Below are 230,686 nucleotides of genomic sequence, written 5' to 3'. Positions count from 1 at the left end.
ATTAGCTTCTGCTCTTGCTCTTGCATTAGTAGTAGCAAGCGTTAGCCCTATAAGTGCTTCCGCTGCAACAGCTGCTAAGATCGTAGACAAGGGTACAAGCAAAGCAACAACGGTTCTTTATGTTGATAAGGTTTCTTACGGTAAAAGTGCTGTAAATTTTGACCTTAGCAAAACATATGCTGGAACCAAATACACCTGGACAGTAAGTGATAGCAAAAAAGCTACTATCGGTGCTAAGACAGGTTATGTAGTAGCAAAAGCTCCTGGTGTTGTAACTGTTAAGGTTGCTGCTAAGACCAAGAAGGGCAAGACTTCTACATTTACACAGAAAGTTACTATCAGACAACGTGCAAAAACAGTTGCAGTTGGTGAAGACTTCACACTGAATTCAGGCGAGACAAAGGCTTTAAAAGCAGCTTTAACTCCTGCTAATTCTACAGATGCTGTAAAATATGTTTCTGATAAAGAAGCAGTAGCTACTGTTGATGCTAAGACTGGTGTTGTTACAGCAGTTGAAGCTGGCGAAGCTACAATCACTGTATATGCAAAAGCTGCATCCACAGCTCCTGATTCAAGCCAGTGGAATGTAACTGATACTGTAAAAGTAACAGTTCCTCTTGGCGTTGCAAGCATCAAGCAGACGGGTTCTACTGAACTTGCAGTTACATTTAACAGCAAAATCGAAAGCGGCAAAGTTGCAGCAAAAGATTTCGCTATCGTAAATGATGCAACAAAAGCAGTTATAGGCGTTAAAGATGCTGTAGCTGATGGAACAAACATTGTTAAGGTTACTACATTTGCCGGTATGACAGATGGAAAGACATACACCGTAACTTATGACAAGAAAGATACACAGTTCACAGCAACTGATGGTAAGATAGCAACTCTTACTATTTCACCTGCTACGATTGCTTTCCAGACAGAAACAGAAATCAAGGTTAGCACAGCAGATGCTAATGGTGTTGTTCTGAATACTTATTCTTATTCTGATACTTCTGCAGAACCTAAGATTGAATTTACTTTAAGCGATGTTAAGGGTTATACAAGCGGAAAGAATTTATATCTTTTCAATATTGGTGATACTGCAAAGGCAAAAGCTGTTTACCATACTTATAAGTATGATGCAGCAGGTCAGGAAGTTGGAGCTATCACAACAGAGCTTACTATCACAGCTGTTGATAAGACTGCTGTAGGCGTATCCAAACAGGAATACACAGTAGCTAAGGATACACCTAACTGGAATAAGTATACTGCTAATACACAGCTTGCTGTTGGTGATACAAGCATGAAGTTATTCCTTCGCGTATTAAAGACAGATAACAACTATGCAGGATATGGTGATTATACCTTTGATTCTTCTAACTACAACGTACTTCTCGCTACAACCAGCGGTACTGGTCTTGCAGCAGATTTAATACCTGTTTCTGCAGGAAGTGCATATGTTCTGGTTAAAGATAAAGATGGTAAGGTTGTTTGGTCACTTGCAGTAACAGTGCTTGAGGAAAGAAAAGCAGCTTCTTTATTACTTGATAAAGAAAGCGTAACACTTTCCAAAGCATTTGATGGTGTTGTTGCTGTTGATAAGAAGGTAATAACTGCATCTTTAAAGGATCAGTTTGGCAAAGATAAGGATTTTGCTGCAGCAAATATCAACCAGCCTGAATTATACTCTGGAGATATTGCTACTAAGCCTAATGTTGTAATGAACTCAGATGGTACAATTGAAATAACACCTACCTTAAGTTCGGTTGCTGGAAAGACATATAGCTACAAGGTAGTTTATGGTTCCCTTACAAGAGTATTCACCGTATCAGTTGTTGAGCCTACCGGTACAACATATGGATATCAGGTTGAACGCAATAAAGATACTATTGATACAGTGTATGTAGATGCAAGCACAGCTAATAAGAGCTTCACAATCAAGGTTGGTGCTTATCAGGGTGGCGCTTTAGCAAAATATGCTGATATCAAAGAGTACACTATCAAAAAGGGATCAGACACAGTTGCTACTCAGGGTGCAGGATTTGTTGCTGCAAAGGCTGTAACATTTACAGCTCTTGATGTAACTACATCACCGGTTACGAAACAAGCTGCTGGTTCTTATACTATTGAACTTAAGTATATTGATTTAGCTGATGGTACTACTAAGACTATAACAAGTGGTTTTGCAGTTGTTGATACACAGTCTCCTGTTACTGTTAAGCATGTAGCTTCAAGCGTATCTGGTGCAGCTGACGTTGATGCAGCACTTAAGAAAGCATTTGAGTTCTCTTATGAAGGTAATAAGATTGAGAATGTTGATTTAGCATTCCAGTATGATACAGGATTAGGAAAAGATGTTTATACCTATGCTAATGGATCTACTAATTTCGTAGTTATCAAGAGTGTGAAAGTACTTGTTAAGATAGGCACGAAGCAGATTCCTGTAAGTGTTGATATCAACCAGACAATTACTTACACTAACTAATATACTCAATATAATATCTGCATTGATATTATAAAGAAAGAGCCGGAAAACATTTTCGTTTTCCGGCTCTTTTGTTTTCGGAAACTAATGAAGAGAAATAAAAGGAGGGAGCATTCTGACGATACGATGTTCCTTAAGAATCCTTAATAATTATTGCATTCTCCCACTTTCTATGATAAAATCCAATTTAGTGGCAATAAGACCCTTAGGAGGAGTTATGAAATGAATGAAGTTAAGGTAAGCATCATTGTGCCTGTTTACAATGTGGAGAAATACCTTACAGTCTGTATGGAGAGCTTGATTCATCAGACTTTAGAGGATATTGAAATAATTGTAGTCAATGACGGCAGCCCTGATAACAGCATTAAGATATTAGAAGGATATGAAAAGGAATACCCTGCGAAAGTGAGAGTGTTTACAACTGAGAACAGGGGTGTTAGCCATGCCCGTAATTATGGACTTGATAGAGCTGTCGGCGAATATATTATGTTCGTAGACAGCGATGATTTTATAGAGCTTGATATGGCCGAGAAGCTTTATACCAAGGCTTCTGCTGATAATAATGATTTGGTTATGTGTGCCAGATATAATGTTTATGAGGTACCCGGAAAGGAAGAACTTCAAAAAAAAGAAATGAAGGTCTTCTATATGAACCAGAATTATAGAATGTCCGAGAGAAAGTTTGAACTGGTACATGCGTCACCTTTCCCCTGGGACAAGCTTTTTAAGAGAAGCCTATTGAAAGAAATAAGGTTTCCGGAGGGGCTTCGGTTTGAGGATCTTGTGGTTGCTTTCGAGGCTATGACAATAGCAGAGAGCATTGGCGTTGTTCCGGAACCACTCTATAATTACAGAAAAACAACACAGGTGGGATTCTTAAACAGTTTTTCCGAAGCTACAAAGGATATTGTGGAAGCCTTTGGGTTAGTGTTCCGGTTTATGAGAGAACATAAACTTTACGATATATTTAAAGAGGAATTGGAATATGTCTGTGTAAGACATTTTTTTTACCGTTATGAATCCTTTTACTCCGATGAGAAGAAAGGGCAGCTGCCTTTAAAAATAGATATTATAAATGCTACGCAGGATTTTCTGGAAAGGGAAATACCGGAGTGGCCTGTTAATCATTACCTTAAATACACCGCTTCTTCCTCTTTGAAGAAGCATTTAAAGCATTATGTTGACCGTAAGAAAACTATCCGTTATGTCACATTGAGAGACCGTTTGCCTGGCAGGCTTTTAAGAATCCTCGTAAGAGTAAAGGATAAATGGGATAGCTTTCAGAAAAAATGGAGAAAATTCAAGAAAAGCCGCAAGAAGCTTACCTTTATTAAGAATAGATTCAAAAAGTCGAAACTTTATAAGCTGTACCATCTTCCTGCCGATGTAAGATATACAAAGTATTATGAGAAATTATCAGTTGATGAGAAGGTTATTCTTTTTGAATCCAAGCATGGTGAGGATTTGGCCGGTAATATCTTTAATATGATTTATGAATGTAAGAGAGGTAAATACCGCGGCTACCATATTTATCTTGTTCTTCAGAAAGAACTTTTTGATACCTATGAGGAACTGCTCTATAACTATGGCATTAATTATGTCAGCTTTATTGAGATTCATACGGATGAGTATTTAAAAGCCCTTGCTTCAGCGAAGTATCTTGTAACGGATACCAGCTTTCCTCCTTATTATATTAAGAAGCCGGAGCAGGTATACCTGAATACATGGCATGGTACTCCTTTAAAAGCTATGGGAAGAATTGTTCAGGACCGTGAGTATGGTCTTGGTAATGTACAGCGAAATTTCTATATTGCAGATTATCTTTTGTATCAGAATGAGTTCTCTAAGAATGTATTCTTTGAGGATTATATGCTGGAGGAGGCTTATAAGGGAAAAGTACTTCTTTCAGGGTATCCAAGAAACTCAAGTTTCTACCGTGCGGAGAGACGGGATCAGATACGCAGGGAGTGCTTTTTGACAGACAAGCAGGTTATTGTATATATGCCGACCTGGAGAGGCTTGTTGCATAAGAAACAAAATAAAGAGCAGGTAACTAAGATATTTAATTATCTGGCATACCTTGACCGCAAATTAAAACCCAATCAGGTGCTCTATGTAAAACTGCATCCATTTGTAAAGAATGAAATTAATTACAGAGAGCTTTTGCATGTAAAGGAGTTTCCTTCTGCTTATGAAAGCTATGATTTTTTAAATGCAAGTGATATGCTAATTACGGATTATTCAAGCATTATGTTTGATTATGCAGTGTCCGGCAAGAAAATTATTCTTTTTACCTATGACAGAGAAGAATATTTAGGTGACCGTGGAATTTATATCAGTCTTGATGAGATGGATTTGCCTAAAGTTGATACTGTTAAGGAGCTTGTAGAAGAAATAAATAAAGAAGAATATGGATATCCTAAGTTCCATGAGAGGTTTTGCAGCCTGGATTCTGCAGAGTGTGCCAGGAATGTTTGCGATACAATGTTTTTAGGAGAAGAAACAGGGCTTCTGACGGAAGATTATTCAGAAAATAAGAAAACAAATACTCTTATTTATTTAAGAAACCTTCGTGATACCAAAGAAAATCTGGATTTTATCAAGGGGCTTAATAAGCATAAAGATAAAAACAGCCATATTTATTTGAATTTCAAGGCAGGAGCTTTGAAGAAGAACTCCAGAAATTTGTCATTACTTCATAAAAACATCGGGTATATTCCTTTATCAGTAGGCAGAGATAATACCTTTCTGGAATATATCGCTTTTGTTATGACTTTCAGATTTGGAATAGAAACAAAGTCCACAAGAAAAAGACTGGCTGTTCTTGCAAAAAGAGAGAATCTTAAGAACTACGGGAATATCAAGTTTGATACGGTAATTAATTATTCCGGAATGGACTTATTCCTGCTTCATCAATTTGAGTTCCTTGCTGATAGAAGAGTGTATTGTTTTTCAGATTTTGATGAGAGCAAATATTACAAAGATAAAAAGTATCGTAAAAATATAGAATATGCCCTGAAACACCTGGGAAATTATACAACAGTTGTTATTCCTTCTTCCATGAAAAAGCTTAAGAGTATGGAGGAATTAATGAAAAAAGTTAATGTCGTAGTATCAGAGGAATCATCCATTCATCTTGAAATGCTGCTAAAGGAGGCAAAATAGTGAAGGCTGGTGTCATTACATTTCACAGTGCCCATAATTTTGGAGCAAGTCTTCAGACTTGGGCTTTACAAAGGGTGCTGAAAAACAACCATATAGAAGCTTATGTGATTAATTATCATCCTCCTATTATTGATGATTTATATAATCCCCTAAAGGGGAAGGAAGGTATCCGTAAGAAGCTTGCAGAATTAAAGCTGCATTACGATAATCCCAGAAGTCTTAAAAGATATAAGAATTACACACATTTTATCAATAAAGAGTTTAATTTGATTGGGGATTATGCGGATTATCAGGAGCTTGCAGATGCCCCGTTGGAACTTGATGCCTACATTGTCGGCAGTGATCAGGTATGGAACAGTGAGCATATAGGCGGCTTTGATCCGGCCTACTTTTTGGACTTTGCAAATCCTGAAAAGAAAAAGATTTCTTATGCAGCCAGCATAGGAAGAGATTATCTTCTGCCTATTTATCATGACAGAATACGTGGTAGCTTAAAAAGCTTTACCTCAATATCGGTAAGAGAGAAGAGTGCGGTTAAGCCGGTGAAAGAGCTGACGAACCGTCACGTAGATGTTGTACTTGATCCTACCTTATTATTACCGAAAGAAGATTATGAAGCAATAAAAACAGTTCCAGCTATTAAGGAGAAATATATCTTTGTTTATATGATGGAACATAATCCAGAGGTAATTGCTTTCGCCAATAGAGTATCTACTGCAACCGGACTTCCCATCATACAGAGAAGACCGGGCAAGCTGTTTAAGAATGAGATAAGCAGCTGCTATACAAGTGCACCGGGAGATTTTCTCGGGTTAATTGAAAATGCAGAATATGTTATTACTAATTCTTTTCACGGTACGGTGTTTTCTATTATCTATGAAACACCTTTTGTTTCTATGCTTCATTCTAATACTGGAAGCAGAACGGTAGATTTGCTTACTTCCCTGGATTTGCAATCTCATTTGCTTTACAGCAAAGAGGATTTCAAGGATTTCTGGCAATTCCAGATTCAGGAGCCGGAGAAGTTAAGGAAAAGAATATTGGAATTAAGAGAATTTTCTCTTGCATATTTATTTGATGCGCTTTATAACAATAACATTCAGACAATGGTACAATGTCCGACGAATATTAGCAAGATGGATTGCTATGGCTGCAGGGCTTGTAAGGAAATCTGTCCTGTCGGTGCTATTGCCATGGTCCCTGACAAAGAGGGATTTTTGTATCCGGTAGCAGATGAAAAGTGTATCAATTGTGGTGCATGCAGTAGAGCTTGTATCCGTAAACATGAGCATATTATTTCTTATGGAAAATCCTTTCCGAAGGTTTATTGCGCAATGAATAAGGAGGAAGAGGTGCGTTTAGGTTCTTCTTCCGGAGCCATCTTTCCGGAGGCAGCCAGATATGTAATTGAAGAAAAGAAGGGTGCTGTGGTTGGAGTCAGATATGACGAAGATATGAATGCTGTTTCTGATATTGCATATACCATGGAAGAAGTCAAACCATTCTTTGGTTCCAAATATGTTAAAAGCGACTTTGATGGTATATTCCCGAAGATAAAAGAGCTTTTGGCAGAGGGGAGAACGGTCCTCTACTCAGGCCTTCCCTGTGAATGTGCAGGTCTTCGTTCCTACCTTAAGAAAAATTATGATAACCTGATTATTAGTGAAATCTTATGTCATGCTTCGCCGTCACCGAAAGTATACCGGCAGTATATTGATTACCTGAATAAAAAGCATGGTTCTAAGGTCACGAATCTGCAATTCCGTAATAAGAGCAAAGGGTGGCTTAGTACGGATGCCAGTATGGTTATTGAATTTGCAAATGGGAAATCTATTACGGTAAATACCAGAAAGAATGATTATTACAGGGCATTTACCAAGGACTATATCTCCAGACCATGCTGCAGTAAATGTGGTTTTACCCACAAAAACCGTGCCGGAGATATTACTATGGGAGACTTCTGGGGAATAAAGGACATTGATCCGGCCATGTATGATAACAAGGGAGCAAGCCTTTTACTTGTTAATAATGAGAAAGGCGAAGCTTTCTGGAACAGCATAAAAGACAGCTTTCTCTTTAAGGAAAGTAATATAAGGGATGCTTTCCGCAAGAATCATAAAAAACCCAATCCGTATAAAACGGGACGTATGGAGTTCTTTGACAGGCTGGATAAGGAACCTGTTCAGGAGCTCTTGGAAAGCTGTAATGATTTAAAGTAATTTGAAAGGCCAAGGTGTTAAATTGAAGAAGCATATCAGTAATTTTAAAAAATATCGATTTTTGCTAGGCGAATTGGTGAAAAAAGGAGTAACTTTAAAATACAGGCATTCCTATCTTGGAATTTTGTGGACTCTGATTGAACCGCTGCTGACTATGATAGTACTTACTATTGTATTCGGGAGCTTATTGCACAGAAGTAACGATCCCTCCTTCCCTATCTACATACTTTCAGGAAGGTTAATGTATTCGTTCTTTTCCAATAGTACTAAGGTGTCGATGAAGTCAATCAGATCCCATAGCAGTATGATTAAGAAGGTGTATGTTCCCAAATATATGTACCCTCTTTCAAGCATATTAAGCGATTATATTATTTTTCTGATTTCCCTGATAGTACTGGTAGGGGTAGGAATCGTGCTTAATGTCAGACCTACTTTATATTTGTTTGAAGCGATAATACCATTGATAATACTACCGGTAATGTGTTATGGCATTGGATTAGTTCTTGCAACCTTTTCCGTGTTTTTCAGGGATTTGGAATACATCTGGTCTGTTGCCCTGATGCTGATAATGTATACATCAGCTATCTTTTATCCGGTAGAGAGAATTATCGAAAATGGATATGGCTGGCTGCTTGAGATAAATCCTCTTTACAATGTAATCGTGAATTTCAGAAATGCTATTTTTGGACAGCCTCTGGATATGAGAGCATTGGAATTATCCTTGTTATACAGTGTCGGATTTATGATTTTGGGTCTGGTATTGTTTTATAAAAAGCAGGATGAATTCATATTGCATGTATAATATCTGGAAAGGAGTCTGTCATGAAAACAGCAGTCGAAGTTAGTAATGTAAGTATGCGGTTTAATCTGTCTTCACAGAAGGTAGATAATCTAAAAGAATATTTTATAAAATTTATAAAACGTGAATTAAAGTATACGGAATTCTGGGCCCTTAGAAATGTAAACCTGTCTATTGAAAAGGGAGACCGTTTGGGCATACTTGGCTTAAACGGAGCAGGAAAGAGTACCCTTCTTAAAATTATAGCCGGAGTATTAAAGCCAACGGAGGGCAGTATAGTAGTAAAAGGCAAGATTGCTCCTTTACTTGAACTTGGAGCAGGCTTTGAACCGGAATATACCGGGGCGGAAAATATATACCTCTATGGAGCAGTCTTAGGGTATCCTAAGGATTTTATAGCCGAAAAGTACAATGAGATTATAGAATTTTCCGAGCTTGGCAAATTCATCAACGTGCCGCTTAAGAACTATTCCTCCGGTATGAAATCAAGACTGGGCTTTGCTATAGCAACGATTGTTGAACCGGATGTATTGATACTGGATGAAGTTTTGGCAGTTGGAGATGCGAAGTTTAAGAAGAAATGTGAAGCTAAGATTCAGTCTATGTTTGATAAGGGCGTTACAGTGCTATTTGTATCCCATTCCCTGCCACAGGTTCAAAAGATCTGTAATAAGGCAATCCTTCTGGAAAAGGGAGAGATTATTGCGGTTGGTGAGATTGCTGATGTAAGTAGGATATATGAGGAAAAGACGAGTTAAAGAATATTTATAATAAAACAGGAAAAGGCCATTGGAGAATATCCAATGGCCTTTTCCTTTGAGACTTATGTTGGCTAGCATATTTAAGAATAATAGTTGCATACGATTTCTCACGTTTCATTTCTGGATAATTTGTAGTTAATAACTACGCCGATGCCGATAATGGTCCAGAAAACAGGAGCAACTGTAACGGAAGAATCATTGGTAATACCAGTAAACATATAAGAAACAACCCCAAGAAAATATGCCGCGCCGGTTTTTTCCCAATAGGAATCAAATTTACATTTGATGTACAATCGAATGCTTGAAATAAAGTACATAATGAAAAATGTAAGCATTGCAACCAGTGATAATAATCCCGTCTGTATTCCTACCTGTAAGTATAAGCTATGAGGTTTTGTAAGAATCTCACCTTCAAAGCCTGAATAATAGTAGTTAAGATAATCATTCTGCGGAAATTCAAAAACAAAGCTGTCTGCACCGCCACCTAAAATGATATTATTTTTAAGTAAAGGTATTGATCTTGACCAGATATAACCTCTTCCGGTCGCAAGTGTTTCATAACCTGTGAAAATTGAGGAGTCGGCATTTACCATCTTATCAAATTCACCTTTCGTATTTAGATAATAAAATGTGCCATCACCTGTTTGATTAGAGAATACCCAGTCCTTCCCATCAATAATTAAATTGATACATAAGATGTTATTGTACATAACCGGTGTTATCGTGATTTCCTTAAAACGTTTATCATCTATCAGCACCTTACCGGATGTGTCTTCTGTGTGAAAAGGAATGCTGCTATTCTTAGAATCTTTCAATTCTATATCAAATTTAGAGTTACTAAAAGTATAGTTTAGCAGCAGGGTATTACCCTTATATGTAAGTTCTAAATCATTATCGGTTTTAATATCAGTAATATTATGGCTGGCTTTTGTTAACGAAAGCTTATTGTTAACAAGTGATTTAACAGCATCAAACTTAAGAATAAATAAACATAATACAGCAGCAGAAAATATAAGTGTGATGCCAATAGCAATCTTTTTATGTTGGAACAGTTTTTTTCTGAATACTATAATTGCTGCAAATACAGCGATTATAGTACTGATTAATCCGGCAGCAGAACCGGAAGATAATAATGTAATAGTCATACAGATAATAGCAAAACCGAAAGCCACTTTGTATTTAATATTCTTCTCTGTAAGCAAAAGAGCTAGAAGAATAGGGATAACGAAAGCAGTATATACCCCTACATAATTAGGATTATATAATGTAAGGAAAGCAGTTTTAACCGGAAAGTTGAAGGTAACAGAATCAAGAGTACTCCAACCAGATCTTGGAATGTAGAGTTTCTTAATAAAATCTGTTCGGATTAAATCATAGCCGAATGCTTGTGAAAGCCCAAGTATGCTAAATAGTAATATGCTGACTAAAAAGCAATAATTTATCTTTTTCAAATCATTTTCAGTTCTGATATAGATAAATGTATAAGATAGTACAATTACATAGCCAATTAACACAAAGACCGACTCAAACTGCTCGAATAATCCACTAAATCCATAGGAAGAGTGTTTAGAGAATAGGGTTGACAAAAATGCCAGTATACCATAAATAAACATCGGGTAGAGGATAACAGAGGTTTGTAGCTTTCGATTGTTGGTGAAAAACTTGTATATTATAGCAAGCAGCATAAGTGCACAGGTTATTATAAAGAAAATATGCTTATAATACAAAAAAATATCTACAAAATTTTGAGCGTCGCTAAACCAGGGATATTGGCTAAGCTTAGGATTGTATTCATGAGTCCGCATTATAAATGGAAGAACAGCAATAATAAATATAATTGGGAGAAGCGGAATAGTTGAATTTGATTCAGCAGATTTGTTATGATATTTATTTTTTCCTTTGTTAGAATTATTTGACCTCATTATAAACTCCTTATTCATTATGTAATATGTTATCTATTCTAATACTTATGATAATTATTTACAAGATGATAAAGAGCATTTGCATCAAGAAGTTAACTTTTAAAGATAGTGCCAAAAAGGCTTGTAATTTCAATGATAATTCTTTATAATAAAGTAAATAATTAGATGAGAAAGGACTTCCTATGTATAAGAAAATCATTAAAAGATTTATGGATATTATAGGTTCTTTTGGATTGATAATAGGACTATCTTTGCTGCTCATCTTAATAGCATTTTTAGTGAAGATTACTTCCAAAGGCAGGGTATTTTATTGTCAAAGACGCATTGGGAGAGACAAAAAGGAATTCTGCATATTAAAGTTTCGAACTATGAAATCCACGGCTCCTGGTGATGTTCCCACACACTTATTGCAGAACCCGGAGCAATATATCACAAAAGTTGGAAAGTTCTTACGAAAAACCAGTCTTGATGAGCTGCCCCAGTTATTCAATATATTAAAAGGGGATATGTCACTGGTTGGACCCCGGCCTGCGCTATGGAATCAATATGATTTGATAGAGGAAAGGGGTAAATATGGGGCTAACACTGTCAGGCCAGGTCTTACCGGCTGGGCACAGGTGAATGGAAGGGATGAACTTCCAATACCCTTAAAAGCGAAATATGATGGCGAATACATAAAAAAGATGAGTTTTCTATTTGACATATCCTGTATTCTCAAAACATTTTATTGTGTACTTAAGCATAAAGGCGTCAAAGAAGGAGTTTGTGAGGTAAAAAAATTATATGAAGAGGGTACTGGTAATTGGGGCTAATAGTTATATAGGAAAGAAATTCCATGAATATGTGTATTCATTTAATGAAAAGTTAATTGACGTAGATTTGGTAAGTGCAGCAGACGGATCATGGGAAAAGGTGGATTTCACCTTATATGATTCGGTGCTGCATTTATCTGCGATTGTACATAGGAAAGAAAAAAAGGCCATGAAAGACCTCTATGAAAAAGTTAATCATAGATTACCGGTAGAAATTGCATGTAAAACAAAAGCCAGTCATGTAAAGCAGTTTATATTTATGAGTACAGCTGCAGTGTATGGTGATATAAATGGATGTATCACCAAAGAAACTGTTCCTAAGCCTGCATCACTTTATGGAAAAACAAAACTGGCTGCCGAAGAGGACTTGTTAAAATTAGAAAATGAAAATTTTAAAATTGCAATTATTCGGGCACCGATGGTATATGGTGAGGGATGTAAGGGGAATTATGAGCGGCTTAGAAAATTAGCAATGTGTACACCCATATTTCCTGATTATCATAATAAGAGGAGCTGGGTTCATATCGATAGATTAAACTATAATATATTAGAGATAATCTTTAATGAAGGAAGCGGATATTATTTTCCACAGGATGAAAATTATGCAGATACTTGTGAAGTAGTAATTGGTATTCGAGCAAAAAGAGAGAAGAAAACATATACTATCCGATATTTTAATAAAATGATTGGCTATTTGAAAAAAAGAATAAAACTAATAAATAAATTATTTGGAGATTTATACTATAATAAATTAGATTCTATATAAATATCTTGAGAGCTGAAAACGTATAACCTAAGCAACTCATAAATTCTTTTCGAGTTTAGACCTTTTTTGTTTGTCAAAAATAAATTGTGCCATGCTTATATACGATTTTTGACCATAATGTAAGAATATTTTGCGACGGATGTACCATGGCAGTTGCTCCTAACTAAAATTCTTAAAAATGGATGAATTTGGTATAGATATCTTTTGAAAATTAAGAGATGTTTATTTGAGAAATACCATGGCTATACAGAGACTTTATTTTACAGTCTTATTCTAAGTCTGTATTGATCAGGATGTTTGGATTCCACCAAAGGATGTTCTAAAGGTTGTCTTGTAGGTTGATGGAAAGAGGACTATAGAAACATTTTTAGAGCTTTTCGACAAAAAACTAATATGCTAAACAAGTGACGGAATATATATTCCAGTTTGGAGGAGTTCTACAATTTCTGGTACAGCTTTTTATATCAGGTATGTGTTTCCTCTCTTTGTCTGTTTGATACTATAACTAATCAGAATGGTATAATCGTCTTTATAGCAGAGAGGTATAATAGTAAACTATTAAAAAGTCGCGGTTTAAGAAAAGTAAATTGATTAAATTTATTCAAAGCTGATTTTCAACAGGAAAAGGACATATGAACTTTACTTTGTTAACTCTGTGAGCCTAAGATATACCAAAAGTACCTGAAGTCATTTGGCGCACATGCTCTCCTTCATAGCGATTTTTTGTTTCGTTAGTTGTAAAACTGGTTTAAATCTTCAATCTAGGCTTGGAACCTATCTGTCGATACAGGTGGTTCCGGGTTGGAAAAGATGGCTTTAAAGGTATTATGTAATAGTATCCCTTTTAATAATTCAATTAATATCTTTTTCGTATGCCCATATTTTGTTTATAAGCATTATGGCAGTTTTTTGCTTTGGGTATAATTTGTTATATAGTTATCGTGGAATCTCCAAAATTTAACGTTTACTTTCTTTTGAATTAATAGTATAATAATTATGAAAATATGCTAATATAGGATTATCTTATATTGGACTATGCAATTAAACGTATAAAAGATTTTTATAAATTATTAAACAGCTTGTATAATTTTGGCATGATGGTATAATATATTAAAGTAAATATTGATAAGAATAGGATAGATTAATTAAAAAGCTTGCTTTATTTAAATTAATAAATAGTCAGAGAACCTTCTAATAGAAGCGGGACATTCTATTGTTGAGGTTCTTTTTTACTAAATTAAATGATATGGTCATTTTAAAAGTTCATTGAATAACTTGAAAAATTTATTAATATTCCTTTGTGATTAAATAAGAGAGTTGATAAAATCATGGAAAAGCTAAAGGTATTACAAATTAATAAACTTTATTATCCAACAACAGGAGGAATTGAACGGGTAGTTCGACAAATTGCCGAAGGACTGAATGAAATAACAGATATGCAGGTACTCGTTTGCAAGGAAAAGGGAAGAACAAGCATTGAAAAAGTAAATGGTGTAGTGGTGCATCGTGCAGGAAGCCTGGGTGTACTTTTTTCGGTACCCATTTCTTTTTCTTTTTTTTGGTATTTTCGAAGTTTAGCTAAAAAACAGGATATAATACAATTTCATATGCCTTTTCCTTTGGGAGATATAGCTTGTCTTCTATCTGGTTATAAGGGTAAAGTTGTGGTATGGTGGCATAGCGATATTGTGAGACAAGAAAAGCTTATGGTAATTTATCGGCCTTTGATGGAAAGATTTCTAAAGCGTGCAGATATAATCATTGTAGCAACAAGAGGACATATAGAAGGTTCAGATTACTTATTACCTTATAAAAACAAATGTAAAGTTATACCTTTTGGGGTGGATAATGCAATTCTTGATAAAGCAGATCAATGGATAAAATCCAGGGAGCTTAATAAAATTAATAATAAAGTTCGCTTTTTATTTGTAGGAAGACTTGTATATTATAAAGGATGTAAAATCCTTCTAAAGGCTTTTAAAGAAGTCGAAGGAGCAGAACTTGTAATTATTGGAAACGGAAATATGGAAGATGAATTAAAAAAAATGGTTTACAGTTTTAATTTAGAAGAATCTGTTTCGTTTCTAGGAAATATTTCAGATGATGAATTATCAAAAGAATTTGCCAAGTGTGATGTATTTGTACTTCCATCAATAGAAAAAACTGAAGCTTTTGGATTAGTACAGATAGAAGCTATGTCATATGGCAAGCCTGTAATTAATACGAAGTTACCAAGTGGTGTTCCTTATGTAAGTCTTGATGGAATTACAGGACTAACTGTCAGGCCAAATAATGAGGAAGAACTAACGAAAGCGATGCAATGGATGATAGACAATAATGAAGAACGTTGTTTAATGGGGGAAAGAGCAAGAAAAAGAGTAATAGATGAATATCAGAATGAAAAAATGATAGGGAGATTATATAGTTTATATAAAAATATCAATTAAGATTTAAGAAGGGTATAATATGAAAATTTCATTTTACTCACAAGAATTAATAAAAAAGCAAAAAACTGGTGTTGGATGGACAATTTATCACATTTTAGATAATCTTTCAAAAATTAAAAACTGTGATTTCAAATTGGATTACTTTACTAACGGGTATAAAAAAGAGCAGTTAAATGAAATTATGCGGTTTGAAGAAAAGGGCTTTTTGTTAAATTCATGTAATAGATTTAATGATATAATTTATCGATATTTATGGAATATTATACCTATACCTTATTCATTTTTTTTTGGAGAAGATAGTGAAATCACACAATTCTTTAACTATTATATTCCGCCTGGAGTAAAGGGTAAAAAAGTAACTGTAATATATGATATGACATTCAAAGTATTTCCTGAAACGGTACGAAAAAGAACTTTATTTTTTTTGGCTTTAAATATAAAAAAAGCTTGTAATAGAGCTGATAAAATAATTACCATATCTGAATTTAGTAAGAACGAAATAATTAAATATTTAAAAGTTGAGCCTGATAAGATATCTATAATGCCTTGTGGTGTTGACCAGAATAAATTCCATAACAATTATACTATTAAGGAAATTAATGAAGCGAAAAAAAAATATGGAATTGAAGATGAATATTTTTTGTACTTAGGAACACTTGAACCACGAAAGAATGTTGAGAGGCTAGTAAAAGCATATAGTCTTTTAAAAAAAGAAAAATTTAAAATTCCTAAATTGGTATTGGCAGGTAAAAAAGGATGGCTTTATAATGAGATATTTAATATTATAGAAACAGAAGGGATAAACGCAGATATTATTTTTACTGATTACGTTGATGAGAATAATGTTCCGTTATTGATGGGGGGGGCGAAAGCTTTTGTATTTCCGTCGATTTATGAGGGATTTGGATTACCACCACTAGAAGCGATGGCCTGTGGTACACCTGTTATTACTTCAAATGTGGCTTCATTACCAGAAGTGGTTGAGGGTGCTGCTCTAATGGTAAATCCATTTAGTGTTGATGAAATTAAAGAAGCGATGCTACATATTATGGAAAGTGATGAACTTGCTAATCAATTAATAGAAAAGGGATTTAATCGTGTGAAAAAATTTACATGGGAAAATTCAACTAGAGTATTGCTTCAAATTTATCAAAATTTGCTTAATGAGGTGAAGAGTAATGAAAATAGCATTTGACATACAACTTTTTCTAAAAGGTGAAAAAACGGGCATAGCTTGGTGTGCAGATAATATCATTACTCAGTTAATAAAGGAACAAAAACATAAATATCAGCTGAATTGTTTTACATTAAAGGTTGAGGAAAACACTTTGAATGGTCTGAAAAAATATGAAACCAAAGGAGTTGTCATGAAAAAATGCAAATGGTTTCATGATGTTGTTTATAAACTTCTATGTGTTTTTATACCTGTACCTTATTCCTGGTTTTTTGGAAAAAAAGCTGATGTCACACAATTTTTTAATTTTATTATTCCACCAGGAGTTAGAGGGAAAAAGGTCACAATTATTCATGATATGGCTTATAAAGCGCTTCCAGAGACTGTTCGTTTGAAAACAAGAGTATGGTTAAATTTAATGGTTAGAAAATCATGTAGAAGAGCTGATAAAATAATTACAGTATCTGAATTCAGTAAAAGTGAGATTATAAAGTACATTAAAGTTCCTGAAGAAAAAATAGTAGTCATGCCAAATGGTGTAAATGATTCAATTTACCATATAAATTACTCTGGAAAAGAAATAGAAACAGCAAAACAAAAATATGAAATCAACGGAAATTACATTTTATATCTTGGTACATTAGAACCAAGAAAAAATATAATTCGGCTGATTAGTGCATATTCAAAATTAATAACAATAAATCCTAATGCACCAAATCTTGTGTTAGCAGGGAGAAAGGGGTGGATGTATGAAGAAATATTTCGGAAGGTGCAACAAGAAAATATAGAAGATAGAGTAAAGTTTATAGGGTATGTTGCACCTGATGATAGCCCTAAGTTATTAAATGGAGCAGATATATTTCTATTTCCTTCAATATACGAGGGATTTGGCATGCCGATATTGGAAGCAATGGCATGTGGCACACCAGTTATATCATCAAACTTATCATCATTACCTGAGGTTGCAGGCGATGCAGCAATACTGGTTAACCCGTATTGCAGTGATGAAATTTGCAACGCAATGCACAACCTGTTAGCAGATAATATTTTTAGACAAAAATTAATATTAGCAGGGAATGAGAGGGTAAAGCAATTCACATGGGAGAATTCAATTCGAATACTGTATAGTGTATATGAGAAATTGATGGAAGCATAGTATTAGATAATAAGGATAATAGAATTCTTATGAAAATGTAATTAGTAACTATATAAAGTCTTGAAAAATTGATGAGGTAAAAAGATGAAAGAACAATTTTATGCTAAAATGTTTAAAATAAGAAAATTCGAAGAAACATTATTAGAACTATTTTCACAAAATAAGCTTACAGGAACTACACATACATATTTAGGACAAGAGGCAACTGCTGTTGCACTTATGAATAATATACGTGAAGAAGATTATATATTTAGTAATCACAGATGTCATGGTCACTTTATTGCTTACTCAGACAATGCAGAAATTTTATTAGCTGAAATAATGGGTAAGAAAGAAGGTGTCTGCCTAGGAAGAGGAGGAAGTCAGCATTTATGTTATAAACATTTTTTTTCAAATGGGGTACAAGGTGGTATCGTACCAAATGCTACAGGTATAGCTTTTAGTACAAAGATTAGAAATGAGGAAGGTATTACAGCTGTATTTATTGGAGATGGAACTTTAGGACAAGGTGTAGTCTATGAAAGCTTTAATATGGCAGTTTTATATAGCATTCCTATTTTGTATATTATCGAAGATAATGCTTATGCAATGACAACAAAAACAGAAGAAGGAGTAGCTGGTTCAATAGTTGCTCGAGCAGAAGCTTTTGGTATTAAGACAAATGAAGTAGAGTCTAATGACGTTGAGGAGTTAAATAAAATCTTTGAGAACGCTTGTGAGTATGTTAGAAATGAGAAAAAACCATTTTGCCAAGTTATTCATACTTATCGTTTAGGACCTCATAGCAAAGGAGATGACTTTAGAAGCAAGAGAGAACTAGAAATTCACCAGCAAAAAGATCCGATTCTCATCTTGAAACAAAGAATTAGTGAGGAAATAGTTAATAGTATTGAAAAACAAGTATGTAAGGAAATTGAAGAGGCAGTGAGACGTTGTGATAATTTCGAAACTTACAATGGTGGAATGAGCTATATTGAAAAAGATATAAACACTTTTTGCCAAGAAAGCATCTTAAATAATAAATCAGAAAAGTGTGTAGTACAATTAAACATTGGGTTAGATAAAGCAATGAGAGAAGATGATAATATAATAATATTGGGTGAGGATATAAAAGATCCATATGGAGGTGCATTTAAAGTTACAAAAGGCCTTAGCGAAAAATATTCCAATCGTATAATAGGAACACCCATTAGTGAGGCTGGTTTTATTGGAATGGGTGTTGGCCTAGCAATGAATAAAATGAAACCTATTATTGAAATTATGTTTGGTGATTTTATTTCTCTTGGATTTGATCAAATATTGAATCATGCTACAAAATATAATTGGATGTATGCTAATCAAATTAATGTACCTTTATTAATTCGAGTACCAATGGGTGGAGGAAGAAGTTATGGAGCAACCCATAGCCAGTCATTGGAAAAATATTATATAGGTATACCTAATCTTACGACAATTGCTTTATCGCCTTTACATAATGTAACATTGTTAATCCAACGTATTTTTCAAAACATTACTTCACCAATATTATTGGTTGAAAATAAAAAAATGTACAGTGAAAAGCAGTATGTAGTACAAAATGATAAGGTAGGTAATTTCTACGTTGAAGAAAGCAAAAAATTATATCCAGTAATATCTTTGACATTAGATAATGAAGCTATTGCTGATGCAGTTATAATAACATATGGTGCAATGACCTCATTAGCGTTGGGTGTAGCAGAAAAGCTTATGGTTGAGGAAGAAATGGTAGTAAATGTATTGGTGAATACTTCAATAGCTCCACTGGAAGTTGAAGATTTAATAAAGTTTACAGGAGATACTAAGCATATTGTTACCTTAGAAGAGGGTACAAAACGCCTTGGATGGGGAGCAGAAGTAGTTTCTGTATTAAGTGAAAAATTAAAAAATAGAACTTTTATTAGAGTAGCTTCAGAAGATTCGGTAATACCGGCAAATGGCCTGATGGAGAAAGAGGTATTACCGACAGTAGAAAAATTATACGAACAGATAAGGAGTGTATATTATGAGTAAATTTGAAATATTAATGCCTCGTCTAGGAACAAATGATAATTTTGTAACAATAGGGCTGTGGAATGTAAAAAATGGTGATATGGTAAAAGCAGGCCAAATAATAGCAATTATTGAAACAACAAAAGAAACGCAGGATTTAGAGGCGGAAAAAGATGGATATATTTATTTGAAATATGTCGAAGGCGATGATGTTGAAGTAGGAAAAGTAATTGCTTATATATCAGCGGAAAAAGAAGAATTAAATGAGGAAAAAACTAGTAGTACTGTAGCACAGCTCAATATTACGAAAAAAGCACTAGAACTTGCTGAAAAAAATGGTATAGATTTAAGTAAACTAGATTCTTCAAAGATGATTAGGGAAAAAGACATTTTGGTATTATTAGGTGAGAAAAAAGTTAGCAAACGTAATATTGCAAATGACGTTATAATTGTATCAGGCGGCGGAGTAGCCAAAATGTGTATCGACATATTGAGAGAATCTAAAAATTACAATATTGCAGGGATTACAGATATAAAATTAAAAACAGGAAATGAAGTAATGGGTGTTCCTGTATTAGGAAATGATGATATCCTAGATGAATTGAAGGATAAAGGGTATATGCTTGCCGTAAATGCTATTGGAGGCATTGCTAATGATAATACCGGAAAATTATTTTTTCTGAGGGAAAATATGTACAACATCATAAAAAGTAAGGGATTTTTTATGCCTAATATCATTCATCCGAATGCATTTATTGAAAGTTCAGCAGAACTTGGAGAAGGCAACCTTTTACTAGCCGGAGCAATAGTCGGAAGTGATGTTAAAATAGGAAATGATTGTATAATAAATACGGGAGCAATAGTATCCCACGATTGCATTATAGAAGATCATGCTAAGATATCGCCAGGTGCAATTTTGGCTGGAAATGTTCAAATTGGAGAAAATTCTTTAATTGGTATGGGAGTGACGATTTATATTGGTGTGAAAATAGGAAAGAACGTTATAATTTCAAATGGTAAAAACATTTTTAGCGATGTACCTGATAATTCTATTATTATGTAAGGAGAAAAAACAATGCAGCAGGTAATAGTGATAGAAAAAAGCTTTGAGATGCCATGGGAAAATTTGGCATATGAAGAATGCTTAATGGAGTTTGCTGATAGGACCGGAGATGTTTATATCTTATTTTTATGGCAGAATAGAAATGCTGTAATAATTGGAAGAAATCAGAATCCGTGGAAAGAATTGAATTTTGAAACAATGCATAGTGAAAAAATTGATTTAGCTAGACGTATTACCGGTGGTGGTGCTGTATACCATGACTTGGGGAATCTTAATTTTACATTTATTTTACCAAAGCATGTGTACGAAGAAAAAAAAACACCGCAGATTATTGTTGATGCCATGGACTTGTTAGACATAAAAGCAGAAATATCAGGTAGAAATGATATATGCTGTAATGGCAAAAAGTTTTCAGGAAGTGCTTTTAGTGTTAAAGAAAAGGTAGGATTACATCACGGAACATTATTGATAGATGTTAATCTAGAAAGAATGATGAAGTGTTTAACACCTGATAAAGCAAAGCTAATATCAAAGGGTATTGACTCAGTTAATTCAAGAGTAATAAATTTGAAAACAGAAGATGATACCGTTACAATTGAAAGTGTAAAAAAGGCAATAAAGACAATATTTTTGGAAGAGTATTACAAAGAAAGTATAGAATTAAAAACAAATTGTGATATTGATGAAAAATTATTTTCTGATTTAATACAATTGTATTCCTCACATGACTGGATTTATGGAGAAAATCTTGAAAATTTTGAGGAAGTTAGCTCGAAATTTGAATGGGGCCTGGTTTCTGTTAAACTGCAGTTTGAAGAAACTAAAGTTGTTAAATGTGTAATTGAATCAGACGCTCTAGATGCTAATACTATAGAGCAGTTATCTTTAAAGATAGAAGGTATCAACTTGGATAAAGATGAGCTGCAAAATTTATTAGAGTGGAGTAAAGAAGATTTTATACCGGAGCAAAAAAAGATAGTTAATGATATTATTTATTTAATTATCAATAAGATAAGGGAGTAAGTCATGACCAAATATGATGTTATTATACTAGGAGCTGGACCAGGTGGATATAAGGCTGCAGAAAATTTAGCTAAGGCAGGGCAAAAGGTAGCACTAGTAGAAAAAGATTCAGTAGGTGGAACATGCCTTAACAAAGGATGTATACCATTAAAGTCTTTTCTTCATATAGCTAAAGCGTATGAAGATTATGACATGTGTAAGCGAAAAGGTATTTTTATAAGTGAATCAAATAACTTTAGCATTCAAGGGCTGTTAGATTATAAAAATAGAATAGTGACTGATTTAAAAAAAGGACTTGAAAGTAAGCTAACATATTTAAAGGTAGATATTATTCATGGAGTAGGCAAAATACTAGGTAAAAACTGTGACAATATGTTTGAAGTTTTAGTTGGTAATAACACATATATTTGTAGTGGAAAATTAATACTTGCAATGGGATCTAAGCCAATAAGTTTTTTTAAACATGAAAATGAAGGATATATAGTAGATAGTGAATATATGTTAAATATGGAGCAGTTACCTAAGAATATTGTTATTATTGGTGCTGGTATTGTTGGTCTGGAAATGGCAAGTTTTTTAAATACGTTTGAAACGGAAGTTACATTAATTGAACAAAGAGACACAATAGGTGTTTCTATGGATTGTGAGGTCGCAAGTGTACTTGGTAAAGTACTGCAGAGAAAAGGTGTTAAAATCTATATAAATACTAAGGTTGATACTATCACAAATAATGAGGTCAGCTGTAATAATGGAGAGCTAATATTTCATCCTGAATTAGTGCTGGAGACAATAGGCAGGAAACCGGTAATTGAAAGAGAAGAACTTGATAAAATAGGAGTTGCCTATAGTGATAGGGGAATATTAGTTAATCAGTATTGTGAAACATCAGTAGAAGGGGTATATGCCTGCGGGGATGTAATCGGAACATGGATGTTAGCCCATGCGGCTTATCTGGAGGCAGATGTTTTATCTGGACATATTTTAAATCAACTTAAAGAATTGAAATATGATAAAATGCCTACTATTTTATATACACATCCAGAAGTTTCATGGATAGGTGAAACCGAGGAGTCCTGTAATGCTAAAAACATAACCTATAAAAAAATAGTAATACCTATGTCGTATAGCGGACGCTATATGGTGGAAAATGGAAAAGATAATGCTGTTTTTAAGATACTATATGAAGCAAATAGCAATCGTTTGTTAGGAGCGCATATGATGGGAAATTACTCATCTGAGATTATATTGGCCCTGGAAACCATGATTTATAACAACATGACTATAGAAAAGATGAGGGATCTAATTTACCCCCATCCTACAATCGGAGAAATAATTAGTCAGGCGATTGAACTTACGGAGGATTAAAGAAATGGGAAGAATATCAATAGCATTTCCTGTCTTTAATGGAAATGAAAAAAAGTATTTAAATGAATGTATTGACAGCGGATGGATTTCGGCAAATGGGCGATTTGTAGAAGAGTTTGAGAATAAATTTGCTGAGCTTTGTGGTTGTAAATACGCTGTAGCTTGCTCCAATGGTACAGTTTCACTTCATCTTATTCTGGTCGCTTTAGGTATTGGTGAAGGCGATGAAGTAATAATGCCTGATTTAACGTATATAGCTACTGCAAATGCTGTTCGTTATTGTGGGGCAGTTCCTATCTTTGTAGATAGTGACAAAAATTCATTTAATATAGATGTGACAAAAGTTGAAGAAAAAATTACAAAACATACCAAAGCTATTATGCCTGTACATCTGTACGGTTTACCAGCGCAAATGGATGAAATTGTAAGAATTGCTGACAAATATAATTTATTAATTATTGAGGATGCAGCAGAAGCACATGCTGCTAAATATAAAAATCAGACAGTCGGAAGTTTTGGTAATGCCGCATCTTTTAGTTTTTTTGGAAACAAAGTTATAACATGTGGTGAAGGTGGAATGGTTACGACAAATGATTCGAATTTATATAAAAGACTAAAGTTATTAAGAGGACAAGCTGTATCGCCTGATAAGAAATATTGGCATATTGATGTAGGATACAATTATAGGATGACTAATATGCAGGCTGCTGTGGGGCTGGCGCAACTTGAAAATATAGAATGGCATTTAAAGGAAAGAAAAAGAGTGGCTTCTCTTTATACTAAATATCTTGGCAATAAAAAAGATTATGTATTAATGCAAATGGTACCAGAAGACTGTGAGTCCGTATATTGGATGAGCAATGTAATACTTCAAGATAAAGTTAAATTAGAACGTGATGAAGTGATGAGCAGGATGGAAGCACATGATATTGAGATGCGGCCGGTATTTTATCCTATGCACATCATGCCTCCTTATTATGACGAAAGCGTAGTAGCTCCAAATGCCGAATACATAGCGAAACGAGGAATAAGTTTACCTTCACACGCCTCATTAAAAGAAGAAGATGTAGAATATATATGCAATTGTCTTTTAGAGATAATATGCGAGGAGAAATAATGCATGAAGCAATACTTAATAAAAGTATATGAAACGAGATATTTTTGGTCACATTTGGCAAAGTGTGATTTGAAATCTAGATTCCGGAGGTCGAAGCTTGGATTACTATGGGCCGTTTTGCAGCCTTTTTTTCTCACTATTATTATGGCATTCGTATTTAGTACAGTATTCAATCAGCCATTAGGTGAGTATATGCTTTACATTCTATCTGGTATGGTAGTGTGGGATATAGTGATGGCAAGTACAGTGGCTGGAGGAAGTTGCCTTTTATGCAGTGAACAATATATTCGGCAATTTAATCATCCGATTACCATTTATTCTTTAAGGTATACAGTTTTAAATACGATTACATTTATGATAGAAATTATTGCCTTAATAATTTGGGTTTTAGTTTATGCACCAATAAATTTAGTATTTGCTTTAATGACCTTGCCTTTAACGGTTATACTGCTATTCTTTTTAGCTTGGGCCTTGACAACATTAGCAGGATATCTTAATACCAAGTATAGGGATTATCCTCAAATAATGGCGCTACTTATGCAGGCCATTTGGTATCTTTCTCCTGTGTTCTTTAAAGAAGAGATGTTTATGTCGCGTCCTTTTTTAAAAAAGATGTTCCAACTAAATCCATTGACACATATTTTGGATTTAATAAGAAAACCTTTTATATATGGGGAAATGCCAAGTATAACTAATTATCTTTTTACCATTGGGACTATTGCTGTTTTGGGTTTATTAGCTTACAGAATCAATAAAAGGAATGAGAAGAAAATAATATTTTACTTATAATGAGGGGAATAATGGAAGAATGTTATATTAAAATGAAAGATGCGAATTTATATTATCCTTCTGATTTGTATAATGCAATGACTTTAAAGCAGGAAGTATTTTCGCGATTAAAACTACAAAAAACCAAAGAACGTTTAGATGATGTTCATGCTTTAAAAGACTTTAATCTGGAAATACACGAAGGAGAACGTCTGGGGGTCATAGGATTCAATGGTGCAGGAAAAAGTACTCTTTTAAAGGCTTTAGCCGGACTTTATCCTATAAGAACTGGTATTATAGAATCAAAAGGTAAAATACGTTCTATGTTTGAATTAACCCTTGGATTTGATATGGAATCTACGGGAAGAGAAAATATTATAAATAGAGGACTTATGCTGGGAGGAACCCCCAAAGAGGTTGCTGCTAAAGAGGAGGAGATAATTGATTTTGCTGAATTAGGTCAATTTATTGATTATCCGATTCGTTCTTACTCTTCAGGAATGTTAGTACGTTTGGCTTTTGCTATCTCAACTTCAGTTACTGGGGACATTTTATTAGTTGATGAAGTACTCAGTGCAGGAGACATTAATTTTCAGGCAAAAGCAAAAAAGAGAATGCTTAGTGTTATGGATCAGGCTAAGATTCTAGTCCTGGTTTTACATGATATGAGTACAATTAAAGAAGTTTGTAACCGTACAATACTATTGGATAAGGGAAGAATTGTAGCTGATGGTAAGCCTGATGAGGTGGTAAAAGAATATTTAAGCCGATTGAGTAATTAGCCTAAAGAATTAGACCAAGAAAGGGAATAGCATGAGGATTTTTTTTGCATTTAATAATAGATGGCTTGTAGAAAACGAAGTACCGGCGTTGATAAAGCAAGGGCATTCTGTTTTTATACCTAAAAAGCCAATTATTAGCGCGAATTCTATTGTTACTTATAATTATGATAAGAGACTCGCTTTGCCGGAAAATGTTTTAGAAGAGCTCAATAATATCGATTTCTTTTCTGGAATATTAGAAAGGAAGATTATAGAGTTAATTGATGAATATTTTGATGTTTTTCTTTTGGATTGTAATGAATATTTGATGCAATGTTTAATTTTATTTTATACAAAAAAGATTATTTTACGCCCATTAAGGTATTCATCGAAAATGAACATCACTAAATGGGTGAAAGATAATCTTGGATTTTGGGCATTAAAAAATATTGAAAAATTGAAAGATAGATTTTATGTTTCTTTATTATCCGGAAAGATTTTAGATTGTAACGATATAATAAGCTCGGAATGTATGTTGGAATTACCATTTATTTTACCCAAAATAAATGATTCAATAAAAGTTGAAAGTAAAAATAAAGATATTATTTTTATTTGTCCAGAGATAAAATCTGATTATTTAGCTGGTGAAAATTATAAAAAATTTGAAAAAGAATTTAAGGATTTTTCGTATGATATAATAGGAAAACAGTTAATACCAATTAATAATAATAAAAAGGTTATATCTGTAGAAAATTATGAGGACTATTTAAAAGACTATAAGGTGCTTTTTTATATGTCAGGCGATGAGAAAGAAATACCTTTTTATTTATTTGAAGCTTTTCAGATTGGTATACCAGTCGTGTTTATGAGCGGAGGTTATCTTGATATATTTAATACAGAGAAGTTTTTAGGTAGATGTAATACTATAGAAAAAGCAAGAAGATTGTGCAAGAAAATTATCAATCGGGATAAAAAAATTATAAAAATAATATGTAGAGAACAAGATGAGTTAGTTGAGAGTATATATAAAAAGAATATTTATAGTTGGAGTACAGTCCTGTCAGTTATCAAAAAACCGTTAAAGACAAATGTTAATAACAGCAAAGTTAAAAAATTAGCTGTAATAATGCCAGGTGAATATACTGGAGGGGTATTAGATTATACTATTCGTTTAATACTTGCAATAAAAAGAGGGGCTGAAATCTCAGGTAATAATTTGGAGATAGTATTTGGGCATGTGAAGCATGTAAATTATGAAAAAAAAGAATATTTTAAGGAATTAAGAGATAAGTTCATACCCATACGTTCTTACAAATGGGAAGAGTTTGGAAAAGAAAGAATAGAAGAAGCTTTGTCAATACAAGGGTATAATTTTGAAGGCTTAAATGAGAAGTATGTGAATATGAATGATGGTATTACTTATTTTGAGGATTGTGACTGCCTTCTTTTTACTGCTGATCGAATACATGGGGAATTATACAGTACTGTTCCTTATGCGTTGATTTTACATGATTATATCCAGCGTTACGTACCTCGTATAATGAATGGTATAGTAGATAAAAGTTTCTTAGATGTTGCAAGAATGTCTATATCTAATTTTACAACAACAAATGTAGTAAAAACAGAAAGTATACAGTATGCAGGAATTGAGAAATGTCGAACGAACCTTATACCTCTTTTTTTTGGATCAATAGGTGATGTTGAAAAAGATAAAGAATGGTTAAGTGATATTGGTGAGTATTTTATCTGGTCAACAAATCCAAGCGTTCATAAAAATCATATATTTGCTTTAAATGCATTGATAAAATATTATGAAAGCGGAGGTAAGTTGAAATGTATAATAACAGGTGCAGATACAGAAATGTTTAAGTCAAGTAAAGCTGCAGCTGGAAGTTCCTATGTTAATGAAATACGTGATGTTATAAAAACCAATAAATCTTTAAAAGAAAATATGGAAATATTGGGAAATATGCCCAAAAGTACATATCTTAAAACGTTAAAAAATGCAAAGTTCTTTTTACACCCTGGTTGCGCTGATAATGGAAACGGAACTGCATTTGATGCGGCTATGTTAGGAGTACCTACTTTATCTTGTGATTATCCAGCTATGAGAAATATGGATGAGAAAACAAAAATGAATATGCAGTTTTTTGAAAATAACGATGTAGATGGTTTAGCAGACTTAATTAAAAAACAGGAAGAAAGCAAAAGAAAGTGGGACATACCATCAAGGGAAGAACTGGAAAAGCATATTATAACAAATGATCAGCTATGTACAGATATATATCAAGTAATGCGTAGTTACCTACCTATTTGATGATAATTCAGAATAATATGAAAAATATAAAAAGAAAGGAAGAAAAATGAAAATTGGTATATATATAGCATATCATCCGATGAAAAATTTTTCTCTAAAACAAGAGGGGCTAGGAAGGTATTTATCATACATAGTTAAATCTTTTGTAAATAATAAGCATCAGGTGGTTATTGCTTGTCCCAAATGGGTTGTAAATGCTATAGAAGAGTTATTCGAGGAAGAAAATATTGATCAAAGTAGAGTAGAGCTATTGGTCTCAGAAGCAGAGCCAATTATGATAAAACGATACTTAAAATATTTAGAGAGAAAAGGAAAAAAAAGAAAAGTAAAGAAATCTATTTTTAAGATAGTCGCTATAAAAAAAGTTGATAAAATATTTGATTTTATATTATTAATGAAAAATGATTTCGTTCTTATGTGTTTAATATTTCTAACTATTTTAATTGGAGTTATCTTTTTACCATTCTTGCTTCTTTTAAGTATATTTACTTTATTAATAAAGGCAATAAACAAGCTGTTTCATTTTGAAGTAAAAGCGATAGGGATAAAAAAGGTATTTTCTTATATAAAAAATAGAAACTTTATCTTTCGTTCATTATATAGCCATTTAGAGCAAAGATATTTGACAGAGAATAAAATATTATATAAAATAAGAGAAGATGTGGCAAATGATATTATCAGAAAGATTAAAAATATGAAGGAGCCAGCAGATATTTGGTATAGTCCTATGGCTTTTTGGCCGGAATTTAATAAGATACAAGGTAATAGAGTTGTTTGTGCACCAGATTTAGTAACTGCTGAATATGCAACAAATTTTTCTTATCTTAAAGGGGTAAAAAATGGAACAGACGAGGTAAGAAAAACAATACAGGGAGGACAATTTTTTATTACATATTGTGAATATCTAAAAAATACATTAGTAGTTAATCAATTTGGAAAGAATGAAGACAATGTAATAGCAATACCACATGCAATTAATGATATGAGAGAATCGTTAGAGATATCTGGTGGTAATAAAATTTTAATTGATGCTAAAAACATACAAAATCAGTTTTCCAGAATGATATTACAAACTATAGCAAATAATATCATAAACGAAAAGGACTATATATCTTCAGGAAGAAAGATGTTCGCTTTTCAGGATGTCGAGTATATTTTTTATGCATCACAAATACGCGGAAATAAAAATATTTTTAATCTCATCAAAGCTTATGAATATTTATTACGTAAAAAATTTATAACTATAAAATTATTCTTGACCTGCAATATAAATATTTTTCCGGAAATTAAAGAATACATATATGAAAATCGCCTACAATATGATATATTATGTTTTCATAGCGTTACAAGTCAACAGCTTGGAGCATTGTACAGTTGTGCCAAATTAGTGGTAAACCCAACTTTGTATGAAGGAGGATTTCCATTTACATTTGGAGAAGGCATGTCAGTAGGCACACCATCCGTTATGAGTAAAATACCACAAGTTATGGAAGTAGTAGAAGGGTATGAACTAGAAAAATACTTTTTTGATCCTTATAATTATCTGGATATGGCGGCTAAGATAGAATATGGTTTATTTCATTTGGATGAGTTATATGAAAATGAAAAGATTTTATTTGATGATTTAAATAAACGTACTTGGACAGATGTAGGAGAAGAATATGTAAAAGCATTTGAATATTTTATTGAACGCAGTAAGGCGGGAGCATAAAATGAAGAAAACAGTATTAATAAAAATGATTGCTTGGGGCTATATAGTTCTTATTATAGCATTTGGATTATATAGTCGAAATGTTTTGTCCGAAGAAAACAATCAAAACGATGTAGAAATAGTATTGGAAAAATCAGAGTATAAAGGTGGTAGAACACATAATATACAGTTAAAGGTTATATTTAATAATTTGAAATACTATAGTGAAAATGTTTTGTTATCCTACCATATATATGATGATTCAAATAATGTTATAAAATTCGAAAATGAGCGTATACCAATTAATATAAGTGATAATACCGCTCTTGTAAATTATAAGTTGATTGTAGACAGGAGTATTAAAAAAGGTATTATAAAATTCGACCTTGTTGATGAAAAAAATTCATATTGGTTTTCAGCAAATGATCAAATTAAGATGAGTTCCTCACAAATAGATTTCAAATATAACATATTAAAAAGTATATTAGCTGTATTAAAGAATGAAGTATCAGATAGCCCTTATATATTTTCAGTTAATGTAATAGTAGGCTGTTTAGCAATAGGAGCAGCAATTTACATCAATAAAAAAGAAATTTTATAGTACAGGAGGGGAAAATGAAAATAACTGCATTAATTATGGCTGGAGGTCGTGGTGAACGTTTCTGGCCTAAAAGCCGTAAAAATTTACCTAAGCAATTCTTGTCACTAACTGGTGATGGTAAAACCATGATTCAGCTGACAATTGAACGCATATTACCATTGGTAAATATGGAAGATATTTACATTGCAACAAATCGTGATTACTATGATTTGGTAATAGAGCAATTGCCTTTGATTCCAAGAGAAAATGTTTTATGTGAACCAATTGGCAGAAATACTGCGCCATGTATAGGGCTTGGTGCAATACATATATTAAGGAAATACGAAGATGCGATAATGATGGTGCTACCGTCAGATCATTTAATCAAGTATAACAGTATGTTTGTAAATACATTAAAAGATGCATGTGAAGTTGCTGAAATGGGAGAAAATTTAGTTACAATAGGAATAACACCGGACTATCCAGAAACCGGGTATGGTTATATTAAATTCAATTCTGAAAGATGTAATAAACGAGCATTTGAAGTAGATTGTTTTGTAGAAAAGCCGAATTTAGAAGTTGCAAAAGAATATTTGACGACAGAAGAATATTTATGGAACAGTGGAATGTTTATATGGAAGGTTTCCAGCATTATGGAAAAGTTTAAATCAATACTTCCTGACATTTATAAAGGACTTGAAAAAATTAAAAGTTCGATAGGAACAACAGAGGAAGAATTTACTTTAGAAAAAGAATTTTACAACTTTCAATCCATCTCTATAGATTATGGTATTATGGAAAAAAGTAAGGGTATATATACAGTACCCGGAGCATTTGGCTGGGATGATGTGGGATCATGGTTAGCAGTAGAACGCATCAGAAAAACCAATGAGTTTGGAAATATAGTTGCTGGAAATATTATTACAATTAATAGTAAGAATTGTATTATAGAAGGTGCAAACAAATTAATAGCAACTGTCGGAATAGAAGATTTGATTATTGTTGATTCTGAAGACGCTACTTTAATATGCGATAAAAGATCAGCAAATGATATAAAGAAGATTTTAGATAACTTAAAAATATGTAATCGGAATGAATATATATAATTAGCGACTATTTTATTGTAAATTTCGGAGTATAACATATAATATATTATAAAGTAAAGGATGATGATTTGATGAAAAATGCACTTATAACTGGAGTAACAGGCCAAGATGGCTCATATTTGGCGGAATTATTATTAGAAAAGGGTTATGATGTTTATGGAATTATAAGAAGAAAAAGTTGTCTGGATTACGGTAATGTTGAACATATTAAAGATAAAATTAAGTTTATATATGCAGATATGACAGATATAGTTTCACTTATTAATGCAATGAAAGTTTCTAAGGCTGATGAAGTTTATAATTTGGCGGCACAATCTTTTGTCGCAACTAGTTGGGAACAGCCCATAACGACAGCTGAAATTGATGCTATCGGAGTTACAAATATGCTTGAGGCAATACGTTTGACAAATACTAAGGCAAAGTTTTATCAAGCTTCTACAAGTGAAATGTTTGGATTAGTACAAGAAGTCCCACAAAAAGAAACAACACCTTTCTATCCTCGCAGTCCATATGGAGTTGCTAAAGTGTATGGACACTGGATTACCAAAAATTATCGAGAAAGCTATGGAATGTTTGCTTGCTGTGGTATTCTTTTTAATCATGAAAGTGAACGTCGTGGCAAAGAATTTGTAACACGTAAAATTACAGATGCAGTTGCTAGAATTAAATTTGGCCTGCAAGATCATATTGAGTTGGGCAATTTAAATGCTAAGAGAGATTGGGGACATTCAATTGATTATGTTTATGCAATGTGGCTAATGCTACAGCAGGAATCACCAGATGATTATGTAATAGCAACAAATGAAACTAGAACAGTACGTGAATTTGTGGAGATAGCTTTTCAGCGCATTAATATTGAATTAGTTTGGAAAGGCATGGGAATAAATGAGGTAGGATTAGATAGAGTTACAGGGAAAACGTTAGTGTCAATTAATCCACAATATTTCAGGCCTGCAGAAGTAGAACTTCTGCTAGGAGATTGCACTAAAGCAGAGAAAAAATTGAAATGGATTCGTAATATATCATTTAAAGAATTAGTTAATAGAATGGTAGATAATGATATAGTAATTATTCAAAAGGAATTAAATATTTAATAGACTAATGCCTATTGGAGGGTATAAGAGGTGGCTTTAAAGGAAGTGCATTATATTGAAAAAGCTGTTGTAATAATGAATTTTCCAGTATATCTAAAGAGAAAGCTTTTATAAGGATATCGATTTCCATGGTTAGAGTTAGAGAGTATAGGAGAAATTAGCTGCTATTGTGATGAGGCTGTACAAAGACAAATTAAGTGTGTGAAGAAAAGTCTGTAACTTAACACCAAATAAATAGGTCTTCTATGATAAAATAAATTCATAGGAGGCCTATTATTATGGCGAAAGAGAGAAAAGCTCACAGAATAGAAATTACCGGAGGGATGACGTATCTATTTAACGATACCGTCAAGTATTTTCGCATAATCATAATTAGCCGTTTGGTTACCGGTAGTTAGCTTACTATGTAAGCTGCTTCATGTTCATGTATAGTTTTGCACCCTACTGGGTTCCATCTACATGGCGAAGTCGGGCACACACCAGCATAAGAGCTGACTGCCCATCAGGAAATGTGCCTACTACTTTTGTACGTTGCTTTATTTCACGATTCAGACGTTCAATCGTATTGTTTATCTGTGAGAGAGTTTCAAATTCCGTGTAAACTCTAAAACTAAATGTAAAATATGTTGATAGTTATTAAGGGCAGAGCCAGTTTCTTAGGTTTCTGCCCTTGTTTGTATTATAAAACGATTTTTGGACATGTCAAGCAAACGATCGAAAAATCCTGATAATTTATGGATTACTTTAATCGTTCTTCAAAATATATCTCTAACTGGGAATGTATCTGACCCCAGTCCTGATGGTGGCCAGTCCATTTCTTAGTGATATCCATGGTTGCAAGATACAGCATTTTTAGCAGACTGTCATCGGTCGGAAATACGGTTTTGCTTTTTGTAACCTTCCGGAGCTGCCGGTTAAAGCCCTCAATGGCATTCGTGGTATAAATTAGCCTTCGGACAGCTTCCGGATATTTGAAATAGGTCGAGAGATTAACCCAGTTGTCTTTCCATGACTTTGCTATTTTAGGGTATTTTTCTCCCCATTTACCATCAAATAGATCCAACTCGCTTAAGGCGATGTCTTCGGTAGGGGCAGTATAAACACGTTTTAAATCAACCATGAGCGGCTTTATATCCTTGTAGGATACAAACTTTGTTGTGTTTCGAATCTGATGGATGATGCACTGCTGAATTTCTGTCTCCGGGAAGATTGCAGCAATTGCCTGAGGAAATCCAGTCAGTCCGTCCACACAGGCAATCAGGATATCTTTTACTCCTCGGTTTCTTAAACCATTCATGATAGAAAGCCAGAACTTTGCACTTTCATTTTCTCCTACATACATACCCAGGACATCTTTACGTCCGCTCATATCAATACCGATGGCGATATAAACAGCCTTTTTTATAATACGTCCTTCACTTCGAACGTGAAAATGTATGGCATCCATAAATACGACCGCATATATTTCTTCCAGAGGCCTTTCCTGCCATTCTTTCACGATAGGGAGTATCTTGTCTGTAATCCGACTTATGGTACTGTCCGAAATATCAACGCCATAAACTCCTGCATATGGCTTTCGATGTCACCTGTAGTCATACCTTTTGCGTACATGGAGATGATTTTTTCCTCCATATCCTGACTGATCGTATTCTGATATTTCTTTACGATTTTGGGTTCAAAATCTCCGCTCCGGTCACGGGGAACATCTAATTCCATGTCTCCATAACTAGTATGCATTGTTTTCGTGTTATAACCATTCCTGCTATTATCCGTTTCTTTGTTGCGAAAATCATACTTGGAATATCCTAACTCTTCCTCCATTTCACCATCCAGACTGCCTTCCAGGATAACAGACATCATTTCTTTCATGAGAGCATTGACATCTCCTTACTTTCCTGGGCGCGGATGGCTTTCAGCATTTTAGCTACGAATTTCATACGACTGTGTGGAGTTACCGAAAAGATATTTCTGTGGAAATGTACGGTACAGTGTTGATATTTTGCGTCAGGGAACACTTGTGGGATGGATTCCAGTATACTAAGGTTTTTATCTCCAATAATTAAGCGGACTCCTTTGAGGCCATGGCTCTTTAACTTAGTAAGAAAGATTTTCCAACTCTCCCTGTCCTCCTTCATGCCTTTGGATGCACCAATTATCTCACGATAACCGTCTTCATTTACAGCAATGGCTATCAGGATAGAAACATTCTCGTATTCGCCTCACCAGCGGCGCTTTAGAAAGATACCATCAAAACAAAGGCATAGGGATAATTTCCGCCGCTTAATGGACGGTTATGCCAGGTTTCAATGTGTTCATAGGCTTTCTTATTTAAGTTACTTATAGTTCCCGGTGATACCTTGGTTCCCCATAGAGCTTTTGTGATATCTTCCACGCGGCGAACGGAAACACCAGCTAGATACATTTCAATGGGTGCTTCTTCTACAGAGCATTCCCGTCTGCGGTAGCGCTCTATGATGGCTGTTTCAAACGGAATACCCTTGAGTTTTGGCACGTTCAGCTTTACTTCACCCGAAGTAGTAACAAGATTTCTCTGGTAATGACCAGAGTGGTAACCCTAACGATCATTGGAACGCTCATATTTCTCGGCATTGACGAGTTCATTGGCTTCTTTGTCAAGTAGGGCATTGAGGGGTTTCCTCAACAATGGAACATACTAGATCCTTTAATTCGGTTTCGATTATTTTTTCGTTTAATTGTATAATGTTATCAGACATGTTTCATAGCCCTCTTTGTGAGATTTGGTGTGGTAACTTTATTTTATCAAGCGGCTATGGAACATGTCCATTTTTTGTTGAATTGATTTTGCAAAATTAATTATACGTCATCTATTTAACGGATTGGTGTAATAGATGATTCATCCATAATCATAAAAATGATATGTATATATTGACATTTATGCCATAATATGCTGTAATAAAGAATATTATGGCATATAGTTTAAATATGTTATTATATGAGGGCACAGATGAAAATCGTATTAAAAACTTGAAATTTCTGTAAGAACTCTTTGGTTATATAAAGACTTATGGAACTCCACACGAAAAACTCAAATGAAATGCATATGAAAAAGTTAAGGTTAATGATTATAGCAATGGATTTTATCCTTTTTATTGTTTTCAGGTGATGTAATAACTGCGGAACGGAAGATGTCTGGTATGTTTAGCAGAATGATACCTAAAAAGTTATTTTGAATCTTGAAAAAGATCAACAATATTATCTCTATATCTCTTATATTTAAGTCTTTCCTATGTGAATGCTGACAGCTGGATAAAGCAAAGCATCCCTGCAAGAATTCAATCACCTTTATTTCCAATGCCGGAGATGATGCTATAGCTCTGCTGTGCTATTGTAAAGCTGTGATTTCCTATTTGTTAATAGATAATGCTAAAGTATTAAGAAGGCTATATCTTTCTGAAAGATTATATAAATTAGCGTGGCAAGGCCCATGATTATTACAGTAAAATTTGCATCAAATAAGGTTCTGTATATAAGAAGCGAAATAGTAGCAATAGCTGACATGAAATACATTGATCTAAAAAATGACTGGGCGGGAGGACTTATGGCAAAGTTTTGTACAGAATGCGGTGCACAAATGAAGGAAGAAGATATCTATTGTGCCTCATGCGGAACCAGGAGAAGAAGCAGTATCAGTATGGTTACAGAGAATCAAAGTATTCCAGAGGTTATCAGCTATAAGCCCAAGAAAAAAATCCCCTTTTGGTTATGTATATTTGTAATTATTGCAGTTGGTGCAGGGGCATATTATATGTATACCAATCGGTCTACCCCGGAGAAAACAATAAGTAAATTTGAAAAAAGCTTTAACGAACTGGATGTCAGTGAAATGATTGAATGTTTCGAACCAAGTGCCCAGGCACTGTACAAGGGAACTATGGCTCTTATTTCTGGTTTAAGCGGAATGGATGCTAACACTATTCTTGAGAGGGCATTAGGATATGCGGATATAGTGATTGATGAAAAGCAGCCGCAAATTAATTTTGTCGTTTTATCTGTCGATTATAAATCCAAAAACACTGCAGAGGTTAATGTGGAATGTTCTTATTACAGTGACGGCAGAAGGGAAAGCTCGACTGAAATTATTGATATGGTGAAAGTGAAGGGTAAGTGGTATATATCAACATCGTGGTTCCTTGATACGGATACCGATGAGGAGGAAATATTAGAAGAGAATAATAAAGAAGATGACAATGTAGATGTTAATACAGCGGAAGATACCAATGCAGATGAGGATATGGATGATGCTGCCGAGGAAACTGGAAATTCCATTGCAGATAGTGATACAGAAGATTCCGATACATATGAAACAGCTGATGAAGCAAATCTGGCTGAGGCAATTGAAGACAGTGAATTCATTGATAACAGCATTATCAGGTCCGTTTCCATATCGTCTGAATTAGCCCCACAAACAGATAGTAATGGGGCGAATGACTATATCGGTGAAAATGCTTTAGATGGCAATTCTGATACTGCATGGGTTGAGGGAGCGGCTGGCAACGGAGATGGAGAATGGTTACAGCTTGACCTGGACGGAGCACATGTAGTAAATGGAATAGAAATCAATAATGGATATAGGAAAACGCAGGATTTATACTTGAAAAATGGACGTGCAAATGAAATTAGAATTTATTTTTCAGATAATACTTACGAAGATTTTACATTGACGGATGATTTTAGCACTGTCAACCGTCTGGACTTTTCTACAGAACATCTGACAAACTATATTAAAGTTCAAATTCTGTCAGTATTTGAGGGAAGCAAATACCAGGATACCGGTATATCAGATATATTTCTATATTAACTTAGATACTTTCAATATATTCCATATACAAATCGAAAAATACAGGAATCTCTTTATTACGTTTTGTTCGGAACGCGGACATAAAAATGTTAAATGTTACCTATGTACAGCAAAATGATACATGATTAATATCCACAATGGATTTTAATATAATTTACTATTAAAGGATATGGGAGGAAAGAACATGGGAAATTTTTGTACACAATGCGGTAAAAGGCTGGAGGAAGGCCAGACTTGCGATTGCCAAAGCGCAGCACAGCAACAGGCCTATACACAAGTACCGCCTCCGCCTGCAGCACAGCAACAGGCCTATACACAAGTACCGCCTCCGCCTGCAGCACAGCAACAGGTCTATACACAAGTACCGCCTCCGCCTGCAGTACAGCAACAGGCCTACACACAAGCACCGCCGCCTTCACCAGCAGTACAGCAGCAAACTTATACACAAGTGCCGCCGCAGCCTGTAATGCAGGGCCAGGCAGGACAGCAGGTTCAGATAGTTCATGCAGAGGGATATTTGAAAAAGCTGACGGATACGGTTGTACGGATATTAAAATCGCCGGATAAAGCTTTAGGTGAATTTGTAGGAACAAAGAATTCGCAGATTGCAATTGGAATTATGGTTGTGCAGGGATTATTGTTTGCCGCTTATATGGCTGCTCTGTTTTCAAAAGTTAATTCGTTGCTACAGACCTACTTCAGTTTGTTTTCAGGTGCATTGAGTGAGCTGGAGGATGCCTTGAATTATTTTGGGGGCTCCTCAGAAATGTTGAAATTTCCTTTAACGAAGATATTTGTAATTTCATTCATTCTTATGGTTGGCCTGTCCCTCTTATTTGCCGGAATTTTACTTGTAGTAGATAAGGCTTTTTTCAGGGGAGAAACTTCTTATACGCATATGCTGTGTGCATCCAGTGGAAGAAGTGCTGCTCTAATCCCAGTTACAGCTGCTGCCATTATCGTTGGATTTATTAGTCCGGCATGGGGATTGGCCGTTCTTATGGCAGGTGATATACTGGGCTATTTTTTCACAGGTGCGGCATTAAAAGCAGCCAGTACTACAGAAAGTAATAAGAGGATTTACTGCTTGTTTATATCTGTTGTTATTTTTGGTATATTAACAGGTATTGTTATAAAGATTATCTACCCGATGTATCTGCCGGAGACTTTAAAAACAGCTATACAGACTATGAAATCCATGAAAGGATTTGGCTTATAAAAGTCAGATACCGTATATCTCCTCGGCAAAGCCGGGGAGATATTGTTATATTTGAAAAAGTATAAAAAGGAAAAACTCCGGAAATTAAAGTAAATGAGGTACAGGGGAATGAAAAAGCAATATTTTATATTCGTTTTAATGGTTATTTTACTATTTGCTTCCTGTGATAAGAAGTCGGATACAGTTAGGGAAAACAATAGTACCAATATTCAGGAAACACCGAGTGTTACGGGAGAGGTGAATGAAACACCGGATAGAAACCCTGAAGGTGAACAAGAACCAGCATCAGGAAATGATGCACAGACAAATGATGACACAAAGCTTCAGGATAACGCAAAAGCTGGCGATAACACACAAAAGACAGATGATACAAAGCCTGCCGCAACTGTTCCCCAAGGAGATATTGTTGATGAGAAAATTATATGCATCGATCCGGGACATCAGGCACATCAGAATTCGGATCTTGAACCCATAGGACCCGGAGCGGATGAAAAGAAGCCGAAGGTTTCTTCCGGGACCCAGGGAAAATATACGGGTAAACCTGAATATGAGGTCAATCTTGAAGTATCTTTAAAGTTAAAGGAAATCCTGGTGAATAAGGGTTATAAGGTAATTATGATTAGAGAAACACACGATGTCAATATCAGTAATTCCGAAAGAGCTCAAGTTGCAAATGACAGTAATGCAGATGTATTTGTAAGAATACATTGCAATGGGGCGGAAAATCCGGATACCCACGGTATACTTACCATGTGTTCCACAAAGGATAATCCTTATTGCGGGCAGTTCTATGAAAAAAGCAGAAGACTGTCTGACAGCATATTAAAGCAATTATGCGATATAACAGGAGCAAAGGATATGGGGGTAATCGAAACGGATTCCATGAGCGGTATTAACTGGTGCCAAGTACCTGTTACCATTGTTGAGATGGGGTATATGACAAATAAAGAAGAAGATTACAAATTAAGTGGAGATGAATATCAGAAGAAATTGGCAGAGGGAATAGCAGAAGGCATTACAGAGTATTTAGACAATAAGGCAGAATAGGGGGGACTGACAACATGTTTTGTTCAAAATGTGGAACGAAAAATTCAGATAACAGTAAATTCTGTGCTGCATGCGGTGCCAGAATTGAAAGTAATCATGTGAGGGAGCAGCAGCCCGTACCGGACATAATACCGGAAGCAGTAGTTCCAGAGACCGCAATCCCGGAAACCGCAGCTCCAGAAGGTGCAACCCTGGAAGCAGCAACTTCAGGAACTGCAATCCCGGAAATTCCGTTGCCGGAAATCGCAATCCCGGAGGATACTCTGCCGGAAGTTAAGTTACCCGAAACCATAATACCGGAAGCTTTTACACCTAACATGAAAACTGCTGATATAAGCAATGGATATAATAGCGGATCAGGAGAAAAAGTCAATGGAAAGCAGCCGGCAAGGAAGAAAAAAATATGGATTATACCAACGGCTGTAGTGCTGGTTGTTGCATTGGTTGGAGCGGGCTATTTCTGGGGGGTTAATAAGACACCGAAGGAAGAGGCGGATGCTTTAAAGCAGCAGGAGGCTGTTACAGCAGCACCATCAGTAGAAGCAGCTGTTACAAATGAAATAGTTCAGGAGTTAAAGTTTACGCAGGATAAGCTGAAAGTCAATGCAGGAGAAGAGAGTGATATGTATGCTCTTTTAAGCAGTTCCAACATTGAAAAAGGAGATTTAATCTGGAGCAGCAGTAATACGGAGGCTATCAGTGTTGACAAAAACGGTAAATTGACAGTAAACCAGATGGGTGTGACAGTTACTATAAAAGTCACATGTAACTCTAATAATAAGATATCAGCAATCTGTGAGGTTACTTCTGCTTCAGAAAAAGATTCCTTGACGGCACAGCTCTTAGCTTTAAATGCTCCCGGTGCCAAACTAGAGTCAATAGACATAACGAAAGATAATTATTCACCGGCAGAAAGAAATAAAAGCTATAAATGGGATACCGCTTTGTTTTATACGCTGGAAGAAATCAGTCCGGACAATGCGGAGGACGGATTAATTAATTCCTATGATATCGAAAAGAAACAATTGGTTAATGATGGTACCGGCAATAAAATGGAATATGAGATATATAGAAATCCAGCTAATAATATAGTAAATAAAATAGTAAGCATTGAATATTTGGGTGACTATTTAAAAATCAGCGATTACTATTTCGATGACAATGGAAAAGTAAATTTTATCTTTGTCCGAAAAGATATTAATTACATTCCGGCTTATGCAAATCCTACAATTGATGGTGAACGTTTTTATTTCAACAAGGATGTGCTTGTGAAGTGGAGAACAGTAAAAGAGGGCAAACAGACGAATTATATCATTGGCGGCAATGAAAAAGAGCGTGGCGGAAATGCCGGTAAGGTATATTTGTACGATGACCTTGCAGAAAAGAAACAAAAGGCTTATGATAAGAAAGAAAAGGAAATGATAAATGCCGCTTACAATACTTATCAGGTGGTTCTGGCTGCAAAAGGTATCAGTAATATTATCGGCTATGTCAATGATGAGTACGGCAATCCGATGGCAGGTGCTAAAGTAAAGCTTTACTCTGTCGAATATGGAGACTATCTTCTGGAACTGGAGACGGATGGCAACGGCATGTATTCCATTGTTGTGCCGTCAAAAGATGCAGAGTATAATATTTTGGTAGAGCTGAACGGTTATGTTGCTACAACACTTTATGGTATCCGAATGGATAAGCAATCCGTTGGAGTTTATCAGGAAAATATCTATTTGGTGCATGCAAATGGCAGCAGCTATGATATAGAACTGGTTCTTACAGATGCTTTAAACAGGGCAGATGATTATGATGGCATGTTAAGGCTTGATAATGCGGGGGTTCAGGTAAGGCCAGGCATCAATAATAAGACCGGCAGTGTGTATCTTTCCGCAGAGGCGGATCAGAATGGACAGGTCTATGTAAACCTGAAGGAAGGAACCTATACTGTTGAAATTAATAAAACCGGTTATGCTACTACTTATTATACCATTGTAGCGAAAGAAGGTATTAATAATATCCAAATTAATACTTCACCGTTATTGAATGAGGATGAGATTCGTATCGTTCTGACCTGGAGCGATAATCCGAAGGATTTGGATTCTCATTTATTTACTCCTTATGACAGCACCAGCGGAGACAGTACATATCATATATGGTTTGGGAATAAGGCAGACTTTAATGGCAATAATCTGGATGTGGACGACACGGATGGTTACGGTCCGGAGACAATGACAATTAATCATTTAGGTAACGGTTTGTACAAATATTATGTGGCGGATTACAGTGACTGCAGTATCAAAAATACCAGTTCCACCGCTATGTCATTTTCAGATGCGAGAGTGAGTGTTTATACAAAAGACGGACTTGTGCAAAGCTATTATGTACCAAATAACAAAGAAGGTGTAATATGGGAATTGTTCGAAATCCGAAACAAGAGGATTATACCGATTCAGAGATACTACAATAATATAGATGATAAAACATGGTGGAATAATGAAAAATAAGCTCCCTGTTGCAGGGTGTTTGCAAAACTAGGTAAAATTAGAATCAGGGAGAAGCAGCACAAAGATATAACAGGAGCTGCTTCTCCGCTTTTTTATCGGACATCTAAATTTGAGATAGATTACAAATTATGAAAATGTTTATTCTAAAAGTCAGAATTAAACTGCATATGCTATAGCAGATGAAAGTTTTAAAATACCTAGATAATATAGCTAAAAGGATAATATTGGGTGTTCCCTGATTAAAAGCGCCTTGAAAGGATGTGTATTACGGTGGAAAAACCAGTTGTAATAATGAACTTTTCCGGGATATATGAGAAAGAAAACTTTTATAAAGATATTGATTACCAGTGGCTGGACTTAAGGAATATAAGAGGAACCAACTGCTATTGTGATGAAGCTGCGCAGAGCCGGTTGAAAGAAATACTAAAGGGTTACACTCCTTACGGGATTCATTTTATTGATTCCGGTAACTATCATTATGTCACGAAATTATGGACGGAGAAAATAAGCAGGCCTTTTTCCCTGATCCTGTTTGACCATCACACGGATCTGCAGCCACCGGCATTCGGAGATATTCTTTCTTGTGGATCATGGGTGAAGGTTATGCTGGATACCTGCCCGAACCTGGTCAGAGTCTATCTCATTGGTATGCCGGAGAAGAATTGCTACTTTGGAGGACAGGAAAAGCGAAAGAAACTTATCTGGATTAGTGAGGAAGAAGTTTTACAGGAAAAGAATTGGAAAAGAACTTTTTTATCTTCCCTGACGGAACCTGTTTATATTTCTGTTGATAAGGATTTGCTAAGTGAAGAAACGGTTAAGACCAATTGGGATCAGGGAAGTATTACAATAGATAAGCTTGAAGAAATGTTGGAAGCTGTTTTAAATAATTGTTCTGTCATTGGTATGGATGTGTGCGGGGAATATATTAATAAGGAATATGACAGAACAATTGAGAGAAAGTGTGCCGAGCGGTATTACAAGGCACACGATATAGTAAACAAACTTTTATTGGAGCAATACTTGAATACGGAAAACGCCTTGCTTCGGAAATTCAATTAAGAAAAATATTGTAAAAAATCCATGAATGCATAAGCATTTCATGGATTTTTTGTTTATTATGATAAAATTTCTTTACTTACTGCTACATACTGTATGATACCGGCATTTTCAGGGTGATAGGTCGGTACCATATCTATAAGTCTTTCTCTGATATCATCCACTTCTTCTTTGGCTGCTTTGTCCAGTTCCAGTACCTTTTTAAGAAATTCATCTGCATCAATATCAATCTGTTTCCCAATAAATATTAATTTATTATTGGTGGAAGATAAACCTTCATCTTCCATAAGAAGCTCCTCATATAACTTTTCACCGGGACGAAGACCAGTGTATTCGATTTCTATGTCCCTGCCAGGCTCATAACCGGATAGACGGATAAGGTTTTCAGCCAGGTCTGCTATCTTTACCGGTTCGCCCATATCCAGAATAAAGATCTCACCGCCTTTTGCATAAGCGCCAGCCTGCAGAACTAAGGATACGGCTTCGGGAATAGTCATAAAGTAACGAATGATATCGGGATGAGTCACTGTCACAGGACCGCCTCTTTGAATCTGTTCCTTAAATAGAGGAATGACACTACCATTGCTTCCTAAGACATTACCAAAACGTACTGCTACAAATTCCGTATCGGATTTTTTATGAAATGCCTGGATTATCAGTTCACAGATACGTTTGGAAGCACCCATGACATTGGTGGGATTAACAGCCTTATCGGAGGATATTAAGATGAACTTCTTTACTCCGTACATATGGGCGGCCAACGCCATTTTATAGGTACCCCCCACATTGTTTTTTATTGCTTCATTCGGACTGTCCTCCATTAGAGGAACATGCTTATGTGCAGCAGCGTGATAGACAATATCCGGGCGGTATTGATCCATTATCTTATGAATGCGCTTTGTGTTCCTGACGGAAGCAATTAATACGGTTAAATTTAGCTCAGGATGGGTATTTTTAAGTTCCTGCTCTATGAAATAGGCATTATTCTCATAAATATCAAGGATAATAAGCTGCTTTGGTTTGTGGTCTGCAAGCTGTCTGCAAAGCTCGCTGCCGATGGAACCACCGCCGCCGGTAACCAGAATGGTTTTATCATGTACATAATTCATTACTTCGTTTAAATCGATTTTTACAGGATCGCGTCCCAATAAATCATCAATTTCCACATCCCTTAATTCTGTTACACTGACCTCTTCATTAATAAGCTGGTACATACCAGGCAGTATTTTTAGTTTGCAGTTTGTCTGCTTGCAGATATCAAGTATTTCACGTATTGTTTTCTTGCTTGCGGAAGGCATGGCAATGATAATACTGGTGATTTCGTATTTCTCTGCATTTTCTAAGATGTGGTTCCTGTCACCTACTACTTTTATACCTTGAATATAACTTCCAAGCTTATCTTTATTGTCGTCAATGGCACATATGACACTACCATTGATGTAAATACTTCCTGCTATCTCACGGATAATAGAGCTTCCTGCTTCTCCTGCACCGATAATCATAATGCGTTCTTTTACGGCACCAAAGTTTCTCCTTGAGAGCCTTCTGATATAACGGTAGAAGAAACGTCCCATGCTGATAAGAAGAATTAAAAAAAGAGTGCTCAAGGGATAATAGCTTCTTGGTACATGTATCTCTAATATGTAATGCATTACAACCAATTGGACGGCACCAGCACTTATACAGGCAAAAAGGATGTTTGTCAGCTCATCGATTCCGGCATATTTCCATAAACTGTTGTAAAGCCTGAACAATGCAAAGATTAGTATTGTAAGCAATGTATTGACAAAAGCATAAGATAACACCGCTTCTGCATAAATGGTCGGTACCTGGCTGATTCGAAAGTCAAACCGGATTACAAGGGCTAAAAAAGCTGCCGTATTAATGAAAATAGCATCAAGCAGTAGTAGAAAAAGCCTTCTGATAAAAAGCTTTTTATCTTTTATGAATTGTTTCATATATCACCTCTAAGCGATAAATGTTCTCGCATGCCTTAAATTTTTAGCTGAAACTAAGCTGGCTTTATAGATGTATTCTATGCCCGCAAAAGAGTAGCTTCTAAATAGATATAATAGCATAATTCCTTATTCCTTACAACGGTTTTTGGAAACAAACAATAATAACCAAAACAATAATATCCAAATAATTCACGAAATAAGGAGGGGTTTATTGGTGAATTTTACGCTTCTTATTAACAGTTTTTTTCAAAGCATAGTGCCGTTTGCACTTGTCTGTGTTAAAAAAGTACAAAAAAGATTGCGGATAACAACAAAAACTATAGCGAATAACATATATGAACAAATAATAGCAATTTTGTTCCGTTACTAATTCATTAAAATATTGTAAAATTAGTATAAACAATAACAGTAAGAAATAACTTCAAATAGAGCACAGAAAGAAGACAGGAGGACAAAGTTATGGCTAGATTAAAGGCTGAGGCAAAAGGAAAGGAGAGGGGCTGGGGAAACAGAAGAAAAAAGACAATATTATTACTCAGCATGGTTGCACCCGGAGCTATCTGGTTAATTCTATTGCGTTATCTGCCCATGTTTGGTATCATACTTGCCTTTAAGAATTACAAGATTTATACCAAAGACCCTTCGCTGTTCAACAATATTATGCACAGTAAATGGGTGGGGCTGGATAATTTCAAATTCATGTTTAAGACCTCTGATTCATGGGTGATGATACGTAATACATTGGGATACAATCTTTTTTGGATATTGTTGGGAATTATAATAGCGGTTAGCTTTGCTGTTATGCTGGATCAGGTAACTAATAAATTCGTCGCAAAGAGCTATCAGACAATGATGTTCTTTCCGTATTTTCTTAGCTGGGTTGTTGCAAGTTATTTTGTACTGGCTTTTCTTGATCCTACCAGAGGACTTATTGCACATTTTCAGAAAAGTCATGGAATGAGTGTTACTAACTGGTACAATGAGGCATCCTATTGGCCGTTTATTCTTACTATAGCTAATATGTGGAAATATATTGGGTATTCAACAATTCTTTACCTTGCGGCAATTACCGGAATTGACGCTTCACAGTATGAGGCGGCCAGCATTGATGGTGCCAGCAAGTGGCAGCAGGTATGGTATGTAACCATTCCTCATTTGAAAACTATGATTATTATATTGTTTATAATGAATATTGGAAAGATTTTTAATGCTGACTTTGGTCTTTTCTACAGTGTACCTTTGAATTCTGGACCTCTGTTCCCTACCACACAGGTTATTGATACATATATTTACCGTACTTTGATGGCTACCCATAATGAAGGAATGAGTACAGCAGCGAGCTTAATACAGAATTTTGTTGGTTTCATATGTATTATGACTGCGAATACCATTGTACGCAAAGTGGACGAAGAGAGCAGTTTGTTCTAGCTGGTTTGGAATAATACGAATAGGCTGGAAGAAAATTTGACAAAGAAAGTAAGGGTGAATTATGAGTAAAACAGATAATACAGTGGTAATAAAGAAAAGAAAAAGAAGTTTAAATTCTGTAAGTATTCCTGCAGAGATTGTTATAAATGTGATTTTAGGGATTTTTTGTCTCGCATGTATCATTCCATTTATTTTTGTTATTATTATATCCTTTAGTTCACAAACCAGTATCAGGGAAATAGGATTCTCTTTTATACCAAATAAGTGGTCGTTAAGTGCTTACAAATATATTATGGATTTAGGAGCGCAGCTTTGGGTATCTTATTTTAACAGCTTCTTTGTAACAATTGTGGGAACATTACTTAGTGTACTTATATGTGTATTATATTCTTACGCGTTGTTTAGAAAGGACTTTAAATTCAGGAGTTTCTTTACCTTTTTCAGTTTCTTTACAATGCTCTTTGGCGGCGGTCTTGCACCGACTTATATGGTTTGTAAGAATATGCTGGGATTAAGTGATAATTACGCGGCATTGATTGTACCGATGCTTGTGAATCCTTTCAATATTATTATTATGAGAACCTTTTTCCAATCTTCTGTTCCTACAGAACTGATTGAATCTGCATCCATTGACGGCAGTGGAGAGTATAATACTCTATTTAAGATTATTGTACCTATTTCAAAACCCGGTATTGCCACGGTGGCACTGTTAAATGCATTAGCCTATTGGAATGAATGGTTTATTCCTATGCTCTATGTCAGGGATGCCAAATACATACCGCTGCAGTATCTTTTGATGAAGATGCAGAATCAGGCTGATTTCCTGGTGAGAAATGCAGGAGTTTTAGGAGCGGAAGCGTCCAAGATCATGAGTACAATTCCACAGGATACCCTGCGTATGGCACTGGTTGTATTAATCGTTATTCCCATTGCCTGTGCATATCCGTTTTTCCAGAGATTTATTATATCCGGTCTTACAATTGGTTCAGTAAAAGGATAAGTTCAGCGGAATTATTCCAGCTGCTTATATAGAAAAAAAAGGAGGATTTATATTTATGAAGAAGGTAGTATCTATCATCCTTACACTGGTTCTGGTGTTTTCATTAGCTGCCTGCGGTAGTAAGGACAACAAAAACACTTCCGGTAAGGTGGACAACGACAAGCAAACTACAAACACAGGGGATACTGGTGCAAAGGCTACAGATGCAGCAACAGACACTGCAGCAACACCTGACATTTCTGAACCTGTCACTTTAAAGTGGTACCTTGATGGCAGCACCGTTACAGATGACAAAGAAGTACTTGCAAAAGCAAATGAGTACTTAAAAGAAAAACTTAATGTAACACTGGAACCTATTTGGGGAACTTGGGGAGATTTTGATACCAATTCAGTACTTGCTATAAACGGTGGTGATGATGTTGATATTTATTTCACCAGCTCATGGAGTGCCAATGAGTATAATGCATTTGCTAAGAAGGGTGCATGGGTTCGTCTTGACAATCCTGATAACAACCTGATTGAAAAATATGCTCCCGAACTTTGGAAAACACTTCCTACAGTATTAACAGATGGCGCTAAGATCAATGGATCCGACGGCTTAGGTGTATATGCAGTTCCTGGTTACAAGGATATTGCTACACAGAACTGCTGGGATATCAATGCTACATTACTTGAGAAATACGGCTATACCGTTGATGATATCAAGAAGCTTGATTACTATAGCTTTGGCGATATCTTAAAGAAAGTAAAAGATGGTGAAGGCGATGATTTCTATCCTCTGTTAGTAGAAGGCGCTGTACTTGAAAGAATGGTTGACAATTCCATAATTGTTACTGGTGATGCCGGAACTAATAACCTTCTTTCCTATTACATTAATCCTACAGATCCTTCACAGGAAGGCTCTTATGGAAACAAGATTTTAAGCAAATTCGAAACACCTGAATATAAGAAATTCGTAGAAAAGACACGTGAATACTTCAATGCTGGTTATATTGATCCTGCAATGGGTAATGCTAACCAGGCAAATGATACACGTACTGCAAAGCAACTTTCCGGTCAGTATTTAATCGGAACACAGAGCTATTCACTTGGATATGAAGTTCAGGCAAGCAGCGAACGTAAGATTAAAGTTGAAATGGTTCCTTCCACACCTGCTTATGTTGATACTACATCTTCACAGGGTGCTATGATGGCTATTTCTACATCTTCCAAGAATCCTGAACGTGCTATGATGTTCCTTAACCTTTTAAACACTGATCCTACACTTTTCACACTGTTAGATTACGGTGTTGAAGGCACACACTACGATTTAAAAGATGGTAAAGTTGTATTCACAGATAAACGTGCAAATTATCAGCCTTGGACAAATGGTATGGGTAATGTAACACAGCTTCCTCCTTTAGACGGACAGGATGCTAATTTCTGGGATAACTTTAAATCATACTATGGTTCTGCTAAGAGTATACCTGCTTTAGGCTGGGCATTTGATCCTACAAGCGTTGAAACAGAATTAGGCTCACTTGCAAACGTAGCTGCAGAGTATGCACTTGCATTAAATACCGGTACAGTTGATCCTGCAACAGAATTACCTAAGTTCATCCAGAAGTTAAAAGATAACAGTATTGACAAGGTAGTTGAAGAAGCTAATACACAGTTAGCAGATTATTTAGCAAATAAAGGTAAATAATTGACTGAAAAAGCTTCATAGTATATTTGAAAACATTGTATATGACTGCCCTACAGCATGGTTTACTGCTGTAGGGCAGTTTTTTAATGTTATTTCAAGCGTTACATATATTTTGGAAGATTATTTCTATTTTCAGTATTAACATGGTGAGATCCCCTTTCCATTGACATTTTCGTAAATTATCCATATAATTGAAATTGAAACTCAAATGCATAAATATTATTTCAGGTGGATTATTGTGAATATGAATAAAGATAAATTGATCCGAAGTTTTACTGACGGCTGTTTGGGGGTGGATGACTTCTTCATTATATCCGTACTGCCCTATACAAAGGTATATGACAATCGTACAAAGCCAGGTGCCTGCGGGCTGGTTATTCCTATAAAAGGAAAGGCAAGGTTTACCCTCTGCGGTGAAGGCTATGAACTGGAACCGGGAGTAATACTGCACGCAGGGCCTTCCATGGAGTTGGATAAGAAGGTATTGGGAGAAGACATCTGGGAATTTGCGCTATTGCATTATTATGTAAGGGGGCCTAAAGAGGTACAGGATTACCTGGAGAAGCTTCACGGTAAGCTCTACTTTAGTCCTGCCAGCTATAATGACTTGCTGACCCTGGTAAAACAGCTGCATCATGTCAGAAGAAGCCCGGGACCTTTAAATGAACTACGCAGCAAGGCACTTCTCTATTCCATCATAGAACAGATGTTATCTCACGGTATGGACAAAAAGAAAAATACCGATGAGGATACCATCCTTTCCATGGTAGAATATATTGACAGCCATTACGACAGGAATCCGACAGTAATGGAACTTTCCGAGTTGGCAGGGATGGATATTAAGAGGTTCTCCTATCTCTTTGGAAAAATAATGGGAGAGTGCCCCAAAAAATACATAACCATGGTTAAAATAAATCGTGCAAAAGAATTGCTGATACATGATACCATATCCGTAACCGAAATCAGCACCCTGGTGGGAATCGAAGATGCTCTTTATTTCAGCCGGTTATTTAAGAAGTATACCAATATGGCTCCAAGTGTCTTTCGGGAGAGGTTCGGAAAAAATCCATGGTGATTTGAAAATATGTCTATTTCTTTTTTGACTGGTGTATGATATAGTTCATGTGATAATGACAATCATAATCAACAAAATGGAGGACATAATGAAAAGAATATTTCATATAGTGGCGGTTATGGCCATTACAGCTATTATTTTTACAGGCTGCAGTAAAGCAAATGATAACACACAGACTTCAGGTAATACCGAAGCTACAAAAGCAGCGGAAACAACACCTGCAAAGGAAGAGGAAGAGACGGTTTATCCATTTACATATACCGATGGCGAAGGCAGAGAAATCACCATTGAAAAGCAGCCTACCAAGGTAGCCATCAGTTATCTGCCCCATTGGGAAAGCCTGATTCTTCTGGGAGTTATGCCGGCTGGAACAACAAGTGCGGCCCATTATGCTAAGACTTGGGATGCATTTCAAGGTTACGATTTGAGCTCGGTGGTTGATTTGGGAGATGCGGATATTAATCTGGAGCTTCTTGCACAGTTGGAACCGGACATTATCTTACAGCAGAGCTATAACAAGGAATCAGTAGAAAACCTGGAAAAGATAGCACCCGTAGTTGTATTTGGTCCTCAGGTTAAGATGGATTGGAGATACAGCTTAAGGGAAATCGGTAAGGTTGTAGGAAAAGCACAGAAAGCAGAAGAAGTGATTGCTGAAACAGATCAAAAGCTTGCAGACGCCAGAGTGAAGCTTCAGGAAAAGTATAACGGAAAAACAGTTATGTTAATGTCTTTAATGGGTGAGGATAAATATTACTGTGCTTACCGCCCTGATTTATACGACAGTGAAACCGGTCTGGGATTAAAAGTTCCCGAGGGTTTTACTACTTCAGAGCAGTACGAGCAGGTATCCATGGAAGCGCTTGCTGAAATGAATCCGGATTATTTGTTTGTAAATGTTTTTGATGGGGATGAGGCTTATCTGGAGGAGTTAAATAATAACAATACCGTTTGGAAATCCTTAAAGGCTTCCAAGGAAGGACATGTTTACCGCCTGGATGGATCAGGCCATGCTGCCAGTGCAATTTCAACGATATATACCGTTGATACCATTATTGATACATTATTAGGTAAAGATAAATAAAATCCGAAAAAGCTGTATAAAGGGCAGGGGTGTCGAATAAAGCATCAGAATTTCGGCATCCCCTCTTTTTGCTGAAATGGTTCGTGCTATAACTTATTTAGTATAGGAATGAGGTAATATATGAAACAAAAGGATGAAGGAAAAAACAGGAAAAACCGCGGCTATAAGGCACTTCTGCTTCTTGTGGCCTGCAGCTTTTTTCTTCTTTTTTTTATGGTGCTGTCAATTATAGTGGGAGCAGCTAAGATACCCTTTTCTACGGTGGTTGATGCCTTTTGGCATTTTGATAAGGAAAATATAAAGCATCTTATGGTGATTGACTTAAGACTCCCGAGAGTAATCAGTGCGGTTGTTGTGGGAGCGGCTCTTGCTGTCTCGGGAGCAGTCATGCAGGGAATGACAAGAAATCCTTTGGCAGATTCCGGGCTTATGGGACTTAATTCAGGAGCAGCACTTGCTTTAGCAATCTGCCTTGCTTATATAGACAAAGTTACCTATTCCCAGATAATTCTTAGTGCCTTCATCGGTGCGGGAGCGGGAGCTCTGGCAGTGTATGGCATCAGCAGTCTTGTGCCTGGGGGAAATAAGCCTATGAAGCTGGTTTTATCCGGAGCAGCGGTAAGTACTTTCCTGGTGGCAGTCAGCCAGGCCATTGCTATCGGTAATAAAATGAGTCAGAATCTTAACTTCTGGACTATGGGAAGCGTAACGGGAAACAGTTGGAACCAGCTAAAGGCTGCAGTGCCTGTAATTGGAGCAGGTATATTGATAGCTGTCCTTCTCTCCGGAAGGATCTCTATTCTTAGTATGGGGGAGGAGGTAGCCTTGGGCCTTGGTGTGCGACTTAATTTTGTAAAAACTGTAGGAACCATTGTGGTGGTTTTATTAGCAGGGACTTCGGTTGCACTGGCGGGTACCATTACCTTTGTAGGAATGCTGATACCTCATTTTGCAAGATATCTGATAGGTCCTGATTACCGTTTGATTATTCCGTTAAGTGCCGTATTGGGAGCGTTACTTTTAGTAGTGGCAGATATCGGAGCCAAAACTTTGAGTGCTCCCAGTGAGATACCCTTAGGTGCATTGATATCCTTACTTGGTGTACCGGTATTTCTTTACTTTGCAAGAAGGCAGAAGGGGGAACTGTAATGAAGAAAAAAAACAGAAAGTATGTACTCATTCTGCTTCTCATACTGATTCCTGCCGCCTTCTTTATCAGCATTAATGCTGGATTTACCGATTATGGAATAACGGATATCCTGCGGATATTAGCAGGAAAAGGAGATGGAAAGGAAAATATCGTAGTGCTGCAGTTTCGTATGCCCCGTATTTTATTAGCTTTGTTAATCGGAGCTGGTTTTGCCCTTTCCGGCTGTATCATACAGGGAATAACCAGAAACCCTCTGGCAGACCCGGGAATCCTTGGTATCAATGCGGGAGCAGGAATCATGGTTTTATTATACGTAGTTTTGCATGGAGCGGTCTCTTTTGGTTCCGTCTTTGGCCTCCCTTTTCTCTCTCTGATTGGAGCACTTGTGACAGGAACAATTATTTATGCCCTGTCTACCCAGAAAACCAAGGGTGTATCCTCTATGCGGCTGGTTTTAAATGGTGTGGCAATTCAGGCTGGTATTAATGCTGTTATGACTATGGTAATTATGAAACTGGATGATTCCCAGCATGAATTTCTTGCCAAATGGCAGGCAGGAAGCATCTGGAATGCCAACTGGAAATTTGTTGCCGCCTTACTGCCCTGGATTGTTATCGGAATTACTTATCTGATACTCCGGTCCAGACATCTTGACATACTGACCATGGGAGACGACATTTCCTTTGGCCTTGGTGTAACTGTGGTAAGGGAAAAGTATAGGTTGTTATTTACGGCTGTGGCTTTGGCAGCGGCCTGTGTGGCGGTAAGCGGGAGTATAAGCTTTGTAGGGCTTATGGCACCTCATCTGTCCAGAAAACTGGTAGGCTCTGGGCATCGGCTCTTGATACCGGTTTGCGCCCTTACAGGGGGGCTTCTGGTGTTAATTGCAGACACCGTTGCAAGAACGGTAATCGAACCGTCGGAGATTCCCACCGGAATCGTGGTATCTTTACTTGGAGCACCTTATTTCGTGTTTTTGCTATTAAAAGAGAGAAAGAAAACAGTAAATAGTTAAATTATAAAGTCGAAAGGAGAGTAAAGCCATGAAAAAGGGTATCCGTACCGAAAACATAAAGGCGGCATACGGTGAGAAGGTTATTATAGAGGAATTGAGTATTTCCATCCCCATGGGACAGATAACAACAATCATAGGTCCCAATGGCTGTGGTAAATCCACCTTTTTAAAGACGCTGGGAAGAATTCTTGGTATAAAGAAAGGGTACATTTATTTAGATGGAGAGGAAATTCACAGGCTTCCAACCAGAGAACTTGCCAAGAAGCTTGCAATCCTTCCGCAGGCCCCGCAGGCTCCTGACGGGCTTACAGTAGAGGAATTGGTTTCCTATGGCAGATTTCCTTACCAGAAAGGCCTTGGGCGGCTTACCGGAGAGGATAAGGAGATTGTCTCCTGGGCCATTGAGGCTACCGGATTAAAAGGTCTGGAGGAACAGGCAACGTCTGACCTTTCGGGAGGACAAAGGCAGAGAGTATGGATTGCCATGGCTTTGGCGCAGGAAACAGAGGTCATTCTGCTGGATGAGCCGACTACCTATCTTGATATGGCATATCAGTTGGAAATATTGGAGCTGTTGGAGGATTTGAACAAGGTGCACGGCTGTACCATATTGATGGTTCTTCATGATTTAAATCTGGCTTCTAAGTTCGCGGATCATATGATTGCTTTTCGGGAGGGAAGAGTGATAAAGGCAGGCACTCCGGGGGAAGTGATGAATAAAGAGACTTTAAAAGAAGTATTCCAAATAGATGCTGCCATTGTGACAGATCCGGTATCGGCAAGGCCTATCTGTATGTCTTATCAGCTGTTAAACAAAGAAAAGAATAGGAGCAAGGTAAAAAAAGGAGCCTGAAACGATACTTTATCCAGTGGAAAGGAATGAAACAGACATGAGAAAGATTGCAATATATGGGAAAGGCGGAATCGGAAAGTCCACAACGGTATCTAATCTGTCAGCAGCACTGGCGGCAAGGGGACTTAAGGTAATGCAGATTGGCTGTGACCCTAAAGCCGATTCCACCAGAAATTTAACCGGAGGGGCCAAGATTAAGACTGTTCTTGACGTATTAAGGGATAACAGTGAGATAACCCTTCAGGATATTGTGACGGAAGGAGACCTGGGGGTATTATGTGTAGAGGCAGGAGGTCCTGTACCCGGTGTGGGCTGTGCCGGCAGGGGCATCATAACTGCCTTTGAGAAGCTGAATGAACTAAACGCCTATGAAATATATCAGCCGGATATTGTCCTTTATGATGTGTTAGGAGATGTGGTATGCGGCGGGTTTGCCATGCCGATAAGGGGAGGTTATGCAGAAGAGGTCTGTATTGTGACCTCCGGAGAGATGATGGCCTTATATGCAGCCTCCAATATAGCCTATGCGGTTAAGAGCTTTGGTAAGAGAGGCTATGCCACTTTAAAAGGACTTATTCTAAATGCCAAAAATATTGAAAAAGAAGACGAGCTTGTAAGGGATGCGGCAAAAGAAATGGAAGCGGATATCCTTTACAAAATCGATAGAAATCCACTGATACAAAAAGCAGAAGATCTTGGAAAGACGGTAGTAGCGGCATTTCCGGACAGTTCTCTGGCCAGTGAATATGAAAAACTGTCAAGGATTCTATGTCCCTGAAGCAGAAAAGGAGAAAATAATGACGGATAAAAAAGAGTATGGTTGGCTGCCCCTTTCCAAGGCAACCGTTAGAACCGGTATCCCATTATCCGGTATCCCGGGGGAACCGGGCAGGCACTGCCCTATGCATACGGCTCTGGCACTTGCAAAACAGCTTGGGAATATATCCACTCTTGTAGTGGGAACAGCAGAATGCGGATATTACAGCCGCTATGTTATGACAGAACAGAGAGGAAGAAACGGAGAACTCCATTATGTCTATGAGCTGGACGCTAATGAAGTTGTATTCGGCTGCAGAAAAGGCCTGATGGAAGCTATATGTGAAATGGACAGGGAAGGGGCGAAGCTTATCCTTTTGATTCTCACTTGCGTACCGGCGTTAATCGGTGAGGATATGGAAGCTGTTATGCAGGAACTTAACGGAAAAATAGCGGCAAAGATCTTCTTCATAGACGGAGCACACTTTAAATATAACGGATATCTGACCGGCTTTTTGGATACCTACCGCCAATTGGGAGAAGTATATAACGGTCTGGAAAGCAGAGAATCCATACATATAGAAAATGGGCAGGTTAATTTTCTTGGAAGCCTTAGAGGGGCAGAAGCTCTGGCACTAAAATGTGCCTTGACGGAGGCAGGCTATGAAATCCTCGAGGTAAATCATCAGGATATAATCGGTAAGATGGCAAAAATCCGGGAGGGTTCCTTAACCATCCTCCAGGATCCTAATCAGGGACAGTTGGCAAAAGCACTGAAAAAGCCGGAAATTTCACTTTGCAGAAGTTTCCTGGCAGAGGATATAAGAGCAGATTACCGCACTCTTAAAGAGATGACTATACCGGAGGGAAAGGCAGAGAAAGAATTTCAGTTAAATTCCTATGAGCTTCTGAAAGAAAAGGAAGAAAAGGCCCGTAAGGAGTTAAAAGGAATTCCCTTTATAATTACCGTACAGGAGCTTCTTGCTCTGCCCATAGCTGCTTATCTTACCGCACTTGGAATGGAGCCGAAGCTTCTTGGCGTTGAAAGCTTTTCGCAAGAGGATTGCATATACCGGGACAGAATTCTAAATGAAGGCTATGATCCTTATCTGGTAACTATTACGGAAGAAAAGAACTTAAAGGAGTGGGGGAAGGACTATCCGCTGTTTTCTATTGGACATAGTACGGCAGTACTGGAAAGCAGGATGATCAATAATCCCCAGGTGCAGAAAATATTTGCTTTAGTGGGATATGAAAGAAGCATTTTCCTCCTTGACCGCCTGATGGAATTGGCAAAGGAAAAGGAGAAAGGAGGAGAGGCTGATGGGCTTATATAAATACTACCCCCGGCCTTCCGGCAGGATGGGGGCACTATGGACCCTTGCAACCATAAAAGGAGCGGTTGTCCTGGAATTCGGGTCCATGGGGCACATGATATATGCGAGAAGATGGCTGGAGCAGGCCGGATATTCAAAAGACTGTCTGGCTTTTGTAACTCATCTGGATGAAAAGGACATTGCCCTTGGAATTACGGACCGTATAGAAAAAGCGTTGGATGAAATACTGGAAAAATATAAGGCGGAGGCTGTATTTCTCATCCCTTCCTCCGTTCCGGAGGTTATTGGGACAGATATGGAGGCCATCTGTGAAGAATTAAGCTATCGCTATGAGGGGCTTCCTGTTCTTTATTTCCCTTGCGGAAGCTTTTCCTGGGACTACCATAAGGGGATTGAAACCGCTCTCTATGAACTTTGCTGCAAGTTACCGGAAAAGGCTTTAAAGACCGAAGAACTTACCTGTAATATTATCGGTTCTTCCATCGATTTACATCTGTTTGAAGCAGATGCCAGGGAGATTGAAAGGCTGCTTAACGGAGCCTTTGGTATAAAGGTATCCTGCGTTCTCTCAACCAGAGCGGATGTTAAGAGCATAAAAAAACTGGGTGAGGCAGCTATCAATCTGGTACTTAGGAGAGAAGGAATCAAGGCAGGGGAAACGTTGAAGAAAAGCTTTGGCACTCCTTATCTCTATGGCAGGCCCTACGGAATTCAGGGTACCGTCAAATGGCTGGAGCAAATCGGGGAATTGTCAGGGCTTACAGTTAATGCTGCATTTATAGTGGATGAAATCAGAGACTGCAGTATGGTATATGATAATTTGAAGCATATCCTGGAATTCTTCGGAGAAAGGGCTGCCTTCAGTGCAGGAGGCAGCATAGATGTGGTACGGGGCTTAAGGGAATTTGCAGTAGAGGAGCTTGGTATAAAGGAAGGTCTGTTCTGGTGTGATGCAAAAGAAGATGAAGGGGAGGGCATTCCATACCTTGTGGAAAAAAAGGTTTTAGAAGAGCTTACCCGTGTACCATCCGGCATTCTGATGGCAAGGAAGGAATATTTAAAAGAGGCAGGTAAGAATACAGAATTTCTGACAGACAGAGGCATCAATGAGTGGAATTTTAACCCCTATGTTCCTCCTTATGTAGGATTCCGGGGAGTTATTAATCTCTGCAGCATGTGGTTTCGGGAGATGGAATAAACTCTTTCCATAAATAGTTGTTGATATGTACATGAACAGCTGGTTGTTTTACTTATTTCTTAGCAAGTGGTAAGATTATCGTAAAGAAAGGTCATCAGAGTAAGAAACTGCAATGACCTAAAGATAAAAAAATCAAAGCACACCGGAGGTAAGTACAATGATTAATGGTTTTGAGGAAAGGCTGATCAATGCAAGAAAAGACAAAAATTATACCCAGGAGGAGCTGGCATTGCGGCTTGGTGTAACGCCCCAGGCCGTATCCAAGTGGGAGAGAGGCATGGGATACCCGGATACCCCGCTGATGGTATCTCTTTGCCATATTTTAAACTGTTCCATGGATTTTATATTAAAGGGTGAAGAACGGGTAGAATTTGTAGAGAAGGGCGGGTTAAAACCTTCCGGAGAAATATTGAATGAGATTATTGCTGAGCCTTTCCTTTTAGAATTTGGCACCGGACTTATTGCCGCTGCCGGTGATGAAAGCAGTAAAGGATTCACAGAGATCGCAGAAATCAGAAAAAGAGCGGCAGCTTCCTTTGGTATATTACTTCCCCAGATACGAATCAGGGATAATGAGGATATGGATAAACTTTCTTACCATTTCTTTGCTTATAACAATAAGCTTTATGAGAATGCCTTTACAAGCGAAGAGGAAATCTCTTTTTTACAGATTTACAGGGATTTAGAACAAATCTGTACCAAGTATTATGGGCAGATTATCAATAAACAGCTGACAAAGAGGCTGGCAGATAATCTGGAGGAAAAATATCCGGAAGTCATAAAAGGAGTCATACCGGAGAAAATATCCCTGATACAGTTTCAGAATATTTTAATTCAAATATATGAAAAAAAGGGAACCATACATAATCTTATCAAGATAGTGGAACGGCTGGATGAAAAAGCAGGCAGTATCAGGGATATTAAAATGTTGGCGGAAGAAATCATGAAAGAGGAATAAGGTTCTTATGATAATAAAAATAAAAGCTGTCAGAATTTTCTGACAGCTTTTTCTTGCCTCTAGGCATACTACATTATGAATGATACCATAAGTGAAAAGAAAAGTCTAGTATTATTTTTGATTTTCGTTTAATATGATACAAGTAACCTGTTAACCGGACTTAAACCATTAGTTCGCAGTTGACCTATAGGAGGGTATCATGGGGAATGGAGAAATGGATGGAAGCCATTTGGTTGAAAGACATGAAGAGCTAAGAAGTGAGTGGGAAAGGGAAGAAGAGCAGTTAAAAAAATGTGTGGAAATCATTCAGCACAATGTGGAAGCACAAAGTGCCGAACTGGCTAAGGTTCGTGCAGAGACAAAGGAAATGTATGATAATTACCGGTCTGACAATCCGGAGCTTCATAACGATCTTGTCATAGGGCTTAGTATGCAGACAGATCTGGAAAGGTCCTTAACTAAGAACCTGGCAGCGTTAAAAAAGCCTTTCTTTGGCCGTATTGATTACAGAGAATTGGGAATGGAAACAAGAGACGGAGAAGAGGAAGAGGAGAAAAAGCAATTTTCCTTATATGTCGGAAAGAATGGTGTCAGTAAAAGCAGTACGGAGATTATCATTGTAGACTGGAGAGCACCGGTTGCCAGTGTTTATTATGACAGCGATGTAGGTGAGAGTTCCTATCTGTCGCCTTATGGAGACCAGATTCATATTGCTCTGGATTTAAAAAGAACTTTTGAAATAAAGGACAGCAGTTTAGTCGATTACTATGATACGGATGTCATAGCAAATGATGAATTTCTGACAAAATATCTGGGGAAAAATAAAGAGGTTGTATTAGGGGAAATCATTGCTACGATTCAGAAGGAACAGAATGATATCATAAGAGATACGCCCTGGCATAGTGTTATTGTGCAGGGGGTGGCAGGAAGCGGCAAGACCACCGTTGCCATGCACCGCATTTCCTACATTCTGTATAACTACAAGGAAAGATGCCGTTCGGATGAGTTCTATATTATCGGCAGCAATAAGATGCTTTTAAATTATATAACAGGAGTACTTCCGAATCTGGACGTCTATAATATTAATCAGATGACCTTGGAGGAATTTCTGGTATATCTTCTGGATATGGATTTTCAATTAAAAAAGAAGAAGTATATTCTAATCAGCCCCTTTGCAAAAAGCCGTAAAAGAGCAGGAGAGAACAGCAGAGTGAGAACTTTGCTAAAACGTTATAAAGGCTCTCTTGATTTTATCAGAGCATTGGAATATTATCTTGACTGGTATGAGATGACAATAATACGGTCGGAAGATATCATTTATCATGGAAAGAATATCTATTCGGAAAATGAAATCAGGGAGTTCCTTTCGATATTTAAGGAGAAGCCTCTTTCAGAGAAGCAGGAACTCTTAAATAAACGTCTGCTAAGTAAAATCAGGCTGGTTAATGAAAGAGAGCAGCAGGAGAAAGAAGTTATTAGCATAGAAGTAAAAAAATATAAGGATTACTTTGGAAAAAAAGTTGCAAAGTATGATTTAGAGAAGATATATTTGGATTTTCTTAAGAGTCTTTTAGATACCGGGTTCTATAAAGAATTTTCCGGTGTGCTGCCGGAAAAGGAAGTGGTAAGCCTTCTTATGGAGGATTTTACCGGAAAAAAAATTGATATTTATGACCTTGCCATGCTTACTTATCTGAAAAGGCGATTAAAGTTCACGAAGGATTTTGAATATGTCAGTCATATTATAGTAGATGAGGCACAGGATTTTGGTGTATCGGTATTTTACTGTATGAAGCAGTTATTTGCGAACTGTACTTATACCATTATGGGAGATATCACCCAGAATATTCATTATGATACCGGAATGAATGACTGGGAAGCTCTAAGAGGGAAAGTTTTTTCGGAAGAGAAGGATAAGTTTTATGTATTGGCAAAAAGCTATCGAAATACGGTAGAGATATCAAATTATGCCAGCCGGGTATTGAAGCATTGTACATTTAAGACCTATGATATTGAGCCGATTATCAGGCATGGCAGTGAGGTAGAGGTCTATGAGGCGAAATCTGAAACGGAAATCCTTCATAAGGCAGCGCAGATTTTAAAATGCAGCAAAGAGGCAGGCTATACTACACAAGCTGTTATTTGCAGGACAGAAGAGGAAACAAAGGAGGTATATGACAAGCTGAAAGAACTCATTGAGCTGGAATCCTTAAAGGAAAATATGGAAGAGATGAACTTTACAAATGGTATTATGGTGCTTCCCATTCATATGACAAAGGGTCTTGAGTTTGACAGTGTGCTTTTATGGAATCCCGATAGCAGCAGCTATGAAAAGAGTGATGCAGATGCCAAGCTTTTATATGTTGCAATTACAAGAGCTCTTCACGAGCTTCATATTGTGTATATGGGAGAACTGGCAGAGCTTTTAAGTTAACCTTTTGGAATTTACCTGCTTGTGTGCATATGCGGACTAATGTCTGCGGTTATTGCATACAGAGCAGGTAATCTGTGTTTTTGGGGGATGCAAAGATTTCTCTTTTCTATTTACAATGACGTTCTTCATCTATTAAACTATTATAAAGGCTTGTGATGGAATACCAGGTAGCGGCATCTACAATACCGGTTACAGGCAGGTGAAAGATTTCCTGATAGGTAGATACTGCTTTTTCCGTTTGAGAGTTAAAGGTTCCGCCTTCTCCCAAAAGGGGAATGGCTATATAGACTCTTCCTATCAATTCCAGCATCTTTTGGAGGGCACCCACATTTCCTCCCTGGCTTCCAAGCTTTAATTCTGTTCCCTGCCAGGGGAAAACCAGACCGGTTATTACATTCGTGTAGCTGATATATAAATCACTCCCATAGTAAAAATGAAGAATATACATCATATCATAGCCGGTATCCCCTAATGCCTTGGCACCCCATAAGGACATCATCTGGGGACAGTCCAATATAGCACCCCGGCAGAGCTGTGTAAGTATTGGCTGCAATATGCCAGGTCTTGCTAAGAATAAATTGAACATATAATCGACAGCAAGACTGATATTGTCAAAGATATTACGTCCATAAAGCCATAGCAGATCATAAGCGGGAGAGGCAGTGATGTGGAAGGAGTAGCCCTGTCTCTGATACCAGTTGGTAAAATATCGGTTGAGAGTAAAGGACAAGGTTGCCAGGATGGTGGCATAGAGGGTCGCATCGGTCCAATTAGCATAGGCCACACTGGATACTACATTTTTAATATAATCCCTGTATTCTACATAATAATCAATGGCAGTTGCGTCATCTGGTATACCATCATGGACAATGAGATATTCGGGGATTGCAATGACGAACGGGTCATCTGATTCCGGCATTTCCTTTACTTCAGATTCATATACCTTTATCGGATAGCCTCCATACAGGTAGTGAGGCCCTATTACAATCCTCCTTGAATTTTCACTGTTTTCGGTAATCCGCGGAAGAAAAATCATCTGAAGGGAAGAGGTATTCGGAAATATCTGCACCCCTTCTACTGTAACGGTCTGAAGTCCGGGAGCACTTGCTTCAACAAGATATTCAGAGTAGGGTTTTGGGCCGGGGGGCTGCATGCTGTATTCCAGGGGGGGAGTATCAAGGTCAATGGTTTCCGTTATACCGGATATATTAGTGGTAAGGCGGTCAAGTAAAGTATCAGGGTTAGTGCTGTTATAGATCTTTACGACAGCAGCATCAATTGGCCTGTGACCGGCTTCACATACTATCTGTATCTGAAGCTTGCCAGAATGCTGATCCATGTCGATTGGACTTAGAGTATTATCAGTATTATCCATTTTCAACCTACCCTCCATGCATATCGCAGGTCCTCCTGCGATACTGCTTAAATAAAAATTTGAAAAATGTCTTTTATTTTTCAACCTACCCCCCTGGCGGTTAATGCACTGCATGATAAGTGGAATTACTTTTATATATGCTTATATCGGGAGAAAAATGCCCACAATGAGAAGTTGTTCGCAGATTCTCAAACCAATTAATGAAAAAAATCTGATATGTATAAAAAGTAAATTAAGAATGGGTGCAATCCATTGACAATACAAGATTACTGCGGTATGGTGAATACTGGACTTATTAATTAATTCACTTGTTAAAACAAAAGAGGACAGGTAAGGGTATGAAAAAAGGAAGAATCATATCAATTACTGCTGTAATAGTTCTGCTATATATAATAGTCGGTTCGTCACTTCCTTTTATTATTCAACCCAAATACAAAAAAACAGATTGGAATAATACCAAGGTAAGTAAAATCTATGGACAGTCGGAGGGATTAAGAGCCGGTATTATTGAATCGAATGAAGAAGCTCTTGATATACGGCTTAGAATGATAAAGGATGCAAAAGAGAGAATTGTGTTATCAACCTTTGACATTCGTCCGGGAAAAAGCTCTGATGATATCTTTGCGGCACTTCTTGCGGCAGCGGATAGAGGGGTAAAAGTCCGGATATTAGTGGATGGTTTATATGGAACGCTTCATATGGCTGGAGAATCGGAGTATTATGCAGCAGGTACCCATAATAATATTGAAATACGTTTTTACAATACACCCAATCTATTAAAGCCATGGACAGTTCACGGCAGATTACATGACAAATACCTGTTAGTAGATGATGATCTCCTGCTGTCAGGCGGAAGAAATACCTTTGACTATTTTCTTGGGAGTTACAGCGGAGGTGCCAGCTTTGACAGAGAGGCTTTGATTTACAAGAGTGGGGACAGCAGTGGAAATGATGTAATAAAGCAAACCTATGATTATTTTGAGAGTGTTTGGGATTTACAGGTATGTAAACCTGTTTTTGAAAACGTTCCTTTTTATAAAAAAGATATCAGGCAGGCAGAGGAAAAGCTAAACACCCATTATCTAAATTTAATAGAGCAGAAAAAGGATATATTTGATGCGGAAAGTAATTATACAAAATTAACGGTGCCTGTGGATAATGCCATTTTACTTACAAATCCCACCCATATTTATGCCAAGGAACCGGTGGTATTTTCAGAGTTGGTTGCCCTTATGGAGAAATCAAAGGACAGGGTATTTATACAGACTCCCTATGCCGTATTCAGTAAGGATATGTATAAAGAGATGACGGAGGCGGCAAAGGCACAGCCTAATATCACGATGCTTCTTAATTCCACGGCTGTAGGTGATAACTTTATGGCTTCTTCTGATTACACTTTAAACAGAAAAAAGTTATTGGGGACAGGAGTTACGCTGTATGAATTTTATGGAAGTCATTCTACTCACGGCAAATCCCTTGTCATCGATGATGACCTGTCAGCGGTGATGTCTTATAATCTGGATATGCGAAGCACATATATAGACACAGAGGTTGCTTTGGTAATCAGGGGAAAAGAATTCAATAAATTGCTGGAAGAGAACATGCTAAAAATGCAGAAAGAAGCTTTGAAGGTAAAAAAGGACGGCAGCTATGGCAGTAATGCTTCTGTTGAGGCAAAGGAGCTTACAAGAGCCGAGAAATCTATCTTTTCAATTACTTCGGTTGTGTTTCAGTTATTCCGCTTTCTGTTGTAGCATCAAAACAGGTATTATACCTGTGTAATCTAATAAATAATGTTAAAAAATATAAGAGGAAGGATGCCACAGGATTCACCATCTGGTTTCGTGGCGATGGACGGTAAGAATTATGAGAGATAAATTCAGACAGTTTATGGTAGGCAGATATGGAATAGATAATCTGGGACAATTCATGATATGGGCAGGTATCATTGCCCTGTTATTGTCTAATGTTATTAGAAGCAGTCTGCTATCTGCAATTTCTGTTTTTATTTTGATAGTCTGCTATGTGAGAATGTTCTCAAGGAATGTTGGTAAAAGATATGCGGAAAATCAAAAATTCTTAGTCATTAAGAGCAGATTTCTTGGATTTTTTAAGATGGATAAAGCAACAAGGGAGAGGAATAAGAAATACCATATTTACCGGTGCCCTACCTGTAAGCAAAAAATAAGGGTACCCAAGGGAAAAGGGAAAATATGTATTACCTGCCCGAAATGCCATGCAGAATTCATACGTAAGAGTTGAAATACCCGTGGATTCGGAATTCACAGGAGAAAGCCTGTATGCAAGAAACAAGTGCAGAAATGGAGACAAAGTATGTTTGGTTATGTCACAATTAATAAGCCGGAATTAAAAGTAAAAGATTATGAAAAATACCATGCTTATTATTGCGGACTTTGTAAGGTTCTGAAACGAAAATACGGGGCATTGGGGCAGTTGACACTGACCTTTGATATGACTTTTCTCATTGTGCTGCTTAGCGGACTGTATGAACCGGAAGAGAAAAGAGAAGCACACCGCTGCATCGCTCATCCGGCCAAAAAACATGTTATGAGGTACAATGAGATAACGGAGTATGCGGCTGATATGAATATTATATTAGCATATCATAATTTGATGGATGACTGGACAGATGACAGAAATATAGGAAAGCTTTCTTTTGCCAAAATTCTGGAGCGAAGTTATCGAAAGCTTGAGAAGAAATACGAGAGGCAGGCAGCGGCTGTTAATCATTATATGGAAACACTGACAGAGTGTGAAAAGCGAAAGGAATCCAGTCTGGATATGGCAGCCGGCCTTACCGGGGAAATGTTAGGGGAAATATTTAACTACAGGGAAGATGAGTGGGCAGAAACTCTGAAAAAGCTGGGTTTCTATCTTGGAAAATTCATATATCTGTGTGATGCCAGTGAAGATGTAGAAAAAGATAAAAAGAGCGGAAGTTATAATCCTTTTCTGCTGCAGGAAAAGGACATTGATAAAAGAGAAATATTAAACCTTATGATGGCTGATTGCACCAGAGAATTTGAGAAGCTTCCTATATTGCTGAATGCGGATATTCTTCGCAATATATTGTATGCAGGAGTCTGGCAGAAGTTTGAAAGAATTCAGGCAGGCGCAACGAAGGAAGAAACCGGTGTGAAATAACATTCAATTAAGAAGAAGCAGGGTTGCTGCGATAGAATAGCATTGGCAACCCTGCTGTTTTTATGCCACTATAGTATCCAACTTTATTCTAAGGAAATGACGGCATCCCTTAACTGGTTCAATGCTTTTAATAAGGTAGCTCTCGGGCAGGCGACATTAAACCGTTCAAAGCCCTTTCCCTCCGGCCCAAACATAGTGCCTCCGTCAAGCCATAAGCCTGCTTCTTCTGCAATAAAGTTCTCCAGTTCTCCTGTTTCCATCCCAAGTGCCCGAAAATCAACCCACAGGAGGTAGGTTCCCTGTGTATCTATGACTTTTAAGGCAGGGATTTCTGTTTCAATAAATTGCTTTGCGGTCCTAATATTATCATAAATGTAGGCATTCAGTTCCGCCAGCCATTTGTCCCCATATTCATATGCTGCCTGGCAGGCAATAAGCCCCATGGTGTTTAACTGGCTGTAGCCGGTTTTATTTATTTCCTCTTTGAATTTGTATTTTAAAGCCTGATTTGGTATCAGTACATTGGACACCTGCAAGCCTGCCAGATTAAAGGTCTTACTGGGAGCGGTGCAGGTGATGGTCCTGCTCGCATATTCTTCTTTGATAGAAGCAAATACAAGGTGCTCATGTCCCGGATGTATAAAGTCTGCGTGGATTTCATCCGATACCACCAGCACATCATGTTTCACGCAGATATCGCCAAGGCGTATAAGTTCTTCCTTTGTATAGACTCTGCCGATTGGATTATGAGGATTGCAAAGAACAAAGAGCTTAACCTGGTTGTCTGTGATTTTTTGTTCGAAATCGTCAAAATCTATGTGGTAGGAGCCATTCTCATAAACAGCCGCATTATTGATAAGCCTTCTGTTATTATCTAAAATAGCCTCTGAAAAAGGATAATATACCGGACGCTGTATGAGAACGCCATCCCCTTCCTTTGTAAAGGCACGTATAGCCATGGCAATTGCAAATACAACGCCGGGAGTCTTTATAAGCCATTTTCTCGCGATATCCCAGCGGTAGTGTGATAAGAACCATTCATGAAGGACTCTAAAATACTCCTCCTTTACTTCGGTATAACCGAAGATTCCATGATCTGCCGCCTTTACAAGGGCTGTTGTAATCTCGGGAAGAGTGGGAAAATCCATATCGGCAACCCACATAGGGATGAGGTCTTCTTTCTTGCCCCGTTCTTTGGCAAAATCATATTTCAGGGAGTTTGTATTTTTTCTGTCAGTCAGTTTATCAAAATCATAGGGCATGTGCAGCATTCTCCTTTTTTCCTGTTTTGTCCTTATTATAATACATTCACACGCAGAAAACCTCATAAAATTCAAAAGACTAGGAGAGTGCCTGCCTTAAGTCTTCTATTAAGTCATCTGCATCCTCAAGACCTACGGACATCCGCAGTAGGCATTCATTGATACCTCTTAAAAGACGGTCCGCTATAGGGACATCTGCATGGGTCTGCACCATTGGATAGGTAATTAATGTCTCCGTGCCGCCCAGGCTTTCCGCAAAAAGGATCAGAGAGACCTTTTCTAGGACCTGCTTTGCAGTGGCTTCTGTATCCACTTCAAAGGATATCATGGAGCCAAAGCCGGAAGCCTGTTTCTTTGAAACCTCAAAGCCGGGATGGTCAGGCAGGCCTATAAAGAATACTTTTTTCACTTTTTCCTGGGAAGAGAGAAAGGCAGCAAGTTTCAATGCGTTCTCTTCCTGACGTTTCATTCTGATTGCCAGAGTCTTGATTCCTCTGATTAAAAGCCAGCTGTCAAAGGGAGAGAGACATGCCCCGGTGGTTTTATAGATGAAGCGCAGTTTTTCTGATAAATCAGTCTCTTTAGTGACTAAGAATCCGGCAAGGGTATCATTGTGTCCGCTTAAATATTTTGTACCGCTGTGGACAACAATATCGGCGCCCAGAGTAAGAGGACGCTGAAAATATGGTGTAAGGAAGGTATTATCTACAATAACCAATAGCTTGTACTCCCTTGCAATGGCAGCCACAGCCTGGATATCAGTTACCTGCATCATGGGATTGGTAGGTGTTTCTATATAAATTGCCTTTGTTTTCTTTCGTATCAGGGAACGCAGCTTTGCCAAATCGGAGGTATCAAGATAGTCAAAGTCAAGACCGTTCTTTTTATTGATATTGTCAAAGAGACGGACAGTGCCGCCATAGAGGTCCTCGGAGGCAATGATATGGTCTCCTATGGAAAAGAGCTCCATAAGAGCAGTAATTGCTGCCATTCCGGTGCTAAAGGCAAGTGCGTCTGTGCCTTCTTCCAGGTTGGCTATTACTTTTTCTAAGTGTTCTCTGGTGGGGTTTTGAAGCCTTGAATAATCATAGCCGGTGCTTTGACCTATCCCGGGATGGGCGAAAGTAGCGGATTGGTAGATGGGAACACTGACAGCACCGGTATTATGTGTTTTGTCGACAGCTCCGTGGATACATCGAGTAGTAAAATCCATATTTCAACCTCATTTCTGCACTGCTTATGTGTAATTTAAGTTTGTGGCCGCAGTGCAGGCCAAAACCTCTCATGTAAATGTTTTAAAAGCTTTTTTTATACAGTAAGATGAAGGGAACGGATAGATGAGGGTAAAAACAGATAAAAAAAACCCGTCTTCCTTTTAGAAGACGAGTATTACCCGTGTTACCACTTCATTTTATCTCTGCCTCACGGCAAAAGAACTTAGCAAGTACGTTATCCATCCGGATAATTATACTCCTTTGCTGTAACAGGCAAACCTGTTGCGTCCTAAGCGTTTTACACGGTTTGGCGCACCGCTCCTGAGCCATCTTCTATAAATTCACCCTGCTCTTTTCCACCTGACAAAAGCTCTCTGTAAGGGTATAACCTACATACTCTCTCATTCCTAGCGTTTTACTATGAATTTTATATGAGTATAGCAGATAGAAAATGATTTGTCAATGCGAAATCCCTTCCTAATTATTGAAAATAAATATGCAGCATGATAATATGGAAATAGAATAATATGGGGAATTTATAATTGGGGGAAGAAAATAAAATGAAAAAATTTATCGCTGTTTTAATTGTTCTTACGTTAGTGTTATGTATATGGTCGAAGAATCCGGCAGATGTTTCCTTGAAGCAGCTGCCGGATGATTATAGCCTTGAGGATGGAGCCGTCAGCTCACAGTCCGGCGCCTGGATAGATCATGTTGTAGTATATTCGGACTTGGTATGGAAGTGAGAATATATAGTTTCAAATCGTAATAAACAGCAGAAGAAGGAAAAGGAATATGGAAAATTGGATACCGGCAATTCATGTAAAAGTTTCAGATTTAGATTTTAATATTGATTGTGTGGCAAACAGTCTAGATGCAGAGTTTCTTAAAAGAAATAAAAGTTTACCTTTTCAGGAAAGAATATTCCGGGCGTTTCCGGAATTGTCAGGCAGAATTCATTTTGATATGACAAATGAGGATATCCGCAATACAGTAAAAGAGGTATTCGAACGAAAATATAAAAGTGAGCGAACAGAGATGTTGGAAAAGGCCGGGGAGATACAGGATAAACTGAATAAGGTGATTGCACCGGCATTACCGGTTTTGTTTCAGGAATTTAATTTATCCTGGAAAAAAGAAGCCGGTGATATAATCTGCTATCTTGGGCTGTATAGTTTCTTTCCCAGAAAAGTGATGACAAAGGAGTTCTGGATTCATTATCTGACGAAGGAAGAAAATATATATAAAGCCGCAATGCATGAAATCAATCATTTCGTATTATTTGAAAAGTGGAAATCCATGCATGGCTATGAGAAAGAAAGGGAGCCGGAGCATCCGGAACCACTATGGTTTTTAGAAGAGATGATTGTTGACCCGACTTTAAATACAAAGGGGCTGCAGGAATTAGTTCCTTATCCCCAGAGAGCATATGAACAGTTTTACACGGCAGTTATACAGGAGAGGACACCGCAGGAATGCATTCAAAGTTACTATAAGGAAAGTGCTGCAATCGAAGAGTTCCTTGAACGGGCTTACGGATATATTGGGGATAACCTGCAGGAATTAATTGAAAAATGTGGATAACAAAATACCCTGTCGTTTGTTTATCATATATAACACCCGACAGGGTAAAGAAAACTATATTAGTAATGATGCATCAGATGGCTCTGGTTGCTTCCTTTAACCAAAGCTTTTCCTCCTCATTAAGGTAAGGAGAAATCTTATCATAAACCTCTTTGTGGTAACGGTTTAAGCTTGCAATTTCCTTCCCGGTCATATAGGAAGTGTCTACTGCATCCAAGTCGATGGGAGCAAAGGTCAGATGTTCAAAGTACATAAACTGTCCATACTCATTCTTCGTACCCTTGTGGCAGATCAATTCATTCTCTGTGCGGATGCCGTGACTGCCTTCCATATAGATGCCGGGTTCGTCGGTAGTTACCATACCTTCCTCCAGTACGCAGCCGTCATCTCTTTCGGGTACCTTCCTCCAACGGAAACCATTGGGTGCTTCATGGACATTAAGAAGATAACCGACACCATGGCCTGTGCCGCATTTATAATCCAAATCCATATCCCAGATGGGGCCTCTGGCAAGAATATCAAGATTTTGTCCGATACAGCCATAAAGGAATTTCGCATCAGCAAGATTTAGCATACTTCGGAGTACAGCGGTAAAATGCTTCTTTATTTCATCGCTGATTTCACCAAGGATTATAGTTCTGGTAATGTCCGTAGTACCTTCATAATACTGACCGCCGGAGTCAACAAGTAAAAGACCTTCGGGCTTTAATACCGCATGATTTTCTTCCGTTGCAGAATAGTGCATCATAGCCGCATTTGCGTTGTAAGCACTGATGGTATTAAAGCTTAAATCAATAAAGCCTTCCTGTTCTTTTCTGCAATTCTCCAGATAGTCACTGGCACTGACTTCTGTTATTTCTGTCTTTCCAATGTTTTTCTTAAGCCAGTGGATGAATTTTGTGACGGCAACGCCATCCTTAATATGAGACTTGCGAAGATTCTCAAGCTCGACGGGATTTTTAACAGCTTTAAGAAGCACCGTAGGATTTGGGGCATCAATAATAGAAGCGTCCTTGCCAAGGCTCTGATAAATTGCATAATTAACTTTGGCAGTATCCAGTAATATTTTTTCATTTTTCGGAAGGGTTTTGACGAATTCATATGTTTCAAAATAACCTCTGATTTCTACGCCGAATTTCTTAAGTCCTGCTTTGATTTCTTCTGACAGTTTCTTTTCGTCTACGAATAAAATAGCCTTTTCCTGGGTGATCACTGCGTAAGAGAGAACCACCGGGTTATAGGCAATATCTCCGCCGCGGATATTAAAGAGCCATGCGATATCATCAAGAGATGTAATGATGTGGTAAACGGCTCCTTTTTTCTGCATTTCGCTTCTTACAGCTTCAAGTTTTAAGGCTGTTGATTTTCCGGAGTATTTTTCCTCCAAAAGAAAAGCAGGAGCAGTAGGAAGTTCCGGGCGGTCTGTCCAGATTTCATCTACAAGGTCCTTATCATAATGGATTGAAATCTTCTTTGCAGCTAATTTCTCGCTTAAGCGAAGGCCTAACTTTGCATTGACAACTCTCCCGTCAAAACCAAGGACATCTCCTTCCTTTAAGTTATCGTAAAGGAATTCCTCCAGTGTAGGAACGCCTTCTTCCCCCATTTTATATAGGGTGATGCCGGAACCGGCCAGTTCCCTGGCAGCCTGGATAAAATATCTTCCGTCTGTCCAAAGTCCTGCTTCCTCCAGGGTAATGACTACACTTCCCGCAGAGCCGGTAAAGCCGGATATATAGTTTCTGGATTTAAAGTAATTTCCCACATATTCGGATTCATGAAAGTCCGAGGTGGGCAGCAGATAAGCCTGAATACCGTTTTTCGCCATTAAGGCTCTTAAATGCTGTAACCTTTCTGTTACCATAGAATAGCCTCCTGTTATCACATTTTTTCAGGTTCGCCGTATTCTTCTCCAAATAATGTGGCGGTTACTTTTTTCATAACCTGAGGGGTCAGCGGTCTGTCGGAATAGTCTGTTTTTTCATCTGCAATTGCATTTATAATATCCATTCCTTCGATTACTTTACCAAAAGCGGCATAGGAGCCGTCTAAGTGAGGGCTGTCCTTGTGCATAATAAAGAATTGGGAACCTGCTGAATCGGGCATCTGTGACCTTGCCATGGATATGACACCGGCATTATGCTTTAAGTTATTCTCAAAGTGATTATATGAAAATTCTCCTTTAATGGAATAGCCTGGGCCGCCCATACCGGTACCTTCCGGATCTCCGCCCTGAATCATAAAGCCGCGGATAACTCTGTGAAAGATAAGTCCGTCATAGAAGTTTTTCTGAACTAAAGAAATAAAATTCTTTACTGTATTGGGAGCAATGTCGGGATAGAGCTCCAGCTTTATAAGGCTGCCATTTTCCATTTCAATTGTTACAATAGGATTTTTTTCTGCCATTTTATATACCCTTTCTGTAATCTAATATTTACAAAAGATAATTATAGCATAATTTAAAATATGTGTCTAATAAAATTGAGCATGAATCTTAAGTTAGTCTGTGACAGATACATAATGGCATGACAATCTTTTTTACACCTATTTTATAAATAGAATTATTAAATGTTGATTAAATATATAAACTAATATATAATATAGTTTATATAAATGATAAATGTATTGAAAAACAATCTTATATACAGTATTCAAGATATATACGGGGACTACCTGTGATATGGCAAATTGTGAGATGCAGGAGAAGGATATGGTGAAGGTTAAAGTGGATGATTTTGGTGTAAATGACTTGAAAAGCGGATATGTTTATTCAGAAGAAGGGGGCGGAGAGTGCGTATGCAGATACTGCGGTGAAAAGTTTGTGCAGGGAGAGATTTATCCCATAGATGGGCATTTTTATGATTACAAAAAGGCGGCCGCGGTACATATATACAAAGCCCACGGAACTCCTTTTGAGCTCTTGATGGATTCAGACAGCAAATATATGACCTTGACAGATAACCAGAAGCAGATTCTTATGCTCACGGAAGAAGGATTAAGTGATAATGAAATAGCAAAGCGGCTGGGAGTTACACCTTCAACTATCAGGCATCAGAAATTTATGTTCAGAGAGAAGGCAAAGCAGGCAAGAATGTTTCTTGCGGTCTATGAATTAGCACATGAGAACAATAAGAAGGCAGATAACCTTATTCCAATCCATTCAAGTGCTACCATGGTGGATGACAGATACATTACCACGGAGGAGGAAAAGAATAAAATACTGGAAACGGCTTTTTACACATTAGAACCTTTAAAACTTAAGCATTTTCCTGCCAAAGAAAAGAAGAAAATTGTGATATTAAAGAAGATAGCAGAGACCTTTGAAGAAGGCAGGCATTATGAGGAAAAGGAACTTAATAGAATATTAAAAGAAATATATGCTGATTTTCCAACCCTTCGCAGATATCTGATAGAATATGGATTTATGGAACGGACAACGGATTGTAAGGAATACTGGCTGACAGCACAATAAGAAAGGGAAGAAATTATTATGGAAGATACCAATAAAAATAAATTTGAAGATAAGACAGAAGTTCAGGAGATGATAAGCCGGTTTTTGGACGAGGAGCTAAGAGTAAAGAGCTGGCCTGCCAAAAAAGAACGCAAAGAGGCAGTGTTATATTATATAAGTACAAAATTTGAAGAAGGGGTAATGTATTCTGAAAAGGAAGTAAATGAGATTATCATGAAATGGCATACCTTTGGTGATTTCTTTCTGTTAAGAAGAGGGCTTATTGATGGAAAATTTCTCGTTAGGGCAAGGGATGGAAGCAGGTATTGGAAAGAAACCTAAAATGGTACTTGTACAAGGTTTTGTTTTCGTTTATAATGTATGGGATTAAAAAATGGAACAGATGGGAGAAGACCATGGCAGTTCAGAAAAGAGCCCGAATAACATCCCAGGTACAGTTGGCACCGGGGATTTTCAGTATGTGGTTAGAAGAAGCGGAGATTGCAAAAAAAGCAAGCCCCGGACAGTTTTTATCCTTGTACTGTAACAGCGAAGATAGATTACTTCCAAGACCTATTAGCATCTGCGAGATAAAGGAAGACCGCACTTCTTTGCGGCTGGTATACCGTGTGGCCGGCAAGGGGACGGAGGAGTTCTCTAAGCTTAAAGAGGGAGATATGATTCAGGTTATGGGACCCCTTGGCAATGGATTTCCAATGGAGAAGAAAAAGGCAATCCTTATTGGGGGCGGCATTGGGATTCCTCCCATGCTGGAACTGGCGAAAAGTTTGGATTGCGAAAAGAGCATTGTACTTGGATACCGTGACAAGAATACTTTTCTTGATAAAGAGTTCCTGCCTTATGGACAGGTCTATTTATCAACAGAGGATGGAAGTCTTGGTGTAAAGGGAAATGTTATTGATGCTGTCAGACAATATGCTGTACAGGGTGCTGTGATTTATGCCTGCGGACCCACCCCAATGTTAAGAGGGGTAAAGGCATATGCCCTGGAGCATAATATCACAGCCTGGATGTCTTTGGAGGAGCGGATGGCCTGCGGCATCGGAGCATGTCTGGCCTGTGTTTGCAAGACAAAGGAAAAAGACCATCATACCAATGTGGATAACACGAGAATCTGCAAGGAAGGCCCCGTATTTAAAGCAGAAGCGGTTGAACTCTAGGAAATACCCTATAGGAGAGGTTTAGGTGAAAATGATAAATACGAAAGTTACCATAGCAGGGGTGGAATGGGATAACCCTGTAACAACAGCCTCCGGTACCTTTGGGTCGGGAATGGAATTTGCGGATTTCGTTGATTTGAACAGACTGGGAGCTGTGACCACCAAGGGAGTTTCCTACGTACCCTGGACCGGTAATCCGGTTCCAAGAATTGCAGAGACCTGCAGTGGTATGTTAAATGCCATCGGACTGCAAAATCCCGGTGTAGAGGTCTTTATAAACAGAGACCTTCCATTTTTAAAGCAATATGATACCAGGGTTATCGTGAATGTCTGCGGAAAGACCACAGAAGATTATCTTAAGGTGGTAGAACGGTTAAGTGACTGTGCGGTAGACATGCTGGAAATTAATATTTCCTGTCCTAATGTAAAGGAAGGCGGAATTGCCTTTGGACAAAATACCTGTTCCGTTGAAGAGATTACCAGGCAGGTAAAAAGGTATGCAAAACAGCCTGTAATCATGAAATTAAGTCCGAATGTAACTGATATCAGGGAGATGGCAAAGGCAGCAGAGGCAGGCGGAGCGGATGCCCTGTCCTTAATTAATACCTTAACGGGAACAAAGATTGATATTTACAAGAGAAAGTTCGTATTGGCCAATGAAACCGGAGGTTTATCCGGTCCGGCGGTAAAGCCGGTGGCTCTTCGCATGGTCAACCAGGTTGCAAGAACTGTTAAGATACCGGTAATCGGTATGGGCGGAATTATGACAGGAGAAGATGCCATTGAATTTTTAATGGCGGGGGCAACAGCCGTTGCGGTAGGTACGGCAAATTTCAGGAATCCTTTAGCGACAGCGGAAGTAATTGACGGCATCAATGATTTCCTTGCAAAGGAAGGCATTCAAGATGTCAAGGAAATTATCGGATGTGTTAACTGATAGGATAAACAAGGAGTTGGCTTAAAACAAATTTTTCACAGGTACAGGAAAGGCAGGAAAGGAGTTAAAATGGAGAAATACAAACAGGAATTTATTGAATTTATGGTGGACTGCGGTGTATTAAAATTCGGAGACTTTACAACAAAGAGCGGACGTAAGACCCCTTTCTTTATTAATGCAGGCTATTACCGTACGGGTTCCCAGCTAAGAAAGCTTGGAGAATACTATGCAAGAGCTATCAAGTCTGCCTTTGGTCTGGATTTTGATGTACTGTTTGGACCCGCCTATAAGGGCATCCCTCTAAGTGTTGCTGCGTCCATGGCTGTCAGCGAATTCTATGATACGGACATCCGTTACTGTTCCAACAGAAAGGAAGTAAAGGATCACGGAGATAAGGGAATTCTTCTTGGCGGTCCGATTTATGACAAGGACAGAATCGTGATTATTGAAGATGTTACCACAGCAGGAACTTCAATTGGAGAGACTATGCCCATATTGAATGCACAGGGAGAAGTATCCGTTCTTGGGCTGGTGGTGTCCGTTGACCGTATGGAAAGAGGGCAGGGGGAAAAGAGTGCTCTGGCAGAAATCGAAGAAGTATACGGCATCCGTACAACTTCTATTGTAACGATGGAAGAAGTAGTTGAACATTTATATAATAAGCCTTATAATGGAAACATCATAATAGATGATGCCTTAAAGGCTGCGATTGATTCCTATTACAAGCAGTATGGGGCAAGCTATTAGGGATAAGTGGGTGAAACTATACGAAAAGGCTGCACAACAGGCAGCGGACAGGAGTTGGATATGAGTGAAAAAGTCTATACTACCATGAAGTCTGTCGGGGTAGGCAATCTTGTTATCGGAATTCTGCTCATTATCACCGGTATAGCCAGTGGCGTCCTGGTGATTGTAAATGGCAGCAGATTACTAAAGAAAAAATCAGAAATACTATTTTAGCTAAATTCTTAAAAGACCTCCAGACGTAGAAATTACAGGATAGGAGGTCTTTTCGCAAAAAAATTCCAAAAATGACTTTACTTTTCCATTATTTTCATATATTATGTATATGTCTGAAGTTCTTGTCACAAGAACATCTTTTTATAATCAATCATCATTTCTTTTTTCGAATTATTTTTCCATATAAGTGAGGTGATACAGCAATGACATAATATGTATGCGTATCCGTATTTGAATATATATTTTCTAGTATAATAAGGGCGGAAGAGTGAAAGAAAATTTAGAAAAAGAAAGGGTGCCATAATGTGATTCTTTCACTCCTTTTTATTTGAGGCAGTATCACAGGCTTTCCTGCGATATGCAATGGGTATAAATATGAAAATTGCTTTTTGGAGCAGTGTCAAGGAGAGCATTGGCGTGACCAGCAATTTAGCATGTATCAGCATAGCTATGGCCTTTGAGAACTCTTGCAGAACAGTATTGCTGGAAAATCACTATCAAAAAAATTCTTTGGAGAATATGCTCATTCACCGGCAGGAGAAGAGGCAGGCCAGGAATGCAGTTAATATCAGCAGGTATAAAGGGCTTGAGCATATTATAAATCAGGTATCGAAAGATTGGACCAAGGATAGAATACACTATAATGAGATACAGGAGCGGACAGTATATGAAGAAATCTGTACCTTAAATGATCCGCATAGCAGCTACAGAACTTCTTTCTATATGGAAGATGAAAAGCTTATGAAAGAAGCATCTTTTGAAATTCTAATCAATTCTTTATATTATGTTCCCATAGGGAACCATTTCAATCAATTTATCTTTGACTATACCCTAAATGATAATATTATAAAAATCTTACAGGCCAGTGAAAATTTTGCATCGTATACCTTTATCGATACTTCAAACGAAAACCACTTAAGCTCTAAAATCATATTGGAGGAAGCGGATTTAATCGTTGTCACCCTTGCACAGGACCAGAAGGTTATTAAGGAGTTCTTTCGTAATTATTCTTCTTTATTATCAAAATGTATTATTCTTCTAAGTGAGTATAGAAACGATACTCTAAAGGTTCAAGCTATTTCTGAAAAATATTCCTTCCATATGTCAAAGATCGTACAAATCCCATATAACATGGAATACAGCCAGGCGATAGAACAAGGTGCCATTGTGGAATTTATGACACGCAATTACGGATGTGAAAGGGAGGACTCTAATTATCCCTTTATAACAGGGGTGCGGCATGCAGCAGCAGCCATACAAAGAGAAGAGAACAGAGACAGAAAGGAAAAATGGAATGAGTAAAAGGTTAAAGCGGCCGCTTTCAAAAAAGCAAATGGCAAAAAGAATACTAACCGTAAGTCTTTGTATTCTTTTGCCATTTGGCCTATACATAGGCTATGTCAAGGTAAAGGGTTTTTATGAAGAGAGAATGGAAGCAATGGCAGAGGAAATGTCGGGGTATACCGTAACAGCCTATGAGGCGGTTACGGACATAAAGGCAGGAGAAATTATTACAAAAGAGATGGCAGCAAGTAAAAGGACCCTGTCGGGGCAGGATAAGAAAAATTTTATGACAGCAGATGACATAGGAAGCCAGGCATTGGCAGATATACCAAAAGGTACCGAACTCCTTAAGAATATGCTTCTGAAAAATACAATAGAGGATGATCTAAGAGAATTAGAGTTTTCTTCAAATATAGCAGGAGAACATATACGGGAGGGAGATTATACAGATATCCGTCTGCGATATCCCGACGGTGAGGACTATATTGTACTAAGTAAAATCTACATAAACCGTATCGACCTGGAAAAGAGATATCTATATCTTAATCTGTCACCGGAGGAAATTCATCTTATCTCTTCAGCGCTGGTGGACTGTTATCTGAAAACAGGTTCTTATTTGTATATGGCCAGATATATACAAGCTTCCTGCCAGGAGCCTTCCTATGTAACCTATATACCCAATACAGATGTATTGGAACTGATGAAGAAAGACCCCAATATAGCAGAAAAGACCAGGGATTATTTTAATGAGACAGGCAGAAGAGAGCTGGAGGAAAGGCTTAAGACATATTATGGACAGTATGGCAGCGGTCAGTCAGATCCCTATTCGGTTAATACGCCCCTTTATTATCCTAATGGAACAGGCACCGAAAAGAAAACAAGTGCTTTGACGCAGAACACAGATACTGCCGGTAATACGGTTAAAGTTTCTGCTGACAGCGGGAAGGAAGAGGGGATGGAAGAAAAAAGTGAAGTAAAAATGGAGGTGGATTATGCCGAGTAAAGCCAAGCGCATGGGATTTGCCGGGACAGACAGCTATGACCTGATAATGTATCTGGCAGTATTGTTGATAGCTTCTGATAAAAAGGTGCTTCTTGTGGATAATTCCTTACAGAAGGCGTTATCCTGCTGTGTTCCCCCAGTAGATATGACTTCTGTAAAAGAGAGGAAAGCATGCTATAGGGGACTGGATATCCAAAAGGAAACCTATATGGAAGTCATGGGAGAAGAGTATGATTATGTTCTTGCTGATTTTGGGCAGGAGATGAACCAGAAAGCCCTTAAAACTTGTGATACCGTATTTTTAGTTACGGATACCAGACTGCACAATATGACAGGGATAGAATATTTCAGGGGTGCTTGGGATAATACCTGCCTTCTTATAAGAGATATTACAGAGGGAATGGAGGAGAAATACATCCATAAGCTGCTACAGGAAAAGGGAATACAGGAAAGGAGAAGCTATTATTTTTATTTTGATGAAACTGACAGGGAGATGGCAGCCATGCTGCAGTATTACAATAGTTTTTCTTACAAAAAGCTTTCTCCTGCAATCAGGTATTTTTTGAAGGATGCTTTACGGGGATTTTTCGGGATGGATGAAGCGCAGCTGAATCTGGCAGAAAAAAAGCTGAAAAGGAGGAAATGGGATGCATGTGGTTTTTTGGGGACCTGCGGCAGGTCAGACGGGGACAACCTCCTCTCTGACGGCAGCCGCCCTTATGGCAGCTTACCGGTATGAAAAAAAGGTCCTTCTGACACAGACTCATTATCATAACAGGGAGATGGAGGAAGTTCTTCTTGGTGGCGTACAAAAGGAGGAGCTTTACCGGGATATAGGAATAGATGCTATCCTGCGGTTAATAAGGACAGGCAATTTCATAGCAAATAGTGATACAGAAAGCCTTATAAGAAACTTTATACTAAGCGTAGGCAAGGGAGGGGTAAATCTGCTGCCTGGAACTTCGGGAGAATACAGTAAAGCCTTGGAAGGTGATATGTCAGCTTACCTGCCATATCTCTACGGGAGTTTAAAGGGCAGCTATGATATGATCTTTACGGATGCTGTCAGCGGGGATAACCCAGTATCCCGGATGCTGTGGAAGGAAGCGGATATTCTGGCAGTAACCCTTAGTCAGAATAAAGCGGTGATAAAGGAATGTCTCCTGCAATATCAATTTCCCTTTGAAAAAACGGTCTTTCTTATAGGGAGTTATCAGAAAGCTTCCGTCAATACTATTAAAAATCTTGAAAAAACCTATCAGGAACTAAAGGGAAGGCTGTATGCGGTGCCTTATCACACTTCCTATATGGATGTCCTGTCAGAGGGAATGTGCCAGGAGCTCTTCTTAAAAAGCCTGGCCTTTAAAAACAAGGCAGGACTTACGGAATTTTTCAGCTATGTATCAAAGCTGACAGAAATGCTTCTTGATAAGGCATCGGATGAGGGAGGGGCAGGGCTTGATATTTAATTTGGGGCTTATATTATTGATTTGTACAGGCTTAATCCTGATAGCCTTATACAAATACAAGGAAGAAGGGAAAACGGCGGTTAAGTACCAGGAGCTTACCGTCGACAGCCTGATTCATACGGTGGATGAGACTTTTGCAGATATCCTGAGTAAAGATTTCAGGGAGTTGAACCTAAACCGGACAGAAACGAATAAAAGGGAAAATATCAGGCGGCTCATACGCAGAAACTTAAAAGAATGTACTGCCGGGGATGAAAAGGCGAAGGAATATATCAAAGATTATATGGAAGATATCTTAAAGAAAAAGGGAGGATTTGATGGGGATACCATAAATAATATCATTGCTTTTGATATTCCTTCCAGATTAAAACCCCAGGATAAATTTGAAATCCTTCTCTACCTTTACAAAATTAATTATGGAAAAGAGGGATTTCATAAGCTGATTGAAAATTACAGCCTGGATGCCCTGAAAGAAGAAGGAGAAAAAAGTTATTATGCCATAACAGAAGATGATATTGAAAGAGTATATTATGGAGAGAATATTTACCTCTCCTATGAAGATAAGGTAAAAGTTCTTACGCAAAGAGTATACCAGCAGTACAGAGGCTTTGGTGTTATTGATGGAATCAGGGAAATGAAAATAGACGGCGTTACAGGAGGAGTCTCTTGCGGAAATCTGTCAGAGGTTTCAGAAAACCTAAATACTGATTGGGACAAGTATATGCTGGCAGATAAGAGCTTATTGGATATATGGATTTTCTATCATGGCAAGAGCATTCGTCTTAAATTTCTCCGTTTCCCATCTGAAAAGGAACTGATTAGAATATGCAAAAATATATATCGCAACAATAATCCAGGCTTCTTAAGCGAGACCAGAGGATATATCCTAAACGACATGAAAGACGGCTCCAGAGTAGTTGTATTCAGGCCTCCTGTAGCCGCCGGCTGGGCATTTTTTTTAAGAAAGCATGATGTAATAACCAGCATGGATATTAGGAGAATCATAACACAAGAAAACGGTGAAATGGCCATAAAGCTGTTAAGGTGGATGGTAAAGGGGTGTTTATCACTTGTTATTACAGGGGAAATGGGAAGCGGTAAGACAACACTCTTAAAAATATTGGTCCAATTTATAGAAGAAATCTATCCCATACGTGTATATGAACAGGTTTATGAATTGAATCTGAACAAAGCCTACCCGGGAAGGAACATTCTTTCCTTAAGAGAAAGCCCCACAGTTTCCGGTCAGGAAATTCTAAATACTATGAAAAAGACGGACGGAACAGTACTAATACTGGGAGAGGTTGCTTCCCATGAAGCTGCCAATTATCTGGTGGAAATATCCCAGATATCCAAGATGACTCTTTGCTCCCATCATGCGGAAACAACGGAGGATTTTGTGGCATATCTAAAAATTGCACAGCTTAGGACCGGCGGTTTTCACAATGAGGAATTAGCAGAATACCAGGCTGCCGGGGCAGTGAATATTGATATTCATATGGAGAACAAAAACGGACACCGGTATATATCACGGATAACCGAAGTTATACCTTATTGCAGAACGGAACTGCCATTAGGGCTTGTGGAAGCAACCAGGGAATATTATAAGCGAAAGACAAGCCCGCTTACCTATGAAACCAGAGAAATCCTTTCCTTTCGGGAGGGAAGATACGTCTTCGGTCAGGACTTCTCACCGAAGGCCAGGGAGCATATCTGCGGTAACCTGTCAGTAAAGGACCGGGAAGAATTTCTGGAATTTTTGGAACAAAAAAAAGAGGTACCTTATGGATAATGCAGAAATAATATATCTTATTCTGATACTGTTATTTCTTTTTGTTATTGTATTTGCAATTCTTTGTTTTGCTCTGAAAAAAAGATTGCTGTTTCGTGAAACCTACAGTATCTACCGGACAGGCAGTAAAAATCCGAAAGGTAACTGCTGGCATCAGCTATATGTTTTTTTTAGCAGCTTTATTCTTACCGGGAGGTTTTTAAGAAGTCTTACGGAAAGGTATGAAGTCCTTTATCCGAAAGAAGGCAGAGAGATTGAGAAGAAAGCTATAAAACTGGCAATTACAATATGGGTGTCCGGTGCGGTTATCTTAGCTGCCTTCTTATCCCTTGATAAAAGTTGGTATTATGTTCTTCTTACCGTCTTTTATCTGTATGTCTTAGGGAATGGGCTGATACTATTTGAAGAACAGAAGGAGAAAAGGAAACTGCTGATTCAATTTGACAGTTTTCTTTCGGAGGTCAGGCAGTACTATCAGATGCATGGGATGATAGATGAAGCCATATACGAGGCCATGCAGCTTTGCAAGAACCCTGTAAAACTGCATGCCCAATGCATCTACGACATTCTTAACAGTACGGAAGAAGAAAAGAAAGAGGATTATAATAGCTATATACCGGACAGATTTTTAAAAACCTTCCTGAATCTTTGCCTTATCATACAAAAATACGGTGATGCAGAAGTTAAGGGACAATCCCTTTTTTTGATAAACATACGGTATTTACGGCAGGAAATACACATGGAAGTATTAAAAAAAGATAAAATAAGGCATTTGTTTTCCGGACTTACTCTGGTAGCCGTGTTTCCGGTAATGTTTCTGCAGATTATCAAAAACTGGGCTGTCAGCGGCCTTTCGCAGCTTGATAATTTCTACAGCGGAACACCTGGAGTACTCTTAACCTTTTGTATATTTCTTCTTACCTTCTTTTCCTATCAGCTTTTAGTTGCCTTGAGGGAAGAAAGGAAAAGGCGTCTAAAGGATAATGCTATTCTTAGAAACCTGTGTTCAAAAAGGATTATCAGTAACTTACTGGATGCAATTCTTAATAAAGACTACGGAAGGGCAAAAAAGAAAGAAGAATTTCTTCGCCTTACCGGTGAGAATCTTACAGTCAGGCAGTTCACTTTAAAAAGTCTTATTTATGGAATTTCCGGTTTTTTTATCTGTATCTTTCTTATCTTTTTTCTCCACGGAGCAAACAAAGAGCTTAGGCTTAAGGCAGGAGATCTGCCTTACACCACCAGTGCCTTATCGGAAAAGAAAGCACAGGATTTATCAGAGGTGATTATTTCCTATACAAGAAAATTCCTAAAGGGAAAAGCAACTCTGGAAGCAATAGAGAAAACCATCAAAGAAGAAGGGAAGATAAAAGAAAAATATCTTCAGAAAATCGCCGCGGAAGATATCTATTCAAGGATAAAAAGTATCAGGGGGGAGTATTTTAAGTGGTATGAACTGATAGCTGCCCTTATGGTATCCACAGGTTTTTACTATATTCCCTATGCAGTTCTTTCCCTTCTTAAGAAGGGACGGCAGCAGGAGATGGAGGATGAGATATTTTCTTTTCAGTCTGTTATCCTTATATTGATGCATATTGAAAGAGCGGATATAGCAGTTGTTCTTGAGTGGATGGAGGAGTTTTCTTATATTTTTAAGGATTCCCTAAGAACCTGCAACAGAAATCTTTCAGAGGGAGAATGGGAAGCCTTAGAGGAATTAAAGGAGAAGGAGCCTTTTAAACCATTTTATAAGTTGATCGAAGAACTGCAAAACAGCGATAAGATAGGGCTAAGGCGTGCCTTTGATGATGTGGAGCAGGAGAGGGCTAATTACCTTGAAAAAAGGGCCTTAGATAATGAAATCAGCATTCAGGAAAAAGCAATATTGGGAAAGGCCATTGCCTTTGTCCCCTTTGCCCTTACGGTAGGATTCTACATTATCCTTCCCTTTGTATTAGAAGGTCTTGATATGTATAAGGTTTATATTGATCAAATAAATGGTGTAGGACGTTAATAAAAGTAAAATAAAAAATAGAGTAAAATAAGGAGATTAAAAAATGGAGAACGCATTAAAAGGATTAATTTTGGCCGCCGGAGTGATCATAACCTGTCTGGTCGTAGGATTGGGATTTTACATAGGCCGTGAGGCAAATGCGGCAGCAACCAACGGTACAGGACAGATAAGCCGTATGAACAAAGAATTCTCGGAATCCGATAAGGTGATGTATGACGGTCTTGATGTAACAGGCAGTGAGGTTATCAATGCAATCAATAAGTTTAAGAATGAAGACATTGCTGTTAAAGTAGCCACCAAGAAATCCACCGTATATTATAACAGAATGTTAACGGACACCGATACGAAGATTGGCGATGTAAGCGCTGCCTCGGTGAAGGATACCCAGACCATAACCAGCAATTATTATATAAATCAGAAGGCGCAGTTTACCGGAGCCATATTAAGAGATACCAACGCAACAATCATCGGAATATCCTTTACACAGAAATAAAGTATGGAACAGGCAGGCAAGCTATTGGAACAGACAGCATACGTGCTTTTATTCTGCCTTGGGGTAAGTCTTTTGCTCTTAAGTTATAAAAATATAGGGGACAGTATAGGGCTGTTAAAGAATTCTACCGCCAGGCAGAATGTTCTTAGGGAGCAGGAGATAATGGAATACAAAGGGAAAGAGCATATCCTGACAGTTACCAGGGCAGAAGTCATAGGATATCTTACAGGCTCTCTGGAGGCGGATATTAGAATAGATGGCATAAGCTATCCGAAAGATTCCTTTGACAGGGACAGCTTTGACTATTCCATCCTGCCGGAAGGCATTTATAACAAAGGATATGTATTGGATGGGAAGGATTTTGTTATAGAGATGATTTTTACACACAGAAATTAAAGAGATGGGAGGCTTAAGGAAATGGAGGTCTTTGGTAAGATTGTAGCGATATTTGCAGGAGTGGTGCTGTTATTTATTGCTCCGTTGTTTTATATGGCGCAAAAACAGGATTCCATAAGCCAGCTGTATGTCACCCAGGAGACAGTCAGACTGGTGGATGGCATAAGAGCAGAGGGAGAAGTAAGCAGGATTATGTATTACGATTATATCAGCCGGATTGATAAGACCGGAAACCTGTATGATATTGAAATTACCCATTCTCACAGGAAGGTAGCACCGGATTATGATGAAGTAACAGATACGGCAGGAGATACCATCAGCAGTTATTTCTATAATACTTATGAGGATGAAATATTTGAAGCTTTTGATGAAGGGAAAGCTTATCACTTTTCCCAGGGGGATTACATATCGGTCAAGATCATAAACCGTAATAAAACAATGGCACAAAGGATGCTTTCAGGGGTGTCTATTCTGATTACCTATGGAGGATTAATAAGAGATGAAACTGACTGACCTGGCCCTGATATTTCTTGTAATTGAAATACTTCTCTTTAGTGTATTGGATATCCGGTTCGACCAGCTTAAGGCAGTAACAGAAAAATGTAATGCCTATAACAGGGGCCTTGACAATGCAGTGGATGACGGCTGCTATTTCCTGGTGGAAAAGGACAGCAGCCATAATCTGCGTATCAATAAGGAAAAGGCAGTAGAACAGTTTTTTACTTCTCTTTATGCGAATTTTGGTGTAATTGGACAGCCAGCAGCAGAGGAGAATCTTAATAGATATATACCGGTTATTCTGGTTACAGACAAGGATGGCTTTTATATTCAATATTCAGAGGTAATTGACAGGGGAGGAGAGAAGCTTCTTGTAAAGAGGTGGAGTGAAAAGATTCCCTATGTCTATGAGGATGAAAGAATAATCTGCTGCTTTACTCTTGACGATTATGTAAGGGTATTTGATAAGGCAAGCAATACAACGGTAGAGGGGGATTACAGGGATGTAAAAGATACGGTTTCCTGTTCCTTCTTACAGGAGGAAGGGGCGTTTGATGAAGTTCGCAGAAACACTGTAATTAATGAGATGGAAAAGAATATGGAAATCTACATGAATTATTACAATGAAATAGCAGGCCAGTTTGGCATAACCTATCAATTCTGGCTGCCCGGCATTGATAAGACCGACTGGGACAGAACCATAGATGATATAAGTCTTTTTGTGGTTTTCCAGGGGTATCCTTATAATGCTTCTTCCCTTGATACCTACAACCGGTATGCTTTTGGCGGAGCCAGAATCAGAAAATCAAGAACCTATTGCATAACGGAATCAGGAGGCAAAAAATATTACCACAAAGAAAATTGTACAGAACTGGCGGGAAATTTAAGTGAACCCTATTATAGCAAAGAGGAATGCGCAAAAGAAGGGGCTTTTCCCTGTCTAAAGTGCATTCCTTAATAATCTTTTAATCTATGGAGTAATCATCCGCAGAACTTTTATCTTTTGAAGAAGCACCATCTGTATTAACCAAAGATACATCATCAAAGACTGAAGCATTATCCTCCGGCAAAAGTACGATATGTACTTTCTCAATACGGTTCTTCGTAACAGAATCCGCAGTATAGACCACATTGCCGTCTGTTATGCTCTCACCTACCTCAGGTAAATGGTCGAGAAGATAAATCATATGTCCTGCGATAGAATCATAGTCATCAGATTCCAGATCCAGACCGATTGCCTCGTTAATTTCATCCAGATTTGTATTTCCATCCGCAATGTATTCGGTATCGGATATTTTACGGATACTGTCTTCCTCGTCCGCATCATATTCGTCCCTGATTTCTCCGACGATTTCCTCAAGCAAATCCTCCAGGGTGACAAGGCCGGTAGTGGTACCATATTCATCTATTACAATGGCAAGAGATACATAATTCTTGCGCATTTCCTTTAACAGCTCCGTAGTCTTCTTGTACTCGTAAGTAAAATAGGGTTCCCGCATAACATCTTTAATATGAAACTCTTCCTTACTGCCCTGATAGAAGAAGATATCTTTAAGATTCACAATGCCAAGAACATTGTCTCTGGATTCACTGTAAACAGGCATTCTTGTGTATTTATCTTCTGAAAACAACTCTACCAGTTCATCATAGGACAGGGAAATCTCTGCAAATACCATATCAATACGGGGAACCATAACATCCTTTGCCATAGAATCCCCAAAATCTACAACGTTGGTAATCATCTGCTTTTCATCCATCTCGATTACCCCTTCTTCATGGCTTACTTCAACGATGGAGCGCAGCTCATCCTCCGTAATGACAGAGGCTTTTTCCATGTTATTTGCATGAAAAAGTTTAAGAAATAAGGAAGAAATCTTCGTAATGAGAAAGGTAAGAGGTGCCATAATTCTAATAATTAAAAAAAGAAGCCCCGCATACTTTAGTGTAAATTTCTCAGAATTAATCTCTGCCAGGGTATTCGGAATCATCCTGGCGAAAACCAGCATGAAAAAGATAAGAAAAGCAATGGTTACTACAATTCCGACAGGTTTAAAATGATCGATGGCAAGAGAGGTAGCTAGTGATGATATGGCTATATTAAGAATAAGATTGCCGATTAATAAAGTGTTTTGCATTTTTGTAGGACTCTCCAGCAAATCATTCACCAGTTTGGCTCTTTTGTTTTCTTCTTCTGCAAGGCTGCGGATACGCAGCTTGTTAACAGTAGTAAAAGCTGTTTTAGCTGATGAAAAAAAGACGGATAGCAACAATAAAACACCTAATAATATCATACACGTGACTTCACTCGAGTCCAAATAATCATCTCCCATTCTGTAGTGCTGCCATAAATAGAATTCTTAATTGTTTATGGCAAAAAAATAATAGCTGCAAAAAGTATAAACAAAATAAATTTTACATGAAAATATAGGAAATGTCAATAAAAACACCTGGACCGATGCAAGGTATTGACAAAATTATGAATACTTTATAAAATAAAGCTCAACAGAATAAGCATAGTAATTTAGTATAGAAGGGTGGAATGCTGTCCGGTACGCTTTAGAATTATAACAAGTGTACACGGAAAAGTAATTTTAAAATCATTTAGTTAAATAATTGAGAAAAGAATACGCTGTTTTTATAAACAGTCTTGTTTTTAGTACTCAATTACTTATGATTTTAAGATTACTCACAGGTGAGTTCATCCAGAAATTTAAGCCGTAGAGTAAATCTACGGTTTTTATTTTATGCTGAATTATTATGCTTTTATTTTGTTAATAAATATTGGAGGAATTAATTATGATGAAAAGAAATAAGAATCTTATTTTAAACGATAACATAAATATGGAGTTGTTGTTAAACTCCCAGAAGAAGCCGGATTTATATGCTGCTAATGAAGAACCATTCTGGGATGACCCTCATATTTCACAGCAAATGCTTGAAGCTCATTTAAACCCTGCCTGGGATGCAGCAAGTTATAATCATAAAACAATTGACCAAATCGTAGAATGGATGGTTAAATATCTTGATTTAAAAGAAAATGCTAAGATATTAGATTTGGGCTGTGGCCCCGGTCTTTACTGTACCAGGTTCTCCAGGCATGGACTTGATGTGGTAGGGATGGATTATTCAAGAAATTCTATAAGTTATGCTAAAAAGTATGCGGAAACTAATTGTTTAAACATTCAGTATATATATCAGGACTATCTTACAATGGATTATTCCTGTGAGTTTGATGCCATTTTCCTGATTTACTGTGATTTTGGTGCGCTTTCTGATTGCAGACGCGACTTATTACTGCAAAAGATACAGAAAGCTCTGAAACCGGATGGGATATTTGTATTTGATGTATTTACAAGATTCAATTGGGAACAGCAATCTATGCGTAATTGGTATGTGAGCGAAGCAGGATTTTGGAGGCCGTACCCGCATCTTGTTCTTGAGCAGACTTTTCACTATGAAGAAGAAAATGTATTTCTTAACCAATATACCGTTATTGATAGTGGTGGTGAAGTCTCTGCGTATAATTTAAGTGATCATTATTACTCTAAGCAAGATATTCTGCAATTAATGAAGGAACATGGTTATCAAGTACAGGATGTTTGGAGTAATTTAACAGGTAAGGATTATGCCGAAAACACGAAATGTCTGGGTGTTGCTTCTAAAAAGTTAGTCAAATAAGACTATTTTTTTCAATACCGTTAAGATTTTGTTAAAAGTCAATATATCTATTGTACAAAATGAAATTCCGGTGTACAATCACTTAAGGTAGTAAATACCTAAGAGCTATTTGTCAATTTTCAAACAGGAGACATAAATGAGGAAAAAATCGCATATTTCTTTATCAGGTTATTTATTGAACAGCATGAAGAATGATGGACTTATCCATCACAAAAAAGCATTTTATATCGGCAGTATCCTGCCGGATTGTATTCCATCCTTTATTACCAGAAGACATACTATTGAAGAAACCTTTGATATACTGAAAAAGGAGATAATCAAGATAACCGATAATTATGATACGGACAGAGGTATAGACAGGTATTTCAGCAGACATCTGGGGGTAGTCACACATTACTTGGCTGATTATTTTACTTATCCTCATAATAATATCTTTACAGGAAATATTAAGGAACACTGCGGTTATGAAAAGAAACTGATAACTGCTTTAAGAAGCTATGTTAAAAGTGAAGAGGCAGTAAAGGACCGTGAAAAGAACTTTCTTTTTGACACAGTAGATGAGATTTTGAAATTTATCAAAAAGATGCACGAAGAGTATTTGAAGGTAGCTAAGAAAATAAAAGTAGACTGTGACTATATCGTTGAGCTTTGCCATAAGGTGGTGGATGGCATCTTGCAGATTTTTGAACGGAATTACCGCGATGCGATGATGATAGAGATTAATGCAGCTTAAGGAATAGTAAAAGCTGCCCCAGGATATGGGGCAGCTTTTTTGCCGTATATATCCGGTCATAACAGGTTGTTGCTGATATATTCTGTCGGAGTAAATCCATAGTATTTTTTGAAAACGGCATTAAAGTGTTTTGAACTTACAAATCCGGTTTTTTCAGCTATTTTATAAATCTTTTCGTTTGGATTGCTGCGCAGGATAAGGAGAGCCTGCTCCATCCGGATTCTGGTCAGGAATTTTGTATATGGCTCGCCGATGTTTTTATGGAATAAGTCACTAAGATAACTGGGTGTTACATTTAAGCTGTCGGCAACCATGGCAAGACTGATCGGCTCCTTGTAATGGGTGCAGATATACTCCTTTGCCTGTGCTACGATACTTGTTGTTTCCGGTATGTGCATCAGGCTTTCTTCATGATCCAAAACCTTAAGTATCTTAAAAAAGAGCATCAATACGGTATCCTTGCTTAGATTGCCGGTTTGGATAGTACGGTCTATACCAACCGTTAATTCCTGGAAGGCCGGATGGATATACTCTGTTTTGATATTGCATTCTTTGATTAAATAACGGATTAAGTAGGTGCCGTACTTTAAAACAGAAGCAACGTTAATCTCATCCTGAAATAGCGTAAGATAAATGGACAAATCAGTCATTATTTTCGTTTCGTTTTTTGATATATAATCATTTGAAAGGGATGCACATATTGTTTTCAGTTCATTCAGAAAATTTTTCTGGCTGATATAATAATTGGAGGTAATGGGCGAATGCACATTTCTTAATGTTAAGGCCAGGCTTTCCAAAGCGGAAGTATAGGAGTCTGCCAGGCGCAGCAGATCCTTCACTATATAGCCATAGGAAGCATTGATTTTAATGCTTTCATTTGGCCAATAATGCTGACAGAAATCCCTATAAACAGATTCCGCCGCCAGAGCTATTTTTTCTTCGGATACTGCGGTAAGAAGTATGAGCATATTTCCCTTTTCATCACTGACGGCAGTGTACTGGTTCGTACTGCAGAACCGGGTACAGCATTTTATAAATTCCAGCAGGTAAGAAGTATTCTCCAGGGTTTGCTTTTCCTGCAAAAGTAAATGAAGCTCATCCATGCGCAGTAACAGAACGGATGAATACTGCTCTGTGAAGAGGATTTTCCTCTCCTGCAGCAGGTTATAAAGAGATTGAATGGTACTTGAAGCATTATTAATAATGGCTGACAAAAATGCGGCTTTCATTTCAGTATCATTATACTTTCTGAAATCATCCATGGAAACAGCCAGGCTTTGAGCCGTATGCTCCGTGCAGAGAAGCTTTTTGATTTTTCCAAGTGTTGCCGCCATTGCATCATCACTAAGGGGTTTTAAAAGGTAATCGGAAACGCCGTACCGAATTGCCAGTTGTGCGTATTCAAATTCATTATAACCGGATATAATAATCACTTTGGTCTTAAGAGAGGCATCAAAGATATAGTTAGCCAGGTTTAATCCATCCATTCCCGGCATTTTGATATCGGTGATTACCAAATCAAAGGTCTGCCTTTTCAGTAATTCAACGGCTTCAAAGCCATCACAGGCAATACCTGTAACACGAAAGTCCTGGTCAATTAAGGACAGGGTAGTGCTAAGATACTGCCTCATCAGCTGTTCGTCGTCCACAACGAGTGTCCGGTACATAATAGCACCTCCCAGTTTTTATTTTTCAGGATATGGCAGATTAATTGTAACATGTGTCCCTTCCAGTGGGAAAGAAACAATATCCAGTCCGTATTCTTCCCCGTATTTTAGCTTTATTCTTTTGTTTACGTTTATTAATCCGATACTTTCCGGCAGGGATGTATTTTCTTTTACCTCTTCTTTGGACATATATTCAGGGGATAACTTTTGGAGCAGTTCTTTTAACGTATTTTCTTCTATTCCAGCCCCATTATCCGTGACATGTATTCTAAGACAATCCGCATCGGAAGTGCTGTAAATATGAATAAATGACTTTCCGCGCTTTTCCTCGCATCCGTGAATAACAGCATTTTCTACAATGGGCTGCAGGGTTAGTGCCGGAAGCATGAAGGTTTTAAATTGCCCGGAAATGTCAATCAGGTAACTTAGATTGTCCCCAAACCGTGCCTGCTGGATTCCGAGATAGGAATCTACAATATCAAGTTCCGCCGACAAGGGAATAATCTTGTCCGTATTCATAATTCCCCGTAAAAAGAAGGATAACTTTTCGATGCTAAGAATTGCTCCGTTATAGTCCCTGCATTTGATTAAAAGGCTGATGGTATTTAGGGTATTGTACAAAAAATGAGGCTTAATCTGGCTGCAAAGAATATTATATTGAGCTTCCTTTTGCAGATACCTGGATTCGTATATCTCTTTCACGAGCTGCGTATTCCTGTCAAGTATTTCTCTAATCTGCCGAATCATGTGGTTAAAGGAATCCGCCAGATACCCGATTTCATCGTTGTTTTCTATTTCAACCTGGACGCTTAAGTTACCCTCTTGTACCTGCTTCATCAAATGGACTATTTTAAATAAAGGCTTTAAAAAGCGCTGAACAAATAAAAATAAAGCCATGACAGCAAGCAGAAGGCAGATAAAAGCAAGCAGGATAATCAGATTTCGAATCATCCGTGCAGTTCTTGTAAGCTCCTCATAGGAGTTGACAGCAATTACCTTAAATCCTGTTGTTTTTAATGTTGCAACGTTAATGAGATACTTTTTAGAATCTATTGTTTGAGGATAGCTGCCGTCATTTTTATATTCGGAAAAATTAAGGTTATCAATTAAATCTTTCTGCTCCAGCTTATTGTTTTCGTAAACAATATTTTTATTGGCATCCAGGATGAAAAGTGAGCCCTTTTCTTTTAGCTGTACCTTATCACAGATGGTCTTAATGCCGGAATAATTGGCATCTACTTTTATAACGGCCAGAACCTTGGAATTATCTTCTTTACTGCGGATTCTCTGGGCAATGGAGAAAATCCGCGTAGGTTTGTCTCCGTATATTTTTTCCGGGTGGTTGGGAACAAATACCGGAGTGGAGGATTTAATTGCCTGCTTATACCAGTCCGTATCTTTGTAATTATTGTAATCTCCCATGTCGTAAGGAGTTCTTGTATAAGAATAGAGATAATTATCGGTTAAAATATATACCCTAAGAATCTCACTTCTTGGAAGAATCATAACAGAAGCCAGAAAATTCTCAATGCTTCTCTTGCGGTACAAATCAAAACTGTGGGTATTATATTCATCCTCCAGCTCCTCCATAATCGTATCATTATAATAAGGAGAGAGGTTAAGGCGGAATAATTCATCTAAATAAGTGTCTACATTAATTGCAACTTGTTCTATAATTTCCTGTGTCTGATTAACAGTTTGTCTGGTGAAATTATCGGAATACAGGATATAACTAAAGAAGGAGATGAATATGACAATGGCCGTAAGGAGAGCGGAGATTATAACAAGCAGTTTCTTCTTAAAGCTCCAGTCCCTGTAGGTAACTAAATGAAATTTTTTCATGGTTGGTTCACCTCTTTATAAAAGAACGTTTTTACCTTTGCAGTTACATTATACTAGCCTGCATCAGGCTGTACAAGAGAAGATTAGCGTATCCAATAAACTAGAACTTAAACCCAAAGAATTCGGTATTTATACAACGGAGGCCGGGTGATAGACTTAATTTATCAAAAGGAGGAGGTAATAGTTATGAAACGAAAGAAACTTTTATCAATCATGTTAAGCCTGGTATTGATAATAGGCTTGCTTGCCGGCTGCAGTACTTCAAAAAAAGATGACACACAGGGTACTACAGAGGGGACGACAAAAGAAGCGAAAGCGGAAGACCCCACGGCGGCAGATACAAAAAAGGAACATGTTAACCTGAAATTCTTTACCGGTAAAATTGAGACCATTGACGTAATGAATGAAATTATTAATGATTTTAATGCGTCCCAGGACAGGATTACGGTAGAGCAGGAATATCAAAAAGATGCCAGTAACATTATTAAAATCAAGTTTGCCGCTGACCAGGTACCGGATATTATGACTACCTATGAACAGGGTTTTGCCGATGAAGACAAATATCTTGATTTATCGGATCAATCCCAGTGGTGGAGCCGTCTGACCCCTGCCATGAAGGATATGTGCACGGATGTTGACTCCGGAAAGCAATACCGGATATGCACCAACATGACAATGGCGGGCATCTTTTATAACAAGGAAATATTCAAAGAGCTTGGATTGGAGGTTGCTTCTAACTGGAATGACTTTATGGCCAACCTGGAAACAATTAAAGAGAAAAAGCCGGATGTTACACCTTTCTTTATCTTTGGGAATGAAGCCTGGCATCTGGGACATCTGATTGAATTTATTCCCCAGGGATATATCAAAGCCACTTATGGTACCGTAGAGGCGAAAAAGGCTTTCTTAGACAATGATAAGTCTAAGCTGAATTTCGGAGCTCCGGATGGTGCATTAGCAACTTTCGCAGGAAATCTTTTAGATATGCAGGCAAAGGGATTGATTAATTCTGATGTTCTTACTGCTACCAGCGATAACTGTATCCAGGATTTTGCCAATGGAAAGGCTGCTATGTTCAGTAATGGTATGTGGTGCCTGTCCAGTATTCTGGAAGCCAATCCGGACATGGAAAGCAATATTGGATTTGCTCCCTATCCCGCATATATGGAAGGCTCAAAGCCTGTTATTTTAAGTGCAGAGGATTCCGGCTATTCTATTTCATCCACTACAAAATATAAGGATGAAGCAATCGAATTTTTAAATTTTCTATACAAAGCAGAGAACCAGAAAAAGTACAGCGAAGCCTTAAAATCTCCCAGTGCCTTTACGGATGTTAATGCAAGCTGGGCGTCAGAGGGTATTGTGACAGAAGTAAATAATGCTTTAAACAGCGCGGTACACATCGGATTTACCAATGAAAAACCTGCCGGTTTCTCCGGAGATGACGCAGGCCGCATGGTTCAGGAATTGCTTGCCGGAGGCTATTCGGCAGCGGATTTTGCAAAGGCATTTGAAGAGGCCTGGGATGCAGGCATGAAATAAACACTGTGCAAATAAAATGTAAAATTTTTTAACTTTAAATAAATACTGCAGTATCGCAGGTAAGCTTGCGATACTGCATAAATAAAAAGTGAAAATAAGCTGCCGCTATGCAGAAGAACGGAGAATTTATGAAAGAAAAGAGAATTGGTCTGCATACATTTATGGCGATCCCGGCATTTATTCTGTATTCGATATTTTTTCTGTACCCACTGGCGAAAGGAATCGGAATGAGCCTTACAGACTGGGACGGAATCACAAAAGCGCATTTTGTTGGTCTTGATAATTTTATTCAGTTCTTTAAGGATAAGAGAGCTGTCAATGATATAAGGACTACTCTGATCTTTGCGATGGGAAGTGCCCCATTGCTGAATATTGTCGGACTTGGTTATGCACTTTTAATGGACAGTAAGATAAAGGGGAAAGGAATTGCCAGAATGCTTATATACCTCCCGGCAGTTATCAGTCCTTTAATTATGGGATATATCTGGTATTTATTATTGCAGCCGGGGAGAGGTTTCGTCTTTCATTTTCTTGATAATTTGGGAAGGGGTGCTTGGTTTGGCAATTGGACTGCCAGTTATGCAAATTCTATGCTGGTACTGGTGTTGGTCAATGTCTGGCAGTATGCAGGTATGACTATGGTGATTTACCTGGCAGGACTTCAGGCGGTACCCTTAGAGCTTTATGAGGCAGCAAGGATGGATGGAGCCACAGCTCCCAAAAGATTCCGCTATGTTACACTTCCGTTGTTAATCCCTTCTATTCGGATTAATGTTGTTACCAATATAATTGGTTCGTTATCGGTGTTCGATATTATTATGTCTTTAACCGGAGGAGGTCCGGGTTATAAGACGGAATCCTTAAGTATCTATATAATGCGTATGTGTTATGGCAGTAAAACAGGTTACTCAACAGCAGTAGCGCTCATCATGTTCTTTATTATACTAATACCTGTTTTGGTTTCCATGCGTTTGACAAAAGCAAAGCCAATGGAATAGGAAAGGAGTTTATTATGAGAAAATTATCAAAAGTTTCAATCTATCTTTGCGTGATTTTTATATGCCTCCTTTGCCTCATTCCCTTTTTGGTGCTTATAATATTGTCGCTTAATTCTCCGCAAAGAGTTTTTTATGAAGGGAATATGTTTATTCCGGATTTTTACCTTAAGAATTTTGCAGAAGGCTGGGTGAAATCCAATATTGGCAGTGCAATGATTAATTCTGCTTTTATCACAGCTTTGGCACTCATCATCATTGTGCTTTTGTGCTCCATGGCAGCCTATACGATAGCCCGGTTCAAATACCGGTTTAATACACTGATTTTTGCTGTTTTTATAAGCTGTATGATGATACCGGGAATTATAAACACGGTTCCTTTGTATACTTTGATGATAAAACTTCATGCCGTAAATACCCTGTGGGGAATGGCTCTGGTTTGCGCGGCGCTGGCAATACCGCAATCCACCTTTGTATTTCACGGCTTTATAAAATCCCTCCCAAGGGAACTGGAGGAGTCGGCTATTATAGATGGCTGCTCATGGTTTTCTTCCTTTTGGAGAATTGTGTTTCCGCTCTTAAAGCCGGCAGCTTCGGCAATTATTATTTTAAATGGATTTGGAATATGGAACAATTATTCCCAGGCAGTATTTTTCCTTCAGGACAGCAAAAAACATAATGTACCACAGGCTTTATCAGTATATTTCCAGCAATTTGCGGGAGCAAAGTGGAATCTGATGGCGGCAACGGCTGTTATTGCAATTGTACCGGTAATTCTTGCTTTCCTTCTCTTTCAAAAAAATCTGATCAGAGGGCTGACAGAGGGTGCGTTAAAAGGCTAAGAAACCGCAAGCTTTCAACTGCGAATGAATGAATATCCAATCACAGAATAGATATTCACGAAAGGAGTAGGTTAAAATGATATTAGACATCTATCCGGAAAAGGCACAATATAAAACAAAAGAAAAGATAAAACTGATAGTGGAGACGGAAAATAACCGGCCGCAAGAAATACAGGCAGAGATACAGGTAATGAGCCTTAATAAGGTAATATACCAGCAGAGCGTGGAATTGGAACAGGGATTGAATGAGATTCTTTTAGAGGGTGCTGACACAGAGTTCGGCGGCTATGGAGTATACTTAACAGTAACAGATGCAGAAAATAAAAATTGCCGGTTCCATACGGCTTTTGATGTGGTAGATGATTGCAAGAGGGCAATACGCTATGGTTTTTTAAGTGATTTTGACACAAAGGATGGTGCGGAGCAAAAGGATGTTGATAATCTCCGCAAATTTCATATTAACATGGTACAATACTATGACTGGTCCTACCGGCATGACAATTTGGTATCAGAGGATACGAAATACCGTGATATGATGGGCCGGGAGGTTGATATAGAAACGGTAAAAAAGAAAATTGACGCCTGCAGGTCATATGGTATGAAGAGTCTGGGTTATGGTGCCGTCTATGCTGCTTCCGGGGAATATTATAAAAAGCATCCTGAAAATGCGCTTTACACCAGTGCAGGGGATCCCCTTGTATTTATTGATACCTTTTATATTATGAATGTTGCAGAAAAATGCGGCTGGAGGGAACATCTTCTTTCGGAGTATGCAAAGGCTGTCACGGAAATCGGATTCGACGGCATACACATGGATACTTATGGCTTTCCAAAAACAGCCTTCTGTTACGATAAAAAGACCCTCGTTAAGCTTAAGGAGGAATATCCGGCTCTCATTGAAGCAGCCAGACAAAGACTGAATCAGATAACGGATGATAATCATCTTATCTTTAATAATGTAGGTAACTGGCCGGTAGAGGGAGTTGCCGAAGCATCCCAGGATGCCGTATATATTGAAGTTTGGGAGCCTTTTTGTGAATACAGCCATATAAAACAGATTATCCTGGATGCTAAAAGAGCCTGTAAAGGGCAAAAACCGGTAATTCTGGCAGCTTACCTTGCGCCTTTTCGGACAGATTCCATGGAACGGGCTGCTAATGCAGCTTATCTGCTGACAGCCGCAATTACGGTAAACGGCGCCTATCATCTTTTAGTAGGAGAGGAAAACGGTATTCTGACCCAGGGATATTATGTGGATTATTCTGTGATAGAGGAATCTGCGGGAAGAAAATTAAGAGATTACTATGATTTTATTGTACAGTACATGGAACTTTTCTTTGACACAGAGCTTTCTGATGTCAGTATGACCCACATCGGCTGGGATAACACGGAATATAAGTGCTTTCATGAAAAATGGAGCGTTGACGGGAAAGCGGACCGGATTTGGATAACAGTAAGGGAGAAGGAAAATCGGAAGTTAATAAGTATGATCAATCTTTGCGGCAATAAGGAAAGCGAATGGAATACAGGGAAGGATGACCCGAAAAAGCAGGAAAACCTTCTTTTTCAGGTTCAAGTTGATAAACCGGTACGGGGAGTATATTTTATATCACCGGATTTTTACCAGGGAAAAGCAATGGAGCTGCCCTATGATACAATGAAAACGGAACGCGGCTTTGCAGTACGCTTTGAAGTTCCGGATTTAGCTTATTGGAGCAATGTATGGATTGATTTCCAGAGATAGCTGCCAATAACCCCTCTTTTATCCAGAAGAACAGAGAAGCTTTAAAATAAGCTTATAGAATAAAGAAAAGGCTTTGCATAAGAGCAGAGCCTTTTCTTTGTGAGTTTTTGACTTAAACACGGCAATAGTTATTCTGGAAAAACCATAAGAAATTAATAGTACTTAGGTGCCAATATACAGGAATCAATATATTCCAATAGCTGGTTGATTCCAAAAACCGGTACACCGGATAGGGTCTGTATCAGGTTGGTAAAGGGGGCGAAGTTGGTGCATTCCAGAATAATGGCACCGGTATCGGGATTTTCTTCCATGTGCCGGAGGGTAAGTTCTCTGATACAATCCTCTAAAACCTCCAAATCTCCCTCCACATTATCATCGATAAAGAGTTTGGTAAAAGGAGAGGCCTTCTTCATGCCGCTGATGCACACGGGAATATCCTTACCGGACCAGCCAAGCTGGAGAAAATAATCATCGTGTATCAAATCTGCTCTTTCTGTAAAAATACCGATTTTAAGGCTGCTGTTTAGCATGGAATGAATAAAAGGGGCAAGAAGGAGGGTGTTGGTAAACACCGGAATATGGACGGCATCTGCAAGCTGTCTTTGAAAGCCGGTCAGGAAGCTGCAGCTTGTGGTAATTGCCAGGCATCCCTCTTTTTCCAATTCCCTTGCCGCCTGGATAAAGGGCTCTAACAGAACCTTTTCTGCATTGGAGGCATTAAGCTTTTCTGCTGACACATTTCTTACCGTATAATACTTTACAGGAACCTTATAGGTTCTGGCATTTCCCATATCCCCGGGGAGTCTTGGGAATACGGTATCCATCATAAGAATGCCGATAAACTGTCCGTAATTGGTATAACCGCCTTTTATTTTCATAAGCTGCCCCTTTCCAAGATCAATTTTTAGATAACGATAGCATATCAGTGGTTTTGCTGTAAAGTTCTTTAAAGGAATTCTAAGAAAAGTAATCACTTTAGCAAAAAACGTGTACATTCTGTCCACCTGCGACTGTCAGAAGGCAAAATAATCGTGAAATAAAAGAGAGATGGACATATACAGTCTGGCATAGTAATCGTCGGGGTTAATACCGCAGAGGTTATAAATTTTATCCAGGCGCTTTTGCAGGGTATGCCTATGAATATAGAGCCTGTTTGCCGCTCTTGATATATTGCAGTTATCCGCCAGATAGAACCGTAAGGTCTGCACATAATTGGTATGGTTAATCCGGTCGTAGTTCAAAAGAATCTGGAGTGCCTGATTGTCCGATACGAAGGAGTGCTCGTTCTGGTGAAGGACGCCAAACATCTTGATAAAGGTCATATTATCATAGGAGCATACCCCCCTCTTGGCATGGATGCTTTGCAGCAGGTCCGTGCAGTCCGTTACGTGTTCGAAGGAAAGATATAAGGAATCTGTGGACTTGATCCGGTCAATGCCCACATAATAATTCATACCCTGCTGCTCGGATAAAAAGGTCAGCACAATGCTGAAATCATAAATCATGGAGAGATATTTGCCCTCATCTTCAAAAATCATAAGAAAATAGGCCGTTCCGTTTTTATTCGTTTTGTAGGCACAGGTTTCTGCCTGGTCTGACAGGTAGGACTTAATCCGGTTTAAGCAGCTCTGGGCGGTAGACTCATTTACAGCGTACTGATTGATGGGGCGGATGTAGAAAAGGTAAGCGGCCTTTGCGGTATCCTCCTCAAACAGCCGGATGGCATGCTGGCTTAGGGTGTCATGGATAAATAAGAACATGGAGCGGGAAGATTCGTCAGTAAGCTCCGGTTCAGATTTTTCGGCGTTGATTTTCTGGATAAGCACCCTAAGGATTTCAGAAAAAGTATAGTTTTGCGGAATCTCAAGGACGGGAAAGCCCAGTGCATCGGATTCCTCCAGAATATAGGAGGGGATTTTGTCAAGATAACAGCCTGTCTGAATGGCAATGCCGCTGACACCGTTCTTTTTCAGAATGGAAATCAGATCAGAAAACATTTCCTGGCTATCCAGCTTATAACCGGTGGTCACAAGAAGCTCCCCCCGCTGTATGGAATTAGGAGAGTCCAGTATTTCCATAACATTTACCCATGTGATGGGTGCGGCCTCTCCTAAGAAGCCAGCCACTATTCTTACTCCCTTTAACAGTTGGTTTTCAACAATACTTTTCACTGTCAGGCTCATACAATCACCATACCTTCCTGCATTTTCTGTGTGCCATGTTATTAGCATGCATCCATAATAAATATATCGGCTGCTATTTGAAATGGACAAAGTGTCCATTGATACATAAAAAAAGGGTACACAGTGATTATTGTCAGAAAATATCCCTGCTTTTATACTTTCACTATACTAAAATCAACGGAGGTGCTGCATGGGTTATAAAATTTTGATTACAGAGCCTATTGATAAGAAGGGAATTGACTTCTTAAAGGAGCAGGGCTATGAAATCAGGATGGGCTCCGGCATAACGGAGGATATCCTGATAGAGGAAGGCGCCGACTGTGACGGTATCCTGACACGAAACGGTAATATTACCGGGCGGGTCTTACAAGCCTGCAAGAAGCTAAAGGTTGTATCCATGCACGGTGTAGGTGTTGACTGCATTGATGTGGAGGCTGCCGCAAAGCTTGGCATACAGGTGACAAATGCGGCACAATCCAACCAGAGGTCCGTTGCGGAATATGCCATCGGACTTATCCTGATGCTGGCAAAGAGGGCAATCCATTATAATAACGGCTTAAAGAGCGGAAATATGGAGGTCAGAAAGCTTTATGGCAGTGACGTGACCGGCAAGACCCTCGGTATTATCGGGATGGGCAACATCGGAACACAAGTAGCAAAGATGGCTTCCTTCGGACTGAATATGAATGTCATTGGCTACAGCCGTAAGATACGGGGAACGAAAAAGGTTGATTATGCCCTTCTTACGGATAATATGGAGGAGGTAATTTCTTCTGCGGATTTCTTATCCCTGCATCTGCCGGGAAGTCCTTCCACCAGGCATATTATCGGAGAGAAGGAACTTTCTTTAATGAAACCGGAGGCATTTCTAATCAATACCGGGCGGGGGGAAATCATTGACGAGGAAGCGCTGATCCGGGTGTTGAAGGACCACCGGATTATGGGAGCAGCTCTGGATGTATTTGAAGGAAATCTGCCAAAGCCTGACAATCCGCTGTTACATATGGAACATGTGATTGTAACTCCCCATACTGCTGCCTTTACGGCAGAAGCCTTGGAGAGGATGGCTTACCAGTCGGCCCTTGGCATATCAGAGGTACTTAAAGGAAGGCCTGTTTCCTATCCGGTAAACAAATTAAAAGACAGCTTTGAAGAAAATAAGGGAATATCGGCAGTAATGAATTATTACCGTTATGAGTTCCAAAGCAAAGAGTGAATTCGGAAAAAGGCGGTCTTAAGACAGGAGAGGAATGGGAAAAAGAGATGTTTGAATTGCAGGGAACACTGTTTTTATTTATAGCGGCAGGAATTTATGCGAATAAGAAAGGAATTATAACGAACCAAAACCGGAAGAAATTCACGGATTTCATTATTGGAATCATACTCCCCTGCAATATCGTCAATTCCTTTCTGATAAAGTGGTCCTACAGCATACTGAAAAACTGTGCTGCGGTATTAATCATAGCCCTTGTGGCACAAATCCTTTATGTACTGTTAAGCAAGGTTCTCTTTCAAAGGACGGACAGGGACAGGCAGGCAGTGCTTCGTTACGGAGTGATATGTTCCAATGCGGGCTTTCTTGGAAATCCAATTGCAGAATCTGTATTTGGCAGCCAGGGGCTTCTTTTTGCCTCTGTTGCTCTGATTCCCTTACGGTTTGCCATGTGGTCCTCGGGACTTAAGCTCTTTACGAAAACAGACGGGAAATCCACGGCAAAGAAGCTTCTTACCCATCCCTGTATCATAGCGGTAGCAGCTGGCTTTGTCCTGATGTTAACCCAGGTAAAGCTTCCGGCCTTTTTCTTAAAGGCTCTTACGGGTATCGGCAGCTGTAATACGGCAGTCTCTATGATAGTAATAGGATCAATTCTGGCAGAAATCAGGATAAAGGAAATTCTAAACAAGGAGCTTTTTTATTTTTCGGTAATCCGGCTTATTGGTATTCCCCTTGCTGTTCTTGGCATCTTAAAGCTTTTTCCGATAGATAATCTGGTAACGGGAGTCATTGTATTGCTCTCGGCTATGCCTGCCGGCAGCACAACGGTTATGCTTGCGGAAAAATATGACGGGAATGCAGGATTTGCTTCTTCCTGCGTCTTCCTAAGTACGGTGCTGTCCCTGGTGACCATACCCCTTATCAGCTTTTTGCTGGTATAAAGAAAGGAGAAAAGCAGGATGAAGGTTCTTGTGTTTCAGGCAAATGAAGAGGAAATGGACTATATTTATGAATGCAACAGACGGTTTGGCTTTGAACTGGTCTTTGCGGACTTTGACTTTAATACAGCGGGAGCGGATGTCTTTAGGGGTTTTGACGCCCTGTGGATTACCACAAGCTGCAAGGTGACGCCTAAAAAAGCGGAAGAGCTTAAAAGCGCGGGAGTCTGCTATCTTGCTTCCAGGGCAGCAGGTACGGACCACATGGACGGGAAAGCCATGGAAAGGGCTGGCATTCGAGGAGCTAATGTACCGAAATATTCGCCAAATGCCATTGCAGAGCATACCATTTGTCTGGTGCTTATGCTTTTACGCCATATGAAAAGAGAACTCTTTATGATAGAGAGGTATGATTTTACTCTGAATGGTTTAAGGGGAAGGGAATTGCGCAATATGACCGTAGGAGTTATCGGCACGGGCAGAATCGGAGCCGGAACCATACAAGTCCTGAAAGGCTTTGGCTGCCGCATCATTGCCCATGACCTGTATCAGAACGAAGAGGTGAAGGACAGTGCAGCCTATACGGATCTGCAGGAGGTACTGGCCTCAAGTGATATCATAATCCTGCATTGCCCATTGACAGAGAAGAGTGAAAAGCTTATTAACAGGGATACCATAGGTACAATGAAGGACGGAGTGCTTCTAGTCAATACGGCGAGGGGCGGACTGATGGATTACGAGGCAGTCCTTGCCGGTCTTACGAATGGTAAGATTGGAGGAGCGGCCTTTGACGTCTATGACAGGGAAACACCCTATATCCGAAGGAAGGCAGAGAAGGATACCTTTGAAGATGAGACATTACGTGAGCTTCTTGGCAGGGAGAATGTTATCTATACTGCCCATATGAGCTTTTATACGGACACCGCCATTGAAAATATGATTCTTACAACCTTTGAAAATCTGAAGGAATATGAAGAAACCGGGCGTTGTTCCAACGATATCTATGAGTAAGGAGGGATGGATTTGAGAACAGATTATGATAGTAACAGTGATTCCATGCGGGTTAAGAAGGTGGAGCCTTCTCTTATCAGGACAGTACTTAACCGGGTGGATGAGCTAAGAAAGGAAGGAAAGGAAATTATCGCCTTAAGTGCCGGAGAACCGGACTTTCATACGCCGGAGGATATAAAGGCAGCAACCATAGAGGCTATAAGAGATAACTTTACCCATTACAGCTCCAACAGAGGCTATGAGCCCCTAAGGGAGAAGCTGGCAGAAAAGATAAAGCAGGAGACAGGTGTTCTCTATGATTTCCGTACGGAAATCTTGGTAACCAGCAGCGGGGCGGAGGCCATTAACAACACGTTGTTGGCTTTAATTGATGAAGGGGATGAGGTTATTTTATTTTCACCTGCCTTTGTGAACTATGAAAACATGGTGAAGATAAGCGGGGGAGTTCCGGTAATTATTGATTTAAAGAAGGAAAGTGGCTTTCAGATTGATGCAGAAGAAGTACGGCGGCATATCAGTGACAAGACCAGGCTGTTAGTTATCAATAATCCCAACAACCCAACGGGAGCCGTGTATGGGAAAAGAGTGTTAGAAGAACTTTCTGAATTGGCGGACAGGCATAACTTTCTGATTGTATCCGATGAAATGTACAGCAGCCTTCTTTATGAGGGTACCGAATTTTATTCCATTGCTTCCTTTCCCGGGATGAAGGAGCGCTCCGTTGTCATTAACGGCTTTTCCAAGACCTATGCTATGACGGGCTGGCGCCTTGGCTATCTTACCGCAGAGGAAAGAAAAGCAGGTGCTATCTTAAAAATCCATCAATACTCCACTACCTGTTCGCCGACATTTATCCAGATTGGCGCTGCCAGGGGAATGGATACGGGCAGGACAAAAGCAGAAGTTGCATTTATGAAGGAAAGCTTTGCAAAACGCAGAGACCTTCTGATAAAAGGGCTTGATTCTATAAAAGGTTTATCCTATATCGTACCTAAGGGAGCTTTTTACCTTATGGTTGATGTAAGCAAAACCGGGCTTACAGGAATGGGATACGCAGGAAAGCTTTTGGAGGAAGAACAGGTAGCGGTAATACCGGCAGTCGGACTTGGAAAGAATTGCAGTGAATTTATACGGATCTCCTTTGCTGCTTCTGAGGAAAATATCGGCAGGGCTCTTGTAAGAATGAAGGAATTTACCCATAAGCTGATAGCGGCAGAGTAAGGACATTCCTGCCGGATTGACGGGAAAAAAGGGGGATTGTGTACAAAATGTCCACTATAGGGCCTGAAAAATATACAACTTGGTAGTTGTAAAGACGGGTTAGTTTATGTATACTCTTTAAAATAAATAGAATTACAAATTCTTTTCAAAGCAAAGAAGCAATTGAAATACATTGCTGTCTTTGCTTTTTTATTTTAAGTACATGTTAAAAATGCAAAGGATAGAAAATACTACGAAAGAGAAAATAATATAATTTTGTAAAATTTTTATTAGGATGCAGACAATAAAAAAATCACCACAATGAGAAAGACATGAAAAAAGATAACCATCAAGCAGAAAAGAAAGGCAGGAAGAACAGATGAAGATAATAATCACTGGCGGCGGCTGGGCCGGATGTTCCGCAGCATATGCGGCAAGAATACAGGGAGCAGAAGTTGTTTTGTTAGAGAGAACGGATTCTCTTTTGGGAACCGGACTCGTAGGCGGTATCATGAGAAACAACGGAAGATTTACCGCAACGGAAGAAATGATAGCCATGGGCGGAGGAGAAATTTTCCGCATTATTGATAAAACCTGCCGTCATACCAATATCAGCTTTCCGGGGCATGAACATGCAAGCCTTTATGATATTGCCAAGACGCCCACGGCTGTTGCCAATTACCTGAAAGAAATCGGGGTTTTAGTAAAGCTTCAGGAGAGAGTCATAAAAGCACAGGCAGAAGATGGGGTTATTAAAAGTGTTGAGACCTCAAAGGGAACTGTTTACGAAGGGGATGCCTTTATTGATACTACCGGTACGGCAGGCCCCATGCATAATTGCAGTAAATACGGTAATGGGTGTGCAATGTGTGTTTTAAGATGCCCGAGTTTTGGCGGAAGGGTAAGTCTTGCAGGACTTTGCGGAGTCCATGAAATAACCGGACAGAAGGCAAATGGCACCAAGGGAGCCATGAGCGGTTCCTGCAAGCTGTATAAGGAATCACTTGCACCTGAAATTGTAGATACTCTAAACCAGAAAGGAGTTGCAGTAATACCGTTACCGGAAGAGTTCATTGAAAACCATTTAAGCGTGAAAGCCTGTCAGCAATATGCATTAAAAGAATTTGCAGAAAATATTATCCTGCTTGATACAGGCCACGCCAAGCTTATGACACCTTTTTACCCTCTGGAGAAGCTGCGCAGAATACCCGGTTTTGAAAATGCCCGTTATGAAGATCCTTATTCCGGAGGAAAGGGCAATTCCATGAGATATTTCAATATGTCACCCAGAACAAATGACCTTAAGGTTGACGGTATGAAAAATCTTTTTTGTGCAGGAGAGAAAGCAGGACTTTTGGTGGGACATACAGAAGCCATCGTTACCGGAGTCCTGGCAGGGTACAACAGTACCAGATTCTTAAAAGAGAAGCCTTTATTGATTTTATCCAGAAAAACAGCAATCGGAGAAGCGATAGCTTATGTTGGGGAAGAGATGCAGACCGAGGAGGGACTTGGAAAGAAATATACATTTTCAGGCTCGGTTTTCTTTGACCATATGAAAAAGCTTGACTTGTATAGGACGGATATTAATGAGATCAGAGAAAATGTTGAAAAGGAAGGACTGCTTAATATTTTTGCATCCTAACCCCTATGTATATCGCAAGCTTACTTGCGAAACTGCCCAAATAGAAAGAGAGGGAATCCTATGACTTTAACATCCTTGCACATTGCGTATATCATCATTACCATCCTCATTCTGGTGGTACTCCTTTTTAAAAAGGAGATTGTTATTCCCTGTATCGCCGGAACTTTGATTATTGGCTTTATCTATTCCGGAAGCATCATTAAATCCATCCAGGTCCTAAACAACGCACTTGTCAATTCCTTTATTGAACTCCTAAGTATTATTATTGTTATTGCTCTGGTCGTATCCATGTCCAAGGCTATGACACACCTGGGGGCTGACGAAGTGATGATGCATCCGGTAAGAAAGATTATCAAGAACAACAAAACAGCATTCTGGATTATCGGTTTTACCATGCTGATTGTATCCTGGTTAATCTGGCCTTCACCGGCAGTAGCCTTAATCGGAGCACTTTTACTTCCCGTTGCAGGTGAGGTTGGACTTCCCGTTATATGGGCAGCGGTGGCAATGAACATCTTCGGTCATGGTATTGGACTTTCCTCCGACTTTGTAATCCAGGGGGCACCTTCCATTACCGCCAAAGCAGCTGGAATCAGTGTAAATGAAGCGATTAGAGCAAGTATACCTCTATGGATTACCATGTCCGTTGTGACAGCAGGAGTTGCTTTCTTTATGATGCTTCGTGACTTAAAGCTCAATAAGGCTGCCACGGCAGATGAGAAGAAAGAATTTGCGGCAAGGGAAATAGAAAAGCCAAAGCTTGCCAGATTTGTTGCAGTCCTTATGCCGGCCTGTTTTATCGGAGATATTGTTGTAATGATAATCTTTAAAATCAACGGCGGAGACGCTACGGCGCTGGTAGCCGGAACTGCCATCATCCTTAACTGTGTCATCACAATTTTGGACAAGGGTATCGGAGAGGCACTGGAAGCTGTTACAGACCATATCAAAGAAGGATTTAAGTTTTCTATGAAAATATTTGCACCGGTTGTAGTCATAGCAGCCTTCTTCTTTATCGGAAGCGAAAGTTTTGCGCAAAAGGTATTAGGACCCGATGCTACCGGACTTTTAAATGATATCGGACTTTTTATCTCCGCTCATATACCATTGTCCAAATTCTCCATTGTTCTTACGGAAACAGCCGTTGGCGTTATTACCGGACTGGACGGCTCGGGCTTTTCCGGACTTCCTCTGGCAGGTTCCATTGCACAGACCTTTGCTGCATCCGGTTCCATCAATGTTGCTCCTTTAGCTGAACTGGGACAGATTATTACTGTATGGGTAGGCGGCGGAACCATTATCCCCTGGGGTGTAATTCCCGTAGCTGCAATCTGCGGCGTTGATGCAAAGGACCTGGCAAGAAAGAATTTAATTCCTGTTCTGTGCGGCTTTGCAGCGACCATTGTTGTAGCACTCTTCTTGGTTTGATCTACATAAGATAAATTCAGTAAGAAAATGAGGGCGCTTAAGAGAAAAACTCTTAAGCGCCCTCATTTCATTCCAATAAGTGTATGGGTTGTTTGATTTATCAAAAGGATTTTCTTAATTATTGTCATCCTCGCGGTCAATCTGCATAATCTGTCTCTTTCTTGCGAATTCGTCGTTATCCAGATATTCGTCATAGCTTGTAACCTTATCAATCAGTCCGTTGGGAGTAAGCTCCATAATACGGTTAGCAACAGTCTGTACAAACTGGTGATCCTGGGAAGTAAAGAGAATTACACCATTGAATTTCATAAGGCCGTTATTAAGTGCTGTAATGGACTCCATATCAAGGTGGTTGGTAGGCTCATCCATAATAAGTACGTTGGAACCAAGAATCATCATCTTGGAGAGCATAACTCTTACTCTTTCACCACCGGAGAGAACATTTACCTTCTTTATACCTTCTTCGCCGGCAAAGAGCATTCTTCCTAAGAATCCTCTGACATAGGTAACCTCCTTTTCCGGAGAGTAGGGCATAAGCCAGTCAACAATGGTATCCTCGGAGGCAAAATGCTTTGTGTTATCCTTCGGGAAATAAGATTGGCTGGTAGTAATTCCCCACTTATAGCTTCCTTCGTCGGGTTCTATTTCACCGGAAAGAATACGGAACAGTGTGGTAGTTGCCTGGGTGTTGGGGCCTACAAAGGCTGCCTTGTCATCATGGTTAATGGTAAAGGATATATTATCAAGGATCTTAACACCATCTATGGTCTTTGACAGATTGGTTACGGTCAATACTTCATTGCCGATTTCACGGTTCGGCCTGAAATCAATATAAGGATATTTTCTGCTGGAGGGACGGATGTCATCCAGCTCGATTTTTTCCAGTGCCTTTTTACGGGAGGTAGCCTGCTTGGATTTAGAAGCATTGGCGCTGAAACGCTGGATAAAATCCTGCAATTCCTTAATCTTTTCTTCCTTCTTTTTATTGGCTTCCTTCATCTGCTTTACCATTAACTGGCTGGACTCATACCAGAAGTCATAGTTACCGGCATAAAGCTGAATCTTGGCATAATCGATATCTGCCGTATGGGTGCAGACCTTATTTAAGAAGTAACGGTCATGGGATACCACGATGACAGTGTTTTCAAAATTAATCAGGAATTCCTCCAGCCATCTTATAGCTTCCATATCAAGGTGGTTGGTAGGCTCATCGAGAAGAAGGATATCCGGATTTCCGAATAAAGCCTGTGCGAGGAGCACCTTTACCTTCTGGTTACCGTTTAATTCGCTCATCATCTTATAGTGCAGGTCGGTCTCAATACCAAGTCCGTTAAGGAGGGTAGCGGCATCGGATTCTGCTTCCCAGCCGTTTAGGGTAGCGAATTCACCCTCTAACTCACTGGCTCTGATTCCGTCTTCCTCGGAGAAATCTTCTTTGGCATAGATGGCATCCTTTTCCTTCATGATGTCATAAAGTCTTTGGTTTCCCATAATAACGGTGTTTAGAACATCATACTGGTCATATTTAAAGTGGTCCTGCTGTAAGAAGGAAAGTCTCTGTCCGGGTGTAATGATGACATCACCCTTGGTAGGCTCCAACTGACCGGAGAGAATTTTAAGAAAAGTAGATTTACCGGCACCGTTAGCACCGATTAAACCGTAGCAGTTTCCTTCTGTGAATTTAATATTTACATCTTCAAATAAGGCTCTTTTGCCAAGTCTTAAGGTAATATTACTAGCCTGTATCATTTTAACTCCTTTCGTGAATATCAGATCTTTGATTTGATATTCCTGAATACGTAGTTGAAAAAACAGCAATTTTGTTTTTTCAACCTAACTCCTTTCGTGAATATCCAATCTTTGATTGGATATCCGTTAATTCGTAAATACATCAATAGATACCATATATCTTATGGTACCACCACAAATCTAAGTTGAAGGAAGGGGCATGTGGCAGCCTTTCTTTGCATCGTATTTTCCTTCAGCTGTTATTTCGAACATTATGAAATCACATACATTTCTATTTTATCGTATATTCTCCAATTTGCAAGCATTTTCTTGCAGAATTCTGCAGTGGATACGGAAAAAATGAATGGAAATGGATTGGTACACTTTACCTTAAAAAAATTGTAAGATTCTTTTGCTTGAATAAATTCCTGTTTATGGATAGAATTATAAGGTAAATATTGTTAAACGCATTGTCTTTGATACTTTAAAAGTTTCAGGAAAGAGGTAGTTTTGGAAACAGTATTAAAAGTAGAAAACCTATATAAAAATATTGGAAAACGTCCTATTATTAAAGGAATATCCTTTTCGGTAAAAGAAGGGGAGATATTCGGATTTCTGGGGCCGAATGGTTCCGGTAAAACAACCACCATAAAGATGATGGTGGATTTAATCAAGATGGATGCCGGAAATATCAGTATTATGGGGTATAACATCAAAGAGAAAAGAGAAAGAGCCTTAGAATATGTGGGAGCAGTGGTAGAATCACCGGAGCTTTACAGTTATTTATCGGGATATGAAAATCTTGCCCAGATTGCACGTATCAGAGGGATACCCAAGAAGAAAATTGAAGAAGCTGTAGAGCTTGTCGGTCTTACAGGACGTATTCATGATAAGATGAAGAAATACTCTCTGGGCATGAAGCAGAGGCTGGGGCTTGCAGCAGCCCTGCTGCCGGATCCTAAACTTCTTATTTTGGACGAGCCTACCAACGGTCTTGATCCTAACGGAATCATTGAACTTAGGAATATTCTAAAGAGACTTGCCAGAGAGTATGGGATGGCAGTGTTCGTATCCTCTCATATTCTCGGAGAGATTCAGCAGCTTTGCGATACGGTTGCCTTTATCGAAAATGGTGTTATTACATCCATTGAAAGTATGACTGCCGTTCACGAGACTTACATTTATGTATTGGAGACTGCCAAATCCGAAGAAACCTATAAGCGGTTAATCAGTATTGAAGGAATAGGAAATATCCATGAAGCAGATAACGGGTATACCCTGGAACTAAAAGACAGGAAAGCCAGTGAAGTATTAAGAGATATCATAAATGCCGGAATTGAAGCGGAGACCTTCTCAAGACACTTAAAGGAACTGGAAGAGCGCTATATGGAATTAATCAAAGGGGGTATCCGGTAATGCTTTTAGGATTGTTAAAAAATGAGTTTATTAAATTGTTTGCCAAAAAAAAGACTTATATTATCTGGGGATTATTTATTCTGCTTTGCGTTATGCTTGTAATTGTGAGTGAATCATCTGAAAGAAATTATCTCAAATACAGCAGCCCAAAGGCACAGGTGGAGAATCTTACGAATGAGCTTGCAAATCAGGAAACATATCTTAAGAGTATCCAGAACGATGCCAGCCTTTCAGAGGAAGATAAGAAGGTAAATGAAGAGCAGGCCGGAATCTATATAGAAAGCTTAAAAGAGCAGCTTGAGAGCGCAAAAGCTTCCCTTGAAAACAGCACTAAGATGGACTGGAAAGGGGAACTGGAAGCAAGGATTAAGGAGCAGCAAAAGACGGTGGATTCCATCAGTGACACAGATGCCAGGAAGGACCAGACCAGGGAGTTGGAGCGACTTAAACTGCATCTTGCCAATAATGTGCCTCTTGATGCCGAGAATTATAATACAGGCATCAACTATTATGTCCTAAATGTCATAATGATTGCCGCAAGTTTTCTGGCAATCGGGCTAACCTTGTTTAACGGAGACAATGTATCCAATGAATATAATCCCGGAACCTTAAAATTCCTTTTAGTACAGCCGGTTTCCAGAATCAAAGTGCTGCTTAGCAAATACATTGTTATGGTGTTAAGCTCCACCGCACTGATTATGGTAACACAGCTGCTGTTCTTCCTTGGAGTAGGTGTGATAAAAGGTTTTGGAAACTTTAACCGGCCATATCTGGTCGGACTCAAATACGAATATGCCTATCAGAATGGACAGAAATATATCACAGAGGTCTCCGGCAGCGGACATTATATATTCCTCTGGCAGTATTTACTGGAAGCACTTGCCTTACAATTGCTATTCTTAATCGTTATTGTGACCTTTGTCCTGCTGATATCCACCATATCCAAATCCAGCGTAGTCACCATGACTGTGTTAATCTGTGCTATACTGGGAGGTAACATTGTATATAATCTGTCGACTACTTACCGTAAGATTTCACCTTTCATCTTTTTGCATTACTCTAATATAGAAGATATTATAACCGGGCGAATCGTAATGAGAACGGGTTCGTTCCTGTTTACCTGGCAGACGGTGGCAGGTATGTCGGCTTTAACCGCATTTCTTTTTCTGGGTATATCGCTTTGGGTCTTTAAAAAGAGGGATATTCAGATATAAGGAAATAACCTTAATAAAATATATTTCTGCAAAGCTGCTGTATATGGGAATTGACCGTATACAGCAGCTTTTATAATTTACAGGGATTTTTTGATTTCCTGTAAATCATAAAACGCTCCGCATACGCGAAAGTATAATAATAGATATATGTCTAATATAAAATAAAAAGTATTTAAAGATTTTAGAGCAATATTTGAAATAATACAAATTGATGATAAATTTAAATGATATATAGTATCAAAAGGTAATATTTATTTGCTGAAAAACATTTATATTAGATATTGGTTAAATATTATATAAGATAATTATCAAATAATATTGACAAACATATTAGATTTGTGCTAAATTAATAAAAACATGTAGGAGGCGGATTATGGAAATCGGTGCATATAAAGTTTATACAGAACCAAATTGGGAATATGAACTTGTAACATGTATATTGGAGAAGGATGGGAAAAGAGAAGAAGACTCCGTCAAAGCAAGAAAGTTCCTGATGAGCCAGAAGGAAATCGAAAAATTTTTGGAAAATATCAAGGAATACAAGGAAAATGTACTCAAAAAAATCTTACCGCTGCTTGAGGACTATCCGGATATTAAGCCTTATTTTGTTAATAGCTCCATTGAAGATGACAGCAGAGCACGTCACATACTGGTGTCTCTTGCCAGCAGGAGAGAGCTTTCAAAAGAGCATGCATCAGATGAAATTGACAGCATAATGCTGGATATGTTTGAAAACTGGGCGAAATCAATCAATGATACCGGGCAAAAAGAAGAAAAGTTTAAAGATCTGACGGATATAATAACCTTTTTAAGAGGGGTAGAGGAAGATGATAGTACGAAGCTTCGCTTAATTATGCTATTTACCGAACGCCACACAGTTTTACCAAGAATACAGGAATTTGTAAAGAAGGGTGTCGAGGTATTAAAGGAATATTACCATATTATACAGGAGGACTTTGACAGCGCAGTTGTTACCCTTAAGGATAAAAAGAATATGGAAGACTGTCTGGATAAACTGGAGGTTCTTAAGTTAGGGGACGTAGACGGTATGACGGTGCAGCCTTGTATTGTCGCTTATAACCAGCTTTCTATTGATTGGTTTGATGAAGATAATAGAGATATTATGGCAGATACCGGTATCTATATGTTTTTACCGGAGGCAATGACAAATGATTTTTCAGGGAACGATGCCAGGATAGTAAGCGCATTAAAGGCTTTGGGTGATGCTACAAGGCTTAAGATTATCCATATGCTTTCCGGAAAGAAGATGTATATTCAGGAAATCGCAGATGATTTAAGCCTGACACCTGCTACCGTATCCCATCATATGAATATTCTTCTGCAGGAAAGGCTGATTAGCATAACAGTGGATACCACAAGGTCGAAAAAGATTTTCTATGAAATCAATGCCTCGAAAATGAAGGAACTGGGAGAGGTCATTAAACTTCTTGGAACATTGGCGGAAGGAAATCAGGAGTAGGGGGAAAGATTGCGATGGAAAAAGAATTAAAATATCCTGTTGGGCGGACATTAAAGAAGATGTTAGACTATGTTACAGCTGCAGATAAGAAAATCTATCTATTTTTTGTTATATTTACTGTTACCGGAGGAATCTACCCGTTTCTGGCAGTTTTACTGCCAAAGTACCTGTTAAACGAGATTACAAAGGCCGGAGGAGAGGTAAGCGGTATTCTTGGGATTGTACTGATCTTTTTAGCTCTTATGATACTATTTGGCTTCACACGCACCTTTATAAGGTCTCTGGCTTATCCGAGAATAACTTATCTTAGACTTTCCTATCTGGGAAAAACCTTTGATAAACTGGTAAGCATTGACTATAAGTATATGGAGGATGCTAATTTCCTGGAAGACAACAGCAGAGCCTTAGATTCCACCAATTCGGATGACAACGGTGTGGAGGGTGTTTACACGAAATTATTTGATGCGGGACCCATTGCTTTTACTGCACTTGGATTGATACTCTTTATCGGAAAATTAAATATTTGGATTCTTCTTGGTCTTCTTCTTAATGTCACAGTCGGAATCTGGGTCAAGAGAAGTGCCTCTAAGTATAATTATAAGAGAAAACAAAATGTTGCCCATGCCGAGAGGAGAATGAAATACTATTACAATACCACCCATGATTTTGGATTTGGAAAGGATATCAGGCTTTACCGTTTTTATGACAGAATAAATAAAAATTATGATAAGGAAATAAAGGGATATGTAAAGGTACAAAAAAGTATCAAGAACAGAGAATATTTTCTTGGGTTTGTTGAAGTCCTGTCCTTTTTTATCAGCAATGCCCTTACCTATGCAATCCTGGTCTATAAGACAGTAAATGGAATGTCCATTGCGGATTTTTCTATGTATATTATGGCAGTTACTACCCTGACCGTAATGCTTGGTACACTGGCGGATCAGTTCAGTTTTATCTTAAATGAAGGCCAGTATGTATACGATTATTTTAATTTTATTGATGCAGATATGGGAGATAAGGAGTACAAGGAAAAAACAGAGAATGCGAAGAAGCTTAAAAAAGATGAAACCCTTGAAATCGTATTTGACAATGTAAGCTTTTGTTATCCCGGTACGGATAAATATATCTTTAAGAATCTGAATTTTACCATCCATAAAGGAGAAAAGCTGGCAATTGTCGGAATCAACGGGGCAGGAAAAAGTACTCTGGTAAAGCTTATGACAGGATTGTTTGCCGTGACCGAAGGAGAGATACGGATTAACGGCATACCTATTTCAGAATTTAACAAGAAGGAACTCTATGCCATGTTCTCGGCGGTATTTCAGGAAATTAATGTTTTAGCATATACCCTGAAAGAAAATGTTGCCTGTTCTTCCATTGCCATTGATGAAGAAAAGGTGGTAAAAGCTCTTGAAAAGGCAGGGCTGAAAGGGAAGTTAAAATCCCTTCCAAAGGGCACTAACCAGACCATGCTTAAGGTAATTGAAGAAGACGGTGTGGAATTTTCCGGCGGAGAAAGCCAGAAGCTGGCTATAGCAAGGGCTCTTTATAAGGATGCCAGAATGGTTATCATGGATGAGCCGACAGCTGCCCTGGATGCTCTGGCAGAAGCAGAAATTTACGAAAGTTTCAGCGATCTGGTGTCGGGAAAAACGGCAGTTTATATTTCCCACAGGCTTGCCAGCACCAAGTTCTGTGACCGTATAGCCTTCTTTGACGGTGACGGGCTAAAGGAATATGGAAGCCATGAGGAATTGATGGAAGCAAAGGGTGCCTATTATAATATGTTTATGGTACAAGGCAAATATTACAATGAGGAGGTGGCTGTCAGTGAATAATATGAAGACTCTTAAGAAGTTCATAAGCTTAAGTTTTCACATATCTCCTGCCTACTTTTTTCTGCTGATATTTCAGTCAATGATGGAAACCGGGCAGGTACTGGTAAATGTTATTCTGCCTAAATATCTGGTTGATGAGCTGGTAGGAGGCAGAAACAGGGATAATCTGATTCGGTTTGGCCTATATATTGTCCTTTCCAATGTGGCCTTTCTGTTCTTAAATAAAACCATGAAGCGGATTATGGATGTGCGTAACATCTATATGAAGGAAAAGCTAAACCAGGCTATGGCTGATAAAATCATGAAGGTGGAATTTGCCTGCTTAGAAGACCCTTATTATCTTGATTTAAAGGAAAGAGCGGTATTTGCCTGCCGGACGATGAGTGCACTTGAGAATCTGATTGGCAGTGTGGCAAAAGTTCTCAATAATACAGTAACCATTCTAAGCTTACTGGTGGTTATGTTTACCTTAAGTCCAATTTTTGTATTGCTCTTAGTATTGACCATATCCATTTCCGTTGTAGCACAAAAGTTTTTCTCCAAGTACCAGCTTGAGATTTATAAGGAGTTAATTCCTATTAACAGAAGATACGGATATTACGTTAGTCTTGGTTTTGATGCGAAATATCAGAAAGACATAAGGCTATACAACATGAATCAGATGTTAACAGACAGAGTGCTATACTATAACCGTCAAATTTATGACTGGTTCAAGGGCTTTATAAGAAAGCAGGGAGTATTTCAGGGATTTGTGGGTATTATCAATGACCTTCAGGCAGCAATTGCCTACGGATATGTCGGCATCCGTGTAATATCCGACAAAATGGGAGGAAGAATAGGAATCGGTTCCTTTACCATGTATGTAACGGCAGCCATCAATTTTACAACCTCCGCCACGGATTTGGGCAAAAATATCATGACAGTTATTCAGATGCTTGGCTATCTCCAGCCCTTTATGGAATTTATGTCTCTGCCGGATGAAGCCAAAAAAGAAGGTTCCATCCCCTTTGAAGGCGAAGTGGAAAGCCTGTGCTTTGAGAATGTGACCTTCCATTATCCAAAGTCAGAGCAGTTAGTACTTAAAGGTATCTCCTTTGAGATAAAGAAGGGAGAAAAAATCTCTGTTGTGGGTTTAAACGGAGCCGGAAAGTCCACCATTGTAAAGCTTTTATGCAGACTCTATAAGCCTGCCTCCGGTACCATCTATATCAACGGAAGAGATATCTATGAATATGAATTTACCAGCTATATGAAATGCCTGGCAGCAGTCTTCCAGGATTACAAGCTCTTTGCCTTCTCTGTTCTTGAAAATATCAGAGGCGGGGAAGAAGAGGAGGAGAATGAAATTAACCGGGAAAGAGTTGCAAGCCTGTTAGGTCAGGTAGGGTTAAAAGAAAAGATGGAAGAACTTCCGAAGGGAATGGACACTCTCTTTGGAAAGCAATATGATCCGGGCGGTATCGAGATGTCCGGCGGACAGAGCCAGAAGGTAGCAATTGCCAGAGCCTTATATAAGGAAGCATCCCTTATTATACTGGATGAGCCCACCAGCGCACTGGATCCTCTTGCAGAGGCGGAAATCTACGAGCATTTTAACCAGCTGGTTGGAGATAAGACAGCTATCTATATTTCGCACCGGATGTCCAGCAGTGTGTTCTGTGATAAGATACTGGTATTGGACGGTGGTCTCATAACGGACTTTGACAGCCATAAGAAATTAATGGAGAAAGAAGAGGGTATGTATTATAAGCTCTTTCAGTCACAGGCAGTCAACTATCAGATATAAAACCGAAAGTGTATACAATTGGGATTAGCTTGATTCATACCGGATAAAATGTTATAATTAATACCAAATAAATGGAAATGCACTGTGGGATAAGAGTATTGGTTTGATGCCTTAAGGATATACTGTATAGAACGACAAAATGGGTGCATGCAGTTGCATATGGCTGTAAGACAGAAATAGAAGGCTGACGTGGCTTTTAGACAAGGAAGGTATGGATGAAGAGCAATAAAGAAGGAACAGTTACGAAAGGATCAGCAGAACAGCTGGGAATTACGCTGTCAAAAGAGGGAATTACTTTTTCCCTTTTTTTATCTGCTGAAAAGGAATGCAGACTGAATTTGTACAATAGAACTTCTGTAAGACAGCTTATTTCACTCCGTCTGACCGAGGATGTAAAAACCGGAAATATATTTTCGGTTTTTATTAAGTACAAGCAGCTAAAAAAGTACTTTGAAGAACAGGAAGACCTGTTAAAAAATCTGGGGTATCTTTATGAAACAAGGCAGGGAGAATTCCTTGATCCCTGTGCCGCTCTGGTCTATGGAAGGGAAGAGTTCGGAAGGAGAAAGGAAGGCAAGCTTCTTGGAGGAATTGGCGGTGAGGTCTATGATTGGGAAGAGGACAGACCTCTTAGGAGGCCTTACAATGAAACCATACTCTATAAGCTTCATGTAAGAGGCTTTACAAAAGATGTCTCCTCGAAAGTGCAGTATCCGGGAACTTTCCTTGGTATAACAGAAAAGATCCCTTACCTGAAGGAACTCGGAATTAATTGTTTGCTGTTAATGCCCGCTTATGATTTTGAAGAGTCGATGAAGGAAGAGGGGATTACCGATCGAATTAATTATTGGGGGTATTCCCGCACTAATGCCTATTTTGCCCCAAAGACATCCTACGCCGCCATAAAGGAAAGACCGGATAAGGAATTGAAGGATATGGTGAAGGCGCTGCACCAAAATGGTATTGAAGTTATCATGGAGATAAATTTTACAGCCGGTACGAATACCATGCTTGCCCTGGAGTGCCTGCGTTACTGGGTAAAAGACTATCATATTGACGGCTTTAAATTATCCAATGAAAATGTGCCCGTATCGGTTCTTGCCTCTGATCCGGTACTGGGCGGCACCAAAATTCTCTCGGAAGGCTGGGACTATAAAACAGCACCGGAGAAGAATAAGGTTTTTCAAAATTACGGTGAATGTAACGATAACTACAGCAATACCTGTAAACGGTTTCTTCGGGGGGATGAGGAGCAGGCGGGGGAATTTGCAAAGCAATTTACCCTTCTTTGTGCGGATTGGGGCAGTATTAAATACATTACCAACCATGACGGCTTCACTTTGTGGGATTTGGTTTCCTATGATAAGAAACATAATGAAGTAAATGGGGAAAATGGCAGGGACGGACAAGGTTATAACTATAGCTGGAACTGCGGAAGAGAAGGCAGAACAGGAAAAAAGGCCGTTCTGGAATTAAGGAAAAGACAGGTACGGAATGCCTTTACCATATTACTGCTTAGTCAGGGAACGCCATTGATTCTTTCCGGGGATGAGTTCTTAAACAGCCAGGAGGGAAATAATAATCCCTACTGCCAGGACAATAAAATATCCTGGCTTAACTGGGATAATCTTTTAAAGGAAGAAGAAACCTTTAATTGGGTGAAGTCTCTTATACAGATAAGAAAAGAACATCCGGTTTTTTGCAGAAAAGAACCCTTTCGCCACATGGATTATATCTACTGCGGTATGCCGGACATCTCTTTTCACGGAACCAATCCCTGGTATACGGAATATGACCATTACAGCAGGCAGCTTGGGGTAATGCTTTGCGGGGCCTATGTAAGTAAGGACCGGACAAGCTTTGATGAAAGCTTCTACATTGCCTTTAACTTTCATTGGGAGAATCATGAATTTCATTTGCCGGATGCTCTTTCCGGTGAAGAATGGAGTCTATTCTTGTCTACCGTAGATGATGGTTATATGGAAGACGAGAAGGAAAAAGATACGAAAGCGAAGTCATTTCTGCTTCCGGCAAGGTCCATCAGGGTCTATAAGAGTAAAAAGGTATAAGAGAAGGGCAGTTTTGCAACAGCCCTTCCTTTGTATGATTATAATACCTATGGAAAATTCAGATAAAATCAGGAATACCTATCCCGTATATCTTCTTCACGGTTACCGGAAGAATCCAGATAGAGGTCAGAATATTGATTAAAAAGCTCTGAATGTTTATCTGGAAAATACATGGAGTTTTGAGACTCAAAATCTGTTACGCTGTTTTTGCTCGGAAAACGGTAATAGCTTCTTTTAGAATGATCAAAATACATATAAATATCCCTCCTTACTGAAATGAAAACCTTCATCTGGCAAAATAGCAGGTTTACAGTATGCTGTGGTTTTAATATGTTTTGACGTTAGTATCTGTATGTTGGGAGGAAATATACTTGTTATCATTAAAAATACTGGATGTTAAAAGCTTTATGGGCAGTCTTTTGATTCAGAAAGTCTTTGATAATTTTCTTTTATCAGAGGCAGAGATTACAACCTTTGCGCATTTTTCCGTAGAAGGAAAATTAAATCAGAATTTTTATACGGAAGAGGAAAAAGAAGAACTTAAATTAGGTAAATATGCCCGTTGGTCAGAGATCAAGCCCTATATATTTTCATTGATAAAAGGGAATAAACTTCCGGCGTTTATCAAAATTGTTATGGTATTATCGGCAGAGAATACAGAGAAGTTATTAATGCAATCTGGCGCATCTTTTAATAAAGAAGATATTAACGGACTGTTTCTAAATATCCGCTATGAAAAAGAAAACCTCTTAATAACAACAGGCACCTCTGTAAGCACCTTTACACTGGATAAAGCTTTGGAGCATTATTGGGATGACAGTATAAGGAAGTTCTTAAAGAAAGAAAATATTGCGGCGGAAGACTATGATTAAATATTTGAGAATTCGAAGGAAAAGTAAATGAAATTCATTTGTTAGCACTCACTACAGTTGAGTGCTAATTTTTTCTTGACAAACAGATACAAGCGTATTAATATTATGCTTATATGAGATATTAAGAAAAAAGGAGCGATTTATTATGATGAATGAACATGGTAGTCTGTCAATTAATTCGGAAAATATATTTCCAATCATTAAAAAATGGCTGTATTCCGACCATGATATTTTCTTTCGTGAGTTAATATCCAATGGCAGCGATGCGATTACAAAATTAAAGAAACTTGAATTAATGGGAGAAATCACCCTTCCGGAAGATAATAAATATAAGATAGATGTAATCGTAAATCCGGAAGAGAAGACACTCAAATTTATTGATAACGGTATCGGTATGACGGCTGATGAAGTAAAAGAGTATATCAATCAGATAGCTTTCTCCGGTGCAACAGATTTCTTGAACAAATATAAGGACAAGGCTAATGAAGAACAGATTATCGGACATTTCGGTCTTGGTTTTTATAGTGCCTTTATGGTGGCTGATAAGGTGACAATTGATACCTTATCCTGGCAGGAAGGTGTGGAAAGCGTACATTGGGAATCAGAAGGCGGTACAGAGTTCTCAATGGAACCTGGGGACAGGACAGAGAGGGGTACAGAAATTACTCTTTACCTGAATGAAGACAGCTATGAATTTTCCAATGAGTACCGTGCAAAGGAAGTAATTGAAAAATACTGTTCCTTTATGCCTGTTGAAATATATTTCAAGAATGCCAATGCAAAAGAAGAGCCTATTGAAGATGTGGAAGAAGACACCGAGGAAGAGGAATCCGAGGATGTTATTGATGCTAAAGTAGATGAGGACGGCAATGTAACGGAAGATGAGGAAGATAAAAAGGAAGAAAAGAAGCCGGAGGCACCAAAGCCCATCAATAATACCATTCCTTTATGGACAAAGCATCCGAATGATGTAAAGGAAGAAGAATACAAGGAATTTTATCGTACGGTATTCCATGATTACAAGGAGCCCTTATTCTGGATTCATTTGAATATGGATTATCCTTTTAACTTAAAGGGTATCCTGTACTTCCCGAAATTAAATACAGAATATGATACCTTGGAAGGTACCATTAAGCTTTACAGCAATCAGGTATTTATAGCAGATAATATCAAGGAAGTAATTCCGGAATTCTTAATGCTTTTAAAGGGTGCTATCGACTGCCCTGATCTGCCCCTTAATGTATCCAGAAGTGCTCTTCAAAATGACGGATTTGTAAAGAAGATATCCGAGTACATCTCCAAGAAAGTTGCCGATAAATTATCCGGTATGTATAAAGTGGAACGGGAGAATTATGAGAAGTTCTGGGATGATATCAGTCCGTTTATTAAGTTTGGCTGCCTGAAAGATGAAAAATTCAGAGAGAAGATGAAGGATTTTATTATCTTTAAAAATCTGGAAGGCAAGTACGTTACCCTGCCTGAATATGTGAAGGTTGCAAAGGGAGAAACAGCAGAAGCTGCAGCAGAAACTGCAGAAGAAACAAAGGCAGAAGAGAATACTTCTTCCGATGAAACTGCCGAGAATAAGGAAGAGAAAAAAGAAACTGTCTATTATGTTACCAATGAGCAGCAGCAGAGCCAGTACATCAATATGTTTAAGCAGGAGGGAATAGATGCCCTTATCCTCACCCATAGTATTGACCAGCCCTTTATTACTCAATTAGAGCAGTCAGAGCAGAGTTACAAATTCCAGCGTATTGATGCTGATATCACTGACAGCTTTAAAGAAGAAGGCCACAGTGAAGAAGCACTGAAAGAAGAAAATGACAAGCTTACGGAATTATTCAGAAAGACGCTGGATAAAGAAAAGCTGGAAGTTAAGGTCTTAAAGCTTAAGAATGAAAAAGTATCCTCCATGATAACCTTATCAGAGGAAAGCCGCAGAATGCAGGATATGATGAAGATGTACAACATGTATGGCATGGACCCTGGCATGTTTGGAAGCAGTGAAACACTGGTACTTAACGCCAATAACAAGCTTGTTCAGTATATTTTTGAACATGAAGACAGCCAGTATGTACCGTTATTCTGTTCACAGCTCTATGACCTTGCATTATTAAGCCACAAACCCCTTGAGGCAGAGGCCATGACAAGCTTTATCACCAGAAGCAATGAGATTATGGAGATTCTTGCAAAATAAACAAAAAGTTTAATAGATGGTAGAAAAGGACAGTCTGATTTCAGAGAAAGAATCAGACTGTTTTTTCAGCTCATAAGAAATTTCTCAAATTTCCTATGAGTTAAAAAACGCTCCGGTAAGGATGTACACCCGCTTTTGTGGAGGAAATCCTCCCGTTGGCCGGAAGTGAGAGTGTGATTGTGGAATTGAGAAAAATGTTGTATGATAAAAATTGAAAGGCAGTACACATTATTATATAATTTTGGTCAAAGGACGGGAGTAAATAATAGGAGGATTTAGTATGAAAAATGCATTGCATTTTTCATACACAAATTTGTGCTGACGCCCAAATTTGCGGCGCGTTGGCAGCATGGAGGTTTATTATGCATGAAGATTTTGTTATACAGAAGCACAGTGCACTTAGAACAATTCTTATGCACCTTATTCCAGGGCTTATTAACCTGATCATAATGTTGTTAATTCTTCCAATAATACAGTACTTTGGCCTTATTTCTCTTACTGCTGGTTTTCTTATGGTGCCGATTGCAATGGTTCCCGTCCAATTCGGTATATTACTTTATACTGCAAAGAAAACGACAGGTACATATAAAATCGGCAAGCTAATTCCATATCAGAAAAAGGCCAAAATAATGGAATATCTACTTTTTATTGTAATTATTATTGTTTGGGCTATGCTTGTTGGCAGAATATTGGAGCCGTTGGAAAACTGCGTGAGAGATGGTTTGTTTTCATTTGTACCAGACCATATTGCGCTGCGTAATATAGATTTAACCTTGTTTTCAAAAGATAGTCTTGTCTTTACTGCAATTTTAGGAATCTTAGCAAATGGAATTATTGCACCTGTTACCGAAGAACTATATTTTCGAGGCTTTCTACTTCCGAGAATCAACCTCTCACCAATTGGGGCTGCGGTTGCAAATGCCTCACTGTTTTCACTGTATCACTTCTTTTCTCCATGGTACTTTTTCAGCCGTCTGCTTACGATGGTGCCTATATACTATTGGGTAATAAAAAGGCAAAATATCAGGTTTTCGCTAACTGCCCATATTATTGCTAACCTCTACACCGCCGTAGGTATACTGGCTGCCGTGTTAGCATTAGAATAAATATTCAGGGTTCTTATATTGAGCATAATGGGAAGGTAAAGGTATAGCGTCAGCCATAATTATTGCTGTATGGAGTTATACAGCTTAATGCTGTCCTGCCATCTGCCTTCTTTGGTACTGCCCATTACTACACAAATGTAGGACCCTTTCTCAATATAGGCACAGGAAACCAAACAACAGCCGGCATTTTCGCTGCTGCCGGTTTTTAAACCTGCCGCAAATTCATAGTAATATGGGCTTTCAGGATTGATTAGTTCATTGGTATTGGAATAGGTTACTTCCTGCCCGCTAAGCCAGGTATCGGTGATTTGCGGATTTCCTGCAATACCTCGCAGAGTTTCTGATTCTAAAAATTCTCTGGCAATCAAAGCAAGATCTTTTGCTGTGGTATATTGTCCGTCCGCATCATAGCCGTCCGGATTTATAAAGTGTGAGTGGGTGGCACCAACCATAGCAGCCTTTTCATTCATTGCCTTTAAAAACACCCTGAGAGCTTTGTCTATGGATACAGTATCGTCACGGCAGATTTTTTTACCGGCAAAGACAGCAAGGGCATAAGCGGCATCATTGCCGGAAGGCAGCAAAAGAGCATCAAATAACTGCCGTATTGTCAGCTTATCTCCCGGATACAGCCATGCTCTGGAAGCATCCGCCGCAATCAGTCCTACCTCTTTTCCTATTAGTACGGTGTCATTCTCATCACAATAATCCAATACTGTCAGGGCTGTAAGCATTTTTGTGGTACTGGCGGGCGCAATCGGCTTGCTGCTTTCCTTATCGTACAATACGGTATTGGTGGTGGTATCCCATAAATATGCATTTTTCGCATCGATACTTACAGATATCTTCCTGGTTTCTTGAATTTTAGGCTCAGGATTAAGATATTGTACGGCTTTTTCAGGGTTGAAAGGAGGATTGAAAGTGCCGTCTGTCCTGACATAACCTGTTAGGAATACAGTAACAAGTATAAAAACTACAAGAACAAAAAAGCTTCCTGCATCTTGCCGTTTCCGGACTATTTTCGTATCTTTATGCTTAAAAACACCGGAATTCCTGCGGCAGAAGGGGACGAAAGATACTAATATTTTACCGGATAAATACCCCAATATAGTTCCGGCAGTATTTAGAAGGATATCGTCTATATCCGCAGCTCTGATCCCAAAAAGCTGCAGCAGCTCAATTAAAAGGGATATTCCGGCACCAGTCAAAAGGGTAAATAGGAACTTTTGACAGTGGTTGAAAAGAAGGACCAGAAATATTCCGAGAGGTATAAAAAGAGCAATATTCCCCCAGAAATTAAGCGGATTTGAGGATGCCGTATGCAGCGCCTGGAAAGGCGTCAGGTTAAAGTTTCTGAAAGAAGGAGGGAAGGAAATGGCTGAACCCGGTGAGAGCGTTACGGCAAAGACGGCTGTAATATATAGCCCTGTGGACAAAACCAATAATCTGTGAAACCATGTAATGCGTTCCCTTCGGATCCGATAACCTATTTCTGAAACTATTAAAAATAATATGCTGGCGGCAAATCCGGGAAGTAAATATGCCTGTATTTGTAACATAATAGCTCCTTTCGTATAGACTATATTCTAATTTGAAAATTTTAAATACCTAAGAAGTACAGGAGAAAATCATAAGATTTTCCTAAGAAGGGGATAGGGTTTATTATGGTATATCTGCTGTAGGAGTCTTGGGAAGTTTTACTGTAAATAAGGTGAACAGGTTATCACTCTGGGCTTTGATTGTTCCTCCGTGTAAGGTTATAATATCTTTTGCAATCGCAAGGCCCAGTCCGGATCCGCCGGTGGTACTTGATCTGGAAGAATCCAGACGGTAGAATTTTTCAAATATTGAGTTTAGTTTCTCCTTTGGGATGCCACCCTGGTTCTCAAAGCGGATAATAACTTCATCTGTTCTTTCCTGTGCACTTATATTGATAATGCTGTTGTCATCGCTATAAGCGATAGCATTCTTTAGGATATTATTAAAGACTCTGGCAAGCTTTTCAGAATCTCCCCGGATATTGATGGTTTCTTCGATGTTTATTTTGATATTCTTTTTATGTGCGGCCAGCTGGGGATATAGCTCATCTGTGAGTTGTACCATCATATAGCATAAATTAATGTCCTTTTTATTTAATGGCATGGACTGTAGGTTATAGCGGGTAATTTCAAAAAATTCATTCATTAGGGTATCCAGGCGGTATGCTTTTTCAAGTGCTATATGGACATACTTTGCTTTCTTATCTGCCGGCATATCAGACGCTTCGTCTAAGAGGCTTAAATAACCGATAACAGAAGTCAATGGGGTTTTTATATCATGGGCGAGATAAACTACCAGTTCATTTTTTCGCTGTTCTGCTGACTGCGCCTCTTTGGCCCGCTTTTTCAGCCTGTCCTTAACCTCATTAAGCTTAACCTCCATGAACGCAAGCTCGGGAGTCATAACAATATCCTCATCAGATTCTGCAGTCAGCTTGTCCACACCTGCAACCATCTGGTCAAAATATCTTGTAAACAGGGAGGCCGACAGCCGGAATAAAATAAGGAATAGGACAGCAATAACGATACCGATAATAATATCCATATTGTTACGGAAATAATACCAGTAGATCATTAGGGCACTATCCCTGTCGACTCCTGAAAATATACTGATAAAATATACCAAGTGGTCTGCGACTTTTCCTTTTAACATAGAGCGAAGGGAAATAGCAAGAATAGCGGCAAGTACCAGCACAGCAATTGTTTGAAAGAATAGCCTGCGAAGCAGCCGGTTATATATTTTTCCATTTACAATATTACTTTTCAATTTTATAACCGACCCCCCAAACAGTTCTGATATACTTCGGATTTTCTGCTGTGTCATTCATTTTTTCCCGCAAATGCCTTATGTGTACCGTAATCGTATTATTGCTTTTGCAGTAATACTCATCCTCCCAAATCATATGAAACAGTTCTTCGGCACTGACCACGCTGCCTTGCTGCTCTAAAAGGATACGGAGTATGGAGAACTCAGTGGGTGTCAGGATTAGTGCCTTATCATTTAGAAAACACTCATGATTTTTTATGTTCATAACCAAACCGGAATGGATAATAACAGTTTCAGGTGCCGGCTCTTTTTGAAAAATATTGTATTTTTTGTAACGGCGCAGCTGTGCCTTTACCCGTGCCACTACTTCAAGAGGGCGGAAAGGTTTTGTTATATAATCATCGGCACCCAGAGTCAGGCCGGTAATCTTATCAGACTCCTCCATTTTGGCAGTCAGCATAATAATGGGGTAATTGTATTTTTCCCGTATCTTTTTACAAATGGTAAAGCCACTTGTATCTGGCAGCATAATGTCTAATATAGCAAGGTCAAGCTCAGTACTTTCAATACAGGCAAGCGCATCCTTTGCAGAGTAAAATTTAAAGATGGTATAGTTTTCGTTCTTTAAGTATACCTCAATCAAATCAGCAATTTCCTGTTCATCGTCTACGACAAGTATTCGGTTGTTCATCCATTCCAACTCCTTTCCTAAAGCTTTTGTTAGTATACTATTTTAATCCATTTCATAATTGGATTTATATTTTTTTACCTGCGAAATTGTTAAGATTTTCATAAGAAAATAAATTTTCAGATAAATTATGCCCGTATTTTTGGAACTGATTATGAATTAAGGCCTGAAATGGAGGAATAATAATTATGAAACATCCATTTTCTAAAAATTTTTTAATTTAACTACTTTAAAAATATATTAATGTATGTTACAATTAGTGGTAATGAAAACTACATAAGATAGTAATTGGAATAAAACAATATGGTTGACATAACTAATATACATTATGGAAACCAAATTAAATGTACAAAAGCTGTAATACACTGGCTATATTGAAAGAATCTGAATTCTTGGAGGAAAACAAATGTCATATAAAATAATTGTAGATAGCTGCACGGATTTAACGGAAGATATGAGAAAAGATGGACATTTTCATGTTGTATCTTTAACTTTGCAGGTAGGAGAGAAATCGATAATTGATAATGAAACCTTTGACCAGGCAAGATTTTTAAGGCTGGTCAGTGAATCACCGGTTGCTCCGAAATCCGCCTGTCCGTCACCGGAAGCCTACATGGAGCTTTATAAAGGGGAAGAAGATATTTATGTTGTTACTCTCTCGGCCAGTTTAAGCGGGTCTTTTAACAGTGCTGAAGTTGGCAGGAAGCTATATCTGGAAGAGAATCCCCATAAAAACATTGAGATATTCAACTCCTGTTCAGCGTCAGTAGGCCAGACACTTATAGCATTGAAAATACAAGAATATGCCAAATTGGAAAAGAGCTTTCAAGAGATAACCAGGTTGGTTCACAAATTCAGAGAGAACTTAAGCACAAAGTTTGTACTTGAAAATCTGGATACTCTTAGAAAGAGCGGAAGGCTTACGGGTCTTAAGGCAATTATCAGCAGTGTATTAAATATAAAGCCGGTTATGTATGGAACATCGGAAGGGACAATCAATAAACTAGATCAGGCAAGAGGAATTCAGAAAGCGCTTGGGATTATGGTGGAATCGGTTGTGAAGGATGTAAAGAATCCGGAGAGCAGGATATTTGCCATAGCCCATTGCAATAATCCGGCAAGAGCCCAATATGTGAAGGAAGAGGTTCTTAAAAGAGTTTCCTTTAAAGACTGCATCATTGTAAATACGGCAGGAGTAAGCTCTATGTATGCGGGGGATGGCGGTATTATTATAAGCTATTAGGAGAGCATGTCCCGAGGCATCTCGTCTTATCCAAAAGGCAAATGCAATTATCCTCGTCGACAAGTAGAAAAAGTAATAGAAAATAATGCGAAAGCATCTAAAAATTCAGACCTAGACAGGGCATTAATCCGTCCCGTCTCAGGTCTATTTTTTTACCCATTTCGGACCTGACCACGTGTAGCTTCTAACAATTCAGCGCCGAAAAATCCATGAAAAAAATGAAAGTAGAATCCCTGAAAACATCCCTATTTTCAAGTGTTCCAGCTCTTTTCGTTTTTGGAAATGAAGAAAAAGGAATGGAAAGCAAGAAGGAAATGAGGAGGAAAAGAGAAGAAGGAATGAAGGAAAAGCAGAAGGAAGAAATGAGCTTCCTAGGAAAATTGCTGAGAGAAAACCTTGATTGAAGTTGAGCTTCATTAGAGGATAAATGAAATCGCTCCAAACGAGGCTAATGGGGATAATTGTATTTACCCTATGACATAGCGGTATTCAAAAATGATGCTTTTCGGAGAAATATTTGACAGGGATGAGTCGCGGAAGTGGTTTGAAATAAGGCATTTGAGAAAACTCAACTTTCCGGATCCTTTCCGGATTTTTTCCGAATTATGCCCGAACTTATTTATACTTGGGAAAATCTCATTAAAAATCGGAGGTGAGTAAAATTAGGAACAGAATTCAAAAGGGTCGTTGTGAAAAGAAGAAGGTTTGTAAGTGTCAGGAAGTTTGTAAAACATATGATAAGGTCCAGGCTGCATGTTTGGACTATCTATCTGGGAGAGAAGATATTGCAGAAATCCAGTGTAATGTATTTTAGAAGGATTGGATTTGGAAGGTACCCATCATTTCACCAGTTCAGATATTTTTATCGCAAGACCAGGAAACTTGAGAAGGTCGGTGTTAAGCCTTGGTATCTAAATGATATATATGAAGATGTAAATGAGTTGTTGAAGACCAAGATTTTTTTGCTTCCATTAAATATTTTTAAGTTATCAATTATGATATTTAAAGGGGTAAAGATTTTAAACATACAGAAACATCGAGAAAGTAAGAGTGAAGGGAGGGTTTTTGGCAGCTGAGAGCTAATGGAATAAAAAGGTAGAAATTCATATTCTGTGATGTTATAATTTGATTAATGATTTGATATTGTTTCGACAGGAGAAAACAATTTTATAAAACGCAGGGTCAAACAGGAATTTGTAATACAGATTATTTATATTTTGTGGGGGGATAAAAATGCCAACTTTAAAAAAGATAAGAGACACAATGAAAAAGCAGAAAATTAATGGTGAGATTATGGAACAAATGGACTTTGAAGCTGACTGCAATAATCCGCATAATATTACTTCTCTAATTGACAAAATGGATAAGTTGCTGACAAAGGAACAATGTCTTTCAATTATGGAAAAACAAGGCTGTTGCAAGGGAGGTCAGCGTGACAAGGACTGTAAGGCGTTTGCCTTGGAACACATAGATAAACCTTTTTCTGAAAAACTTGCATTGATGTCAAGTATTCAATATATGATGTCGCCTTGTCTGAATGACGATGGTACATTTACGATTACATTTGGCGGCTATCAAAATGGTGTTCACACGGGTAAAACCACTTGTTCCTGTGGTTCGATTAAAAAATTAAAACAGCCTTTTTCCATTTCGCCTACATACTGCGGTTGTTGTGCAGGACACTTTTTATATCACTATCAAAACGCTTTGGGAGTAAAGCTGAAATTGAAAGAAATCAATTCATCACCACTTAATACAAACGGTGAAAAGCCTTGCAAGTTTACATTTGAAGTTCTCGGTTAACACGACATTACTAAGCATAATGCGAAGCTTTCGAATTCTAATTTGCTGAAATTCTTGTTTGATTTTCCGAAAGGACAGTCATATCTGGCAATTAGAAAAGTAGAAATGATAATAAACCTGTCAACTGTCAATTACATATGGTTGGTAGATTTTTTCTTCTATAAAATATATTTTTAAGTCATCGATAATGATATTTGAAGAAATAAAAGGTTTTAAATATATGGATATATCGCCATATATTTATGGGTATGGGTTAGATAAGTATATTGAATTTTTGAGTTGATAGGTGAGAATTAATGGAATAAAAAGGTGGAAATTTACAGTGCGGTATAAAAATGTTACGAATCCAAGGAGGCGCATAAATGAAGAAATGGGAAGAATTTATTTTTGAATTCTATGAGATGATAAGCAACGAGGAGAGATTGGTCTATCAATCTATAATCGAAGCATTGGTTGAATTGGATTACACTCCCATGAGAAAACGGACAAAAGGGTTTATTCTTTCATTTAATAACCTTGCTCATAACCGAGTATTAGCACGGTTCGGCGTCCGAGAGGGTGGCGGAAAAGCATTTTTCGGATTGCGTTTTTCGTCATGTAATAATTACTCGGACAAATTCGCTGGTGTCATCCGTGATAGGATTTTATCAAGCAATAACCGCCTCGCAAAATGTGGGGAATGTGGTTATTGTAAGGGCGATAAATTTGTTTATACATATACGTTTCCCAACGGAGAAAGCAAAGATGCGTGCGGTGCATTTGTGTTGGAAATACCCGATGTTACGTTATCTGATGTCAACGAAATCAAAAAGCTTATCAACGAACAGCACGAATACTTCATGAAGAACGCATTGTATGTTCCAAAATAATATTTGCACTGTGGTACGTCAATGAGAACGGCCCGAATACCTAATTCCTGCTTGTCCGTCTGCAGTGACGTGATAAAGCAAGAGGACAAAATCCGGGCGTTTTTGATGTGTTAACCGAATGGATACTGGACGATTCCCAATGGGGTGACGAAAAACTTGCCGAAAATGAACAGATTTTGATGCAGGGTGTGTTTGCGCGGTTCAAAGAACAGAACGCACAGCTTTGCGCATATTTGAAGGAACTCGAACCGTCCGGCGTGGTCAACGCGGCGGTGTTCAAAGCGTTAGAGAGGTTTGATGACGAATTATCGAGAGGGTCGGCCGATGAACAGCTGCGTGAAACAGTTGCCAGTGTGTAACCGTGTACCCTGCATACCAATTCGGGACACGGAGGTGATGAGAAGAAACGAACTGTGGTAGGGGCTGTTTCTTCTCTTTTTTTATGGTTACTTAAGAACTATAAGGTAGTAAGCTGAAATGGTCAAGAAAAAGCGCGTCGTAAAGAACAACGCACTGAAATAGATAAAGTATGGAATTGGAGATTTGAAAATGTCGTGATAGTGTCGTCGGAAGAAAGTAAAGCCCGTCTCAGGTCTATTTTTTTACCCATTTCAGACCTGATCACGCAACGCTTCTAAAATTAAACAGCAGAAAAATCCCAGGAAAATCAAGCGTTTCATCTCTTTCCGTTTTTTGAAAAGAAAGAAAAACGGAAAGAGATGAAGAAAAGAGAAGGAAGAAATGAGATTCCTTGGAAAATGATTGAAGAAAATCTCAATTGAATATGAACCTCGTCAGAGGCACCTTGCATTATCCTCGTCGACATAATAAAAAATAAGGCGAAAACATTGCAGAGTAATAAAAAATTCAGACCTAGATAGGGCGTTTCACCGCCCCGTTTTAGGTCTGTTTTTTACCCAAGACATATCAGACTTAATATGATTTCTTACAAAATATAGGGCTTTTTATAATGCTTTATCTATAATAGCTGCAAAATATCAGATAACATTTTTATTCTAAAAGTGGCTGGTTTTAATTCAGCAAGTGTTCCATATTTCCTCAGCCGTAAAACCCAGCCAATAGGAAATTTCCAGGTCCGAGAATTCCTTAGAGGCAGCAAATCCCTTTTCTATAAGATAGGTGTAAGCCGAGCAAAATGCGGGAGCATAGATTTTTATACTGTTGTGAAGGGTACCGTCATAATCGGATATTAAATTAATCATTGTTACCGATTTCTCTGATTAGATTCACCATTTCAATTGCTCCTACTGCACAGTCGAACCCTTTGTTACCCGCTTTGGTGCCGGCGCGTTCAATTGCCTGTTCAATATTTTCGGTAGTAAGTACACCGAACATTACAGGTATGCCGCTGCTCAAGGATACATTGGCAACCCCTTTTGATACTTCGCTGCAAACATAATCATAATGAGTGGTACTTCCACGGATTACTGCACCCAAACAGATGATCGCATCATATTTTTTGCTTTTTGCCATCTTCGAAGCAATGAGAGGTATTTCAAAAGCACCGGGAACCCAAGCAATTTCAATATTGTCCTCTTTAATTTCATGCCTTATTAGTGCATCTACAGCGCCGCCAAGCAGCTTGGATGTAATAAACTCGTTAAATCTCGCTGCAACAATACCTATTTTAATGTCCTTTGATACCAATTTTCCTTCATAAGTTTTCATTTAAAAACTCCTCCATTATATATTTAAAAAATGTCCCATTTTAATTTGCTTTGTTTTTAAATAGTGTTTATCGTGTTCGTTTGCTTCGATTTCTATCGGTACACGTTCTGTGATTTTAATACCAAAATCAGAAAGTTGATATACCTTGTCCGGATTATTGGTAATAAGCCGCATGGTTTTCACTCCTAAATCACGAAGTATCTGTGCGCCAATATAATACTCACGCAGATCCTCTTCAAAACCAAGTGCAAGATTTGCTTCTATGGTATCCATACCTTGACTTTGAAGCTCGTAGGCCTTTAATTTATTCAGCAGGCCAATGCCCCTGCCTTCCTGACGCATATACAAAAGAATGCCTCGGCCTTCTTTTTCAATCATCTTCATAGCCTGCGCCAACTGGTCGCCGCAGTCACAGCGGGAGGAATGAAAAACATCACCGGTCAGACATTCGGAATGAACACGGCATAAAACCTCTTGTCCGTCCCCTATTTCACCTTTTACAAGCGCCACATGATGTTCGCCATTTAATTTATTGCTATAGCCGTAAGCACGAAATTCACCATAAGCAGTTGGTAAAAGCGGACTTGCAACACGTTCTATCAGGTTATCAAACTTCTTTCGATAATCTTGTAATGCCTTGATAGTAATAAACTTCATATTCCACTTTTGCGATAGTTGGATAAGTTCCGGAGTACGCATCATATACCCGTCTTCCCGCATGACTTCACAACACACCCCGCACGCCTTGAGACCGGCAAGCCGCATTAAATCAACGGTAGCTTCGGTATGTCCGTCACGCTCCAAAACGCCATTCGGCTTCGCCAGGAGAGGAAACATATGCCCCGGACGGCGAAAGTCCTCGGGTTTTGTATTTTCGTCTGCTGCCTTAAGAGCGGTGATGCTTCTTTCTGCTGCAGAGATGCCGGTTGTGGTATCTACATGGTCAATAGACACTGTAAAGGATGTCTTATGGTTGTCAGTGTTGTTGGATACCATTTGAGGAAATTGCAAACGGCTAATAAATTCCTCGCTCATGGGCATACAGATTAATCCTTTTCCGTTAATCGCCATAAAATTAATGTTTTCAGTTGTGGCAAATTCAGCAGCACAAATAAAATCACCTTCATTTTCACGGTTTTCATCATCAGTAACAAGAATAATTTCCCCTTTTCGCAGGGCTTCTAATGCTTCTGGGATTGTGTTAAATTTAAACATAATAATACCATGCCCTTTCTGGTACCTGCAAACTTTGGGCTGCAGGCACAAAGTTGCGTTTAAAAAATGCAATGCATTTTTCGACTTGCCTCCTAAAATCCATTTCTATTCAAAAAATCTTCCGTAATACCCTTGCTATCTTGTGCAAACTTTTTGATATACTTGCCAACAATATCGTTTTCCAGATTTACAATACTGCCGATTTTTTTCTCTGAAAGTGTGGTTTCCTTAGCTGTGTGAGGAATGACTGATACAAGAAAACTGTCATGCAAAATGCCTGCGACAGTAAGACTGATACCGTCTATGGCAATCGAGCCTTTTTCTACAATATATAACATTATTTTAGGGGGTGTTTTTACCGTGTACCAAACTGCAATATCATCTTTTTTGATGGAAGTAACTTTACCAATTCCGTCAATATGTCCTGACACTATATGACTGCCAAATCTTCCGTTTGCCAATACAGCACGTTCCAGGTTAACTCCGTTCCCGGCAGTCAAGCTTCCAAGTGAAGATTTTGACAGAGTTTCATTCATCACATCAGCGGTAAAGAAATGATTTTTGATACTAGTAATGGTTAAACATACGCCATTTGTTGCCACACTGTCTCCAAGTTTTAGGTCATCGAATATTCGATTTCCTTCAATGGTTAGTACCGCTGATTTAGCACCTTTTTTTATATTTCTGACAACGCCTGTCTCTTCAACTATTCCTGTAAACATGTATAATCCACTTCCCCTTCAATAAGAATATCCTCATCAAACCATGAGATTGTTTGGTTTTTCAAAGTAAAGCAGTTACTTATTTCTTGAATGCCAACACCTCCTACAGGCGTTTTTGATTGGCTGCCGCCAAACAGTTTCGGAGCAATATAAGCTTGCACCTTATTCACAATCCTGCTTTGTAGAGCGGAAAAATTCAGGGTAGAACCTCCTTCTAAAAGAACACTGTCAATCCCTGCTTCACCAAGTTCTTTCATCAAATATTTTAAATCGATATAATTTTCTTTTCGTTTAATTACAAGGATCTCACAGCCATGAGCAAGGTAGGGATTATGTTTTTCGTTGTTGTTACAAGCTGTAGCAATAATGGTCTTTACTTCTTTTGCTGTGGTAATAACAGTAGATTCAAGTGGTGTATTTAAATCTGTATCACATATGATGCGTACCGGGTTTCTGCCTCCATCTATACGGCAGGTAAGGGATGGATTATCTGCAATTATCGTGCCCGTGCCAACCATAATGGATGAATACTGGCTGCGGCTTTTATGAACATTTTCCCTTGCATTTTCACCTGTAATCCATTTGGATTTCCCATCTGATGTTGCAATTTTTCCGTCCATAGTCATGGCAAATTTCATTACAACATAAGGAGTTTTGGTTTCGATATAGTGGAAAAAAACCGCGTTGAGCTTTTGGCATTCGTCCTGTAATACGCCTGTAACTACATCAATTCCTGCATCTCGCAGAATGGCAGCTCCTTTTCCTGACATCATAGCGTTAGGGTCAAGGCACCCAATGACCACCTTTTTTATACCGCTTTGTAAAATGGCTTCGGTACAAGGAGGGGTTTTCCCATAATGGCAGCAAGGTTCCAAAGTAACATACATGGTTGCATCTGCAGGACTCTCAAGACAATTACTGAGTGCATTTCTCTCAGCGTGCCATCCGCCATACTTTTCATGCCAACCCTGTCCAATTATTTTTCCGCCTCTGACAATAACCGCACCTACGAAAGGGTTGGGATTTACAAAACCGATACCTTTTTTTGCAAGCGAAAGGGCATAGTTCATATACTTTTCATCAGACATATGATTCCTCCATAAACAAAAAATGCCTTGAACATGTAAGTTCAAGGCAGTAGCTCTATAAGTATTCCTTTTATAAACAAAAACTCTGAAATGAAAAATCATTTCAGAGCAATATACAAAAGAAAAGCAAATAACGGCTTTTATAAAATCTTCTTCCATCCAGACTGTACTGTCGGCTTCGGAGTTTCACCGAATCATACCTTGCGGCTTGTGGGCTATACCACCGGTAGGGAATTTCACCCTGCCCTGAAGATATATATTCAATTGCATTTATTATAACAGGAGGAATAAGAGTTGTCAAACACGAAAAATCACCATAAGGATAAAGACGAAAGAGACAATCCGACAAGTGAAATGTTGAAATATGGTAGGGATTGTATTATCATGAACTTATAGCGTTTTTAGTATTTTGTTTTTATAACGAAGAATATTATAAATGCACATTAAAAGGTACTTGTGGAATTAAGCCCGGGAATAAGTTGAAAAATAAATTTTTCAACTACGTATTCAGGAATATTAAATCGAAGATTTAATATTCCTGAAAGGAGATAAAATGAAAAAAACAATGGTAGAAAACAGATTAAATAATGCGTTAAAAAGATTATACTATTTTGATAATGAAATTATTGATAACTATTCAAATGAAAGATCTATTACTCACAGATTAGCGATACATTTAGGAACAGTATTTTATGAGTGGGATGTTGATGTTGAGTATAATAGAAATCTTAATGATATTAAGAAATTCAATGAGTGGACAATGAAATTATTGCATGACTTAAGCGATAATATGGACTTTTTAACGGGAGCAAAGACTGTTTTCCCGGATATTATTATACATAAAAGGGGAACAAGGGATAATTTGATTGCTATTGAGGTGAAAAAAATTAATACTTCGGAGAGATTAGAACAATATGATATTGATAAAATTAAGGGATACATTTTAGATGAGAGTTTAAATTATCAATATGCTGCATTCATTAAGCTTGGATTATCAAGTGATAATAATAAATATAAAATTGTTTTAAAGAGTAGAGAAGAGGTACAATTAGAGCTTACCCATGGAGAATTGAACTTTAGCTAATAGCATAGGGTCCAGGTGCTTCATGAAAATCAATGCTCTTTGATTTTCATGGATTAAGATTCTGCAATGATAAGCAGATAATCATTCATCCTCAAAAACACATGCAGAGATATGGATATTATCGAAATGCAATTATTATAAACCTTTTATAACAAATAGGTGCATTTTATTTTGAACGGTGTACAGAACGGGGTGGGTATGGAATTAAAGAGCAGTCAGGAAGATTTAGCGAAACGGGGATTCGCATCAATAGAAGATATAGAGAAATTCAGTACACTATCAAGGGAAGAACTAATTGATCTGCTGCATTCGGATAATGCGGTTTTTCGTACAGCTGCCGCATGCAATCTTTCCTCCAGACAGGGGATGATTACCGGAGAATTACTTAAGCAGCTTCAAATTGAACAATGCTTATATACAAGAATTGCAATTTGTGAGAGCCTTAAGAAAGGTGATATCAATACAGCAGAGCAAATGGCAGATTATCTCGGTAAGATAGGAAATAACCAGCATAAAAAATTACCGGGTGCTGTTTCAAAGAAAAAATCCTATCCATTGCCAAGAGACATCATAGCCCGAACAATTGGAAGTATGGATATATCTGTATTTCCCGCACTTGTTGAGGTTATAAAAAGTAATGATATATCCAAAATCAGTGAGGCGTTGGATGCTATCGGATATATGGTATTCTATCATCCTCAATTGGCAACACATCAAAATGCAGAAGTAATCGTTTATGTGGTTGAAAAATATGCAGAAAATGAGCGGATTCTCTGGAAAGCTATGATGAGTTTATCTGCATTTGGACTGGAGGAATGCAGGGAAGTTTTATTGAGTTTTGCAAATGATGATACGGTAGTGGGCTTGGAAGCGCGCCGGTCGCTGGATATTTTAAAAACAAAACCGCTCTGATTCGGGGGATTCCCGGAAGCCAGAGCGATTTTTCGTTACTTGTGTAATTGTTCTATTTATATTTTTTTTCAAAATAGCTAAGCAGCTGATACAGAAAGGTAGCCAGTATACATAAGATTACGATGGACATAATGACATAATCCAGCTTAAATACCTGACTGCCATAAATAATCAGATATCCCAGGCCTGCCTTTGCGGCCAGGAATTCCCCGATAATGACACCGACTAAGGAAAGGCCGATGTTTACCTTCATGATACTGATAATCTGTGGAATATTGCAGGGAATTACAACCTTCCATAAGATATCTTTTTTAGTGCCTCCCAATGTGAGAATGAGTTTTTTCTTGTCTTCCTCTATACTGGTGAAATTAGTGTAGAGGGTAATAATTGTGCTAAAGACAGCAACAGAGAGAGTATGATAAGTACAATTATTCCCGTAGAAAGAAATCAATGTTGTTTTCCCGGTCTATGACAATTCGGTCAATGATTCCAAGCCAGAAAATCTTGCGTTCGGCCGGAGACATTTCTTCATAAAGACTGTTGATATCCTGTTCAAGGTATGCCTTATACTTTTCAGTAGCAGCTGGTTGTACAGGGACAATGGAATCTAATTGAGCAGTAAGCAACGCATATTCCTGCTTATAGGAATCTTTATCTATAAGATCATCCAGGTAAAGGTCCTTCAATTTCTCCATACGTTTTTTTGTTTTAGCTGTATCATTTTTTTTCACTGACGCTGATAACCGTCTTTTTTCCATCGCTACTAACGTTTCTTGCATTTCGCATTTTATATTATTTAGCAGATAGTTTTCAAGTGCTTCTTCATTGATACACTTTGTATGATTGCAGGCATAATTGACAACTGCCTCACGGCAGCGGTAATAATGGAATTCTTTCGGACCGTGCTTTTGCTTCTGTATGGTGAAGCTGGCCGTCATAGTATGTTTACATTCCTTACAGAGTATTAGGGTAGAGAAGAGGTAGGTTCTGCCTGCTGTCAGCTGGTTTTTAAATTCTCTTACGCCGCGGTAATTCTGTATTCTGTAAAACATATCACGGTCAATAAGGGGTTCACAGAAGTCTTTATGCCCTCTGAATTCGCCTATGTATATTGTATTTACAAACATTCTGCGGACGGAATAGTCATATATCTTATAATCATATTTTTCTTTTGCCAGGCGGACACAGCCAAGCAGAGAATGGTGGGTGTCATAATAATTAAAAATATCTAAGGCAATCTGACTGGTATCTTCATCGATAAACAATTTTGAATTCTCTATTTTATACCCAAGAGGAGCTCTGTTGGCGGGAGTTTCACCCTTGGACCTCTTATTTTCGAATACTGCCTTAATACGTTCACTGGTGCGGTCCGCTTCATCCTGGGCGATGGAGAGCATGATATTGATATGCAGCCTGCCATTTGCCGTAGAGGTATCATAAATCTCATAAATTGTCTTCCAATTTACCTTGTATTTATCAAGTTTTTCCTGAACCTTATAATAATCGGCTATATTACGAAACCACCGGTCGAGCTTCGTAAAGATTATTACATCGATTAATCCCTTCTCAACATCTTTCAGGAGCCGGAGGAGTTCTTTTCTATGGGAGAGCTTCTTCCTGGCGGTCAGACCGGCATCTATGTAATAATCAACAATTTCCATATTGTTTTGTAAAGCATGCTCTGTTAAGGCGTCTTTTTGTGTCTCTACAGATAGGCCGTTGATTTTCTGCTCTTCCGTAGAAACACGGATATAGATTGCAACCCTAACTTTTTTAATTATCGGACTATACTCATCCAGATAAGTCTGAAAAGTATTCTTTAAGTTATAGTTAATCTGCTCCATCATAAGCACCTCCGCTAATAATCTATTATTTTTAGGCATAAAAAATACACCTATTGAGGTGCAGAGGTTTGAATGATATGATAATCGTGTTGAGAGGTATTTATATCGGTGCTTTGCATCGAATAGTATCTATGAAAAGCCGTTCCGGTGCTGGTAACACTGGGGCGGTTTTTTATTTAAACATTGGCTATACTCGATTGCTATTTATCTAAGTATTTTTTCTTATATTCAGGATAAGTCATACTCTTATCAACATAAAGTTCTTTTCCTGTCACAGGAACTTCCGCTGCTCTCTGGCCCTTAGAATCTTCAAAGTAAGGTGCTGTTGTGCATCAGCATAGTCTATGGAATGGCGGAGCTGTTACACCGGGTTTATAGTCTGCCATGTCAAACACTTTGCCATCCATTATATAATCAGTTTCTTTATCTTTAAAATACAGTCTATTCAATAATAGTCGTTCCTTGGATTTGTCTAAGCCTTTTCTTAAAAGGAAGATATTTGCAACAAGTACAACCGTTAACTCATATCAATATATAAAGGAATAGAGGTGAATCCGCATGATGTATGGGAACCTTAACCCAGACCGATTCTGCAGGGTTATAGAACAGATAATGAAAGCCAGGGAAGAGAATATGGAGGTTAAGGTAAGTTTAATCTCCAAGGAAGAATCAGAACGCAGGAAACAGCAGGATAAAACCGCTTAGGCGGTACTTGGAGGACAGGCCCTAGCAGAATGATTCAATGCCAGAGCCAATTTAATCAATCATTATTAATAGTTTCTAATGCTTTTTTGTAGAAATCTGTAATTGATTTAGCAGTCTCTTTTGAATCGGAGGACGCAGTAATTAAACCATTTTCAATAGCTTTTATAGTTAATTCCTTAGCAAAAGCAATTGTATTGGATAAGTTTAAATTGTAACTATCATCCATAAGTATTTTCCCCTTTCTTTTGTACCTGGCTCGCCAGCCTGTAAGGGGATTATACCATAAATACCCAATGTATAAAAGGAGAGGAGGGAAGAGTAAAATCATCCGGATTATCGGAAACCGGTGGCTGCAAAAGCAAAGAATATGGGCAGACTGATTAATAAGCAATATCAGCTGATAGCTGTTGAGATATAGAAGAAAGAGATAGAAGCGGAAATGGACGATTATGCTTTTGCATGGGAGCGGGACCAGATGGTAAAGCCATTTCGTTTATTGAAACAATGGCAGCATAAAAGAAAAGAGAAAAGTCTCCAGCCATGTAAATATTTATCGGCTCCATGATGAAATATGTACAGAGAGGGAAATCAATCCCCTTCTGGTCCCTCCTTACGTGGACGAGATGATTCTGGAGGCGGCTCCACGGTGGTATCATCAGATTCGGCGTAATTACTGGGATGCGGCAAATCTATTTCTGGGATATTGCCATCATCATAGACATTGGTAGTTTTGGGTTTGTTAGGTTTAGAATTCATAGCGCACCATCCTTTCTTGGATAGTGTGAGTAGATGCAAGAAATTTATACAGGAGTTATTTGAAAGCTTGTTTTTATAGTACATCAAATCAGGGTTTAACTGAATGATAGAAAGGAGGCAATCACGACCAGAGCAGAATTACATAGAGCCCAACGTGAACGGGGAGTCGTGACAATGGAGCAGGTGGAAAAGGACCTCTGGGAGCTGGCTGGAGTTAAATTGGAGGGGTGCCAGGAGGATATATAAGTTAGTCACATTACCTGTCTATATGAATATTATAATATGTGACACAATTCGCTAAAAAACTTAAGATTTTTTTGTAACGAGAAATTATATTTGTGTCTTAATTAATAATGAAAAGAAGGGTAAATATGAATTTATTATGTAATAGGCCAACCTACAACAGAATAGAAATTAGTTTACCTACACCGCCAGGCGTAGCACCTTTGCCGTCATCTATCTACTTTAATGTTGATACACGCTTTACCGATGCTCAAATTTTACGCATTAGACAAATACTTGTTACGCTTATTGGTTATTGGCGGCAACATTATGAACAGAAAGCAGCAAGTTCTATATCACAATGGGCTGAGAGTTCACAGAAACACGCAGTAAATAAATTGACACCTTTATGGTACAGAGGGTCTTGTGTAACAAATGGATTGGAAGCTACCAATTTTGCTATGGATATCTTAACTCAGCGTTTTATAGAGAATGGGACGGGAAAAGTCCGTGTAGCAAAAATTAAGTACTGTATACCTAAACAGGGCGAAAAGTTAAATATACATTCTAAAACTGCAATACGGAAAAACAGGGTCGCTTTAAATATGACTATAAACCCTCAAATACTAGATAATACTACTTCTCAAATTACCCTCTTAGACGGAGCTATGATATATGCATGGTATCATAGAATGGGATACGTTCATCCAAAAAACACGTATATTTCATCTTTTATTGCCGAAAATCCCATGTGTCTTATGCGTGAATTTCAAGATAAAACACAAAATGAGGATATTTTCACAAAATACCTTGATTAATGTATTGTTGTAATAGAAGAATAAACGAAGGATTTAAATAGTTAAGGTAAGTCGAAATGGACAGTGATACAAAAATATTATGCTATGTGTGGAATGCACAGCAGAGCTGAGTGATAAACTGAAAGATAACAGAATCGAGGAGGAACCTTAAAACAAGAGGAGTGGCCAGCAGGTTATCCTACTGGCCGTTTATGAAAAAAAGTTTATGTTAGCAAGGTGGGGAACCTTGTTTTACGCTATGAACTAAGTATAACGTTCATATGTGTCCTGGGTATGAAGGGTTATTGAAAAGATTGTGAACAGAAAGGAGAAAAGGATGATATTTTGAGAAAGGTTACTAAGTAAATTATTATTTGGTAAAACGCGGGAAAATGCTGACCTTGAAATACAGGTTCAGCAAATAGCAATGATAAAGATAAATTCTTTAGTTTCCTTTTGAAAGCCATTCATGCTACATGCGAGGCACCTCTAATATAATGGCAATGTATGCTGGGGAACTTATAAGACTTAGTTCATGTATCATTTCTCCCAAATCTTCAGTCTCACTTTTGATTTCATCCGCGTTTCAGAAAAAATAGTACGGAAAATTATGTCTGAATGTGAGTTGAAAGTTAAGGCTAAACGCAGGAATAAGTACAACTCATATAAGGGTGAGATTACACCAGCAGTTCCAAATGCCATTGAACGTGATTTTCATGCTGATGCACCAAATCTTAAATGGTTTACTGACACAACTGAATTTGCTATTCCTGCATGGAGGATCAGCATAACACCGGTCTTCAGCGGTCCATGTCAAGGAAAGGTTGCTCTCCAGACGATTCAGCCTGTGAAGGCTTCTTCGGACGTTTGAAAAATGAAATGTTCTACAATCGCAACTGGTCAAGGGTAATAATAGAACAGTTTACAAAGATCCTTAATGAGTATCTTTCCTGGTACAATGAAACCAGAATTAAAACATCACTTGGAAACATGAGCCCACTGGAGTATCGGCTGGCAGGTATATGATGGCACAAAGAAAGCCCTGGAAAAACATTAGTACAGAATTTTACATAAAAAAGGAGCGGAAAATATCCGCTCCTAAATATTGTTTAACACTACTGATTTCCAATAAAAGTTTGATACGTATCTACTGTTAAGTCAGTGTAGGCCTTTAATACAACGACGTATGATGCATCAGTTGAAGATTTAGGAATTGTATATCTAGGAAACCTATCAGTGATAATCTGGCTATCAAAGTATAGCCCGTAATTCACTTTATATATTGATAAGCGATAACTATGATACTCTGTATCCCCAAGCCCAAGCAAAAATGAGAAATCATTTCCAGCAGGCACGTTAAAATATCCATGATTTTCATTTTCGAGCACCACCTCTTGATATTGTGATACTTCTAAAGAAGGATTGTAGAAAAAAGCTTTCGTGCTGTCAGAAATATTTATGCAAATAGGAACTGTGGCAGCCTGTGCAGTTGACGGTGCAGAAAACAAAACAACAGCCAGAGCCACTGCTAAAATACGAGATAAAATTTTTTTCATAAAATATAACCACCTTTCTTCTGTGAGTAAACCATTGCTGGTTTAATTAAAAGTATTTGTGATATATCTGTTGTGCCAAGCCTTAAACAAGTTTCATACTATTTAGCTCTTTCCGGATTGAGTTTCTAATATATACATATTTTAACAGTTGCCTTTGCGATAGTAAATAGACATTTATACCCAATAGATAAAATAAACCCGGAGTTTTATTCCTCCGGGTGCAATTTATTGATTAAATTCTTTTAATTCAAAACTTGATATTTTATCAAATGAAATATATTCTCTAATTCTAAGATATGGTGAAATATTTGACGCTTTAGTAAAAGTATAATATGACTTACCTGTGCCATCTGACTTTTGGTCATACCATGTAATAAATTTATCGACATCGATAACAGGAAGGGTATATTCCTTTGTCCCTCCATTCGTCATTGTTATTACTAAAGTTGCATAGTTACCAATATAATCCGGATTAGTTATGGCTGTAGGCGTAGCAGAGGCTTCATTTGAAGGTGTTTTCTCATTTCCTGATACAACAGGAACAATAACATAATAATATGTGGTACCATTAGTAAGTTCTGCATTTACATATGAGTTAGTTGTGCTTGTACCAATAATTTCATAAGGGGCACCTGCTGTTGCAGATCGTTTTATAGTATAACTTGTAGCTCCATCGACAGCATCCCAATTCAATATGACTTTTGAATCTCCGGGAGTGGCTGTTAGTTTTGGTGACTGGTAATAGTCTATTAAGTAACCATCACTATCAATATCAATAGCATCAAGACATATATTTTGAGATGACGTCATGTCAGGAGAGGATTTAATTATGACTGTGTGAATTCCAGGTTTTAGGCTACTTTTTTCGTATACTAATGATTGCCAAGCTGATGAAGAGCCATATTCTGAAAAAGTTTTATATTCTCCATCTATAATGATAATATTATCAGTTCTTTTATTAGAAAATGTACTGCTTATAATTCTTATTTTAGTTCCATAAAATTTAAAACGTATTGTAGAGTTATCCCCTCCCCAACTATAATTTTCAGCATGATTCCATGCATTGACAGCAGTACCTTTAGTTTCTCTGAACCATGCTCCTTCATAGTGTAATTTAGGGTCTTCACTGTCAAATCTTTGCCATCCTTCTTCAGGTGAAGTTAATGGTTGCCCAACCGTAGCAGCATCAGCTCTAACAGGTGCGATGAATAACACAGATAGTAAAAATAAAATTGTAAAAATACATAATTTCTTTGATAGTTTCATCTTTTGTAATCCTCCTCAAATAGTAGTATCCATATTATATGGAAGATACAGCCAAAGAAACAGACTGTTAATTCCAAAATTTACATTATATAATGAAGATTTGACATAATATGACATGATAAGAATATAAAAATCCCGGAGGGTTTATTCCTCCGGGATACAGATTAATAAAAAACTTTATATTTACCAAATCCAATTCTTTCCGGATATCAGCATCAAACATGTAATGTTTTAATAGCCTACTGCATTAGAACCATATTCTGCTTGTTTCCTAGTAAACCCATCAAATTCCAATTGTTCAATTAATCCGCTACGTGAAAATGAAGAATAGTTTAAGTATTGTTGTGCTTTTAAGGCGGCTTGCTCGTTCCAATCTGCTCCGCAATTGTCTGCTGCATAGGTTGCGTCTTCGGTTGAAAACCCATCAAATTCCAATTGTTTAATTAATCCATTGTGTGAGAAAGACGAGTAAGCTAAATATTCTTTGGATCTGCTCAATGCATTTTTTTGACCCATAGTTAAACTTGATGTTTCAGCAGAAGTTGTAGGGGCAACCTCTTTCGGTTCTTCCGTTACTTCCTTCTTAGATTCTTCTTTTGGTTCTTCTACAATGTCTTTGGCTTGTCCAGTATTTGATGGAATTTTTTTCTTTCTCTTCCTCTCCACCATCAATAAGAGTAAATAACACAACCAGCACTACTACACCAATGATTATAAATTTTAGCTTTCCGCCTTTTTTATTTTCCATAATTTATTTAAAGTGTAATATAGTGTAACTATTATGGGAGAATAGTCCTATTTTGTCAATAAAAACCCCGGCCATTACGACCGGGCATTCCCCTCTGGAAAAAATTATAACATAACTACTGAAATAGTCAATGCCTTTTTGAAAAAATCCCCAAGTTTTTGATACCTGGGGAAAAAGAGGGAGATGATATATATTTAATCTGAATTAATACATATTTATTATATAGGAAGATATTTACCTGTTACAATAGAGCGTTTGGACTACTTCTTATTATGTAATTGTATTTTTACAACTCACTCAACGGACACTGCCGCCACAATTATTGTTTTTACATTGTTTCCCAGCCATACGATGAATACCGGAGCCAGTGCGGATTTTGGAAGGCTGTTAAGCACTACAAGATAGGGCTCCAGCACTTTTGCAAGCTTTTCATTCCACCACAGTAATATGGCAATTGCAATTCCAAAGACATTTACAATTGTAAAGCTGACAAAGGTTTCAAGAAGGGTAATGCCGGTGTGATAAAATATAGTGCCGTCAGCTGCCATATCAAGAAAAGTCCCTGCCACCCTGGAGGGACTGCTGAATATAAAGGAATCCACCAATCCGATACGAGTGGTAATTTCCCAAAGAGCCAGAAAAAATAGGATGATTAAAAGTTGCAATAGGCGGATGGAGCGTTTTCTCTTATAATATTTCTTTAAAAAAAGCTGGTGAGAAGGAGAGTAAGTGTTCTTAGCCGCTGATTTTGCCATGACTTAACTCCTTCCAAATTAGGTTGAAATAGTCTTTGAATTCCGGAGAACTTCTGGCTTTAAAGGGGGTTCTTTCATCCAGAGTAAGAGTCACATCTATTTCACGTTTTATGGTTCCTGGACGGCAGCTTAATACAATGATACGGTCAGCCATAGAGACAGCTTCACCTATCAATACCAAAATGCTGCCCATCCGGTGTACGAAAGCTTATGTATGCTGTATTTCCGTCCCATTCTATTCTGTCAATCATTGCATTTACTATTGCTTTTTTACTGTTAATACTTGCTTCTGCCAGGAGAGATTTTAATCCTCCTTTCTTATTTGAAAAAAATGGGGACTTTTCTGACGTATAATCTTTGTTTATTGAAGTCGAGAGTATAGTTATCTTTTGATCAATTTCGCCTGCTTGCCTGTCTAATTCTTCAAGTCTTGGAAGAAGGTATTTTTCCAAAAGGGAAGAGGATTCTTTTGAAAGGCGGCTTACAATTGTGTTTATCTCATTTTGACATCTTTCTTTTTCTCTTTCCAAAGCTATTAAGGAGGAAGCAGTATTATCTTCCTCCAATTTTCCTGGGGTATCTTTTTGTTTTAGATATTTTAATATTTTATTGTAATCAATAGAGTGTTCCAGATAGCTCCATAAGATATCCATCAGTTTATCATCAAAATCCGTTCCGTTTATATTGGCAATGGTACATCTGATTCCCTTTGACAGCATTTTCATTTCGCAGGCATAGCTAAAGCGGGTATGGCCATTACTTTTCCTAATATTTTTAATACGCATTTTAGCTCCGCAGTCCAGACATTGAATTTTACCGGAAACCAGGGAAAAGGAAGAGGTATCCTTTCTGGGGGAGGCTTTTTCCTTATTTTGTTTCAGTCTATTTTGTACTTCTATGTAGAGATTTCCTGCTATGATTCCCTTATGATTGCCTAATGCGATTATCCATTCGGCAGGCGGGCGTTTTTTGCGGCAGGATTTTTTCTGCTGGTTCGTCCGGTTATAGCATAGGATACCCTTACTCCCATCAAATTCATTTTTAGGGAAGGTTATGATACAGCCCAGCTTTGAAAAGTAATTATGAGAAGCTTCATCTCCCATGCAGTAAGTCGGATTTTCTAAGATCTGTGCAATGCTGCTTTTATTAAAGAAACAGCCCTTTTGAGTCTTGATATCATAAGCAAGGCAATAACTCTCAACAGCAGAGAGGCTGCCAGATTCTAAGTATTTATTGAATAAAAGGGAGACAGTTTTTAATTCCTCTTTGCATGGGACAAGCTGGTATAACTTTCTTTCCTTGAATTCAGAATCAAGATAAATGACTTCCCTGGAAGAAAAGCCAAGAGGTGTAAGCCCACCCAGCCACCTGCCCGTCTTAGAGAGGGCGAGCATATTGTCACGGACTCTTTCGGCGATAGTCTCCCTTTCCAGTTGTGCAAAGACGGAGGCTATGTATATCATGGCCTTCCCCATTGGTGTGGAGGTATCGAAATTTTCGGTGGCAGACAGAAATCCCACATTCATTTTTTCTAAAAGTTCCAAGGTTTTTGAAAAGTCAGATACATTTCTGGTAATCCGATCAAGCCGGTAACACATAAGCACTTGTATTTTTCCATTTTTAATATCTGTTAATAGTTTTTGAAATTGCGGTCTCACGGAAGTAGCAGCGGAGAAGCCTTCATCTTCATAAAGAATGAAATTCTTTTCGGAAACGGAAGACAAATGAACTGCTGCGTAATCTTTGCAGTATTGGATTTGATTGTCTATGGATTCACCTTTTTCCGAAAACTTGGATTTTCGGCTGTATATGGCAATGTTCATAATACACACCTCCTAACTAATGTATATCCGAAAGGAAGCAGTAACATGATGATTCTTACATAAAACAAATCCAAGGCGAATAGTCTGTGATAAGATATTTAACTGGAAATAAATATGAAAATTGTCATTAATAATGTCAATGATGGAATGAGGCTTGCTGCTGATATCTGCAATCAACTGATAGCGGAAGCTTTGTATCAGAGGGTAATAGGAGAGGCGGAGCCAGACAGGTATGTGGTGTATGAGCAACTAATAAGTTATATCGAGGAGCTAAGCAGAGACTGTGACGGAAGCAAAAAAATAAGTAAGGAGCTGCCGTAGAGCTTTCTTGGTCTGAAAGCTCTACGGCAGCTCCCGGGTGTGAGGATTTAAACATTGGATAATAAATGGGGCATGAATCTATAATTTACTTTAAAAAATATGATTAACGACCCCACGGACCAGGTCCCCACGGGCCGGGTCTTCTGGGAGGTCTGGGACCCCAAGGACCAGGGCCATGACCGGGACCCCAGGGGCCGGGACCATGACCGGGACCCCAAGGACCAGGACCCCAAGGACCAGGACCCCAAGGACCGGGACCCCAAGGACCGGGACCCCATGGCCGATTCGGCCAGCCACCTCCGCAGCCGGGACAACCAGCCTGTTTTACGTCCTTATTGTTTGGATTGTCAGACATATAGAATTCACTCCTTTGCTTTTTTATTAATATATGAAAGAAGTTGAAATAAGGTGAATTTTGACAGAAAAAGAAAATAGTATTTTGGTTGGTATAGCTTCTGATATGTCGTGGGTAATTAAGATGGCTGTTTTATGCTCTTTCCTTATAATACCCCATATATCGTCGGAGACTTCAATACGGGTCTGATAGTCAAGAGCAGAAAAGGGTTCATCCAGAAGAAGAATATCGGGCTCTAACAGAAGCGTTCTGATAAGAGCGGCTCTTTGCCTCATACCGCCGGATAAAGAAGAAGGTTTGGAATCACGAAATGTTATAAGACCATAGGTTGAAAGCATTTCATTGATACAAACATAGCTGTTGTCGGTCAGCTTATGCTGTATCTCAAGGCCAAGAGTGAGATTTTTTTGAGTGGATCGCCATTCCAGTAAATGATCCTTTTGAAGCATGTATCCAATATTTTTGCCAGATGATTTTAAATCTTTTCCATCTATTAGAATTTCACCGGTATCAGGGAGAATAAGCCCTGCTATCAATGAGAGTAGAGTTGATTTACCACAGCCGCTTGGTCCGACGATAGCGAGAAATTCGCCGTCATTAACATGAAAAGAAACATCTTTTAGAGCCGTTGTTTCTCCGTCTAAACTATGGTAGGTATAGCTTACATTGTTTATTCTTAATAACTCTCCCATAGGCTCCTCCGATTTTATTATATTGTATTATATGAAAATATGGCGAATAGTGTGAAATAAAAGGCAATCGAAAAATATTCCTTTCGGATAATTTGTCAAAATGCAAGACTTTCAATTATTTGGTGTATAGTGTGAATTATTGAAAAGCATAATTCACACACAAGGTTTATGCCTGCGAAATCCTCGGCACAAACTTGAGGTGTACTGAGAAGGGATGGCAGTATGTGTGAATTATTGAAAAGCATAATTCACACACAAGTTTATGCCTGCGAAATCCTCGGCACAAACTTGAGGTGTACTGAGAAGGGATGGCAGTATGTGTGAATTATTGAAAAGCATAATTCACACAAGTGCCTGCGAAATCCTCGGCACAAACTTGAGGTGTACTGAGAAGGGCCGGCAGTGGTGTGAATTATTGAAAAGCATAATTCACACTCTGATTTACTGCCCTGGGAGTCAGTGTAAAATTTATTGAGAAATCACATGTAAAATCTATACAACAACGGTAATTATCAGGTATAATATATTTGTAAGTTTACATAAAATTAAAAGGGAGATGAAAGATGAAAGATTTTGTTATTACAACAGATTCAAATTGTGATTTATTACCCGAGTACATTAAAGAAAAAGGGGTAGGAATCATCCCCCATTACTACGAATTGAATGATACGGTGTATGGAGAGGAAGTCAATCTTACACCAAAAGAATTTTACGACAGTATGAGGAATGGATTAATGCCCACAACTATGGCCAGCAATCCGGCTGTAATTCATTCTACTTTTTTGAAATATATAAATGAAGGAACGGATATTTTGCATATAAGTTTTTCATCTGCTCTAAGCGGCGGTTATAGTAATGTGGCTGCTGGTGCAAGAGAATTATGTGAAGAATATACCGAAGCGGTCATTATTGTATTTGATACATTAAATGCCTCCTTGGGACAAGGTCTGATGATTATGAAGGCAGTAGAATTAAAAGAAGCAGGCAAGAGCCTTACGGAGATAGTGCAATGGCTTGAAAGTCACCGTGAGAACTTCTGCGTACAATTTACGGTAGATAATTTATTCCATTTGCAGCGGGGCGGAAGGATATCGAAAATGACTGCTATCGTTGGAAGTATGATTAATATCAAGCCTATTCTTGTTATTAACGAGGAAGGAAGATTGGTTTCAGCCGGCACCGTCAGAGGGCGCAAAAAATCCCTGTCAACCATTGTATCAAATATGGCGGAACAGATGGGAAGTTTTATCGACAACCCCGGCACTATTTGCGTGGTTCATGGGGATGCAGCAGAGGATGCTGAACATGTTGTCAAACTTATAAAAGAAAAGGTAAAAGATGCTCATGTAATAGTAAATGTAATCAGCCCAAGTATTGGAGCGCATTCAGGCCCCGGAGCGATTGGAATCTGCTTTTTTGGAGAGCGTAGTGTGAATTATTGAAAAGCATAATTCACTTTTGATTTGGGCAGTTTCGCAAGTAAACTTGCGAAATGCATTGGTGTTAGTGTGAAATAAAAAACATTTGGGTCAGAGGGAATTAGTGATTTACTATAAACTATATTGATGATTTGAAAGGGGATAGCAATTATCCCCTTTAACAATGGTTTTTAGTAAAGTATAGGCCATTAAATATTGTCAAAAGGTCCGATAATCTCATATTGAGTATTAACAATAAACCACATTTGAGTAAAAAAATGCATGATATTCCAGATTGCTGAGCCGGAAAGACTGTATTCCTGAATTAATCCGAAAAGTACATCAATACTTCTGGCGTCTTTAAACCATACAATATGGTTGATATCTATATTATTATCTCTGCTGGTATAAGTGAAATAAGGCGCCATAGCTTCATAATCAAATTGAATATTAGCTCCAACATCAGCGGCTAATAAAACGGCTGCATCAGAGGTTAAGGCATTGGCTGTGGCATAGCCATTTTGTGACGTTAAGTTCCAGTCATACCCGATAATTGGTACTCCTAAAAATATCTTTTGAGAAGGTATTTGTGTAATGGCATAGTCCAGATTTCTTCTCACGATATTGACCTGGGTTACAGCAGCAGGGGGACCATAGGTATAACCCCAATTGTAAGAGAGCAGCAGGATATAATCTACAAGTTCGGCTATGATACTGTAATCAACATTAAGATAAGTAATCCCTTGAGGAAGGTCAAAGATTTCAGGAGTAAGAGTTAGCATAATGAGTAGTCCTTGTTCCTTTAGAAAAGAAGAAAAAGAACTAAGATTTATTCGGAGGATATTCAGGGTTTCCTCGGTAACTTTTTGTACATAAATATTTATACCAAGATATCCCTTCTCAATCATTTTAGCAATAATAGCGGTGAAGGTAATTCTATTGGTTTCTTCAGAATTTATTTGAGTAAAATAAGAATTTGAAGTGTTTGAATCAGCAGAGTTATAAGAGCTTAATACCATAATCGGAGCAACGCCGTAAAGCTTTGCCATATTGATAAGCGGATCATCGTCATTTCCTGTTAGTGTTCCATCAGGAGAAAGGGAATACCCAAATATAGTAAGGAAACTAAGATAGGGTAAGGTCTTTTTTAAAATTGCCTGGTCAATAAAAGGATAGACAAAACCATTGGTTTTAAGGCGTCCTTTGTTATTATCATATCTTAAAGCTAATTGTTCACCGGGATAAAGGTAACTTCTGGCTGACAATTGGGGATTATTTCTTAACAACACAAGTGGTGATACACCGGTTGATGCTGCTATACTGTATAAGGAATCGCCCGGCATAACAGTATAAACTTCCAAAGGGTAGACTATGGCAATAGTCTGTCCGACAACTAAATTATTATAATTTACAATTCCATTATCCCGGATAAGAGTTTCCGGTGATACTTTATAGGCTTCAGCAATAGAATATATCGTGTCACCCGGTTGTACCACATATATTGTCATAGGAGACCTCAAATACAAGTTTCTACTTAAATATATATTCCATTTTTATGAAGTAATACATATAATTGTAATATTATTAGGCAAAATATATTAATTTCATCTTGACTTTTTGCCTTGAAAGTAGCATAATAGTTTGGCAAGATTAATTTGTCAGTATATTCAAAACGAGGTGTGGCTCAGATTGGTAGAGCGCTGCGTTCGGGACGCAGAGGCCGTGGGTTCGAATCCCGTCACCTCGATTTTTTATTTGCTGGAATAACTCAGTCGGTAGAGTACCTCACTCGTAATGAGGAAGTCGAGGGTTCGAATCCCTTTTCCAGCTTATTAAAAAGACAGTTAAATCAAGGGCTGTAGAGCTCATGAGAATCGTAGAGCACTCTGAAAAGGGTGCTTTTTTCATGCTTTGGGGTTTGTCTGGGGTTTATTCTCAAAAAAAATACCAGGACACTATTTTATGTCCTGGTATTGTGACTACGCTTTCTTTATAAGCATGCTGCTCAAAGAATCAGAAGCTTTTTCATCTGACTTTTTAAGGCTGTGAGCATATATGTTCATGGTGGTACTGGTCTGAGCATGTCCAAGTCTGGCCGATACCGTTCTGACGTCGTTATTATCCGATATTAAAAGAGTAGCAGACGTATGCCTTAATCCATGCAATGGAATATTTGGCAGTTTATCTTCTTCATTCTCCATTGTGGCATTGTATTTCTTGATAATATCTTTAAAGGTCCCATATGGTGTAGCCAGGTGCATTTGCTTCCCTGTGGATTGAATAAACACATAGTTGTCACCAAGCCATTGGTCACCTATGGATAGTTTGTATACAAGTTGTTCAGTGCGATATTTCTTTGCCAGATCCATAACCGGAGCTGGTATAGTGATAACACGAATAGAGCTTTTATTTTTAGGGGCTTTTGTTATCATCTTTTTCTTAACGTATCCGGTTGATTTATTAATGTTAATGGTGTTATTTATAAAGTCTATATCATTCCAGGTTAAAGCTATTAGCTCGCCGCGCCTCATGCCACCAAACAGAGCCAGATTAAAGAATACTTTAAATTGTGTTGGGATGCTTCTGGTTTCTATATATGATTGAACGTAATACTTCTTTCCGGTATCGTCTATTCTGTAATGCGCCTTATATTTAGTCGCGTACTCCATTTCAAGAGCGTTTAAGAAGGAAATAGACTGTTCCAAGGTAAAATGCTTTACTTCGTCTGTCATTTTATTATCTTTTGGAGGCGATACACGATCACAGGGATTGGAGTCTATGAGTTGCCATAATACTGCCTGGGTTAACATGCTACTTATGATTGCATGATTCTTTTTTATTGTTACCGGGCTGTACCCGCCAGATTTTCCATCCTTTCGGACGCCATCTTCAAGAAGGTTGTTATAGAATTTCTGCAGGTGAGTTGGGTTTATTTTTGCTAATTTTAAGTGACCGATTGCGGGTATTATTTTATTATTAAGTTCATCTACATAATCTTCAAGAGTAGTATCTTCTAAGTGCTTATCAGAATATTCTTTAAGCCAATATTCATAAAATTCAGCAAAGGTCATTTTTTCGCCGCTAAGATACTTGCCATTCTTAACCTTTTCTTCAAACTCAAAAATAAACTTTTCCAGTGCTTTTTTCTGCTGCTTCTCTGTCGTTTCTGAATCTGGTGTGTAGGTGATTTTCTCTCTGATCTGCTTGCCAGTCACATCATAACCATTACTAACTGTAATTCGGTAGCTGTTACCTCTTTTTTCTACTGTAGCCATTGTATCAAACATCCTTTCGTATTGTAATGAAAGAGCCTGTATGTTACAATAAACCTGTTCAGAGTTATTGTATAGGCTCTTGCTTATATGGTATCTATTTAAGCCGTCCTGGTTGCAGCCGGGGCGGTTTTTTAATGATGATATATATCGTTAGTAATATATATTGTACAAAGTATATATCGTTGACAATATACCCCTGTAGGGGTATAATATGCTTATCAAGACAGCCGGAGGATAGATGCACCTATCCATTCCGGTATAAAATTATTAGATCATAGAAATAGTCGTCCTAACCTTTACCAGAGAGCAGGACGGCTATTTTTTGTGCTTGTTATCTCTAACGAGTGTAATGATAGCTACAAGCATAATTACAAATGTGAATAATTCACTATATGTAATGTACATAAGCACCACCCCTTTCGCAAGACTCGAAACGGATGGCATGACCGTCCTACCGGCTGCCTTACTAAGCATATTATGCTGTCAATGTGAGAACTCGTGGTAATATTGAGCGTTAAAGACTATATTATTTTCTTTTTATGGGTGTATTAATACCGGGTTGATAGATACTTGCGCTAATACTTACGCCACATTCAGAACATTTTTGTTTCAAAAGCAAATCGGGTATTTTAGGATACTTTTTATTCCATCCATATAAAGAATAAACTTTATCGTTATATGAACCGCAATAATTGCACTTTTTACTTGTGGTTACATATAAGGTATCAATCTTCCATTCCTTGCATTTTGGTACTAACCGTTGAATTGATATATTTTCAATTGGATGCGGAGAAGAAGTACTTACTTTTTTAAACAAGCTCATTGCATACTCCTTTCATTCTTCTGTAATATTTTTAGATTTATCTAAGAGCTTTTCAATGTTATAGCGAATGTCTTTATCAGCCCTCAAAAACATATCATCAAATGCTTTGTTTCTAACAACATATTTATATCCCTGATAATCAGTAATTTGCATTGCATGAAGACCTAAAGGTTCAAATTTATAATTATGTGTTCTTAGTATTTCCATTATTAATTCTTTGCGTTTTTGGTCATTATCTTGTATCCATTCCCATGTTGCTTTGACACGTTCGTTTTCCTCCATAGTTTCAAGAAATTCAGATACATGAACGCCTAATGCATCAGCAATCTTCTTTAAAGATTCAATTTTAGGATTATAATTGCTCGCCTCGTATTGCTGAATCGTAATAGTAGCTAAACCTGACAATTCAGCAAGTTTTTTTTGTGTCAGTCCTTTTTCTTTTCTTAAGGTTCTTATTTTTTGACCGGTATTCATTTCATCACCCCCAGATAATAATAACACAATATCTGGAATTTGAACATATGCAAAACCATATTTTTTTATTATTGACACATGTAAACACATGTGATAAGATTACAATAACACATGGATAACCATATGTCAAATTCATTTGTAAAGGAGATGAAAAGAGTGAAAGCAGACAGAAAGAAATTAGAAATTGCTATGGCAACTGCGTGCATGAATTCAGAAGATTTGCAGAAAGCGGCAGATATGCCAAGGCCCACATTAAATAATGTGATATCTGGCCGTAATGTTCGCCCCGGCACAATAGGCCGTATTGCGAAGGCGTTAGGCTGTAGGGTGACAGAAATCTTAATTGAAGATTAGTTGAGCTGGCTCAACTATCACCCTGCAGCTCTGCCAGGGTAAAAGAAAATCTAATCATGGTAAATCTGAAGGCCTGGGAAATAAACATCACATATTGTTCTGATGTCAGAACAGAAAGGAGATATATTGAATGATTTAGTAATCCTGAAAGGGAAAGAGGTTTTTACTGACAGTTGGATAATTGCAAAAGGAACAAACAATCAACATGAATCAATTGTGGCTTTAATTATCAAATATAAGTCTGACTTTGAAGATTTTGGATCCATTGAATTTACCGATTTCAAATCGGGAAAAAGAGGTCGGCCGACAAAAATTTATCAGTTAAACGAACCACAGGCTACATTGTTAATTACATACCTGGATAATACTGAGATTGTAAGAATGTTTAAAAAGGAGCTGGTCCGCCAGTTCTATGCAATGCGCAGACTAATTCAGGAGCAGCAATCCAGCGAGTGGAAATTCTTCCGGCAGCAAGGTAAGACAGTACGGTTATCTGAAACGGATACCCTTAAGGAATTTGTTGAGTATGCAAAGGCCAGAGGTAGTACCAATCCTAATAAGATTTACACCAACTATACCAGACTTGCTAATAAGACAGTGGGTATAAAGAGTGTTAAGGATGCCACCACAATACAGCTTAATTACTTGATTCTGGTGGAGAATATCTTTATCCAGATCATTCTGGCCGGTATGGTTGCAGATAGAGATTATCATGATATATACCGAGATTGTAAGGAAAGAGCTACTCAATTAAGCAATGCGGTTACTATAGGGATTACAGCATAGGAAAGGAGAGTAAGGTATGAAGTATATTATAACCGGTGACTTCCAGGGGCAGAACATTACAAGAACCGCTTATAGTGATTTCCAGGCATTCACTCTTATAGGGCAACTTGGCCAGGAGGGAATAACCGATATCAGCATGAAAGCAGTCAATGAAGCAGAATTAAATAATATCCTTCCGGAAGAGAAGCAGAGCAGCCAGGGACTTGCCCGGATGCGAACCGCTCACCAGGCGGCGGATTATTTTAAGCAATTGGATCCGGAAACGAGTTTCACTGAATATCACATCAACCGTTTGATTAAAACAGGAGTACTGCCGGTGTTCAAGTCTGGTAATAAAAGACTTATTAACCTGGACAAGCTCATTCAGTATCTTAACAGTGAGATCAGGGAACAGGAGCCAGCCAGTAAGGATTACGGTAAAATAAGGCGAGTAGGTGATTAAGTGCCAGATAAGCAATCATTTTACCAAGAAATCAATGAAACTACGATTTTTGACGAGAACTTCCACAAAAAAGTCTATGGATACAGCGTATGTGATGAATCATTTCTTCCTACAGTAGCTGCCAAGTTAACCGGCATAGGACGGAAGGATGTCATACAGGCTTATAATGAATGGTTCACCAGGTGGAAAGCCGAAGATGACAAGGTCATGAAGAGTGTGGCTGAATGGTACATGAAGGAGTGTGATAAGAAATTTGAAGAATTTCAAAAAGAACAGCAAGAAAAGGCGGTGGAAGATTGGAAGCAAAAGAAAATAGCTCTTCTTTTAGAGAAAAAGAACTTGCTGCTATTGACAGAGAATTAGAAGAGCTGGAAGCTATGAAACCAGGTATCATCAAACCAGAGCCGGAAGCATGGGAAAAGCTTAAGGGCGGTAAAACTAAGAAAGCAACCTGTACTAATCTGGATATGGTAACTATGGATACTGCAAGTGAAAAGGATCCGCACTGGCTTATTACGGATTACATGCCCAGGTATCAGATTACATCATTGGCTGGTGATGGCGGTTCTGGTAAAACTACAGTCTGGTGTGCTATAGCCGCTGCGGTGAGCAGTGGAAAACCTTGTTTTTTATTAGACGGAAAAAATATTCCGATTGAATTTAAGGAAGGCGAACCACAGAAGGTAATGTTTTTTTCGGCCGAAGATTCTTTTGAATATACCCTTAAAAGGAGATTAAGGAAAAATGGAGCTAATTTAAAGAATATCATATCCATTGACATAGCAGACGAACGATTTCAAGAGATTAAATTTAATAGTCCTTTTTTAGATAGTCTTTTGGATAAGTACCGTCCTGGATTATGTGTCCTTGATCCTATTCAAGCTTTTGTACCGCCTGATATCCGTATGGGTGACCGGAATGCTATGAGAGCTTGTTTAAGCCCATTAATAGGGTATGGTGAAAAATACGGTACAACCTTTCTGATTATTGAACATGCTAATAAGCAATCTGGTGTATGGGGTAGAAAGAGAATAGCGGATAGTGCTGATATATGGGATATATCTAGGAGTGTTATTCTGGCCGGAGAAACCAATGAACCGGGTATAAGATATCTGTCACATGAGAAATCGAACTATGGAATGACTGGAAAGACAATTTTATACGGCATAGATGATGAAATTATCCAGTTTAAAGGGTATAGTGAAAAAAAGGACAAAGATTTTGTGACAGAAGTTGACTATTCTGCACGCCAGGCCCCACAAAGAGAAGACGCTAAAGAATTTATTCTTGATTTCTTGAAAGATGGGGAAAAGGAAATATCAGAACTTGATGAGCTAGCACAGGCTATGAATATTAGTAAAAACACATTGGGTAGAGCTAAAAGTGATTTGCGAAATGAGGGTAAAGTAAAATCATGGTCAAGAGGGTTTAACCCTAAGAAATGGTACATAGCCCTTATAGCCACTGATAAAAAGGATTAATACGATAAAAATATAGTGTTTATAGGTATTTACCGTATTACTCATGTTGGGGTAGTACGATGTAATACGAGTGAATACATAACTACGTATTCCCCCAAGGTGCAAAATACGTAAAAGGTGTACAGTTAAAAGGATTTAACCGTATTACACCAATTAGCCATTGTATATAAGGTGGTAGGCAGTACGAGAAAGAGAGGTAATGATGATAGAAGGATGCAGTAAGTTAATGTTCAGAGGATTTCAAGAAGCTGCTGTTAAAATTATCGCAGAGGAATTAAATAAGCAAATGCCAAAGACGGAGCTTGAATTGGCAAATATGATTTCAGAGTTTGGTGCTACTGTATTGGTAACTGTGGTTAATGATACAGTTATGGTATCTAATATGACAGGAGTCTTTGACGATTTTATGAATGGTGGTGAAGAAGATGCAGAATGAAGAAATATTAAAATCAATCGCAGATGCACTGGAAGGAATAAGCAATCAGCTTGATCGGTTGAATGAAAATATTGAGAGTATAACAGGTACTTTTCAAAATCGTACATTTCTCAATGTTGTGGCATCCGTCCATGAAAATTAGAACAGCCCTTAACAATGTTCCCGCATTGCTAAAGGCCAGAGTAACCCACCAACCATTCAAAAGCCGGTTACACCATAAATATAACATTGGTGAAGCTCCGGCGCAAGAGAAAAGGAGAAAATCTATGTATAATGATAACCTTATTAATTTATCAGATAAAGTAGCAGATTCTGAAACTGCAATTGAAAAAGTGAAGTTGGTATTAAGCATGTTAGTCGATAAATATGGCTTTTCAGAAAAGAATGAGGAGCAGGGCAGAAAGAAGCTGCAGCTTGATGCAGATAAAATTATTACTTATCTGTTCATAGCTCTTGATTATGCCAATTCTACCGATTCCGAGCTTAAGCAGGTATCAAGGCTGCTTAGTGACATGTCAGAACCGGAACAACCTACAGGAGACCTACTGACACAGATTGAAGGCTACATAGTACCAGAGCAGTATGACTTAACCACAGAAGAAGTAAAAAAGATTGTGGACAAGAGCAATAGGGGATTATTTGAAACAACCGCAAATGCCTTTGCTGCTGGGTTTATAAGAGGGCAGGAAGCGGAAGCAGACAGAGGAAAGAAGGTGTCTTTATGAGTATGACAGCATCAAGAGATATAGCACCGGATTTCATAGATATGTTATCTAAATTACCTTTGGACATTGTAAATGCTATGGAATCCAGCTATGCAGCCGGATTGATGGATAGAAAGATTACCCAGGCGGACAGATCTATTCTGCGGAGCATCCACGATGAACAGTTGAAACGGCAGCATAAAGCCGTATTCCTTCCAGAAGCAAAGAAGTGCCTACACTGCCATACATATCATCCCCAGGACAAGCAGCACTGCCCGGAGTGTGGCCGGTACCTTTATAGTTGCGGTGATATTTATCAGCCGAAAGTAAGGAAGAAGGTGCAGGGATGATTGATAAGGACATATTCACAGATGAAGTTGTATATGCCATTCTCAAAAGGAAACCAGAGATTAACCGGACTTACATTGTTCTTTCCAAGCTAATGAAAATGTACGATATGGAAACCTATGCTTCTGCAGCAGAAAACAGGATCCTGGATAGTGAATCAATAGGGTACGCTATTGAAAAGGATCATGTTGTACTGGATGTGTTTGAGAAGGATATCTGGTTAGATGAAGTAGCTCTTCATCGGTTCAGCTACATCCTGGAAGGTTATATCAGTGAAAGCAGCTATGATAAATTCCTTGACTATGTAGGGAGCCTGGAGCATACCAGAAGGATACATAACCAGGCATTGGAAATGTACCAGGGAAAGAGCCTTAAAGGCCTGATTAGCCATGTTGTGGAGCATAGGAAGTATAAGAATACATTCCCAAGTGAATTTGAAATGATATGTTACTGGTGTAAGTTAGAGCTATTGAGCCGGACACCGTTCCCCAGGCTGTATTACTTCTTTAAGGAGCTGCCGGATAGACTTAGATTTAATTACCTTAAACAAGCTTTACATAAAGCCTTTCCGGAATCTAAGACAGGGAAGAAGGTGCAATCATGAGCATGAGAATAACAGTATCCTACGAAACTCCGGAAGAACTTAAGACAGTGCTTGCCCTCCTGGATCCTGTGATAAAGGACTGGAATAAGGCCAGTAAAAAAGCCGGCCAGTATAACAGGGTATACATAAAGACCAGAATCAAGGAGGAGTCAGCCTATGTCAAATGAGTATTACAAGCAATACATAATAGAGCAGCTTAATAAGATTCAGGATACAAAGGTATTGAGAAGGATTTATCTGTTTATCCAGGCTATAACTGCATAGGAAAAAGAGAAGGTACGTGACCGTCTGGCTGCGTACCTTTGTTTCTCACATACTATTTAATTAATTCAGGAAATTGTGGCTTTACAACTAATTTGTGATTCCTTATACCTTGAGGGGTATAAATTTTAAGGATTGCTTTGTATGATTCTGATTTTTCTACATTTAAATCTCGAAAGAAAAAATAACCTTCAACCGATGAAAATGAAGAAATCTCAATGGGAAGATTTATGTGTTTATACCCATAACTTGATTCCACAAAAATATTGTCATATTCATCCTGTTTATAACTGGCTGCCACTGAAAAGTTATCAGATGTACGATTATATAAGACACTTTCGCTATCGTTTATCCTTATAGACATTTTTAGTATGGTGGTATTGGTTTTGGATTTATTCACTATTTGTAACCAGGCAAACAGCAAGTAAGGAGTATATAAACTGATTTCATCTCCAAAGTCATTTTGACCAACATCTATGCCATTAAAACCCATAAAAGAAGAAGCGGATTCATTAACTGGATGAATTACAAGAAATTTTAACCGTTCCTTTACCAGTAAGAATAAGGAAATAACTAAGCCGCTTATACCTGTAATTGCACCTAATGAAGCTAATATGTTATTAAATAATTCTTGTGTCAATTGACCTACCCCCTTAGCATCGGTATTTACAACTATTAAAGATTATACAATAAATTCCATGCTATTACCAGTGTTTTATCCCCCTGTTTACTGCATGAAAACACTATTCTAACCACAGTTTTATATCATGATTTGGTATTGTAGAAATCGCTATATACCCTGTATTTAAAAGAAAACAGCTTGTATACTATTGCTATAAATGATATAATACACTTAGAATAAATAAAGATTAAGTACCCCAATGCTTTAGGCAGTGGAAGTCTTATTTTAAGACGTGGGAATGATTGGAGATATGCTCCGGTTGTTCCTGCGTCTTTTTTATTTATTCCTCCTTTCCTGTGTTTGCGATATAGGTTTTAAGCTCCTGGGCATGAGTTTAAAAGGCCTTTGCTCAAAACAGAGAGAGGGTAACTATTGATCAGTTTATTAAAAAAGGAGACAGGAAAGACATGAGCAAGAAATCAGAATTAATCCAGTTATTCAAAGAGTTCAAGGACAGGTACAGTACAATCCAGGCCAGAATTGCAGAAGTACAAAAGAGTGATGCTTATACCGATATCGGCAGGGAACAGACCATCGGCAAGATACTGGAAGAGTTTCAGCCAACAGTACAGCTTTACCATGATAAGGCCATTGCTGCCATTGATAACGGTCTGACTGCTTTACAGGCAAAGTGGAAGGCTAATAGTGCCGGCAGACTTGCAGATGCAGGGTACCAAATCGGGCTAGGGAATGTCATTAAGATGATTGAAGCCGGAGCTATCCATGACAGGGACGATATGCAGAATATCATTGAGACTTATAAGGACGATTACAATGCTATGGCCACAATTAAAAATATCCTTCCTAAGAGCGAACAGGCTATGGACTTTGTAGGACTTATCCCAGCGGATAACAGAGAGCAAAATAAGCAGCTCCTGGGACAGTTAAGAAATAATGCAGATCAGTATATCAATGCTTATAGGATAGAAAATGCCATGAAGTCAAGTGATGCCTTCCAGGGAGCAAGTTCAATAGTTTTTGCAGTAGATGGAATGATTGAGTTTGCTAATACTAGTCTATCTGATGATCTGTCACTGATTCAGTAAATTATATGCCCTATATGCTCTTAACCGGGTGTATGGGGCTTCTTTGTATAAAGGATGGTGAGGGAATGAGTAAGTTAACAGCGAAACAGAAAGCCTTTGTTAATGAATATCTGATAGATCTGAACGCTACGCAGGCAGCTATAAGAGCCGGCTATTCTGAAAAGACAGCAAACGAGCAGGGTGCCAGGTTGTTAGCAAATGTTAGTATTTCAGAATTTATATCAAAGGCAATGGAAGAACGAAGCAAGCGCACCGGTATTACAGCCGATCAGGTGCTTAATGAGCTGGCCATGATTGCATTTGCCAATGGAGCGGACTTTGCCCAGGTGGTGGAAGAGCCTATCATTGTAAATGGCCGTTATGTTAAGGATCCTGATACCGGTCAGCTTAGAAAGCAGGAAGTTGTAAAGATTGTTCCTACGGATAAGCTGCCAGAGGATAAGAAAAGGGCTATAGCAGGCATTAAAGAGGGACGGTACGGTGTAGAGGTTGCAACCTGTGATAAGGTAAAAGCCTTGGAGCTTCTTGGCCGTCATTTAGGTATGTTTAAGGATAAGGTTGAACTTACTAACCTTAATGATGAAAAAGGCAAGCTTGACGGCATTATCGCACAGCTAAGAGGTTGAGCCTGTGCGACGTCGCAACACTGGCCGGAGATCTCCGGTATAATTCCGTTTCGATATCGAAACAAAAAAGAAAATTGACGAACATTGGAAACTGAATATTGATAGTTGGTAGATAATGGTGTAGTATACTCTTAGTAAAAATTATTTTGGAAGGTAAAAGCTGAATTTGAAAAATGTAGAAATTCGTTCATTTAATGTTGCGTACATGGAATATTTTGTTATAATGTTTACCAGGTACTTTAGAGACGATTTTAAAATCGAAATTACAGATAAAAAGATAAACGAGTCATGTACTCGTATTGCGGATTTTTCATTATCTGGAATAAGTACACTGGATTTTTTGATTGTTGATGAGAAACCGGTTGGATTTATTTACTATCAGATTGATACTCCTCAAAGTAACTGGTGTGAACGGGAAGGCTGGGGATTTATCAGAGAAATTTATATTGATCCCGTTTTAAGAAAATATGGATTAGGAGCAAGATTAATTTTACATGCTGAAGAGATGCTTTATTCGAGAGGCACTAAAAATATATATCTTACTTCGGATAATAATGCTACATTTTGGGAATCGCTTGGATACAGAAATGCTAATGAAGTGAGCACCATCAATCATGATCCGATATATGAGAAAAATAAATCTTGATTTATAAATTTAACTACCAACTATCAACTATCAACATTCGGTTGGTAGTTTTTTTGTACCCAAAATTAAGGAGATGATAACATGAGTAATGAAGAATTGGTGCAGCTCATCAAGCAGGGATCGGATCCGGCCGGTAATATGGAGCAGCTCTACATACAAAATAAAGGTATTATCTTTTCCGTGGTCAAGAAGTACCGCTATGCTTGCCAGAGTGACTATAACAGCACTCCAATCGTTGAAATGGATGAATTAATGCATGAAGCCTATTTCGGGCTTGTAAAGGCTGTAGAGAGCTACGATGCAAGCCAGGGAGTGTTATTCATGTCGTATGCTCCTTACTGGATACGACAGGCTGTTAAAAGATATCTGGATAACTGTGGCCGGGTAATCCGGGTACCGGTGCATAAACAAGCCCTGGTATATCAGTACAACCATATAACGGCCTATTGTCTGCAGAACTTCAACCGGGAACCATCTATCCAGGAATATGCCAGGTGGCTACATATATCGGATAAGGGAGTGGAGCAGCTGCAGCGGTTCATGTTCCGGGATAAGGTTCATAGCCTGGATGCAGCGGTACCGGGTGGGGAAGAAGAGGACATAAGCTTTGCCGATACCGTGGCCAGTGATACTGATCTGGAAGGTGAAGTAATCGAAAGAGTATCCCAGGAGCAGCTAAAGGATGAGCTGTGGAACTTAATAAGCATGGTGCTTAAGGATGATAAGAAAGTCCAGATAATAAAGCTTAGATATATTGATAACCTGACATTGGAGAGTATAGGGAAGCAGTTTAATATCAGCAGTGCAGCCATTAGGCAGATGCTTGTACATTGTGACAGGCTTATTAAAAGAAATGTGGGTATAAGGCGGTTAGCCATTGAAATTGGCCTTTGGGATGCAGATAAGCCCTTTAGTGCGGATAGGGTGAAATATTGGTGCGAATGCAGCCGGTATAATATGCTGGATAAGAATGAGTTAAGGTATGCCAGGAGGATGGGTTGGGTAGATGATGAGCTGCTGCATGGGTATTCATAAAGTGAGTATCACATCCGGGAAGGAAAGCTCAAGATTGAGCCGTTATATCTTCATACGAATTTCGTACCAAGATACTTTCGGACTGGTTCGGTAAAACTTCCGAGCCAAATTACTTAACGGCCCTCAATTCAAAGAACTGCAAAGGAAAGAATGATGGCAGGAAAGGCACACCCTGTGCAGAAATCTGCACAGGGTGGTAGAGGGAAAACCCGTGATAAAGTTGCCAAGATTGCCGGAGTATCCCACGACACCTTAATGCGAAAACGGATAGTTAATGGTTTTGCAGATTTCTGCGGAACCCATGAAAGGAGATATATGAGAAATAATGAACATTACATAGACCCTACAGCTCAGGCAGCAATTAAGAGAGCACACAGGCCAGGGAAGAAACCCAGGCCATGGGGTGACAGGCTGACTTATACGGTGGGGGAAGTGATGAAAGGCATCTTACGGAAGTAGGGTGTCTTTTTTGGTTGATAAATATTGGATTAAGGTATATAATGGAAAAAAAACAAGGGAGATAAATGTTGTGGGGTATTCATTTAAAGATGTGAATGGAAAAAATCATGAGATTACTAGAGATATAATTGTGGATGATATGACCGATATTCAAACAGGAGAAGTTGTTGGATATGTGGCAAAGATTGATAAAAAGAATATCGAAATATCTAAAGAAGTATATGAAATATTAAAAGAGCGAACGAAATATACCCAAAATCCTCTTGGGTCACAGATGACTCCAGAAGAAATCGAGGAGAGAATCAAGAGTATACCAATAGATGATGAAGAACAATAAGCATCCTTCGGGGTGCTCTTCTTTTCAACTTCCCTCTAGGCGGTTGCTTTTTCTTGCTGAAAAATGGGAGAAAAACCTATTGATTATGCATGAATACAGGTGTATAATGTACAAGGTTTTCTTTGATTGCTTAAAGCATTACTATAAGGAAAGATTACAGAACGTTGACAGGATTCATTCATAAATAAAAGGGGTTTATTTGGGGTTTGTTTTTAAAAATATGGGCATTTAGCTACCCTAGAAAGCTAAGTTGAAAAGTGAAGAAATACAGTAAAATCAATACGTACATTTAAATACTTAAGCAAGCTAAGGGACTTTTTATGCCCTCGTAATGAGGAAGTCGAGGGTTCGAATCCCTTTTCCAGCTTATTAAAAAGACAGTTAAATCAAGGGCTGTAGAGCTCATGAGAATCGTAGAGCACTCTGAAAAGGGTGCTTTTTTCATATCGTTGTGACTGTTTGGTAAAAATAGTAGGACATTGTTTTATATGTCCCACTATAATTTTATATCTTTTTAATATCTTTATTAATGCTAATTTCATCGTTTTTATCAATTCCGATTTGGCCTAAAAAGTCCGCTGTCCTTTGTGATAACTGTGACTGTGCGTTACAAGCGGCTTGTAATGGTTTTCCAATCAAATGGTTCATATCAAGTGATGAAAAAGGATTTTCTTTATTTCCGATATCTATTTGCTCTGAACAATGGGGCCGTCCTGTTCTTTGTTGTACAACATGGGATTGTTCATGAGGAAGATGCATTTCCCGCCCTGGTGCCATGTGAATATCATTGCTCTGCGAATAAGCATGAGCCGTACCCTCAATCTGAGCGGATTTATCAGAATTGTAATGTACCTGTATACTATTAAAAGAATTCTCCGCCGATAAGTCCATTCGATGTTCGATCTTCTCGGGAATTCCTGCTTTTTTCTCTTGTTCCGCCATAAATCTGACCTCCTTAATCTACATGACCTTTTTTACAGATAACCAACCAAATCGTATTCCGGTATTTTATTAATAGCTGACCATAGATTCACTCTGAATATACTTGTCTCATAAGAATTTATATATAGCACTTAATAAAGATTATATCTTATTGAGTAAATCTTGACAAGCAAACTGTACGATGATAGGTATTGAAAAAATATCTCAAAATATTTTCGACGCGTAATTGGCATATAGGTGCCGCAGGCACTTAACAGACGGACGCGTAAGCAGGCTGTCTGACGGGGGTTGGGGCGGAGCCTCAACAAGCAGGTGGAGCCATTTTGACGTAAGGAAAAATTGGCAGAACGTGGGAATAGCGCGCCATTTCCTCTGCTTGCTGATATAATACGGAATTTTGGATTAAAACGGCAAATAAATCCCAAGCTGACCATTAACGGAGTTCTGCTCACAATAGTGGATATCCGAACCAATTTTGAATAAGTAGATGTTACACCTTTATCCCTTTCCAACATACCTCAATTGTTTGCTGGATTTCACTATCAGATAAAGGATATTTATTTGACAGATGACCTCTTATGACGAACAAAATTGAACCACCAACAATTTGAAAGCACACAACAGGATTCATGTCTTTAATAATACCTTGGCGCTGTCCTTCTGCAATAATATTTATAAATTCACTTATAGTCGGATCAACTGCATTTCGTATTTCTTCTGATATGAACGGTGAATGGGCATAGTTTTCAAGAAACCACAATTCATTTGGATGGCTAATTGCAAAATCAGCCGTCTTTTTTAAAAAAAATCGAAACTTTTCATAAAGAGTTGCTGCTATGTCGTAATCCTTGATGACGAATTCGGACATTTGTTTGCTAGTGTTTTTATACAACTCATTGACTAAAACTTCTTTATTATCAAAGTAATGATAAAAAGTCGCTGAACCCACATTTGCTCTTTTAAATATTTTTGAAAAAGTTATTGATTGAAGCCCTTCTTCGGTAATCAAATCAAGAGTTGCATTAAGTATATCTTCACGTTTTCCCATATTGTTCAACCTCCATTTTACAGAATATTCATTCTGTATGATTTTAATCTATTTTCATTTCTTTGTCAATTGAGATACAATTATTCTAATAATATACTAATAAAAGCGTTGTTTAAAGCGTAATTTTAAATAATAAGTAAAGAAATAGAATAAAAATTCCAATAAGTATTGACAAATCATCACATCTTAATATATAATCCGAGCAGAATAAATATTCTACAAAGCGAGGGAGATTAGATGAATGAAAAAATTGTTTTAATAACAGGAGCATCTTCCGGAATAGGAGAGGCTGCAGCTATTCAACTTAAAAAATCGGGTTTTACTGTATATGCCGTAGCAAGAAGATTCGAAAGAATGAAACACTTGGAATCGCAAGGAATTTATACTTTACAATTGGACGTGACAAATGATATGTCTATGGCAAATGCTGTTGATACTATTGTTGAGAAACATGGTAGAATAGATATTCTGGTAAATAGTGCAGGCTATGGCTCTTATGGGGCATTAGAGGATGTCCCTATTTCGGAAGCAAAATATCAATTTGAGGTAAATGTGTTTGGGCTGGCCAGACTTACGCATAACATCAGACAAATTATATGACAAACTGCAGATGGCCCTGATTAAACATGCTGATAGAACGGCACAAAAAACATGAAAAATTAAGAAAGTGGTGGGAAAATGAAAGCATATAAAAATGGTAACAATTATTCTCAGTTCTATACTGGTAATTTTGATAGGAGCGTCACTATTTGCAGCAAATTCATTTTTACTAAAGCTGTGGTAGGCAGTAAAGACACAACAGGACAACTTAAATATGATGCGGCTGCAAGTGATAAAGAACGTTTGGTAGTACCTGGTGCAAATCACGGAGAGTCATATAAGGTTGCCAAAGAAGTCTATGAGGAGAAATTATAAAAGTTTATAAAAATTATAACAGTATTGTATTAGAAAGGATGATTTTATGAAAGGTGCAATTTTATATTTTTCATTAACGGGTAACACTAAAATGGCTTGCGAGTATATAAAAGGTAAGACTAAGAATAGCGAATTTGATGTCTTAGATATGAGGAAGGAAAAGTGGGATTTAAGTAAATATGATATTGTAGGCTTTGCAACCTACTCTGAAGGCTTTTCTATTCCAAAGTATGTAAAGAATTATTTTGATGCTATGGAAAAAGTGAGAGACAAACCCGCATTTGTTTTCAGCTCTTTTGGAAGAAATAACGGAGCGACAACATGGATACTTGCAAAATGGGTCAGAAAAAAAGGTTATAAAGTGGTACTTGATTATGCACTTCACACTCCGGAGAACCATCCACCAACGATCAAAACGGATCAAAGCTATGAGAATAGCCCTAATGATGAAGAATTGTCTGGATTCAATGCATTTATTGACAAGCTATCGGAAGTATGTCTTAAAATAGAAAATAAAGAGGAAATAAGCCCCAAGGAAGTAGATGTTAAGCTTATCTATAAAATAATTCCGGAGCTAAATAGTACCAATTTAAATAGAAAGTTTATGGGGTCAAAAATGGTAGATGATAAACTTTGTATTAAGTGTGGTAAATGCGCTAAGTCTTGTGCTTACAATGCAATAAAGATGAACGAATTTCCAGAGTTTATCGAAAAGCAATGTCATGGGTGTTGGGCTTGCTACAATATTTGCCCCCAAAAAGCAATTTATACTAGACAATTTAACCAATACGCGAACTATCCAAAACCTAATAAGTTGGTGGAAGAAAAATTGAAAATATAATTTGGAGTAAATCGATAAATTTATAATAACCGGATATTATAGCTGGGTTCATTCTTTCATACTTGAATACAAACTCTCTGATAGGCAAATCCTCTGGCAGATCGCAAAGCTGTTTTTGAAACCGTGAAAGCCGCAAAGGATCAATTCGGCAGACTTGATGTCGTGGTCAGCAATACAGGATACGGGCACTTCAGCACAGTGGAAGAAGTTCCAGAGGAGGCCCAGCGGGCTCAAATGGAAACGAACTTTTTTGGCTCCTTCCATGTAATATTATGTCATTATTGTGGGGCAATATTCCTATATTGTTAATAAAAAGTCTTATAAGATATCCAGAGAACAGCAGAAATAAAAATCCCAGAGGATTATTCCTCCAGGTTGTAAAGGTCATTTATGTTAAGACTCATTTTTAACTCACAGGATACAGCGTATCTCCTGTTTCATTATCTATTATTTTGAGGTTGCAAACCCGGTTATTAACGTCTATCAAATTCAAACCCTGTACTGTGTCACTAACTATAGAAACTGCAAATATTACACTTACTCCTTCAAATGAATTGTAAAATTATTCCTTGTTTGCATATATTCTAACCTTCTTAAATAATTTATCGGATGTTATCTTGATATAGATTTCAGGATAATCAGATATCAGGACTTTTCCAACAGCTACAGTTTTTATTTTACCGGATGATATTGTGATAATGGACTTGTTTGAAGTTTTCCATTTAATGGGACCTGATGTATTGGATAACTTTAGGGTATATGTTTTCCCCACATTTAAGTTTATTTTAGTTTTAGTTAATTTAACGGTAGCAGCACTTACAGACTGCACCGGCCCCGCCAATGTAATGATAAGAGCCAAAGCCAAGATTTTTCTGTGACTATTTTCACAAAAATGAACAAAAAGTTACATTCGGTTACAAGGAATACAAAACAAAAAAGTGAGGAAAATCAAGGGCTGTTGTAAAACTAACATAATTGTTAGTTGAGCAACAGCCCTATTTTTGTAATCAAATATAATTATAAAATATAGGATTACAGTTTTAATATTTGCAAAAAAGGAGTTTTCATATTGGGAATCCATGTATGAAATATATACCTACTTATTAAAATCATGATTTAGGCAATTGGATAAATCATAAATCCTGCTAAAATACGGATCATTTACCTTCTATCCGAAATATTGGGGAAACTGCCTTACAATACCCTGTGTCATCATATCTGCCATATCTAATGCTTCTTGTTCGATATTTTCAAACACGGCGATGCTGTCCTCATAATTTTTTGTAAGGAGATAAACGGCTTCTTCTTTTGTCATTGCCAGGTGATCATACAACATGCTCTGCCACTCCTCATCCGACCAATAGGGATTGATGCTGCCAAGGAAAGCCGCAATCTGGTCCGCATTTGCGTACCAGCGCATTTCAGCATCAGCGGCAGCAGTACTGTTGTTGTCCTTGGCCGCTTGAACAAGTTCGGCGGCGATTGTAAGATGGCTTGTGAACAGCTCTGCAAATTTCGCGGCAACGGCTTCTCCGTAAAAGGGTATTAATGCTGCTTCAAAGTCTTTGGCATTGCGAAGGAGGCGGTTCGTGACGAGTTCTGTATCCGGCAGGCCGAATACCATGCTAAGGATAACCAGCCTCGTCCAATAAACGTGCTGTTCCCACAGCAGCCGCATGTGATTGCTCAAAATCATCAGGTAAGTGTCGTACCCTTCTGGAATGCAAATGATTTGCCCAATATACAGGTTGTTCATGTCTATGCCGGAATTCACTGCTGCAATTTCCTGTATTGTTGTATGATAACGCTGGGCAATCAACCATAATGAATCGCCAGATTGAATTTTATATGGATATGTTCCTGTTGGACACGAATTCATATATTTATCTCTGCCTTTCAAATTTTAATATTTCATACATGGTATGATTGAATCAGCAGAATGTACCTTGTCATGCGTATATTAGAAATCATACATATCCCCTGGTCAGATAAGCTGCCTGACAGTTGTAAAAAACAGATAAAATATATATTCATGGCGGTACTGGTATACGCATGTCCGAATCTGGCAGATACAGTTCTTACGTCAACATTATCTGATATAAGCAGGGTGGCTGCCGAGAGACTAAAGAATGTACGGATAGGATGCTTAGATGCCTTAGAACTCATCGCCAGTATGATACAAAGGATGTATTTATCTACGCAGACCGCCAAATTATTTGCATAAATATGAGATGACAGATAATCAGCATTTAGAGCTGCCGGATTTGCGGCAGGGCTTTTGATTGCAGATTCCCTGGCTAAGCATTTTAGGATAATGCTATTATCCTCTTGGTGCAAACATAATAATACTAACTCCTATTAGCGCAATAAGGCCTCCGATTAAGTCAAATTTATCTGGATGGATACCATCAATATACCAGCCCCACAAGATAGATAAAGCTATGAAGATGCCTCCGTAAGTTGCATAAACTCTGCCGAAGTTAGCGTTTTGAGGTTGCAGTGTTGGAATAATGCCATATAAGATTAATACTATTGCACCTATAATGCCATACCATAAGCTTTTTCCATCACGCAGCCACAGCCAGACAAGATAGCCGCCGCCAATTTCAAAGATTCCGGCTAATATAAAAAATAATATAGACTTAATAATTTCCATAAGAGTGTTTCCTTTAAAGGGTATTTGCCTAACATTATACAGCTATAGACCGAAACATAAAAGGAATAGTATAGTTAAAAGATTATCAATTACAGGAAAAAGGGGGCCAGCAGGACATCCTACTGGCCGTTATGAAAAAGTATGTCAGCAAGGTGGGGGGACCTTGTTGTTATCTAATGAACTTAATATACCGGGAAAATATGTGCCAGATATGAAGGATTATTGAAAAGAGAGTGAACAGAGAGGAGACAGATTATGCTGTTATAAGAGCGCTAAACGGATGAGAGAAGACATGGATAGAAAATGGATAAGAAGTTCATTGACTTTTTGATTTGAAAGAGAAGTAAGCCTTCCAAACTTACATTTATATAATGAAAGTTTTACATAGTATTACATGGAAGGGAAGTGTAAAAAATAAGCCCGGAGGCTTACTCCTCCGGGAGGTTAGGCACTATCATTTAACAGTGACTGGGATAACTGATTTTTCGTATCCTTATATCCATTGCATACCGCAGGCTTGCCTGCGGTATTGCCACAAATAAAAAAGTTGAAAGAATTATAGCGTGGCATCCTCTCTATCATCATATTTTCTTTCAGCCGTTCTCTTTTTATGTGAAATTATAACTTTAGTATGCCCTGGCATGCAAATTTTGTCAATAAAATTACCCGGCCATAGTAGACCGGGTACCCCTCTGTAAAGTATTATAACATAACTACTATAATAGTCAATATGTTTTTTGAAATAAAATATCCCAAATCGTGTCAAGCTTAGCATCTAAATCAAAATGACCGGATGTTTCTATAGAGTATGTTTGGATTTTGCTGTAAGGAATAGAAGTATAATCAATCATCTTTCGTATCTCCTTATATATGGTGTATTTTTTGTAACTCTTTGGTATAGGTTATAACGCGGTATTGGCAATTCAGAACAAAATTCTTACAAAGGGATTTGTGGTGTTATATTCAATATGCTTAGAAATAAAAACTGGAAAATCAGGAGGATCAAGAATTATAGGGAGTGTTCCCCTTACAAAAGAGCAGCGAGAAATTTGTTGACAATCGAATGGACGTTTGGTATACTTATTGTTAGATGTCTAACTATTAATCAAGAGATTGTTGCATTTTAGATTATTCTAAACATTAAGAAGGCAAGAATGATTTTGCAGCAGCCCCTTATGGACAATAGGAGTGAACATGGAAAATTGCAGTAGAGAACATCCGGATAATTACGGATATTATATTCAAAAGCTTGCAAAAAACATTAAGTATCTGGCAGATGAAAACCTGATAGCTCATAAGATAACCTTTGAACAGGTAAAGGTTCTAAAGTTCCTGGAGCCGTATAACGGGGAAAGTCCGGCTAACCAGAAGGATATTGAGGTTAGGTTTGAGTTAAAACGCTCCAGTGTAACAAGTATCCTTCAGAACATGGAAAGAAGCGGCTTGGTATCAAGAAGCGGGGATGCATCCGATGGTAGGGTGAAGAGGGTATGGCTTACGGAAAAGGGGCGGGAACTATCCCTGTTTTTAAGAGACTATATTAATAAGATAGAGCAGGTTATCGTTTCTGACATGACAGAAGAAGAAAAGGCATTTTTTAAGCAGCTGTTAAAGCGCAGCATACAAAATGTCGAGATGTTTGCAGGGAAATAGGAGGTCATTGATGTATAAGAGAATTCTTGCCTGTGTAGGTGAATACAGGAAATATGCCATACTTACACCTCTGGTGATGGTTGGGGAAGTAATGATGGAAATTTTAATTCCCTTTGTAATGGCCAGTATGATCGATAAAGGTATACTGGGAGAGGGAGGCATAAGCTATATTGTTAAAATGGGAGCCTTAATGGTTGCCATGGCGCTGGTTTCTTTGAATTTCGGCCGTTTGGGTGCTAAATACGGTGCGAAAGCGGGAATGGGATTTGCCAAAAACTTAAGAAAGACAATGTTTGATAAGGTTCAGGATTTCTCCTTTGCAAATGTGGATAAATTCCAGACCTCTTCTTTAATTACAAGGCTTACAACGGATGTTACCAATACGCAGAATGCTTTTATGATGGTTATCCGCATGGCAGCCAGAGCTCCGGTAATGTTAGTGGGTGCTACGATTATGGCTGTTCTTATCAATAAGAGGCTTTCCGTTGTATTTCTGATTGCGATTCCGGTGCTTTCCGTTGCCCTCGGCTTTATCATGAGCAATGCCCACCCCAGATTTGTTAAGATGCTTAGCCTGTATGACAGAATGAACAATGATGTGCAGGAGAACCTTACAGGTATCCGTGTTGTAAAGGCCTTTGTCAGGGAGCCTGATGAGGTTAAAAAGTTTGAAGCCTCCGCAGATGCCGTAAGACGAGCACAGGTATTTGCAGAGAAGCTGATTATTTTAAATAATCCGGTGATGCAGCTTAGTATGTATGGCTGTATGATAGCGATACTATGGTTCGGCGGAAATATGGTGATTGGCGGCAATTTTGAGCTTGGACAGTTATCCAGTTTTATCAATTATATCGGACAGATATTAATGTCACTCATGATGATTTCTATGATATTTATTATGATGATAATATCAAGAGCATCCATGACACGTATTTATGAAGTCTTAGAAGAGAAGATTGACTTGACCGATGAGGACTCGGATAAAGAGCTGAAATTAGAAAATGGCTCCATCGAATTTAAGAATGTGGCTTTTAGCTATGCAAAAGATAAGGAAAATCTGACCTTAAGTAAGGTGAACTTTGCCATAAAGCCCGGTGAAACCATTGGAATAATCGGAGGAACCGGTTCTTCTAAAACTACGATGGTGCAGCTTATTCCAAGACTGTATGATGTACTGGAAGGAGAGGTACTGGTAGGCGGGCACAATGTGAAGGAATATACATTGGAACATCTCCGCAGTGAGGTGGCCATGGTGCTGCAGAAAAATGTTCTGTTTTCAGGCTCCATAATAGATAATCTAAGATGGGGAAATAAAGAAGCTACGAAGGAAGAGATAGAAGAAGCCTGCAAAGCTGCCGAGGCCCATGATTTTATCATGTCCTTCCCGGAGGGCTATGAGACACAGCTTGGGCAGGGAGGCGTTAATGTATCGGGTGGTCAAAAGCAGAGACTTTGCATTGCCAGGGCCTTATTAAAGAAGCCTAAAATCATTATTCTGGATGATTCCACCAGTGCTGTAGACACAGCAACAGATAAAAAGATAAGAGAAGCCTTAAAGGATAAATTAAGTGGTACCACAACCATCATAATTGCTCAGAGAATTTCCTCTGTCAGTGATGCAGACAGGGTGCTTGTTTTAGAGGATGGAGCTGTGGATGCCTTTGATACTCCGGCAGTGCTTATGGTGAATAATGAAATTTATAAAGAAGTATATGAGTCACAGCAGAAAGGAGCATAACATTGAAAAAAGAAAAAACAGTCAGACCGGGCAGCAGGCCAAAGAATGCCGGTAAGACTTTAAAGAGGATATTTCAATATATGTCAAGGTACCGCTTACGGCTGTTTCTTGTGCTTGTAGGAATTACCATAAGCTCTGTGGCACAGATTATGGGGACAGCTTATTTAAAAAAAGTAGTGGACGGATATCTTACTCCATTGTTAAAACAGTATGACAGCGGGTTATTCCATGGATTCATAAAAACACTGTTTATCATGGCAGGAATTTATTTGACCGGAGTTATTTCTACTTATGCATATAGCAGAATCATGTTAAGCGTGTCAACCGGTACGCTATACAAAATCCGTACAGATATGTTCCGCAAGATGGAAGCCTTGCCGGTTAAATATTTTGACACACATGCCCATGGTGATATCATGAGCCGATATACCAATGATACGGATACCCTAAGAGAGCTTTTTAGCAATACTGTTGCCAATTTTATCGCCTCTGCTATCAGTGTGACAGGTGTGTTTCTTATGATGCTGTACTTAAGCTGGCAGCTTACGATTTTGGTGGTTTTAATGGTGATATTTATGGTATGGATTATTAAGACCATTGGAAAAAAGAGCGGCGCACGCTTTAAAGAACAGCAGAAATACCTTGGGGAAGTAAACGGTTATATTGAAGAAATGTTTGAAGGTCAGAGAGTAGTAAAGGTATTCTGCTACGAAAAAGAATCCAAAGAAAAATTCGACAAGATAAACAGCCAGCTATGTGAAGCGGCTACCAATGCCAATGGATCTGCCAGTGTATTGATGCCCATTATGGGTAACCTATCCCATGTATTATATGCTATTACCGCTGTATTCGGAGGAATTCTTTCCATATCAGGGCATCTGACAATCGGTGCGGTAGTTGCCTTTCTCCAGTATACGAGAAACTTTTCCATGCCGATTACCCAGATGTCACAGCAGTTTAATTCCATATTGGCAGCCCTGGCCGGCGCCGAAAGAATCTTTGATATGATTGATGAGGAGCCGGAAGTGGACGATGGCTATGTTACCTTGGTAAATGCCAGAGTAGATGAATACGGAAAGCTTACTGAGACCATGGATAAAACAGGGATTTGGGCTTGGAAGCATCCCCATAAGGACGGTACCACAACCCTGACAAGAGTAAAGGGAGAAGTGGACTTTGATAGTGTAACCTTTGGATATAATGCAGAGAAGACCGTATTAAACGGTGTATCACTCTATGCCAAGGTAGGGCAAAAGATTGCATTTGTAGGTTCAACCGGTGCAGGAAAGACCACGATTACCAATCTTATCAACCGGTTCTATGATGTACCCGACGGTAAAATACGCTATGACGGAATCAATATCAATAAGATTAAGAAGGATGACTTAAGGCGTTCTCTTGCCATGGTTTTGCAGGACTCCCATCTCTTTACCGGAACCGTTATGGAGAATATCCGTTACGGAAGGCCTGATGCTGCCGATGAAGAGATAATAGCAGCGGCGAAGCTTGCCAATGCCCATTCCTTTATCAAGCATCTGCCAAAGGGCTATGACACCTTGTTAACTGCCGACGGAGCGAACCTTTCCCAGGGTCAGAGGCAGCTTCTTACCATAGCAAGAGCAGCCGTGGCAGATCCGCCGGTATTAATACTGGATGAAGCTACCTCCTCTATTGATACCAGAACGGAAGCGCTTATTGAGAAAGGCATGGATAGGCTGATGGAGGGCAGAACGGTATTTGTGATTGCCCACAGATTGTCAACGGTGCGCAATTCTCATGCTATCATGGTACTGGAAAACGGTGAGATAATCGAAAGAGGAAACCATGACAGCCTGATAGGACAGAAAGGAAAGTACTATCAGTTGTATACAGGCATGTTTGAATTATCCTGAAAAATCACATATAACGTTTTGGTGGAAAAACGTAAAGATTATCCGGTAAATGTGGATAATAACAAAAACCGCCTGTCTGTTGCTTTCAGAATGGTAAGAAAGCAGTCAGACAGGCGGTTTTTTCTGGCTTTAGCAATTTCGATCGGTAACAGGACCAAAGCCATAGATAAAAGCATCCACATAGCTGTCAATAGTTCCATTATTTGTAGCATCTATGGCAAGGCAGAGACCGGGAACATCGTAGATTTCGGTTACGGATGCACCGGGGTTAACTGTTATGGTATCGAGAATTCCTATCCGTTCTCTATCCTGAATCAGAATGATTTTAAATTTCACCGGTGAGCCGGAAGAGACCCTGTTATTAAATACCACACGGATAATAGGAAAATTAAAAACTGCTATACCGTGTGGGTGATCTGAAGTTAAATTGGTAGTGGTTCCTGCACCTAAGGTCTGTGATCCCGGCCAGGTCCTGAACAGTAATTGAGTTCTCTCCATGAATGTCATCCCTCACAATCAATTTCCAGTCTTTTTACATGGGTTCTCTGATTCTAATGTGACGGTACAAGAAACAGGAACGAAAGCTGCCTCTTATAGTGTCATTATATTTTATGCATTATAAGAAGAAATGTGATACTTATTGTCGAACTGTGCTGCAAAATAATAGAATATTTCTGAATATTTTCAAATAAAATAAAGAAAATACAGCTCAAAAAAACCAATATAAGTAAATTAAACAGCTGGAAGTTATTGATAAAGCCATATTAGTGTGATACTATTAGCTTATAAGTTTAAGTAATTGTTTGATAGAATACAGAGCAGAAAAATACAGGAGAACTTTTCTGTTTTCTTTATATATAGCATTCCCATTGAAAAATAAAATAATAAATCATAACAAAAAGCCATCTTCACTGTAAACGTAAAAGGGTTTCATTTACACTTTCAGATACATAGGAGGGTACATGGGAAAACATAAGATTAGCCTGCGGCAGGCCATATTAGTTCCTTTTGCCGTAATAGTTCTGGTTGTGGTCAGCACCTTTGCGATTCTTTGGAATTATGATTATGAACGTCTGGCAAAAAAACAGGGTGAAAGAGTCACCCAAATAATGAGTACGCTGATAGAGGATAGGGTAAAGGCTTTATTGCAGGAACCTTATATGCTTTCAGAATTATCAGCATCTTACATATCGCAGAAGAATCTTTTTGTTCAGCAGGATTTAAAAGAAATTCAGGACTATGAGTTAAGTGTATATAAAACTTTGGCCCTGTCCTTACCTCAGATTGCCACCATATCTTATGGAGATGAGAACGGGAATTTTGCAGGAATCCGGTTAAATAATGATAACAGCTACAACCTCATGTTAAAAGACAGGCGTACCCAGGATAAGCTTATCATATACCAGGGAGAAGATACAGATTCAGAGGTGATTTCTGAATTTGACGGATACGATCCCAGAAAGCGGCCATGGTACACACAAGCTCAAAGCAGGACACAGGAGAAGTGGTCGGATATCTATGTTAATTATGATGAAAAAAGGGAAGCAACCATTTCTACCCTGGTTCGTATTTATGATAAGTCAGGGAAATTTACCGGAGTTATGTGTTATGATGTTTCCTTAGAAGGATTAAATGAGTATTTGGAAAGCCAGGTTCAAAATAATAAAGGTCTTATTTACATTGTTGATAAGAATTGGAATCTCATTGCACAATCAACGGAAGATACACAGCTGAATGCGGAGGAAGCTTCATCAACAGAACTTATAAGTGCATTGAAAAGTAATTTACCGGCTATTAAAGAAAGTTCCGAATACTTTGGAGCCTTAAAAATATTACCGGACCATATTATCCGAAAAGAAATCAATAATAAGATTAACTTCATGCATGTATCACAAGTAGGGGAATTGGGAAGCCTTAATTGGAAAATAGTGATACTGCTTCCTGAAACGGAGCTTATGGGAACCATGAAGGCAAAGCAGATTTCCTTAATTATACTGGGGGTTTTTATAACTGTACTGGGAAGTGTAATAGGGCTTTTGATTATAAATTCAATTATTGCCCCTATGACGAAGAGTGTCAGCGGAGCCTCTGAAATATCAGAGGGGAAATATGGTATACATATTAAGAGTAAGAAAACCATTATAAAGGAAACTTCTGAATTGCTGTCAGCCTTCAATAAGATGTCTGATAAACTCAAGGAATATTTTGAAAAGATCAAACGAAAAGAAGAAGAATACAGGACACTGGTTGAAAATGTAAATAATTCGATTTTCAGCGTAGCACCTGACGGAAGTATCCTGTCGGTAAATAATGTTTTTGAAGCAACAACAGGATGGAGCAGAGAAAACATTGTTGGAAAGCATTTCAGTAATATATTCAAAGAACAGAAGCATATTGATTACTTTGAAGAGCGGTTTGCAAAAGTAAAAGAAAACAAGGAACGTATTACTTTTCCTTACAATTTCATGGGCAATGATAAAAATCAACGGGCTTATATTATTGATTTTATCCCGCTGCTGAATGAGAATGGCGAACTGCTTAGAATTCTTGGCAGTACTACGGATATAACCGAACTGGATAAAGCACAAAAAGAAATCAGATATCTCCATGAAAAGGAAAAAGAAAGGCTGCAAAAGCTCATAAGAGAAAAATCTTCGGAGTTAAGCCAGGCGATGAAAGAAATCATGGAGATGGAGAAATTTGCATCACTTGGAAGTCTGGTTTCCGGTGTTGCCCATGAGATAAATACCCCGCTGGGAGTGGCGGTATCCGCTGCTTCTTACATGGAAAACACAAACAGCCGTACACAGGAGCTGCTTCAGTCGGGACAAATGACAAAGAGCGAATTTATAAAATACATTGACAGCATGAATGAAACCTCCTTTATCTTAAATAACAATTTGAGAAGAGCGGCTGAATTGGTTAAAAGCTTTAAACAGATGGCAGTAAATCAAAGCAATGAGCAGAAAATAAGCTTTAATTTTAATGGATTTTTGCAGACCCTTTTGATAAACCTTAAGCATGAATATAAAAATACAGGAATACAGTTTGTAATCGACTGTGATAAGGACCTCCTGATAAATAGTTATCCGGGGGCATATTCGCAGATATTTACAAATTTGATTATGAATTCTATTATTCATGCATTTCCTGGCAAAGAAGGTATTATTAAGATTGTGATTTATACCGATGCAGATGATATAACCGTGCAGTATTCTGATAACGGAAAGGGAATAGAGAAGGAGAACTTAGATAAGATTTTTGAACCCTTCTTTACTACAAACAGGAGCGGCGGAGGCAGCGGACTTGGACTTAGTATCGTATACAATATTGTGACAGCACAGCTGGGAGGAAAAATTACATGTGAAAGTACTTTAGGTAGCGGTACCTTGTTCTGCATAAAAATACCAATCATTTCGGAGGATAAGACATATGATAAAGGACTGGAGTAATATTGAACTGGACTATGATTTCCTGAAAGATGAAGAAGAAAACCGTAAGAAAACTTATGGCAGCTATAAGATATTAATATCGGATGATGAACCGGAGGTACATAATGTTACCAAAATGATTTTAAAGGATTTTATATTTGAAAATCATACTCTGGAATTCCTGGATGCTTATAACGAAGAGGAGACCATCAGAGCATTTGAACAATATTCGGATATTGCGGTATTATTTCAGGATGTGGTTATGGAAAAGAACAATACAGGATTGGACATTATTAACCGTTTAAGGTGTGAGATGAAGAATCAGACGACACGTATTATCCTGCGAACGGGGCAGCCGGGAGAAGCACCGGAAGAAAAGATTATCAGAGATTATGATATCAATGATTACTGCCTGAAAACAGACCTTACGGTTGCAAGACTGAAAACAACCATTATTACTGCGCTGCGCAGCTACCGTGATATCATCAGATTGGATAAATACCGCAAGGGGTTGGAAAAGATTATTGAGACAAGTGCTAACCTCTTCACCCATAATACACTTTCAGATTTTTTGACGAGTATATTAAACCATCTGTCTGGATTTTATTATGAAACAGAAGGAATCATGTATATCAGAGAGAAGGCTGACAGTCAGAAGAATAACGGCTTTGTGACCATGGAACAGAGCAACATCCCTGTTGTTGTTGCTGCAACAGGAAGTTATGTCCAGTATATCGGCAAGGACGTCAGGGCAGTTGATGAATTGGCTTCTATATACCAGTGGATGTCAGACGGCGGAGAAAAGGATTCCCAGGTTACTTTTATCGGGGAAGGATTTATTATAAGGAATAATACGATTGGTGAGCTGAATAATTATATTTTTATTGAAGGAGATAAGGAGCGTTATGATTTTGATTTAATAAAACTCTTCCTGGCGAATTATTCTGTAGCACTGGATAACTATCTGTTAAATAATATGATATTTAACTCACAGAAGGAAATTATACTGTCTTTGGGAGGAATAGCCGAAAAGCATTTTGATGAAACGGGCGAACATGTAGACAGGGTATCTAAAATGATGTACAATTTTTCGAAAATCATGGGGTATTCACCGGCTGATTGTGAAAAAATCAAGCTTGCAAGCATACTGCATGATATAGGAAAAATAGGCCTGCCGGATGATATACTGAAAAAGCCGGGTAAACTCACCGAAAAAGAATTTGAAATCATTAAAGAACATACAAAGATAGGACATGAAATGCTGTCTAAATCCAAACTGGAAATTCTTCATATGGCATCAGAAATAGCATTATGCCATCATGAAAGATATGATGGTACAGGCTATCCAAGAGGGTTAAAAAGGGATGAGATACCCCAGATAAGCAGGATGATTGCAATTATTGACGTTTATGATGCCATGTGCCATAAGAGGGTATATAAGGAAGCATCAACCCATGAGGAAGCCATGGAATACATAGCTTCACAAAAAGATAAGCATTTTGATAGAAGGCTGGTAGACGTCTTTTTTAATAATTATCAGGATATTATTGTTTGAGGACATTATAAATTCTCCGCGGGAGTTTGTCTGTCGTATTGTGAATAAGGCTTGACATTACAAGCCTATATTGTGTAGTATAGGAAAAGAATAATAATTATTTATCCGGTTGGCAGCTGCATACAGCTGTTTCAAGATTTGGCTTTAGGGTGGAGAGCTTCCTTATGGAAACTCTCCTTTTATAATTTATAGGAAATTATAAAAGACTCTGCTAAGGATGTGCACGCACTTTCAGGGTAAGAATCCTCAAGGTGGCCGGATGTGTTCGGCGGGGGGAATGTGCCAAGCATCATTCTCTAGTTCCCTGTAAGAAGCCAATTAACCGGGAAGAAGGAAGGGATGATAGAATGCCTGTATCAGAGGCTTTTTTGTATGCAATTTTTTGCATGCTGGTTGTTTTTGTTGTATTGGTTGCACTGTGGGGGATTATCAGGCTGTTCTCTCTGGTTATCGGTTTAATAGAGGGAAGGAAGCAGAGCAGACAATAATAAGGCACTGGGATATTTCACACGCAAAGTTGTGCCTGCGGCTCAAAGTTTGCAGGTACAGGAAAGGAAATGGCTATTGTTATGTTAACAGATGCTTTATTAAAATTGTGGCAGGAATCAGGATATATGGCTTTGGATTGGTGGTCTCTTGTAATGATTGTCCTTGCCTGTGTATTGATATATCTTGCCATTGCAAAGAAATTTGAACCGCTGCTTCTTTTGCCGATAGCTTTTGGCATGCTTTTGGCAAATTTTCCGCTGACAGGTATTATGGATGAGCCGTCAGGCGCTGGTCAGGCGGGAGGGCTGTTATACTATCTGTATCAGGGTGTCAAGCTTGGAATATATCCTTCGCTTATCTTCCTTGGAATTGGGGCAATGACGGATTTTGGACCTTTGATTGCAAGGCCAAGCAACCTGATAATCGGAGCGGGAGCCCAGTTTGGTATCGCAGTAGCATTTATAATGGCAATAGCTTTAGGATTCCTGCCGGGCGAAGCGGCATCTATCGGAATTATTGGCGGTGCGGATGGACCAACAGCAATTTATTTAACGTCAAAGCTTGCCCCGGATTTGCTTGCTCCGATTTCTATTGCGGCATACTCCTATATGGCACTTATACCAATGATACAGCCGCCGCTTATGAAGCTGCTCACTACCAAAAAGGAAAGAGAAATCGTGATGAAGCAGTCCCGGAAAGTATCAAAGCTGGAAAAAATCTGTTTTCCCATCATTGTTTCTATGGTGTCCATACTTCTCTTACCCTCTGTAGCACCGCTTATCGGCATGCTGATGCTTGGAAACCTCTTCCGGGAATCCGGTGTGGCAGAAAGACTTACTGATACGGTACAGAATGCCCTTATCAATATTGTTACAATTTTTCTTGGGGTTACTGTTGGTGCTACAGCAAAGGGAGGCACTTTTTTAAAGCTGGGAACGATTGAAATCATATTGCTGGGCTTGCTGGCTTTTATGTTTAGCACGGTGGGAGGCTTATTGATTGCTAAAATAATGAGCTTTTTAACAGGAGGAAAAATCAATCCACTAATTGGCTCTGCCGGAGTTTCAGCAGTTCCTATGGCTGCCCGTGTATCTCAGATTGAAGGACAAAAGGCAAATCCGCGCAACTACTTGTTAATGCACGCAATGGGACCTAACGTTGCTGGCGTTATCGGTTCTGCCGTTGCTGCAGGCATCCTGTTATCACTGTTTGGAAGATAGCAGAAAGTCCAAAATACGATGGTATAAACCGGAAGATTAAGATTGTAATTTCCAGAGAATAGGATATACTTAAAATAGAATGTGCTTTTTTAAGCTGCCTAAGTCATTGGTTTATGCAAGAAAAATACATGGGGGTTTTATGAGAATAGAACAGGCTGTATCAGGGGATTTGGATGAGATCGTTAGTGTGCTGGATGAGGTAACATTAAAGCTCTTGGATGAAGGAATACACCAGTGGAAATATCCATGGTATAAGGAAGACGTAAAGAAGGAACTGGATTATCAATATGTGGTAAAAAAGCAGAATAAGATTATTGCATTATTTTCCATCAGGCCGCTTGGAAAGAATAATTTTATGGCAGAAGCAGGAGAGAAAGACTTTTACCTCTACCGTGTTGCCGTTATGCCTGAATTTCAGAACCAGCAGATAGAAAAAGAAATATTGGGTTTTGTTAAAAAGTTATGCAGGCATGATAAGATTAATATTTACTTTGATTGTGATTACGAAAATGAGAAACAGAGGCAGTTTTACAAAACAGAGGGTTTTTATGAGCTTGGAAACTTTTCGGAGAAGGATTATTATGTAAGCGTATACCGCTTTTTGAGGGAGGACACCTCTGCAAAAAACCGGTTTAAAAATATAACCAGGAAGAGAAAAAGAGAACTTCGTATAGTAAGAAAAGTTGTATTAGCTGCGTTGTTAGTGGTTTTGCTTATTAATTTCAAGACAATAATAAAGTTATTTGACAATAGAATACATATGACACCCGCTGTCATGGTAGGTGAATTTGCCTATTGGAGAAATGAAGAAGCAGATACAGCCATCCTGCCAGAGGATGTAATTGATACGGGTGAAATAAAGAAGATTGTAGACATCGACCAGTGGCCGGATCAGCCTATGGAAGCGGTAGGAATACCCCCAAAAATGGCCGGAGCAAGCGTATACCAATCGGGTGATTTGGAGAAAGTCTATATTTACTACCCCAAGCAGAAGCAATATCTTGCCTTTCAAAAAGAGTCAACAATTGCAAATAACAACTACAAGAATGGTTTTTATAAGAAGCTTTTAAAAAACTGCGCTTCTGAAGATGTGATACCTTTGGATAAGATTCCGGAGGATTACACCTTTGAACAGGCAAAAAAGGATAAACTGGCAATTTTATATAACATTAATTTAGAAATGAAAACAGAAGGCAAGGAATATTTTGCAGCTTTTCTGAAAAGTGCGGAAACAAAAGGTAAGGCTTATGTAAGGATAACTCAAATGATAGGTTCTGATGTTAAGTCTTATACCTATATTGATTTGTTCTATTACAAAAAGAATTACTATTATTTTGTTTCTGGTAATCCAGATATGTATAACGCAAGGTTTTCCTATCTGAAAGCTTTTGAGCTTCCGGGTGTTGACAGGACTTCCGGCACAATCTATCTGCTTTGCCAGAGTGACACAAAAACGATATCGCATTATACAAAGAATACGGTGGATAGAACAAATAATTATGCCCTGGCATTTTTCATACCGGGCACAGAAAAATATCCCCAATAATTACCGGAAGCAATTAAAATCAGCAACTTATATCAAGAAAAATCCTCTGTAGTTTAGTATAATAGAGGAAAGGAGTGAGCATATGTCATCAAAAGTAATAGAAAATATGGTAAGTTGGATTGATGAAAATATAACAAATGATCCCACTCTGGAGAAAATGGCTGATTATATCGGCTATTCCCATTATTATTGCTCTGCCCAGTTTCATGAAGCAGTAGGAATAACTTTTAAGCAATATGTATCCGAAAGAAAGCTGGTTCATGCCTTATTAGAGGTCAGGGAGTCAAAAGAAAAGCTTCTTACAATAGCTTTGAAATACGGCTATTCCTCCCAGGCTGCATTTACAAGGGCTTTTGCCGGGAACTTTGGCTGCACGCCGAATCAGTATCGGAAGGATACGAAACTGCCTGCTTAAGGCAAAAATAAAATTTAAAAGCTTAGATTTTTAGAAAAGAGGCTGATATGGAGAAAAAAATCGGTAAAAACGACCCATGCTGGTGCGGCAGCGGAAAGAAATATAAATTCTGCCACTGCAGCTTTGACGAGAAAATAGAAGAGTTCAGAAGAAAAGGTCATAAGGTTCCACCCAGAAAGATTATCAAAACCCCTGAACAGATAGCAGGAATCAAGGAAAGCTGTAAGATAAACATAGCAGTTTTAGATTATGTCGGAGAGCGTATAAAGGAAGGAATCTCAACAGAAGAGATCAACAGGATTGTTCATGAAAAGACTCTTCAATTGGGCGGAATTCCGGCACCGCTTAATTATAACGGTTTTCCCAAGAGCGTATGCACTTCTGTCAACAGCCAGGTATGCCATGGAATTCCTTCCGAGGAGGTCATTCTAAAAGACGGAGATATTATAAATGTTGATGTTTCCACAATTTATAACGGCTATTTTTCCGATTCCTCCAGAATGTATTTAGTTGGTGAGGTAAGTGAGGAAAAGAAGAAATTGGTCCAGGTTACCAAGGAATCTTTGGAAATAGGCTTGCAGCAGGTAAAGCCCTGGGGCTTTTTAGGGGATATGGGGCAGGCAATTCATGATTATGCCAGGAAGAACGGTTACAGTGTAGTCAGGGAAATCGGCGGACACGGTGTGGGTCTTGAATTCCATGAAGAACCCTGGGTAAGCTATGTAAGCAAAAAGGGCAGGGAAATGGTTATGGCACCCGGAATGATATTTACCATCGAGCCTATGGTAAATATGGGAACAAATGAAATATTTATTGATGATGAAGATGATTGGACGGTATATACGGCTGACGGGGAACCTTCCGCACAATGGGAAATCATGGTGCTGGTAACAGAAGAAGGATATGAGGTCCTCTGCTATTAGAGAACCTCTTCTTACAATCAGAGACTCATGGAGGGTACATGAAGCAGATTTTACTGGATATTATAAAGGGATATAAGCCCGGTAATGAGCAGGAAGAAGCAGAGAAAGAGATAATGCTTGAATTTATCAAATCCAACGATAACTGTTTGCTTCGGGAAAATAAAATAGCACATTTTACTGCTTCCTCCTGGATAGTAAACGAGGGCAGAACGAAAGTGCTGATGGTATACCATAATATTTATCAGAGCTGGGCCTGGACAGGAGGCCATGCTGACGGCGAAGAGGATTTAGAAAACGTGGCAGTCAGGGAAGCCAAAGAGGAAACAGGGGTAAGTAATATACGGCCCTTAAGCCATGAACCCTTGTCCCTTGAGATACTTTGCGTCAACAGCCACTATAAAAAAGGGATTTTCGTTCCCTCCCATCTGCATTTTAATGTAACCTATCCGTTACAGGCGGATGAGAAGGAGGAAGTAAAAATAAAGGCTGATGAAAACAGCGGTGTAAGGTGGATTGATTTGCAGCAGGCTCCCCTTATAACAACAGAAGAATGCATGAAAGAAGTATATAAAAAGTTAAATAACAGAGTAAGTATTATAAGATAACTTTATGATAAAATATAATCCCGGAACGGAGTAATTCCTTCCGGGATTTTTTAAGCTTGCTCCAAATATTCTTCCATTGCTTTTGCAACTACCTTTGACACACGTACAGCTTCTACTACGGTTTTGGCACCGGTAACAACATCCCCAGAAGCAAATACTCCCTCTCTGGTAGTTCTGCCAAATTCATCTGTAACAAGAAGACCGCGGTTATTAATATCAATACCTTTAGAGTTATTAACGATATTTCTTCTGGGTTTCTGGCCAACGGCTAGAATGACAGAATCACATTCAAAGAGTCCCTCTGCCCCTTCTTTCATAGCAACTATTTCCTTCCCGTTTTCATCTGTTCCGGTAACATAGGTCTGCTGGTAGCGTACCCCTTCTTCTGTGATTTCCATAGGTGAATGGTAATAATGAAACTTCACTCCGTCAAGTCTTGCATATTCTACTTCAAGGGGTTCAGCATCAATGCTTGCAGCTCCCTTGCGGTACATAATGGTAACATCTCTGGAACCATTTCTTAGGGCAGTTCTGGCAACATCCATAGCAACATTGCCGGCACCGATAATGCATACTCTTTTGCCCAAAGCGTAAACTTCAGGGCTCTTCAGATAATCTATGGCATAATGTACATGCCCCAGGGTCTCGCCCTTGATCTTTAAGGTATTTGGATTCCACACGCCTGTTCCGATAAATATAGCCTTGTAATCGTCACGGAATAGGTCATCTATCGTAATATTCGGCCCAATTAGAGTATTGGGGCGTATTTTGATACCCATTTCAATCAGTTTATCTTTAAATTTATCAAGTACAGCTTTGGGAAGGCGAAATTCAGGAATACCGTAGCGGAGAACACCGCCGATTTTATCATGGGCTTCAAAGATTGTAATATTATAACCTCTTGCAGCCAGCAGGATAGCAATGGTAATCCCTGCCGGACCCGAACCTACAATAGCGACCCTTTTACCGGATTTTTTCTGGGTGCAGGTATCAACATAATTAAGGTAATAATCCGAGATATAGTTTTCCACCATTCCCACCTTGATTGGATCCCCTTTTTTCCCTAAGACGCAATGTCCCTCACATTGTTTTTCATGGGGGCACACAAGGGAGCATATAGCAGACAGCGGATTATTATTAAAAAGCATTTCACCGGCTTCCACGATACTGCCTTCAAGCAGGAGACTTACGACCTCATTGAAGGGGGTATTCACGGGACAACCTGATTTGCACAGCGGCTTTTTGCATTGTAAACACCGTTTAGCTTCGGATATCACAATATCGGACATATAAAGTCCTCCTTTCTTAATTAGTATAAAATAAAACACTGATATTATAAAGGAAATTCTGCGCTTTGAATGTAATCCAGTCACAAAAGGCAGAATATCTTAATAATATTTTGTACATTTACAGAATTAGTCAGATATACCTTCTTGATTTCATAAGAAAAATATGGTATATTTTTACTTGGAATAGGGAGTAAAAATTTAGAATTTTATTGGGGCGAGGTAGTAAAGTTTCTTTGGAAAGGGAGTTAAATTATATGAGTCTGTTTCTTGTTTTTTGCTATTTAGGCATAGGAATGATACTGTTCCATTTGGCTGTTTACATTGGAAGGAATGTCTTTCAATTCCATAATATTATCTCTTACCTGTCAAAGAAAAGAAAGAAGAAGGTAACGTAAGATAAAGGTCTATCACTGTTCACAATTAATCTTATAGGAAATAAGTCTGTAAATAACTCTTAGTAGTATCTTCAATAAAAATCCTAAGCATAATCGCTGGTAAGAATTCTGCCACAAAATCAAGTTTTCCATAAAAAATAATAACATAGTGCTTGTCCAAATACTGTTGTTTGGACATCTAAACAATACAGTAAAAGGCAAAAAGAAAGGGAATATAGCAAATGAAAAAGAGCATTTTGCTCAAAGGAATCAGTCTCGTATTGGTAGTAGTTATGGCATTAAATGTGGTCATACCTGCAAATCCGGTAGAGGCAGCAAGCAGTAATATTAAAATTTGTGACTTTATTAAACTATTGGTAACGGCTATGGAGGTGGAGGTGGATACTGCACAAACAGATGCTTATTTAAAGGCTGCAATGGCTGCCGGTATTGTAAAAGATGAAGATTTCGAAGATTATAATGAATATACATCAAGAACAGATGCTGCTGTGCTTTTGAATAGGGCAGATGAATACCTGCATGGTGATACGGTGGATGCGAAGCTTTTACAGACAGTGTTAGAGAAACGAATTTCTGATATTAATAAGATACCGAAAGAAAAAAGGGAAGCAGTTGCTAAAACTTATGCAAAAGGCTTTATTGTAGGGAAAAGTAATGGGATGTACATACAAAGCCGTTCCTTTAAAGGAAATGATTATTTAGCAGCAGCTGATGCCAAAAAGATTGTTGCATTGCTTAAAAACACGAAGGGAAGGGCAAAGATGAGTCCGGACGGTCAGTTAATCCGTACTACCAATCTCCCTAAGAATGCAAAGGACTATCCCTACATTCTGGAAGCCTTTCCGAATTCTTTTTATGAGATGAAGTTTATGTATCAGCGAGCTACATATTCTTATAAACCAGTAGAAGGAGAAGATTATGCTAGACCGACAAAAGTTAATGAGACTATGTCAGTGCTAGAAACCGATAAAAAAGGTAGGTGTGTTTATATAGACGACTGGATGAAAAAGGTAGAAGATAACTTGAAATATCGCTTAAATGTGAACTATTGTACCATAGATAATACTTGGTTAAATAATTTACGTAGCACTTATTTTATATATAAAACCGAAGGTTCTAATAAAAAAACGACAGATGATATCAAAGAATATATGTCCTATGCAAAAAAGAATCAAGTAGTTATTAAATGCCCTATAATATCCGTGGAACCTTCTACATTATACTTTGATGATGCTTATCGAGTAAGAGTGTATGTCAAGTTTAAAATATCCTTTTCCGGAGAAAGAAAGCCCTTGGATAAGTTATTCTTTGTACGGCAGTTTGTAAGTCTAAAAGAAATTACCAAAGATAAGTGGTTTGAAGGAGTTTATGATATAGAGCTTGCCACTGCCAATGGTAATAGTAATGGAAGTGATTATGCCGTATTTGATGATTCACTGAATGATTATTTTTATAAGGGGAAATAGAGAAAAATGAAAATCAAAAGAAGAGTGAAAAGTTTTCTTGGGATTGTACTCTTCTTGACTTTATTAATAATGTCGGGGAGAACAGCCCATGCAGAAAAGCCGGAAGTGAATTTTAATAAAACAACGGGAGAGTTTACTTTTACCACAATAGACACTAAAGCTAGAAGCAATATCCGGTGGAATACCATAGGTTTCACTGTATGCAGAGAAGAAACAAAAGGATATCCCAGGAAGGATTCAGACGGCAACCCTAATACACAAGACTGGGCATACTTTGATTTAAAGAAAGGTCAAAAAAAACAGTATGACCTTGGGGATGGAGAACACGTACAAGTAACCTTTAAATTTGACAAAGATCAAGTAAATGCAGCTTTTAAAAACACTAAGTTAGATGAAATCAAAGACAATGACGTAATTTACTTTAATGGTGTTTTTGATATTTTTTATGGTGAGACAGAAGATACAGAACATATATATTACAATCTATCCGGAAAACCTTATGGGATTGCCACAGCAGCTCCCTGGTATGATACGAAAGACTTTGACGATCATTTTGACCTTGAAGCTGACTTTACCTATGGAGCCAATAACAAGGAGCCGATTACTATTGAACGAAGAGTCTACAGTAATGGCACCAGCACCGTATATGACAGTAAGAGTTATCCGAAACAAACTAAGAATACTACTTTTACAACCGATTATCATAGCGTAGGTAAGAAAATAGAAAAGGATGGAAAAGAATATTATCTCTATCGCCTATATTATATTAATCTTCGTGATTCGAAGAAAATAGTCGGAAACCGCAAGACAAGCGTAAATCCCTATCTTTCATCTAAAGAGTATGATGCAGCGCTTAGTTACTTAAGGGACAGGGAATATACTGTAAAGGATAAAGGTCTTAAAATCATTGCCATGTACCGGAGATTTACGGAAAAGGAAATTAACTCCGAAGACAGCATAGACAGGGAATTTGAAATCATAGACCCTACGGCTGTTATCAAGGCAGACGGAAGAGGAAAGGAAGCCTATGATGTTCTGGAAGGAATACCAAGTACAGAAAGTGTTTATGCCAATGCCATAACGAGTAAGTACCTATCCGGTTATGTGTTCAAAAAGAAAGAGGGTACCAAGTTATATCCGGTAACTGTGAAAAAGACGTATACTCTTACCTGGACAGAAAAAGGGGAAAAAGGAGAACCGGACAAACCTCATAGTGATACCAGAACTGTACCAAAGACTTATTATATAGAGCGGAAATACTCCTACTGGTATATTGACTTCCTGGGTGTATATGGATTGGATAAGGCAACGATAGAAAATGATGTCTTGCAGGGTGGCAGCATTACCCTTCCCCCTTCCGGATACACAGCTCCTACCGTAAGTTACACCAATTCTACCGCAGAGGCTGACCACATTATTGAGCCGAAAGTAAGAACTCCACAGCCGTCATCGCAAACCATTTCCGGAGGGAATACAGAGCCGTCCGTACCGGATGAAGATTTAAAATCCTATGCGGAAGGGGCAGTAGATAAAATAATTTGTAAAAATGATAAGCTTGTCTTTAATGGAAAAACTCTTATGTCGGATATCAAAAAGGAAGAAGCAGCAGATACACCAATCGCAATTCCGGAGGGAACCGAAGAAGTTGGCGCAAATGTCTTATACAAAGACAGCCTGGTGATTCCTGGAACAAAAGCAAACGGAGAGTATGAGAGTGCCGGCACCGTTACCTACAAGCCTATCGTTAATATCTGCAATAGTGAACCATTAGAAGTTGACACTGAATATGAAATTGATGATGTAAACCCGATAGTAGTCCACACCCCCGTTGTTTGTGACGGTATGGTGCAGGATAACCGCAGCGATAATCAGATGATAGCCCCTGATGTCGGGAGAGCGTCTTTGGTACTTGACAGACCCTTTTATATAACCCTTCCCACTACCGGCAACCACCGCTATATTCAAGGCTATGGATATAGGGATTATGGAAAATACATCGCAGGCAGAGAAGTAAAGTTTGCCTTTGATGCCTACAAAGGCGGTTCCGCTGCCGGAAGCTTTATTCCGAAAAACACCTGGATAAGTGTAGGAGAAAGTACCCTTTTTTATCTTCCCACCTGGGTGCCAGAAGGAAGATATGAGATAAGATACAGAAGCACTGCCATTAATGCGGCTGCCAATGACGGTTACGGCAAAACAGAAGACCTTGCTAATACCAACCTTTCGAATTATGTTGCAGAAGACAATTCAATCGTACAAATATCTGGAAGAATCTATGGTCTGAACATCTATGATGTAACAGACTATCCAATGTGGGAAAAGGTATTTCGTCTTCCCAATTCACTCAAACTAACAGGCTTTCGCTATACCGTTGGAACCAAGAATCAGAACGGAGAAAGTAACGGACAGAATCCAAAGTATACCATCACTATGGTAAACGGCAGCCATCCGGAATACAAAAACCAGGGAATCCTAAAGACCGGCTATATGACAAGATTTTCCCTGACCACTGTAGGAAGCATGGCAGGCAGTGACGACTATGTCCGTATCAAGCCAAAGTTCTACTTTGTGGACAAGAATGGAAAGAACCGAAGGGAGGTGGATATTTATTACACCGAGAGCTTTAACGGGAAGGAACATATCCTGGTAAAGATGGGCGGGAACCTTGATGTGGAAAATGATAAGTCCCTAAAGGCCGGTGACCCCTATCTTGGAATACCGGAAAATGAACTAAAAAGAACTGCTTATTATGAAGGGGTATCTTTGACAAAGTGGAAATCCCAGACAAAGAAAATCTATAACTTTATGAATATTATGCTGCCTTCTACCCTTCGCACCTTTATGGGCTTTGTTGATCCCATCCCCCAGACAGTTGCAGAAAAGCAGGTGGCTTCCAGTGTACAGAACTGGTATGGAGAGTACTATCTGCCGGCAGAGGTTCATGTCGTACCGAAGGGATACGATATCATAGATTATGGACTGCATCACGGAGGACTTGATTATCATGAAGACTTCTGGCTAAAGGAAGGCTATATTATTGTGAACTTTGATATCACCACTGTAAAGGATGGAGAATTAAACCTAAGCTATATCAATGCCGCCAACAGTGCAAACGGCTATTGCAATATGTGGAAGAGGGAAGGCTATCAATACCAAAAGACCAGCTATCATGGGATTAACTTTGAATTTCAGGATGGGGATTATGTAATCTATTATGCCAATCACAACGTCTGGGAGGACTATATTTCTTCCGGGACCCACTAGGCATAACCCAAACGTCAGTTATAAAAGCTGCAATTTGATTAAAAAAGTTTTCCTTAACCAATATAAAAAATCAATTGTGGATTTTAATATCAATATAAAATTTACATGGGATAGCAGTCGTTGGATAAGTAAACAGCTATCCCATATATAAAAAACGTAAAGCTGCCTTACAGGCTTTCTGCATGCTCCCAGGCCGGCATCTTTTTCAGCGTACGGATTGCCAGTTCGTGAGCAGCATTTTCATCAATTCCCTGAGTACGGATAAGAAATTCGGTGGTACCCTTTAGTTTCTCTTTGTAGGATTGCAGGGTCCCGTCCGGTCTGGCACAATAAATGCAGTAGTCTTTGCTCTCATCCTCCAATGGATAATCGCCTTTTTTCATCATAGGCATTCCACAAGAAATACAAATTTTCATAAAAATAACCATGTCCTTTCCTGTACCTGCAAACTCTGGGCCGCAGGTACAAAGTTGTGTGTGAATTATGCTTTTCAATAATTCCCACTAGTTTCCATGCCTTCTTCAGTACACCTCAAGTTTGTGCCGAGGATTTCGCAGGTACAAAGTTGTGTGTGAATTATGCTTTTCAATAATTCCCACTAGTTTCCATGCCTTCTTCAGTACACCTCAAGTTTGTGCCGAGGATTTCGCAGGCATAAAGTTGTGTGTGAATTATGCTTCTCAATAATTCCACTATCCTCCTTTTATGATAGGCTGTCGAAGCAGTTGATAGCCGGCACAAGACAACTGCTAACGCCCTGTGTCCCTGATATGGCAAGTGTCATAATGATGGTGTCCCGGATTTCATCTCTGGTTGCGCCTGCCTGCTTTGCCATGGGGACATGGGCTGTTACGGCAGAAATATCACCTTGTGATGACTTGATTCCTATGAATATAAGTTGTCTCATTTTGTTATCCAAAGAACCTTTTTCAGAGATGGCAGATAAGAGGCTGCCAAAGGCATCCGATACTTCTGGGGCTTCCCTTTTCAATACCATAAATGGATTTGCTGCATTCATAATTATTTGCTCCTTTCAAATGGGTCTATTCCAAGTTTAATAAGTTCTTCCATACCAAACTGCGTTATAAAATATTCTCTTGGATGTTCCTTATCCTGCTCGAACCAGCCAAGTTCAAGCAGACGGCCAAAAATGCGGCCTCCAAGAATGCCTCCTAAGTGGTCATAACAGCTTTTGGCCTTAAGAGGCATGCTTTGTTTAGATGCCATAGTATATTTCCTCCTTTTCTACAGGAATTTGCAGTTGCCTGGTATGTGGCTGCTAGTCTTTCTTTTCCATCAATGAAAGAAAAGTATCTGTTAAGGTGGCTTTGTAACGGCGGATGACATTTCCTTCTGGTGCAAATAAATCGCCGTTAGCCAGATAATAATGCACCAATCCCATCCACATATTAAAAAGACTGCCTGCCGGAATAGAAGTTAGTCCCTCTCTTTCAAGAGCCTTGCTAAAATGAAAGGATATGGCGGACTGTACCGAAATGAAAGCATCTCTTGCTTCTGTCGGAAGCATCCGGCTTTCGATAACCAGCCTTGTATAAAAGGGCTCGTATTCCATAATTCCATCTAAATGAGCCGATAAGAGCTCTCTTAAAGAATGGCAGGAATCAGAGTATTCATGGGTGCGCAGGGCTATCTGGTTACAGTAATACTGTACCACCTCTGCAATAAAAGCCTCCTGTGTACTAAAATGCAGAAAGACCGTTCCGTGGGATACGTTAGCTGCGGCGGCAATATCGGACATTCGGGTGCCTTGTATCCCCTTCTTAGAGAAAATATCATAAGCTGTTTCTATAAGTGCCGCTTTAGTTTGCTCTTTTTTTAGTTGCCTGGATGTCTTTTGATTCATAAATGACTCCTTAATCACTGACTATAAAGTCATTATAATGACTATTTTAATATTTGTCAATAGAAAAATATCAGACTTAAGGGTAGCCTTAAAAGGGTATCATTTCTATGTCATCTGTGCTAAAATAGCGTAAGTATCAGATGAGATTACAATGGAAAGAGGTGGATTTGTATATGCTATATCTTACAGGGTTTCATTTACCGGGCCAATATGAGATGGATCTTTACCGCTTTACCTCTGCCTATCCCTTTGGCGTGTTTTATTTTAAAGAATTAAATCATATTTCCTTTGACCGGATTACCATATTTTATGGAGGTAACGGGAGTGGAAAATCAAGCCTTTTAAATCTTATTTCTGAAAAACTGGAGCTGCCAAGGCGGACTGCCGTAGACCGTTCCAAGGAATTTATAGATTTTCTTGGCATGTGCAGTTATAGTCTGAATGGGGAAGATGGTGTAAGAAAGATTCCGGAAGGAAGCAAGATTATTACCAGTGAGGATATCATTGACGGTATCTTAAATCAAAGGAAAGGCAATAAGGAAACCGGGAGAAAACAGGAAGAGTCCTTTGAAGAGTACAAAAACTTTAAATTCAGTGATTTTCAATTCACCTCTATGAAGGATTATGACAGGCTGAAAAAAATAAATCAAACCAGATCGATAACGGCAACAAAGTATATCCAAAAGAACGCAGGGGAAAAGACCAGGGAGTTTTCCAATGGAGAAAATGCTCTGCGCTACTTCGATAAAGAACTGATTTCGGGAAAGCTTTATCTGCTAGATGAGCCGGAGAACAGCCTGTCCCCCAAATACCAGTATGAGCTGACCAAGTTGATATTTGACATGGGCAGATTTTTTGATGTCCAGTTTATAATAGCGACCCATTCGCCTTTTCTTCTTTCGTTAGAAGGAGCCAGGATTTACAACCTGGATGAAGAGCCTGTTGAGACCAGAAGGTGGGAAGAATTAGAGAGCATCCGGTTTTATCATGAATTTTTTAAAAAAAGAGAGCACTTGTTTTAAATAGAAACTAGCAGGCAGCCATTTTAGCCAGATTATCCGCTTGGGTAACAGCATTAATTATATTTAGACTGATATGAAAACGGAAGAAGCCCCATAGTTTTTGCACTAATCATCTTTAGTACAATGTGTGCAGGAAAGCTATAGGGCTTTTCCTGTCATAGTTTAGTCAAGAATTGCCTTGATTCTTCTAACTCCGGAAGAGGAGGCCTCCTCCTTTATGATTGTAAAATGCCCCAATTCTCCGGTGGCGGCAGCGTGTGGACCACCGCAGATTTCCTTGGAATAGCCAGGGATCGTATAGACCTTTACCTTTTCCCCATACTTACTGTCAAATATACCGATAGCACCTTCCTTTCTGGCCTTTTCCGGTGTCGTTTCCTCGCATAATACATCAAGATTACTGGCAATTGCGTGGTTTACTAGTTCTGCAACTTTTTGTAATTCTTCTGGGGTCATTTTCCGTTCAAAGGAAAAGTCAAAGCGCAGCCGTTCGCTTGTAATATTGCTGCCCCGTTGGTAAACACTGTCCCCAAGGATTCTTCTTAAGGCGCCGTTAAGAAGGTGTGTGGCGGTGTGAAGTCTGGCAGTCTGCCGGCTGCTATCTGCAAGACCTCCCTTAAACTTACCCTCTGCACCTTTTCTGGATTTGTCCTGATGTTCCTTCAGTTTTTCATAAAAGCCCTGTATATCAATCTGAATGCCCTTTTCCTTTGCCAGTTCCATGGTAAATTCAATGGGAAATCCAAAGGTATCATACAGTTTAAAGGCAAGCCTGCCATTTAAGGTTTCCTCTTTTTTCAGGCCGGATAAATACTGTTCGGCTTTTTTTAGTCCGCTGTCTAAAGTCTTTTGAAAGAGCTCATATTCTTTGTTAAGCTGCTCTAAGATGAACCTGCTGTTTTCCTTAAGTTCGGGATAGGATTCCCGGTATTGCACAAGGATTACCTGGGACAGCTCACAAAGAATATTTTCTTTTATACCAAGCTTTTGCAGCAGTCTTATAGTTCTCCTGATAAGTCTTCGCAGAATATAGCCCTGCTCCGTATTAGAGGGTGTAATTTTTTTGGAGTCTCCAAGAATAAAGGTCATAGCTCTGGTGTGTTCACAGATAATGCGGAAAATGCCCTTTGTGTCTTTGGAGTAGGGAATCTGTGAAAGGAATTTTAGCCTATCCATAACAGGGATAAAAAGCTCGGTTTCATACACATTATCTTTTCCGTCTAAGATGGTAAGAATCCTTTCAAGCCCCATTCCGGTATCAATGTTCTTTCTTGGCAATGGATGGTAGGAGCCGTCGCGCTCTTTATTATACTGCATAAAGACATTGTTCCATATTTCCACATATTTACCGCAGGAGCAGGCAGGGCCGCAGTCACTGCTGCAGGGTTCTTTTCCCATGTCATAAAAGATTTCTGTGTCCGGGCCGCAGGGACCGGTTTGACCGGCTGGTCCCCACCAATTTTCTTCTTTGCCGTAATAGAATATCTGATTCTTTCCTAATCCCTTTTTGATCCAGATACTTGCAGCCTCTTCATCTGCCGGAAGCTCTTCATCTCCGGCAAAGACAGTTACCGCAATCTTTGAAGCCGGTATCTGCAGCTTAGAGGTCAAAAATTCAAAGCTAAAGGAGATAGCTTCCTCCTTAAAGTAATCCCCCAGGGACCAATTCCCCAGCATTTCAAAAAAGGTAAGATGGGTATCATCCCCCACTTCATCAATGTCACATGTTCTTACACATTTTTGAATATTTACTAACTTGCTGCCAAGAGGATGCTTTTCACCTAACAGGTAGGGAACCAAAGGATGCATACCGGCGGTGGTAAACAAAACAGTAGGATCATTATCCGGCAGCAGGGAGGCTGACGCGATTTCCTTATGTCCCCTTTCTTTAAAAAATTCTGCATACATTCTTCTTAATTCCTGCGCTGTCATATTGTTCTCCTTTCAGAATGGTAGATAGGAAAGAGTACAGTTCCTATCATGTTAAAGTAAAGTTTTTAAATAATTTTTATAATAAAAAAGCCCCAAGCTGGAAGGTTCCAGCTTAGGGCGAACTCTTGAGTCCGTGTTACCACCTAAATTCAAATAAAATTTGCACTCCAGTCAGTACGGGGTAAAATACCCGATACCGATTTCCTTTTAACGGCGGAAACTCCGTTGGAGCCTACTTAAAATCTGTTCGGTCCACAGCTCCAAGACTGCTTCGGTATTACCCTTGTAAAGATTTGCACCGCCATCTTCTCTCTGAGACAGGTATAATACGTACTATTCCTCTTCATAGCCTTTTTGTGATGAAATTACAGGTAGGATATCACAGATGTAGAGTAATTGTCAACAGCTATAGTCAAAGATATCTGGAAATGAAAAGAAAAGCCTGTTATAATAGCAATAATTAAGATTATAGATATAAAGCATTTGAAGATGCATGGGGGAACAAAGGGAGGTAAGGAAAGTGGGCGTTTTAAGGGAAGTTTTCGGACCAAGTAAGAAAGAAGTTTGGAGTGAATTGAGTAATTCCATTGGAGCAGATTACATTGAGAAAGGTTTTTTCGGCAAAAATAAGGTGGTGGTTCATGTAAGGGAGTGGACCATTACACTGGATACCTATACGGTTTCCACCGGAAAGTCCTCCGTTACCTATACCCGTATGCGGGCACCCTATGTGAATAAAGACGGCCTGCAATTTAAGATATATAAAGCTGGGCTCTTTAGTGAATTAGGAAGGCTTTTTGGGATGCAGGACATCGAAATCGGCTTTAGTGAGTTCGATTCGGATTATGTGATAAAGGGAAATAACGAAGAAAAAATTCAATTGCTGTTTTCCAAGACGAGTATCCAGAGCCTGATTGGGCTGCAGCCAAGATTTTGTCTTCAGGTAAAGGATGACGAGGGATGGTTTGGGGAAAGTTTTCCGGAAGGTGTGGATGAATTATATTTTTGTGTTGCCGGGGTTATCAAGGACATTGACCTGCTGAAAGCATTGTTTGACTTGTTTGCAGAGATTCTGGATTATATGTGTGAGATCGGTTCTGCCTACGATAATAATCCCAATGTGAACCTGTAAGTTATCCTTTTTCTTTGCTGTTCCATGTATAGAATTTTCATAATAAGAAAAACTGTATGGTGTTTAAGATGCCTGTAACAGGAGATTGGATATTTTCTGTGATGAGACTGGATTATGAGGCATTACATGGAAAGGATAATTTATGCTGTTTATTAAAAACGGAAAAGTATTTACCATGGCCGGAAAGACCTATGAGCGCGGCTGTGTGCTGATAAAGGACGGGAAGATTGCTTTTGTGGGAGAGAAACCTGATTTTACTCCGTGTGAGGAGGATACCGTAATTGATGCCAAAGGTTTGTGGGTAATGCCCGGGATTATTGAAGCCCATTGCCATATTGGCATCACGGAAGAAAAAGAAGGAGAAGAGGATGATGACTGCAACGAAGCCACTGACCCCATCACCCCTTATATCAGAGCACTGGATGCGGTAAACCCACTGGATGCGGCTTTTCACAATGCGATTCAGGCTGGTATCACTTCCGTTATGGTGGGACCCGGAAGTACAAATGTTGTGGGAGGACAGTTTCTCTTTATGAAAACCCATGGAAGGGTAATTGATGATATGGTGATAAAGGAGCCTGCTGCCATGAAGGTTGCCTTTGGAGAAAATCCCAAGAGGTCTTATAAAGATTTAAACAAACCTCCCGCTTCCAGAATGACAATAGCTGCCATGCTTCGGGAAGAGTTATTTTATGCAAAGCAGTATCAGAAGAAGAAAGAGAAGGCAAAGGCGGGGGAAGACTTTGAAGAGGATTTCAGACTGGAAGCCTGGCTTGCGGTATTAAAAGGAGAGATACCCTTAAAAGCCCATGTCCACAGAGCCGATGATATACTGACGGCCATCCGTATTGCCAGGGAATATCAGCTGAAACTGACCTTGGATCATTGTTCGGAAGGTCATATCATTGCAGAGGAGATAGCAAAAAGCGGCTATCCGGCTATTATCGGGCCGGGAATGTCCTGCCGGAATAAGCTGGAGATTAAAAATGTGGATTTTAAAACCCCGGGAGTATTGGCAAAGAATGGTGTTAAGGTTGCTATAACGACGGATCATCCGGTTACTCTTATTCAGTACCTTCCCATCTGTGCAGGACTTGCAGCCAAAAATGGACTTGGGATAGAAGAAGGGTTAAAGGCTATTACTATTAATGCGGCGGAGATTTGTCAGACAGAGGAGCGGGTAGGAAGCCTTGAGGCCGGAAAGGATGCGGATATTGCTATTTTTACCGGGAATCCTATGGAGGTATTTACCCATACCATGTATACTATTATTGACGGTAATATAGTATACCGGTGGAGTGACGAAGAAGACACCATGACAGAGCAGCAGTGAAATTATGCAGGTATACAAATTTACATCATAAAGAGAAATTAAAAAGAGGTTCCCATAAGGGAACCCTTTTTTTGTGTGATGACGAAATTTTATGTTATCAATTCATATTATCAAGATTAATGGATTTTTGCGGAATCACTTTTTTTGCGGAAAAACCTGTGTATATCTTTCTTTTCCACCAGATGCTGATAAAAATTCTCACAATTATCATACTTCTCGGAGGCTATTAAACTGGTAAAAGCTTTAGTGTTATATTTTGTTAAATCTATGTATAAATTTGTGCTGTCGATATACATATTCGAATCCTCCTTTATAATTGCTGACATTATCGGCTATTCCCTTACTATGATTATATTATATAGTCTAATTGACATTTTGTATATAATCTGTTAGTCTGAATCTATCATGGAAATATGGTATTTATAATACAAAACAAATGTTCTGATTAAAACGGCTATAGAGTGATTTTAGGAGGAGATTTTGATATGGCAGTACGTTTTTGGGAGATGTACGAAGGAACAAAAGAGCAGTTTCAGCTTCGTATAGTGGCCGGCAAGGCTGGGATGGATACGGTTGTAAGCTGGGTGCATATGTTGGAGGATGAGACCATTGTATCCAGGTTCCACGGAGAAGAACTTGCTATTACAACAGGAATGAAAGCAGGGAATCCTGACTGGCTGTTAAAAGTTATCCAGGGGATGGCAAAGGATGACTGTGCGGGGCTTATTGTAAACACCGGAATGTATTTGGAGGAAATACCGGAAGAGGTAGTTACCTGGTGCGATGAGCATAACTTTCCCATTCTTGAAATGCCTTGGGAATTCTCTATTACCGAATTGATCCAGGATTATTGTACGAGAATAATTGACCAGAAGCAATTTGAAAAGAAGATCAGCAACGCCTTTCGGGAAGCAATACAGGGAAAATGGAAAGAGGCAGATGTCAGGCAGGTACTGGGAGAGCGCTATGATATGGAAGGAACTTTTCAGGCTTTTTGTATCTATGTAAAAAAGACTACGGAGGAAGAGTTCAATTATAATCAGGCAGTAATAAAGCTTGAGAATCTATTTGGTTTATGGAAAGGAAATAATAAGATTAATGCTTCGTATGGACTTATCCGTATAGAGGATTTTCTGGTACTTATACTTAACAACAGTAAGGAAAAGGTTTATGCAGAGCTGCCGGGACTGATACTGCAAAGCTTTTCTTATTTCACAAAGGAACAACGGCTTTATATGGGAATCGGGCCGGTAGCATCCCATATAGAGAATCTGTCTGCAAGCTATAAAAAGGCCAGAACAGCCATGAAAATGTCTATCGGAACGGGAAAGCAGACTATCCGTTTTGATGAGATGGGATTTTTTAAAATCCTGTTTTCCGTCGAAGATATGGATATTCTAAACAGCTATGCCGGAGAAGTGCTGGGTTCTCTGGAGGAATACGATAAAGCGCATAATTCCGGCTATATGGATACTCTTAGAAGCTATATTAAAAATGACAGGAGCCTTATAGGAGTGGCAGAGGATACCTTTACCCACAGAAATACGGTGAATTACCGTATCCAGAACATTAAGAAGATAACCGGCTGCGAGCTTAAAAATGCAGAAGAACTCTTTCCCTATCAAGTAGCCTTTTATATCAGGGATATGGCCAAGAAAACACAACAGGTTTAAAAGGATATTGCGGAGGACATTGATCCGGTATTATAATAAGATAAGAAAATTATGGCAGAATCTTTTTAATGTACCGGAGAAAGTAAGATTGGAAGGAGAAAGATATGATTAAGACTGGTAAGGATAGCTTCATAGAAGAAAGCAAAAAGACGCTGGAGGAAATCTATGAGATGCTGCATTCTTTAAAGGGTATTTCCCTGCTTAAGCTGCAGAAAGAAAAAACGGCACTTGTGATGGTAGATCTTATTAATGGTTTTACAAGGGAAGGAGCCCTGAAAAGCTCCAGGGTGGAAGAGATACTTCCCTCTGTGGCAAAGCTTCAAAAGGCATGCCTGCTAAATGACTTTCCCATTCTGGCCTTTGCGGACAGCCACAGCATGGTTTCCCCCGAATTTGAATCCTATCCGCCCCACTGCCTTGCGGGAACCAGCGAAGAGGAAATAGCAGAAGAATTACAACAGGTAGGCGGATACCAGTTAATACGCAAAAATTCTACCAACGGTTTTCTGGAGGAAGAGTTCAGACATTGGCTGAAAGAGCATGATAAGATTGTGAACTTTCTTATCGTAGGGGACTGTACGGATATCTGCATCCAGCAATTTGCCGTAACTTTAAAGACCTGGTTTAATAAAGAAAACAGGAAGTCAAGAATTATCGTTCCGATGGATTTGGTGGAAACCTACGATTTGGGTATACATAATGGGAATCTGGTGCATGTAATGGCGCTGTATAACATGATAATAAACGGTGTTGAAGTAATACAGTCTGTTGAAGTATAACAGCCTTTTACTTTAGGTAAACTTTACCTGTCTTTTTCATAAGGGTGATGGCAGATTTAACATATCTTGTATAGAGTTAGTTTTAAATACAAACCATATAACAAGGTGTAAATGTAAATTTCAGGAGGTATGATAACTATGCCGTCAACCTATGCGCATTACAGACTGGGTCAGGAAGTGGTCCGGTCATTACCGGATGAGATGCAAGAGATAATAAAAAATAATAAGGAACTTTATGATATTGGACTTCATGGACCGGATATCCTGTTCTATTACAAACCTCTTTTCGCAAACAGGGTGAATCAGACAGGATTTGGCATGCACGACGAACCGGCCAGTAAATTCTTTGAATCAGCAGGAAGAGTTATTATGAATAAGCGCGGAGAAGAAGCCTATCTGGCCTATATCTGCGGTTTTATCTGCCATTTTGTTCTGGATAGTGAGTGTCATGGCTATATCGATGAGAAAATTGAAAGCAGCGGCGTGAGCCATACGGAAATTGAAGTGGAATTTGACAGGGATTTGTTAGTAAGAGACGGTCATGACCCTATATCCTGTTCTCTTACGGACCACATCGTCCCATCCGAGAAAAATGCCCGGATTATTGCGGATTTCTTTTCAGGGATTACCAAGGAAGAGGTAAAGGCTTCTCTTGAATCAATGAAAAAATTCAATAAGCTTTTGATAGCGCCCCACAGGGGAAAGAGGCTGCTTATCAATGGGCTTCTTGCAATGACAGGGAATTATAAGGAAATGCATGGGTTGCTGGTAAATTATAAGGCAAATCCTAAATGTGAGGACAGTACGGAAAAATTGAGAAGACTTTATGTGACCTCTGTAAGGGAATCTATCAGGTTAATTACTGCATATGAAGATTCCATCTGGCAGGAAGTAAAGTTAGATGCCAGATACCGTCTTACCTTTGGATCAAAGGATACGGACAGTGTAAAGGAGGAAGTCTTCGTATGAAGTTTAAGCTCACGAAATTAGAAAAACACTGGGTGCTATATGATGTGGGAAATTCAGCCTTTACTTTGTTAGTATCCACGATTATACCAATCTATTTTGATTACCTTGCCGGACAGCAAAAACTGTCCTCTGTCAGTTATCTGGCATACTGGGGGTATGCTGTTTCCATTGCAACTTTACTGGTAGCTTTTATGGGGCCTGCACTTGGAACCATATCAGACGGAAAGGGAATGAAAAAGCCCATATTTCTCTTTTCTATCATCCTGGGAGCGGTATGCTGCATTGGTCTTGGAGTTACGAGTGCCTGGCTTTTGTTTCTGATTATCTTTGTCCTTGCCAAGGTAGCCTATTCTGCCAGTCTCATTTTTTACGACTCCATGCTTACTGATGTAACGACCAAAGAGCGGATGGATATGGTATCGGCACAGGGTTTTGCCTGGGGATATATCGGAAGCTGTATCCCTTTTATAGCCTGCCTTGGACTGGTGATGGGAGGCGGTAAGTTAGGACTTTCCATGAAGCAGTCCATGATGATCGCTTTTCTTGTAGTAGCATTATGGTGGGTAGGTTCCTCCCTCCCATTTTTAAAGAGTTACAGACAGATAAATTATGTCCCAAGAGGAAAACATGCTGTTATCGACAGCTTTGCAAGCCTTTTTCGAACGGTTAAGAATATCCGTAAGGAAAAGCATATCTTCTGGTTCCTCCTTGCATTTTTCTTTTATATTGACGGTGTTTATACGATTATCGATATGGCAACTGCCTATGGAAAAGCACTTGGATTTAACAGCACAGGGCTGCTGCTTGCACTGTTATTAACACAATTCGTAGCCTTTCCCTGCTGTGTTATTTTTGGAAGGCTTGCCAGAAGAATATCCCCGGATAGATTGATTGCAGCTTGCATTTTAGCTTATCTTGGCATAACGGTATTTGCGGTATTTATGAACAGCCAGATTCACTTTTGGATTCTTGCTGTGCTTGTGGGAATGTTCCAGGGCGGTATCCAGTCTTTATCCAGATCCTATTATGCGAAAATCATCCCAAGTGAGAAATCCGGTGAATACTTTGGTATTATGGACATCTGCGGAAAAGGCGCCTCTTTTATGGGGACTGCTCTGGTAAGTGTGATATCACAGTTAACCGGAAGTATCAATAAAGGGGTCGGAGCAATAGCATTTCTATTTATCATTGGTATTATCTTATTTTTAAAGGCCGTTTCTGTAAGAACTGTGAAGCATCGAGGGGACTTAAGTGAAGTTTCGGAAGAAGAGGTATATCTGGCAGAAGCAAAGGCATAAAAACAGGAAGCAGCAAAAAACTCCTGCAATACATATAAGAGGGTGTCTCATGACTGGACACCCTCTTTTTCTGTGTTTATTTCAGTTATTTTACATAGTAGTCGCTTACGAGAATATCCTTTATTACTTCTGTAGGAATTATAAATTCTACAATGCCCATGACACCGGGTGCTACATCATATTCGTTAAAGGAGATTACTAACTTGCCATCCTTATTGATGTAGAAGTTCTGGTCAGCGGAAATGGTCTTAAAGCCATCTTCTGTGCCATCTGCTATAAAATACATCTTGTCTTCATCCTTTGCCATCTGATCCTTCATCTGGGAAATGATATTCTTACTGATAACATCGATATAGCTGCTATCCTTAAAGAGGCTTGAGAGTGTAAGTACCATCTGGTTCTTTTTATCAATTGTATCATAGTGTACGCTTTCACTGCCGGAAGCAGCAATTTCTGTCTTCTCACTGGCCATTACCAGAAGGGAATCCGTATCCAGGATTACTTTATAGTCTGTAAAGAGAGCCAGGTTTGCCTTATCCAGATTGTCGGTGCCGATATTTTTTAAGAAATCCTTATACAGCTTGGTGTTTTCCTCTAAATACTTTTCGTTCAGATGATTTTCAAGGTCCTTATTGTCGAGTCCCGTTACCTGGGGAACCTTTACATCTGCCTCGTGGTGGTCATCCTTGTAGGTGTATTCTCGAAAGGTTACAACCTTTACAAGGCTTGTGAGAACCGGAACATCTGCCATAGCGTTAGCAGCGGCAGGGCTTACGTTTACAGTGAGTACAAACAGGGCGGCAGCAGCAGCTACACCTGTTATTATATTTTTGGATAATTTATGAAATTTCATCTTATCTTTCTCCTTTTTTAATGTTTTACGGACTATAAAGTCCAGTTCGTCAGGGATGGGTGTATTTTCATAATCTTTTTTCATATCGGAAATGTTCATGTTTAACCTCCACTCTTATAAATACTCTTTATTTTTCAAACCATATCCTCTGTTAGTTCCAGCCGCAATTTTTTTAAGGTTGAGTAAAGACTGGTCTTAACGGTGTTCTCATTTTCGCCTAATATCCGCGCAATGTCACTTAATTTCATGTCTTCAAAGAAGCGAAGGATGATAATGGTGCGGTTCTTTGGTGAAAGTTTATCCAGGGCCTTATGCAAATCCACGTCCTCGTAGGTATCACCGGGACCGCTGCTTAAGCCCTCCCATTGTTCTTCATCCAGATAAGTATATTTTTTGTTTTTTCTTAAAAAATCCAGAGCAGTATTTATTATTATGCGATAGAACCAGGATTTCATAGAAGCAGTATCTTTTAGCGTTTTTCTGGAAGAAAAAGCCCTGACAATGGCTTCCTGTACAATATCCAGGGCATCCTCCCTGCTTCTTACATAGCTGTATGCCAGCCTGTAGTAATTTTCCTTGTTTTGAAGGATAAATTCTGCCATTTCATCATAAGTAGTTGGGTGTCCCATATCCATCCCCCTTAAGGTACCAATTTTTGAAGTATTTCACCATGCATGTGTTAGCTTCTGTATATAAGACGTGACAGGTGGTAAAAAAGTTTGGAATAAAATAAAAATTTTGATTTTTTTGTTCTTTATAAGTATTGTATTATCCGGAAGAAAAATAGCAAGTATAAAAAGAAATATTGCAAATAAGGGACAACAGGCCATACGGAGCGGGCAATAATTTGATATAATATAATACAGAGTCGGTTTATTACATTAGTAGAGCTTATCAAAAGTTTAACATATATTAATTTCTTTTATAAAAGCTCCTATGTTATAATGCTATCAGAAACCAACAGGAAGCATCGGTAGGGAAAGGAAGAGTATGAGCAGCGTAAAAAGAATTTATGTGGAGAAGAAAATACCCTATGCCGTAAGAGCACAGGAATTACTGGAAGAAATTAAGAATTACCTTGCAATAGAGACTTTGAAACAGGTTCGGGTTCTGATTCGCTATGATTTGGAAAATATCAGCGAGGAAACAGTTACAAAGGCATTAGGAACCGTATTTTCAGAGCCGCCCGTAGATTTTTTGTATCAGGAGGACTTTCCAAAGGAAGAAAAGGACTATGTATTTTCCGTAGAGTACCTTCCAGGACAATTTGACCAGAGGGCAGATTCCGCTGTTCAGTGTGTGAAGCTTCTCTCACCGGGAGAAGAGCCTGTTATAAACTGCGCTGCCACCTATGTACTTACCGGAAGTCTGACAGAAGAGGAGTTCGGGAAGATTAAGGCATACTGCATTAATCCCGTCGATTCCAGAGAGGCCGCAGAAAGAAAGCCGGAAACCTTAGAGACAAGCTATGCGGAGCCGGAAGATGTAGCAATACTGACAGGCTTTACCGCCATGTCTTTTGAAGAACTGAACGGTTTTTATCAATCCTTAAACCTTGCTATGACAACCAAGGATTTTCTTCATGTGCAGAAATATTTTGCAAAAGAAGAAAAGAGAGATCCTTCCCTTACGGAAATCCGGGTTCTTGATACGTACTGGTCCGATCACTGCCGTCATACTACTTTTCTTACAGAGCTTACAGACGTTAAGATAGAAGAGGGATTCTTTAAAAAGCCGATAGAAGATTCTTATAACAGGTACAGGGAAGATTATAAGGAGCTGTATAAGAACCGTGAAGATAAATATATGTCCCTAATGGACGTTGCCCTTATGGCTATGAAGAAATTAAAGAGCCAGGGGAAATTACAGGAGATGGAAGAGAGTGAAGAGATTAATGCCTGCTCCATTATCGTACCTGTAGAGATAGAAGGAAAGACAGAGGAGTGGCTGGTATTCTTTAAAAATGAAACCCATAACCATCCTACGGAAATCGAACCCTTCGGTGGTGCGGCTACCTGCCTTGGAGGAGCTATCAGAGATCCCCTGTCAGGCAGGGGCTATGTATACCAGGCAATGAGGGTAACAGGTGCTGCAGATCCGAGAGTTGCCATTGAAGATACCCTTAAGGGAAAACTTCCCCAGAGAAAGATTGTAACGGGTGCCGCAAGCGGTTACAGTTCCTACGGTAACCAGATCGGTCTTGCAACCGGTCTGGTAGATGAAATCTATCATCCGGGCTATGTTGCCAAGAGGATGGAAATTGGTGCTGTAATGGGTGCCGCTCCCAGAAAGAATGTAATTCGTGAATCCTCAGAACCAGGAGATAAGATAATCCTTCTTGGAGGCAGAACCGGAAGGGATGGCTGCGGCGGTGCTACCGGTTCTTCCAAGGTCCATACGGCTTCTTCCATTGAGACTTGCGGAGCGGAAGTACAAAAGGGTAATGCGCCTACGGAAAGAAAGCTCCAGAGACTTTTCCGCAGGGAAGAGGTCAGCAGCCTGATTAAGAAATGCAATGACTTTGGTGCCGGCGGTGTATCTGTTGCCATCGGAGAGCTGGCAGACGGCCTCTTTATTGATCTTGATAAGGTACCAAAGAAATATGCCGGTCTTGACGGAACAGAGCTCGCCATTTCCGAATCCCAGGAAAGAATGGCAATTGTTGCGGATGCAAAGGATGTGGAAGCACTTTTAGCCTTTGCAGGAGAGGAGAATCTGGAAGCTACTCTGGTTGCAGAAGTAACAGAAGAGCCAAGGCTTGTGATGGTATGGAGAGGCAAGGAAATTGTGAATATTTCCAGAGCTTTCTTAAATACCAACGGAGCACACCAGGAGACAGCCGTTGTGGTAACCCCTCCTGAAAAAGAAAAGGATTATTTTAAAGCAGGGATCAGCTACTATATAAAGGATAAAGAAGAACTTATTTTAAAGGATAAGTGGATTAAGGTCTTAGGCGACCTTAACAGCTGCTCAAAGAAGGGCCTGGTAGAGATGTTTGACAGCTCTATCGGAGCAGCGACTGTTACCATGCCTTACGGCGGAAAGTACCAGATGACACCTGCCCAGACCATGGCAGCCAAGCTTCCTTCCTTAAAGGGAGAATGTGATACGGTTACCCTTATGAGTTACGGTTTTGACCCCTATCTATCCAGTTGGAGCCCTTACCACGGAGCTGTATACGCTATTATTTTCTCCGTTGCTAAGATAGTTGCCTCCGGGGGAGATTATAAATCCATCTACTTTACCTTCCAGGAATACTTTAAGAGACTGGGAGAGAATGAGAAGAGCTGGGGTGAACCTCTGGCAGCATTACTGGGAGCTTATGAAGCACAGCTTAGGCTGGGACTGGCCTCCATCGGCGGCAAGGATAGTATGTCCGGTACCTTCCAGGACATTGATGTACCTCCTACGCTTGTATCCTTTGCCGTGGCAGTTGCAAAAGCCTCCCAGATAATAACCGGAGAGTTAAAAGAAGCAGGAAGCTTTCTGATTGAAATACAGGCACAAAAGGACGGGTATGGACTGCCGGATTATGAGGCAATTAAGGTGAATTACGAAAAAGTGCATGATATTATGGAGAAAGGTGCAGTTATATCCGCTTATGCTCCCGGTGCCTTTGGTGTTGCAGAAGCAGCAAGTAAAATGGCCTTTGGTAATGGGTTTGGTGTTTCCTTTGAGGAAAAGCTTTCGGAAGAAGAGCTTTTTGCACCGGCCTTCGGAGCACTTTTATTAGAGGTAAAAGAAGAACAGCTTGCTAAATTACAGAAAGACGGCTTGCCTTTCCGTATAATAGGAAAGGTTACAGAAGAAAGCGTATTATCTTATAAAGATACCGTTATTGACCTTGCGGAAGTGAGGAAGAGCTGGGAAGCAGCGTTGGAAAAGGTATATCCTACCTCCTCGGGAGTGAAGGAAGAGACCATTAGCACTGGTATTTATGAGACTTCCGGTGAGAAGCACATTTATATTGGCAAGGCAGAAGCAGCAAGGCCCAAGGTATTTATTCCGGTCTTTCCGGGAACCAATTGTGAGTATGATTCCGCCCTTGCTTTTGAAAAGGCAGGCGCTGTAACAGAAACGGTTGTATTTAACAATCTTACCTCTAAGGGTATTGACGAATCCGTAAAGAGGTTTGTAAGAGGTATCAGGGAAGCACAGATTCTAATGTTTCCGGGCGGGTTTTCCGCAGGAGATGAGCCGGATGGTTCCGGTAAGTTTATAGCCACAGCTTTCAGGAATGAGCAGATAAAAGAAGCTGTCAATGAACTTCTAAAGCAGCGTGACGGTCTTGCACTTGGAATCTGCAATGGCTTCCAGGCTTTGATTAAGCTTGGACTGGTGCCCTATGGTGAAATTACGGCACAAAGCCAGGATTCTCCTACCTTAACCACCAACCATATCGGGCGCCATGTATCCAAGTATGTGTACACCAAGGTCGTTTCCAATAGGTCCCCCTGGTTAAAGAAAGCAGAATTAGGCGGCATCTATGCGATTCCAACCTCTCATGGAGAAGGAAGGTTCGTAGCAGATAAAGAGTGGATTGACAAGCTCTTTGCCAATGGGCAGGTAGCTACCCAGTATGTGGATTTTAACGGAATTCCGACGATGAAGGAAGCGTTTAACCCCAATGGTTCCTACTATGCAATTGAGGGAATTACGAGCCCTGATGGCAGAGTTCTTGGAAAAATGACACATTCAGAGAGAAAGGGAAAGGGTGTTGCCATTAACATAACCGGCAGCCGCGACCAGTATATCTTTGAATCCGGTGTAGAATACTTTAGGTAGAATTTGGGATGATATTTTTAGACTGCCCTCTGGCAGCTTTGGAAGAGCAAAGCTGCTGGGGGGCAATTCCATTACTGGTATATTTTTCTTATTATTTTGTATGTAAGATAATTGAATACTATCTATATTTCTGCTATAGTAAATTGTGCAGAATGCTGATTACTGCATACTGAAAAGTACTTAGGTAAGTTGAGGGCAGAAATATATGTTACATATATTATCATTTTTATCTATGGCAGCAGGAGTTATTTATCTTGTTGTAGGGGTAAACACTTATACGCTTAATAAAAAATCAACAATAGGAAAAGCTTTTCTGGTGCTTACAGCATCACTGGCTTTGTGGTCCTTTAGCTATTCTCATGCCTATGTTGCCGATAATATCTATGCCTTTTCCTTCTGGAATAAGCTATCTGTTTTTGGCTGGTGTTTATTCCCGGCGCTTACCCTGTATATGGTTTTTACAATAACCGAGAGCAGATTTTTAGAGAGTAATTTAAAGTGTACGTTATTATTTGCTCCGGCTGCGTTATTCTGTTTCATAGACCTGTTTCTATTTTTACCGGATAAGCCTTATCCTGATGGGATATACCAGTTCTTTGAAATAGCAAACCCTATTTATAGTTATATTTACACATTGATTGGGATGGTCAGGCTTGTGCTGTGGCAGCACAAAACACCATACAAAATCATTAAAAAACAGGTTCGGATTATCTTATGGACTTCCTCCTGCACCTATCTGCTATCAGTGGCAGGAGAATTTGTTATACCTCATTTTATTCCTTCCTTTATAAATTGCACCCAGATATATGGTGTTATAATGATAATCGGCATATACCGTGCTATCAGAAAGTATAACTTTCTTCTTACCCCAAATGAACTGATTGTAGGCGAACTCTTTGAAGAAACCATGGATTTTGAATTCCTGGTTAATCTTAACGGCATGATTACGAGAGTAAACAGGCAGGTTCTACAGACACTGGGGTATGGGCTGGAGGATTTTATGAGCGTGACCTTTGCAGAACTGTTAAATGAAGAGAACGGCATAAGATTTCATGAATGGATAACGGAAGATAACATTGATACGACCCATTGCAAAAATGTCAGGATACGGACAAAATCGGGAGAAAATATCCCGGTAAATATGTCAATTGTACCGATTCGAAATTCCAGAAATGATTTAATACTGGGATATCTTATTATAGCACAGGATATCAGAGCCATGGAAGAATTAAAGAGAGAAATGTTAAGCCATCAGGAAACCATGATAAAGCTAAAGGAAAGCGAGGAACTTTTCCGGACATTAACGGAAACCATTCCTTATGGAATAATTTGTACAAAAAAAGCAGATAAAACAATATTTTATGCAAATAAAAATGCGGAAATACTTTTTAAGTATGATTTTAACAGTTGTAAGAATATGAATGTAGAAGAGTTTTATCATAGTAAAGCATTCCGTGAGAGACTCTTTCATCTGATTCAAAAAGAAGATAAAGTAATCAACCAGGTGGGGATGATGAAAAGATCCGATGGTGAGTTCCTGGCAATGATTTCTATGGCACCTGCCATTTACAAAGGGGAAGAGGTTATCTTTGCCTGTATTACAGACATTACAGAACAGAATCGTCTGAAAAAGAATGCGGTAAAATCAGAAGAAATGCTTAATAAGCTTATGGATTCTATTCCTGATCCGGTAATGGTAACCGATATAGAAGGGAGAATCAGATATTGCAGTAAAAATGTTGAAAGTTTTCTGGGCTACGGAGCGGAGGAAGAAAACTTCCCTAAAAACATTCTGGACTTTCTGGAAGAAGGGAAAAATAAGGAAGATAAGAGTAAACTTACGCAAATATTACTTAGTGATGTAAATATTATACAGACAACTTATAGAAAAGATGGCGGAAAGATAGGAATCGCGGAGGTAAAAGCCTCTGCCTTAAGGGATGAGGATAAAGAAGCTTTTGGCTATGTATTTGTGGCAAGAGATATTACGGAATACAAGAAAAAGGAAGAAAAGCTGGCAAGAAGAAAGGCTGAGATTGAGAAAATGAACCAGCAGCTGTTAAAGAGCAATGAAGTTTTTAAGCAAAAGGCTGAAAAAGACAGTCTCACAAATCTTTATAACCATGAATATATTCTGACTTTATTAAAAAAGGAAGTGAACCAGCAGCACTATCGGCCAAAAAGGTTAGCAGTTATGATGCTTGATATCGATTATTTCAAAAAAGTGAATGATACCTATGGGCATCAGACCGGTGATAAGGTATTAATGAAAGTATCTGAAATCATTCAGAGCTGCATTGGAGAAGATAATTATGCAGGGCGTTATGGCGGTGAGGAATTCCTTGTAATATTAAGGGAAGACCAGACCGAAGAGTCGGCCTTAGCTGTTGCAGAAAAGATTAAGGAGCGCATAAGTAATTGTATATTTGAAAATAGTGAACTTCGTGTTACAATTAGCATAGGATTAGCGCTTTTTCACGGTGAAAGTGTCCATGAGCTTATCAAAGAAGCCGATAAGCTGCTGTATCAGGCAAAATGCAATGGCCGGAGCAGAATTGAAAGGAGTATAAAACATGACAATTAACAGAAGTAAGGTTGTAATAGTTGGAGCCGGTATGGTAGGTTCATCAACAGCTTTCAGTCTCATTACCCAGGGGGTATGTGATGAGGTAATGATTATAGATATTAATAAGGATAAAGCAAGAGGAGAGGTTATGGATTTATGCCATTGCGTGGAATACTTAAACCGCAATGTCAAGGTTACGCAGGGAAATTATGAAGACTGTATGGATGCCGATATTGTAGTTATTACAGCAGGGGCACCGCCAAAGGTAGGACAGTCAAGGCTGGATACCCTTGAACTATCTATAGGAATTGTAAAATCCATCGTAACGCCTATTATGGAATCCGGTTTCAGCGGACATTTTATCATAGTAACCAATCCGGTAGATGTTATTGCCCATTATGTATATAAGCTGTCAGGACTTCCAAAGAACCAGGTAATCGGAACAGGTACAGCGATGGATTCTGCACGGCTAAAGCATTTTATCGGTGAGATTTTCAACATAGATCCCAGAAGCGTGCAAGGCTATACTATGGGAGAGCATGGGGACAGCCAGATGTGCCCCTGGTCCCATGTAACAGTGGGCGGCAAGAGAATTACAGATATCCTCTCTGATAACAAGGAATATGATGATATTGACCTGGATGAAATTGTTTATAGAGTAACCCGTGTAGGATTTGATATACTGAATGTAAAGGGGACCACCTGCTATGGTATTGCTACCACAGCAGCAGGTCTTATTAAAGCAATCTTAAATGATGAGAATAAAATCATCCCTGTATCCACTCTGTTGGAGGGTGAATTCGGTGAATATGATGTATTCTGCGGAGTGCCCGCCATCTTAAACAGAAGCGGTGTTAAGGATGTTGTAGAGGTCCACCTTACCGGAGAGGAGCTTGCAAAGTTTAAGAATTCTGTAAGCGTCATCAGGGAATACACAAATAAGGTACTATAACTGGGTCTGACGGTATTATTTTTTCTTACTGGTTTTCTGGCTATTTCGAAGGCGGCTCTCATAGAGGGCTGCCTTCTTTGCTGTAAATCTGGCTTCCTTCTCAAGCTTAAGGTAGGATTGATAGCGGGAGAGGGAGAGTGTACCATCTGCCAGAGCTTTCTTTACGGCACAGCCTGGTTCTGTCTTGTGATGACAGTCATGAAAACGGCAGGAGGCAATTAAGTCCTCAATGTCAGAGAATACTTCACTTACACCCTCATCGGCAGACCAGATACCAAGTTCCCTCATACCGGGGGTATCAATAATCAGCGCACCGCTCTCCAATGCAAAGAGCTGCCGGTAGGTTGTAGTATGGTGTCCCCTGCTGTCATCCTCCCTTATGGTATTTACTTTCATCAGTTCCTTTTCGGCAAGGGCATTTACAAGGGAAGACTTGCCGATACCGGAGGACCCCATAAAAACCAGGGTCTTACCAGGTTTTAGGTAGTGTGAAAGTGCCTCCAGGCCAAAACCGGTATAGCAGCTGATGGCATGAATATCAACGCCCGGAGAGATTTCTTTTGTAAGTGCGATTTTTTCTTCATAATCACTTGAAAGGTCAGCCTTCGTCAGAATGATAACCGGGGTACCGCCGCTTTGCCAGGCAGCGGCAAGATACCGTTCCAGGCGGCGAAGGTTAAAGTCATGGTTTAAGGAGGTCATAAGAAAGACATAGTCAAAGTTTGCGGCCACCATCTGAGCGCTGGCGCCGGATATCTTCGTAGGCAGGGAAGGGTTAGCTCTTGAAAAGCTGGAATGTCTTTCTAATACCCGGTAGATAATGTCTTCTCCCTGTTCATTGTCCTTGATTAGCACAAAATCACCTACTGCCGGATAGGTTTTAAGTTCATTGTCCTGATAAAACACAGAACCTTTTAATTTTGCGTTATTTTCTCCGCAAGCAGAAACCAGCCGGTAGCTTTCCTTTTGGATAGAAATAATTCTTGCCGGGATCAGCCCCAGCTCTTTTTCTTTATCGGTTATCTGCTTTTCAAAAAAGTCCGTATATCCGAAATTTTCTAGTAAAATCATTTTAAACCTCTTTTCTGAATATCAAATCTTTGATTTGATATTCCTGAATACGTAGTTGAAAAACAGCGTTTTGTTTTTCAACCAAACCTCTTTTCTGAACATCAAATCTTTGATTTGATATTTGTTAATTCGTAGTTGGAAAATTTATTTGTACCAAGTGAACTTAGATGGTGTCAGTGCTGTTTTTGGACATAAAAAAAGCACGCCGTTTGCGTGCCAGCTTTATAAAAACATCTCACAAAAGGATCAAAGTGCAGAGAAGTCCCTTAAATCATTACTCTGCCCATATTCAATTTTCTTTTCAAACACCATATAAGTCAGTTTCATGATAAGAACTCTCCTTTCCTTAGAATAGAAATGTGAATGTAATATATTAAATCATATTTACCGATACTAGTCTACAATAAGTGGTATCGGACGGCAAGGGAGAAAACAATTATATTGATTCTTGCCTATATCTTTATTTTTATAAATAAATATATTACTATTGATTTTAATAATGTTAAATGTTAAACTTAACATTATTAAAGGGGGGTGTGAATGTGGCAATAGAGATTGTTCCGGAATGGATGGTTAATCTGGAGGATGAAGACATTGCATTTATCAAAAATTTTATTCAGGCTTCCGGGTCACTAAAAGAAGTTGCACATCAATATGGTGTTACCTATCCGACGGTCCGGCTGCGCTTAGACAGACTTATACAAAAAATACAGATAAGCGAAGAAACTGCAAAAGAACCGTACATTGGATTGATTAAAAGACTGGTCGTAAACGAAAAAATAGATTTTGATACTGCCAAAGTTCTTATAACCGAATACAAAAAATCAAAAGGAGGGGGACAGTAATGCGTGTAATGCCATTAATAATTATTTTTATTTTATTTATTTCAGGAATTGTGCTTTTACAAATCTATCTTTCTAAAAGTAAGAGTAAGTGGCTTGGACTTATCCTGCCGCTGGTGTTTTTTCTTATTTCTCTGATAACAGTTTTTGGATTGTCTTTTTATACATCGAATACTACCCAGATGCAGTCTATTTCAGAAGACGGTACTGTTATAAATAAAGTAATCGAAAATACATCCAAGGAATCTGAAACAGATATATCTTCCGTAATCATAATGACAGTAACAACCTTTTTCCTGTATAATATACCGACTATTATTTTACTTCTTATATATGCCGTTCACAGGGAGAAAAGGAAGAGAAATATGAGCTTAGATAAAATGAAGGTTCAGGATTTGGAGTAGGCTGTTTAGATGATGCAGTATTCAGGGTAAAACGCTGTTCTTTTTAAAGAAAAAAGGTAAAGTGATAGAGAAGTGTCAATTTTGTATGCAGTAGCGGTACAAATTTTATCTGCTTATGCATACAAAACTGACAACATGTCTTTCAGAGAGTGTGTTACAGGAAACTTATGGACTTTTCTGTTTTAGCTAAATTAGAATGCCCCTTGCTGACATAAGTCCTGATTTTCCGGTACTTTGTTTAAGAAATCATATTGGGAAACGAAGAGCTTATGGTAATATCCTTCCATTTCCATTAATTCCTCATGATTACCCATCTCAAGAATCTTACCGTTATCCACATAGAGGATGCAGTTTGAATTCTTGATAGTCGATAGACGGTGGGCAATGATAAAGGAAGTTCTTCCTTTTAGAAGTCTTAAAAGTCCTTCCTGAAGCAGTATTTCTGTTTCGGTGTCAATACTGGAAGTGGCTTCATCTAATATCAGTATCTTCGGATCTGCAAGGAGTGCTCTGGCAAAGGAAATAAGCTGGCGCTGCCCGGCAGAGAGGCGGCTGCCTCTTTCGTTTACTTCAGTATCATAGCCCTTTTCAAGCCCCATAATAAAATCGTGAGCACATACCGTTTTGGCGGCTTCCTTTACCTGTTCGTCAGTGGCTTCCATATTGCCGTACCGTATATTATCCATAATGGTTCCGGAAAAGATAAAGCTGTCCTGGAGCATCACACCCATTTGCTTACGCAGGGATTTGATGGTCACATCATTAATATCAATACCGTCAATGAGAATCTGCCCGGAATCCAGATTATAGAACCGGCTGATAAGGTTAATAATCGTGGTCTTGCCGGCACCGGTAGGTCCTACAATAGCAAAGGATTCTCCCTGATGGGCTGTAAAGCTGATTCCGTTCAGAATAGGAAGGCCTTCTTCATAGCTGAATACCACATCCTTAAATTCTACCGTTCCCTTAATAGGCGGCATTTCCACAGCGCTTTCTTTATCCTTTACAAGTACCGGTTCATCAATGGTTTCAAAGATTCTTTCCAGATAAGAAACTGCGGTTAGCAGGGAGTTATAAAAGCTTGCCAGGGTATTGACAGGAGCCCAGAAGCGTCCGATATAGCCGGTGAAGGCGATAAGGACACCGACGGTAATTCCCTTGGCACCGCCTGCAATCCAGCTGACACCCAGTATATAAATAGCTGCGGTGGTAATCATAGAGATATTATCAATGGCCGGCCACAAAAGGAAGTTGTATTTTACGGCTTTCATCCAGGCATCGCTATATTTGCCGCTTAAGCTGTTAAATATCTTGATATTTTCCTCTTCCCTTACAAAGCTCTGTGTAACACGGATTCCGTTAATACTTTCTGCAATGTAGGCATTTAAGTTAGAGGACTTGTTGCTGGATATCTGCCAGGCCACACGCTGTTTTGTCTTAATAAAGAAGATAACTGCCATTAATATCGGAAGTCCCAGCAAGCAGACAAGGGTCAGGCGGATATTGATGGAGAGCATAAATATTACGATAAAAATCAAGCTGAACAAATCCGTAATGGTATTAATAATACCATTTGAGAGCAGGTCACTTAGGCTGTTTACGTAGTTTACAACCCTTACCTGAATCTTTCCGTGAGGACGGTCATCATAGTAGGAGAAGGGGAGTTCCTGCAAGTGGTTAAAAATATCACTTCGTATCTGGTGTATGATGCTTTGGCCGAGATTGGTGGTAATGTGAATTTTCAAGCGCAGGATTACTACAATGATTAAGTTTAACAGCATCAGGATTAAGCTTATAATAACAATGCCGCGGATATTTTCATTCGGTATGTAGTTATCTATAATGGTCTTCAGGATTATCGGTGTAAACATACCAAGAGCACTGGAAATTATCATCAGCAATATGGTAAAGTACATTTCCTTGCGGTGGGGCTTTATGTAGGAATACAAACGCTTTAGCTGGTCAAAATTAAATTCGCTCTGGAGGGTCTCATCAATATCATACTTATTACGTGCCATTAGCAAACCACCTCCTTTAAGTTTCCATTCACATAGCGGTCAAATTCCCCGTATTGATGGTTGAATACGGTATAATAATAGCCTTTCTTTTGAATCAGGGATTCATGGTTCCCTGATTCGATTATCCTGCCGTTATCCAGTACCAGTATCTGGTCCGCATCCTTAATGGAAGAGATACGGTGCGCAATAATAAATACAGTCTTATCGGAAAGGGAATGAAGCTGTTCCTGTATCTGTGTCTCTGTTTCCATATCTACGGCTGAGGTAGTGTCATCCAATACAACAATGGAAGGGTTCTTAAGGAGAGCTCTTGCCAAGGAAATACGCTGCTTTTGACCACCGGAGAGTCCCATCCCACGTTCACCTACAATGGTGTCATAGCCTTCCGGCATGGCAGTGATAAAGTCATGGGCGTTAGCAACCTTTGCTGCCTCTATTACTTCCTCCAGGCTGCAGTTTGGACTGCCGTAGGCGATATTGCCCTCAATGGTATCTGAGAACAGGAACACATCCTGCATTGCCATGCCAATATTGCTTCTAAGCTGGTATAAATCCATATCTTTTAGATTCACGCCGTCAATGGTTATCTCACCGTCTGTTACATCATAGAAACGGCAGAGCAGATTCATCAAAGTTGATTTGCCGGAGCCGGTGGCACCGATAATGCCCACTGTCTGGCCGGGCTTTACTTTAAAGTTAATATCTCTTAGGATGACATCATCATCTGCGCGGTAATTTACATGCTTAAATTCCAGATTCCCCTGGAAACGCTTGGCTTTTACGCCGTTGTCAGGCGTTTTGATACCAGGTTCCTCTTTAATGGTTGCATATATCTTTTCCGCAGAGGTTACAAAACGCTGGTAATCATTTGCCAGCCATCCGGCCATTCTTAAGGGGTTATTAAGCATCCAGAGATAACCGCTTACCGTGACCATCTTTCCTAAGGTAATATATCCCTTAATAACCATAATGCCGCCTGCCAGATAAAGGATAACAGTTAAAAAGTTGGCAAGAAATTCGAAGATAGGTACGTACTTCTTCCAGATAGCAGCAGCAGATAATTCCGCATCCCGGTAAGCATCATTTTCCCGGTTGAACTTCTGGATTTCATAATCTTCCTTGGCAAAGGCCTTTACTACACGGTTACCGCTTACATTTTCCTGTACGAAAGTATTTAAGCTGGAGAAACGCTGTCTGATATTATGAAAGGCTGCTTTCACTGAGGAAAGCTGCTTACGGGTCAAGAGTACCGTAATAGGAATAACCGCTATCATACAAAGCGCAAGCCTGAAATCCACTGTAAAAATCATAACCAGAGCTATAATAAACAAAAGAGAGTTCTCATAAACGGAGTAGATAACGAATGCCACAAAGTGTCTGATAGCCTCCATGTCACCGGTTTGCCTTGACATTAAATCACCGGTACGGTTCTTGTTGTAAAAGTTGAAGTCCTCCTGCAGAAAACGGCGGTATACATAATCACGCATGCTATAGAGCATATTCTGGGAGGTGGTTTCGAATATTACAAGGAAGCGGTATTTTATTAAAGACCTGAAAATGGTAGTTCCGATCAGAAGAAGCACCAGTTTAGGAAGAATTCCCCGCTTGCCGCCTTTTATAACATCATCTACAATGATACCAGAGATATACGGATTGATGATGGTTAAAAGGCATGAGATAGTTACTAAAAACAAAGCCGTTATTAGCCGAAAACGGTATTTTTTCAGGAATGAAAAAACCCATTGCAATGCTGTCATATTATTTAGCCTCCACTCTTGTGCCAAGTTACATTTATTTATAAAAATGTAAGCCAGCGTGTTTTAAGATTCTGTTCCATTATAGTATTCACGTGTAAAATTGAAATGTCATTTGTTATGGTAATCATGTCAGATATTATATAAGCATAGAAATACGACAAAATGTACGTCCTTTGAAATTTAACGATGTGGCTGTTTGTATCTGCGATATACCAGTAATTTACTTTGCATACCTGCATATAAAAAACCTGAAAAAAGGTTTTTTAATTCATTAAAAGATGTTATAATGAAGAGGATGCGATTTGATTTTTAATTATGAAACGTTAATAGTTTGTTAGCATAGAGACATTTCACACCTTGATTTAAGGCAGTAAATCATCTGCAAGCAGTGATTTATGCACGGGAGCTAGTGTGAAAAATATAAAGCATTTTTCACTTTCCATTTGGGCAGTATCGCAAGTAAACTTGCGATATGCATGGGTGTTAGTGTGAAAATTAAAAGATGATTTTCACACACAAGATTGTGCCTGCGAAATCCTCGGCCAATCTTGCGGCGCGTTGGAAAGGGCATGGCTGTTAGTGCGAAAAATACAACGGAAGGAGGGGTTCTATGTGTCAGCACCAGTTTGATATAACCTATTGCGATCTAAATCCAACAATATTATTTGTCAGCAAACAGAAAATGGTGTGTGAGAGTGCTTATCACGATCACGATTTTACTGAATTGACATATATATTATCCGGTAAGGGAAAATATCTGGTAGAAGGAATTGTGTATGATGTGGAAGCCGGAGATGTCATAATATGCAATCCTGGTGTGAAGCATCAGAATATCTTAGTGAATCCGAAAGAGCCTACGGTGGAATTCTTTGCCGGATTTACGGGATTTCAGTTCAAGAATATGCCTCCTAATTCTGTAATATTTAAGGAGGGAGGGCATATCCTTCACACAAAAACAGAAACCAAACAGGATATCTCGAAGCATTGCTATGAGATGATATCTGAGAATGAAAGCTGCAAAGCCGGGAAATATTTCATGTTAAAAGCCCATCTCATACAGATACTGCTCTTTATTATCCGGGATATCACGGACATGGCAACCAGCCAGAAGGGCTGTAACTTCGAATCTTATAATAAAAGTTATGCCGTAAAGAAAATCATCAATTATTTGAATGAAAATTACGATAATAAGATATCCCTGGATCAGATAGCGCATAATATGTATCTAAGTCCTGTGTATATATCCAAGATATTCAAAGAAGAAACCGGAGAATCGCCGATTAACTACCTGATAAAGATAAGACTTGAAAAGGCGAGGGATATTCTGTTATCCTCAGAGGGAGAGAGTATAAAGAGTATAGCCAATAGAGTGGGTTACGAGGATGTTTACCATTTCAGTAAGCTGTTTAAAAAATACTATGGAATATCTCCTCTATACTATAAAAGATATGCCTTACAAAAGGCAAAAGGCGAAACAGAGGAGATGAGCTGCCCAAATTAAGAGATAAAATGCTCGAATTAAGGGTGTAAAAGGGAGTCTGCCATGAATCTTTATGAAGCAATATTTGTTAGGAAATCTGTAAGAAAATACGGTATGGATAAATTAGACCAAACGGTAATTGACCATATCATGAATTTTGCGGACAGCATACCAATGATCTTTGATGATATCAAAGTAAGGCTTGAACTGGTGCAGTTGGCTGATTTGAAGCATTTTCAGCCGGGAATTCTCACCGTTAAAGCACCATATTATCTGGTTTTATATTCTACAAAGGAACCGGGTTATCTGTTAAACGCGGGAAATATGATGGAACAGATAGCGCTCTATATTACGGCAAGAGGTCTTGGAACCTGTTATATCGGCAGCCTGAACCTAAAGGATAAGGTACTGGAGGAAGAAGAGTATGAGCAGGTAATTGCTCTTGCCTTCGGAGAAGGAGAGTACGAGGTATACAGGCAGAACGATAAGGCAAAAAGGCTGCCGCTTAAGAGTATAGCAGTATTCAAGGAAGAGGTAGATAAGAATGTCCGGACCATCGTATCTGCTGCCAGACTGGCACCTTCCGGCATGAACAGCCAGCCATGGAGGATGGTGGTGTATAACAACCGAATCCATTTGTTCTGCAAGAAGAATATATTTATGAAAAATGTCATGAAGGAAGCCGGACTGATTGATATGGGCATTTGTCTGGCACATTTGCTGATAGCAGCAGAAGAGATGTGGCTGGATGCAAGACCTGTAACTATAAGCAATATCAGCAGCCAAAGCTTTAAAAAGAATGATTACATCATTAGCGTTAAGATGTCTTAATTCAATATAATAAATATATTGAATAAAAAATTTATTGAATTAGTATTGACAGTAAGCTGCTTCTATAGTATACTATTGTATGTGTTCAGAGCGGTAAAGTAAGACAAAAGAACACATACAATAGTAATAAATGCGCGAGTGGCTCAGTGGTGGAGTATCGCCTTGCCAAGGCGAGGGTCGCGGGTTCGAATCCCGTCTCGCGCTTAGTTGAAAAGTATCGCTAATCCTTATAAATCAAGGGTTAGCGATTTTTTGTTGCTTGAAAAACATGTGTGCAGGATGTGTGCAACATCCTTTTACGTACGGGGACTGCTATAATGCCTTGTCCATATAGGCACGATTCTTTTCGATTTCGTTGTAATTGTAGATATATCCTTTCGTTGTATCAGTATCTTCATGGCACATATACACACTAATTTCCTCTAAAGGCATGCGTCCTCTGCATACAACCGACTAGCAAAGGTTCTTCGAATACAATGAATGCTCTTAAACGTTACTCCAACATCCATACAATACTTCTCAAGCCAGTAGTTAAAGCTTCTGCTCGTCATTCTTTCACCATTTGACTGTGTGAAAAGATATTCACTGTCAGGTGAAATCTTTTTCACCTCTTTCAGAATCTTTTATGTTTCATAAAACAATATGACAGGTGATTTTAAAAACGATGCTTTTTTCTGAAATATGCCCGCAGATCCTGCGGGCAATCAGCATAGCACGCTTATCATAACAGACACCTTTCAGGTCACTCCTGCAATGATAACGTTCATTCTTCGGTATCTTTTCTAGCGGTCTGGCTAATGTATTACAGAATTCTATGAATTCCTTATTCTTTGTTTCAGAGAAATTCTTATCACGTTTTGCCGCTTTCCGACTTCTGGTGATACCAGACCTATGCCGTACTGCTGTTTTAATAAAATTCTCTGTGGTACAGTCAAAAACTTTTGCCAGTGTACAAGCTTCCAGCTTCTGCGAATCGGTGCCAGAATAGACCTTTCCATAAGCCATTCATCCACATACTGCCTGCACTCGGAAAGCATCCTGCAGCCGTAGTGTTCCTTACACCATTTGATAAAGTAACAGGCATGTTTCTGATAATCCTGAAAGGTACTCCAAGTATAAATCTTATGAATAGTAATACGCTCCTGATAACTTAACATTGCCTTAGAATCCTTTTTCCGCTTTTCTTTCAAGAGTGCATGTTCTGTCCTCTGGTCATCATGTTTTGAATGACCGATAGCCATCTTTGATTTTAATTTCATCTCCACCTGATGAACCAATGATTGGTGTTTCTTTTCTCTGTTACGAGCCATTTTTACCACGTCCTTTGATTGCATTTATAAGTTAAAGCTGAGCACGCGCCAATTTATTCAAATCACAGGCACCTAGCGATTATTACTCCTAAGGATACAGTCAAAGGGTATCCAGCCTGACCATTATTAATGGAGTGTTTTTTAATGGTCTACAATCTCCTGAACAGTGGTTTGTTCTATAAATTTCAACTACAGATACATCTTAAGTCAAGAGAACTCCGTTCTCTCTTCTTTTCTTCTTACTGACCGCCGGCTTACCGGCAATAAGGTTTATCAGTTAACTGATATTGCCTTATAAAATAAATTAAATTATATATTTTATTTTCGGTCCGGTTGTTTCATTTGTTTGTTATTTTTAATTGTTTTTGTATGTTTTGTTTTCTCCTTTCGTCATATACAAAGTCAATATGTCATTTTCCGAACCTTGATATTTGAAAAAACAAATAAAGATAACTGTTTACTCGAAGATACAACGAGTAACCGTTATCATGCTTGAATTAATGGTATACACTTCAGAATAAAAGTGTAGATATTTACAATTCTGCAAGTTGGATTGACTTTCCTTTTTATAAAAGTATAATTAAAGAAATTCATGCAGGAAATATTTCGCAATTGGCGTCGATTGCAAAATTGGTACTACAATGAAAACGGAGATGAATTAGTTAACATGTTTTTTGATAGAGTCAATAAGACAGGATTGATAAAAATAAAATTTCAATTCTAATACAATAAAGTTTTTGTGGAAAAATTATGTAATATGATGTAATATTAGATTAATTAGATTACATAATTCAAAAATTATTAGTATTATTTATCTCAAAGGAGTAGAAAATGTATTCAATAAATTTAGGAAAAAAGATTGTTAATGCAATTATTATTGCATTATTATCAACAAATTTTATCGCAATAGTTAGTGCGGTTGTTAATGGACAGTCTGATGAAATAGTGACTACGACATTTTTCGGATTAGTTCGGCTAGCAATTCTTGGTTCAATATTATACTTCCTTTACGCAGGGAAAAACTTGGCGAAATGGTTGATAGTGATTTCAACATTGTTTTCTGGAATAACAGGATTTTTTGCATCTTTATTAAGAATTTTATCATTATTTTTAGATTTAAATGTTTCATTTAGTGTTATAGATATTATTAATATATTTATCTATACCATTTACATTGTTATAGGTGTTGTGTTAATAGTGTCAATCCCGGTGAAAAATTTCTTGACCTATCGATGTGAAGAGTGCCAAAAAGATAGCAATGAAAACGAAAGTGAGAGTTAGAATGGGTTGATATGCTTGTTCAAATTCTTTCACAATAACGAACCAATATTGAACATAAATATCACATCTTTTTGTGTGCAAGTATGTGTGCAGATAAATAACAGAAGCCGCAAATCTCTTATTTATCAGTATTTGAGTGTGCGGAGATTTGTTCGAATCCCGTCTCGCGCTTAGTTGAAAAGTATCGCTAATCCTTATAAATCAGGGGTTAGCAATTTTTTGTTGCTTGAAAAACATATGTGCAGGATGTGTACAACATCCTTTTACGTGCGGGGACTGCTATAATGCCTTGTCCATATAGGCACGGTTCTTTTCGATTTCGTTGTAATTGTAGATATATCCTTTCGTTGTATCAGTATCTTCATGACCCATATACACACTGATTTCCTCTAAAGGCATGTCCCTCTGCATACAACCGACTGGCAAAGGTTCTTCGGATACAATGACTGCTCTTAAACGTTACTCCAGCATCTCTACAATACTTCTCAAGCCATTAGTTAAAGCTTCTGCTCGTCATTTTTTCACCATTTGACTGTATGAAAAGATATCCACTGTCAGGTGAAAGCTTTTTCACCTCTTTCAGAATCTTTTATGTTTCATAAAACAATATGACAGGTAATTTTAAAAATGAAGCTTTTTTCTGAAATATGCCCGCAGATCCAGCGGGCATAAGAGTTAGCGTAAATAGTGTTCTGCAATGATAGCGTTCGTTCTTCGGTATCTTTTCTAGCGGTCTGGCTAATGTCTTATAAATTTCAGCACAATAATCGCTACGATAAGAATGAACATCCATGTCAGGAACATCGGTCCATACTTTACCGTTTCCGGCTTCCCATATTATTGATTAAAATAAATCATGTTATTCATAAAAGTAACTTGAAGATGAAACGTGTCTTAGCTATAATATATAATAGATAGGGGGGGGATGAACAATAAGGAAAAGCAGGAAATATTGTGCATAGCAGGGGCTATTGCATATCACCAAAATAGAATATCAATAGTCTTTGCTATCCTAAAGAATAATTTTTTAGGAGGACACAATGGGCTATGTTCATGCTTTGGAAATTTTGCCCGAAGGATTGATTGAAAAAATTCAAGAATATGTTGACGGGCAAGTTATATACATTCCAAAAATAAAATCAAAAAGATGTACGTGGGGAGAAAAGACAGATACGAAAGTATATTTCAAAGAAAGAAATTTTGAAATATACAATAGTTACAGAAACGGCACGACTGTTTTTGAACTGTCAGAGAAATATTTTTTAACCTCTAAAAGTATTCAGCGAATTATACGGAGTATGCAAATTTTATGAGTAGATGTGCCGCTTTACAAAGTGGCACATCTATTTTTTACAATGATGTGTGTTCCTCTATTTGAAATTAAAGAGAGTATAATGGATTTGTAGAGATAATAGAGAAAAGGAAAGGGAAAATAGTGAATGGAAATTTTGAAAATTATTGATAGCGATAAAATAAAGTACATGGAATTGCTACTTATTGCAGATGAACAGATAAGTATGATAGAAAAATATTTGTATCGTGGTGATATGTTTGCTTTGTGTGATGATGATGTTAAGGAGATTTGCATTGTTACACAAGAGCAATCCGGCGTTTATGAAATTAAGAATATTGTTACCGTTCCTGAATATCAACGGAAAGGATATGGACAACGTCTAATTACATTTATTATTGATTACTATAAGAAGTTTGGTAGTGAGTTATATGTTGGAACAGGCGATAGCCCTACGATACTTCGTTTCTACGAAAGGTGTGGATTTGAAAAATCACACATTGTTAAAAACTTTTTTATAGATAATTACGACCACCCTATGTATGAAAATGGACAACAGTTAGTGGATATGATTTATTTGAAAAGACATCTATAAATGGAACTTGTGCCGCCCAACGGGAAAATTAAAAAAACCGTTGTTTTCCTTTTTCAAAATTGGAAACGCGGAGGGTGTACTCGGTGGTTATGAAGCGCCCACTCTTACGAGTGCTAATCGAATATGGATGACGCTCTTTTACATAGTTTCTTTGATCATATTTATTTTTATTGCGACTTCTGTTGCATCCAAGATACCACATTCATAAGCTTCCTGTAAGATAGATAATGCATCAAGCATAATAATGTGACCTCCTGTTATTGTTTTTAAACACTTTGTTTCATGTTTCATAGTACAATATGACAGGTGATTTTAAAAACGAGGCTTTTTTCTGAAATATGCCCACAGATCCTGCGGGCAAAAGAGTCAGCATATATAATGTTCTGCAATGATAACGTTCGTTCTTCGGTATCTTTTCTAACGGTCTGGCTAAAGCATTATAGATTTCGGTACAATAATCGCTACGATAAGAGTGAACATCCATGTCAGGAACATATGATCATACTTTACCGTTTCCGGCTTCCTTCATTCGATTTACAACCTCATCCACATTTGAAATGATAGGGGACTCCCTATATCTTCCACCCTTTGCTCCACTAGTAACAGCTATGTAATAAATTCCGTTCTTAAAAAGTAATTGTGTACCCCTTAAGCATTTCAATTCTTTCTTACGTAATCCGGTGGATTTACAGAATTCTATGAATTCCCTGTTCTTTGCCTCAGAGAAATTCTTGTCACGCTTTGCTGCTTTCCGACTTCTCGTAATACCCGACCTATGACGTACTGCCGGTTTACCGGCTATAAGGTTTTATCAGTGAACTGATATATCCTTACGAAAACAAAAATAAATTTTGTTTTCAGTCTGTTTGTTTTCTCCTTTCGTCATAATTACAATTTTAATATGCTATTATTTATACTGCGATATTTGAAAAAATGACATGATTAACCGTTTACTCGTAGGGGTAACGAGTAAACGTTATCTTGTCTTTTTCAATGGTGTACACTTTGTAATGGCGTAGAGAATACACTTCTACCGTATAGATTAACTTGACTTCCTATTTTAGGAAAAGTATAATTAGGTAAATTCTAATTTGATGTAAAATTAATTCGCTATTGTTTACAATTGCGATGCGCAGTAATTTCTGAGTTAACTAAGTATATTTCAATAGATATAAAGCGAGGATATTTTATATGAATTCATATGATACCATTATGGAAAAATTAGTGTCATTTGCTAATGTATCGGAATTGATTCAAGCTATGATTCTTTTTGGTTCTAGAGCAAGAGAAAAAAATGTTGCAGATAAATATTCGGATTACGATATTATTTTTCTTGTAAAGGATGTCGATTATTTTTTGAATACGGACCAATGGCTGAATCAAATTGAAAAATATTATATTTCTTTTCAAGAACCAACAGCAGCATACGGTCAAGAACGCAGGGTGTTTTTCAGCGATGCAATGGATATGGATTTTTTGTTTTATGATGCTAAAAAATCTGAAAGGTTGGCTGCTGATAATACTATACAATCATTTTTTTCTAGTGGATATATGATGTTAGTTGATAAAATTGATTTTAAAGGTGCAATTGAACGCAATAAACCATCTGAACCAACTGAAGAAATAAAAACTGTTCTCACAGAGAAAGAATTTATTAATCTTGCAAATACATTTTGGTTTCATTCAATATGGTCAGTGAAAAAGTTACTTCGAGGAGAAACTTGGTCAGCAAAAAGTTGTGTTGATGGTTATATGAAAGATTTATTAAGACAGATGCTTGAGGGCTATTCAAAAGCTGTTAATAGCAAAGATTTTGATGTTTGGCATGACGGTAGGTTTTTTGACAATTGGGTTGATGAAAATATTAAGAAACAATTGAAAACAGCATATGGAACATATGATGCAGAGGATATTTTAAGGGCACTGAACAATACTATGCTTATTTTTAGAGAGGTATCAAGTAGAACAGCAGCTTTTTTAGATTATGATAATCCGATAACAGCAGAGACATATGCTGTGGAGCAAATAGAAAACTTACTTCACAATCTTTCACAATAACGAACTAATATAATTCAAGAAATAAAAAAGCACACATCCCATGTGTGCAGATAAATAACAGAAGCCGCAAACCTCCTATTTATCAGTGTTTGTGTGTGCGGGGATTTGTTCGAATCCCGTCTCGCGCTTACGAAATTCCTTGATTTTGAAATGCACCCCAAATGTCAGACAAGTGATATGTACCCCCTTTACTGGACACCAGTAAAGGGGGTTTTTACGTGAAATATGATTTTGTATTTAAATTAAATTGTGTCGAGCTATACAGAAATGGTCAATGGCCTGAAACACCAGCAGGAATTGGTCAAAAGAATTTTAGAAAACGAATTGTTACTTGGTCAAGAATTGCAGATATTTATGGAATTGATACTTTAAAGCATCCTTCAACATGTAAAGAACGTACAGCTGAAGGAAGGTATTCTCTTGTAGCTAGAGTTTTAGCTGGAGAATCACAAAAAAGTGTTGCAATAATTGCTGGAATTGATTCAG

At 38.6% G+C, this 230,686-nt stretch carries 206 protein-coding genes, 3 tRNA genes, 4 pseudogenes, 1 riboswitch and 3 other annotated features (1 of these 217 cut by a window edge); of the genes and pseudogenes, 152 read left to right on the top strand and 61 right to left on the bottom strand.

Going from position 1 to position 230,686, the window contains the following annotated elements:
- From BUF11_RS07170 to BUF11_RS07150, 5 genes are all read left to right on the top strand, one after another.
- Positions 1–2,467: the 3' portion of an Ig-like domain-containing protein gene (locus tag BUF11_RS07170; RefSeq protein ID WP_073588156.1), read on the top strand. The gene continues 26 nt to the left of window position 1, outside the view; only the last 2,467 of its 2,493 coding nucleotides appear in the window; its start codon lies off the left edge, out of view; the stop codon is at positions 2,465–2,467.
- Positions 2,468–2,689: 222 nt separating this feature from the next.
- Complete coding sequence (locus BUF11_RS07165) at positions 2,690–5,632, top strand: CDP-glycerol glycerophosphotransferase family protein (RefSeq protein WP_073588155.1); 2,943 nt, start codon at positions 2,690–2,692, stop codon at positions 5,630–5,632.
- Complete coding sequence (locus BUF11_RS07160; RefSeq protein WP_073588154.1) at positions 5,632–7,851, top strand: polysaccharide pyruvyl transferase family protein; 2,220 nt, start codon at positions 5,632–5,634, stop codon at positions 7,849–7,851. The genes BUF11_RS07165 and BUF11_RS07160 overlap by 1 nt, the downstream gene beginning before the upstream one ends.
- A gap of 76 nt (positions 7,852–7,927) precedes the next feature.
- Positions 7,928–8,653 carry an ABC transporter permease gene (locus BUF11_RS07155; RefSeq protein WP_330393861.1) on the top strand — a complete coding sequence of 242 codons (726 nt, stop codon included), beginning with the start codon at positions 7,928–7,930 and terminating at the stop codon, positions 8,651–8,653.
- Between the two features lie 20 nt (positions 8,654–8,673).
- A complete protein-coding gene (locus BUF11_RS07150) occupies positions 8,674–9,408 on the top strand; it encodes an ABC transporter ATP-binding protein (RefSeq protein ID WP_073588153.1) in 735 nt (244 codons plus the stop codon).
- Between the two features lie 110 nt (positions 9,409–9,518).
- Here BUF11_RS07150 and BUF11_RS07145 read toward each other — a convergent pair whose 3' ends face one another.
- Positions 9,519–10,925 carry an O-antigen ligase family protein gene (locus BUF11_RS07145; RefSeq protein ID WP_175562007.1) on the bottom strand — a complete coding sequence of 469 codons (1,407 nt, stop codon included), beginning with the start codon at positions 10,923–10,925 and terminating at the stop codon, positions 9,519–9,521.
- A 590-nt stretch (positions 10,926–11,515) separates the two neighbouring features.
- Here BUF11_RS07145 and BUF11_RS07140 point away from each other — a divergent pair.
- From BUF11_RS07140 to gmd, 17 genes are all read left to right on the top strand, one after another.
- Positions 11,516–12,145 carry a sugar transferase gene (locus BUF11_RS07140; protein WP_073588151.1) on the top strand — a complete coding sequence of 210 codons (630 nt, stop codon included), beginning with the start codon at positions 11,516–11,518 and terminating at the stop codon, positions 12,143–12,145.
- Entirely contained in the window at positions 12,117–12,911 is a 795-nt protein-coding gene (locus BUF11_RS07135; protein WP_073588150.1) for an NAD-dependent epimerase/dehydratase family protein, read from the top strand. The genes BUF11_RS07140 and BUF11_RS07135 overlap by 29 nt, the downstream gene beginning before the upstream one ends.
- Before the next feature lie 1,328 nt (positions 12,912–14,239).
- Positions 14,240–15,358, top strand: coding sequence for a glycosyltransferase (locus tag BUF11_RS07130; protein WP_073588149.1), 1,119 nt, complete (start codon positions 14,240–14,242; stop codon positions 15,356–15,358).
- Positions 15,359–15,377: 19 nt separating this feature from the next.
- The gene (locus BUF11_RS07125; protein WP_073588148.1) at positions 15,378–16,553 is read left to right on the top strand and encodes a glycosyltransferase family 4 protein; all 1,176 of its coding nucleotides are present in this window, start codon (positions 15,378–15,380) and stop codon (positions 16,551–16,553) included.
- Complete coding sequence (locus BUF11_RS07120) at positions 16,537–17,688, top strand: glycosyltransferase family 4 protein (RefSeq protein WP_073588147.1); 1,152 nt, start codon at positions 16,537–16,539, stop codon at positions 17,686–17,688. The genes BUF11_RS07125 and BUF11_RS07120 overlap by 17 nt, the downstream gene beginning before the upstream one ends.
- An 84-nt stretch (positions 17,689–17,772) precedes the next feature.
- Positions 17,773–19,716, top strand: a complete 1,944-nt coding sequence (locus BUF11_RS07115; RefSeq protein WP_073588146.1) for a dehydrogenase E1 component subunit alpha/beta — start codon at positions 17,773–17,775, stop codon at positions 19,714–19,716.
- Positions 19,709–20,758 (top strand): NeuD/PglB/VioB family sugar acetyltransferase, encoded by a 1,050-nt coding sequence (locus BUF11_RS23760; protein WP_084558535.1) that lies wholly within the window; start codon positions 19,709–19,711, stop codon positions 20,756–20,758. Before BUF11_RS07115 ends, BUF11_RS23760 begins: the two co-directional genes overlap by 8 nt.
- 12 nt (positions 20,759–20,770) lie before the next feature.
- Complete coding sequence (locus tag BUF11_RS07100) at positions 20,771–21,781, top strand: lipoate--protein ligase (RefSeq protein WP_073588145.1); 1,011 nt, start codon at positions 20,771–20,773, stop codon at positions 21,779–21,781.
- Positions 21,782–21,784: 3 nt separating this feature from the next.
- Positions 21,785–23,146, top strand: coding sequence for a dihydrolipoyl dehydrogenase family protein (locus BUF11_RS07095; RefSeq protein WP_073588144.1), 1,362 nt, complete (start codon positions 21,785–21,787; stop codon positions 23,144–23,146).
- A 4-nt stretch (positions 23,147–23,150) separates the two neighbouring features.
- Positions 23,151–24,263: a DegT/DnrJ/EryC1/StrS family aminotransferase gene (locus BUF11_RS07090; RefSeq protein ID WP_073588143.1), complete on the top strand. Its 1,113-nt coding sequence runs from the start codon at positions 23,151–23,153 to the stop codon at positions 24,261–24,263.
- 3 nt (positions 24,264–24,266) lie between these two features.
- Complete coding sequence (locus tag BUF11_RS07085; RefSeq protein WP_073588142.1) at positions 24,267–25,052, top strand: ABC transporter permease; 786 nt, start codon at positions 24,267–24,269, stop codon at positions 25,050–25,052.
- An 11-nt stretch (positions 25,053–25,063) separates the two neighbouring features.
- On the top strand, positions 25,064–25,813 hold the full coding sequence (locus tag BUF11_RS07080; protein ID WP_073588141.1) for an ABC transporter ATP-binding protein: 750 nt from the start codon (positions 25,064–25,066) through the stop codon (positions 25,811–25,813).
- Between the two features lie 31 nt (positions 25,814–25,844).
- Positions 25,845–28,109, top strand: a complete 2,265-nt coding sequence (locus BUF11_RS07075; protein ID WP_073588140.1) for a glycosyltransferase family protein — start codon at positions 25,845–25,847, stop codon at positions 28,107–28,109.
- Positions 28,110–28,155: 46 nt separating this feature from the next.
- Positions 28,156–29,820 (top strand): glycosyltransferase, encoded by a 1,665-nt coding sequence (locus tag BUF11_RS07070; protein ID WP_073588139.1) that lies wholly within the window; start codon positions 28,156–28,158, stop codon positions 29,818–29,820.
- Between the two features lies 1 nt (position 29,821).
- Positions 29,822–30,400, top strand: coding sequence for a hypothetical protein (locus BUF11_RS07065; RefSeq protein WP_073588138.1), 579 nt, complete (start codon positions 29,822–29,824; stop codon positions 30,398–30,400).
- Between the two features lie 14 nt (positions 30,401–30,414).
- Entirely contained in the window at positions 30,415–31,485 is a 1,071-nt protein-coding gene (locus BUF11_RS07060) for a mannose-1-phosphate guanylyltransferase (RefSeq protein WP_073588137.1), read from the top strand.
- 71 nt (positions 31,486–31,556) lie between these two features.
- Complete coding sequence (gene gmd, locus BUF11_RS07055; protein ID WP_073588136.1) at positions 31,557–32,579, top strand: GDP-mannose 4,6-dehydratase; 1,023 nt, start codon at positions 31,557–31,559, stop codon at positions 32,577–32,579.
- 441 nt (positions 32,580–33,020) lie between these two features.
- Here gmd and BUF11_RS24005 read toward each other — a convergent pair.
- The 3 pseudogenes from BUF11_RS24005 to BUF11_RS07040 form a co-directional block, all read right to left on the bottom strand.
- Positions 33,021–33,149 (bottom strand): annotated as a pseudogene (locus BUF11_RS24005) (transposase); the annotation flags it as partial.
- Between the two features lie 169 nt (positions 33,150–33,318).
- Positions 33,319–34,463: pseudogene (locus BUF11_RS07045) on the bottom strand (IS256 family transposase); the annotation flags it as partial.
- A gap of 2 nt (positions 34,464–34,465) precedes the next feature.
- A pseudogene (locus BUF11_RS07040) lies at positions 34,466–35,314 on the bottom strand (IS256 family transposase); the annotation flags it as partial.
- An 845-nt stretch (positions 35,315–36,159) separates the two neighbouring features.
- Between BUF11_RS07040 and BUF11_RS07035 the strand changes: the two are divergent.
- From BUF11_RS07035 to BUF11_RS07015, 5 genes are all read left to right on the top strand, one after another.
- Positions 36,160–37,419, top strand: coding sequence for a discoidin domain-containing protein (locus tag BUF11_RS07035; protein ID WP_175562006.1), 1,260 nt, complete (start codon positions 36,160–36,162; stop codon positions 37,417–37,419).
- A 184-nt stretch (positions 37,420–37,603) separates the two neighbouring features.
- Positions 37,604–38,638 (top strand): YIP1 family protein, encoded by a 1,035-nt coding sequence (locus BUF11_RS07030; RefSeq protein WP_073588134.1) that lies wholly within the window; start codon positions 37,604–37,606, stop codon positions 38,636–38,638.
- A gap of 108 nt (positions 38,639–38,746) precedes the next feature.
- Positions 38,747–39,685 carry an N-acetylmuramoyl-L-alanine amidase family protein gene (locus tag BUF11_RS07025; RefSeq protein WP_073588133.1) on the top strand — a complete coding sequence of 313 codons (939 nt, stop codon included), beginning with the start codon at positions 38,747–38,749 and terminating at the stop codon, positions 39,683–39,685.
- Between the two features lie 14 nt (positions 39,686–39,699).
- The gene (locus tag BUF11_RS07020; protein ID WP_073588132.1) at positions 39,700–42,183 is read left to right on the top strand and encodes a zinc-ribbon domain-containing protein; all 2,484 of its coding nucleotides are present in this window, start codon (positions 39,700–39,702) and stop codon (positions 42,181–42,183) included.
- A 270-nt stretch (positions 42,184–42,453) separates the two neighbouring features.
- Positions 42,454–43,245, top strand: a complete 792-nt coding sequence (locus BUF11_RS07015) for an arginase family protein (RefSeq protein ID WP_073588131.1) — start codon at positions 42,454–42,456, stop codon at positions 43,243–43,245.
- A gap of 56 nt (positions 43,246–43,301) precedes the next feature.
- On the opposite strand, the gene BUF11_RS07010 is transcribed toward BUF11_RS07015, so the two are convergent.
- Complete coding sequence (locus BUF11_RS07010; protein WP_073588130.1) at positions 43,302–45,200, bottom strand: polysaccharide biosynthesis protein; 1,899 nt, start codon at positions 45,198–45,200, stop codon at positions 43,302–43,304.
- A gap of 459 nt (positions 45,201–45,659) precedes the next feature.
- Between BUF11_RS07010 and BUF11_RS07005 the strand changes: the two genes are divergently transcribed.
- The 13 genes from BUF11_RS07005 (at position 45,660) to BUF11_RS06945 (ending at position 61,175) form a co-directional block, all read left to right on the top strand.
- Positions 45,660–46,628: an ABC transporter permease gene (locus tag BUF11_RS07005; protein ID WP_073588129.1), complete on the top strand. Its 969-nt coding sequence runs from the start codon at positions 45,660–45,662 to the stop codon at positions 46,626–46,628.
- Between the two features lie 61 nt (positions 46,629–46,689).
- Entirely contained in the window at positions 46,690–47,628 is a 939-nt protein-coding gene (locus tag BUF11_RS07000; RefSeq protein ID WP_084558532.1) for a carbohydrate ABC transporter permease, read from the top strand.
- A 55-nt stretch (positions 47,629–47,683) separates the two neighbouring features.
- Positions 47,684–49,315, top strand: coding sequence for an ABC transporter substrate-binding protein (locus tag BUF11_RS06995; protein ID WP_073588128.1), 1,632 nt, complete (start codon positions 47,684–47,686; stop codon positions 49,313–49,315).
- Between the two features lie 244 nt (positions 49,316–49,559).
- Positions 49,560–50,390 (top strand): helix-turn-helix domain-containing protein, encoded by an 831-nt coding sequence (locus BUF11_RS06990; protein ID WP_073588127.1) that lies wholly within the window; start codon positions 49,560–49,562, stop codon positions 50,388–50,390.
- A gap of 88 nt (positions 50,391–50,478) precedes the next feature.
- On the top strand, positions 50,479–51,474 hold the full coding sequence (locus BUF11_RS06985) for an iron-siderophore ABC transporter substrate-binding protein (protein WP_073588126.1): 996 nt from the start codon (positions 50,479–50,481) through the stop codon (positions 51,472–51,474).
- 120 nt (positions 51,475–51,594) lie between these two features.
- Positions 51,595–52,623: a FecCD family ABC transporter permease gene (locus tag BUF11_RS06980; RefSeq protein WP_073588125.1), complete on the top strand. Its 1,029-nt coding sequence runs from the start codon at positions 51,595–51,597 to the stop codon at positions 52,621–52,623.
- Positions 52,623–53,639, top strand: coding sequence for a FecCD family ABC transporter permease (locus tag BUF11_RS06975; RefSeq protein WP_073588124.1), 1,017 nt, complete (start codon positions 52,623–52,625; stop codon positions 53,637–53,639). Before BUF11_RS06980 ends, BUF11_RS06975 begins: the two co-directional genes overlap by 1 nt.
- 28 nt (positions 53,640–53,667) lie before the next feature.
- A complete protein-coding gene (locus BUF11_RS06970) occupies positions 53,668–54,492 on the top strand; it encodes an ABC transporter ATP-binding protein (RefSeq protein ID WP_073588123.1) in 825 nt (274 codons plus the stop codon).
- 16 nt (positions 54,493–54,508) lie between these two features.
- Positions 54,509–55,270 carry a nitrogenase iron protein NifH gene (locus BUF11_RS06965; RefSeq protein WP_330393860.1) on the top strand — a complete coding sequence of 254 codons (762 nt, stop codon included), beginning with the start codon at positions 54,509–54,511 and terminating at the stop codon, positions 55,268–55,270.
- Positions 55,271–55,289: 19 nt separating this feature from the next.
- On the top strand, positions 55,290–56,585 hold the full coding sequence (locus tag BUF11_RS06960; RefSeq protein WP_073588122.1) for a nitrogenase component 1: 1,296 nt from the start codon (positions 55,290–55,292) through the stop codon (positions 56,583–56,585).
- Positions 56,572–57,783, top strand: coding sequence for a nitrogenase component 1 (locus BUF11_RS06955; protein WP_073588121.1), 1,212 nt, complete (start codon positions 56,572–56,574; stop codon positions 57,781–57,783). The genes BUF11_RS06960 and BUF11_RS06955 overlap by 14 nt, the downstream gene beginning before the upstream one ends.
- Positions 57,784–57,940: 157 nt before the next feature.
- The gene (locus BUF11_RS06950) at positions 57,941–58,741 is read left to right on the top strand and encodes an FHIPEP family type III secretion protein (protein ID WP_073588120.1); all 801 of its coding nucleotides are present in this window, start codon (positions 57,941–57,943) and stop codon (positions 58,739–58,741) included.
- A gap of 199 nt (positions 58,742–58,940) precedes the next feature.
- On the top strand, positions 58,941–61,175 hold the full coding sequence (locus BUF11_RS06945) for a HelD family protein (RefSeq protein ID WP_073588119.1): 2,235 nt from the start codon (positions 58,941–58,943) through the stop codon (positions 61,173–61,175).
- A gap of 106 nt (positions 61,176–61,281) precedes the next feature.
- Here the strand turns inward: BUF11_RS06945 and BUF11_RS06940 are convergent, their stop codons facing one another.
- Positions 61,282–62,550, bottom strand: coding sequence for a peptidoglycan-binding domain-containing protein (locus BUF11_RS06940; protein WP_073588384.1), 1,269 nt, complete (start codon positions 62,548–62,550; stop codon positions 61,282–61,284).
- 338 nt (positions 62,551–62,888) lie between these two features.
- Between BUF11_RS06940 and BUF11_RS06935 the strand changes: the two genes are divergently transcribed.
- The 3 genes from BUF11_RS06935 to BUF11_RS06925 all read left to right on the top strand — a co-directional run bounded on the left by BUF11_RS06935 (position 62,889) and on the right by BUF11_RS06925 (position 65,715).
- On the top strand, positions 62,889–64,304 hold the full coding sequence (locus BUF11_RS06935; RefSeq protein WP_073588118.1) for a phospholipase D family protein: 1,416 nt from the start codon (positions 62,889–62,891) through the stop codon (positions 64,302–64,304).
- Positions 64,305–64,416: 112 nt separating this feature from the next.
- Positions 64,417–64,812, top strand: a complete 396-nt coding sequence (locus tag BUF11_RS06930) for a hypothetical protein (RefSeq protein ID WP_073588117.1) — start codon at positions 64,417–64,419, stop codon at positions 64,810–64,812.
- A gap of 72 nt (positions 64,813–64,884) precedes the next feature.
- Positions 64,885–65,715, top strand: coding sequence for a DUF5685 family protein (locus BUF11_RS06925; protein WP_073588116.1), 831 nt, complete (start codon positions 64,885–64,887; stop codon positions 65,713–65,715).
- A gap of 83 nt (positions 65,716–65,798) precedes the next feature.
- Here BUF11_RS06925 and BUF11_RS06920 read toward each other — a convergent pair whose 3' ends face one another.
- Positions 65,799–66,977 carry a MalY/PatB family protein gene (locus BUF11_RS06920; protein WP_073588115.1) on the bottom strand — a complete coding sequence of 393 codons (1,179 nt, stop codon included), beginning with the start codon at positions 66,975–66,977 and terminating at the stop codon, positions 65,799–65,801.
- Positions 66,978–67,056: 79 nt separating this feature from the next.
- Positions 67,057–68,190 (bottom strand): trans-sulfuration enzyme family protein, encoded by a 1,134-nt coding sequence (locus BUF11_RS06915; protein WP_073588114.1) that lies wholly within the window; start codon positions 68,188–68,190, stop codon positions 67,057–67,059.
- A 162-nt stretch (positions 68,191–68,352) separates the two neighbouring features.
- Positions 68,353–68,609, bottom strand: a binding site (T-box leader).
- Between the two features lie 142 nt (positions 68,610–68,751).
- Between BUF11_RS06915 and BUF11_RS06910 the strand changes: the two genes are divergently transcribed.
- Positions 68,752–68,937, top strand: coding sequence for a hypothetical protein (locus tag BUF11_RS06910; RefSeq protein ID WP_073588113.1), 186 nt, complete (start codon positions 68,752–68,754; stop codon positions 68,935–68,937).
- Between the two features lie 49 nt (positions 68,938–68,986).
- Complete coding sequence (locus BUF11_RS06905) at positions 68,987–69,775, top strand: hypothetical protein (RefSeq protein WP_073588112.1); 789 nt, start codon at positions 68,987–68,989, stop codon at positions 69,773–69,775.
- A 73-nt stretch (positions 69,776–69,848) separates the two neighbouring features.
- Here BUF11_RS06905 and BUF11_RS06900 read toward each other — a convergent pair whose 3' ends face one another.
- A complete protein-coding gene (locus BUF11_RS06900; RefSeq protein ID WP_073588111.1) occupies positions 69,849–71,639 on the bottom strand; it encodes an aminopeptidase P family protein in 1,791 nt (596 codons plus the stop codon).
- A 17-nt stretch (positions 71,640–71,656) separates the two neighbouring features.
- A complete protein-coding gene (locus BUF11_RS06895; protein ID WP_073588110.1) occupies positions 71,657–72,181 on the bottom strand; it encodes a peptidylprolyl isomerase in 525 nt (174 codons plus the stop codon).
- A 304-nt stretch (positions 72,182–72,485) separates the two neighbouring features.
- Here BUF11_RS06895 and BUF11_RS06890 point away from each other — a divergent pair, with 304 nt between their 5' ends.
- From BUF11_RS06890 to BUF11_RS06820, 16 genes are all read left to right on the top strand, one after another.
- A complete protein-coding gene (locus BUF11_RS06890; RefSeq protein WP_073588109.1) occupies positions 72,486–73,247 on the top strand; it encodes a DUF2087 domain-containing protein in 762 nt (253 codons plus the stop codon).
- 18 nt (positions 73,248–73,265) lie between these two features.
- Positions 73,266–73,568 carry a DUF2087 domain-containing protein gene (locus BUF11_RS06885; protein WP_084558527.1) on the top strand — a complete coding sequence of 101 codons (303 nt, stop codon included), beginning with the start codon at positions 73,266–73,268 and terminating at the stop codon, positions 73,566–73,568.
- A 74-nt stretch (positions 73,569–73,642) separates the two neighbouring features.
- Entirely contained in the window at positions 73,643–74,407 is a 765-nt protein-coding gene (locus BUF11_RS06880; protein ID WP_073588108.1) for a dihydroorotate dehydrogenase electron transfer subunit, read from the top strand.
- 34 nt (positions 74,408–74,441) lie between these two features.
- Positions 74,442–75,344: a dihydroorotate dehydrogenase gene (locus BUF11_RS06875; RefSeq protein ID WP_175562018.1), complete on the top strand. Its 903-nt coding sequence runs from the start codon at positions 74,442–74,444 to the stop codon at positions 75,342–75,344.
- Between the two features lie 69 nt (positions 75,345–75,413).
- Entirely contained in the window at positions 75,414–76,091 is a 678-nt protein-coding gene (gene pyrE, locus BUF11_RS06870) for an orotate phosphoribosyltransferase (RefSeq protein WP_073588107.1), read from the top strand.
- 60 nt (positions 76,092–76,151) lie between these two features.
- Positions 76,152–76,304, top strand: a complete 153-nt coding sequence (locus BUF11_RS24295) for a hypothetical protein (protein ID WP_175562005.1) — start codon at positions 76,152–76,154, stop codon at positions 76,302–76,304.
- Positions 76,305–76,721: 417 nt separating this feature from the next.
- Complete coding sequence (locus BUF11_RS06865) at positions 76,722–77,606, top strand: hypothetical protein (RefSeq protein ID WP_073588106.1); 885 nt, start codon at positions 76,722–76,724, stop codon at positions 77,604–77,606.
- Positions 77,545–78,591 (top strand): hypothetical protein, encoded by a 1,047-nt coding sequence (locus BUF11_RS06860; protein WP_175562004.1) that lies wholly within the window; start codon positions 77,545–77,547, stop codon positions 78,589–78,591. The genes BUF11_RS06865 and BUF11_RS06860 overlap by 62 nt, the downstream gene beginning before the upstream one ends.
- Positions 78,581–79,330 carry a hypothetical protein gene (locus tag BUF11_RS06855; RefSeq protein ID WP_073588104.1) on the top strand — a complete coding sequence of 250 codons (750 nt, stop codon included), beginning with the start codon at positions 78,581–78,583 and terminating at the stop codon, positions 79,328–79,330. The genes BUF11_RS06860 and BUF11_RS06855 overlap by 11 nt, the downstream gene beginning before the upstream one ends.
- Complete coding sequence (locus BUF11_RS06850; protein WP_139243325.1) at positions 79,239–80,060, top strand: hypothetical protein; 822 nt, start codon at positions 79,239–79,241, stop codon at positions 80,058–80,060. The genes BUF11_RS06855 and BUF11_RS06850 overlap by 92 nt, the downstream gene beginning before the upstream one ends.
- Positions 80,050–81,852: an ATPase, T2SS/T4P/T4SS family gene (locus BUF11_RS06845; RefSeq protein ID WP_175562003.1), complete on the top strand. Its 1,803-nt coding sequence runs from the start codon at positions 80,050–80,052 to the stop codon at positions 81,850–81,852. Before BUF11_RS06850 ends, BUF11_RS06845 begins: the two co-directional genes overlap by 11 nt.
- The gene (locus BUF11_RS06840) at positions 81,845–83,866 is read left to right on the top strand and encodes a hypothetical protein (protein ID WP_073588101.1); all 2,022 of its coding nucleotides are present in this window, start codon (positions 81,845–81,847) and stop codon (positions 83,864–83,866) included. Before BUF11_RS06845 ends, BUF11_RS06840 begins: the two co-directional genes overlap by 8 nt.
- 43 nt (positions 83,867–83,909) lie before the next feature.
- Complete coding sequence (locus BUF11_RS06835; protein ID WP_073588100.1) at positions 83,910–84,359, top strand: hypothetical protein; 450 nt, start codon at positions 83,910–83,912, stop codon at positions 84,357–84,359.
- A 24-nt stretch (positions 84,360–84,383) separates the two neighbouring features.
- Positions 84,384–84,755: a hypothetical protein gene (locus BUF11_RS06830; protein WP_175562002.1), complete on the top strand. Its 372-nt coding sequence runs from the start codon at positions 84,384–84,386 to the stop codon at positions 84,753–84,755.
- Positions 84,756–84,776: 21 nt separating this feature from the next.
- Entirely contained in the window at positions 84,777–85,268 is a 492-nt protein-coding gene (locus BUF11_RS06825) for a hypothetical protein (RefSeq protein WP_073588098.1), read from the top strand.
- Positions 85,255–86,211 carry a hypothetical protein gene (locus BUF11_RS06820; RefSeq protein ID WP_073588097.1) on the top strand — a complete coding sequence of 319 codons (957 nt, stop codon included), beginning with the start codon at positions 85,255–85,257 and terminating at the stop codon, positions 86,209–86,211. The genes BUF11_RS06825 and BUF11_RS06820 overlap by 14 nt, the downstream gene beginning before the upstream one ends.
- A 7-nt stretch (positions 86,212–86,218) precedes the next feature.
- Here the strand turns inward: BUF11_RS06820 and BUF11_RS06815 are convergent, their stop codons facing one another.
- Entirely contained in the window at positions 86,219–87,568 is a 1,350-nt protein-coding gene (locus BUF11_RS06815; RefSeq protein ID WP_084558556.1) for a hemolysin family protein, read from the bottom strand.
- Positions 87,569–88,049: 481 nt separating this feature from the next.
- On the opposite strand from BUF11_RS06815, the gene BUF11_RS06810 reads away from it, so the two are divergent.
- Positions 88,050–88,931 carry a class I SAM-dependent methyltransferase gene (locus tag BUF11_RS06810; RefSeq protein WP_084558526.1) on the top strand — a complete coding sequence of 294 codons (882 nt, stop codon included), beginning with the start codon at positions 88,050–88,052 and terminating at the stop codon, positions 88,929–88,931.
- Between the two features lie 136 nt (positions 88,932–89,067).
- Complete coding sequence (locus BUF11_RS06805; protein WP_073588095.1) at positions 89,068–89,664, top strand: zinc dependent phospholipase C family protein; 597 nt, start codon at positions 89,068–89,070, stop codon at positions 89,662–89,664.
- Between the two features lie 56 nt (positions 89,665–89,720).
- Here the strand turns inward: BUF11_RS06805 and BUF11_RS06800 are convergent, their stop codons facing one another.
- Entirely contained in the window at positions 89,721–91,331 is a 1,611-nt protein-coding gene (locus tag BUF11_RS06800; RefSeq protein ID WP_073588094.1) for a response regulator transcription factor, read from the bottom strand.
- An 18-nt stretch (positions 91,332–91,349) separates the two neighbouring features.
- The gene (locus BUF11_RS06795) at positions 91,350–93,173 is read right to left on the bottom strand and encodes a sensor histidine kinase (RefSeq protein WP_073588093.1); all 1,824 of its coding nucleotides are present in this window, start codon (positions 93,171–93,173) and stop codon (positions 91,350–91,352) included.
- A gap of 186 nt (positions 93,174–93,359) precedes the next feature.
- Here BUF11_RS06795 and BUF11_RS06790 point away from each other — a divergent pair, with 186 nt between their 5' ends.
- From BUF11_RS06790 to BUF11_RS06775, 4 genes are all read left to right on the top strand, one after another.
- Positions 93,360–94,715, top strand: a complete 1,356-nt coding sequence (locus BUF11_RS06790) for an ABC transporter substrate-binding protein (protein WP_073588092.1) — start codon at positions 93,360–93,362, stop codon at positions 94,713–94,715.
- Positions 94,716–94,843: 128 nt separating this feature from the next.
- Positions 94,844–95,713, top strand: coding sequence for a carbohydrate ABC transporter permease (locus BUF11_RS06785; RefSeq protein WP_073588091.1), 870 nt, complete (start codon positions 94,844–94,846; stop codon positions 95,711–95,713).
- Between the two features lie 143 nt (positions 95,714–95,856).
- The gene (locus BUF11_RS06780) at positions 95,857–96,552 is read left to right on the top strand and encodes a carbohydrate ABC transporter permease (RefSeq protein WP_242952340.1); all 696 of its coding nucleotides are present in this window, start codon (positions 95,857–95,859) and stop codon (positions 96,550–96,552) included.
- 76 nt (positions 96,553–96,628) lie between these two features.
- Positions 96,629–98,296, top strand: coding sequence for a glycoside hydrolase family 66 protein (locus BUF11_RS06775; protein ID WP_073588089.1), 1,668 nt, complete (start codon positions 96,629–96,631; stop codon positions 98,294–98,296).
- A gap of 152 nt (positions 98,297–98,448) precedes the next feature.
- Here BUF11_RS06775 and BUF11_RS06770 read toward each other — a convergent pair whose 3' ends face one another.
- Both BUF11_RS06770 and BUF11_RS06765 read right to left on the bottom strand, forming a co-directional pair.
- Positions 98,449–99,291 (bottom strand): aspartate/glutamate racemase family protein, encoded by an 843-nt coding sequence (locus BUF11_RS06770; RefSeq protein ID WP_084558525.1) that lies wholly within the window; start codon positions 99,289–99,291, stop codon positions 98,449–98,451.
- Between the two features lie 18 nt (positions 99,292–99,309).
- Positions 99,310–100,479, bottom strand: coding sequence for a PucR family transcriptional regulator (locus tag BUF11_RS06765; RefSeq protein WP_073588088.1), 1,170 nt, complete (start codon positions 100,477–100,479; stop codon positions 99,310–99,312).
- A 190-nt stretch (positions 100,480–100,669) separates the two neighbouring features.
- Between BUF11_RS06765 and BUF11_RS06760 the strand changes: the two genes are divergently transcribed.
- From BUF11_RS06760 to BUF11_RS06735, 6 genes are all read left to right on the top strand, one after another.
- On the top strand, positions 100,670–101,695 hold the full coding sequence (locus BUF11_RS06760; RefSeq protein WP_073588087.1) for a hydroxyacid dehydrogenase: 1,026 nt from the start codon (positions 100,670–100,672) through the stop codon (positions 101,693–101,695).
- Entirely contained in the window at positions 101,692–102,636 is a 945-nt protein-coding gene (locus tag BUF11_RS06755; protein WP_242952339.1) for an AEC family transporter, read from the top strand. Before BUF11_RS06760 ends, BUF11_RS06755 begins: the two co-directional genes overlap by 4 nt.
- Positions 102,637–102,654: 18 nt before the next feature.
- Positions 102,655–103,644, top strand: a complete 990-nt coding sequence (locus BUF11_RS06750; RefSeq protein ID WP_073588086.1) for an NAD(P)-dependent oxidoreductase — start codon at positions 102,655–102,657, stop codon at positions 103,642–103,644.
- 12 nt (positions 103,645–103,656) lie between these two features.
- Positions 103,657–104,865 (top strand): pyridoxal phosphate-dependent aminotransferase, encoded by a 1,209-nt coding sequence (locus BUF11_RS06745; RefSeq protein WP_242952338.1) that lies wholly within the window; start codon positions 103,657–103,659, stop codon positions 104,863–104,865.
- Between the two features lie 358 nt (positions 104,866–105,223).
- A complete protein-coding gene (locus BUF11_RS06740; protein WP_073588084.1) occupies positions 105,224–106,489 on the top strand; it encodes an FAD-dependent oxidoreductase in 1,266 nt (421 codons plus the stop codon).
- 60 nt (positions 106,490–106,549) lie between these two features.
- Positions 106,550–107,917: a hypothetical protein gene (locus BUF11_RS06735; protein WP_073588083.1), complete on the top strand. Its 1,368-nt coding sequence runs from the start codon at positions 106,550–106,552 to the stop codon at positions 107,915–107,917.
- Positions 107,918–108,031: 114 nt separating this feature from the next.
- Here the strand turns inward: BUF11_RS06735 and BUF11_RS06730 are convergent, their stop codons facing one another.
- Positions 108,032–109,666: an ABC-F family ATP-binding cassette domain-containing protein gene (locus BUF11_RS06730; protein ID WP_073588082.1), complete on the bottom strand. Its 1,635-nt coding sequence runs from the start codon at positions 109,664–109,666 to the stop codon at positions 108,032–108,034.
- 489 nt (positions 109,667–110,155) lie between these two features.
- On the opposite strand from BUF11_RS06730, the gene BUF11_RS06720 reads away from it, so the two are divergent.
- The 6 genes from BUF11_RS06720 (at position 110,156) to BUF11_RS06695 (ending at position 119,448) form a co-directional block, all read left to right on the top strand.
- Positions 110,156–111,061: an ABC transporter ATP-binding protein gene (locus tag BUF11_RS06720; protein ID WP_073588080.1), complete on the top strand. Its 906-nt coding sequence runs from the start codon at positions 110,156–110,158 to the stop codon at positions 111,059–111,061.
- Positions 111,061–112,275, top strand: a complete 1,215-nt coding sequence (locus BUF11_RS06715) for an ABC transporter permease subunit (RefSeq protein WP_073588079.1) — start codon at positions 111,061–111,063, stop codon at positions 112,273–112,275. The genes BUF11_RS06720 and BUF11_RS06715 overlap by 1 nt, the downstream gene beginning before the upstream one ends.
- A 373-nt stretch (positions 112,276–112,648) precedes the next feature.
- Positions 112,649–113,755, top strand: coding sequence for an ArsR/SmtB family transcription factor (locus BUF11_RS06710; RefSeq protein ID WP_073588078.1), 1,107 nt, complete (start codon positions 112,649–112,651; stop codon positions 113,753–113,755).
- 14 nt (positions 113,756–113,769) lie between these two features.
- Positions 113,770–115,593: an ABC transporter ATP-binding protein gene (locus BUF11_RS06705; protein ID WP_084558523.1), complete on the top strand. Its 1,824-nt coding sequence runs from the start codon at positions 113,770–113,772 to the stop codon at positions 115,591–115,593.
- A gap of 1 nt (position 115,594) precedes the next feature.
- On the top strand, positions 115,595–117,379 hold the full coding sequence (locus tag BUF11_RS06700; protein WP_242952346.1) for an ABC transporter ATP-binding protein: 1,785 nt from the start codon (positions 115,595–115,597) through the stop codon (positions 117,377–117,379).
- Between the two features lie 215 nt (positions 117,380–117,594).
- A complete protein-coding gene (locus tag BUF11_RS06695; protein WP_073588077.1) occupies positions 117,595–119,448 on the top strand; it encodes an alpha-amylase family glycosyl hydrolase in 1,854 nt (617 codons plus the stop codon).
- Positions 119,449–119,516: 68 nt separating this feature from the next.
- On the opposite strand, the gene BUF11_RS06690 is transcribed toward BUF11_RS06695, so the two are convergent.
- Positions 119,517–119,702, bottom strand: a complete 186-nt coding sequence (locus BUF11_RS06690) for a hypothetical protein (RefSeq protein WP_073588076.1) — start codon at positions 119,700–119,702, stop codon at positions 119,517–119,519.
- Between the two features lie 117 nt (positions 119,703–119,819).
- Between BUF11_RS06690 and BUF11_RS06685 the strand changes: the two genes are divergently transcribed.
- The 3 genes from BUF11_RS06685 (at position 119,820) to BUF11_RS06675 (ending at position 123,626) form a co-directional block, all read left to right on the top strand.
- Positions 119,820–120,320: a DUF5721 family protein gene (locus BUF11_RS06685; protein WP_073588075.1), complete on the top strand. Its 501-nt coding sequence runs from the start codon at positions 119,820–119,822 to the stop codon at positions 120,318–120,320.
- A gap of 145 nt (positions 120,321–120,465) precedes the next feature.
- Positions 120,466–122,520, top strand: coding sequence for a molecular chaperone HtpG (gene htpG / locus BUF11_RS06680; RefSeq protein ID WP_073588074.1), 2,055 nt, complete (start codon positions 120,466–120,468; stop codon positions 122,518–122,520).
- A 362-nt stretch (positions 122,521–122,882) separates the two neighbouring features.
- Positions 122,883–123,626, top strand: a complete 744-nt coding sequence (locus BUF11_RS06675; protein WP_175562000.1) for a CPBP family intramembrane glutamic endopeptidase — start codon at positions 122,883–122,885, stop codon at positions 123,624–123,626.
- A 59-nt stretch (positions 123,627–123,685) separates the two neighbouring features.
- On the opposite strand, the gene BUF11_RS06670 is transcribed toward BUF11_RS06675, so the two are convergent.
- The 3 genes from BUF11_RS06670 to vanR form a co-directional block, all read right to left on the bottom strand.
- Complete coding sequence (locus BUF11_RS06670; RefSeq protein WP_073588072.1) at positions 123,686–125,185, bottom strand: VanZ family protein; 1,500 nt, start codon at positions 125,183–125,185, stop codon at positions 123,686–123,688.
- A 103-nt stretch (positions 125,186–125,288) separates the two neighbouring features.
- The gene (locus BUF11_RS06665) at positions 125,289–126,488 is read right to left on the bottom strand and encodes a sensor histidine kinase (protein WP_084558521.1); all 1,200 of its coding nucleotides are present in this window, start codon (positions 126,486–126,488) and stop codon (positions 125,289–125,291) included.
- Positions 126,421–127,122: a VanR-ABDEGLN family response regulator transcription factor gene (gene vanR, locus BUF11_RS06660; RefSeq protein WP_073588070.1), complete on the bottom strand. Its 702-nt coding sequence runs from the start codon at positions 127,120–127,122 to the stop codon at positions 126,421–126,423. Before vanR ends, BUF11_RS06665 begins: the two co-directional genes overlap by 68 nt.
- 403 nt (positions 127,123–127,525) lie before the next feature.
- Here vanR and BUF11_RS06655 point away from each other — a divergent pair, with 403 nt between their 5' ends.
- The 6 genes from BUF11_RS06655 to BUF11_RS06630 all read left to right on the top strand — a co-directional run bounded on the left by BUF11_RS06655 (position 127,526) and on the right by BUF11_RS06630 (position 131,393).
- Positions 127,526–128,362, top strand: a complete 837-nt coding sequence (locus BUF11_RS06655; RefSeq protein ID WP_073588069.1) for a DegV family protein — start codon at positions 127,526–127,528, stop codon at positions 128,360–128,362.
- Positions 128,363–128,571: 209 nt separating this feature from the next.
- Positions 128,572–128,766 carry a hypothetical protein gene (locus tag BUF11_RS06650; protein WP_073588068.1) on the top strand — a complete coding sequence of 65 codons (195 nt, stop codon included), beginning with the start codon at positions 128,572–128,574 and terminating at the stop codon, positions 128,764–128,766.
- A gap of 285 nt (positions 128,767–129,051) precedes the next feature.
- Positions 129,052–129,438, top strand: a complete 387-nt coding sequence (locus BUF11_RS06645; protein WP_139243322.1) for a hypothetical protein — start codon at positions 129,052–129,054, stop codon at positions 129,436–129,438.
- A 157-nt stretch (positions 129,439–129,595) separates the two neighbouring features.
- A complete protein-coding gene (locus BUF11_RS06640) occupies positions 129,596–130,165 on the top strand; it encodes a hypothetical protein (RefSeq protein ID WP_073588066.1) in 570 nt (189 codons plus the stop codon).
- 362 nt (positions 130,166–130,527) lie between these two features.
- A complete protein-coding gene (locus tag BUF11_RS06635) occupies positions 130,528–131,034 on the top strand; it encodes a hypothetical protein (RefSeq protein ID WP_073588065.1) in 507 nt (168 codons plus the stop codon).
- Positions 131,035–131,141: 107 nt separating this feature from the next.
- Positions 131,142–131,393, top strand: a complete 252-nt coding sequence (locus BUF11_RS06630; protein ID WP_073588064.1) for a hypothetical protein — start codon at positions 131,142–131,144, stop codon at positions 131,391–131,393.
- 678 nt (positions 131,394–132,071) lie between these two features.
- Here BUF11_RS06630 and BUF11_RS06625 read toward each other — a convergent pair.
- From BUF11_RS06625 to ribD, 5 genes are all read right to left on the bottom strand, one after another.
- Positions 132,072–132,257, bottom strand: coding sequence for a hypothetical protein (locus BUF11_RS06625; RefSeq protein ID WP_073588063.1), 186 nt, complete (start codon positions 132,255–132,257; stop codon positions 132,072–132,074).
- Complete coding sequence (gene ribH / locus BUF11_RS06620; RefSeq protein ID WP_073588062.1) at positions 132,250–132,723, bottom strand: 6,7-dimethyl-8-ribityllumazine synthase; 474 nt, start codon at positions 132,721–132,723, stop codon at positions 132,250–132,252. Before ribH ends, BUF11_RS06625 begins: the two co-directional genes overlap by 8 nt.
- A 15-nt stretch (positions 132,724–132,738) precedes the next feature.
- Positions 132,739–133,938: a bifunctional 3,4-dihydroxy-2-butanone-4-phosphate synthase/GTP cyclohydrolase II gene (locus BUF11_RS06615; RefSeq protein ID WP_073588376.1), complete on the bottom strand. Its 1,200-nt coding sequence runs from the start codon at positions 133,936–133,938 to the stop codon at positions 132,739–132,741.
- A gap of 92 nt (positions 133,939–134,030) precedes the next feature.
- Positions 134,031–134,660 (bottom strand): riboflavin synthase, encoded by a 630-nt coding sequence (locus BUF11_RS06610; RefSeq protein ID WP_073588061.1) that lies wholly within the window; start codon positions 134,658–134,660, stop codon positions 134,031–134,033.
- Positions 134,645–135,748, bottom strand: coding sequence for a bifunctional diaminohydroxyphosphoribosylaminopyrimidine deaminase/5-amino-6-(5-phosphoribosylamino)uracil reductase RibD (gene ribD / locus BUF11_RS06605; protein ID WP_073588060.1), 1,104 nt, complete (start codon positions 135,746–135,748; stop codon positions 134,645–134,647). The genes BUF11_RS06610 and ribD overlap by 16 nt, the downstream gene beginning before the upstream one ends.
- A 143-nt stretch (positions 135,749–135,891) precedes the next feature.
- Positions 135,892–136,006: riboswitch (FMN riboswitch) on the bottom strand.
- Positions 136,007–136,301: 295 nt separating this feature from the next.
- Here ribD and BUF11_RS06600 point away from each other — a divergent pair.
- Both BUF11_RS06600 and BUF11_RS06595 read left to right on the top strand, forming a co-directional pair.
- Complete coding sequence (locus BUF11_RS06600; RefSeq protein ID WP_073588059.1) at positions 136,302–136,832, top strand: hypothetical protein; 531 nt, start codon at positions 136,302–136,304, stop codon at positions 136,830–136,832.
- 171 nt (positions 136,833–137,003) lie between these two features.
- Positions 137,004–137,744 (top strand): hypothetical protein, encoded by a 741-nt coding sequence (locus tag BUF11_RS06595; protein ID WP_207665470.1) that lies wholly within the window; start codon positions 137,004–137,006, stop codon positions 137,742–137,744.
- A 52-nt stretch (positions 137,745–137,796) separates the two neighbouring features.
- Here the strand turns inward: BUF11_RS06595 and BUF11_RS06590 are convergent, their stop codons facing one another.
- Together BUF11_RS06590 and BUF11_RS06585 are read right to left on the bottom strand one after the other, a co-directional pair.
- On the bottom strand, positions 137,797–138,195 hold the full coding sequence (locus BUF11_RS06590; RefSeq protein WP_084558520.1) for an ABC transporter permease: 399 nt from the start codon (positions 138,193–138,195) through the stop codon (positions 137,797–137,799).
- Positions 138,173–139,627 (bottom strand): recombinase family protein, encoded by a 1,455-nt coding sequence (locus tag BUF11_RS06585; protein ID WP_084558519.1) that lies wholly within the window; start codon positions 139,625–139,627, stop codon positions 138,173–138,175. Before BUF11_RS06585 ends, BUF11_RS06590 begins: the two co-directional genes overlap by 23 nt.
- A 519-nt stretch (positions 139,628–140,146) precedes the next feature.
- Here BUF11_RS06585 and BUF11_RS24290 point away from each other — a divergent pair.
- On the top strand, positions 140,147–140,293 hold the full coding sequence (locus BUF11_RS24290; RefSeq protein WP_175561999.1) for a hypothetical protein: 147 nt from the start codon (positions 140,147–140,149) through the stop codon (positions 140,291–140,293).
- Positions 140,294–140,348: 55 nt separating this feature from the next.
- On the opposite strand, the gene BUF11_RS24285 is transcribed toward BUF11_RS24290, so the two are convergent.
- Together BUF11_RS24285 and BUF11_RS24280 are read right to left on the bottom strand one after the other, a co-directional pair.
- The gene (locus BUF11_RS24285) at positions 140,349–140,519 is read right to left on the bottom strand and encodes a hypothetical protein (protein ID WP_175561998.1); all 171 of its coding nucleotides are present in this window, start codon (positions 140,517–140,519) and stop codon (positions 140,349–140,351) included.
- Positions 140,520–140,881: 362 nt separating this feature from the next.
- Entirely contained in the window at positions 140,882–141,049 is a 168-nt protein-coding gene (locus BUF11_RS24280; RefSeq protein ID WP_175561997.1) for a hypothetical protein, read from the bottom strand.
- Between the two features lie 371 nt (positions 141,050–141,420).
- Between BUF11_RS24280 and BUF11_RS06580 the strand changes: the two genes are divergently transcribed.
- Together BUF11_RS06580 and BUF11_RS25205 are read left to right on the top strand one after the other, a co-directional pair.
- Positions 141,421–142,089, top strand: coding sequence for a hypothetical protein (locus BUF11_RS06580; RefSeq protein WP_073588058.1), 669 nt, complete (start codon positions 141,421–141,423; stop codon positions 142,087–142,089).
- Between the two features lie 562 nt (positions 142,090–142,651).
- A pseudogene (locus tag BUF11_RS25205) lies at positions 142,652–143,094 on the top strand (IS3 family transposase); the annotation flags it as partial.
- 89 nt (positions 143,095–143,183) lie between these two features.
- On the opposite strand, the gene BUF11_RS06570 reads toward BUF11_RS25205, so the two are convergent.
- The 6 genes from BUF11_RS06570 to BUF11_RS06550 form a co-directional block, all read right to left on the bottom strand.
- Positions 143,184–143,624, bottom strand: a complete 441-nt coding sequence (locus BUF11_RS06570; protein ID WP_073588056.1) for a hypothetical protein — start codon at positions 143,622–143,624, stop codon at positions 143,184–143,186.
- Positions 143,625–143,849: 225 nt separating this feature from the next.
- Positions 143,850–144,890, bottom strand: coding sequence for a hypothetical protein (locus BUF11_RS06565; protein WP_073588055.1), 1,041 nt, complete (start codon positions 144,888–144,890; stop codon positions 143,850–143,852).
- Between the two features lie 231 nt (positions 144,891–145,121).
- A complete protein-coding gene (locus BUF11_RS06560) occupies positions 145,122–145,559 on the bottom strand; it encodes an Ltp family lipoprotein (protein WP_073588054.1) in 438 nt (145 codons plus the stop codon).
- A gap of 372 nt (positions 145,560–145,931) precedes the next feature.
- Positions 145,932–146,393 carry an ABC transporter permease gene (locus BUF11_RS06555; RefSeq protein WP_073588053.1) on the bottom strand — a complete coding sequence of 154 codons (462 nt, stop codon included), beginning with the start codon at positions 146,391–146,393 and terminating at the stop codon, positions 145,932–145,934.
- The gene (locus tag BUF11_RS23995) at positions 146,374–146,547 is read right to left on the bottom strand and encodes a hypothetical protein (RefSeq protein WP_175561996.1); all 174 of its coding nucleotides are present in this window, start codon (positions 146,545–146,547) and stop codon (positions 146,374–146,376) included. The genes BUF11_RS06555 and BUF11_RS23995 overlap by 20 nt, the downstream gene beginning before the upstream one ends.
- 10 nt (positions 146,548–146,557) lie before the next feature.
- On the bottom strand, positions 146,558–148,216 hold the full coding sequence (locus tag BUF11_RS06550) for a recombinase family protein (protein ID WP_073588052.1): 1,659 nt from the start codon (positions 148,214–148,216) through the stop codon (positions 146,558–146,560).
- 114 nt (positions 148,217–148,330) lie between these two features.
- Between BUF11_RS06550 and BUF11_RS06545 the strand changes: the two genes are divergently transcribed.
- Positions 148,331–148,537, top strand: a complete 207-nt coding sequence (locus BUF11_RS06545; RefSeq protein WP_073588051.1) for a hypothetical protein — start codon at positions 148,331–148,333, stop codon at positions 148,535–148,537.
- Positions 148,538–148,918: 381 nt separating this feature from the next.
- Here the strand turns inward: BUF11_RS06545 and BUF11_RS06535 are convergent, their stop codons facing one another.
- Positions 148,919–149,584, bottom strand: a complete 666-nt coding sequence (locus BUF11_RS06535; protein WP_084558517.1) for an ABC transporter ATP-binding protein — start codon at positions 149,582–149,584, stop codon at positions 148,919–148,921.
- Positions 149,585–150,147: 563 nt separating this feature from the next.
- Here BUF11_RS06535 and BUF11_RS06530 point away from each other — a divergent pair.
- A complete protein-coding gene (locus tag BUF11_RS06530) occupies positions 150,148–151,026 on the top strand; it encodes a DegV family protein (RefSeq protein WP_073588049.1) in 879 nt (292 codons plus the stop codon).
- Positions 151,027–151,211: 185 nt separating this feature from the next.
- On the opposite strand, the gene BUF11_RS06525 is transcribed toward BUF11_RS06530, so the two are convergent.
- Complete coding sequence (locus BUF11_RS06525; protein WP_073588048.1) at positions 151,212–152,510, bottom strand: LysM peptidoglycan-binding domain-containing protein; 1,299 nt, start codon at positions 152,508–152,510, stop codon at positions 151,212–151,214.
- Positions 152,511–152,675: 165 nt separating this feature from the next.
- Here BUF11_RS06525 and BUF11_RS06520 point away from each other — a divergent pair.
- Positions 152,676–152,749: transfer RNA gene (locus BUF11_RS06520), tRNA-Pro, on the top strand.
- Positions 152,750–152,759: 10 nt separating this feature from the next.
- Positions 152,760–152,832 (top strand) — tRNA-Thr (locus tag BUF11_RS06515).
- 149 nt (positions 152,833–152,981) lie between these two features.
- Here BUF11_RS06515 and BUF11_RS06510 read toward each other — a convergent pair.
- The 3 genes from BUF11_RS06510 to BUF11_RS06500 form a co-directional block, all read right to left on the bottom strand.
- A complete protein-coding gene (locus tag BUF11_RS06510) occupies positions 152,982–154,277 on the bottom strand; it encodes a tyrosine-type recombinase/integrase (protein ID WP_073588047.1) in 1,296 nt (431 codons plus the stop codon).
- A gap of 526 nt (positions 154,278–154,803) precedes the next feature.
- On the bottom strand, positions 154,804–155,100 hold the full coding sequence (locus BUF11_RS06505) for a hypothetical protein (protein WP_073588046.1): 297 nt from the start codon (positions 155,098–155,100) through the stop codon (positions 154,804–154,806).
- 12 nt (positions 155,101–155,112) lie between these two features.
- Complete coding sequence (locus tag BUF11_RS06500) at positions 155,113–155,652, bottom strand: helix-turn-helix domain-containing protein (RefSeq protein WP_242952337.1); 540 nt, start codon at positions 155,650–155,652, stop codon at positions 155,113–155,115.
- Between the two features lie 45 nt (positions 155,653–155,697).
- On the opposite strand from BUF11_RS06500, the gene BUF11_RS06495 reads away from it, so the two are divergent.
- From BUF11_RS06495 to BUF11_RS24265, 11 genes are all read left to right on the top strand, one after another.
- The gene (locus BUF11_RS06495) at positions 155,698–155,928 is read left to right on the top strand and encodes a helix-turn-helix domain-containing protein (protein WP_242952336.1); all 231 of its coding nucleotides are present in this window, start codon (positions 155,698–155,700) and stop codon (positions 155,926–155,928) included.
- 126 nt (positions 155,929–156,054) lie between these two features.
- The gene (locus tag BUF11_RS06490) at positions 156,055–156,714 is read left to right on the top strand and encodes a Rha family transcriptional regulator (protein ID WP_073588372.1); all 660 of its coding nucleotides are present in this window, start codon (positions 156,055–156,057) and stop codon (positions 156,712–156,714) included.
- 16 nt (positions 156,715–156,730) lie between these two features.
- Positions 156,731–157,156 (top strand): hypothetical protein, encoded by a 426-nt coding sequence (locus tag BUF11_RS24695; protein WP_242952335.1) that lies wholly within the window; start codon positions 156,731–156,733, stop codon positions 157,154–157,156.
- Positions 157,157–157,519: a hypothetical protein gene (locus tag BUF11_RS06480; protein ID WP_073588044.1), complete on the top strand. Its 363-nt coding sequence runs from the start codon at positions 157,157–157,159 to the stop codon at positions 157,517–157,519.
- The gene (locus BUF11_RS06475; protein WP_084558515.1) at positions 157,453–158,637 is read left to right on the top strand and encodes an AAA family ATPase; all 1,185 of its coding nucleotides are present in this window, start codon (positions 157,453–157,455) and stop codon (positions 158,635–158,637) included. Before BUF11_RS06480 ends, BUF11_RS06475 begins: the two co-directional genes overlap by 67 nt.
- A gap of 199 nt (positions 158,638–158,836) precedes the next feature.
- On the top strand, positions 158,837–159,073 hold the full coding sequence (locus BUF11_RS06470) for a hypothetical protein (protein WP_139243317.1): 237 nt from the start codon (positions 158,837–158,839) through the stop codon (positions 159,071–159,073).
- A complete protein-coding gene (locus BUF11_RS24270; protein ID WP_175561995.1) occupies positions 159,063–159,215 on the top strand; it encodes a hypothetical protein in 153 nt (50 codons plus the stop codon). Before BUF11_RS06470 ends, BUF11_RS24270 begins: the two co-directional genes overlap by 11 nt.
- Before the next feature lie 124 nt (positions 159,216–159,339).
- Positions 159,340–159,798, top strand: a complete 459-nt coding sequence (locus BUF11_RS06465; RefSeq protein ID WP_073588042.1) for a hypothetical protein — start codon at positions 159,340–159,342, stop codon at positions 159,796–159,798.
- Positions 159,795–160,127, top strand: coding sequence for a hypothetical protein (locus tag BUF11_RS06460; RefSeq protein ID WP_073588041.1), 333 nt, complete (start codon positions 159,795–159,797; stop codon positions 160,125–160,127). The genes BUF11_RS06465 and BUF11_RS06460 overlap by 4 nt, the downstream gene beginning before the upstream one ends.
- On the top strand, positions 160,124–160,729 hold the full coding sequence (locus BUF11_RS06455; RefSeq protein ID WP_073588040.1) for a hypothetical protein: 606 nt from the start codon (positions 160,124–160,126) through the stop codon (positions 160,727–160,729). The genes BUF11_RS06460 and BUF11_RS06455 overlap by 4 nt, the downstream gene beginning before the upstream one ends.
- Complete coding sequence (locus tag BUF11_RS24265; RefSeq protein WP_175561994.1) at positions 160,726–160,896, top strand: hypothetical protein; 171 nt, start codon at positions 160,726–160,728, stop codon at positions 160,894–160,896. The genes BUF11_RS06455 and BUF11_RS24265 overlap by 4 nt, the downstream gene beginning before the upstream one ends.
- 149 nt (positions 160,897–161,045) lie before the next feature.
- Here the strand turns inward: BUF11_RS24265 and BUF11_RS06450 are convergent, their stop codons facing one another.
- Complete coding sequence (locus BUF11_RS06450) at positions 161,046–161,630, bottom strand: hypothetical protein (protein WP_073588039.1); 585 nt, start codon at positions 161,628–161,630, stop codon at positions 161,046–161,048.
- Positions 161,631–162,079: 449 nt separating this feature from the next.
- On the opposite strand from BUF11_RS06450, the gene BUF11_RS06445 reads away from it, so the two are divergent.
- The 6 genes from BUF11_RS06445 (at position 162,080) to BUF11_RS06420 (ending at position 165,821) form a co-directional block, all read left to right on the top strand.
- Positions 162,080–162,718 (top strand): hypothetical protein, encoded by a 639-nt coding sequence (locus BUF11_RS06445; protein ID WP_073588038.1) that lies wholly within the window; start codon positions 162,080–162,082, stop codon positions 162,716–162,718.
- 65 nt (positions 162,719–162,783) lie between these two features.
- Positions 162,784–163,344, top strand: coding sequence for a terminase small subunit (locus tag BUF11_RS06440; RefSeq protein ID WP_073588037.1), 561 nt, complete (start codon positions 162,784–162,786; stop codon positions 163,342–163,344).
- A gap of 166 nt (positions 163,345–163,510) precedes the next feature.
- Positions 163,511–163,990, top strand: coding sequence for a GNAT family N-acetyltransferase (locus tag BUF11_RS06435; RefSeq protein WP_073588036.1), 480 nt, complete (start codon positions 163,511–163,513; stop codon positions 163,988–163,990).
- A gap of 81 nt (positions 163,991–164,071) precedes the next feature.
- Positions 164,072–165,025: a sigma-70 family RNA polymerase sigma factor gene (locus tag BUF11_RS06430; protein ID WP_073588035.1), complete on the top strand. Its 954-nt coding sequence runs from the start codon at positions 164,072–164,074 to the stop codon at positions 165,023–165,025.
- Positions 165,026–165,178: 153 nt separating this feature from the next.
- On the top strand, positions 165,179–165,484 hold the full coding sequence (locus BUF11_RS06425; protein WP_073588034.1) for a hypothetical protein: 306 nt from the start codon (positions 165,179–165,181) through the stop codon (positions 165,482–165,484).
- 10 nt (positions 165,485–165,494) lie between these two features.
- Positions 165,495–165,821, top strand: a complete 327-nt coding sequence (locus BUF11_RS06420; RefSeq protein WP_139243314.1) for a DUF3939 domain-containing protein — start codon at positions 165,495–165,497, stop codon at positions 165,819–165,821.
- Between the two features lie 504 nt (positions 165,822–166,325).
- On the opposite strand, the gene BUF11_RS06415 is transcribed toward BUF11_RS06420, so the two are convergent.
- Together BUF11_RS06415 and BUF11_RS06410 are read right to left on the bottom strand one after the other, a co-directional pair.
- Positions 166,326–166,763 carry an eCIS core domain-containing protein gene (locus tag BUF11_RS06415; protein ID WP_073588032.1) on the bottom strand — a complete coding sequence of 146 codons (438 nt, stop codon included), beginning with the start codon at positions 166,761–166,763 and terminating at the stop codon, positions 166,326–166,328.
- 490 nt (positions 166,764–167,253) lie between these two features.
- Entirely contained in the window at positions 167,254–167,811 is a 558-nt protein-coding gene (locus BUF11_RS06410; RefSeq protein ID WP_073588031.1) for a TetR/AcrR family transcriptional regulator, read from the bottom strand.
- A gap of 237 nt (positions 167,812–168,048) precedes the next feature.
- On the opposite strand from BUF11_RS06410, the gene BUF11_RS06405 reads away from it, so the two are divergent.
- The 4 genes from BUF11_RS06405 (at position 168,049) to BUF11_RS25200 (ending at position 169,876) form a co-directional block, all read left to right on the top strand.
- Positions 168,049–168,411 (top strand): SDR family NAD(P)-dependent oxidoreductase, encoded by a 363-nt coding sequence (locus tag BUF11_RS06405; RefSeq protein WP_073588030.1) that lies wholly within the window; start codon positions 168,049–168,051, stop codon positions 168,409–168,411.
- A gap of 78 nt (positions 168,412–168,489) precedes the next feature.
- Positions 168,490–168,726, top strand: a complete 237-nt coding sequence (locus BUF11_RS06400; RefSeq protein ID WP_073588029.1) for a hypothetical protein — start codon at positions 168,490–168,492, stop codon at positions 168,724–168,726.
- 46 nt (positions 168,727–168,772) lie between these two features.
- Positions 168,773–169,567: an EFR1 family ferrodoxin gene (locus BUF11_RS06395; RefSeq protein WP_073588028.1), complete on the top strand. Its 795-nt coding sequence runs from the start codon at positions 168,773–168,775 to the stop codon at positions 169,565–169,567.
- Positions 169,568–169,660: 93 nt separating this feature from the next.
- Entirely contained in the window at positions 169,661–169,876 is a 216-nt protein-coding gene (locus tag BUF11_RS25200) for an SDR family NAD(P)-dependent oxidoreductase (protein WP_084558514.1), read from the top strand.
- 253 nt (positions 169,877–170,129) lie between these two features.
- On the opposite strand, the gene BUF11_RS06385 is transcribed toward BUF11_RS25200, so the two are convergent.
- Together BUF11_RS06385 and BUF11_RS06380 are read right to left on the bottom strand one after the other, a co-directional pair.
- Positions 170,130–170,396, bottom strand: coding sequence for a hypothetical protein (locus BUF11_RS06385; protein WP_139243313.1), 267 nt, complete (start codon positions 170,394–170,396; stop codon positions 170,130–170,132).
- Positions 170,397–170,735: 339 nt separating this feature from the next.
- Positions 170,736–171,446 carry a LysM peptidoglycan-binding domain-containing protein gene (locus tag BUF11_RS06380; protein ID WP_073588025.1) on the bottom strand — a complete coding sequence of 237 codons (711 nt, stop codon included), beginning with the start codon at positions 171,444–171,446 and terminating at the stop codon, positions 170,736–170,738.
- A 72-nt stretch (positions 171,447–171,518) separates the two neighbouring features.
- On the opposite strand from BUF11_RS06380, the gene BUF11_RS23990 reads away from it, so the two are divergent.
- Positions 171,519–171,791 (top strand): hypothetical protein, encoded by a 273-nt coding sequence (locus BUF11_RS23990; protein ID WP_175561993.1) that lies wholly within the window; start codon positions 171,519–171,521, stop codon positions 171,789–171,791.
- Between the two features lie 96 nt (positions 171,792–171,887).
- Here BUF11_RS23990 and BUF11_RS06370 read toward each other — a convergent pair whose 3' ends face one another.
- Positions 171,888–172,223, bottom strand: coding sequence for a YnfA family protein (locus tag BUF11_RS06370; protein WP_073588023.1), 336 nt, complete (start codon positions 172,221–172,223; stop codon positions 171,888–171,890).
- Positions 172,224–172,948: 725 nt separating this feature from the next.
- Positions 172,949–173,074, bottom strand: coding sequence for a PH domain-containing protein (locus BUF11_RS06365; protein WP_084558513.1), 126 nt, complete (start codon positions 173,072–173,074; stop codon positions 172,949–172,951).
- Between the two features lie 343 nt (positions 173,075–173,417).
- Between BUF11_RS06365 and BUF11_RS06360 the strand changes: the two genes are divergently transcribed.
- The 3 genes from BUF11_RS06360 to BUF11_RS06350 all read left to right on the top strand — a co-directional run bounded on the left by BUF11_RS06360 (position 173,418) and on the right by BUF11_RS06350 (position 177,506).
- Entirely contained in the window at positions 173,418–173,876 is a 459-nt protein-coding gene (locus BUF11_RS06360; protein ID WP_073588022.1) for a MarR family winged helix-turn-helix transcriptional regulator, read from the top strand.
- 10 nt (positions 173,877–173,886) lie between these two features.
- Positions 173,887–175,614, top strand: coding sequence for an ABC transporter ATP-binding protein (locus BUF11_RS06355; RefSeq protein ID WP_073588021.1), 1,728 nt, complete (start codon positions 173,887–173,889; stop codon positions 175,612–175,614).
- Positions 175,615–175,694: 80 nt separating this feature from the next.
- On the top strand, positions 175,695–177,506 hold the full coding sequence (locus tag BUF11_RS06350; protein ID WP_084558555.1) for an ABC transporter ATP-binding protein: 1,812 nt from the start codon (positions 175,695–175,697) through the stop codon (positions 177,504–177,506).
- Between the two features lie 129 nt (positions 177,507–177,635).
- Here the strand turns inward: BUF11_RS06350 and BUF11_RS06345 are convergent, their stop codons facing one another.
- Positions 177,636–178,004 carry a hypothetical protein gene (locus BUF11_RS06345; RefSeq protein WP_073588019.1) on the bottom strand — a complete coding sequence of 123 codons (369 nt, stop codon included), beginning with the start codon at positions 178,002–178,004 and terminating at the stop codon, positions 177,636–177,638.
- A gap of 464 nt (positions 178,005–178,468) precedes the next feature.
- On the opposite strand from BUF11_RS06345, the gene BUF11_RS06340 reads away from it, so the two are divergent.
- The 8 genes from BUF11_RS06340 (at position 178,469) to BUF11_RS06305 (ending at position 187,690) form a co-directional block, all read left to right on the top strand.
- Positions 178,469–180,958 carry an ATP-binding protein gene (locus BUF11_RS06340; RefSeq protein WP_073588018.1) on the top strand — a complete coding sequence of 830 codons (2,490 nt, stop codon included), beginning with the start codon at positions 178,469–178,471 and terminating at the stop codon, positions 180,956–180,958.
- Complete coding sequence (locus BUF11_RS06335; protein WP_073588017.1) at positions 180,939–182,492, top strand: HD domain-containing phosphohydrolase; 1,554 nt, start codon at positions 180,939–180,941, stop codon at positions 182,490–182,492. Before BUF11_RS06340 ends, BUF11_RS06335 begins: the two co-directional genes overlap by 20 nt.
- Positions 182,493–182,599: 107 nt before the next feature.
- Positions 182,600–182,651, top strand: a sequence feature (sodium ion sensor (DUF1646 type); this cis-regulatory element may regulate processes involved in with the transportation of sodium ions).
- A 188-nt stretch (positions 182,652–182,839) separates the two neighbouring features.
- A complete protein-coding gene (locus BUF11_RS23755; protein WP_084558512.1) occupies positions 182,840–182,980 on the top strand; it encodes an OadG family transporter subunit in 141 nt (46 codons plus the stop codon).
- 75 nt (positions 182,981–183,055) lie between these two features.
- A complete protein-coding gene (locus tag BUF11_RS06325; protein WP_334293029.1) occupies positions 183,056–184,201 on the top strand; it encodes a sodium ion-translocating decarboxylase subunit beta in 1,146 nt (381 codons plus the stop codon).
- A 139-nt stretch (positions 184,202–184,340) separates the two neighbouring features.
- Positions 184,341–185,747 carry a GNAT family N-acetyltransferase gene (locus BUF11_RS06320; RefSeq protein ID WP_073588015.1) on the top strand — a complete coding sequence of 469 codons (1,407 nt, stop codon included), beginning with the start codon at positions 184,341–184,343 and terminating at the stop codon, positions 185,745–185,747.
- A gap of 82 nt (positions 185,748–185,829) precedes the next feature.
- Positions 185,830–186,162, top strand: coding sequence for a helix-turn-helix transcriptional regulator (locus BUF11_RS06315; RefSeq protein WP_073588014.1), 333 nt, complete (start codon positions 185,830–185,832; stop codon positions 186,160–186,162).
- 47 nt (positions 186,163–186,209) lie between these two features.
- On the top strand, positions 186,210–187,085 hold the full coding sequence (locus tag BUF11_RS06310) for a methionyl aminopeptidase (protein WP_073588013.1): 876 nt from the start codon (positions 186,210–186,212) through the stop codon (positions 187,083–187,085).
- Between the two features lie 38 nt (positions 187,086–187,123).
- Positions 187,124–187,690 carry an NUDIX hydrolase gene (locus BUF11_RS06305; RefSeq protein WP_073588012.1) on the top strand — a complete coding sequence of 189 codons (567 nt, stop codon included), beginning with the start codon at positions 187,124–187,126 and terminating at the stop codon, positions 187,688–187,690.
- A 50-nt stretch (positions 187,691–187,740) separates the two neighbouring features.
- Here the strand turns inward: BUF11_RS06305 and BUF11_RS06300 are convergent, their stop codons facing one another.
- Positions 187,741–188,979 carry an NAD(P)-dependent oxidoreductase gene (locus tag BUF11_RS06300; protein ID WP_073588011.1) on the bottom strand — a complete coding sequence of 413 codons (1,239 nt, stop codon included), beginning with the start codon at positions 188,977–188,979 and terminating at the stop codon, positions 187,741–187,743.
- 616 nt (positions 188,980–189,595) lie between these two features.
- Here BUF11_RS06300 and BUF11_RS06295 point away from each other — a divergent pair.
- Positions 189,596–190,840: a hypothetical protein gene (locus BUF11_RS06295; RefSeq protein ID WP_073588010.1), complete on the top strand. Its 1,245-nt coding sequence runs from the start codon at positions 189,596–189,598 to the stop codon at positions 190,838–190,840.
- 6 nt (positions 190,841–190,846) lie between these two features.
- The gene (locus tag BUF11_RS06290) at positions 190,847–194,104 is read left to right on the top strand and encodes a DUF5704 domain-containing protein (protein ID WP_073588009.1); all 3,258 of its coding nucleotides are present in this window, start codon (positions 190,847–190,849) and stop codon (positions 194,102–194,104) included.
- A 167-nt stretch (positions 194,105–194,271) separates the two neighbouring features.
- Here the strand turns inward: BUF11_RS06290 and BUF11_RS06285 are convergent, their stop codons facing one another.
- From BUF11_RS06285 to BUF11_RS06270, 4 genes are all read right to left on the bottom strand, one after another.
- On the bottom strand, positions 194,272–194,520 hold the full coding sequence (locus BUF11_RS06285; RefSeq protein ID WP_073588369.1) for a zinc ribbon domain-containing protein: 249 nt from the start codon (positions 194,518–194,520) through the stop codon (positions 194,272–194,274).
- A gap of 287 nt (positions 194,521–194,807) precedes the next feature.
- Positions 194,808–195,122, bottom strand: a complete 315-nt coding sequence (locus tag BUF11_RS06280; protein WP_073588008.1) for a carboxymuconolactone decarboxylase family protein — start codon at positions 195,120–195,122, stop codon at positions 194,808–194,810.
- A gap of 2 nt (positions 195,123–195,124) precedes the next feature.
- Positions 195,125–195,331: a hypothetical protein gene (locus BUF11_RS06275; protein WP_073588007.1), complete on the bottom strand. Its 207-nt coding sequence runs from the start codon at positions 195,329–195,331 to the stop codon at positions 195,125–195,127.
- 52 nt (positions 195,332–195,383) lie between these two features.
- Positions 195,384–195,968: a TetR/AcrR family transcriptional regulator gene (locus BUF11_RS06270; protein ID WP_073588006.1), complete on the bottom strand. Its 585-nt coding sequence runs from the start codon at positions 195,966–195,968 to the stop codon at positions 195,384–195,386.
- A gap of 173 nt (positions 195,969–196,141) precedes the next feature.
- Here BUF11_RS06270 and BUF11_RS06265 point away from each other — a divergent pair, with 173 nt between their 5' ends.
- Positions 196,142–196,990: an AAA family ATPase gene (locus BUF11_RS06265; protein ID WP_084558510.1), complete on the top strand. Its 849-nt coding sequence runs from the start codon at positions 196,142–196,144 to the stop codon at positions 196,988–196,990.
- 162 nt (positions 196,991–197,152) lie between these two features.
- On the opposite strand, the gene BUF11_RS06260 is transcribed toward BUF11_RS06265, so the two are convergent.
- Positions 197,153–198,922, bottom strand: a complete 1,770-nt coding sequence (locus BUF11_RS06260; protein WP_073588004.1) for an alanine--tRNA ligase — start codon at positions 198,920–198,922, stop codon at positions 197,153–197,155.
- 110 nt (positions 198,923–199,032) lie between these two features.
- Positions 199,033–199,278 (bottom strand) — a binding site (T-box leader).
- Positions 199,279–199,442: 164 nt separating this feature from the next.
- On the opposite strand from BUF11_RS06260, the gene BUF11_RS06255 reads away from it, so the two are divergent.
- The 6 genes from BUF11_RS06255 to BUF11_RS06225 all read left to right on the top strand — a co-directional run bounded on the left by BUF11_RS06255 (position 199,443) and on the right by BUF11_RS06225 (position 206,106).
- Positions 199,443–200,054, top strand: a complete 612-nt coding sequence (locus BUF11_RS06255) for a DUF3137 domain-containing protein (RefSeq protein ID WP_073588003.1) — start codon at positions 199,443–199,445, stop codon at positions 200,052–200,054.
- Between the two features lie 142 nt (positions 200,055–200,196).
- Complete coding sequence (locus BUF11_RS06250; RefSeq protein ID WP_073588002.1) at positions 200,197–201,387, top strand: amidohydrolase; 1,191 nt, start codon at positions 200,197–200,199, stop codon at positions 201,385–201,387.
- Between the two features lie 485 nt (positions 201,388–201,872).
- Positions 201,873–203,060, top strand: coding sequence for a PucR family transcriptional regulator (locus BUF11_RS06240; RefSeq protein WP_073588000.1), 1,188 nt, complete (start codon positions 201,873–201,875; stop codon positions 203,058–203,060).
- 104 nt (positions 203,061–203,164) lie between these two features.
- A complete protein-coding gene (locus BUF11_RS06235) occupies positions 203,165–203,839 on the top strand; it encodes a cysteine hydrolase family protein (RefSeq protein WP_073587999.1) in 675 nt (224 codons plus the stop codon).
- 138 nt (positions 203,840–203,977) lie between these two features.
- Positions 203,978–204,808, top strand: a complete 831-nt coding sequence (locus tag BUF11_RS06230; protein ID WP_073587998.1) for a zinc dependent phospholipase C family protein — start codon at positions 203,978–203,980, stop codon at positions 204,806–204,808.
- Positions 204,805–206,106, top strand: a complete 1,302-nt coding sequence (locus tag BUF11_RS06225; RefSeq protein WP_073587997.1) for an MFS transporter — start codon at positions 204,805–204,807, stop codon at positions 206,104–206,106. The genes BUF11_RS06230 and BUF11_RS06225 overlap by 4 nt, the downstream gene beginning before the upstream one ends.
- An 85-nt stretch (positions 206,107–206,191) precedes the next feature.
- Here BUF11_RS06225 and BUF11_RS06220 read toward each other — a convergent pair whose 3' ends face one another.
- The gene (locus BUF11_RS06220; RefSeq protein ID WP_073587996.1) at positions 206,192–207,058 is read right to left on the bottom strand and encodes an RsiV family protein; all 867 of its coding nucleotides are present in this window, start codon (positions 207,056–207,058) and stop codon (positions 206,192–206,194) included.
- A gap of 35 nt (positions 207,059–207,093) precedes the next feature.
- Positions 207,094–207,588, bottom strand: a complete 495-nt coding sequence (locus tag BUF11_RS06215; RefSeq protein ID WP_073587995.1) for an RNA polymerase sigma factor — start codon at positions 207,586–207,588, stop codon at positions 207,094–207,096.
- Between the two features lie 361 nt (positions 207,589–207,949).
- Here BUF11_RS06215 and BUF11_RS06210 point away from each other — a divergent pair, with 361 nt between their 5' ends.
- From BUF11_RS06210 to BUF11_RS06200, 3 genes are all read left to right on the top strand, one after another.
- The gene (locus BUF11_RS06210; protein WP_073587994.1) at positions 207,950–211,744 is read left to right on the top strand and encodes a phosphoribosylformylglycinamidine synthase; all 3,795 of its coding nucleotides are present in this window, start codon (positions 207,950–207,952) and stop codon (positions 211,742–211,744) included.
- 205 nt (positions 211,745–211,949) lie between these two features.
- Positions 211,950–214,328 (top strand): diguanylate cyclase, encoded by a 2,379-nt coding sequence (locus BUF11_RS06205; protein WP_073587993.1) that lies wholly within the window; start codon positions 211,950–211,952, stop codon positions 214,326–214,328.
- Positions 214,318–215,262, top strand: a complete 945-nt coding sequence (locus BUF11_RS06200; protein ID WP_073587992.1) for an L-lactate dehydrogenase — start codon at positions 214,318–214,320, stop codon at positions 215,260–215,262. Before BUF11_RS06205 ends, BUF11_RS06200 begins: the two co-directional genes overlap by 11 nt.
- Positions 215,263–215,277: 15 nt before the next feature.
- Here the strand turns inward: BUF11_RS06200 and rsgA are convergent, their stop codons facing one another.
- A complete protein-coding gene (gene rsgA / locus BUF11_RS06195) occupies positions 215,278–216,333 on the bottom strand; it encodes a ribosome small subunit-dependent GTPase A (RefSeq protein ID WP_073587991.1) in 1,056 nt (351 codons plus the stop codon).
- Positions 216,334–216,875: 542 nt separating this feature from the next.
- Here rsgA and BUF11_RS06190 point away from each other — a divergent pair.
- Entirely contained in the window at positions 216,876–217,178 is a 303-nt protein-coding gene (locus BUF11_RS06190; RefSeq protein WP_073587990.1) for a DUF2089 family protein, read from the top strand.
- On the top strand, positions 217,178–217,579 hold the full coding sequence (locus BUF11_RS06185; RefSeq protein ID WP_073587989.1) for a hypothetical protein: 402 nt from the start codon (positions 217,178–217,180) through the stop codon (positions 217,577–217,579). Before BUF11_RS06190 ends, BUF11_RS06185 begins: the two co-directional genes overlap by 1 nt.
- A 191-nt stretch (positions 217,580–217,770) precedes the next feature.
- Here the strand turns inward: BUF11_RS06185 and BUF11_RS06180 are convergent, their stop codons facing one another.
- Positions 217,771–219,597 carry an ABC transporter ATP-binding protein gene (locus BUF11_RS06180; protein ID WP_073587988.1) on the bottom strand — a complete coding sequence of 609 codons (1,827 nt, stop codon included), beginning with the start codon at positions 219,595–219,597 and terminating at the stop codon, positions 217,771–217,773.
- Positions 219,597–221,354, bottom strand: coding sequence for an ABC transporter ATP-binding protein (locus tag BUF11_RS06175; RefSeq protein ID WP_073587987.1), 1,758 nt, complete (start codon positions 221,352–221,354; stop codon positions 219,597–219,599). The genes BUF11_RS06180 and BUF11_RS06175 overlap by 1 nt, the downstream gene beginning before the upstream one ends.
- Positions 221,355–221,964: 610 nt before the next feature.
- Here BUF11_RS06175 and BUF11_RS06170 point away from each other — a divergent pair.
- From BUF11_RS06170 to BUF11_RS06160, 3 genes are all read left to right on the top strand, one after another.
- Positions 221,965–222,855: an AraC family transcriptional regulator gene (locus BUF11_RS06170; protein WP_073587986.1), complete on the top strand. Its 891-nt coding sequence runs from the start codon at positions 221,965–221,967 to the stop codon at positions 222,853–222,855.
- A gap of 42 nt (positions 222,856–222,897) precedes the next feature.
- A complete protein-coding gene (locus BUF11_RS06165; RefSeq protein ID WP_073587985.1) occupies positions 222,898–223,665 on the top strand; it encodes a nitroreductase family protein in 768 nt (255 codons plus the stop codon).
- 132 nt (positions 223,666–223,797) lie between these two features.
- Positions 223,798–223,869: transfer RNA gene (locus tag BUF11_RS06160), tRNA-Gly, on the top strand.
- Between the two features lie 218 nt (positions 223,870–224,087).
- Here the strand turns inward: BUF11_RS06160 and BUF11_RS25195 are convergent.
- On the bottom strand, positions 224,088–224,273 hold the full coding sequence (locus BUF11_RS25195; protein ID WP_073587984.1) for a tyrosine-type recombinase/integrase: 186 nt from the start codon (positions 224,271–224,273) through the stop codon (positions 224,088–224,090).
- 204 nt (positions 224,274–224,477) lie between these two features.
- Positions 224,478–224,975 carry a hypothetical protein gene (locus tag BUF11_RS06150; RefSeq protein ID WP_139243310.1) on the bottom strand — a complete coding sequence of 166 codons (498 nt, stop codon included), beginning with the start codon at positions 224,973–224,975 and terminating at the stop codon, positions 224,478–224,480.
- 831 nt (positions 224,976–225,806) lie between these two features.
- On the opposite strand from BUF11_RS06150, the gene BUF11_RS06145 reads away from it, so the two are divergent.
- The 5 genes from BUF11_RS06145 to BUF11_RS06125 all read left to right on the top strand — a co-directional run.
- Positions 225,807–226,256, top strand: coding sequence for a hypothetical protein (locus BUF11_RS06145; protein ID WP_073587982.1), 450 nt, complete (start codon positions 225,807–225,809; stop codon positions 226,254–226,256).
- 1,040 nt (positions 226,257–227,296) lie between these two features.
- Positions 227,297–227,569: a CD3324 family protein gene (locus BUF11_RS06140; RefSeq protein ID WP_073587981.1), complete on the top strand. Its 273-nt coding sequence runs from the start codon at positions 227,297–227,299 to the stop codon at positions 227,567–227,569.
- 126 nt (positions 227,570–227,695) lie between these two features.
- The gene (locus BUF11_RS06135; RefSeq protein WP_073587980.1) at positions 227,696–228,142 is read left to right on the top strand and encodes a GNAT family N-acetyltransferase; all 447 of its coding nucleotides are present in this window, start codon (positions 227,696–227,698) and stop codon (positions 228,140–228,142) included.
- 1,191 nt (positions 228,143–229,333) lie between these two features.
- Positions 229,334–230,200 (top strand): aminoglycoside 6-adenylyltransferase, encoded by an 867-nt coding sequence (locus tag BUF11_RS06130; RefSeq protein ID WP_073587979.1) that lies wholly within the window; start codon positions 229,334–229,336, stop codon positions 230,198–230,200.
- A gap of 218 nt (positions 230,201–230,418) precedes the next feature.
- A partial coding sequence (locus BUF11_RS06125) for a hypothetical protein (protein WP_073587978.1) occupies positions 230,419–230,686 on the top strand: 268 nt, incomplete at its 3' end.

The sequence above is a fragment of the Anaerocolumna xylanovorans DSM 12503 genome (assembly GCF_900143645.1).
Lineage (GTDB): Bacteria > Bacillota > Clostridia > Lachnospirales > Lachnospiraceae > Anaerocolumna > Anaerocolumna xylanovorans.
Note: the sequence above shows the minus strand (reverse complement) of the source record. Positions and strands in the feature narration are given on the sequence as shown.

What these genes read in the sequence shown, in the direction of transcription:
- BUF11_RS07165 (WP_073588155.1), top strand. Translation starts at nt 2,690, where the DNA reads ATGAATGAAGTTAAGGTAAGCATCATTGTGCCTGTTTACAATGTGGAG.
- BUF11_RS07150 (WP_073588153.1), top strand. Translation starts at nt 8,674, where the DNA reads ATGAAAACAGCAGTCGAAGTTAGTAATGTAAGTATGCGGTTTAATCTG.
- BUF11_RS07140 (WP_073588151.1), top strand. Translation starts at nt 11,516, where the DNA reads ATGTATAAGAAAATCATTAAAAGATTTATGGATATTATAGGTTCTTTT.
- BUF11_RS07135 (WP_073588150.1), top strand. Translation starts at nt 12,117, where the DNA reads ATGAAGAGGGTACTGGTAATTGGGGCTAATAGTTATATAGGAAAGAAA.
- BUF11_RS07130 (WP_073588149.1), top strand. Translation starts at nt 14,240, where the DNA reads ATGGAAAAGCTAAAGGTATTACAAATTAATAAACTTTATTATCCAACA.
- BUF11_RS07125 (WP_073588148.1), top strand. Translation starts at nt 15,378, where the DNA reads ATGAAAATTTCATTTTACTCACAAGAATTAATAAAAAAGCAAAAAACT.
- BUF11_RS07120 (WP_073588147.1), top strand. Translation starts at nt 16,537, where the DNA reads ATGAAAATAGCATTTGACATACAACTTTTTCTAAAAGGTGAAAAAACG.
- BUF11_RS07115 (WP_073588146.1), top strand. Translation starts at nt 17,773, where the DNA reads ATGAAAGAACAATTTTATGCTAAAATGTTTAAAATAAGAAAATTCGAA.
- BUF11_RS23760 (WP_084558535.1), top strand. Translation starts at nt 19,709, where the DNA reads ATGAGTAAATTTGAAATATTAATGCCTCGTCTAGGAACAAATGATAAT.
- BUF11_RS07100 (WP_073588145.1), top strand. Translation starts at nt 20,771, where the DNA reads ATGCAGCAGGTAATAGTGATAGAAAAAAGCTTTGAGATGCCATGGGAA.
- BUF11_RS07095 (WP_073588144.1), top strand. Translation starts at nt 21,785, where the DNA reads ATGACCAAATATGATGTTATTATACTAGGAGCTGGACCAGGTGGATAT.
- BUF11_RS07090 (WP_073588143.1), top strand. Translation starts at nt 23,151, where the DNA reads ATGGGAAGAATATCAATAGCATTTCCTGTCTTTAATGGAAATGAAAAA.
- BUF11_RS07085 (WP_073588142.1), top strand. Translation starts at nt 24,267, where the DNA reads ATGAAGCAATACTTAATAAAAGTATATGAAACGAGATATTTTTGGTCA.
- BUF11_RS07080 (WP_073588141.1), top strand. Translation starts at nt 25,064, where the DNA reads ATGGAAGAATGTTATATTAAAATGAAAGATGCGAATTTATATTATCCT.
- BUF11_RS07075 (WP_073588140.1), top strand. Translation starts at nt 25,845, where the DNA reads ATGAGGATTTTTTTTGCATTTAATAATAGATGGCTTGTAGAAAACGAA.
- BUF11_RS07070 (WP_073588139.1), top strand. Translation starts at nt 28,156, where the DNA reads ATGAAAATTGGTATATATATAGCATATCATCCGATGAAAAATTTTTCT.
- BUF11_RS07065 (WP_073588138.1), top strand. Translation starts at nt 29,822, where the DNA reads ATGAAGAAAACAGTATTAATAAAAATGATTGCTTGGGGCTATATAGTT.
- BUF11_RS07060 (WP_073588137.1), top strand. Translation starts at nt 30,415, where the DNA reads ATGAAAATAACTGCATTAATTATGGCTGGAGGTCGTGGTGAACGTTTC.
- gmd (WP_073588136.1), top strand. Translation starts at nt 31,557, where the DNA reads ATGAAAAATGCACTTATAACTGGAGTAACAGGCCAAGATGGCTCATAT.
- BUF11_RS07035 (WP_175562006.1), top strand. Translation starts at nt 36,160, where the DNA reads ATGGCAAAGTTTTGTACAGAATGCGGTGCACAAATGAAGGAAGAAGAT.
- BUF11_RS07030 (WP_073588134.1), top strand. Translation starts at nt 37,604, where the DNA reads ATGGGAAATTTTTGTACACAATGCGGTAAAAGGCTGGAGGAAGGCCAG.
- BUF11_RS07025 (WP_073588133.1), top strand. Translation starts at nt 38,747, where the DNA reads ATGAAAAAGCAATATTTTATATTCGTTTTAATGGTTATTTTACTATTT.
- BUF11_RS07020 (WP_073588132.1), top strand. Translation starts at nt 39,700, where the DNA reads ATGTTTTGTTCAAAATGTGGAACGAAAAATTCAGATAACAGTAAATTC.
- BUF11_RS07010 (WP_073588130.1), bottom strand. Translation starts at nt 45,200, where the DNA reads ATGAAACAATTCATAAAAGATAAAAAGCTTTTTATCAGAAGGCTTTTT.
- BUF11_RS07005 (WP_073588129.1), top strand. Translation starts at nt 45,660, where the DNA reads ATGGCTAGATTAAAGGCTGAGGCAAAAGGAAAGGAGAGGGGCTGGGGA.
- BUF11_RS07000 (WP_084558532.1), top strand. Translation starts at nt 46,690, where the DNA reads ATGAGTAAAACAGATAATACAGTGGTAATAAAGAAAAGAAAAAGAAGT.
- BUF11_RS06995 (WP_073588128.1), top strand. Translation starts at nt 47,684, where the DNA reads ATGAAGAAGGTAGTATCTATCATCCTTACACTGGTTCTGGTGTTTTCA.
- BUF11_RS06990 (WP_073588127.1), top strand. Translation starts at nt 49,560, where the DNA reads ATGAATAAAGATAAATTGATCCGAAGTTTTACTGACGGCTGTTTGGGG.
- BUF11_RS06985 (WP_073588126.1), top strand. Translation starts at nt 50,479, where the DNA reads ATGAAAAGAATATTTCATATAGTGGCGGTTATGGCCATTACAGCTATT.
- BUF11_RS06980 (WP_073588125.1), top strand. Translation starts at nt 51,595, where the DNA reads ATGAAACAAAAGGATGAAGGAAAAAACAGGAAAAACCGCGGCTATAAG.
- BUF11_RS06975 (WP_073588124.1), top strand. Translation starts at nt 52,623, where the DNA reads ATGAAGAAAAAAAACAGAAAGTATGTACTCATTCTGCTTCTCATACTG.
- BUF11_RS06970 (WP_073588123.1), top strand. Translation starts at nt 53,668, where the DNA reads ATGAAAAAGGGTATCCGTACCGAAAACATAAAGGCGGCATACGGTGAG.
- BUF11_RS06960 (WP_073588122.1), top strand. Translation starts at nt 55,290, where the DNA reads ATGACGGATAAAAAAGAGTATGGTTGGCTGCCCCTTTCCAAGGCAACC.
- BUF11_RS06955 (WP_073588121.1), top strand. Translation starts at nt 56,572, where the DNA reads ATGGGCTTATATAAATACTACCCCCGGCCTTCCGGCAGGATGGGGGCA.
- BUF11_RS06950 (WP_073588120.1), top strand. Translation starts at nt 57,941, where the DNA reads ATGATTAATGGTTTTGAGGAAAGGCTGATCAATGCAAGAAAAGACAAA.
- BUF11_RS06945 (WP_073588119.1), top strand. Translation starts at nt 58,941, where the DNA reads ATGGGGAATGGAGAAATGGATGGAAGCCATTTGGTTGAAAGACATGAA.
- BUF11_RS06940 (WP_073588384.1), bottom strand. Translation starts at nt 62,550, where the DNA reads ATGGATAATACTGATAATACTCTAAGTCCAATCGACATGGATCAGCAT.
- BUF11_RS06935 (WP_073588118.1), top strand. Translation starts at nt 62,889, where the DNA reads ATGAAAAAAGGAAGAATCATATCAATTACTGCTGTAATAGTTCTGCTA.
- BUF11_RS06930 (WP_073588117.1), top strand. Translation starts at nt 64,417, where the DNA reads ATGAGAGATAAATTCAGACAGTTTATGGTAGGCAGATATGGAATAGAT.
- BUF11_RS06925 (WP_073588116.1), top strand. Translation starts at nt 64,885, where the DNA reads ATGTTTGGTTATGTCACAATTAATAAGCCGGAATTAAAAGTAAAAGAT.
- BUF11_RS06920 (WP_073588115.1), bottom strand. Translation starts at nt 66,977, where the DNA reads ATGCCCTATGATTTTGATAAACTGACTGACAGAAAAAATACAAACTCC.
- BUF11_RS06915 (WP_073588114.1), bottom strand. Translation starts at nt 68,190, where the DNA reads ATGGATTTTACTACTCGATGTATCCACGGAGCTGTCGACAAAACACAT.
- BUF11_RS06910 (WP_073588113.1), top strand. Translation starts at nt 68,752, where the DNA reads ATGAAAAAATTTATCGCTGTTTTAATTGTTCTTACGTTAGTGTTATGT.
- BUF11_RS06905 (WP_073588112.1), top strand. Translation starts at nt 68,987, where the DNA reads ATGGAAAATTGGATACCGGCAATTCATGTAAAAGTTTCAGATTTAGAT.
- BUF11_RS06900 (WP_073588111.1), bottom strand. Translation starts at nt 71,639, where the DNA reads ATGGTAACAGAAAGGTTACAGCATTTAAGAGCCTTAATGGCGAAAAAC.
- BUF11_RS06895 (WP_073588110.1), bottom strand. Translation starts at nt 72,181, where the DNA reads ATGGCAGAAAAAAATCCTATTGTAACAATTGAAATGGAAAATGGCAGC.
- BUF11_RS06890 (WP_073588109.1), top strand. Translation starts at nt 72,486, where the DNA reads ATGGTGAAGGTTAAAGTGGATGATTTTGGTGTAAATGACTTGAAAAGC.
- BUF11_RS06885 (WP_084558527.1), top strand. Translation starts at nt 73,266, where the DNA reads ATGGAAGATACCAATAAAAATAAATTTGAAGATAAGACAGAAGTTCAG.
- BUF11_RS06880 (WP_073588108.1), top strand. Translation starts at nt 73,643, where the DNA reads ATGGCAGTTCAGAAAAGAGCCCGAATAACATCCCAGGTACAGTTGGCA.
- pyrE (WP_073588107.1), top strand. Translation starts at nt 75,414, where the DNA reads ATGGAGAAATACAAACAGGAATTTATTGAATTTATGGTGGACTGCGGT.
- BUF11_RS24295 (WP_175562005.1), top strand. Translation starts at nt 76,152, where the DNA reads ATGAGTGAAAAAGTCTATACTACCATGAAGTCTGTCGGGGTAGGCAAT.
- BUF11_RS06860 (WP_175562004.1), top strand. Translation starts at nt 77,545, where the DNA reads ATGCAGCAGCAGCCATACAAAGAGAAGAGAACAGAGACAGAAAGGAAA.
- BUF11_RS06855 (WP_073588104.1), top strand. Translation starts at nt 78,581, where the DNA reads ATGCCGAGTAAAGCCAAGCGCATGGGATTTGCCGGGACAGACAGCTAT.
- BUF11_RS06850 (WP_139243325.1), top strand. Translation starts at nt 79,239, where the DNA reads ATGCATGTGGTTTTTTGGGGACCTGCGGCAGGTCAGACGGGGACAACC.
- BUF11_RS06840 (WP_073588101.1), top strand. Translation starts at nt 81,845, where the DNA reads ATGGATAATGCAGAAATAATATATCTTATTCTGATACTGTTATTTCTT.
- BUF11_RS06835 (WP_073588100.1), top strand. Translation starts at nt 83,910, where the DNA reads ATGGAGAACGCATTAAAAGGATTAATTTTGGCCGCCGGAGTGATCATA.
- BUF11_RS06825 (WP_073588098.1), top strand. Translation starts at nt 84,777, where the DNA reads ATGGAGGTCTTTGGTAAGATTGTAGCGATATTTGCAGGAGTGGTGCTG.
- BUF11_RS06820 (WP_073588097.1), top strand. Translation starts at nt 85,255, where the DNA reads ATGAAACTGACTGACCTGGCCCTGATATTTCTTGTAATTGAAATACTT.
- BUF11_RS06810 (WP_084558526.1), top strand. Translation starts at nt 88,050, where the DNA reads ATGATGAAAAGAAATAAGAATCTTATTTTAAACGATAACATAAATATG.
- BUF11_RS06805 (WP_073588095.1), top strand. Translation starts at nt 89,068, where the DNA reads ATGAGGAAAAAATCGCATATTTCTTTATCAGGTTATTTATTGAACAGC.
- BUF11_RS06800 (WP_073588094.1), bottom strand. Translation starts at nt 91,331, where the DNA reads ATGTACCGGACACTCGTTGTGGACGACGAACAGCTGATGAGGCAGTAT.
- BUF11_RS06795 (WP_073588093.1), bottom strand. Translation starts at nt 93,173, where the DNA reads ATGAAAAAATTTCATTTAGTTACCTACAGGGACTGGAGCTTTAAGAAG.
- BUF11_RS06790 (WP_073588092.1), top strand. Translation starts at nt 93,360, where the DNA reads ATGAAACGAAAGAAACTTTTATCAATCATGTTAAGCCTGGTATTGATA.
- BUF11_RS06785 (WP_073588091.1), top strand. Translation starts at nt 94,844, where the DNA reads ATGAAAGAAAAGAGAATTGGTCTGCATACATTTATGGCGATCCCGGCA.
- BUF11_RS06780 (WP_242952340.1), top strand. Translation starts at nt 95,857, where the DNA reads ATGTTTATTCCGGATTTTTACCTTAAGAATTTTGCAGAAGGCTGGGTG.
- BUF11_RS06775 (WP_073588089.1), top strand. Translation starts at nt 96,629, where the DNA reads ATGATATTAGACATCTATCCGGAAAAGGCACAATATAAAACAAAAGAA.
- BUF11_RS06770 (WP_084558525.1), bottom strand. Translation starts at nt 99,291, where the DNA reads ATGTACACGTTTTTTGCTAAAGTGATTACTTTTCTTAGAATTCCTTTA.
- BUF11_RS06765 (WP_073588088.1), bottom strand. Translation starts at nt 100,479, where the DNA reads ATGAGCCTGACAGTGAAAAGTATTGTTGAAAACCAACTGTTAAAGGGA.
- BUF11_RS06760 (WP_073588087.1), top strand. Translation starts at nt 100,670, where the DNA reads ATGGGTTATAAAATTTTGATTACAGAGCCTATTGATAAGAAGGGAATT.
- BUF11_RS06750 (WP_073588086.1), top strand. Translation starts at nt 102,655, where the DNA reads ATGAAGGTTCTTGTGTTTCAGGCAAATGAAGAGGAAATGGACTATATT.
- BUF11_RS06740 (WP_073588084.1), top strand. Translation starts at nt 105,224, where the DNA reads ATGAAGATAATAATCACTGGCGGCGGCTGGGCCGGATGTTCCGCAGCA.
- BUF11_RS06735 (WP_073588083.1), top strand. Translation starts at nt 106,550, where the DNA reads ATGACTTTAACATCCTTGCACATTGCGTATATCATCATTACCATCCTC.
- BUF11_RS06730 (WP_073588082.1), bottom strand. Translation starts at nt 109,666, where the DNA reads ATGATACAGGCTAGTAATATTACCTTAAGACTTGGCAAAAGAGCCTTA.
- BUF11_RS06715 (WP_073588079.1), top strand. Translation starts at nt 111,061, where the DNA reads ATGCTTTTAGGATTGTTAAAAAATGAGTTTATTAAATTGTTTGCCAAA.
- BUF11_RS06710 (WP_073588078.1), top strand. Translation starts at nt 112,649, where the DNA reads ATGGAAATCGGTGCATATAAAGTTTATACAGAACCAAATTGGGAATAT.
- BUF11_RS06705 (WP_084558523.1), top strand. Translation starts at nt 113,770, where the DNA reads ATGGAAAAAGAATTAAAATATCCTGTTGGGCGGACATTAAAGAAGATG.
- BUF11_RS06700 (WP_242952346.1), top strand. Translation starts at nt 115,595, where the DNA reads ATGAAGACTCTTAAGAAGTTCATAAGCTTAAGTTTTCACATATCTCCT.
- BUF11_RS06695 (WP_073588077.1), top strand. Translation starts at nt 117,595, where the DNA reads ATGAAGAGCAATAAAGAAGGAACAGTTACGAAAGGATCAGCAGAACAG.
- BUF11_RS06690 (WP_073588076.1), bottom strand. Translation starts at nt 119,702, where the DNA reads ATGTATTTTGATCATTCTAAAAGAAGCTATTACCGTTTTCCGAGCAAA.
- htpG (WP_073588074.1), top strand. Translation starts at nt 120,466, where the DNA reads ATGATGAATGAACATGGTAGTCTGTCAATTAATTCGGAAAATATATTT.
- BUF11_RS06675 (WP_175562000.1), top strand. Translation starts at nt 122,883, where the DNA reads ATGCATGAAGATTTTGTTATACAGAAGCACAGTGCACTTAGAACAATT.
- BUF11_RS06670 (WP_073588072.1), bottom strand. Translation starts at nt 125,185, where the DNA reads ATGTTACAAATACAGGCATATTTACTTCCCGGATTTGCCGCCAGCATA.
- BUF11_RS06665 (WP_084558521.1), bottom strand. Translation starts at nt 126,488, where the DNA reads ATGACACAGCAGAAAATCCGAAGTATATCAGAACTGTTTGGGGGGTCG.
- vanR (WP_073588070.1), bottom strand. Translation starts at nt 127,122, where the DNA reads ATGAACAACCGAATACTTGTCGTAGACGATGAACAGGAAATTGCTGAT.
- BUF11_RS06655 (WP_073588069.1), top strand. Translation starts at nt 127,526, where the DNA reads ATGTCATATAAAATAATTGTAGATAGCTGCACGGATTTAACGGAAGAT.
- BUF11_RS06650 (WP_073588068.1), top strand. Translation starts at nt 128,572, where the DNA reads ATGAAAAAAATGAAAGTAGAATCCCTGAAAACATCCCTATTTTCAAGT.
- BUF11_RS06640 (WP_073588066.1), top strand. Translation starts at nt 129,596, where the DNA reads ATGCCAACTTTAAAAAAGATAAGAGACACAATGAAAAAGCAGAAAATT.
- BUF11_RS06635 (WP_073588065.1), top strand. Translation starts at nt 130,528, where the DNA reads ATGAAGAAATGGGAAGAATTTATTTTTGAATTCTATGAGATGATAAGC.
- BUF11_RS06625 (WP_073588063.1), bottom strand. Translation starts at nt 132,257, where the DNA reads ATGATTAATTTAATATCCGATTATGACGGTACCCTTCACAACAGTATA.
- ribH (WP_073588062.1), bottom strand. Translation starts at nt 132,723, where the DNA reads ATGAAAACTTATGAAGGAAAATTGGTATCAAAGGACATTAAAATAGGT.
- BUF11_RS06615 (WP_073588376.1), bottom strand. Translation starts at nt 133,938, where the DNA reads ATGTTTAAATTTAACACAATCCCAGAAGCATTAGAAGCCCTGCGAAAA.
- BUF11_RS06610 (WP_073588061.1), bottom strand. Translation starts at nt 134,660, where the DNA reads ATGTTTACAGGAATAGTTGAAGAGACAGGCGTTGTCAGAAATATAAAA.
- ribD (WP_073588060.1), bottom strand. Translation starts at nt 135,748, where the DNA reads ATGTCTGATGAAAAGTATATGAACTATGCCCTTTCGCTTGCAAAAAAA.
- BUF11_RS06600 (WP_073588059.1), top strand. Translation starts at nt 136,302, where the DNA reads ATGAAAAAAACAATGGTAGAAAACAGATTAAATAATGCGTTAAAAAGA.
- BUF11_RS06585 (WP_084558519.1), bottom strand. Translation starts at nt 139,627, where the DNA reads ATGCCTAAAAATAATAGATTATTAGCGGAGGTGCTTATGATGGAGCAG.
- BUF11_RS24290 (WP_175561999.1), top strand. Translation starts at nt 140,147, where the DNA reads ATGATGTATGGGAACCTTAACCCAGACCGATTCTGCAGGGTTATAGAA.
- BUF11_RS24285 (WP_175561998.1), bottom strand. Translation starts at nt 140,519, where the DNA reads ATGGATGATAGTTACAATTTAAACTTATCCAATACAATTGCTTTTGCT.
- BUF11_RS24280 (WP_175561997.1), bottom strand. Translation starts at nt 141,049, where the DNA reads ATGAATTCTAAACCTAACAAACCCAAAACTACCAATGTCTATGATGAT.
- BUF11_RS06580 (WP_073588058.1), top strand. Translation starts at nt 141,421, where the DNA reads ATGAATTTATTATGTAATAGGCCAACCTACAACAGAATAGAAATTAGT.
- BUF11_RS06570 (WP_073588056.1), bottom strand. Translation starts at nt 143,624, where the DNA reads ATGAAAAAAATTTTATCTCGTATTTTAGCAGTGGCTCTGGCTGTTGTT.
- BUF11_RS06565 (WP_073588055.1), bottom strand. Translation starts at nt 144,890, where the DNA reads ATGAAACTATCAAAGAAATTATGTATTTTTACAATTTTATTTTTACTA.
- BUF11_RS06560 (WP_073588054.1), bottom strand. Translation starts at nt 145,559, where the DNA reads ATGGTGGAGAGGAAGAGAAAGAAAAAAATTCCATCAAATACTGGACAA.
- BUF11_RS06555 (WP_073588053.1), bottom strand. Translation starts at nt 146,393, where the DNA reads ATGGCAAAATCAGCGGCTAAGAACACTTACTCTCCTTCTCACCAGCTT.
- BUF11_RS23995 (WP_175561996.1), bottom strand. Translation starts at nt 146,547, where the DNA reads ATGGCTGACCGTATCATTGTATTAAGCTGCCGTCCAGGAACCATAAAA.
- BUF11_RS06550 (WP_073588052.1), bottom strand. Translation starts at nt 148,216, where the DNA reads ATGAACATTGCCATATACAGCCGAAAATCCAAGTTTTCGGAAAAAGGT.
- BUF11_RS06545 (WP_073588051.1), top strand. Translation starts at nt 148,331, where the DNA reads ATGAAAATTGTCATTAATAATGTCAATGATGGAATGAGGCTTGCTGCT.
- BUF11_RS06535 (WP_084558517.1), bottom strand. Translation starts at nt 149,584, where the DNA reads ATGGGAGAGTTATTAAGAATAAACAATGTAAGCTATACCTACCATAGT.
- BUF11_RS06530 (WP_073588049.1), top strand. Translation starts at nt 150,148, where the DNA reads ATGAAAGATTTTGTTATTACAACAGATTCAAATTGTGATTTATTACCC.
- BUF11_RS06525 (WP_073588048.1), bottom strand. Translation starts at nt 152,510, where the DNA reads ATGACAATATATGTGGTACAACCGGGTGACACGATATATTCTATTGCT.
- BUF11_RS06510 (WP_073588047.1), bottom strand. Translation starts at nt 154,277, where the DNA reads ATGGCTACAGTAGAAAAAAGAGGTAACAGCTACCGAATTACAGTTAGT.
- BUF11_RS06505 (WP_073588046.1), bottom strand. Translation starts at nt 155,100, where the DNA reads ATGAGCTTGTTTAAAAAAGTAAGTACTTCTTCTCCGCATCCAATTGAA.
- BUF11_RS06495 (WP_242952336.1), top strand. Translation starts at nt 155,698, where the DNA reads ATGTCAAATTCATTTGTAAAGGAGATGAAAAGAGTGAAAGCAGACAGA.
- BUF11_RS24695 (WP_242952335.1), top strand. Translation starts at nt 156,731, where the DNA reads ATGAAGTATATTATAACCGGTGACTTCCAGGGGCAGAACATTACAAGA.
- BUF11_RS06470 (WP_139243317.1), top strand. Translation starts at nt 158,837, where the DNA reads ATGATGATAGAAGGATGCAGTAAGTTAATGTTCAGAGGATTTCAAGAA.
- BUF11_RS24270 (WP_175561995.1), top strand. Translation starts at nt 159,063, where the DNA reads ATGCAGAATGAAGAAATATTAAAATCAATCGCAGATGCACTGGAAGGA.
- BUF11_RS06465 (WP_073588042.1), top strand. Translation starts at nt 159,340, where the DNA reads ATGTATAATGATAACCTTATTAATTTATCAGATAAAGTAGCAGATTCT.
- BUF11_RS06460 (WP_073588041.1), top strand. Translation starts at nt 159,795, where the DNA reads ATGAGTATGACAGCATCAAGAGATATAGCACCGGATTTCATAGATATG.
- BUF11_RS06455 (WP_073588040.1), top strand. Translation starts at nt 160,124, where the DNA reads ATGATTGATAAGGACATATTCACAGATGAAGTTGTATATGCCATTCTC.
- BUF11_RS24265 (WP_175561994.1), top strand. Translation starts at nt 160,726, where the DNA reads ATGAGCATGAGAATAACAGTATCCTACGAAACTCCGGAAGAACTTAAG.
- BUF11_RS06445 (WP_073588038.1), top strand. Translation starts at nt 162,080, where the DNA reads ATGAGCAAGAAATCAGAATTAATCCAGTTATTCAAAGAGTTCAAGGAC.
- BUF11_RS06440 (WP_073588037.1), top strand. Translation starts at nt 162,784, where the DNA reads ATGAGTAAGTTAACAGCGAAACAGAAAGCCTTTGTTAATGAATATCTG.
- BUF11_RS06430 (WP_073588035.1), top strand. Translation starts at nt 164,072, where the DNA reads ATGAGTAATGAAGAATTGGTGCAGCTCATCAAGCAGGGATCGGATCCG.
- BUF11_RS06425 (WP_073588034.1), top strand. Translation starts at nt 165,179, where the DNA reads ATGGCAGGAAAGGCACACCCTGTGCAGAAATCTGCACAGGGTGGTAGA.
- BUF11_RS06415 (WP_073588032.1), bottom strand. Translation starts at nt 166,763, where the DNA reads ATGGCGGAACAAGAGAAAAAAGCAGGAATTCCCGAGAAGATCGAACAT.
- BUF11_RS06410 (WP_073588031.1), bottom strand. Translation starts at nt 167,811, where the DNA reads ATGGGAAAACGTGAAGATATACTTAATGCAACTCTTGATTTGATTACC.
- BUF11_RS06405 (WP_073588030.1), top strand. Translation starts at nt 168,049, where the DNA reads ATGAATGAAAAAATTGTTTTAATAACAGGAGCATCTTCCGGAATAGGA.
- BUF11_RS06400 (WP_073588029.1), top strand. Translation starts at nt 168,490, where the DNA reads ATGAAAGCATATAAAAATGGTAACAATTATTCTCAGTTCTATACTGGT.
- BUF11_RS06395 (WP_073588028.1), top strand. Translation starts at nt 168,773, where the DNA reads ATGAAAGGTGCAATTTTATATTTTTCATTAACGGGTAACACTAAAATG.
- BUF11_RS06380 (WP_073588025.1), bottom strand. Translation starts at nt 171,446, where the DNA reads ATGAATTCGTGTCCAACAGGAACATATCCATATAAAATTCAATCTGGC.
- BUF11_RS23990 (WP_175561993.1), top strand. Translation starts at nt 171,519, where the DNA reads ATGCGTATATTAGAAATCATACATATCCCCTGGTCAGATAAGCTGCCT.
- BUF11_RS06370 (WP_073588023.1), bottom strand. Translation starts at nt 172,223, where the DNA reads ATGGAAATTATTAAGTCTATATTATTTTTTATATTAGCCGGAATCTTT.
- BUF11_RS06365 (WP_084558513.1), bottom strand. Translation starts at nt 173,074, where the DNA reads ATGATTGATTATACTTCTATTCCTTACAGCAAAATCCAAACATACTCT.
- BUF11_RS06360 (WP_073588022.1), top strand. Translation starts at nt 173,418, where the DNA reads ATGGAAAATTGCAGTAGAGAACATCCGGATAATTACGGATATTATATT.
- BUF11_RS06355 (WP_073588021.1), top strand. Translation starts at nt 173,887, where the DNA reads ATGTATAAGAGAATTCTTGCCTGTGTAGGTGAATACAGGAAATATGCC.
- BUF11_RS06350 (WP_084558555.1), top strand. Translation starts at nt 175,695, where the DNA reads ATGTCAAGGTACCGCTTACGGCTGTTTCTTGTGCTTGTAGGAATTACC.
- BUF11_RS06345 (WP_073588019.1), bottom strand. Translation starts at nt 178,004, where the DNA reads ATGGAGAGAACTCAATTACTGTTCAGGACCTGGCCGGGATCACAGACC.
- BUF11_RS06340 (WP_073588018.1), top strand. Translation starts at nt 178,469, where the DNA reads ATGGGAAAACATAAGATTAGCCTGCGGCAGGCCATATTAGTTCCTTTT.
- BUF11_RS06335 (WP_073588017.1), top strand. Translation starts at nt 180,939, where the DNA reads ATGATAAAGGACTGGAGTAATATTGAACTGGACTATGATTTCCTGAAA.
- BUF11_RS23755 (WP_084558512.1), top strand. Translation starts at nt 182,840, where the DNA reads ATGCCTGTATCAGAGGCTTTTTTGTATGCAATTTTTTGCATGCTGGTT.
- BUF11_RS06320 (WP_073588015.1), top strand. Translation starts at nt 184,341, where the DNA reads ATGAGAATAGAACAGGCTGTATCAGGGGATTTGGATGAGATCGTTAGT.
- BUF11_RS06315 (WP_073588014.1), top strand. Translation starts at nt 185,830, where the DNA reads ATGTCATCAAAAGTAATAGAAAATATGGTAAGTTGGATTGATGAAAAT.
- BUF11_RS06310 (WP_073588013.1), top strand. Translation starts at nt 186,210, where the DNA reads ATGGAGAAAAAAATCGGTAAAAACGACCCATGCTGGTGCGGCAGCGGA.
- BUF11_RS06305 (WP_073588012.1), top strand. Translation starts at nt 187,124, where the DNA reads ATGAAGCAGATTTTACTGGATATTATAAAGGGATATAAGCCCGGTAAT.
- BUF11_RS06300 (WP_073588011.1), bottom strand. Translation starts at nt 188,979, where the DNA reads ATGTCCGATATTGTGATATCCGAAGCTAAACGGTGTTTACAATGCAAA.
- BUF11_RS06295 (WP_073588010.1), top strand. Translation starts at nt 189,596, where the DNA reads ATGAAAAAGAGCATTTTGCTCAAAGGAATCAGTCTCGTATTGGTAGTA.
- BUF11_RS06290 (WP_073588009.1), top strand. Translation starts at nt 190,847, where the DNA reads ATGAAAATCAAAAGAAGAGTGAAAAGTTTTCTTGGGATTGTACTCTTC.
- BUF11_RS06285 (WP_073588369.1), bottom strand. Translation starts at nt 194,520, where the DNA reads ATGAAAATTTGTATTTCTTGTGGAATGCCTATGATGAAAAAAGGCGAT.
- BUF11_RS06280 (WP_073588008.1), bottom strand. Translation starts at nt 195,122, where the DNA reads ATGAATGCAGCAAATCCATTTATGGTATTGAAAAGGGAAGCCCCAGAA.
- BUF11_RS06275 (WP_073588007.1), bottom strand. Translation starts at nt 195,331, where the DNA reads ATGGCATCTAAACAAAGCATGCCTCTTAAGGCCAAAAGCTGTTATGAC.
- BUF11_RS06270 (WP_073588006.1), bottom strand. Translation starts at nt 195,968, where the DNA reads ATGAATCAAAAGACATCCAGGCAACTAAAAAAAGAGCAAACTAAAGCG.
- BUF11_RS06265 (WP_084558510.1), top strand. Translation starts at nt 196,142, where the DNA reads ATGCTATATCTTACAGGGTTTCATTTACCGGGCCAATATGAGATGGAT.
- BUF11_RS06260 (WP_073588004.1), bottom strand. Translation starts at nt 198,922, where the DNA reads ATGACAGCGCAGGAATTAAGAAGAATGTATGCAGAATTTTTTAAAGAA.
- BUF11_RS06250 (WP_073588002.1), top strand. Translation starts at nt 200,197, where the DNA reads ATGCTGTTTATTAAAAACGGAAAAGTATTTACCATGGCCGGAAAGACC.
- BUF11_RS06240 (WP_073588000.1), top strand. Translation starts at nt 201,873, where the DNA reads ATGGCAGTACGTTTTTGGGAGATGTACGAAGGAACAAAAGAGCAGTTT.
- BUF11_RS06235 (WP_073587999.1), top strand. Translation starts at nt 203,165, where the DNA reads ATGATTAAGACTGGTAAGGATAGCTTCATAGAAGAAAGCAAAAAGACG.
- BUF11_RS06230 (WP_073587998.1), top strand. Translation starts at nt 203,978, where the DNA reads ATGCCGTCAACCTATGCGCATTACAGACTGGGTCAGGAAGTGGTCCGG.
- BUF11_RS06225 (WP_073587997.1), top strand. Translation starts at nt 204,805, where the DNA reads ATGAAGTTTAAGCTCACGAAATTAGAAAAACACTGGGTGCTATATGAT.
- BUF11_RS06220 (WP_073587996.1), bottom strand. Translation starts at nt 207,058, where the DNA reads ATGAACATTTCCGATATGAAAAAAGATTATGAAAATACACCCATCCCT.
- BUF11_RS06215 (WP_073587995.1), bottom strand. Translation starts at nt 207,588, where the DNA reads ATGGGACACCCAACTACTTATGATGAAATGGCAGAATTTATCCTTCAA.
- BUF11_RS06210 (WP_073587994.1), top strand. Translation starts at nt 207,950, where the DNA reads ATGAGCAGCGTAAAAAGAATTTATGTGGAGAAGAAAATACCCTATGCC.
- BUF11_RS06205 (WP_073587993.1), top strand. Translation starts at nt 211,950, where the DNA reads ATGTTACATATATTATCATTTTTATCTATGGCAGCAGGAGTTATTTAT.
- BUF11_RS06200 (WP_073587992.1), top strand. Translation starts at nt 214,318, where the DNA reads ATGACAATTAACAGAAGTAAGGTTGTAATAGTTGGAGCCGGTATGGTA.
- rsgA (WP_073587991.1), bottom strand. Translation starts at nt 216,333, where the DNA reads ATGATTTTACTAGAAAATTTCGGATATACGGACTTTTTTGAAAAGCAG.
- BUF11_RS06185 (WP_073587989.1), top strand. Translation starts at nt 217,178, where the DNA reads ATGCGTGTAATGCCATTAATAATTATTTTTATTTTATTTATTTCAGGA.
- BUF11_RS06180 (WP_073587988.1), bottom strand. Translation starts at nt 219,597, where the DNA reads ATGGCACGTAATAAGTATGATATTGATGAGACCCTCCAGAGCGAATTT.
- BUF11_RS06175 (WP_073587987.1), bottom strand. Translation starts at nt 221,354, where the DNA reads ATGACAGCATTGCAATGGGTTTTTTCATTCCTGAAAAAATACCGTTTT.
- BUF11_RS06170 (WP_073587986.1), top strand. Translation starts at nt 221,965, where the DNA reads ATGTGTCAGCACCAGTTTGATATAACCTATTGCGATCTAAATCCAACA.
- BUF11_RS06165 (WP_073587985.1), top strand. Translation starts at nt 222,898, where the DNA reads ATGAATCTTTATGAAGCAATATTTGTTAGGAAATCTGTAAGAAAATAC.
- BUF11_RS06150 (WP_139243310.1), bottom strand. Translation starts at nt 224,975, where the DNA reads ATGGCTCGTAACAGAGAAAAGAAACACCAATCATTGGTTCATCAGGTG.
- BUF11_RS06145 (WP_073587982.1), top strand. Translation starts at nt 225,807, where the DNA reads ATGTATTCAATAAATTTAGGAAAAAAGATTGTTAATGCAATTATTATT.
- BUF11_RS06140 (WP_073587981.1), top strand. Translation starts at nt 227,297, where the DNA reads ATGGGCTATGTTCATGCTTTGGAAATTTTGCCCGAAGGATTGATTGAA.
- BUF11_RS06135 (WP_073587980.1), top strand. Translation starts at nt 227,696, where the DNA reads ATGGAAATTTTGAAAATTATTGATAGCGATAAAATAAAGTACATGGAA.
- BUF11_RS06130 (WP_073587979.1), top strand. Translation starts at nt 229,334, where the DNA reads ATGAATTCATATGATACCATTATGGAAAAATTAGTGTCATTTGCTAAT.